Genomic DNA, 218,773 nt, shown 5'->3' on the forward strand with positions numbered 1-218,773 from the left:
GACGCTCGGCGACAGCACGGCGGACGACATGGTGGCCCGGCTGTTCCGGGCGGGCGCCGGGTCGGCCGATGAGGAGACCCGCCGGGGTGCGGCGTCGGGAGATACGCCCTAGTCTCGACAGATGTCCAGCACCCGTACCGCCCCCGAGCGCGCGGCCGCTCGCTCCGGTTGGGCCGTCGGCATCGCGACGGCGCTCTACGGGATCTCCTTCGGAGCGCTCGCGACCGCCTCCGGACTCGATGTCTGGCAGGCCTGTGTCCTCAGCCTGGTGATGTTCAGCGGTGGGTCCCAGTTCGCGCTCATCGGCGTCCTCGCCTCCGGCGGCGTCGCGGCGGGCGGGACGGCGATCGCCGGCGCTGCCCTCCTCGGAATCCGCAACTCGTTCTATGCGCTGCGACTGTCGCGCATCATCGGTCCCGGCTTCTGGAGGCGCGCAGCCGCGACCCAGCTCACGATCGACGAATCGACGGCCGTCGCCACCGCCCAGACCGAACCGCGCGCGCAGCGCATCGGCTTCTGGGTCACGGGTCTCGTCATCTACATCGGGTGGAACATCATGACGCTCGCCGGCGCTCTGCTCGGCAACCTGATCGGCGACGTCAAGGCATACGGCCTCGACGCGGCCGCCGCCGCGGCGTTCCTCGGACTCCTCTGGCCGAGGCTCCGAGCCCGCCAGACCCAGGCGGTCGCCGTCGCGGCCGGGTTCGTCGCCACACTGCTGACCCCGTTCCTGATGCCCGGGCTCCCGGTCCTTGCCGCCGCAGTGGTCGCGATCGTCTTCGGCGCACTCAACCTCTTCGGCACGCGCGACGACGGACGGCATCCCGATCCCATCCCGATGGAACGGGAGGTCGAGCCGTGACGACCTGGAACATCATCCTGCTCGCGTCCATCGCCGTACTCGCACTCAAGGCGGTGGGCTGGCTGGTCCCGCCCAAGGCGCTGGATCATCCGACGGTCGCGCGCACGAGCGACCTGCTCACGGCAGCCCTGCTCGCAGCGCTGATCTGCGTGCAGACCTTCGGGGCCGGTCAGTCGCTTCAGCTGGATGCCCGGCTTCCCGCCATCGCCATCGCTGCGGGACTCTACGCCCTGCGCGTTCCGTTCATCATCGTGGTCCCGGCGGCGGCCGCCGTCGCCGCGCTCATCCGCCTGCTGACCTGAGCCGCTCCCTCCGGCGGCGGTGTCGGCGGCTCTCCGTAACGTGCTGACGTGAGCGCACCCTGGCACCCCGTGGCGAACGCGCAGCCCACGGAGTGGCTGCTCAGCCAGGGTGCCCTCGGCACGCCGTATGCCGTCGTCCGGCGCTTCGCCTTCGGCGATGCCAACCGCCCCGACATCTGGTTCCGCGTGGTCACCTGGGCCCCGCGATCGGAGGGCAGAGAGCTGATCGGCTGGTGCCGCACGTTGGAGGCCGCAGCGGCCGTCGCCTGGGATCACCGCTGCGCGGCGGAGTCCTGGCGCCACCACATGGCCAAGCGGCGTTCCGACACGGCCACGATGGCCGCCCAGCGCCCCAGCGCGGCCGAGCTGGTGCGCTTCTACCGTGCGGCGCTCGCGGCACAGGGTGCCCGCGCATTGCGTTCCCCGCCACCGAGGACGACCATGGGGCGGTGAGCGATACGTCCGGTCACGACGACATCGATCCCGCCGACGGTCGTCCGGAGTCCGAAGAGCAGCGGGCGGACCGCAACTGGAGCGAGATCCTCCAAGAGTTGCGCGTGACGCAGACCGGCACCCAGCTCATCAGCGGCTTTCTGCTCGCCATCGCCTTCCAGCAGCGCTTCGGCTCGCTCGCTCCGCCCCAAGTGGCCTTCTATCTCGTCCTCGTCGTGCTCGCGGCGGGCTGCACCGCCCTCGGCCTCGCACCGGTCGCCCTGCACCGCCAGCTGTTCCGGCACCACGAGAAGGTGCGGACGGTGGCCATCGCCAACCGGCTCCTGCGCGTCACGATCGCCCTGGTCGCCGTGCTCACTTCGGGAGTCGTCGCCTTCATCTTCGACGTGACGCTCGGCCTGGTGCCCGCTCTCGTCGCCGGGGCCGCACTCCTCGTCCTGCTCGCGCTGCTGCTTCTCGCCTTTCCGGCGCGCGTGCTCAGCCGGCTCCGCCGACCGCCGGCGTGAGCGTCGCGGCGAGGTCGCTCAGAATCTGCTCCATCACCTCGATCGCCGACTCGTCGGAGGCCGCGAGAGCCCGGGTGAGCGCCAGCACGCGGTCGCGCGAGGCGGCAGCTGCGCCGACCTCGGAGAGCGCGACGTAGCGGACGAACCGCGGAAGCAGGGTCTCGATCGTCTCGGCGAGGACACGGTCGCGGATGCCGTCGAGGAAGGCGCTGGTGGTGCGCTGGAGAGCGTCGATCGGCGAGAAGACCGACTCCCGCTCGAGCCGTTCCGCGATCACGGTCAGCTCGAGCTCCGTGTCCACGTCGAGGTCGTCGAGCGATCGGCGGATCGCCGCGGGAAGCAGCAATCCCAGCACACCGATCACGCTGCCGGTCTCGGCGTCGTCCATCGGCGCGACCAGCGTGTATCGATTCGGCGCGGTGTGGATGAGGCCCACCTGGGAGAGCCGACTCATCGCCTCGCGCACCGGGGTCCGTGAGACGCGGAGCGCTTCGGTGAGCTCAGCGTCCTTGAGTCGTTCGCCGGGAGCCAGGTCGCCGGCGACGATGCCGGCCAGAAGGATCGCGTAGACGTCGTTTCGGAGGAGGCGCCTGTCTGCCGCGAGCGAGGGGAACCGCGCGCGGAGTTCTTCGAGGGTCATAGAGGCTCGTTTCGTGAACTCAGTGTTTGCTCTGGTATATTTATAGTTTAGCAAGAGGAATCTGATCGCGGCAAACCGATCGTTCCACCCCCGATCCTTCCCCGAGGAGCCCGAAACCATGCCGATGCCCACCGACCACGTCGCGCGAATCTCGCTGTCCGACGAGGCGTACGTCCGAATCGAGGCCGCCATCATGGATGGCACGCTCGAACCCGGCGAGCGACTCCGCGACTCCGACCTCGTCGAATGGCTCGGGATCTCGCGCACCCCCATCCGCCACGCGCTCGACCGACTGGCCGAGCAGGGCCTCGTCGAGATGGAGCGCAATCGCTTCACGCGCGTCGCCGCCTTCGACATCGTCGGCGTCCTCGAGTCCGTGCAGGTCGCCGGCGATCTCTGGGCCGGCGCCGCGCTGCGCGGTGTCTCGTCGTGGGAGGACGACGACGACGATCTCATCGCCGACATTCAGACCGAGCTCGTCGAGGCGGCGACCAACGACGACACGGTCCGCTTCATCACGATCTTCGAGCACCTGGTCGTCGCCTTCGCGCGCATCGAGGGCAACAACGTCCGCATCCGGACCCTCGGCAACGTCCTCCCCCAGGTGCGGCGCCTCGGTCGCAAACTGCACGGGCGACTCGACCCGCTGGTGGTCGCCCGTTTCACCCGCGAACTGCGCGAGGCAACGACGAAGCGTGACGGTCGTGCCGCTGTCACGCTCATCAACGACTACGTGACGCGGATCGGAGACGTCCTCTCCGGCCTCTGACACTCCGTGACACCACGGGCGCCGATATCCGTGACAGCCCGGATGCCAGCCCCTCGCCTCACGTCCTACCGTGGAGACACGCTCGGCCAGGGGGATGCCCAGCACGGGGAAATGTCCAGGGGGGACAGAAAGAAGGCCGGTCCCGATGGGACCGGCCTTCTTCGCGTGCTCAGCTGCGGACTACTTGGTCAGCGGCTCCAGGGTCGGGTCGTTGGCGTACGCCTCCGCCGCGTTCTCCTTGGTGACGATGACCGGCTTCAGCAGGAAGGCCGGAACGATCTTCACGCCGTTGTTGTAGGACTTGTCGTCGTTCGTGGCCGGCTTCTTGCCCTGCTGCAGGTCCTTGACCATGTCGATGGCCTGCTTGACCAGGTTGCGGGTGTCCTTGTTGATGGTCGAGTACTGCTCGCCCGCCATGATGGACTTGACCGACTCGGCCTCCGAGTCCTGACCGGTGACGACCGGGATCGGCTTGCCGGCGCCCTTCACCGAGGTGATGATGGCGCGCGCGAGGGTGTCGTTCGGCGACAGGACGCCGTCCAGCTCGGTCGAGCCGTAGCTGCCCGCGAGGAGGGTGTCCATGCGGTTCTGCGCGTTCAACGGCAGCCAGCCCTGGGTCGCGGTGGCCTTGAGCTCGGTCTGCTTGGAGACGACCGTCAGCGTGCCGTCGTCGATCTTCGGCTGCAGGACCTTCATGGCGCCGTCGAAGAAGACCTTCGAGTTGGCGTCGTCGGGCGAGCCGGAGAACAGCTCGATGTTGTACTTGGTCTTGCCCGGGTACTTGGCCTTCATGCCGTCGAGGAGGGCCTGGCCCTGAAGCTCGCCGACCTTCTCGTTGTCGTACGCGACGTAGTAGTCGACGTTCTTCGAGTTGAGGATGAGGCGGTCGTACGCGATGACCGTCGCACCGGCGTCGTGCGCGGCCTGGGCCTGAGCGGTCAGCTGGCCGCCGTCGACGGCGCCGATGATGATGACCTTGGCGCCGTTGGTGATCATCGACTGGATCTGCGACTGCTGGTCCGAGACACCGGAGCCACCGGCGTACTGCACGTCGCCCTTGAAGCCGGCCGCCTTCAGGCCGTCGGTGAACAGGCCACCGGCGAGCACCCAGTTCTCCGACGTCTTGGTCGGGAGGGCGACGCCGATCGTCGCGTCCTTGGCGAAGCCGGACGCCGTCGAGCTTCCGCTGGAGCCGTCACGGCTCGAGCAGCCCGACAGGGCCAGCGCGGCGGCAGCTGCGACAGCCACTGTCGCGAGTGCGAATTTGCGCATTGCATTCTCTTTCTGTGGTTGGGATGGTGCAGGTTTGCAGGACGAAGTGCTGGTCAGGAGGTGAGGGAGCGCGAGGAGTCCTCGGCCGGGTCCGCGGTGGGGACGACGGCCGGCTGCTCGGCTCCTGCGGCATCCGCGGTGCGCTCCGTGCGGTCACGGCCGCCGAAGAGACGCCCGATCAACGACGGGCCGCCGCGGCGGTGCGAGTAGACGTCGATCCCCACCGCGATCAGCAGAACGAGGCCCTTGATGATCTGGACCTTGTCGCTGGTCACACCGAGCAACTGCAGACCGTTGTTGAGCACCGCGATGACCAGACCTCCGACGATGGAACCGGCGACCGTGCCGATTCCGCCCGAAACCGCTGCGCCACCGATGAAGACGGCGGCGATCGCGTCGAGCTCCCAGCCCAGACCGTCCTGCGGGCCGGACGAGACCGAGCGGGCCACGGCGATCATGCCGGCCAGTGCGGCGAGCACCGACATGTTCATCATCACGTAGAAGTTGACGCGCTTGATCTTCACGCCGGAGAGCTCGGCCGCGTGCGAGTTGCCGCCGACCGCGTAGATGTGGCGACCGAAGATCGTGTTCCGGGTGACGAACGAGTAGAGGATCACCAGGACGCCCAGGATGATGCCCGACACCGGGAAGGAGGTCCCCACCCGGCCGCCCGCGAAGAGGAACGTCGCGTAGATGACCACGGCGTCGAGCACGACGACCTTGAAGACGCTCACCCACAGCGGCGCCTTGTCCGAGCCCATCTTCGTCTGGTTGCGGCGGGTCCGCGCCTCGAGCAGCGCGATGACGACGGCGATGATCAGACCCAGCAGCAGAGTGGAGTTGTTGAATCCGGTGTCCGGCCCCCACTCGGGAAGGAACCCCCCACCGATGAACGTGAAGTCGTCGGGGACCGGGATGGTGTTGGCGTTTCCGATCAGCTGGTTGAGGCCGCGGAAGATCAGCATGCCGGCGAGGGTGACGATGAACGCGGGGACGCCGACGTATGCGACCCACCATCCCTGCCAGGCGCCGATGACCACACCGACGAGCAGGCCGAGCACGATGGCGACGGGCCACGGGAAGTGCCATTCGGTCATCGACTTGGCGACGATGATGCCGACCAGGGCCGCCACCGATCCGACCGAGAGGTCGATGTGGCCGGCGATGATCACCATCACCATGCCGATCGCCAGCACCAGAACGTAGACGTTCTGGTTGACCAGGTTGATCAGGTTCACCGACTCGAGCGTCTTGCCGCCGGTCAGGATCTCGAACAGCACGATGATGACGACGAGGGCGCCGAGGATGCCGAACTGTCGCCCGGTGGACTGGCCGCCGCCGAACATCTTGCCGAGGTCGCGGATCCCTCCGGACTTCTTCTTCTCTGCGATCTGAGTGGTCATTATCGGGAACTACCCTTCGTGGCGGGGCTCTTCGTGGCGGAGGTCATGCTCTTGAGGAGCGTTTCGGGGGTGGCTTCGCTGATGGGAAGCTCGTTGGTGATCTGGCCCTCGAAGATCGTGTAGATGCGGTCCGAGATGCCGAGGAGCTCCGGCAGCTCCGAGGAGATGACGATGACGCCCTTCCCCTGGGCCGCGAGAGCCTGGATGATGCCGTAGATCTCGTACTTGGCGCCGACGTCGATGCCGCGCGTGGGCTCGTCGAGGATGAGGATGTCGGGGTCGGTGAACATCCACTTGGCCAGCACGACCTTCTGCTGATTGCCGCCGGACAGCGTGGCGACGCCGCGGTCGACATCGGGAGTCTTGATCCGGAGGCTCTTGCGGTACTCCTCCGCGACCGCGTACTCCTGCTGGTCGTTCACGACCCCGCGCTTGGCGATCTTCTTCAGCTTCGCCGCGACGATCGACTGCTTGATGTCGTCGAGGAGGTTCAGCCCGAGCACCTTCCGGTCCTCGCTCACGTAGGCCAGGCCGTTGTCGATCGCCTCGGAGACGTTGCGGACCTGGATCTGCTTGCCGTCTTTGTAGATCTCGCCCGAGACGAAGGTGCCGTAGGATCGGCCGAACACGCTCATGGCGAGCTCGGTGCGCCCGGCGCCCATCAGCCCGGCGAACCCGACGATCTCGCCGCGGCGGACCGTGAAGCTCGAGTTCTTCACGACGAGCCGTTCGGCGATCTGCGGGTGCTGGACGACCCAGTCGCGCACCTCGAAGAAGACCTCGCCGATCTCGGGCGTGCGCTCGGGGAACCGGCTCTCGAGCGTGCGGCCGACCATCCCGCGGATGATTCGGTCCTCGTCGACGCCGTCGCCCTTGACGTTGAGCGTCTCGATCGCACGACCATCGCGGATGATGGTGATCTCGTCGGAGACCTTCTCGATCTCGTTGAGCTTGTGGCTGATGATGATCGAGCTGACGCCCTTGTGCTTCAGCCCGACGATCAGGTCGAGGAGGTGAGCCGACTCCGCCTCGTTGAGGGCGGCGGTGGGCTCGTCGAGGATCAAGAGCTTGACGTCCTTGTTCAGAGCCTTGGCGATCTCCACCAACTGCTGCTTGCCCACGCCGATGTTCTTGATCTGGGTGTCCGGGTCATCGCTCAGGCCGACGCGCGCGAGCAACTCGACGGCACGGCGCTTGGCCTCGCCCCAGTTGATGACGCCGCCGCGCCCGGGCTCGTTGCCGAGGAAGATGTTCTCGGTGATCGAGAGCTCGGGGATCAACGCGAGCTCTTGGTGGATGATCACGATGCCGCGCTGCTCGGAGGACTTGATGTCCTTGAAGCGCATGACCTCGCCCTGGTAGACGATGTCTCCGCTGTAGGTACCGTAGGGATACACGCCCGACAGGACCTTCATCAGCGTGGACTTGCCCGCGCCGTTCTCCCCGCAGATAGCGTGGATCTCGTTCGCGTGAACGGTGAGGGAGACGTCCTCGAGCGCCTTCACGCCCGGGAACTCTTTCGTGATGGCGCGCATCTGCAGGATGACTGCGTTCGACGGCATCGTCGCTCCTTGGTGTGATGTACAGGGTGGTCTGGTGCGTGCGCGAGGTTCGGCTTGCGCCTAAGTAGTAAACGCTAAATTCAGTCTTGGCGTCAAATAGTGAAGACAACAGATCGATAACGGTCAGGCAGACCGCACGGTACACCGAGGGCGGGCAGTGGCCCACTGGACACGAAGAAGGCCGGTCCCCAACGGGACCGGCCTTCGCGGCTGAGCGGTTCGACTACTTGGTGAGGGGTGCCAGGAGGGGGTCGTTCGCGTACGCTTCCGCTGCGTTCTCCCTGGTCACGATGAGCGGCGTCAACAGATAGGCGGGGACGATCCGGGCTCCGTTGTCGTACGACGTGTCGTCGTTGATCTCGGGCTTCTTGCCCTGCTGGAGGTCCTTCACCATCGCGATCGCCTGGTCTACCAGCTTTCGGGTGTCCTTGTTGATGGTCGAGAACTGCTCGCCCGCCATGATCGACTTGACCGATTGGGCTTCGGAATCCTGGCCGGTGACGACGGGGATCGGCTTGCCCGTGCTGCGCACCGAGGTGATGATTCCCCGGGCGAGGGTGTCGTTCGGAGACAGCACGCCGTGGAGCTCGGTGGAGCTGTAGTTGGCCGCGAGCAGCGTGTCCATTCGGTTCTGCGCGTTCTGGCCCGACCAGCCCTGCGTCGCGGTGGCCTTGATGTCGGTCTGACCGGAGACGACGCGAAGAGTGCCGTCGTCGATCTTCGGCTGCAGGATCTTCATGGCGCCCCGCCAGAAGACCTTGGAGTTCGCGTCGTCGGGGGACCCGGAGAACAGCTCGATGTTCCACGGCTTCACGCCGGGAAACCGCTTGGCCAGCCCATCGAGCAGGGACTGGCCCTGCAGCTCCCCGACCTTCTCGTTGTCGTACGCGACGTAGTAGTCGACGTACTTCGAGTTGATGATGAGGCGGTCGTAGGCGATCACGACCGCGCCCGCGTCGTGCGCGGCTTTGGTCTGCGCGGTCAGCTGTCCTCCGTCGACCGAGCCGATGATGATGACCTTCGCCCCCTTGGTGATCATCGACTGGATCTGCGACTGCTGATCCGCGACCAGGCTGGTGCCGCCGGCGTATTGCACGTCTCCCGTGAATCCGGCCTTCTTGAGTCCGTCCGTGAAGAGGCCGCCCGCGAGGACGAAGTTCTCGGACGTCTTGCTCGGGAGGGCGACGCCGATCGTCGCGTCCTTGGCGAAGCCTGCCTCCGCCGTCGTCGAAGCGCCGGTTCGGGTGGAGCAGCCCGACAGGGCGAGGGTCGCGGCAGCGGCGATGGCGACCGTCATGAGTGCGAGTTTGCGCATTCTGTAGTTCCTTCTGGTGTGCGGTGCGTCGTCGTGGACGGCGCAGGAATCAGGTGGTCAACGACCGGGAGGAGTCCTCTGCGGGCTCCGAGCTGGGGACGACCGCCGGCTGCTCGGCCGCAGCGGAGTCGGCCGCGGCGGTCCGGCCGCCTCCGCCGAACAGGCGCCCGATCAACGAGGGGCCGCCACGACGGTGCGAGTAGACATCGATCCCCACCGCGATCAGCAGAACGAGGCCCTTGATGATCTGGACCTTGTCGCTGGTCACACCGAGCAACTGCAGACCGTTGTTGAGCACCGCGATGACCAGACCTCCGACGATGGAACCGGCGACCGTGCCGATTCCGCCCGAAACCGCTGCGCCACCGATGAACACCGCGGCGATCGCGTCCAGCTCCCAGCCGATGCCGTCCTGCGGGCCCGAGGAGACCGAGCGGGCGACAGCGATCATGCCGGCCAGGGCGGCGAGCACCGACATGTTCATCATCACGAAGAAGTTGACGCGCTTGATCTTCACGCCGGAGAGCTCGGCGGCGTGCGCATTGCCGCCGACCGCGTAGACATGCCGGCCGAAGATGGTGCTGCGGGTCACGAACGAATACAGGATGATCAGGACGCCGAGGATGATGCCGGAGACCGGGAACGACGTGCCGACGCGACCGCCGCCGAACAGCAGCGTGGCGTAGATGACCACGGCGCCGAACATGATGACCTTGAAGACGCTCACCCACAGCGGCGCCTTCTCTGCACCCGTCGCGGTCTGGTTGCGACGCGCGCGGACCTCGAGCAGAGCGATCGCGACCGCGACCACCAACCCGAGCAGCAGGGTCGAGTTGTTGTAGCCCGTGTCCGGTCCCCATTCCGGCAGGAAGCCGCCGCCGATGAAGGTGAACTCCTCGGGGACCGGGATGGTGTTGGCGTTTCCGATCAGCTGGTTGAGGCCACGGAAGATCAGCATGCCGGCGAGGGTGACGATGAACGCGGGGACGCCGACATACGCGACCCACCATCCCTGCCAGGCACCGATCACGATACCGACGAGCAGACCCAACAGGATGGCCATGGGCCAGGGCAGCTGCCATTCGGTCATCGAGGTGGCGACGATGATGCCCACGACGGCGGCGACCGATCCGACCGAGAGGTCGATGTGGCCGGCGATGATCACCATCACCATGCCGATGGCCAGGATCAGCACGTAGGCGTTCTGGTTGACCAGGTTGATCAGGTTGACCGGGTCGAGCGTCTTGCCTCCGGTGAGGACCTGGAAAAGCAGGACGATGACGACGAGGGCGCCGAGGATGCCGAACTGCCGTCCCTTCGACTGGCCTCCGCCGAACATCATTCCGAGATCGCGGATCCCGCCGGAACGCTTGGTGGCGGGCTTTTGTGTCGTCCGGGGGGTCTGTGTCGTCCCGGGGGTCTGTGTCGTCATCGGATCGCTGCCTTCTTCTCGGCGGATGTCATGCTTTTCAGGAGCAGCTCGGGGCTGGCCTCCGCGATGGGGAACTCGTTGGTGATCTGGCCCTCGAAGATCGTGTAGATGCGATCGGAGATCCCCAACAGCTCCGGCAGTTCGGAGGAGATGACGATGACACCCTTCCCCTGGGCCGCCAGCTGCTGGATGATGCCGTAGATCTCGTACTTGGCGCCGACGTCGATGCCGCGCGTGGGCTCGTCGAGGATGAGGATGTCGGGGTCGGTGAACATCCACTTGGCCAGCACGACCTTCTGCTGGTTGCCGCCCGAGAGCGTGCTGACGCCGCGGTCCACGTCAGGGCTCTTGATCCGCAGGCTCGTGCGATACTCCTCGGCGACCGCGTACTCTGCGCGGTCATCGACGACGCCGCGAGCGGCGATCTTCTTCAGCTTCGCCGCGACGATCGACTGCTTGATGTCGTCGAGGAGGTTGAGCCCCAGCACCTTCCGGTCCTCCGAGACGTACGCGAGACCGTTGTCGATCGCCTCGGAGACGGTGCGCACCCGGATCCGGCGTCCGTCTTTGTACAGTTCTCCGGAGATGAAGGTGCCGTAGGACCGGCCGAACACGCTCATCGCGAGCTCGGTGCGCCCGGCGCCCATCAGCCCGGCGAACCCGACGATCTCACCCCGTCGCACGGTGAAGCTCGAGTTCTTGACCACGAGCCGGTCAGGGACCTGCGGATGCTGGACGACCCAGTCGCGCACCTCGAAGAAGACCTCGCCGATGTTCGGGGTGTATTCCGGGAACCGGCTCTCGAGCGTGCGGCCGACCATTCCGCGGATGATGCGATCCTCGTCGACGCCGTCGCCCTCGACGTTGAGCGTCTCGATGGAGCGGCCGTCTCGGATGATCGTGATCTCGTCGGCCACGCGTTCGATCTCGTTGAGCTTGTGGCTGATGATGATCGAGCTGACGCCCTTGTGCTTCAGCCCGACGATCAAGTCGAGCAGATGCTCGGACTCCGCCTCGTTCAGCGCAGCGGTCGGCTCGTCGAGGATCAGCAGCTTGACGTCCTTGTTCAGAGCCTTCGCGATCTCCACCAACTGCTGCTTGCTCACCCCGATGTTCTTGATCTGCGTGGCCGGGTCGTCGGCGAGCCCCACACGGGCGAGGAGTTCCGTCGCGCGCCTCTTCGCCGCGTTCCAGTCGATCACGCCGCCGCGGCCCGGCTCGTTGCCGAGGAAGATGTTCTCGGTGATCGAGAGCTCGGGGATCAACGCCAGTTCTTGGTGGATGATGACGATGCCGCGCTGCTCGGACGACTTGATGTCTTTGAAGCGCATGACCTCCCCCTGGTAGACGATGTCGCCCGAGTACGAGCCGAAGGGGTAGACCCCGGACAGGACCTTCATCAGAGTCGACTTGCCCGCACCGTTCTCTCCGCAGATCGCGTGGATCTCGTTCGTGCGGACGGTGAGGGCGACGTCCTCGAGCGCCTTCACCCCGGGGAACTCCTTGGTGATGGCGCGCATCTGCAGGATGACTGCGTTCGACGGCATCGTCGCTCCTTGATCGTGGTCGGGCCGGATGCGGGTGTGCGTGATCGCGCCGTGCGGGCGACGCGATGTCAATGTTACCGCCAAATATCGATGCTTACATATCGATCGAACGAGCATCGACGACCGTCTGCCAACTGGGCGGCGGGTGGTGTCGGCTGATGTTTCGGGCGAGACCGCCCGGAGTAGGGCTCTACTCGTTGCCGGCGAGCGCGCCCTGGATGACCAGGGCCGCCGCACCGAGCGATTCCGCGCGGTCGCCGAGCGACGAGATGCGCACAGCCGTCGTGTCGGCGATGACGGGGATGGCGTTGTGCTGGATCCCGCGCCTGATCGGATCCAGGAGCGCGTCGCCGAGCCCGACCAGCGGTCCGCCGATCAGCACCAGTTCGGGGTTGATGACGTTGGCGATGTTGCCGATCGCCTGGCCGATCGCGATGCCGGCATCGCTCACCACGCGAAGGACAGCGGGGTCGCGGTCCCGGCCGCGCTGCAGGATGTCCGCTGTGCTCACCGGCGCGTTCACCCGGTGCCCGAGCGTCTCGATCATCACGGTGGTCGACGCGATCGTCTCCAGGCAGCCCCGGTTGCCGCAGCGGCAGATCACTCCCTGGTCGGTGACGGGGGTGTGCCCGAGTTCTCCGGTGATTCCGAGGAAGCCGTAATACGGCTGACCGTTGAGGATCAGCCCGGCGCCGATGCCCGTGCCGATCTTGACGAAGATCAGGTTGCGGACCCCGCGATTCGCACCCCAAGTCACCTCTGCGAGCGCGCCGAGGTTCGCATCGTTGTCGACGACGACCGGGAACCGGAACACGTCCTCGAGGTCACGGAGCCGCACACCGACCCACTCCGGGAGGATGGCGCCCTGCAGCACCGTGCCGGTGCGCCGGTCGATGGGACCGGGTATGCCGACCCCGACCGAGAGGACCGACTGCCGATCGTGGCCTCCCGCGAGGAGCATGCGATCGAGAAGTTCGGCGGCCTCCCTGACCGCCGCCGAGACGTCGTAGCCCAGCGGCAACGGCACCTCCTCCTCGGCGATCACTTCGTAGCCGAGGGTGCAGAGCACGATCCGCACGTGCCGCCGCCCGAAGTCCACACCGACGGCGATGTCCCCGGTGTCCGTCAACTGGACCAGGAGTGCGCGCCTGCCGCTGGAGGTCACCGGCGAGGTCGCGACGACGCCCTTCACCGCCATGTCTCGCACGATGTTGGACACGGTGGCGGTGGACAGCCCCGTCCCGCGCGCCAGCTCTGCCTGGGTCGACGGGCCGTTGGCGAGCAGGAACTCGACGAGCCGCTCCTGATTCAAGTGCCTGAGCGCGCCCTGAGACCCGGGATTGCGTGCGCCACGTAGGGGAAGACCCGAGGTGGCGGTCATAGCGATAAGCGTGAATGATCGCTGAGTTGTAGTCAAGTTGTGAACGTAACGGTTCGGCCCGCGTTCCTTCGAGTGCGTTCAGGGCCACGCCGCTCAGCGTCTTCGCCCGCTGTCACAATGGACGCATGCCCATCCTGAACAAGGACATGCAGGTCTGCATCTCCCTCTCCGGCCGACCCAGCAACCTCGGGACGCGATTCCACAACTTCCTCTACGACGAACTCGGGCTGAACTTCATCTACAAGGCGTTCACGACGGATGACCTGGAGGGCGCGGTGCGCGGCATCCGGGCGCTCGGCCTTCGTGGGTGCTCGGTGTCGATGCCGTTCAAGGAAGCGATCATCCCGCTGGTCGACAACCTCGAGCCGTCGGCGCTGGCGATCGAGTCGGTCAACACCGTGGTGAACGAGGATGGTCTGCTCACGGCCTCCAACACCGATTACGAAGCCGTGGCCCAGCTCCTCGACGAACACGCGGTCGACCCGGCATCGCGCGTGATCGTCCGCGGATCCGGCGGCATGGCGAAGGCCGTCGTCGCCGCCTTCCGCGGGGCGGGTTTCGACGACCTGACGGTGCTCGCCCGCAACGAACGGGCCGGCACGGCCCTGGCGGACAAGTACGGCTACTCGTGGGCCGCACACGATCCCGAGCCCGATTTCGACGTGATCGTGAACGTGACGCCGCTCGGCATGCGCGGCGCCGAGGAGGACGCCCTCGCATTCGACGAGACTTTCGTGCAGCGCGCGTCCGTGGTCTTCGATGTGGTGGCCTTCCCGGCGGAGACGCCGCTGATCGCGGCCGGGCGGGCGGCGGGCAAGCGGCTCATCACGGGCGCCGAGGTCGTCGCGCTCCAGGCTGCGCGCCAGTTCGAGCGCTACACCGGCGTCGCACTCACTCCGGAGCAGGTCGCCAGGGCGTCCGCGTTCTCTCGAGCGGAGTAGGCAGGTCGAGCCGATTCCTTGACCCTGCCCTCCGGGTCAGGGTCTACGCTGGCGGCGGAGCAGCATGATCGTGCCGCTGTGGAGGTTCATCCGATGCAGATCACGAGCTGGCCGATCGGGCCGGCGTGACGGTGAAGGCCGTGCGCTACTACGAGCGCCTCGGACTGCTCGCACCACATCGCCTGGCCAACGGATACCGGGACTACGACGACGGCCAGCTGCGTGCCGCGCGGGAGATCCGCGAACTCGCCGCCGTCGGCATCCCGCCGAGCAAAGCAGCACCCTTCATCGCGTGTCTCGGATCCGGCCATGCCCGCAGTGACGAATGCCCCGCCTCCGTGCTCGCGTACTCCGACGGCATCGCCGAGCTGGATGCCGCGATCGCCGCACTCGAAGCGCGCCGCGAGCAGCTCTCCCGCCGACTCGCGTCGGCGACCGACGCGGTGCCGCCGTCGCCCGACCAGGGCACGGGGTGCACGGTGATCGACTCGCTCCTCGCACACTGAGTCCCCCCGAGGTCCCCCCTCGCCCGGCGACGGTGTCATCCCAGGGGATGACCACGTCCCGCCCACCGGCCGATGTCCCGGCTCCGCATCCCGGCTTGACTGGATGTCGTGGCCGAGGGGAAGGCCACAGAGGGGAACGAGATGACCACGCTGGAGCACCGCCACCACGGGGAACTGGCACGAGCGCGGGGGGCGCTCGCGTCGGTGGCGGAGAACGCCTACCTCAGGCTGTTCGCGACACTGGTTGTCCTCGCGGCCGGCGCCGCAGTCCTCGCCATCATGATCGGCTTCATGTTCGACATCGTCGTGCCGCTGATCTTCGGCGACGAGCTGCGTGCGCTGGCTGCGCTCCTTCCTCACTAGTCGGAGCCGCTCCACCCCTGTTCCCGCGACGCGCCGAGGCTTAGAGTCGCGACATGTCTCTCGTGTTCTCCGCGATCGCCTCGCTCGACGGTTACACCGCCGACACCACCGGCTCCTTCGACTGGGCAGCGCCTGACGAGGAAGTCCACTCCACTGTCAACGCCCGCGAACGCGGTGTCTCCACCTATCTCTACGGCCGCCGGATGTTCGAGACGATGCGCGTCTGGCAGGACATCGGCGCCGGCGACGAGCCCGCGGTGATGCGCGAGTACGCGGACATCTGGCGTGCCGCCGAAAAAGTCGTGTATTCGTCGACGCTCACCGGTGTGACCACGCCGCGCACGCGTGTCGAGTCCGCCTTCGACCCCGCGGCCGTGCGTGTTCTGGTCGACTCCGCGCCGGGGGATGTCTCGATCGGCGGCCCGACTCTGGCAGCGGAGGCGTTCCGCGCCGGGCTGGTCGACGAGGTCACGCTGCTTCTCGTCCCGGTCTCGGTCGGAGGTGGTACGCCCGCCCTGCCGACCGACTTGATGCTGCGGCTGGAACTGCGCGAGGAGTACACGTTCGCGTCCGGCGTGGTGATGGTGCACTACCGCGTCATCGCACCCGAAGCGTGACGCTCGGCCGGTCGAGCGCAACCTCCAAGTCGCGCAGCGTGACGCCGTGTTCGGCGAGGAGCGCGACCGGGTAGAAGAACGGGTCGAGACCGGTTCCGGTGTCGGGGAGGTCGATGCCGTCGGATTCGAACGGCAGCGGATGACCGGACGTTCGCGCGATCAGGTCGCCGTCGTCGCCCAGCTCGACGGAGACGGACCGGGTCGGAGCACCGCGTTCGAGGAAGGCCCAGCTCATCGCCGGAAGCCGCACGTCGATCGTCGCACGGTAGACGTCGCGCTGCTCGCTGAGCAGTCCGGATGCCCAGCCCACCGTCTCGCTCGCGCCGTGCAGCAACATCCAGCCGTTCATCGAGGCGGTGAGGACCAACAGCCCGGCACCTTCGCCGAGGTGCGGGTTCTCGCACCACGAGAACTGCTCGTCGAGGATCTCGGCCTCGAGCTCGGTCGCGAGTCCCCGTGCGGGAGCGGCGGGCAGGAAGATCCAGCTCCCGCTCGCGAACACGTCGACGAGCGATTCGCTCAGCACCGGGACGTCCTCGGACACGCGAAGATTCTACGGCGCAGGGCTGTCCAGGCGCTCGCGGAGGCGGCGCGCGAGCAGGACGGCGGCCTCCAGCTCGCGCGCGTCCGCGACGGCCGCGGTCTGCTCGGCCCAGGCTCTGCGGCGCGGGCGGATCCCGTCGAGGACCTCCCTGCCCCGCTCGGTGAGCGCGACCAGCGGAGCGCGCGCGTCGGCGGGATCCGGCCGGCGGACCACCAGGCCGGAGGCCTCCAGCTGTGCCACGGCCTCTGCCGCCGACTGTCTGCGCATCCCCCGGCGACGAGCGATCGCCGCAACGCTCAGGGGACCGTGCGCCACCGCGCCGAGCGTGAGCCAGCGGGAGGACGTCAAGCCGTCTTCCTTCACGATGGCGTCGCCCGCGCGCGTGAAGGCGTCGGCGAGGCGGAAGACCTCGTCCACCAGCTCGGTGAGCCGGTCGCCGGCACTCACGCGCGCTCGCTGAGGCAGACGATGTGACCGTCGCCGTCGCGGACGACGGCCATCCGCTCGCCCCACGGCTGTGCCTGCGGTGCGTCGACCACGGAACCTCCCGCGCGGGCCCAGGCGTCGACGACGGCGTCCAGCCGGTCGACGGCGAAGCCGATCGCCACCGCGGTGTCGGAGGGCTGGGCCTCCCGTTCGTGGAGCATCAGCTCGACGCCGTCGGCGCTCGTGAGCCACGCGAGCCCCTCCGCCTCACGGTCGAGACGCAGGCCGAGGGCGTCGCGATAGAGGGCGAGAGCGTCCGGGATGCGGGAGGAGGAGACGATGAGGCGCTGGATGGTCGCGGTCATGACCCCATGGTCAGGTATTGACAGGTTCCTGTCAATCCTCGTGTCCGGTCGCAAGCCGATCCACGCGCCGGAGCGAGCGGTCGAGGAGCGTGATCACGAGGAAGACCACGGCCGCGCCCAGCATGAACCAGGCCAGCTCGTGGAGCCCGGCCGTGTTCGCGGTCGTGTGGAAGAAGGCGCCGGTCGCCGCGGAGGCGAGCATCGCCCCCAGATACATGAACGTGCGCAGGAGCCCCGAGGTGGCGCCCATCCTCGTCGGGTCGGCCTGGTGGTAGAGCGTGTTCTGGATCGCCAGGTTGACGATGCCCTGCGGAACACCGACCACGACCGCGATCAGGAGGAGTGCCCAGAGCGCGGCCTCGGGGCCGACGAAGAGCAGCAGCACCGCCATCACGACCTGCCCGAGCGCACCGACGATGAGCTTCCAGCGGATCTCGGGGCGACGCCCGAAGACCCAGGCCACGACGATGCCGACACCGAACGTCGGGAGCAGGACGAGGCCGGCGAGGGCCGGCGAGAGCCCCCGTCCGCCCTCCAGCCACTGTGTGAAGCCGTAGAGGTAGCAGTAGCTGACGGTCGCGGCGAGGACTGCTCGGGCATACGTCACGAGGAGGGGAACGTTGCCGGCGAACACCCGCACGTCGATGAAGGGGTCGTCGCGGCGCAGTTCCCACAGCGCGAAGCCCGCACCGAAGACCACCGCCAACCCGAGCAGCCACAGCTGCGCGAGCTGGACGTTCATGAGGAAGAGTAGCAGGCACACCAACGTCGCGGCGAACAGTGCGATGCCGACGAGGTCGAGACGCCGCCGCGCCGGACGGGTGGCGTCGAGAGCGGTGTGGCGGGGCAGGAAGAGCAGGGTGAGTACGAGCGATGCGAGCGCGAGCGGGATGTTGACGGCGAAGGTCGCCCTCCACCCGCCGACCTGGATCAGGAGGCCGCCGAGGGTCGGCCCGATCACCGCGATCGTCTGCGTCGTCACGGAGAGCGCCGTCAGCACGCCGGCCGGGCTGCGCATCCCGGTGCGGGTCGCCTCGCTCCGGATCAGATACATCGCCGCGGGGTAGCCGGCGCAGGTGCCGAAGCCGAGGATCACACGCGCGATCACGAGCACAGCGATGTTCGGGGCGAAGACGCCGATCACGCCCGCCAGCCCGGTGAGGATGGCGCCGGCGATGGACAGCCGGCGCGGCCCGAACATGTCGACCAGCCGACCGACGAGCGGCTGGCCGATGGAGGTCGCGAGGTAGAGGGAGGACACGAGCCAGGCCGTCTCGGACGCCGGCGCTCCGAGCGCCGTCGCGATCGGCACGAGGGCGACGGCGATGATCGACGAGTTGACCGGGTTGAGCACCGCGCCGATCATCATGGGCGCCAGCAGCCGACGGTCGAACCGGTCGGCCGGCCCCGGCTTGGCGGTGACCAGATCGATCACGGCCGCACCAGCTTCTCGATCAACGCGGTCGCGGCGAGGATCGTCTGTCGTTCGTCCTCGGTCAGGCGCTCCTCCATCGCGTGCGCGAGCCACTCCCTGCGGGCATCGAGGTTGCCGCTCTCCGCGCTGCGGCCCGCCTCGGTGAGGGCCACGAGCTGTCGCCTGCCGTCGGTCGGGTCGGGTGTCCGTGTGACGAGGCCGAGTTCCTCGAGGGAGGCGATGGTCGTGGCCATCGACTGCGGGCGCACCCCTTCCAGCTCGGCGAGGCGCGACGCCGTGTTGCCCTCCCCCTTGCCGATGCGCGCCAGGGCGGACGACTGCTGCGCACTGAGCCCGGCCGAGTCGCTCGCGACCTCCCTCAGGCGACGGCGGAGACGCGCGTACGCGACCCGGAGGTCGAGAGCGGCACGAACGGAGGACGACGACGGATCGGTCATATCGACAGTCTAACTGTTAAGTCTGGACTGCGCAGTTAAAACTGTTTAAAATCGCGTCACCCTCCGTCGCTATGCTTGCGCGCGTGACCGGCTCCCCCGCACCGTCTCGAGGTGCGCTCGCGCGACGACTGAACCTCGGCGACGCCGTCGTCATCGGCCTCGGCTCCATGATCGGCGCCGGGATCTTCGCGTCGTTCGCGCCCGCCGCGGCGGCCGCAGGGGTCGGCCTCCTGATCGGTCTCGTCATCGCCGGGTTCATCGCCTTCTGCAACGCGACCTCCTCCGCGCAGCTCGCCGCGCAGTACCCGACCTCCGGCGGCACCTACGTCTACGGGAGGGAGCGCCTCGGCGAATGGCCGGGCTTCCTCGCCGGCTGGTCCTTCGTCGTCGGCAAGACCGCCAGCTCGGCGGCCATGGCCATCACCTTCGCAACCTACGCGGTGCCCGCCGCCTGGCTGAAGCCGGTGGCCATCCTCGCCGTCGTCGTCCTCACCATCGTGAACACGCTCGGCATCACCCGCACAGCACTCCTCACGCGCATCCTCGTCGCTATCTCGCTGATCGCCCTGACGGTCGCCATCGTCATCGGCTTCACGCACACCTCGGCGAGCGCCACGGAGCCGGGCACGGCGGTGACCGTCTACGGCGTCCTCCAGGCGGCGGCCTTCCTCTTCTTCGCCTTCGCCGGCTATGCGCGCGTCGCGACCATGGGCGAGGAGGTCATCGACCCGGCCCGCACGATCCCCCGCGCCATCACCATCGCACTCACTGTCACACTGGTGGTCTACGCCCTGGTCGCCGTCTCGGCCCTCCACGCGCTCGGAGCCGCCGGCCTGGCGTCGGCGACGGCTCCGCTCACCGACGTCGCCGCCACCACAGGAGCCGAGTGGCCGGGGGTGGTCGTCAGGGTCGGCGCCGCCGCCGCCGCACTCGGCGCCCTGCTGGCGATGATCGCGGGAATCGGCAGGACAAGCCTCGCGATGGCGCGCAACCGCGACCTCCCCTCGTGGTTCGCCGCCGTGCACCCGCGCTTCCACGTGCCGTACCGCGCGGAACTCACGCTCGGGCTGCTCGTCTGCGTGCTCATCGCGGTGACCGACTTGCGCGGAGCGATCGGCTTCTCCTCCTTCGGCGTCCTCCTCTACTACTTCGTCGCGAACCTCTCGGCCTGGACCCAGGACCGCGCGAACCGACGGTATCCACGCGCGCTGGCTGTCGCCGGCGCGATCGGGTGCCTGGTACTCGTAGTCGCGTTGCCGGTGGGGGCGATCGTTGCGGGGATCGTGGTACTGGCGGTGGGGGTCGGGTACCGGGTGATCCGGTTGCGGGTGGGGCGGTGAGACAGGCGTGGCCGGGACCGCAAAGAAGAAGGGCCGGATCGAAACTCGATCCGGCCCTACTCGTCCGTGCGCGAGGGGGGACTTGAACCCCCACGCCCTTGCGGGCACTGGCACCTGAAGCCAGCGCGTCTGCCAATTCCGCCACTCGCGCGAACCAAGGAAGAGTAACACGAGCGCGTGGCCGCCGACGAATCGGCCGGCGGCGCCCATCCCTGATCTTCACCACCTGGCCAGCCGCCCGGGGGTGTCTTCCAGGACGTTCCGACTAACATGCATGTAGCTGGCAAGCCGGGAGCGGGAGACTAGTGGGCATTCTGGACAACTTCGAGCGGGGGCTCGAGCGCGCGGTCAATGGCGCGTTCGCGAAGACCTTCCGGTCTGGGCTTCAGCCTGTCGAGCTCACCAGCGCCATCCGCAAAGAGATGGACACGCGGGCGGCTGTGGTCGCTCGCGACCGGGTTCTCGCCCCCAATCGCTTCGTCCTGCGCATGTCGACCGCCGACTACAAGCGCATGCGTTCCATGGGGGCCGCGCTCACCGACGAGCTCGTCTCGTTCGCGCAGAAGCACGCGACCAGCCAGCATTACCAGTTCGCCGGCGGCCTCTCCATCGAGCTGGTGGAGGACGAAGACGTCAGCGTCGGGATGCTGCAGATCGACTCCGAGAACGTGAAGGGCGATGTCGCCTGGACTCCCGTGCTCGACATCGACGGACGCCACTACCCGCTCACCGGCGGACGTACGGTCGTCGGTCGGGGCAGCGACGCCGACATCACCGTCGACGACACCGGTATCTCCCGCCGGCACGTCATGATCACTTGGGACGGCCACCGCGCACAGGTCGAGGACCTGGGCTCCACGAACGGCTCCAAGCTGGACGGGCAGCCGGTGAAGAAGGCGATCCTCGAACCCGACTCCGTCGTGACCATCGGCCGCACCCGTATCGTGTTCCGGGTGCTCCCCCAGGCTGCGCCGTCCCCGCGCTCTACGCAGGGCGACAATTTCTGGAGCACCTCGTGAACCCGAGCGAGCTCACGCTCCTTGTGCTGCGGTTTGGGTTCCTCCTGCTCCTCTGGCTCTTCGTCTTCGGCATCGTGTACGCGCTCCGCACCGACCTGTTCGGCCAGCGCGTCCGCAAGCTCCCCGAGTCGCAGGCAGCGCAGGCGCCGCCGTCGCCGTTCCCCGCGGCGGCACCCGCTCCTGTCCCCGCCGGGGCGCCCGCCGGCGTCGCAGGGCCGACCGAACCGGTCATGAAGCACGCCCCGGTGTCCAGCCTCCCCGCCGGCGCGAACACGGCGAGCGGCGGCACGAACGCCAGCCTCCAGACGGCGCATCGGCTCGTCATCACGTCGGGGCCGCGCTCGGGCACCGAGCTCGCACTCGGGCGTGACCCCATCACCATCGGACGCTCGAGCGAATCCGGCCTCGTCATCCGCGACGACTACACGTCCACCCACCACGCGCGCCTCCTGCTCTGGAACGACGAGTGGATGATCCAAGACCTCGATTCCACCAACGGGACGTTCCTCGACGGTCGGCGCGTCACCGTCCCCACCCAGGTACCGCTCGACACCCCGATCAAGATCGGGACGACCACATTCGAGCTGCGACGGTAACCGGTGGCAGCGAACCGGGCAGCCGCGGTCTCCCACACCGGGAAGATCCGCTCGAACAACCAGGACTCCGGCTATGCCGGGCGTGAGCTGTTCGTGGTTGCCGACGGCATGGGCGGCCACGCCGGCGGAGACGTCGCCAGCGCCATCGCCGTCAACCGCATCCGCGAGGCGGACGGCGACTACGAGACGGCCTCCGAGGCCGAGTTCGCTCTGCAGTCCGCCCTGATCGCGGCGAATTCGCTGCTCGCCGAGACGGTCTTCGAGCATCCGGAGCTCACGGGCATGGGCACCACGGTCAGCGCCCTGCTGCGCGTGGGCGACGAGGTCGCGATCGCGCACATCGGCGACTCCCGCATCTACCTCTTCCGCGAGGGCGAGCTCAGCCAGGTCTCCGTCGACCACACGTTCGTCCAGCGGCTGGTGGACAGCGGCAGGATCACGGAGGAGGAGGCGATGGTCCACCCCCGCCGTTCCGTGCTCATGCGCGTGCTCGGCGATGTCGACGCCTCCCCCGAGATCGACACCCTCATCCTCGCCACCCGGCCGGGCGACCGCTGGCTGATCTGCTCCGACGGCCTCAGCGGCGTCGTCAAGCACGACGATCTCCTCGCCGCCCTCGCGTCCAAGGACGCGCCCAAGCAGGTCGCCGACCGGCTGGTCAAGCAGAGCCTCGACGCCGGCGCACCCGACAACGTCACCGTGGTGATCCTCGACATCGGCGACGTGAGCCGCGGCGACGTCGTCAAAGACCCGGTGACGGTGGGGTCGGCCTCCGCGCCGCTCCAGTTCGGAGAGCCGAAGCCCACCACCCGCGCAGCCCGCCTCCCCACCCTGCGCCTCCACCCCGTGCGACCGGCGACCGGGCCGACCCACTTCGAGCCGGAGTCGGACGACTACCTCGACGAGCTGATCGAAGAGGACGAACGCCGGGCGCGGCGTCGGCGCCTCACCTGGATGGTCGGGCTGGCGGTGCTGGTCATCGCGATCGTCCTCGCCGTGCTCTTCGGCTACCAGTGGACCCAGTCGCGCTTCTTCGTCGGCGCCTCCCCCGCGGGCAAAGTCGCGATCTACCAGGGCGTGCAGCAGAACCTCGGACCGATCGTGCTCTCCCATGTCTACGAAGAGAGCGACGTGCCGGTCAAGAGCCTCCCGCAGTACGACAAACAGCTCGTGCAGCAGACCATCAACGCAGACGACCTGGCGGCCGCCAGAGCGATCGTGGACCAGTTGACCGATGCCGCCAAGTGAGGTGAGGGAACGCAAGCAGGCCAGGCCGGCCACCGGCCCGGTCAAGCGGTTGCGCCTGCCCGCGAAGCTGCGCAACCTCGAACTGCTGCTGCTGCTCATCGCGTGCGGGATCAACGCGGCAGCGGTCGTCCTTGTGCAGCTCGGGGCGCTCGGGCACGTCGACCTGACGCTGGTCTACCTCGGCGCCGGCCTGTCCGTCCTCGTCATCGGCATGCATATCGCTCTCCGGTTCGTCGCGCCCCAGGCCGACCCGTTCCTGCTGCCGATCGCCACCGTGCTCACCGGCATCGGCATCGCGGAGATCTACCGGATCGACATCCACTTCAAGGACTCGGGCTGGGACAGCGCCGGCGTCAAGCAGATCGTCTGGGCCGCTGTGGCGATCGCGTGCGCCATCGCCGTCGTGATGATCCTCCGGAATCACCGCGTGCTCCAGCGCTACACCTATCTCTTCGGACTGGCCGCGCTCGTGCTGCTGCTGCTTCCGATGCTCCCCGGCATCGGCCGCGAGATCTACGGTGCGCGCGTGTGGATCGGCATCGGGCCGTTCAGCTTCCAACCCGGCGAGATCGCCAAGCTCTGCCTCGCGGTCTTCTTCGCCGGCTACCTCGTGCAGGCGCGGGACTCGCTCTCGATGGTGGGCAAGAAGTTCCTCGGCATCCGCTTCCCGCGGGCCCGCGACCTCGGGCCGCTGCTGATCGTCTGGCTGATGTCGATGGCCGTCATCGTCTTCCAGCACGACCTGGGCACCGGCCTCCTCATCTTCGGGCTGTTCCTGGTCATGGTCTACGTCGCGACGGCGCGGATCAGCTGGGTCATCCTCGGTCTCCTGCTGATCGTCGGAGGGGCCATCGTCGCCAGCCAGCTTCTCACCTACGTCAACGACCGCTTCGTGAACTGGCTCGACCCGTTCGCACAGAAGGTCTACGACGAACAGGGCGGGAGCTTCCAACTGGTGCAGGGTCTCTTCGGGTTGGCGCACGGAGGGCTGATCGGAACCGGGCTCGGGCAGGGCCAGCCGTGGGTCACCCCGGTCTCGCAGAGCGACTACATCATCGCCAGCCTCGGTGAAGAGCTCGGGCTGGCCGGCCTGTTCGCGATCTTCGCGCTGTACCTCATCTTCGTGGCGCGCGGTCTGCGGATCGGCTTCGCCGGACAGGACGACTTCGGAAAGCTGCTCGCGGTCGGCCTCTCCTTCACGCTCGCGCTCCAGTGTTTCATCGTCATCGGAGGCGTCACCCGCGTCATCCCGCTCACGGGGCTCACGACCCCGTTCCTCGCGGCCGGCGGTTCGTCGCTGGTGGCCAACTGGATCATCGTCGCGCTCCTCCTGCGCCTCTCCGACACCGTCCGCAATCAACCCCGTCTGGTGGTGAGCTGAGCGATGAACCGCGAGATCAAGAGGGTGAGCACGATCGTGCTCGCCATGTTCCTCGCCCTGCTGGTGTCGACGTCGATCCTGCAGGTCGTGCAGGCGGACAACCTGGCCGCGGACTCGCGCAACACCCGTGCCCGCAACGACGGGTACGCCGCCCAGCGGGGCGCGATCCTGGTGGGCGGACAGCCGATCGCCCAGTCCGTGCCATCGAGCGACGTCTACAAATGGCAGCGCGTGTACAGCAACGGTCCGCTGTACTCCGCCGTCACCGGCTTCTATCCGATCAACGGCGAGGCGACGGGCCTGGAGGGCGCGCTCGACGACAAGCTCGCCGGAACGTCCAACTCGCAGTTCTTCGACCGCATCAATTCGATCCTCACCGGCAAGAACCCTCAGGGCGCCAGCGTGGAGACGACGATCGATCAGAAAGCGCAGCAAGCGGCGTGGGATGCGCTCGGCAACTACCAGGGCGCGGTCGTGCTCCTCGAGCCCAAGACCGGCCGGATCCTCGCAATGGTATCCAAGCCCACGTACGACCCGAACGTTCTGGCGTCCCACGACACGGCGGCAGTCAACACGACATATCAGCAGCTGCTCGACACGGCGGGTGACCCCCTCATCAACCGCACCATCGGCGGCAATCTCAACCCGCCTGGATCGACCTTCAAGCCGGTGATGAGCGCTTCGGCCTTCGGAACCGGCGAGTACACGAAGGACAGCCAGCTCCCGAACCCGGCGTCGCTCCCGCTCCCCGGTTCGCCGACCATCGTGAAGAACGACTCGCTCACCACCTGCGGCCCCGGCGAGACGGTCTCGATCGCGACCGCTCAGATCCTCTCCTGCAACATCCCGTTCGCCGAGCTCGGGATGCAGCTCAAGCCGCAGGTGATCAAAGACCAGGCGGACAAGTTCGGCTTCAACCAGTCGTTCAAGATCCCGATCCCCGTCGAGAAGAGCGTCTACCCGCTCTACACCGACGCCGCGGAACGGGCGCTGGGATCGTTCGGACAGAAGGACGACCGTGCGACACCCCTGCAGATGGCCATGGTGTCGGCGGCCGTCGCCAACGGCGGCAAGCTCATGACGCCGAACCTGGTCGACGCGATCCGGTCGTCCGACCTGCAGACCATCGAGAGCTTCACACCCACGCAGTTCTCCCAGCCGATGAGCCAGGAGAACGCCGACACCATCAAGCAGATGATGGTCGACGGCGTCGATCACGGCGTGGCGAGCAATGCAAGAATAGACGGGGTTCAGGTCGGCGGTAAGACGGGGACGGCGCAGAACGGGGACAACGACCCGTACACGCTGTGGTTCACCGGGTTCGCGCCGGCCAACGATCCTCAGTTCGCTGTAGCGGTTGTCGTTGAAAATGGCGGTGGACGCGGTCAGAGCGGCACGGGTAACTCCATCGCCGCCCCGATTGCGAAAAAAGTACTAGAGGCGGTGCTGAATAAATGAGACCCACAGCAGGGCTCACCTTCGGAGGACGTTACGAGCTGCAGTCGCGCATCGCGATCGGCGGCATGGGCGAGGTCTGGCAGGCGACGGATCTCGTCATCGGCCGTACCGTCGCGATCAAGATCCTCAAGGACGAGTACCTCGGCGATCCCGGATTCCTCGAGCGCTTCCGCGCGGAGGCCCGCCACGCCGCACTCGTCAACCACGAAGGCATCGCGAACGTCTACGACTACGGCGAGGAGGAGGGCAGCGCCTACCTCGTGATGGAGCTCGTGCCGGGGGAGGCGCTCTCCACCATCCTCGAGCGCGAGCACGTCCTCAGCACCGACCGCACCCTCGACATCGTCGCCCAGACCGCCGCCGCGCTGCACGCCGCCCACGCCGCCGGCCTGGTCCACCGCGACATCAAGCCGGGCAACCTGCTGATCACGCCCGACGGCCGCGTCAAGATCACCGACTTCGGAATCGCCCGCATCGCCGACCAGGTCCCGCTCACCGCCACGGGCCAGGTCATGGGCACCGTTCAGTACCTGTCGCCCGAGCAGGCGTCGGGACACCCCGCGTCCCCGACCACCGACATCTACTCGCTCGGCATCGTCGCCTACGAGTGCCTGGCCGGCCGCCGACCCTTCACCGGCGAGTCGCAGGTCGCCATCGCGATGGCGCAGATCAACGAGGCTCCGCCGGAGCTGCCGGCGACCGTCGCGGAGCCCGTCCGCAACCTGGTCTTCGCGTGCATCGCGAAGAACCCGGCCGACCGACCGGCATCGGCAGCGCACCTGGCCCGTGCCGCGCAGGCACTGCGTCGCGGCGACATCCGCGCAGCGGCCGCCTCCGTCCCCGCCGTGCTCGGGGCCGCAGCGGCGACCGATGCGGCGACCGTGCTGATGACATCGCCGAATGCCGCGCCGACCCAGGCCACCACAGTGCTGCCGGCTGCGGCCGCGGGCCAGGCCGTCGAGGAGGAGACGACCGAGGAGCCCGTCGAGGAGAAGAAGCGCAGCCCGTGGACGTGGCCGTTGATCGCGCTCATCGCCCTCCTCGCGCTCGTGCTCATCGGCACGATCATCGCGCTGCTCGCTCAGCCCAAGTCGCCGGAGCCGACGACGACGGTCACGGCAGCGCACACACCGAATTCGCCGACGCCCACGCCGACGCCGACCGAGACCAGCACGACGGTCCAGATCTCGGAGGGCGACTACCTCGGCCTCACGGCGGATCAGGCCCGTCAGAAGCTGCAGGCCGCGGGGATGGTGGCCGACGTGCAGACCGGCTCGGCCGCATCGACCGCCGGCGAAGTCAACACCGTCTACTCGGTCAACCCGACCGGCCCGGTTCAGAAGGGCTCGACGGTCACCGTCAAGGTCTACGGACCGGTGACTCCGATCCCGACGCCCTCCGACACGGTGTCGGCCAACCCGGCTTCAGGCCATGGAGCAGCCAACTCCCAGATCACGGTGTCGTTCGGGTCCGCGACGTGCCCCGCTGGGCAGAACCTCACCGGTCGGGCCCTCCTGGTGAATGGTCAGCAGCAGACACCGATCAATGACACCAAGTTCACCTGGACACCGACGGCAGCCGGCTCGTACAGCCTGAGCTACCGGATCTTCTGCAACCAGGGCGACTCGGTCCCGTCTGACCCATCGCCGACGGTTCCGTACACGGTCGTGGCCGCCGGCGGGTCGACCTCCACGCCGAGCCCGTGAGCAACGCCGCACGACGCGGCCGGTGAGTCCCCGTCCCCTGCACGGGGGAGACATCCAGAGTCGGCCCGCTACACTATCCGGAGCCCGTCACCCGAGAAGGAGTCGTCTTGAGCCCAGATAGCCGCCTGCTCGCAGGTCGATATCAGGTGGGCGAACTCATTGGCCGCGGCGGCATGTCCGACGTGCATCGCGGTGTCGACACGAGGCTCGGGCGAACCGTCGCCATCAAGCTGCTCAAGCCGTCGCTCGCGACCGACCCCGCCTTCCGCACGCGCTTCCGCCAGGAGGCCCAGGCCGCCGCGCGGATGACGCACCCGACGATCGTGCGTGTCTTCGATGCCGGCGAGGAGACCGTCCGCGAGCCGAACGGTCACGAAGCGCAGCTGCCCTTCATCGTGATGGAGTATGTCGACGGCGTCCTCCTGAAGGACCTCATCAAGCGGGGACCGCTCGAGGTCCCCGAGGCCGTTCGCATCACCGAGGGCATCCTCACTGCACTCGAGTACTCTCACCGTGCCGGTGTCGTGCACCGCGACATCAAGCCGGGCAACGTCATGATCACGACGACCGGCCAGGTCAAGGTGATGGATTTCGGCATCGCCCGCGCCATCAGCGACTCGTCGGCGACGGTCGCGCAGACCACGGCCGTGCTCGGCACCGCCAGCTACTTCTCGCCCGAGCAGGCCAAGGGTGAGACGGTCGACGCTCGCACCGACCTGTACTCGACGGGCGTCGTGCTGTTCGAGATGCTCACCGGCCGGCCGCCGTTCCGTGGCGACACCCCGGTCGCGGTCGCGTACCAGCATGTGAGCGAGACCCCCGTCGCTCCGAGCACGATCAACCCCAAGGTCTCCCCGGCCCTGGACGTGGTCGTCGCTCACGCTCTCGCGAAGGACCGCTTCGAGCGTTACCAGACGGTCGCCGACTTCCGCCACGATCTCGATGAGGCTGCCGCGGGACGCGTCCCCGTCCACAAGAAGCAGGACGAGTTCGCCGAGACGCTCTTCGGTGCACCGCCGAGCTCCGTCTCCGGTCCCGAGGCCGCGTTCCGTCAGTTGGCGGAGGACCAGACCCTGGTCCGCACGCAGCGGCGCCCACCCGTCATCTGGATCTGGGCCGGAATCGCCGTGATGGCGGTGGTCATCGTCGCCGTGCTCGCGTGGGTCCTGCGGCTGTCGCCGAACACGACCATGCCCGAAACGTCGCGGGAGGTCCCCAACCTGTCCGGCCAGACGCTCGACAAGGCCACGAAGCAGTTGGAAGACCTCCACCTCAAGTGGACGCAGACGAGCGAGGAGAGCTCGACCTACCCCGCCGGCCAGGTGACACGCACCGACCCCGCCGCAGGAATCGTCGTCGCGACCGGCGACACGATCAACATCTACGTCTCGACGGGCAAGAAGGCGGTCTCCGTCCCCGACGTCACCAATATGACGCAGGACGCCGCCAAACAGGCACTCCAGGCGGCCGGGCTGACACTCGGGCCGGTGACCACGGAGAACTCTGCGACCGTTCCGGCCAATGTGGTCATCCAGACGAACCCGGCAGCGGGCGGTACCGCGCACGAGGGCGACGCGATCGCGATCACCATCTCGAGCGGCAAGGTCACGCTGACCGACCTGACCGGCCAGTCGCTCACCGCCGCCACGGCGCTGCTCTCGCAACTCGGCCTCACGGCTGATCCCAAAGCGGACTCCACGTGCCCGCAGAATTCGGGCACACCGCTGGTGCACACCCAGTCGGTCGCGCCCGGGGACGTGCCCCAAGGCAGCACCGTCGGCCTCACCTACTGCTCCGGTTAGTACGGAGCGTCGCCCTGGTCAGCCCAGCTTGACGAGCGGATTCAGCGAACGGGAGGCCTCGGCCGCGCCCGCGAGCCCGGCGTCTTCGAGCCAGTTGCCCAGCATCCGGTAACCGCCCTCCGTCAGGACCGACTCGGGGTGGAACTGCACCCCGTAGATCGGTGCCTCGCGGTGCTGCAGCGCCATGATGACGCCGCCGGCCGTACGCGCGGTGACGATGAGTTCATCGGGCAGTGTTCCGTCCACCACGGCGAGCGAGTGGTACCGGGTGGCCGTGAACGGCTGAGGAACGCCGTCGAAGAGGATGCTGTCGTCGTGTTCGACCTGCGAGGTCTTGCCGTGCATCAGCTCCTCGGCGTTCGTGACGACGCCTCCGAACGCCTCGGCGATGGCCTGGTGACCGAGGCAGACGCCGAGGAGCGGGGTGCGCGTGGCGAGCGCCAGCTCCACCACCGGGACGGACACTCCCGCGTCCGCGGGCTTGCCCGGGCCAGGCGAGACCAGCACCGCGTCGAAGTCGGCGATCCGGTCGGCGAGGTCGTCGACCGCGATGTCGTCGTTGCGCACGACCTCCGTCTCGGCACCGAGCTCGCGGAGGTAGCCGTTGAGCGTGTAGACGAAGCTGTCGTAGTTGTCGATGACGAGTACGCGGGTCACGGGCCCACGGTACCTTCCTGTGGACCCAAGAGCGAATCCACCCAGGGGAAGACCCACGTCACCAGAGCCCACAGCACGACGACGGCGAGCACGAGCAGGATCAGGATCCGCACCCACACCGGCCCGGGGAGAATGCGCCACAGCGCTCCGTACATGTCGTCAGCCTCCCGTCACCGCGGCGCGGATCTCGTCGGGGACGTCTTGCGTCGGCGAGAACCCTTGGAACACGTTGTATGCGATCAGCCGCTCACCGGCATGGAAGGGCGGATTGCACGTGGTGATGGTCATCAGCCGGTCGATCGGCTGCACATCGGGATGTCGTGGCACCGCTGCGATCACCTGAACCTGCGTGGGCTGCACGTACTCGAAGTTGCGGAACACATAGGTGTACCAGCCGTCCTTCGTCTGCACGTAGATGCGGTCGCCCACCCGCAGCTTGGACAGATCGATGAAGGTGTTGCCCCAACCGGAGTCATGGCCGGCGACGGCGAAGTTGCCCACCTCGCCCGGCATCTGGGTGTCGGGATAGTGACCGACGCCCGCGGTGTAGCTGTTGAGAACCTTCGCGACGTCAACAGTCTGGCGGATCGTGCGCTTCCAGTCCGGGCCGAGGCGCGGGATGTAGAGAACCGCGAACGGTTCGTAGTCGGCCGGCTGCGCCATCACCGGCGGGTCGACTTCGACGGGTTTCGTGGAGTCGGTCGGCGTGGGCCTCGGCGTCGTCGTGGCCTCGTCGATCCACTTCTTGCTCTGCTCCTGAGCTGCCGACGTCTGTTGACCGGACAGCACGAGGTTGTTCCACCAGACCTGCCAACCGAGGAACAGTCCGACGAGGATGCCGGCCGTGATCAGAAGCTCCCCGATGACGCCGATCGTCGTCTCGACGGGCCCCCGCTTGCGTTGCGGTCTGCGGGCCGCCCCCCGACCGGAGCGGCGATGGCGCTCGGGTTCGGCGGGTGCGGTCATATGACAGATTCTAACGGTCCCGGCACCCGCAGAACCCGGGTGTTTCCCGGGAACCGCATGCCTCCGTCGCCACGAACGTTCAGATCCCTCCCGCTACACTTGTGTGCTATGGCACGCACCAAGTCCAAGACCAAGCTCGAGCGCTCCGCCCGCACCGAGCGCAGCTCGGCCGCAACAGGCGAGGACACCCCGAACCCCGTCTGGTTCAAGCCCGTGATGTTCGGCTTCATGCTGCTCGGGCTCATCTGGATCATCGTCTTCTACGTCAGCCAGAACCAGTACCCGATTCCCGCGCTCGGCGCGTGGAACATCCTGGTCGGGTTCGGGATCGCCTTCATCGGCTTCCTGATGACCACGCGCTGGCGCTGACCCCCGCACCCTCCCCGACAATCCACTTATCCACAGTGGTTGTCCCCACTGCCTGGACCTCGACAGTCGGCTTCTCCCCAGTGTTAATAAGCCTGTGGAGAGTTACACCGGTGTAATTATCCCCACTGTTAATAAGGCTGTGGATAACTTATCCACGCACTGTGGGAAGTGGCCAGCGTCAGACGAAGTGCAGCAGGCTGGCGCCGACGAGCACAATGCACAGCAACACGATGAGCGGTGTCTGCCAGCGACGGCGCGACGGCCTGCGCGTCTCGACGTAGATGAGACCGGCCAGGGCGCCGCCGACGAGACCGCCGACGTGCGCCTGCCAGGCGATGTTCATGCCGGGCAAGAAGCCGATCGCGAGGTTCAGGGCCACCAGCACGAGAATCTGCATGCCGTTGCCGCCGAGCCGGCGCTGGATGATGAAGAACGCTCCCAGCATGCCGAAGATGGCACCGGAAGCACCGATCACCGGCTGGCCTGCGGGAGAGAGCAGCAGCACGCCGAGCGAGCCGGCGAATCCGCTGATCAGGAACAGCGTCAGGAAGCGCGCGCGCCCGAGCACAGGCTCGAGAGCCATGCCGAAGATCCACAGCGTGTACATGTTGAGCGCGATGTGGATGAGATTCGCGTGGAGGAAGACCGACGTGAGCATGCGCCACGGCTCGAACGCGAACTGCGGCGACAGTGAGTGGCTCGGGTAGGAGTAGATCCCCGCGTACAACAGCGAGTTCGTCACCTGCGAACCGATGATCGGCAGGTTCTGCAGGATGAACACGACGACGCAGATCCCGATGATCGCGTACGTGACGACCGGCGCGCCAGGGCCGGTCAGCCGGGAGACCCAGGGAGATCGGGTACGTGGCGCTGTCGCCCGCTGCTGGGCCATGCACTCCGGGCAGATCACTCCCACGGCTGCGGGAGTCTGGCAGTCACCGCAGATCGCCCTTCCGCAGCGCTGACAGCGCACAAAGGTCGTGCGATCGGGATGCCGGTAGCAGACGCTCGCCGGCGCGTCGACGGGCTGAGACATCCGTACTCGCTCTCCGCCCGTTCCCCCGGTGTCCGGCCGCCGGCCGGCTCAGGCCTGTTCGATGTCGACCGACTCGATGACCACGTCGTCGAGAGGACGGTCACGGGCGTCGGTCGGAAGGTCGGCCAGCTTGTCGACGATCTTGCGCGAAGCGTCGTCGGCCACCTCGCCGAAGATGGTGTGCTTGCCCTGCAGCCACGTGGTCGGGGCGACGGTGATGAAGAACTGCGAGCCGTTCGTGCCGCGGCCTCCCTGGATGCCCGCATTGGCCATCGCGAGGATGTACGGCTGGGTGAAGTCGAGCTCGGGGTTGATCTCGTCGTCGAACTGGTAGCCGGGGCCGCCGATGCCCTGCCCGAGCGGGTCGCCTCCCTGGATCATGAAACCGGGGATGATGCGGTGGAACACGACACCGTCGTACAGCGGGGTGTTGGTCTTCTCACCGGTGGCCGGGTGCGTCCACTCGATCTCACCGGTCGCGAGGCCCACGAAGTTACGGACCGTCTTGGGCGCGTGGTTGCCGAAGAGGTTGACCTTGATGTCTCCGTAGTTAGTGTGGAGCGTGGCGACAGCGGTGTGCTTAGACATGGCACCAATTCTTGCACAGCGCCATACCGGGTTTCGGGAAGGCCCCGATGCTCTCGGGCCATCCTCAGGCCTTTCGGTGGCAAGATGGAGTCAGTTCGCCCAGCCGACGCAATGGAGGTCCAGAATGAGCCTGACGAAGAAGCGCAAGAAGGAACTCGACCGTCTGCGGAGTGACGCGCAGGACCTGTGGGGGCAGCAGCAGGAGGTGCTCGCGAACGCGAACGCTCTGGCCGCAGCGGCCCGTAAGCAGGCCGCGTACTACTCCCGCGAAGAGATCGCGCCGCGGGTACGCGACGGATTTGAGTCCTATGTCCGCCCTGCAGCGCAGTCGGCGAAGGAGTCGGCCGGGCACTACGCGGGCGTCGCGCGCGATCGTCTCGTCGGCGACGTCATCCCCGCAGTCGGCACCGCGGTGGGTACCGCGCTCTCGGTGGTCGACCACGCGCGTGCCGCGCGGAGCGCGGCGTTCAACGGCGAGTTCACCAAGGCGCGCAAGGAGATCACCAAGCGCGCGTCGGCCGCGACCGAGAAGTCGGGTCCGGGCGCCGGCACGGTCATCGCTGTGGGCCTCGGGATCGTCGCGGCAGCCGGCCTGCTGTATGCGGTCTGGCAGACCTTCCGCGCTGACGACGAGCTCTGGGTCGCCGACGAAGAGCCGACCACGCCGCCTGCGGAGTAGTCCGCTGCGCTCCCGGAGGCCTGCCTCCGGGACGAATCGGGGGTTTCCCCGATAGCGCGGCGACGACGGGCCCGCGAGGCTGGAAGCATGAACAACCTCGAACGACCGATCGACGGCCGAATCATCGCCGGTGTGTGCGCCGGTCTCGCCCACCGCTTCGGCATCAAGCCCTGGACCGTCCGTGTGCTCTTCCTGCTCTCGTGCCTGCTCCCTGGCCCGCAGTTCATCGCCTACATCGCGATGTGGATCATCATCCCCGCCCAGAAGCCGGGAGTCGTGCGCGTAGCCTGACGCTTCGCCCGTCCGGTGGGCATCAGGTCCGCTCCGGGCGGGCCAGCTCTCCGAGCCCCGCCATCCTCAGGGCGACATCGACCAGATCGACGCGCCGGTTCGGGATAGCCGCAAGCGAGAACCAGGATGCCTCGTCGGTGGAGCCGTCGAGTTCGTTGCGCAGGCTTCCCCCGGTCACGGTCGCGCGGTAGACGATGCGGAGCGCGTGGAGCGGTCCGGCGTCGGCGATGAAACGGGCCTCCGCGGGAACGATCTTCGAGTCGATACCGAGCAACTCGCCTACGCGTGCTTGGTAACCGGTCTCCTCCGCGATTTCACGCACCACGGCGTCGAGGGGGTCCTCGCCGGCCTCGATTCCTCCGCCCGGTAGTGTCCAGCCGGAGCGGCCGCTCTCGTTCCAGTGGGCGAGCAGGATCCGCGGCCCGTCCACGATGACGCCGTACGCGGCGACCCTGATGTCCATTCCGACACCCTACTGCCGCTTGTCGGCGGAGAGCGGCAGTATGGGGTGGTGCCCGAACTGCCGGAAGTCACAGCCCTCGCCGCCGATCTCGGCGAGCGATTGCGCGGCCGCGTCATCGACCGACTCAGCATCGTCGCATTCTCCGCCTTGAAGACGTTCGATCCTCCGCCCGAGGCACTCAGGGGCGCGACGATCTCCGGCGTGACGCGCCACGGCAAGTTCCTTGACATCGCCGCCGGCGACCTCCACATCGTCATCCATCTGGCCAGGGCCGGCTGGATCCGCTGGCGCGACACCGCGCCGCCACCGCCGTCCGGAAGGCCGACCAAAGGTCCGCTCGCCGCCCGACTCGTCCTCGACGACGGCAGCGGCCTGGACATCACGGAGGCGGGCACGAAGAAGAGCCTCGCGATCTCCATCGTGCGCGAGCCGGCGGAGGTCCCCGGAATCGCCCGACTCGGACCCGACCCGCTCGACCCGGGTTTCACTCGCGATGCCTTCGCGGCGATCCTGGCGGGCCAGGGCCGTGCTCAGATCAAAGGCGTGCTGCGCAATCAGGCCCTCATCGCCGGCATCGGCAACGCCTACTCGGACGAGATCCTGCACGTCGCGAAGATGTCGCCCTTCAAACCGGCCGCGATGAGCGATGAGGAGATCGACCGGCTCTACGAAGCACTCGAGTGGACGCTTCACGAGGCACTGGCCCGTTCGGAAGGCCTCGCGGCATCCGAACTGAAGAGCGAGAAGAAGTCCGGGATGCGCGTCCACGGACGTACAGGTCAGCCGTGCCCGGTGTGCGGCGACACGATCAGGCAGGTCATCTTCGCCGACTCCACCCTGCAGTATTGCCCGACCTGCCAGACGGGCGGCAAGCCGCTCGCGGACCGTGTGTTGTCGCGGTTGTTGAAGTAGTCAACACGCGCAACTCGCCCCGTCAGCCGGCGCCGTGAGCGGATCCGCCGCGCGCGCCACCTCCCCGTGGTCGTCCTCGACGGGCAAGCCCTCTCGCGCCCAGTACTCGAAGCCGCCGATCATCTCGCGCACCTCGTACCCGAGCAGGCTGAAGGCGAGTGCTGCCCGGGTGGACCCGTTGCAGCCGGGCCCCCAGCAGTAGGTGACCACCGGAACGTCCAGCGGGATCGTCGCGAGAGCGCGCTCGGCGATCTCGGCCGTGGGGAGGTGCACGGCGCCCGCGATGCGTCCCTGGCGCCAGGCCGCTTCCCCTCGACTGTCGATGAGGACGAAGCGCTCGCCGGCTTCCTGGGCCGCCCTCACGTCGGACGGGTCGGTCTCGAACCGGAGCTTGGCGGCGAAGTGGCGGGCGGCCTCGGAAGTCGTCGTGGTCATGTGACCAACAGTAGGGAGGTGGATTCTCGATCTGAACAGCTGATTCGCGGTACTTTCACCGGTTGTCCGCGATTATCGTGCCAGAATCACGCCATGCCCGCGAATGTTCCATTCACCGCCGATTCCGTCGATCGTGCCCTCCTCGGTGAGCTCCAGCGCGACGGCAGACAGTCGATCGCGGAGCTCGCTCGAACCGTGCACATGTCGAACAGCGCAGTCGCCGAACGTATTCGACGACTGGAAGAAGCGGGGGTGATCTCCGGCTACCGCGCGGTGATCGATCCGGAGCGCCTCGGCTACGGCATCCTCGCGTTCCTGCGGCTGCGGTATCCCAGCAGTCGGTACGAGCCGCTGCACGAACTGCTGGCACAGACGCCCGAGGTCATCGAAGCTCATCACGTGACCGGCGACGACTGCTTCATCCTGAAGGTCGTCGCGACCTCGATGCGCCACCTGGAGCAGGTGAGCGGGACGATCGGAGCTCTCGGCAGCGTGACGACCAGCATCGCGTACTCGAGCACCGTACCGACGAGGGCGGTCGAGCCGCCGGCCTAGACGGGTCGGCTGCGCCGGCCGCTCAGATTACTGTGGAGCCTAGGAGATTCGAACTCCTGACATCCTGCTTGCAAAGCAGGCGCTCTACCAACTGAGCTAAGGCCCCCTGTGGAGGAAGCCTCCAGTCAAAGGAATGGTGGGGATACGAGGACTTGAACCTCGGACCTCTTCGTTATCAGCGAAGCGCTCTAACCGCCTGAGCTATATCCCCGAACGGGCAACAGATACGAGGGTACCTGATCTGGCCCGGAGTGTGAAATCGAGTGCGCGCCGCCGATCAGTTGTTCGTGAAGCCGACGAGCAGGCCGCCGGTGATCTTCACCGAGAGGTTGTAGAGCAGCGCGAAGACCGCGCCGAGGGCGGTCACCACGACGATGTCGAGGATGCCGACGACGAGCGAGAAGCCCATCACCTGGCCGAGCCCGAGAACCGAACGGAGGTCACCGCCGCCGGCTCCGGAGATGTCTTTCACGAGCCCGTTCAGCTGGTCGAAGATGCCCGTCCGGTCGAGGACCGTCCAGATCAGGAACGAACCCACGATCGCGATGATCGCCAGGCAGATACCCGCGAGGAACGAGAGCTTCACAGTCGACCAGAAGTCGATGTACACGAGCTTCAGGCGCACCTGCTTGGCGGACGCGGGTCGTCGGGTCGACTTCTTCGCGAGTTTCTCGGCGACGCTACTGCTCATCTACGGCTTCATCCTTCCCGGCACCACCGGTCTCATCGTCGGCATCCGATTCTGCATCGGAAACCTGGGAGTCCAGGTTGCGCTCGGTGTTCTTCGCCAGAGCGATGATCTTGTCCGACTCGGCGAAACGTGCGAAAACGACACCCATGGTGTCTCGGCCCTTGGCAGGTACCTCGGCCACGGCAGAGCGTACCACCTTGCCGCTGGCAAGAACCACCAGGACCTCGTCGTCCTCGTCGACGATGAGAGAACCCACCAGATCCCCGCGGTCGTCGCTCAGTTTCGCGACCTTGATGCCCAGACCACCACGGTTCTGTAGGCGGTACTGGTCGGCCGAGGTGCGCTTGGCGTACCCACCCTCGGTCACGACGAAGACGAAGCCTTCGTCGGAGACCACCGCGGCGTCGAGCAGACTGTCGTCTCCGCGGAAGTGCATCCCGATCACACCGGACGTCGAGCGCCCCATCGGTCGCAGCGCGTCATCGCTCGCTGTGAATCGGATGGACATGCCCTTGCGGGAGACGAGCAGCAGGTCGGAGTCCTCTTCGACCAGCAGCGCAGAGACGAGCTCGTCGTCCTCGCGCAGCTTGATCGCGATGATTCCGCCCGAGCGGTTGGTGTCGTACTCATCGAGCGCGGTCTTCTTGATCAGGCCGTCACGCGTGGCGAGCACGAGATACTTGGCGGCCTCGTAGTCGCGGATGTCGAGGATCTCCGCGATCTCCTCGTCGGGCTGCATGGCGAGGAGGTTGGCGACGTGCTGGCCCTTCGCGTCGCGACCGGCCTCCTGCACCTCGTAGGCCTTGACGCGGTAGACGCGGCCCTTGTTCGTGAAGAAGAGCAGCCAGTGGTGCGTCGTCGTGACGAAGAAGTGGTCGACGACATCCTCACCGCGCAGCTGGGCGCCCTTGACGCCCTTTCCTCCGCGGTGCTGGCTGCGATAGTTGTCGCTGCGGGTGCGCTTGATGTAGCCGCCGCGGGTGACGGTGACCACCATCTCCTCTTCGGGGATGAGGTCTTCGACGCTCATGTCGCCGTCGAAACCGAACATGATCTCGGTGCGGCGGTCGTCGCCGAAGCGGTCGACGATCTCGGTGAGCTCCTCGCTGACGATCGTCCGCTGACGCGTCGGGTCTTCGAGGATCGCCTTGAGGTCGAGGATCTCGAGCTCGATCTGGTCGTGCTCGTCCATGATCTTCTGGCGCTCGAGAGCGGCGAGGCGGCGCAGCTGCATCGCGAGGATGGCCTCGGCCTGCGTGTCGTCGACGTCGAGCAACTGCTTCAAGCCTTCGCGCGCGTCATCCGCCGTCGCCGATCGGCGGATCAAGGCGATGACCTCGTCGAGGGCGTCGAGCGCCTTGAGGTAGCCGCGCAGGATGTGGGCCCGCTCCTCCTTCTTGCGCAGCCGGAAGCGCGTGCGGCGCACGATGACGTCGATCTGGTGGTCGACCCACGCCGTGATGAAGCCGTCGAGGGCGAGCGTGCGCGGGACGTTGTCCACGATCGCGAGCATGTTCGCGCCGAAGTTCTCCTGCAGCTGCGTGTGCTTGTACAGGTTGTTGAGCACGACCTTGGCGACGGCATCGCGCTTCAGCACGATCACAAGACGCTGACCGGTGCGGCCGGAAGTCTCGTCGCGGATGTCGGCGATTCCGCCGACGCGACCGTCCTTCACGAGCTCGGCGATCTTGATCGCGAGGTTGTCCGGGTTGACCTGGTACGGCAGCTCCGTGACGACCAGGCAGACGCGGCCCTGGATCTCCTCGATGCTGACGACGGCGCGCATGGTGATCGAGCCGCGGCCGGTGCGGTAGGTGTCCTGGATGCCCTTGATGCCCAGGATCTGCGCACCCGTCGGGAAGTCCGGTCCCTTGATCCGCTTGATCAGCTCCTCCAGGAGCTCCTCGCGGGGGGCCTCGGGGTGGGCGAGGTGCCAGAGGGCGCCGTCGGCGACCTCACGCAGGTTGTGCGGCGGGATGTTCGTCGCCATGCCGACCGCGATGCCGACCGAACCGTTGACCAGCAGGTTCGGGAAGCGGCTCGGGAGGACGGCCGGCTCCTGGGTGCGGCCGTCGTAGTTGTCCTGGAAGTCGACGGTCTCCTCGTCGATGTCCCTGACCATCTCCAGCGCGAGCGGGGCCATCTTGGTCTCGGTGTACCGCGGGGCGGCAGCGCCGTCGTTGCCGGGCGAACCGAAGTTGCCCTGACCGAGTGCGAGCGGATAGCGCAGGCTCCAGGGCTGCACGAGACGGACGAGCGCGTCGTAGATGGCGGAGTCACCGTGCGGGTGGAACTGCCCCATGACGTCGCCGACCACACGGGCGCACTTGGAGAATGCCTTGTCGGGGCGGTAGCCGCCGTCGAACATCGCGTAGATCACGCGACGGTGGACGGGCTTCAGTCCGTCGCGCACCTCGGGCAGCGCGCGCCCGATGATCACGCTCATCGCGTAATCGAGGTACGAACGCTCCATCTCCTTCTGCAGGTCGACCTGGTCGATCCTGCCGTGGATGCCGAAGCTCTCGCCGGTGGGGGTCTCGTCCGTCACAGTGCTCTCTTCTCGTAACCGAGGTGTGTTCTCGTCGCGGTCCTCAGATGTCGAGGAACCGCACGTCCTTGGCGTTCTTCTGGATGAAGGAACGACGCGACTCGACGTCTTCGCCCATCAGCGTTGCGAAGATCTCGTCGGCCGCCGCCGCGTCATCGAGGGTGACCTGGAGGAGCGTGCGCGTCTCCGGGTTCATCGTGGTCTCCCACAGCTCCTTGTAGTCCATCTCGCCGAGACCCTTGTAGCGCTGCACCCCGTTGTCCTTGGGGATACGCTTGCCCGCGGCGATGCCCTCCGCCAGGAAGGCGTCGCGCTCCCGGTCGGAGTACACGTACTCGTGCTCGGCGTTCGACCACTTGAGGCGATAGAGCGGCGGCTGCGCCAGATAGACGTAGCCGAGCTCGACGAGCGGCCTCATGTACCGGAACAGCAGCGTCAGTAGCAGCGTCGTGATGTGCTGGCCGTCGACGTCGGCGTCGGCCATCAGCACGATCTTGTGATAGCGCGCCTTCTCCGGGTTGAAGTCCTCGCCGATGCCGGCACCGAACGCCGTGATCATGGCCTGGACCTCGTTGTTCGCGAGAGCGCGGTCGAGCCGCGCCTTCTCGACGTTGAGGATCTTGCCGCGCAGCGGGAGGATCGCCTGGGTCTCCGGGTTGCGTCCCTGAACGGCCGACCCGCCTGCCGAGTCTCCCTCCACGATGAAGATCTCGGATACCGTCGGGTCCTTCGACTGGCAGTCCTTGAGCTTGCCCGGCATCCCGCCGCTCTCGAGAAGTCCCTTGCGGCGGGCGGTCTCGCGCGCCTTGCGGGCGGCGATGCGAGCGGTCGCGGCCTGAAGCGCCTTGCGGATGATCTCCTTGGCCTGGTTCGGGTTGCGGTCGAACCAGTCTCCGAGCTGGTCGCCGACGACCTTCTGCACGAACGCCTTGGCCTCCGTGTTGCCGAGCTTCGTCTTGGTCTGGCCCTCGAACTGCGGCTCCGACAGCTTGACGGACACGACGGCGGTCAGGCCCTCGCGCACATCCTCGCCCGAGAGGTTGTCGTCCTTCTCTTTGAGGATGTTCTTCTCGCGCGCGTACCGGTTGACGAGCGTGGTCAGCGCGGCGCGGAAGCCCTCTTCGTGCGTTCCGCCCTCGTGGGTATTGATCGTGTTGGCGTAGGTGAAGACCGACTCGTTGTAGCTCGTGGTCCACTGCATCGCCACTTCGAGCGCGATCTTGCGCTCGGTGTCCTCCGACTCGAACGAGATGATCTCGTCGTGCACGACGTCCGCCTTCTTGGCGGAGTTGAGGTAGTGGACGTAGTCGGTCAGACCGCGCTCGTAGAGGAAGACCTCGGAGCGTGAGGCGAAGACCTGCTCGTCCTCCTCCACCTCGCCCTCGACCGGCTCCACCTCGGGAGCACGCTCGTCGGTGATCGCGATGCGGAGGCCCTTGTTGAGAAACGCCATCTGCTGGAAACGCGTGCGGAGGGTGTCGTAGTCGAAGACGACCGTCTCGAACGTCGCCGGGCTCGGCCAGAACGTGATGATGGTGCCGGTGCGGTCGGACGCCTCGCCCTGCTCGAGCGGCGCCTGCGGGACGCCGTCGCGGTAGCTCTGCCGCCACGCGAAGCCCTGCCGGTGCACCTCGACGTCGAGGCGGGACGACAGCGCGTTGACCACCGAGCTGCCCACGCCGTGCAGACCGCCGGAGACCGCGTAGCCGCCGCCGCCGAACTTGCCGCCCGCGTGCAGGATCGTGAGCACGACCTCCACCGTCGACTTCTTCTCCACCGGGTGCTCGTCGACCGGGATGCCTCGGCCGTTGTCATCGACGCGCACAGCGCCGTCGGGGAGGATGGTCACCTCGATGTTGTCGGCGTGACCGGCGAGCGCCTCGTCGACGGAGTTGTCGACGATCTCGTACACCAGGTGGTGGAGTCCGCGGGGGCCGGTGGAGCCGATGTACATTCCGGGTCGCTTGCGGACGGCTTCGAGACCTTCGAGGATCTGGATCTCATTCGCGCCGTAGTCGTGTTCCGCCTCGGCCCTGTTCGGTTCCATCGTCATATGAAATTAGGCTCCTGACCGCACTCAATAGTGACTCTCCATTCTACCAAGTGCAGGGAGTCGAATTGCCCGGAATCGCCCCTCTGACGCGTTTTCTTTGCTCAGGCGACCTCTTTTGTGCAGTCAGCCGTAAGTATCGCGCGGACCGCGCCCTGGAATCGACCTGGGACCGCGTTTCCAGGAGGGGGCGTCCGGCCCTTGAAAACGGATCGACTCGATGTCCGCTCCCGGGAACCGCTCCCCGATGCGCACGAGGAGTTCCGAACGCATCATCCGCAGCTGCGTCGCCCACGCCGTCGACTCGCAGCGGACCACCAGCACACCATCGACGATCTGGTCGGGGATCGCGTGCCTGGCGGTCTCCGCTCCGGCCAGCTCCTCCCAGCCTTCGAGGAGGTCGGACTTGGCGAGCGCGCCGGTCCAGCCGAGTTGCATGGCGAGGGCGTCGACCACATCGCCGAGCCCGCGCGGGTCGCGGCCGGCGCCGAACGGCTTCGATGCGGTCGGATCGTCGGCGGCTCTTCTGTCTCTGCGTCGACGGGACGGAGTTCCGGTGAAGAGCTCCTTCATCCGCAGGTACACCGTCGCTGCCTCGCTCACGATCCCACGATAGTCCCGGCCTCGATTCGCACGGTGTGGGCCGTGAGCGTCTCGGGGACGTCGTCCAACACGGCGGCGGTGATCAGGACCTGCTCGTAACCGGCTACAGCGGTTGCAAGCATGCGCCTCCGCGCCTGGTCCAGTTCGGCGAAGACATCGTCGAGCACCAGCACGGGGTCTCCGGTCGACGACTCGCGTCGCAGCAACTCGGCCGACGCCAGCTTGAGCGCCAGAGCGAACGACCAGGACTCGCCGTGGCTCGCGTACCCCTTCGCCGGGAGTCCGTTGAGCTCGAACAGCACATCGTCGCGATGGGGACCGACAAGAGTCAGTCCGCGTTCCAGCTCCTTCGGACGCACCGCGGCCAGCGCACCGCGGAACACCTCAGCGGTGTCACCGGATGAGATGGTTACGTCCGAGTCCGCGTCGTCCTCATCATCGTCGACGTGAGCCCCACGGATGGTGAGCTGTGGAAGCAGTCGCGGATGATGGTCGTCGCCGGCCACCGATCGATAGGCCGCGACCAGTGGATCGCTCAGCCGGGCGACGAGGTCGAGCCTGGCATCCAGCAACTCGGTTCCGAGCGCCACCAGACGTTCGTCCCAGATGTCGAGCGTTCCCAGCTGGTCCGGCTTGACCCGGGATGCACGAGCGGATTTCAGCAGGGTGTTGCGCTGCTTGAGCACCCGCTCGTAGTCGGCGATGACGGCCGAGAACCGCGGGTTGCGCTGGATGAGCAACTGATCGAGGAAGCGTCGGCGGATCCCGGGCTCACCCCGGACCAGAGCAAGATCCTCGGGAGCGAAGAGGACGCTCGAGAAGTACCTCGGCAGTTCGCGGGGCTTGATCGCGCCACGGTTGACCTGAGCGCGGTTCGGCGACGACCGGTTGAGCTGCACCTCCACGAGCAGCTCGCGGCCGTCGTGCTCGATGCGCGCCCGGACGATCGCGGAGTCGGCATCCTTGCGGATCATCGCCTGGTCGCTCGACACCCGATGCGATCCCAAGGAACTCAGGTAGCCGAGCGACTCGACGAGGTTGGTCTTGCCCTGACCGTTGCGGCCGACGAAGAGATTGGCGCCGGCCGCGAACGGGACCTCCGCGGTGCGATAGTTGCGGAAATCAGTCAGGGAAAGATGTGTAACTCTCAATGAGGGTTAGTCCACGGCCTTCACGGCGTGGCCACCGAACTGGTTGCGGAGGGCCGCGACGGCCTTCATCGCCGGCGAGTCCTCCTGGCGCGACACGAAGCGGGCGAAGATCGACGCGCTGATCGTCGGAACGGGAACGGCGTTGTTCAACGCCTCCTCCACCGTCCACCGGCCCTCGCCCGAGTCCTGCACGAAGCCCTCGATGTGCTCGAACTCCGGATCCTGCTCGAGGGCGCGGACGAGGAGGTCGAGAAGCCACGACCGCACGACCGTGCCGCGCTGCCATGCCTTGAACGTGCCGGTGACGTCTTTGATGATGTCTTTGCGGGTGTCGAGCAGCTCGTAGCCCTCGGCGTATGCCTGCATCAGCGCGTACTCGATGCCGTTGTGCACCATCTTGGCGTAATGCCCGGCGCCGACCTCGCCGACGTGCACGAAGCCTTCATCGCGCGGGCCCTCGGGACGCAGAGCGTCGAAGACCGGCATGACCCGCTCGACCTGCTCCTTGGAGCCGCCGACCATCAGGCCGTAACCGTTCTCGAGTCCCCAGATGCCGCCAGAGACGCCGGCATCCATGAAGTCGATGCCCTTGGGCGCGAGCAGCTCGGCGTGCTTGAAGTCCTCGGTGAACTTGGAGTTGCCGCCGTCGATGACCAGGTCGCCCTTCTCGAGCAGCGGCTCGAGGTCGGCGATCACGCCGTCGGTGATCTCGCCGGCCGGCACCATCACCCAGACGGTGCGCGGGGCGGGGAGCGCCGCGACGAGATCGGCCAGGGTCGCGACGTCGGACACCTCTGCGTTGGTGTCGTAGCCGGTGACCTCGATGCCCTTCTTCTCCAGGCGGGCACGCATGTTGTTGCCCATGCGTCCGAGACCGATGAGGCCGATGTGCATGATTGTCCTTCTTCTCTCGTGGAGCGGGACCGGGTCTCAGCGCAGCAGCAGGTTGGGCTGCAGCAGGTACTTGTACGAGTCCGAACCGGACTGGTCCTTCGACGTCTGGCTCGTGATGAGCACCGGACCCGGCTTGTTGGGGTTCTCGGTCTTGGTGAAGGAGATGCGCACGAATTCCGAGTGCACGGCACCGAGACCATCGAGCAGGAACTGCGGCTTCAACGAAACCACCGTCTCCTGGCCAGTGAGGAGAGCGTCGATGCTCTCGGATGCTTGAGCCTGCTCCGAGCCGATCGCTTCCAGCGTCAGCCCGTCTGCAGTGAAGGTGTAGCGGAGCGCGGCCTCCCGCTCGAGCACGAGGGCGACTCGGCGCGTCGCTTCGATCAGCTCGGCGGTGTTGACGACCGCGTAGTTGTCGACCTGCTCGGGGAAGAGCCGGCGCACGGGCGGGAAGTTGCCCTTGATCAGCAGGGAGGTCACGGTCTTCTTGTCGGCCGTGAACGCGATGAGCTCACGGTCGTCGCGGTTCGTGATCGCGATGGACACGGTGCCGGAGTGACCGAAGGTCTTGCCGATCTCGGTGAGAGTGCGTGCAGGAACGAGGGCGGTCTGCGCTTCGCCGGACGTCGTCCCGTTGTCCCAGTCGATCTCCCGGACGGCGACGCGGTAGCGATCGGTCGCGACGAGTCCGAGTGTGTTGTCGCCGACCTCCAGCTGCACACCGGTGATCACCGGTGTCACGTCGTCACGGGATGCGGCGACGCCGACCTGGGCGACGGCTTCGGCGAACTCCTCCGCGGGAACGAGCCCCGCCTCGCCGGAGACCTGCGGAATGCTGGGGTATTCCTCGACGGGCATGGAGAGCAGTGTGAAGTTCGCCGATCCCGCGCGCACGACGATCTTGGATTCCTCCGTCGAGAACTGCACGGGTGCGTTCGGAAGCTTGGCGGCGATCTCGGCCAGGAGGCGACCCGAGACGAGGACACGGCCGGGCTCCTCGACCTCTGCCGCGATCTCCGTCTGCGCGGAGACCTCGTAATCGAAGGATGAGAGCTGGAGTCCGCTGTCGGTGGTCTCGATCAGCACACCGCTCAGGATGGGGAGGGTCGTGCGCTGTGGAAGAAGCTTCACGGCGAAGGACACGGCCTCACTGAAGACATCCCGATTGGCTTGGAACTTCACGAAGTCTCCCCTGGCTCTGCGCTCGGATACGGAACGACACAAATCCTAGCGCTTGGCCTTTGGCGGCGAAGTTGTCATTCGGTCGAGCGCTTGAGGTTGTCGGCCGGCCTTAACTCAGAAGAGTTAATCATTAATGGTGTTAACCGCTGTGGAAAATGTGGATAACTCGGTGGATACCAGGAAATCAGCGGGAACTACAGCCTCGTGAGTTGTTGATGACCCGTGGAATCCGGGTGTTGACAGCTCGGGCGGCGGCAACCGCCTCGGGCGGCTTTTCACAGCGACGGGCCGTCCGTCCCCATTAATCGATCGACTTTCCGGAACTTCTCCACAAGTTATCCCCAGGTGTTAATAACGAACTCTCCCCACTCTGGGGATCAATCTGTGGATAACTCTCCGAGGCGCGACGGCGTGGCGCGCTGCGGGCTACTTTCCGTAGCGGTGGTTCTGCTTGATCCGGCTGGTGAGCTCCGTCACCTGGTTGTAGATCGAGCGACGCTCCTTCATGAGCTCGCTGATCTTCTTGTTCGCGTACATGACCGTCGTGTGGTCGCGACCGCCGAACAACTGTCCGATCTTCGGAAGCGAGAGGTTGGTCAGCTCTCGGCAGAGGTACATCGCGATCTGCCGCGCGGTGGCGACGGCCTGTGAGCGACTGGAGCCGTAGAGGTCGTCGACGCTGAGTTTGAAGTACTCGGCTGTGTTGGTGATGATGTCGGTCGGCGCGATCACATTGTCGTCGTCGAGCGTGATGAGGTCTTTCAGCACCGTCTGCACGAGCGGCATGTCGACCGGCGTGCGGTTGAGGCTGGCGAAGGCGGTGACGCGGATCAGGGTGCCCTCGAGCTCGCGGATGTTGCTGGAGACCTTGGAGGCCATGAACTCCAGGATGTCGTCCGGAACCAGGATCTTCTCGCTCTGCGCTTTCTTGCGCAGGATCGCGATGCGGGTCTCCAGGTCGGGGACCTGGACGTCGGTGATGAGGCCCCATTCGAACCGCGAGCGCATCCGGTCCTCGAAGCCCGTGAGGTGCTTCGGGGGCAGATCGCTCGTGATCACGACCTGCTTGTTGTGGTCGTGGAGGGTGTTGAACGTGTGGAAGAAGGCCTCCTGCGTCTCGACCGCCCGCTGGAGGAACTGGATGTCGTCGATCAGGAGGATGTCGATGTTGCGGTAGCGGGCCTGGAAGGAGGAACCGCGGTTGTTGGCGATCGAGTTGATGAAGTCGTTCGTGAACTCCTCGCTCGACACGTACCTGACGCGGATTCCGGGGTAGAGGCTCATCGCATAGTGGCCGATGGCGTGCAGGAGGTGAGTCTTGCCCAGACCGGAGTCGCCGTAGATGAAGAGCGGGTTGTATGCCTTCGCCGGCGCCTCCGCGACGGCGACGGCGGCCGCGTGTGCGAATCGGTTGGACTGGCCGATGACGAAATTGTCGAAGCTGTACTTGGAGTTGAGCCGGGTGTCCCCGTTGCGGGGAGGGGCGGTGATCTCGGTGGGGGGCGCAACCATCGGCGCGACGGCGTCGAGATATGGGGCCGGCTCCGGCTCGGCCGGGCCGGCCATCGACTCCTGCTGGATCTCCGGGTTGACGACGATGGCGAACGTGTTCACCTCGAGCGTCTGGTCGAGGGCGCCGATCGCGTTGAGGAGCGGGACCCGGCTGCGCTGCTCGATCATGCCCCGGGTGAACTCGTTGGGCACCTCGAGGTAGAACGTGCCGGCCATGATGCCCTTGGGCTCGACCAGGCTGAGGAAACCGTGAAGCTGAGGGGTGATGCGGTCGTCCGTCTCGAGCTTGTCGAGCACGTTCTGCCATGCCGCAGAAATGGACTCTTCGCCGCCTGCCATCGTTCCCCGTCTTCAAATCGTGGATGCCGTCGGCCCGGCGTGAGACGAGTCGTCCCCCGTGTGACTCACGTCGGGCTGGCGGCAAGGGATGCCGCCGTGGGGTATTCACAGAGTTATCCACCGCTGTGTGTGCAATACCGTAGCGATCTCCGGCCGCTTTTGGGACGGGCTGGGGATAACTTTCGACCTCACGGTAACTTGTCCACAGGTGGGGATCAAATTCGATTGGCGGAATACTCCGGCGCGTCGCCGGCGTGCTTCCTGCTAATCCCGTGCATAATCAAGGGTTTCGGGACGTTCGGTTTGACCTCGGTCGGCCCAGGACGTAGTTTTAATCAGTTGACTTCAGCCGTTTCGGCTGCCCAGAAACTTTCCTGGCCTCCCCGTGCTGGCCTTATTCATCAGCACCGGCCTGTGAAGAGACCACCACGGAGATTGATATGAGCAAGAGAACGTTCCAGCCGAACAACCGCAAGCGCGCCAAGACCCACGGCTTCCGCCTCCGCATGCGCACGCGTGCCGGTCGCGCCATCCTGTCGGCTCGTCGCGCCAAGGGCCGCGAGAAGCTCTCGGCCTGATCCTTCCCGGATAGGCGCGGCGCGTGCTCGCGAAACCTCATCGCATCACGCGGGGCGCGGACTATCGGGCGACCGTGCGACGGGGTGCGCGCTTCACTGGAGCGAACACCGTCGCCTACGTTCGTCTGAACCGCGACTCCGACGTGGTGCGATTCGGCTTCATCGTGAGCAAGTCCGTGGGGAACGCGGTGGTTCGCAACCGAGTGCGGCGGCGGCTCAAGGCAGCTGCCTACGAGGTGCTGCCACGCTTCCAGTCCACTGCGTCGGCGGGGCCCGGTATCGACATCGTCATCCGGGCATTGCCAGCATCCGCCCAAGTCAGGTGGGCTACCCTGCACGAAGAGGTATCGGGTGCCGCAGACCGGTTCCTCCGCCGTCACACCACCAGTTCACGCGAAACCCGTCGAAGCGTCACCACCGAAGGCAACGTCCGTCCATGAACACCGCGATCGCAGCTGTGCTCCTCCTTCCGAGGAACGCCGCCGTGCTCGTGCTCCGGGCGTATCGAGCGGTGATCTCCCCGCTTTACGGTGACGTGTGCCGGTACTACCCGTCGTGCTCCGCTTATGCGCTCCAGGCCATCCAGGAGCACGGTGTGATAGTCGGAAGTGTTCTCGGCATTCGCAGGATCATCCGCTGCCACCCGTGGGCGGCGGGCGGGGTCGATGACGTCCCCCTCAAGAAGAAGCGCCGTTACCGGGTCACCCCGTTCGGATTCGTCGTCGCGACAAGCCAGGGAAAGGCCTAGCAACCAGACATGGACATCATCGGTACGATCCTCTGGCCCATCAAGTGGGTCGTGGAGCTCATCCTCGTGGCGTGGCACTGGCTGCTCACGGCGATCGGCATGGACCCCGCGGCCGGTATCACCTGGGTGCTGGCGATCGTCGGTCTGACCGTCGTCGTGCGTGCTGCGCTCATCCCGATCTTCGTGCGGCAGATCAAGAACCAGCGACGGATGCTGGAGATCGCACCACAGCTCAAGAAGATCCAGGACAAGTACAAGGGCAAGAAGGATCAGTTCTCTCGCGAGGCGATGTCGCGCGAGACGATGGAGCTCTACAAGAAGACGGGCACGAACCCGCTGAGCTCGTGCCTCCCGCTGCTGCTGCAGATGCCGGTGTTCTTCTCGCTGTTCCAGGTGCTGAACGGTGCCCAGAGCGGTAAGGCCGGCGTCGGCCCGCTCAACGCCACGCTCGCTCAGCAGTTCGGCAATGCGACGCTCTTCGGCGTCGCCCCGCTGCACCAGAGCTTCCAGGGCGCGATGAACCACAACCCGCCGCAGGTGGCGGTCATGGTGATCGCCGCGGTGATGGTCGTCCTGATGACCGGATCGCAGTTCCTCACGCAGCTGCAGATCGTCTCGAAGAACATGTCGCCGGAGACCAAGGCGAGCCCGCAGTTCAAGCAGCAGCGGATCCTCCTGTACCTCCTCCCCTTCGTGTTCCTGTTCTCCGGCTTCGCCTTCCCGCTCGGTGTCATGTTCTACTGGCTCACCTCGAACATCTGGACGATGGGCCAGCAGTTCCTGGTCATCCGCAACATGCCGACGCCGGGCTCTGACGCCGCGAAGGCTCGCGAGGCTCGCCTCGCCCGCAAGGGCAAGCTGGTGCAGGATGGCGCCGTTGTTCTGACGGTGGAAGAGGCGCCCCAACAGAAGACCACGACGCAGCGCGTTCAGCCGGTGAACAAGAACCGTGCGAAGAAGCAGGCCGGAAAGAAGTAGGGACCATGACCGACGTGCAGACCGATCTCACCCCCTCGGACGAGGAAGCCGTCCACTCCCCCGCTGAAGACGCGGACGCCGCGGAGGCCCACACGCCCGCATCGGGCGGCGATCTCGACCGCGAAGGCGACATCGCCGCAGACTATATCGAGGAGCTCCTCGACATCGCCGACATCGACGGTGACATCGACATCGACACCCGCAACGGTCGCGCCTACATCTCGGTGAACGCAGATGAGGGTACTAACCTGCGTCTGCTCTCCAAGCCGGACACGGTCACGGCCCTCCAGGAGCTGACGCGTCTTGCTGTTCAGAACCAGACGGGTGAGTTCTCACGGTTGATCCTGGACATTGCCGGCTCGCGTGATGCGCGACAGGCCGAGCTGGCGACGCTCGTCGACCGCGCGATCGCACGCATCGAGGAGGGCGCTGCTGAGGCGGCGCTTCCGCCGATGTCGTCGTATGAGCGCAAGCTGGTCCACGACATCGTGTCCGAGCGCGGCTACGTTTCCAACTCGCGCGGCGAGGGACGTGACCGTCACACGGTCATCACCGCCGCGTAGTTTCACGTGAAACGGTGACTGAATCCGTCGAGGCCGAGCCGTCGGTCGCATCCGTTCTGTTCGGCGAGCGACTCGATGTCGCCCGCGCGTTCACAGCAAATCTCGTCGACCAGGGCGAAGAGCGTGGATTGATCGGCCCTCTCGAGCTTCCACGTATCTGGACGCGACACATTCTGTGCGCCATCGTCGCTCCACTGCTGCGGCCGGGAGTCGTCGGAGATGTCGGCAGCGGCGCCGGACTCCCTGGGCTGGTCCTCGCGATCGCTCGCCCGGACGTTGAATTCGTTCTGATCGAGCCGATGGAGCGACGCGTAGCGTGGCTCAACGAGCAGGTCGCGGAGCTAGGACTCTCGAACACCACCGTTCTGCGTGACCGTGCGGAAGACGTGCGTCTGAGCGACCGTCTGGATCAGGTCACCGCTCGAGCGGTCAGCGCATTCCGGAAGCTGATTCCCTTAACCGCTCCCCTGCTGCGTGACGGCGGCGAGCTGGTTTTGATGAAGGGTGCCGGCGCCGCGGCGGAGGTCGACGCAGCGACGAAGGAGCTGCGCAAGTTCTCCGTGCACGATGTCGAGGTCCTGACGCTCGGCGAGGGAGTGTTGGACGACGTCACTCGAGTGATTCGTGCGACGGTCCGCTGAGTAATCGAGGGGTTTTCCACAGCTCCGCGATGCTGGACGGGTCGGTCAGACATGCAAGCTAGAGTTGATGAATGGTGCTTGAAGCGCCCTTGTTCTAGTACCGCGGCCAGGCCGTGCACCGAATCAAGCGACGAGGTTTCACGTGAAACAACCTGATCAGGACGCTCCCTCCGAGGTGGGTGAAGCATCCTTCGATGGGTCGACTCCCCTGGCCCGGGAGATCCAGGATCTGGCAAGGAGGAGACAAGCCATCGCTTCGACCACTCTTCCGCTCCCGTCTAGAACGCGGATCTTCACTATCTCCAATCAGAAGGGTGGGGTCGGCAAGACGACGACCGTCGTCAACCTCGCCGCCGCCCTGGCGAAGTCCGGTGCACGCGTGCTCGCGATCGACCTCGATCCGCAAGGGAACGCGTCGACGGCGTTGAGTGTCGAGCATCGTGAGGGCACTCCGAGCGTCTATGACGTGATCGTCAACGACAAGGAGCTCGAGGAGGTCATCCAGAAGAGCCCCGAGTTCGATGGGCTGTTCGTCATCCCCGCGACCATCGACCTTGCCGGCGCGGAAATCGAGCTGGTCTCGATGGTGGCACGAGAGCAGCGGCTTTCTCGGGCGCTCGGACGATTCCTGGACGAGTTCGACATCGACTACGTGCTCATCGACTGTCCGCCATCGCTCGGATTGCTCACCATCAACGCCTTTGTCGCGGCAACCGAGGTCCTCATTCCGATCCAGTGCGAGTACTACGCACTTGAGGGCCTGAGCCAGCTTCTCAAGAACATCCAGCTCATTGAGCGCCACCTCAATCCCAAGCTAACGGTGTCGACCATCCTGCTCACCATGTACGACTCGCGGACGAATCTCGCCCACCAGGTGGCGGAGGACGTTCGGGCACACTTCCCGGATGAGGTGCTGGACACCATCATTCCGCGCTCCGTTCGGATCTCCGAAGCGCCGAGCTACGGTCAGAGCGTCATCAGCTATGACGCCAACTCGTCAGGGTCGCTCTCATACCTCGAAGCGGCCGCAGAAATCGCACGAAGAGGAGTACCCCGCTAATGGCAGCGAAGCGTACGGGTTTGGGACGGGGAATCGGAGCGCTCATCCCGACGAGTGATCAGTCGGCGCGCCCGGTGGATGTGTTCTTTCCGGAGGCGTCTGCCACTGTGACCGACACGCTGGTCGCGGTGCCGGGTGCTCGGCTGGCGAACCTCTCCCCCGCAGACATCGTGCCGAACGCCGTGCAGCCGCGCGTTGAGTTCGACCGTGAGGCGCTCGATGAGCTCGTTGCGAGCATTCGCGAGGTCGGTGTGCTGCAGCCGGTGGTTGTCCGCCCGCTCAGTGGACAGGCGGACAAGTACGAGTTGATCATGGGCGAGCGCCGGCTCCGGGCGACGAAGGAGCTCGGCCTCGACAGCATCCCGGCTGTCATCAAGGAGACAGCGGACGAGGACATGCTCCGCGACGCGCTCCTCGAGAACCTGCACCGCTCTCAGCTGAACCCCCTCGAAGAGGCCTCGGCCTACCAGCAGCTGCTGGCCGACTTCGGAATCACGCAGGAGCAGCTGGCTACTCGCATTGGCCGGTCGCGCCCGCAGATCACCAACACGATTCGTTTGCTCAAGCTGCCAGCGCCGGTACAGTCCCGGGTCGCCGCTGGCGTGCTCAGCGCGGGCCATGCCCGCGCAATTCTCTCGGTCGGTGACGACGAGGAGTCGATGCTTCGCCTCGCCGACAAGATCGTGAATGAAGATCTGTCGGTGCGCGCGGCAGAAGCTGCGGCGAGCAAGACGCCGAAACCGACACGTCCGAAGGCCTCCCCCGGTAAGCATCGCGGTCACCTCGATGAGGTGGCCGAGCGACTGGGTGACCGACTCAACACGCGGGTGAAGATCACTCTCGGAGCCCGAAAGGGACAGATCGTTGTCGACTTCGCGACGATTCAGGACCTGAATCGCATTCTGGACGAGATCGGCCAGCCGACCTATAGTTCTCCCGTCCGTTTCACGTGAAACCCTGACCCGCTAGGCTGGTGCGATCGCGCTGGCCCAGCGGGCGCGCTGCAAGGGGGATTCTTGTGAGACGTGTATTGGTGTGGCTCTGCGTCGTGAGTCTTGGTGTCGGAGTTGCCGGTTGTTCGGCTCAGGGCTCCCCCGCACCGAAGGCTGCCGTGTCGCGGTCAGCGAGCCCAACCCCGACCTCAGCAACGCAGCCCCTCGCCTTCGGAACGTTCACGCCCGCCACCGGAATCTCCGGGGATGTGTTCGTCGAAGCGGCAGGGCCGGACATCGTGGTGCGACTCTCGTCGTTCAACTCCGGCGGGCAAGCGCTGCGGTTCGTCCTGACCGATAATGCTCAGCTCGAGCTGGCGTCGTGTGTTCCTCGGGAGGCTGCGACGGCAAGCGTCGGCGGGACGACTGCGGGCCCGACGTCGTCTTTCAAGGTGGCGACGCGAGCGGACTACGACCGCGGAGCCGTTCCGCGCTTCACGTCGGGAGTGGTGCTGCGGCAACGCACGGACGCGGACACCGGCGACTGCGACGAGCCGATCGCGGCGATCGCACCACTCAGCTGGTCAGAGTAACCCGTTTCACGTGAAACCCTCGACTCACGCGTCGGCGATAGCCGCCGCCGCGAGCGTCGCATACACATCGCCGAGGTCACGGCCGGACGCGGCGATCGCTTGAGGCATGATCGACGTCTCCGTCAGCCCCGGGAGGACATTCGCCTCGAGGAACCACGGAACACCGTCCGCGTCGACGATCAGATCGACGCGCGACAGGTGCCGCAGGCCGAGCGCACTGTGGGCTGCCGTCGCGGCCGCGCACACCGCATCGAGGACATCCGGCTCAAGCCTGGCCGGCACATAGAAGCGGGTCTCTCCCGCGTTGTAGCGCGCGTCGAAGGTGTACGCGCCCTCGAGCGGCTCGATCTCGACCGGGGGCAGCGCGAGCGGCCCGTCTCCCGTGTCGAGAACAGCGACCGAGACCTCCACACCCTCGATCTTGCGCTCGATCAACGCGACATCCGCGTACGTGTAGGCGTCGACCATTGCCCGCGGCAACTCCCCCGCGACCGTCACGACCGTGACGCCCTGCGCAGAACCGCCGTGCGCCGGCTTGACCACCAACGGCACCTCGAAGGCGGACAGCACAGTCTCGAGCACGCTGTTCGCGCCGAGCTCGCGGAACGTCTCCTTGGGCAAGGTCACCGACTCCGGCGTCGCCACGCCTGCTCGAGCGACGACAGTCTTCGCCGCGGGCTTCGACCAGGCGAGGCGAGCTGCGTCCGTGGTCGACCCGACGAACGGGACGCCGGCCAGCTCGAGCAGTGCGCGGAGCGCCCCGTCCTCTCCGCTTGAACCGTGCAGGGCCGGCCAGACGACGTCGGGACGACTCTCGCGCAGGTAGCCGAGAAGGGCGGCGTCGGGTTCGAGCACCGTCACGCGGTGACCGAGAGACTGCAATCCGTCGGCGACACGGCGTCCCGTGCGGAGCGAGACGTCGCGCTCGTGCGAGATCCCGCCAGCGAGGACGACGATGTCGAGTGCTTCGTTTTCTGCCATGATCAGCTCTTTCTCTGGCGAGGATCCGATTGTGAGCGGCGCGCTCCTGCGCTGCGGCGCGTCAGCGGAGGTCGGTGGGCGGATTGGGGCTGGTCCGGCTGCTGCGCGGTGCGCTGAGCGGTCCCGTGCCCGCGAAGGTGTCGAGGAGGTCTTGCTCGCCGTTGATGACATTGGCCAGTCGACGCACGCCCACCTTGATGTTCTCCGGTGTCGGGTAGCAGAACGACAGCCGGATGTTCTGCGCCCCGGATCCGTCGCCGTAGAAGGCAGTCCCAGGCGTGTAGGCGACCAGTTCGGTGACAGCGCGCGGAAGCATGGCCTTGGAATCCAGGTGCGGCGGAAGCGTCAGCCAGACATAGAACCCGCCGTTCGGGTTGGTCCACGAGAGCTCCGGCAGGTGCTCCTGAAGCGCGGAGATCATGGCCTCCTTGCGCTCACGGTACACGCCGCGGAACGTGTCGATCTGACCGCGCCAGTCGGCGTCGCGGAGATACTCCGAGATGACGAGCTGACTGAACGAGCTGGGACTCAACACCGCGGCCTCGTTGGCGAGGATCAGCTTCTCTCGGATGGCATGCGGGGCGAGCGCCCAGCCGACGCGGAATCCGGGCGCGAGGGTCTTCGAGAAGGTGCCGAGGTAGACGACTCCGTCGCGCTCGACCGACCGCATCGCAGCCGGCGGCTTCTCCCCGAAGTAGAGGAGGCCGTACGGGTTGTCCTCGAGCACCAGGATGTCGTTCTGCCGGGCGATCTCCAGGACCTCCAGCCGGCGCTCCCACGACAGCGTCACGCCGGCCGGGTTGTGGAACGTGGGCACGGTGTAAAGGAACTTGACCCGACGCCCCGCAGCCTTGAGACGGGCGATGTGCTCGCGCAGCGCCTCGGGAATCAGCCCGTGCTCGTCCATCGGGATGTGGTCGACCTCCGCCTGATAGGAGCGGAAGATCACCATGGCCGTCACGTAGCTCGGCCCCTCGGCGAGCACGACATCACCCGGATCGATGAAGAGCTTGCTGAAGAGCTCGAGTGCGTGCTGCGAACCGGTCGTCACGATCACGTCGTCCGCGCTGCCGCTGATTCCCTCGAGCGCCATGACGTCGAGGATCTGCTCACGCAGCGCGGGAACGCCCTGACCCGATCCGTACTGCAGGGCGACAGGTCCCTGCTCGCGCATCACCCGGTCCATCGCCCCGACGACGAGATCTTCGGGAAGTGCCGCAACGTACGGCATGCCGCCGGCCAGCGAAACCACCTCGGGGCGGCTGGCGACGGCGAACAGGGCTCGGACCTCACTGGCGGCGAGGCCGCTCGTGCGCTGTGCGTAGTGGTGATACCACGGGTCCAGATTGTTGCCCTGCTGACGCGGGCTGCCCTGTTCTGTCACGAATCGGTCCGTTTCTCGTGTCGTTCATTCATGCTAGGGGCGCCATGCATCCCTCTGGAAATCGAGGGGCTGCGAAACGCAGAAGACCCGCCCGGCGCGGTGTGCGCCGGACGGGTCTGACAGTGAGTGAAGCTGCCTGGCGTTCGCGCTACGCGAGGTAGGCGGCCAGGTCCTGCTCGAGGGCGGGCTTCGGCTTGGCGCCGATGACGGTCTTGACGACCTCGCCACCCTGGTACACCTTCATCGCCGGGATGGAGGTGATCTGGTACTTCGCAGCGGTCTGCGGGTTCTCGTCGACGTTGAGCTTGACGATCTCGATCTTGTCCGCGTGCTCAGCGGCGATCTGGTCGAGGATCGGGCCGACGGCGCGACACGGACCGCACCACTCCGCCCAGAAGTCGACGAGGACGGTCTTTCCGCTGTTGAGGACGTCCTGCTCGAAAGTGGCGTCCGTCACGGAACGTGCTGCTGACATTGCTTGATTCTCCTTATGCGGTTGTCGTGAGTTCGAGATCGCCGGACGCGCCCTCGGCGCGCTCCAGCAGGTCTGCGGGAAGAGTCGTCAGGTAGTGCTCCGCGTCGAGCGCCGCGACCGTACCCGACGCCGCGGCGGTGACCGCCTGACGGTAGCTGGGGTCGATCACGTCGCCGGCGGCGAACACACCCGCGACCTTCGTCTTGGAGGTCCGGCCGGCGACCGCGATGGTGCCCTCCGGAGTCAGGTCGAGCTGCCCGTGCACCAGGTGCACGCGCGGGTCGTTGCCGATCGCGATGAAGAGGCCCTGGAGCTCCAGTTCGCTCTGCTCGCCCGTCTGCAGGTCGCGCAGGGTGACGCTCCGAACCTGCTCGTCGCCGTTGATGCCGACGACCTCGGAGTTCCAGATGAACTCGATCTTCTCGTTGGCGAACGCGCGGTCCTGCATGATCTTGGACGCGCGCAGCGAGTCGCGACGGTGGATGACGTAGACCTTGTCGGCGAAACGGGTGAGGAAGTTCGCCTCCTCCATGGCCGAGTCGCCGCCGCCGACCACGGCGATCGTGCGCTCGCGGAAGAAGAAGCCATCGCAGGTGGCGCACCAGGACACCCCGTGCCCGGACAGCCGGTCCTCGTCCTCGAGGCCGAGCTTGCGGTACGCCGAACCGGTCGCGAAGATGACAGCCAACGCCTCGTGCACGGCGCCCGAACCGAGCGTCACCGTCTTGACATCACCGGAGAGGTCGACCGACACGACGTCGTCCAGGACCACCTCGGTGCCGAACTTCTCGGCCTGAGCCTGCATCTTGAACATGAGGTCGGGACCCATGATGCCGTCGGGAAAGCCGGGGAAGTTCTCGACCTCCGTGGTGTTCATCAGTTCACCGCCGGCCTCGACGGAGGAGGCGATCAGCAGCGGCTTGAGGTTGGCGCGAGCCGCATACACGGCCGCGGTGTAACCGGCAGGGCCGGAACCGATGATGATGATCTGCCGCACGGCGGAACTCCTTGATGGTCTGCGGTGCTCCCGACCGGAGGCACCGACCTGTAGAACACATCCTAGGCGGATGCTATTCCGTGTCACCTGCGAGTGGAGGAACGGGAGGCGGCGCGGTCCAGAACCGGTGCCAGACCGGCATCCAGATCGCGCGAACGCAGGATTCCGAGGGCTCCGACGTACACGATCAGCATGACGACGCCGATGACCGCGGAGGAGACGATCGCCGTGATCGGGTTCCGGACGGGGAAGGCGCCGGCCGAGACGCCGCCGAGGATGACGAGGAACCCGGAGCCGGCGATCATCGCGGCCACACCGGCGAGGAGGAAGCGCCAGAGCGAACCGAAGATCCGGGTGCCGTCCACTCCCCCGGTGCGTCGGCGCAGCAGCCAGAACGCGAGGACGGCTTGCAGGAGGCTCGCCAGCGAGACGACGAGCGCGACGGACGCTGCTCGCACCGACGGAGGGACGGCGAAGCACGTGAGCACTCCCGCAATGATCACGACCACCTGGGCGAGGGTGAAGAAGAAGGGAGTGCGGGTGTCGCCGAGGGAGTAGAACGCCCGCTGGGCCATGAACACCAGCGAGAACGGGACCAGTCCGATCAGGTAGGCGATGAGGACCAGGCCCATCGCCTGGTAGTCGGACGTGAACACACGGGCGATCGGAAACGCCGCCACGATGAGTACGGCGGACGCCAACACGATGAAGAGCATGATGGAGCGCGCGGCCGAGGAGAAGTCCTGGCGGAACGAGTCCACCGCGCCGCTGTGCGCGTGCTCGGCCATCCGCGTGTAGAACGCCGTCACGATCGAGACCGCGATGATCCCGTGGGGGAGCATGAAGATGAGCCACGCGTTCTGCATGACGAACGATCCGGCATAGGCGGGGCCGCCGGAGTTCGAGACGTTGAGCTCGATCACTCCGGCGATCTGCGTCGCGATCAGCATCGCGAACGTCCATCCTGCGGCCCGGCCCGCAGTCCCCAGGTTGACACCGCGCCAGCCGAAGTCGAAGCGGAAACGCAGCCCGACGCGACGCCAGAAAACGAACAGGATGAGCGCCTGGACGGCGATTCCGAGGGTCGCTCCTCCCGCCAGCAGTGCGATCATCCAGAACGACCAGTCGCTGCCGTGACCCGCGCGCGACGACGTGCCGAAGGCGACGATGAACGCGACAAGGAGGACGATCGCGACGATGTTGTTGACGACGGGTGCCCACGTGAACGGACCGAACGACTTGCGCGCGTTCAGCACCTCGCCGAGGAGGGTGTACAGCCCCAGGAAGAAGATCTGCGGCAGCGACCAGTATGCGAACGCCGTGGCGAGAGCGCGCTGCTCCGGAGGTACACCGAACAGGACGACGAGGGCGGGAGCGAGCACCGTCGCCACCACCGCGATCGCCGCGAACACGACCATGCCGAGCGTGACGAGCTTGTTGATGTAGGCACGCCCGCCGTCCGGGTTGACGGAAGCACGGACGATCTGCGGCACCAGCACGGCGTTCAGGATGCCTTGGGCGATGATCGCGTACAGGCTGTTCGGGATGGCGGTGGCTGTACCGTACGCATTGGCGGCGAACGACAAGGCGCCGATCGCCTGGACGAGCAGCCAGGCCTTGGCGAACCCGAGGAGCCTCGACACGAGCGTGCCGGAGGCGAGCATGGCGCTGGCGCGGCCGACGCTAGCCATGTGCTCCTCCCGGGCCGGACGGCGAACGTGGTTCGTCGTCGGGTTCGCGGCCGTCCGCGTCGACGGAGGCGTCGCCGTCGGTCGACTCGTCGTCCGCGTCGTTCTCGTCGTCACCTTTCCGTCGGTGAGCGCGTCGACGGAGGATGTTGCGCACGATCCCGAAGCCGAAGAGCAGCACGACGAGGATTCCGAAGATCAGCGCTCCGATGCCCTCCCAGTCCGCGTGGACCTCCACCGTCACCGAGCTGGGGTCGCCGATGGGGACGCCCGTGGGGCTGTACAGCTGCAGGGAGAGGACGACCTGGCCGTTCCCGACCTTGGCCTTCACCGGGACGAGCATCGTCGCCCGCGAGTCCTGCGGGATGGTCTTCGTCGTCGGCTGGTCGATCTCGAGACGGCTGTTGGACGGCGAGGCGCTGAGCACGACGGTGACCGCCTCGTCCGGCAGCTCGTTGCTCACCGTGAACGGGATGGATCCCTGCGCACTCACGAGGTTGACGTTCTCGGTGGGCAGGATGTGGACGGCGTGCAGGGTCTTCACCGTCGCTCCCCTGCTCTGTGCGACCGCGGCCGTCCAGTCGGATCGCGGGTTCTGCCACGAGACCGCGAGCAGCGTGAGGAGCTGAGCGCGAGTGCGTCCCGCGAGGGTCGTGGGGTCGGCGAGGATGGTCGCGAACTCGTCGAGGGCCTTCTCATCCTGCAGGAGGGCGTGGATCGCGCCGATGCGCGCCTGCGACTCGGGAGAATCCGTGAGAGCTACCTCCGCCGACTGTGTGGATGCGACGACGGCGGAGAACGTCGCGGGCGTCGACCACGGGTTCGAGAACAGCGAGTCGAGCGTGCGCTGAAGCTGGGTGCCACTCGACGGCCATGACCGATCGAGCGCGATGAGGAGATGAAGCGGTGTGGAGCTCTCGGCTCCGATCAGCTGCAGCTGGGCGTTCAGCTTGGACATCGCGGCGTTCCACGCGAGGTCGCTGGGCGCGGACACCGCCTGACGCAGCGCGTCGGACAGGCGTTGGTCCGAGACCGCGAGGGTGGAGGATCCCGATCGTGTCGGGGCGTTCGGCGTCGCGTCGAGCTTGGCGGCGTTCGTGTTGCTGCCGGAGACGATGACCGTGCTGAGGCCGGCGGCCGTCAGGGGCGGCAGATCGGCGGCGCGGACAGTCCCGTCGCCGGGCCACGCGATGCCGGCGAGACTGTAGTCCCACGCCAGCAGGCGGTCGAGCGACGGCAGGGTCGGGCCTGTGCCGGAGGTCGGCGAGGGACTGGGTGTCGCCGCGGGGGTCGAAGTCGGTGTCTGCGGCTCGCCGATGGCGGTGGGCGTCGGGGTGAAGTTCTTCGGGTCGAGCGCGTAACCGAGCGCGGTCGGCTGCAGGGGCGCGGGCAGGCCGGCCTGGATCTGTCCGGTGACATCGGCGTCACCGTAACCGAGTGAGAAGGTGTCGTTGGGGAGGGCGCTCAGACGATCGAGCCAGGCCGTCGCGCTGGCCGGCGCGGCGTTTCCGAGCGCCCGGATCGAGGCGATGATCATCGGGTCGATACCGACGGCCACCGTGCTGTGGTTCTGCAGGCCGTCGAGGTCGCGCGTGAGGACTCCGGTCGCGCCGGTGTACGTGGCGAGGTCCTGCGCGGAGATCAGGCCGGCGCCCGTGGACGGGCTGACGATGGGCATGACGACGGCGATATCCGAGCGGGTCGTCTCGCCCCCGGGGTACCAGGCCACGGAACCGCGCGCCTCGGCAGCGTGGTCGCTCACGGCGACGGTGGCACCGATCCCGAAGACGGCCGGCGTCGGACGCGACCCGAATGGCACGGCCGCCGCGGGAACCGTCACCGGGACGACCACGCTCGAGCCCGGCTCGAGCGTGGGGACGGCGGCCTGTCCGAAATCCACCCGGTCGGTTTCCGCTGTGGTGGAGGTCAGCCACGAGGACAGGTCGTTGCGGGACGAGCGGGGCTCGGTGTCGTACCAGAGCGTCACCGAGCCGGAGGCATAGGCCTTCGCCGTGGGATTGCTCACCGTCACGGAGACCACCAGATCTTGCCCCGGAGACAGGATCCCCGCGTTAGAGGCCGAGATCGAGGCGGTGATCGACGGATTCGTCGCCGTCTGGACGCTCGTCACGGACCCGGCCGCTGCCGGGGTGGCGGCGGGTGCGGCAGCCGGGGCTCCCGCGGCGCCCGCGGCCGAGAGAAGAGTCGCCGCCGTCACCGCGGCGCCGACCAGCGCAGCGCGGATTCGCGTGCCCCGAAGGGAGAGGCCGGGTACTCTCATGCGCCCGCGCACGATCCCGGTTCCGCCTCCATGTCGACGATTCTAGGGGCCGACCCCTGTGAGCCCGGCGAGGACCGCGGGCCGACCGAGCGGGCGAGCAAACCAGCGTCCCCTTAAAATGAGGCACTATGCAGTCCGTCGCCGAATCCCTCGAACGTCTCGGAGCCCTGGCGACGACACCGACCGTCGAGCGCCTCGCGCAGGCGTTCGCGGCGGCCGGCCACGAACTCTCCCTCGTCGGCGGCCCGGTGCGCGACGCCCTCCTCGGCAGGGAGGTGCACGATCTCGACTTCACCACCGACGCCCGCCCCGATGCCATCGTCGCGGTGGTCGCTCCGCTCGCCGACGCGATCTGGGACATCGGCCGCGCTTTCGGCACCATCGGCGCGCGCTTCGGGGACGACACCGTCGAGATCACGACCTACCGCAGCGACAGCTACGACGGCGTGACCCGCAAGCCCGAGGTGCAGTTCGGCGAGACTCTCGACGGCGACCTCCTGCGCCGCGATTTCACCGTCAATGCGCTCGCGCTCCGCGTGCCGGAGGTCCGGCTGGTGGATCCCTCGGGCGGGGTCGAAGATCTGATCGCCCGACGCATCACCACTCCATCGACGCCGCAGATCTCCTTCGGCGACGACCCGCTGCGGATGATGCGCGCCGCCCGCTTCGCCGCGCAGCTCGGCTTCGCGGTGGACGATGAGACGCGCGAGGCGATGGCGGGAATGGCGGAGCGCATCGGCATCGTGAGCGCGGAGCGCGTGCGCGATGAGCTCAGCAAGCTGCTGCAGGCCGACGAACCGAGGCCGGGCATCGAACTGCTCGTCGAGAGCGGCCTGGCCGACCATGTGCTCCCCGAGGTGCCCGCGCTGCGGCTGGAGGTCGACGAGCACCACCACCACAAGGACGTCTATCAGCACAGCCTCACCGTGCTCGACCAGGCGATCGGCTATGAGAAGGAGCGCCACCCGGGAGCAGAGCCCGACCTCGTGCTGCGCTTGGCGGCCCTCCTGCACGACATCGGCAAGCCGGCGACGCGGCGCTTCGAGCCGGGAGGAGCGGTCAGCTTCTACCACCATGACCTGGTCGGCGCGAAGCTGGCGAAGAAGCGCCTGACCGCGCTGCGGTTCGACAAGTCGACGGTTGACGCGGTCGCGCGGCTGATCGAGCTGCACCTCCGCTTCTTCGGCTACTCGGACGCGCACTGGACCGACTCCGCCGTCCGCCGTTACGTGCGCGATGCGGGACCGGAGCTGGAGCGGCTGCACATGCTCACCCGAGCCGACGTGACGACGCGCAACCGGCGGAAGGCCGATCGACTCGGCTTCGCCTACGACGATCTGGAACGACGGATCGCCGAACTGCAGGCGCAAGAGGAGCTCGACGCGGTGCGGCCGGACCTGGACGGCGAGCAGGTCATGCGGCTTCTCGACCTCCGCCCGGGGAGGGAGGTCGGCCAAGCGCTCCGGTTCCTCCTCGAACTGCGCCTCGACGAGGGGCCGCTCGGCGAGGAGGAGGCCACGCGCCGCCTTGTGGAGTGGTGGGCTGCGCGCCAAACTCCTCAACAATGAGGCAGCTTCTGGAGTTGTCCACGAGTTCGTGAGCGGACCGATTCTCGCGGTGAGCGCACCGCGATGCTGGATGCATGAGCATGACAGACACCCTCACGCAGCGCCCCGGCTGGCGCGGAACACCGGCATCCGTTACCCTTGATAAGTTGCCCGGGCGGAGTTCTGCCCACGCAACCGATGTCAAACCCTCCTGCTGCAGAACGTCTGCAGCCGCTGAGACCAGAGGAGGTGGGTTAGTCATGCATCAGTACGAGTTGATGGTCATCCTCGATCCCGAGATCGATGAGCGCACCGTAGCTCCCAGCCTTGACAAGTTCCTCAACGTCGTTCGCAACGACGGTGGAACGATCGACAATGTCGACATCTGGGGCCGTCGCCGCCTGGCGTACGAGATCAACAAGAAGTCCGAGGGCATCTACGCCGTCGTGCAGCTCACCGCGACCGGTGACACCACGAAGGAGCTCGACCGCCAGCTGAAGCTCAGCGAGGCCGTCATGCGCACCAAGGTGCTCCGTGCCGAGGAGGCCATCGCCCAGGTCGCTGCCGCTCAGCAGCGTGCCGACGAGAAGGCCGCCCGCAAGGCCGCGTCCTCCTCCGAGAAGGCAGGCGCCTAGTCCGATGGCCGGCGAGACCGTCATCACCGTGGTGGGCAACCTCACGGCCGATCCCGAGCTGCGCTACACGCAGAACGGGCTGGCCGTCGCCAACTTCACCATCGCATCCACGCCCCGCACGTTCGACCGTCAGGCGAACGAGTGGAAGGACGGTGAGGCACTGTTCCTGCGCGCGAGCGTCTGGCGTGAATTCGCCGAGCACGTCGCAGGCTCGCTGACCAAGGGGTCCCGTGTCATCGCTCAGGGTCGCCTCAAGCAGCGCTCCTACGAGACGAAAGAGGGCGAGAAGCGCACCTCGATCGAGCTCGAGATCGATGAGATCGGTCCGTCGCTGCGTTACGCCACCGCCCAGGTGACGCGCACGCAGTCGTCCCGTGGCCCTGGTGGCTTCGGCGGCGGTGCTCCCGCCGTCGAGGAGCCGTGGGCCGCTTCGGCGCCGGCCGACCCGTCCGCGGGTGCCGACGTCTGGAACACTCCGGGCTCCTACAACGACGAGACCCCGTTCTAACGGGTCCCCACAACTGAGTTTGCCTGACAGGCCGCGGCCACGTCAGGCGGAAAGCAAAGGAAATCATGGCTGGAAAGTCGAGCGGCGACCGCCGCAAGCCGATCCGCAAGGGCAAGGACGGGAAGAACGCCGCACCGGCGAAGTCCGTCCGCGTCGGCGTCATTGACTACAAGGACGTCGCGACCCTGCGGAAGTTCATCTCGGAGCGTGGAAAGATCCGCGCCCGCCGTATCACCGGTGTCTCCGTCCAGGAGCAGCGCCTGATCGCCCGCGCCGTCAAGAACGCGCGCGAGATGGCACTCCTCCCCTACGCCGGCTCTGGCCGTTAAGGAGAGACAGAATGTCGAAGGTTATTCTCACGCACGAGGTCACCGGCCTCGGTTCGGCCGGTGACGTCGTCGACGTCAAGAACGGCTACGCGCGCAACTACCTCGTCCCGCAGGGCTTCGCCATCGCGTGGAGCCGTGGCGGCGAGAAGCAGGTCGAGCAGATCAAGGCGGCTCGCGCCGCTCGCGAGCTGCACACCATCGAGGCCGCTCAGGACCTCAAGGCGAAGCTCGAGGCCACCCGCGTCAAGCTGGTCGTCAAGGCTGGCCGCGAGGGTCGTCTGTTCGGTTCGGTCAAGACGGGCGACGTCGCCGACGCGGTCAAGGCCGCCGGCATCGGCGAGCTCGACAAGCGCAAGATCGAGCTTCCCAACCCCATCAAGGTGACCGGTGACCACGAGGCCACCGTGCGCCTGCACGACGACCTCTCGGCCGTCATCTCGCTGCAGGTGGTCGCCGCCAAGTAGCGGTCGCGGAACAGCGCAGTGTAGCGGCGGGCTTCGGCCCGCCGCTACACCTCGTTAAGGAGTTTTCCCCGGCTCCATCCACAGTCGTCATGGGCTGTCGCGGAGGTTCGACCACAGGTCGAGAGGAGATTTTTACACACAGGCTGGGGAAAAGAAATAACCCGATCAGAGCGTATTTATCGAAAAGAATTCCTAAGTTCTCCACACCGATTCCCACATCTTCTGCACAGCGCCGACGGCGTTTCTCGCAGATTTTCCCCATAGTTATCCACAGGGCGAGTTGTGGTGGGAGGCGGCCGGTTCATAGGGTGGAGCGACGTCGACGGAAGACCGCCGAGGATCGGCCCGAACCACCTTCAGCTGTGGTGCGGGACGTTGTCGGTGGCCGTCCGTAGTCTGCGATCGGACGCCCTTGTGTGCGGTCTCTCCGGCCTCCCGGAGTGGCCGTCGTCGGCGCGCCCACACACCGCCGAGCCCGTGGCGGCGCAGGCTGGAGACGGCGGCACCAGACGGTGCACTGAGCAGCAGCAGTGAGGAGAGAACGTGTCGATCGCCCATATCGGTCTCGCCGACAGTCGCGAACCGGGCGAGGCCCGCTCCCCCGAGCGCACCCCTCCGCACGACCTCCTGGCGGAGCAGAGCGCCCTCGGCGGCATGCTGCTGAGCAAGGACGCCGTCGCAGACGTCGTCGAAGTCGTTCGCGGAACCGACTTCTACATCCCCAAGCACGAGATCATCTACGACGCGATCCTCTCGCTGTATTCGCACGGCGAGCCGACCGACGTCATCACCGTCACCGACGAGCTCACCAAGCTCGGCGAGCTCTCGCGGGCGGGTGGCGCCGAGTACCTGCACACGCTCACCAGCCTCGTGCCCACGGCCGCCAACGCCGGGTACTACGCCAACATCGTCACCGAGAAGGCTCTGCTGCGCCGCCTGGTCGAGGCCGGGACGCGGATCACGCAGATGGGCTACAAGGCCGAAGGAGAGGTCCTCGACCTCGTCAACAACGCGCAGGCCGAGATCTACTCCGTCACGGGCCACCAAGAGGTCGAAGACTACGTCCCGCTGACCGAGGCGGTGACCGTCGCCATCGACGAGATCGAGGCGGCCAAGCACAAAGACGGTTCGATGACCGGCGTCCCCACCGGGTTCGCGGAGCTCGACGAGCTGACCAATGGACTCCACCCGGGTCAGATGATCATCGTGGCCGCGCGCCCGGCGCTGGGAAAGTCCACGCTCGCGCTCGATTTCGCTCGCGCGGCCGCCATCAAGCACGACATGCCGACCATCTTCTTCTCGCTCGAGATGGGGCGCAGCGAGATCGCGATGCGCCTGCTCTCCGCTGAGGCGACAGTCCCCCTGCAGCACATGCGCAAGGGAACCGTGGACAACCGCGACTGGACGACCATCGCGTCCACCCGCGGACGCATCAACGACGCTCCGCTGTACATCGACGACAGCCCCAACATGACGCTCGTGGAGATCCGAGCCAAGTGCCGACGCCTCAAGCAGCGCGTCGGCCTCAAGATGGTCGTCATCGACTACCTCCAGCTGATGACCAGCGGTAAGCGCGTCGAAAGCCGTCAGCAGGAGGTCAGCGAGTTCTCGCGTGCACTCAAGCTGCTCGCCAAGGAGCTCCAGGTGCCCGTCATCGCCCTGTCCCAGCTGAACCGTGGACCGGAGCAGCGCGCCGACAAGCTTCCGGCACTGAGCGACCTGCGCGAGTCCGGCTCGATCGAGCAGGACGCCGACATGGTCATCCTGCTGCACCGCGAGTCGGCCTACGAGAAGGACAACCCGCGAGCAGGCGAGGCCGACCTGATCGTCGCCAAGCACCGCAACGGCCCCACGCGCACCGTGACCGTCGCCTTCCAGGGCATGTACTCGCGCTTCACGGATATGGCGCCGATCTGATCGGGTGTGAACTTGCCACGCAACGTGTCGTTTGACCGAGCAAAGTGTCGTCGCGTGATCGGAGCGAGTTGATCGACGAGGATGCTGCGGCCGCGGGCCGTGACCGGTTACTGCTTGCCCAGTCTCCAGGCCGAGCCGCTTGGCGACCTGTCCGGCATGAATCGTCATGCTCTGTCCGCGATCGCGGCAGCGCCCGCAGGCGGATAAATGTAACCTCACACGTCGAGGCTTTCAGCCCCTCGAGACATCAGAGACCGTGGCGCGGTCGCTAATAGCGAAGACTTCGTCTTCGACTACCGGTTAGGAACGCTGAGGAGCGCGGGTGAAGCCGATGCAGGGCTGTGAATGGTGATCGGATACAAGTCGGAGTTGGCGGCCGCGTACAGCCAGCACCGCGAGGTCTTGTACCGCGTAGCATTCGCGCGGCTCAGAGGTGCTGGCCTAGAAGACGAGGTTGAGGACGTAATCTCAACGGTCATCGTCGAACTGCTTGAAAGGCCGCCCAAAGAGGAGATCCGTAATTGGGAGGCCTACCTCATTACACTCGTGACTCGGCGGGCGATCGATCGGATCCGCGCGAATTCCAAGCATCGTTCCGACGCGGAATTGGAGTTGCAGGAGGTACGGGACGAGCGCGATGGCTTCATCGAACTTGAAGAGGGATTGGACACGCTGTCTGCGCTGGAGTCGGTGGAAGCGATTCTCAAAAATCTTGATGAAGTACAGCGGCGTGTGGCCCACGAGTATTTCTGGCTCAATCGAAAACAGGCCGATATCGCGAACGATCTGAACCTGACGCAGGGCCGCGTCAGCCAGATCATTCAAGAGGTTAGGCGCATTATTCAGCAGCGAATGAAGGAGGAGGTGAACCGATGACCGACAAAGAGGACGACGCATTCTCCCTGGGAAAGCTGCCGCTGGACGCCCTCATCGCCGCAGCGTTGTACCAACCGCCCGCGCTGGAGGCAGACCCGGGCGCTCACCTTCTCGGATTGGTGAGAGATCCAGCACGGCGGCTCAACACCGCGGAGCTATCGCGGCTACGAAAGAACTCGAATCTGACGGTGAGCCAACTGGCGACACGGCTGCAGAGACAAGGGTGGGACGTCTCATCGGGGCAAATCCTGCGCTGGGAAATGAAAGGATCATCCGACGCGGTCCCGGCCCTAGTTGAGGCTATTGCCTCTGTGTTGGATGTCGACAAGGAGCGCCTGCTCACGCATGGCGACGATAACCAACTCGCCGAATTGAGATCGTCGGCGAAATTTGGCGAGCTGGTGCAGCGGCTTGCAGCACTCCGCGATGTGTCAATGTCCGCGGCAGCTGCCATGCTGGAGTCACGGTTAGGCGCTGCGGTATACCGGGGCAACGCCCCCGATCTCGATCAGACATTGCAGTCATTGGAGCAACTCGTGAACGCATTGGAGCAGCGAGACCGATGATGCTTGAGCGCTGGGTTCAGAGGGCACTTAGGAAGCTCACTGCTGCCCAGCGTGAACATTTTGCCCTGGACCCACTTCGCTCACTTGGCGATGACCACCGGTTCACCGTCCGAGCTGTCGAGCACCTGGCTAGCCGGCGAGATCACGGCGGAGGTTGCGACGGAACCTCGTTTCTCGAAGACAACGTCATTCTTTATGCGCCGTCACCCAACAGCAAACGGCAGAACTTTACCCTCGCTCACGAGCTAGGCCATTGGCTGGTGGAGCAAGATTCTGCCACGCTCGACTGGCTGGCCGACCAGGACGAGCCGCAGGCTGCGATCGAGTCGCTTTGCGATGCGATCGCGCAACGACTCCTCCTTCCGGAGGACCTAATCGACTACGTCGTCGGCCGACCGATTCGCGCCCAGGACGTGGTAGCCCTCTTCGAGCAATCGGCCGCGAGCCTGCCTGTGTGCGCTATTGCCGCTGCCGCTCGCCTCCCCCAGCTGGGTGCGGTAATCATCATCGACCGCCGCACCATGAAGGTGACCTCTTCGAGCGTTCACCCGCACCCAGAGCGCGGTTGGCCGTCGATCTATCCTTGGCCGGGAGAGGAACTGCCGGAAGGCCACAGCCTCCGGACCATCGGCTCCGGCGAGACGATCACGCGCCGTTCGTTCTGGCGAAACCGCTGGGGCAAGCGAGCGGATTACTACGTCGACGCAATCGCGTCCGACCGAGCTATTTGTGCGGTAATTTCTGACACGGATCTGTGGGGCGTGGACACCATGCCGGTACTCATGGATCACGATTACGTTCAACGGCCCGAGAACGCCTTTCAATGTTGTGGCGAGTGGCGCACGGTCCGCGGTTTTCCCTGTCCTAAGTGCGGCCGCGGTTATTGCCCCGTTTGCGGGAACTGCCGTTGCACCACCGTGTCCAGGAGCGAAGGGCAGTGCCGTAACTGCAACACCATCACTCCGGTCCACCTTCTGGCCGATGGACTGTGTGAAATCTGCGCATGAGAGCTAATACTTCCTTCGCCCGCTTCGACTACCAGTTGGAAGCGCCGTAGCAGCGCGGAACACCGCTTCCAGGCAGGAGGTGAAGGACACATGGCAAAGAACACTGGACGCGGATACCGCGTTGGCGCCGTCAAGGGCCGAAGCGAGTTCAAGTCGGGCAACACCTGGTTCAAGCGCAACACTGCCAACGGCCAGATCATGAACGGTAGCTCCCAGCAGCACAAGGGCGTTCGCAACGAGAAGTAGCCCGAGGGGGCCGGCACTCGGCCGCCGGCCCCCACTTCGCGAAGCCCAAAGACACCTAGCGAAAGAAGCATGCATAACATGGACACCGAACACCACACCCCTTCACTCACACACCTCAGGGCATTCACCAATTCCCGCACCAAGGGCCGACCCACGCACGTCGCCCAGGACCGACGCCAGGTAACCGCACCTTCAAACGACCGGATCTTCGCCTTCGCTTACGAACGGTTCTTGACTGGCGTTGTTGAAGACATCAACAACGACTTCACTAGCCGCGCAATGGAGCGCGCAGTCGCTGCCGCACCCGATCGAATGCGGCAGAGCTACCGCGCCGCCGCTGAGGGGATGGCAAGGCTGCTCAGCGAACTGGAAACGCAGGCAGCGCGGCGCAGACAGCGAAACGTCGTCGTCGTCGACGCCGACGGGCTGGAGCTCGTTAGCTTGCGAATCCATCTGATCGTCAGCATGCGCGATGGAAGTCGTATCGGAGCGCTTCTCTACTTTTCAGAGAAGGCTCTCACCCCTACCGAGCTCATGCTCATGGATACCGCAGTCGCCTTGGCTGTCAGGCAGATCGACGCGGAGACAATCCCGGCCATCATCATGGTTCGCACCGGCACTATCCACCTTATCGAAGTGGGCGCCGCCACCGAGCCCGACCGCGTTCGATTCCTTCGCGCGGAATCCCTGGCTTACCGATCAGAATGGGCTGCAAGCGCCTGAGGGTCCATTCGACCGGCTCGCGGCAGACTGAGAGCAACCACAACGATCGTTTGGTCCGGGCAGAGCGGTCGTGCCATAAGGGGCAGATTGCGGAGGTGTCCGTTGCCGTTGCGGCAGATACCGTCGTGGTGTCCGGCAATGACCCCACGAGCTGACCCATTTGCGGAGGTTTCGCCGTTTGTCGCGTGACGACTCATCTAACGAAAGAGCGTGGACATCTTCGTTTCGACTTTCGCCGTCAGCTCTTGCCGAAGTTAACTGGATCCGGATGGTGCGTCGGTCGAGCCAGACTGCTCGGCATCCACGTGCATGAGTGATCGCAGCTTCATGTAGCTGGCGCGTATCTCGCTGAACAGACCGAGATAATTTCCATAGCTCTTCTGCAGTGCCTCCTGCTCCGCAGCGGCCTTTGCCTTCGCTGCTATGTCAGCGCTCTTCTCCTCCGTGAGGAAGCCCAGCGCCTGCATCATCGTGTTGGCGAACCCCTCGGACTCCACACCATCTCGTAGGCGCCTCAGGACCTCGTCCTGATAATCGGCTCGGTCCGGAGACATCAAGCGACCCCAATCGTCGCGCATGAGGGCTACATTCACGTCGGAGAGCAGCTTTCTGCCCGCTGCATGCAGCAGAGGAAGCTTGGTAGCGATCTCGCTGGCGAGCCTGAGTTCTTCAAGATCTGGCGCGGCAGCCTGCCACTGGGCAACAGGGAGGCCATCGAGAGCAGCCCATAACTCCGCAAATGGGTCGTCCATCGTATGGCTCAGCCAGGGCGGAGTCATAACCTCCTTGGCAACGGCGACGACTACTCTGCTTCGCGCGACTGACCACGATGCCTTGGCGAAGCTCCTAGCCTGACGTTGCTCAGCAGTCCTCTGCCACAAGTACAGAAAGATGCCGATGGCGAGACCAATAATGGCGGACGAGAGAAGGTCCGGAACGAACTGGCTCCAGTCCGCGGGCCATGCGGGGCTACCAGTTGGGGCGGCGATCAGCGTCACGCGGAGACACTATCGTGTCGCGTTTCGTCGCGTCGGAGCGACAAAGTACTTGGACAACGGCAACGACACATTGCTTGGCAACCTAAGCGATACACCGCTCACAACGACAAGATGCGTGGCCGTTCACATCGGTTGTGCTGTCGGTCCTCGCGGGGCGCGCAGGGCAACGGGATTACCCCAATTCGCGGGCAATCGCGCATATCTGTGAACGCTCTCGCTTCGTGCACACCTCGGTCAGGGAGCCCCGGCGTCCGGCGCCTCCGACCACCGAACAGTTGCCCCCGATGCGCCGGCCCTGGTCTGTCGGCGCCGTGGCGAGACTCGCGCTTCCACTCCCATTCGACCAGGCAGCGCCACCTCCGCTGGGCCAGCGGGATGCGGGAAGCACTTGTCCCCCGATAGAGTGTCACCGTCGCGCCCTTCTGGCGACCAACACCCGCCCCGATAACCCGAGGAACCCGCCATGGCGTCCGCCCACGACTTCTTCCTGCTCGGCGACCACGAGGCCGCCAAGCAACTCGTCACCTCCGCGCTCCAGGCCGAGGGCTTCACCGTCACTATGACCCCGTCCGGTGGTCTGCTCGCCAAGCGCGGGAGCGCTGCCAGAACCTTCTGGCTGGGTGCCATGGCGGGCAAGAACTTCCAGGTGTCCTTCCTCGTCGACTTCATGGTCGATCAGCAGGGCCGCCTGGTCGCGCGCCTGAACCGCAACATGGTGTCAGGGGCGTTGAAGGGCGGAGCGATCGGCGCCGCCAAAACCGACACGGCGTTCCAGGAGACTGCCAACGCCATCGCTGCCGCCGCCCACCCCGCCGGCATCCTCGGCGACAGCATCTCTCAGAACTAGCCACCTCACCCACCCCGCATCGCAGATCGGAGTCACCTCGCCATGACCGACCAGAACCCGAATGCTTACCCGCCGGCCGCGCCCGCCTATGCCCCGTACCCGGCACAGAAGAGCGGCACCAACGTGTTGGCGATCATCGCCCTCGTCGGCGCGTTCGTCTTCCCGCTCGCCGGTGTGATCTGTGGGCACATCGCCCTCGGTCAGATCAAGCGCACCGGCGAAAGCGGCCGAGGCCTCGCGATCGCTGGCCTCGTCATCGGCTATGTCTACATCGCCTTCATCGTGCTCTTCACCGTCCTGGCGATCGTGTTCGCCGCTTCAGCCGGGTACTCCAGCTCCTCCTACTGACCGGCGTCCTCGAAGCCTCCGGCGCCCGCGCCGCCGCTATTACCCTCGCGCGGACGCCGGGGCTTTCCAACGAGAGCCGACGACCTGGGCCTCGTCTGCACCAACCCGCCGCACTCACCTTCCCCGCCTCCGACGCCCGAAATGTTGCTCACGGTGCGCCGTTCCCAGCAGTGTGGGCGCAGAAGGCGGGGGAGATGCCCACTACGATTACGTCGCGAATGATCCGACAACAGCGAGTGATCCGGCAGTGATGAGGCAGGGCGACAGCGTGGCAGGCGAGGAGGCCAGATGACGCAGACTCCGACCGAACTGCTATCCGATCTGCACCATGTCGGGGTCGATGTCGACGATCTCTGGCAACTTGTGAATACGCGGGAGCGTTACGACGACGCTGTTCCAGTCCTGGTCGATTGGTTGGCTCACCTGGACGAGCGGGTGCCGTATGAATATCGCGCGCGCATAGAAGAGCCTCTGGTCCGCGCGTTGATCGTGCCGGCGGCGCGGAAGACCGCGCCTCCTGTGCTGATCGAGCGATTCAAGCTTCCGGAGACCGAACCGCGCAGGAGCGTGCGTTGGGTAATCGGTCATGCTCTGGGGACCCTCGCCGGGGATGAATACTTCTCCGAGCTTGAGGCGCTGGCCCGCAACTGGACGTATGGTCGAGACCGAGAAGCGATGCTGCGTGCGTTTGGTCGTTCGAAAAACCCTCGTGCCGTTCCGCTTCTCCTCGACCTGCTTGATGATGAGGATGTCGTCGCACATGCAGTTGAGGCGTTAGGTCCCCACAAAGACCCGCGATCGCGCATCCCGTTGGAACGACTCCTGACACATGAGCGTCCACTCGTCAGACGGGAAGCCACGAAGGCCCTGAAGAAGCTCCCTGCTGAGTGATGTGTTTGTCTGTGCCCAGGCGCGGCGGGATGAACTGCAGGCCGCTCCCGGTCGCGTACGGATTCGGCCGGCGCGATTCGCTCGACGCGACCTGGGTCCATCCCGGTGCCGCCATGACGCGCGTGAGGATGGACTGTGCGGCAGCTGCGGCACGGTGAACCACGCAAGGAGTGTCGATGTCCAACGATCGGAATGAGTCAGCGCCGGAGTCGGGAGGGGACGACGAGGAGCAGACGACGGACGGCTCGGAAGCAGGGCATCCTGCGGAGAGCATCAGCGACAAGGTGAAGTCGCTTCTTCCCGACGGTTGGTTGGACAGGTAGGGCGCTCACCGACAAGAAGGCCCGGGCTCGGAGAGCTCGGGCCTTCTCGCGTGCGGTGCGACTACGCCTACTTGCCCGCCGGGGTCGGCGTCGGCGTCGGCGTCGCGCTCGGCGAGGGCGCCGTCTTCGTCGTGTTGTCGGGATTCAGCACCTCGGTGTCGGGCGACAGATGGGGGAAGTTCGCGAGCTTGTCGCTCTTGATCGCCCACTGCACATTCTTGCGGTCGTCGGGGAGTTCGACGTGCACGTTGGGCAGTCTGTAGGTGACGTTCTTGGCGCGGTCGAAGATCAGGACGTCCCCGTCCGCGACGATCAACGGCATCGACACCTGGACCCAACTCACTTCGCCCGGCTCCACATCCACCGGCATCTTCGCCTCGAAGGTCTTCTCCTCTTTCCACTGGAACTCGTACTTGTTCTTCACCGCGACTCCGAACTTCTGGCCGAGGATCTTGGCGTCCGTCCGCACGGTGATCTCCAGACCGTACTTGTGCGACATCACGATCTTCTCCTCGATGATGACGTCCGGTTTCCACACGTGCTTGGTGTAGTTCGCGAAGGAGTACTTCAGCTTGTCGTCCAGCGGTTTGGTCGTCTGCTTCGCATTGGTGAGGTTCACGGTGCAGTCCTGGCTGTCGATGGAGGTGCAGAAGCGGCTCACGAGGTCGGCCGCGCTCGCTGCGTTCGTCACCACGGTCATGTTCCGGTCGCCGACGACGAGTTCGGCGTCGTACGTGCCTCGATCGCCGTTGACGGTGTCTTCTCGTGCGACCTTGCAGTCATAGGGAGTGACCTCGTCGCGGCGCAGTTCATCCAGCGGGACGCTGCCCTTGCCCGGCTGCTGGCTCGTGACGAAGCACGCGGCGTGGTGGTGGAAGATCGCGCCCCGCTCCGTCTGCGACCAGCCGACGACCCAGTAGTTCGTCGGCTTTCCGCCATCGAAGATGCGATAGCTGAAGCGCGCTCGCGCGAGCGCGCCGTGGCTGATGGTGGTGTCGCCTTCGCGCATCACGACGGCGAACTTCGTGTTCGCGTTCTCGCCGAGCTTCGGGGATCCGGGTTGGGCGTAGGGAAGGTTGTTGAAGTCGTACTCGCCGTCTGTGAGCGACACGGCGCCGGTGGTGCGCAGGGTTCCGGATGCCTCGGCGAAGCGGTTCTGCGAGATGGTGAAGACGGCCCGGTTCTTGGCGTCGTGACTGCTGCGGGGCGCCTGGCAGTTCCACTGAGTCGCGGCCTCCGCCCCGGCGGTACCGGGGCGTCCCTTGTAGATCGAGCAGGAGCTGTCCCACACGCCTCGGGTGTAGTACTGGATCGATGCCTTGACCCAGTAGCCCGTCGTGTGTCCCACCATGCCGAGCTGGTAGATCAGGGTGCGGGACATGGACTCCGATTTGGGGGCGCTGAGGGTGAAGGCGGTCGCGCCCGACGCCGGCGCGGCGACGAGAGTGGAGGACGTGCCTCCCGCCGACCCGACGAGCTGTCCATCCGACAGTGTCGTGCGGGAGAGGTTGAAGACCACCTGCGCTGAGACGCTGTCGTCGGCGACGGCGGGGCTGGCGGTTCCGGCGAAGCCGGTGAGGATCACGGCCGCGAGGGCCGCGGCGGCTGCGGCGATTTTGGCTGGCGTGGACATTATCGTGCTTTCTCTTCGATGAACCCGCGGGTGTGTGCGGGTGGCTCAGGAGCAGTGGGGGTCCACTGCGGTAAAGGTGACGGTCCAGTCGCGGGGGTGGTACCCGCCGAGCTTCTGGCCGTCATCCGTTGACGGCGTGACGACCGCGGTCACCGAATTCGTCTCGACGATCACGGTGTAGGGCGTTCCTGGGTCGACCACGACCGGGGTCCCGCCGCCGGCGCTGACGGCGTACCGCACGTCGGGGCTGCCGCCGGTGATGAGGAGGGTGCCGTCGTGGCCCGGATCGCTGGAGGTGCACGACGGCTGGGTCGCGGTCAGCGTGCCGACGGCCACCGACGGGCGGCAGTCGACGCCTGTCGCCGTCGCGCGCGTCGTCTGCTGGGCGTCGCTGCCACTCCAGGAGGTCGTGATCGCGATCGCCGCCGATGCCGTGCCGGTCACGGACTGCGTGAAGGTGGTCGTACCCGGCTTCCCTGCTTTCGCTGCGGGGATCTCCTGGCCGATCGGCGAGGTCAGCAGGTCGAGGGAGCCCGGGCCGGCGAGGCCGTCGATGGCGGCCGGCGTCTCGCGGGAGTTCTCCAGCGTCCACGTCACCGTGGACGTCGTCCGGTCGGTGGCTGAGCAGTCGACCTTCGACGTGAGGGAGATCCCGTCGTCGGCGGCAGCGCTGGTGGCCACGACGGCCACGACGGCCACGCCGGCGCCGAGGGCGGCGACCGCGACACCGACACCGATGCCGATCCAGAGCTTCTTGGCGACCATGTGAGCTACCTCGCTGAAATGGAGAACGGGAAGGGACGCGGAATCTCGCGTCATCTCCACTCTGGGGTGGCGCCACAGTCGGCGACCATGGACTCAGGTCGCCACCGCGCTGACCTGGGTCGCGTCGCTACTTCTTCTGCGGCGCGAACGGGATGTCGAGGGCGGCAGCGATCGAGGTGAAGACCCGCGTCGCGGGCGAGCTGCACTCCACATCGGTGGGGTTGTCGGTGAGCGTGCGGGCCTCGCAGGCTCCGGACGGGATGTCGCTGTTGGTCATGGTGATGACGCTGACGTCGCCCGAGGTGCTGTAGAACATCGAGGTGTTGTAGCCGGGGAGTTCGCCCGCGTGCCCGACCCACCCGTTCTCGCAGCCCCAGCCGAGGCCGTAGCCGCCGTTGCCCGGTCCGTTGAACTCGCGGAACGACCTGAGGCGCTCGATCTGCTGCGCCGCAGGGAGCAGACCGGCGCCTGTCGCCTCGGCGCGGGCGAAGCGGAGCAGGTCGGGCGCGGATGAGATCAGCTCGCCCGCCGTCCCGCCCCACGACGGGTTCCAGTCGGTGGTGTTCGCCGGGTGTTCGGGGGTGCCGTGGCCGCCCTGCAGGGTGAAGCCCTGCGGATGGGGCTCAGGATAGGCCGCGGAGTCCGCCGGGTAGCTGGTCTGCGACATCGCCAGCGGGGTGAGGATGCGCTCGCCGAGGACGCGTTGATAGCTTTCGCCCGTGACGTCCTCGATGATCTTGCCGAGCATGATCGTGTTGGTGTTGGAATAGTCGAACGCTGTGCCGGGGGCGAAGTCCTGCGGCTTCAGCGCGAGCCCGATCTTCATCAGCTCATCCAGGCTCCACACACGGTACGACTCGGTGAAGTAGACGTTCTGCCAGGCGTCGTCGCGGGTGTAGCTCGAGATCCCGCTGGTCATATCCGCCAGCATCCGGATCGTGACCTCATCGCCGTTCGTGACCCCGGGGATGTACTTCGACACCGGATCGTCGAGGCTGAGCTCGCCGTCGGCGGCGAGCTGAAGGATCAGCGTGGCGGTGAAGGTCTTCGTGACCGACCCCACGCGCTGGTACATGTCCGGGGTCATCGGGGCGCCGGTCGCGGGATCCGCGACACCGTACGCCTTGAGGAAGAGGCCGGCGGGCGATTGCACCGCGACGATCGCTCCCGGCGCCGCGGCCTGGGCGAATCCGGCCTGGGCGGCTGTGTCGATCGTGGCGGTCAGGTCCGCGGACATCGCCGTGGTCGGCAGGTCCGAGGTCCGCGCGACCACGGCGGCCGGATCGCTGACGCAGGTGGACGCGATCACGGTCGCGTGGGTCTTCGGGGTGCTCGTCGCCGATTGCGGTTGCGCGGTGCAGCCGGCGAGGCCCGCGAGGGCGGCGAGGGCGACGGAGAGCGCGAGCGCCTTCGCGAAACGGGGCGGAACCACGACGGTCTCCTTCGGACGGGTACACGGGATGCACCACACTCTCGCGTCGGTGGATCCCGCTCCGGAATGGACCTAGGCCTATGTCGGCGCAGCGACGCGGCCGGAACACTGGGGGGACCCGTGGAGTTTCGAACCGCCGCGGCACGCCGCAAAGGGGAAATCGAAGTGTTGGCAACGACCCGTAGTCGTCGAGCCCGCCGGTCGGTGTCGGCGGCAGGCGTCCTCGTCGCGCTCGCCGTGGTGTTGGCCGGCTGTGCGGCGAGCGGACCTGTTCGCGGCACGTCTGCGAGCCCGGTAACGGTCGATGCGACCACTCTGAACGCGGAGTTCGCCCGGCTGGCCAAGAGCCTGCAGGTGCCGGGAGCCGCGATGCTCGTACGCGGCCCGGGCGGCGAGGTCACCGCGACATACGGCGTGACCGAGCTCGGAGGGTCGACTCCGGTGTCGCTCGCCGACCACTTCCGCGTCGGCTCGAACACCAAGACCATGACGGGCACCGTCATCCTGCAGCTCGTGCAGGAGGGGAGGATCGCCCTCCACGATCCCGTCTCGACCTACCTGACGAACGTGCCGAACGGCGACCGCATCACGATCGAGCAGCTTCTCGACATGCGCAGCGGCCTCGCCAACTACACGGCGACTCTCGCGCTGAACACCGCGCTCGACGAGGAGCCGCAGCGTGTGTGGACGCCGGAGGAACTGGCAGCGATGGGCCTCGCCGAGAAGCCGAACTTCGCGCCGGGCGACGACTGGTCGTACTCCAACACGAACACCGTCCTCCTCGGCCTGATCGCGCAGAAGCTGGAGGGCGAACCGCTGAGCGCCATCTTCGAGAAGCGGCTGTTCGAACCGCTGGGTCTGCACCAGACCTCCCTCCCCGCGGCGGCGGACGCCGCGCTGCCGGAGCCGTACACGCACGGCTACATGTATTCGAACAACGTCGACACGATGGAGTCGGCGAAGCTGCCGGCTGACGAACTGGCCCGTGCGAAGGCGGCCACGCTACTGCCGAGCGACCAGACGAACCTCAATCCGTCCTGGGCGTGGGCGGCCGGAGGGGTGATCTCGACCATCGACGATCTGGCGAAATGGGTCGAGGCGCTCGGTGGAGGTCGGCTGCTCGACGCGAAGCTCCAGAAGGAGCGACTGGCCAGTGTCCGCACGGTACCGGTCGACCTCCCCGACCCCCGGTACGGCTGGGGCATCGCCAAGATCGGGCAGCTCTACGGTCACACGGGCGAGCTGCCCGGGTTCAACTCGTTCATGGGCTACGACCCGGCGCACCGCGTCACGATCGTCGTCTGGACCAACCTCGCCCCGGCCGCCGACGGCAGACCGCCCGCGGCCACGATCGCCACCCGCCTCATGACGAGCATCTACGGAGGATGACATGACCTCGACGCCCCTGTTCCGCGTGGCGGCCGCCACCGCGATCGTCGGCGTTCTCGCGCTCGCCGGATGCACTGCACAGTCCGACCCCGTCCCCTCGGCGTCCACGACCCCTGCCGCGGCCGGGTGCGTGGCGAACCCGTCGGCGGCCGCCTCCGCCAAACCCGGTGATCACGCGAAGTCCGCGCTGCCCGCCAAGACGGTCGCCGCCCTCGACGCAGCCGCGACGAAGGCGTTCGAGCTCGGCGCGTCCCCCGGTGCGATCGTGGGGGTGCGCACGCCGCACGGCACCTGGACCAAGGCCTACGGCTCGGCGAACCCCGCCACCGGCACGCCCATGGTCGTAGGAATGCACACCCGCATCGCGTCACTGACGAAGATGTACACCGCGACGATCGTCCTCCAGCTCGCCGAGGAGAGGAAGCTCTCCCTCGACGACACGATCGGCAAATACATCCCCGGCATCCCGAACGGCGATCGGATCACCCTCACGCAGCTCGCCGACATGACGAGCGGCATCGCCAGCTACACGATGAACGAGGCGCTCCTCGACAAGTACTTCGCCGACCCCTCTGCCGTGTTCACACCGGAGGAGGTCGTGAAAGCGGGCGTCGAGCTCTCGCCGCTGTACGAACCGGGAACGAGCTTCAACTACTCGAACACGAACACCGCGTTGCTCGGTCTCGTGATCGAGAAGGTCACAGGCCACTCGATCGCCGAGGAGCTGCAACAGCGCATCTTCGACCCGCTGCACCTGGGCAACACCTCGTGGCCCGGCACGTCGGCCGCGATCCCCGAGCCATACGCCCACGGGTTCACGCTCAACGGCAACCATGCGACGCCCGACGCCCCGACGGACTCCACGGACTGGAACCCGTCGTGGACGTTCACCTCCGGTGAGATCATCTCCGACATCGACGACCTGCTGACGATGGGTCGCGCGCTGGGCACCGGACAGGGCCTGGTCGACGCGAAGACCCAGAAGGCGCGACTCACCTCGTTCTCCGAGATCGGCTACGGATTCGGGATGAGCTGCTCGAACGGGTGGGTGGGGCACACCGGCGACGTGTCGGGCTACAACACCTCCCTGTTCTACGACACCAGCACCGACACGACGGTGGCGGTGCAGACCAACAGCGATATCGCCTCGGGCGGCTGCACGCAGTCGCCGACGCTGACGGACGACCCCGGCGACGCCGTCTGCCAGACGCCCGCCGTGCGGCTCCTGGTCGCTCTCAGCGGTCAGCTGGGCACGGCCTACGCGCCGCCGCCGCGGTCGTAGCCGGCGTCGGTCCCGGCGACGGTCCCGTCAGCGGTCTTCGTCCGCCACCGACGCGAGGAACCGGATGACGGCGAGCACGCGTCGGTGGTCGTCGGCATCCGGGGGCAGACCGAGCGCCGTGTAGATGTTCGACGTGTGCTGAACGACCGCCTTCTCGGTCAGGAACAGCTGACTCGCGATCCGCGCGTTGCTGCGTCCCTGCGCCATGAGCGAGAGGACTTCGAGCTGGCGGGGCGTGAGCGACCCCACTGCTCCACTGGCACGGCTCGCTCGCGCCACGAGCACCGACACCACCTCGGGGTCGAGCGCCGTCCCACCCGCGGCGACCCGGCGCAGGTCGGCGGTGAAGGTGGTCACGTCGGCGATGCGCTGCTTGAGGAGGTAGCCGAAGCCGCCGATGTTCTGATCGAAGAGCTCGGTCGCATACCGCCGCTGCACGTACTGCGAGAGCACGACGACCGGGATGGCGGGAGCCGACTCGCGGATGCGGAGGGCAGCGAGCAGCCCCTCGTCGGTGTGGGTCGGAGGCATCCGGATGTCGGTGATGACGAGGTCGGGATGGAGCAGGGCGACCTCGCGCAGGAGGGATTCGGCATCGCCGGCGACGGCCGCGACCTCGAAGCCTTCGTCGGTGAGCAGGTGTCGCAGGCCTTCGCGCAGCAGCACTTCGTCTTCGCCGATGATCACGCGCATGGCAGCTCGACCTTCACTCGGGTGCCGTGGCCGGGTGGCGACTGGACGTCGAGCCTGCCTCCCAGCACGTCGGCGCGGTCCTGGAGGCTGCGCAGTCCCGCGCCCCGGTTGATGCTCGCTCCGCCGACCCCGTTGTCGCGGACCTCGATGCGCAGCCGCGGTCCCTCCGCACGCAGAGAAACCCGGACCGCTGACGCGTGCGAGTGCTTGACCGCATTGGTCAGCGTCTCGGCGATGATCAGATACGCGGTGTGGACCGTCGTGGCGGGGATCTTCTCGTCGTCGACGTCGGCCACGAGGGTCGCCGGGATGGACAGGCGGTCGACCAGGTCCTCCACCGCGGCGGTCAGACCCTGCTCCGTGAGCGTCACGGGGAGCACGTTGTGCACGACGCGCCGGAGGTCGGCGGCGGCTTCGTCCAGTCCGCGCCGGAGCCGAGCCGAGGCCTCGCTCAACGCGGGGGTCGCGTCAGGAGAGTTGGCGATGGTCTGGGCGGCGAGCGCGAGCAGCACGAGCTGCACCTGGATGCCGTCGTGGAGATCCTGCGCGATGCGTGCACGTTCGCGGTCGGCGGTCTGGACGAGCCGGATGCGAGACTGCACGAGGGCGTCGTTGGTCGCGAGCAGCTGCGCGGTGAGGCGCTCCCGATCGACGGCGATGGCGAGCACGTCGCCCGCCCGGCGCACGGGCTCCGGGTCGGCCGTCATCCGCGTGTCGTAGACGATCGCGCCGACGAGCCGGGACTCGACCCGGATCTCGCACCATCCTCTGTCCGGTCCGCGTTGCTCCTCCCCCACCGGCGTGCCGAACTCGTCGAGGAACGCCTCCTGGTCGTCCGACCAGTAGACGACGCGCAGCGAGTCGTCGCCGAGCGTGCTCGCCAGCGCCTGCGCGACGGCCGGCCTGCCTGCCCCCGTGATCCCCAGCCACGCACTGAGCGGCTCGAGCTCGCCGGTGCGCTGGAATCCGCCGAGCAGCACGCCGATCAGAAAGGCGATCGGGATCGCAGCGAAGAGGATGAGCTGGATGACTCCGCCCAGTTTCGGGTCGAGCCCCAGCGACAGCACGACCGGATTCGCGAACGACAGCAGCAGCACGGCGACGATGCCGTAGCTGAACAGTGGAAGGAGCACACGTCGATGCCGGGCGTCCGCGGCGATGAGCCGCCGGGTCAGCACGATCGCCGTCAGGACCATCACCACGATGCCCAACCACATCTGAATGGTGGAGACCGTGGCGTACACGGACGGGTTCGTCGGCGCCAGGAACGGCACCAGCTGCAGCACGGGCGAGGCCACCCAGCCCAGCACGACGGTCGTGATCGACAACCGCCCGTGCAGCCGGCCGGACGGGAACGCGTGCAACAGCTGAACCGTCAGGGCGAGCGGGCTCGTCGCGAAGATGACGCTCACGACGGTGAGGGCCGGGATGCCGAGATTGGCGAGCCCGGACAGGAAGAAGCCGATGCCACCGATCACCAGGAGGAGCCCGGTGGCGTTGTGCGGGCGTCGCCACCAGGCCACGAGCCCCGCAGCGACCCAGATCCAGAACTCCGCCGTGAAGAGGTCGACCGCCCAGGCCAGCTCGGGATTCTCGAGCCCCAGCGCGATCTGCACGCCCCCGAGCAGGAACGCGAAGACCGCGACAATGATCAGCGCGGCCGACCGTGAACGACCGCGGGCGGACCGCAGTCCCGCGTCGATCGACCGGGTGGACGTGCCCGACGCGAGCCAGGCCGCCGTGGACGCCGCCGACGGCGTTTCGATCGCAACCGCATCCGCTGTGTCCGTCATGGGTCGGGGCCGCGTCCTCCTGGAGGGGAATGAGGGTTCTACCCACATGATCGTGGTCCGGTGGTGGGCGCGGCAATGGATCTGGGTCGGGTGTGCCGACGGTCGTCGCCGAGAGTGCCGAGCTACCGCGTCGCGCGTTCACGGCGTAGCTTCGCACCGTGAGCACTCTTCGCGAACGGATCGCGCGCTGGTTCAAGCGCGAGCGCAGCTACCAGCCGCCGGACGGCCGACTGACCGAGGACACGATCCAGCGCCTCCCGAGCGGCGGCGTCATCCAGCGCATGCCGGGGGACCCCGACGATCGAACGGGCTTCCCCACCGGGCAGGGCCCTGGCGCCTAACTCGTCGCCAACCAGCCGGCGGCGCGGAGCACCTCGCCGGCGACGACCTGCACGGAGCGGTCGTCCGTCGGGATCCGGTACGCGCCAACGGCGGAGTCGAGCAGGGCCGCAGCGGCGCTGCTGCGCGCGATGTGCTCCTCGAGGCCCGTGCCGATCTCGCGGCGCGCGAGCCGGTGGGCCGCCGTCTCGTCCGACGCCGTCAACAGCACGCCGAAGGAACGGACGTTCGGACCGAGGGCGCCCGTCAGCGCTGGCAGCTGCAACACGCTGACGGTGTTGGTGAAGATCAGGCGCGTGTAGCCGACCGCCTGATAGTTGCGCCACATGGCAGCCAGGTTGCGCTCCGCGAGGTCGATGCCGTCGCGCCACGGTTCCGGGAACGCCTGGTCGAGGTTGTCGCCCTCGATGACCGCGTGACGGATGCCGGCCTCCGCCAGAATGCGGGATGCTTCGGCGGCCACGCTCGTCTTGCCGCTCCCCGAGCGGCCACCGATGACGATGGCGTCGGTCGTGATCGGGCCGATCTGCGCTTCGATCGCCCGCAGCACGTTCTCCCCCGTCACGCCGGCGCCGGATTCGACGGCGATCGCAGCCTCCTCCGCCTCCGGCTCCTCGAACTGGGCGAGATGCTCGGCCATGACCTCGTCTGCGACGTCGTGCCTGCCGGCGGATCGGCGGTTGTCCTCCAGGCGCTGCCGGATGAGCTCGTCAGGAGCGTGTACGTACACCAGGGCGAACGCTGCGCTCGCATCGTCGGCGAGGCGCCGCCACCCGTCCCGCAGGAATCGCAGTGAGTTGGTGTCGTCAACGACCACCGAGCGGCCGGTACGCAGGATCGCGGCGGCCCGCTCGGCGGCGAGCTCGTTGGCGCGCACCCACTCGGCAACCGGGATGCCGTCGCCACCATGGAGGCCTCGCTCTTCGTTGATCGCGTCCAGGCCGACCAACTCCGCGGACAGCGTGCCCACGATCTCTCGAGCGAGCGTCGACTTGCCGGAGAAGGAGCGCCCGCACAGCGCGATGAGGATCCGGGGCAGAGTGCGAGGCTCGACGTCGTCCATCCGGTCAGACTAGGGCGCGCCGAGCCGAGCTCTCACCTCCGCCGCACGGCGTACACGATCGTGCCGCCCGCGTCGGTCAGCCGCACGTCGTACCCGGGGCCGGAGAAGTTCGCCGGGGCGGGCCGAAGCGACCGGGTCAGGTAGCCCGCCGCGGCGAGGCGGCTCGTCGCCTCCGCCAGTCCCTGATCGCGCGCCGGGGCGATGGCCACGATCCAGCCGTGTGCGGCGTCGCCGATCGCGGCGACCACCCTGCCGGCGACCAGCGGCACCTGGACGCGAGGGAAGTCGGCGGGGAGTGAGGTCGAATTCGTGGCCTGCACCGGGAATCCGTCGACGGATCCCGTCGTGCCCGTCGTACAGCCGGCGAGCAGCGCTGCCAGCAGGAGGGCGACGCCGGCCGCTGCCGCGCGTCGTGATGTCGTGTTCATGGATGCTCTCCGTTCGTCGGTCCTCGTCAGAACGTCGAACGAGAGCGGGCGTCAACGACACATCGGACGAAACGACGCCGGGATAGGATCGCGGCATGTCCGAGCATCGCGTCCTCGCCCCGACCATCGCACCGGGCGACAAGGTCACGGGGCCTGCGTCCTACTTCCCGAGCATCGAGAGGAACTACGGGCGTCCCGTGCAGGACTGGCTGGACCTGGTCGTCGGGCGGCTCGACGGCGGTGCCTCCCACATGGAGGTCGTCGACTGGCTCAAGTCGGAGTACGGGATGGGCCACGGCCACGCCAACGCCGTCGTCGGCTACGCGCGGGCCGAGCTCGCGAAGGGCGCCTGACCGAGGGGCGACGGCGAGAGTCGCCGGGCCGGCGGCGGAATCATCCTGCGGACTGACGCGGACGGCTCGCTCTTCGCGTGGAATGGGAGGGTGAACACCATCCTCATCCCGTTGCTGCAGGGCGCAGGCCCTGTCGCGCTCGCGGTGGTGTCGTTCGCGCTCGCGTTCACCTGGCCCAGCCTGATCGAACCCGTCGGTCGGCTCAGCGGCGAACGCGCGCGCCTGACGGCCTTCGCCGCGGTCGGTGCTGCGCTCCTGCTCGCCTGTTCCGTCGTGTACGTCGTTCCCGGCCTGCTCCTCACGGACGACTTCGGCGCCATCGTCGCCCTTCCGATCGTCGCCACCTGGGCGATCGTGGCCGCCGCGCTCGGCCTGCGGGCCGCACTCCTGACCGGCGTCGCGCGCGTGGTCTCCGCCGCTTTCGCGATCGTCGCCGCCTTCGGAGCGGTCGCGGGTGTCCTCGTCACCCTGAGCGCGCACCACGCGATCGCCGCGACCATCCTCCCCACCGGAGCCTTCGTGCTCGTGGTCAGCGCGATCGCCGCCCTCATCGGCTGGGCGCGCGTCGAGCCGGCCGCCGAAAGCGCCCCCGCATAGGGAGAGGATCGCCAGGAGGATTCGGGAAGGGACGCGGCGAACGCCTCCGTGCGCGGCAAACGCGCAGGTAGCCCCCGGCTAGACTGGGGAGCGAATCCTGATTGAGAGAGGTCGCCGAGTGGCACCCGCCGTTCCCCAGAATCAGGGCGATCCGAACCCGAGCCGTTATTGGGTCGTCCCCGCTGTGCGCGCGCTCATCGCGCTTGCGATCGCCGCTGTCGTCACCTTCACCCGTGATGCGCACACCGCCCAGTTCGGCCTCATCGTCTTCGGGTTCTTCGCCGTCGCGGACGGCCTGGCGACCAGCGTCCTCACCTTCCTGTTCAGCTCCCGCGGCCTCACCAGGACCCTCTTCGCCGTTCAGGGCGGGATCGGCGTCGTCGCCGGCGTCGTCGCCCTCGCGCTCAACGGCGGCGGACTCGGCCTGTACCTCTACCTCGTGACGGTCTGGGCCGCGCTCACGGGAGTCCTCGAGCTCTACAGCTGGGTGCGCGAGCGCCGACGTGACGCCGCCGCCCGCGACTGGCTCATCACCGGGGCGCTGACGGCGATCCTGGCCCTCGTGCTCCTCCTCGTTCCGGCCGACGCCGTGCTCGCCATCGGACTCTTCGGAGCGTGGGCCGTCATCGTCGGCGTCTTCCAGGGCATCGGCGCGGCATCGCTGCGCACGGCCGCGCGCACCGCAGCTGCCGCCCGCCGGATAGAGAGCGGATCGTGACCAAGCGCGACAAGAAAGACCCCAGCGTGACCAACAGCCTCCAGCCGACCCGACGCGACCGCTTCCTTCCCGCCGAGCTCCTCGGCATCTCCGCGGGCCTCGGCGTGTTCGTGGGGCTCATCGTCCTGATCGCGACGCGCGAGTTCATCCTCGCCGGGGTCGCGCTCGGTGTCGCCTTCATCCTGTCGCTGGTGCTGATGGCGCTCTTCGCGCTCGCGTTCAAGCCGAATGCGGCCGAGGTGGAGGACATCCACGAGCAGGACGTCGAGGCGCAGGAGAAGGCCGCGGAGAGGTCCGGGGACGCCGCTCGGCCGACGTCCGGGCCCGGCGTGACCGACGCCGCACAGGGCGAAGCGCCCGACGAGGGCCGGCCGACCGGCCACTGAATCGCGGCTGAGCGGCGCTGGCCGACGACAGCCGCGGCCCGACCGCCGTCAGAGGCGGTCGACCAGCTCCGAGGCCAGGCCGGTGTACGCGCCCGGAGTGAGCGCCAGCAGGCGGTTCTTGGCCGCCTGGCCGATGTCGAGGCCGTCGACGAACGCGGTGAGCGCTGCGTGGTCCACGCGCTTGCCGCGGGTGAGTTCCTTCAGCAGCGCATAGGGGTCGGAGATCGTGGAACGGCCGGCGGTGACCTCCGCCCGGATCACGGTCTGGATGGCCTCCGCCAGCACCTCCCAGTTGAGGTCGAGGTCGACGGCGAGAGCGTCGCGGTCGAGCGAGATCTGGGCGAGGCCGCGCTGGATGTTGTCCAGGGCGAGCAGCGAGTGCCCGAGGCCCACGCCGATGTTGCGCTGGGTCGTCGAGTCGGTGAGGTCGCGCTGCAGCCGGCTCGTCACCAGCGTCGACGCGAGCGAGTCGAGCACGGCGCTCGACAGCTCGAGGTTGGCTTCCGCGTTCTCGAAGCGGATCGGGTTGACCTTGTGCGGCATCGTCGACGAGCCGGTCGCCCCGGGCTCCGGGGTCTGCCGGAAGTAGCCGAGGGAGATGTACGTCCAGATGTCGGTGCACAGGTTGTGGAGCACCCGGTTGGCGTGCGAGATGCGGGAGTAGAGCTCGGCTTGCCAGTCGTGTGACTCGATCTGGGTCGTCAGCGGGTTCCAGTCGAGGCCGAGGCTTTCGACGAACTCGCGCGACACCCGCGGCCAGTCGGCCTCGGGGTCGGCGACCAGGTGTGCGGCGAAGGTGCCGGTCGCGCCGCTGAACTTGCCGAGGTACTCGGTCTTCTCGATCTGGCCGCGCAGGCGCTCGAGCCGGTGCACGAAGACCGCGAGCTCCTTGCCCATGGTCGTCGGGGTCGCCGGCTGCCCGTGCGTGCGCGCGAGCATGGCGTCGTCGCGGTACTGGAGGGCCTGCGCGCGCAGCTCCGCGATCACCGAGCGAAACGCGGGCAGCCAGACCTGGGCGACGGCGGCGTTGACCGTGAGGGCGTAGGAGAGGTTGTTGATGTCCTCGCTGGTGGCGGCGAAATGCGTCAGCTCGGCGATGTGGTCGAGGCCGAGCGCGTGCAGGCGCTCGCGCACCAGGTACTCGACGGCCTTCACGTCGTGCTTGGTCGTGGCCTCCAGCTCGGCGAGCCGGTCGATCTCGGCCTGGCCGAAGTCGTCGGCGAGGGCGCGCAGCTGTCGGGCCTGCTGGTCGGTCAGCGGGCTGGAGCCGAACATCCGGTGGGAGGTCAGGTAGAGCAGCCACTCGACCTCCACCTGCACGCGCGCCCGGTTCAGACCGGCCTCGGAGAGGTGGTCGCCGAGACCGAGGACCGCGGAGCGGTAGCGGCCGTCCAGGGGGCTGAGCGGCTGGGGAGGCAGGGCGGTCATGGGGCTCCTCGCGGGGATCGGCGTGGGGGGATCGCTCCTATTCTCCCGCACTCGGCCAAGCGCGGGCGATCGCGGCTCAGCGGTCGCGCGTGAGCGGCCGGAAGATCAGGCCGATGAGCCAGCCGATGATGCCGAGCACGAGCGCACCCCAGAGACCGGCCCAGAAGCCGTCGACGTGGAGGCCGAAGCCCATCAGGCTGCTGATCCACGACGCCAGGAGCAGCAGCAGCGCGTTCACGACGAACGAGATGAGGCCGAGCGTGAGGATGTACAGCGGGAACGCGATGACGCGGACCACGGTTCCGACGACCGCGTTGACCACGCCGAAGATCAGCGCGACGAGCAGGTAGGTCAGGACGGTCGCGGTGCCGTCCTCGGCGTACGGGGTGACGGTGACGCCGGAGACGATGAAGGTCGTCAGCCAGAGCGCCAGCGCGTTGATGATCACCTTGAGCAGGAATCGCATGCCGACATCCTCCCAAACGGGAGGCGCGCGCGGCAGGGGCTCGCCGCTAGAGTCGCGGGCGTGACCTTCAACGGGATGCCGGACAAGAACGGGCTCACTCCGTCGCAGTACAGCAGTGTCGACCGCGAGAAGAAGGTGTACCCGCCGATCCAGTGGTGGCCGCTGCGCCTGACGAGCCCGACTCAGAAGCTCGCGGTCTTGGTCGTGTGGATCGTTGCCGGCGTTCTCTTTCGATGGGCGCTCGACCTGGTCGCTTCCACGGCGGCCGTGAGCGACCTCTGGGTCATCCTCGACACCGTCGCCATCGTCGCGTTCGCGCGTTCGTGCCGCGGCTGGAGCGAGCCGGTCGCGCCCCCGCGTGCATGGTGGCGGTTGACCGCCCGGCCGCTCGCGGGCTGGTGGCTCGCCGGGCTGCACCTGTTCGCCGTCGCGGCGCCGTTCGTTCAGAGACGGCCGCTGGAGGTGGACCTTGCCGGGATCACGAGCCTGTTCCTCGGCCTCGCCTTCCTCAACTCCTCCATCCGGCTCACCATCCAGCGTCATCGCACCCCGTAGGAGAGGAATTCTCCCCGCGGCATGCGCCCGCGACTAAGTTGGGTCTGTGACTGACGAAGACGCGCTGGGCGTGCGGCTGCGGCCCGAGATCGTGGCGGTTCCCGCCTACAAGCAGGGCAGGCCGGCTCCGGCGGACGGCTTCAAGCTGTCCAGCAACGAGAACCCCTATCCCCCGCTCCCCTCCGTGGTGGAGGCCGTCGCGGCGACGCTCACCGAGCTGAACCGGTACCCGAACGCGAGCGGCGCCGACCTCCGTCAGCGTCTCGCGGAGCGCCACGGCGTTGACGTCGAGCAGGTGCACCTCGGCAGCGGCTCGGTCGCATTGCTCGCGCAGTTCATTTCGGCGGCCGCGGGCGTCGGCGACGAGGTCGTCTACTCGTGGCGCTCGTTCGAGGCGTATCCGGGCCTGGTCACCGTCGCCGGAGCGACGAGCGTGCAGGTGCCGAACCGCCCGGACGGCGGCCACGATCTGCCGGCCATGGCGGCGGCGATCACCGGCCGCACGCGCGTGGTGATCGTCTGCACGCCCAATAACCCGACCGGGCCGGTGGTGACCGCGGACGAGTTCGAGGCCTTCATGGCCCGGGTGCCGCGCGACCTCCTGGTGCTGCTCGACGAGGCCTATTACGAGTTCGTCACCGATGATGCGTCGGTCGACGGCATCCCGCTGCTCTCGCGCTACCCGAACCTCGTCGTGCTGCGCACGTTCTCGAAGGCGTACGGCCTGGCGGCGCTGCGGATCGGCTACGCCGTCGGCCCGGTGGCCGTGCTGAACGCCGCCCGGTCGGCCGCCATCCCCCTGTCGGTCACCGACGCCTCCCGCGTGGCCGCGCTGGCCTCCATCGATGCGGAGGACGAGCTGATGGAGCGCGTCGCCCGCATCGCCATGCGGCGGGACAAGCTCCGGGAGGCCCTCCTCGAACAGGGCTGGAACGTGCCCGTGTCGAACGCCAACTTCGTCTGGCTGCCGACGGGAGAGCAGACGCTGGCCGCCAACGACGCCTTCTTCGACGCGGGTCTCACCGTGCGGGCGTTCCCGCCGGAGGGCATCCGAATCAGCATCGGAGAGCAGGAATCTGTGGAGAAACTCCTGGAGGTCGCGGCAGATATTGTCCGGAACCTACCAAATGGGCACCCGGGCAAGCGGTTAGGTTAGAACGGTGGTTGCGACGAACGATACCCCGCGCCCGGCGAACACCGTCCAGCTGCTGACCGCTGACGGCCGTTTCCAGCCGAGCGACCTGGCCGGAGAGTACCTCCCCTACCTCGAGCGACTCGACGAGAACGACTACCGGACGTTCTACCGCGACATGGTGCGGGTCCGCGCGATCGACAACGAGGGCGCCAACCTGCAGCGCCAGGGCCAGCTCGGCCTCTGGGTGCCGAGCCGTGGACAGGAGGGCGCCCAGGTCGGCTCCGCGCGCGCCGCCAAGCCGCAGGACAACCTCTTCCCCTCGTACCGCGAGCACGTGGTCGGGATGATCCGTGGCATCGACCCGGTCGGCATCATGGGTCTCCTGCGGGGCACGACCCACGGCGGGTGGGACCCGACGGACCCGGCCGTGCGCAACTTCCACCTCTACACACTCGTCATCGGCTCGCACGCGCTGCACGCGACCGGGTACGCGCTCGGCGTGAAGCTCGACGGCAAAGTCGGCACCGGGGACGAGAACAGCGACGAGGCCGTCATCGCCTATTTCGGCGACGGCGCGACCAGCCAGGGCGACGTCAGCGAGGCGTTCGTCTTCGCGGCCAGCTACCAGACCCCGCAGGTGTTCTTCCTGCAGAACAACCACTGGGCCATCTCGGTTCCGGTGACCACCCAGTCGCGCACGCCGCTCTACCTGCGCTCCAGTGGGTTCGGCATCCCCGGCGTGCAGCTCGACGGCAACGACGTGCTCGCCGCCTACGCGGTGACGGCGAAGCACCTGGACGACGCGCGCAACGGCGAGGGACCGAGCCTGATCGAGGCGCTCACCTACCGCATGGGCGCGCACACCTCGAGCGACGACCCCACCAAGTACCGCACGGAGGACGAGGAGGCGCACTGGGCCGAGCGCGATCCGATCCTGCGCTTCCGGATCTTCCTGGAGCAGCAGGGCGTCGGGCAGGCGTTCTTCGATGCGGCGCAGGAGGAGGCGGCCGATCTCGCCGCCGACGTGCGGCGGCGCACGATGGAGCTTCCGCCGCCGCCGCCCGCCAGCATGTTCGAGCACGTCTACAGTGAGCCGCATCCCGTGATGGACGAGCAGCGGCGCTGGCTCGAAGACTACGAGGCGTCCTTCGGAGGTGACGCATGAGCGACTCGAGAGGCGAGACCGGCTACGTGGAGGCCGAGCTCATCGATGACGAAACGCAGCAGCACGAAACCCCCGCTGCCGACACCCAGGCGATCGACGTGGTCGAGATCGTGGAGAGTGAGCCGGGTTCGCTGGTGCTCGAGGAGCACGTGGCCGAGCAGGAATGGACACGCGAGTTCGCGATCGAGGACAGCGCCCCCGCGGCGCCGGAGGCCGAACCGACCGAGGCGGAGTCCGTGAGCGATGAGCAGGACGACGACGACGCCTCAGCCCCTGAGTCTGACGTCTCAGCCCCCGAGCCTGAGGTCGCCGCACCGCGCCTCCAGTCGCTGCCGATGGTCAAGGCTTTGAATGCCGGTCTGCGCCGCGCGCTCGCCGAGGACCCCAAGGTTCTGCTGATGGGCGAGGACATCGGTCCGCTCGGCGGCGTCTTCCGCGTCACGGAAGGGCTGCAGGCGGAGTTCGGCACCAAGCGCGTGCTCGACACTCCCCTCGCCGAGTCGGGCATCATCGGTTCGGCCATCGGTCTCGCGATGCGCGGCTACCGTCCCGTGGTCGAGATCCAGTTCAACGGCTTCGTCTTCCCCGGCTTCGACCAGATCACCACGCAGCTCGCCAAGCTCACGAACCGGCACTCCGGTGCTGTGTCGATGCCGGTCGTCATCCGGATCCCGCACGGCGGCCACATCGGCGCGGTCGAGCACCACCAGGAGGCGCCCGAGGCGTACTTCGCCCACACCGCGGGCCTGCGGATCGTCGCGCCGTCGACCCCGCACGACGCCTATTGGATGATCCAGGAGGCCATCGCCTCCGACGACCCGGTGATCTTCTTCGAGCCGATGAGCCGCTACTGGCCCAAGGGCGAGGTGGACACGGTCGAGAACGGTGTGCCCCTGCACGCGAGCCGCGTGGTCCGATCCGGCACCGACGCCACCGTGGTGGCCTGGGCCGGCATGGTTCCCGTCGCCCTGCGCGCTGCGGAGATCGCCGCGGAGGAGGGGCGGAGCCTGGAGGTCGTCGACCTCCGCTCGTTGTCGCCGATCGACTACGGGCCGCTGGTGCAGTCCGTGCAGAAGACCGGCCGTCTGATCGTCGCGCAGGAGGCTCCCGGCACGGTGTCCGTCGCGTCCGAGGTGGCCGCGGCCGTCTCCGAGAAGGCGTTCTACTCGCTGGAGTCGCCGGTTCTCCGCGTCGCCGGATTCGACACCCCCTTCCCGCCGGCCAAGCTCGAGGGCGTGTACCTTCCCGACGCCGATCGGATCCTCGAGGCCGTCGACCGCGCGCTCGCGTACTGAGCCCGCCGAACGAAAGAAGTCGCACATGAGCGAGTCCCAGTTCCTGCTGCCCGATGTCGGCGAGGGTCTGACCGAGGCGGAGATCGTCTCGTGGAAGGTCGCCCCGGGCGAGCCGGTGGCGGTAAACCAGGTCATCGTCGAGATCGAGACGGCCAAGTCGCTCGTCGAGCTGCCGTCGCCGTTCGAGGGAACGGTCGGCGCGCTGCTGGTCTCGGAGGGCCAGACCGTGGAGGTCGGCACGCCGATCATCACCGTCACGGGTGGCGAGGCGGCGGCGCCCGCCGCGCCGGTGAGCGAGGTCGCGCAGGCGGAGGCCGATGCGGCCCAAAGCGTCTCGCACGAGGAGGACGAGCCGAAGGCGGGCGCGGTGCTCGTCGGGTACGGGGCCGCAGGGCACGGCACCAGCCGGCGACGCCGGGTGACGCACCCGGGCACGGCCGCCATCCCGGTCACGTTCACGCCGCCCGCTCCCGCGCCTGCCGCCGCTCCGGCACCCGCTGTGCCGGACTCCGCCGCGCCCGCGCCGGTCGCGAGCCCCGCTCCCGCGCCTGCGACAGCGCCGTCCGCACCGGCGGGCGCCTCGCCCGTCGGCGCCGCGCCCGTGATTGCGAAGCCGCCGATCCGCAAGCTCGCCAAAGACCTCGGCGTCGACCTCACCATGGTGACGCCGACCGGCCCGATCGGCGACATCACCCGCGACGACGTGCTGCGGGAGGCGACGCAGGCGAGCGTGTTCCGCAACATCCAGACGCCGGCCTGGCCGGACGACCGCGAGGACCGCATCCCCGTCAAGGGCGTGCGCAAGGCGATCGCGACCGCGATGACGACCAGCGCGTTCAGCGCGCCGCACGTCAGCCTGTTCGTCGATGTGGATGCGACGCGCACCATGGAGTTCGTCAAGCGCCTCAAGAACTCGGCCGACTTCGTCGGGGTGAAGATCTCCCCGCTGCTGATCGTCGCCAAGGCGATCATCTGGGCGGTGCGGCGCAACCCGACGGTGAACTCGACGTGGACCGACGAGGAGATCATCGTCCGGCACTACGTGAACCTGGGCATCGCGGCGGCCACCCCGCGCGGGCTGATCGTGCCGAACGTCAAGGAAGCGCAGGGGATGTCCCTGCTCGAACTGGCGAAGGCGCTCGAAGAGCTCACCCTGGTCGCGCGGGAGGGCAAGACTCCCCCGGCCGACATGGCAGGCGGCACCATCACGATCACGAACATCGGAGTGTTCGGGATGGACACCGGCACGCCGATCCTCAACCCGGGTGAGGTGGGCATCGTCGCGCTGGGCACGATCAAGCAGAAGCCGTGGGTGGTGGACGGCGAGGTGCGTCCGCGCTACGTGACGACCGTGGGCGCCTCGTTCGACCACCGCGTGGTTGACGGCGACGTGGCGTCGCGCTTCCTCGCCGACGTCGCCTCCATCATCGAGGAGCCCGCGCTGCTGCTGGACTGAGGCGAGATTCGCGGCAGATGTGCCGTTGGAATTGATTTTGACAATCATTCTCAATAAGCGTTACTGTTGTGGGGTACCCATCGTCGAACTAGACAGGCCCCCATGCAGAAGCGTTCCGTCTTCGCCATCGCCCTCACCGCACTGACCGCACTCGCGCTCACCGGATGTTCCGCCGGCTCCTCGGCCGGCGACGGCAAGATCCGCGTCGTCGCCAGCACGAACGTGTACGGCGACATCGCCTCCACCATCGCCGGCAATGCCGTCGAGGTCACCTCGCTGATGTCCGACCCCGCGCAAGACCCGCACTCGTTCGAGGCGAGCGCGCAGAGCCAGCTCGCGGTGTCGAAGGCCGACATCCTGATCGAGAACGGCGGCGGCTACGACGACTTCATGGGCACCCTCCGCTCCGGCTCCAAGAACACGAAGGCGACCGTGCTGAACGTCGTCGACATCTCGGGCAAGAAGGCCGACAACGGCGAGCTCAACGAGCACGTCTGGTACGACTTCCCGACCATCGAGAAGTTCACCACCGCCCTGACCGACGCGCTCGTGAAGGCCGACCCGTCGCAGAAGGCCACGTTCACCAAGAACGCGGACGCCTTCTCCGGCAAGCTCGCCGCCCTGCAGAACCGGGAGGCCGAGCTCAAGACGAAGTACGCCGGCGAAGGCGCCGCGATCACCGAGCCGGTTCCGCTGTACCTGCTCGACGCCATCGGGCTCGTCAACAAGACGCCGGAGAAGTTCAGCGCAGCGATCGAAGGGGGCACCGACGTCTCGCCGCTCGTGCTGCAAGAGACCCTCGCGCTGCTCAGCGGTCACCAGGTGAAGCTGCTCGCCTACAACGAGCAGACCTCCGGACCGGAGACCGAGCGTGTGCTCGCGGCGGCCAAGCAGGCGGGCATCCCTGTGGTGCCCGTCACCGAGACCCTGCCGAAGGGCAAGGACTACATTGGCTGGATGAACGCGAACCTCGACGCCGTGGAGTCGGCGCTCGCCCAGTGAGCGAACCGCTCGAGCGGGTGGCGGCGCCGGAGAACCGTGAGACCGTCCTCAGCCTGCGCTCCGCCGCGCTCGGCTTCGGCGACCGCACCCTGTGGAGCGGCCTCGACCTCGACGTGCACGCGGGCGAGTTCGTCGCGGTGCTCGGCCCGAACGGCTCGGGCAAGACCAGTCTCCTCAAGGCGATCCTCGGGCAGCAGCAGCTCGACTCCGGCTCCATCGAGCTGGACGGCCATCCCGTCCGCCGCGGCGACCGCCGCATCGGCTACATCCCGCAGCAGAAGCTCATCCCCGCGGGAACGCCGATGCGCGCCCGCGATCTCGTCGCCCTGGGCGTCAACGGTCACCGCTGGGGGCTGCCGATCCCGAACCGCGCCGACCGGGCGCAGGTCGATCGGCTGATCGACTCCGTCGGGGCGCAGCGCTACGCCGACACCCCGGTGGGATCGCTGTCCGGCGGTGAGCAGCAGCGGCTCCGGGTGGCGCAGGCGCTCGCCGGAGACCCGACGCTCCTGCTCTGCGACGAGCCGTTGCTGTCGCTCGACCTTCAGCACCAGCGCGGCGTCAGCGAGCTGATCGACCGCCGCAGGCGCGAGCACGGGAGCGCCGTCGTCTTCGTGACCCACGACGTCAACCCGGTGCTCGGGATGGTGGACCGCGTGCTCTATCTCGCGGGCGGCCGATTCCGCACCGGCACACCGGACGAGGTGCTGCGCAGCGAGGTCCTCACCGATCTGTACGGCACCCCGGTCGACGTCATCCGCAGCAGAGGGCGGATCGTCGTGGTCGGCATCCCCGACTCCGAGACCCACCAGCATCACGAGCACGCGCGCGCGCCCCACCCGGAGCCGACGGCATGAACGATCTCTGGTCCCAGCTCTTCAACTTCACCGACTACGGCGAGCTGCTGTCGCTCGTGCGCAACTCGATCTTCGCCGGCGCCGTGCTCGGCGTCGTCGGTGGTCTCATCGGCGTCTTCGTCATGCAGCGCGACATGGCGTTCGCGGTGCACGGCATCAGCGAGCTGTCGTTCGCGGGAGCCGCGATCGCACTGCTGTTCGGGGCGAACGTGGTGGCCGGTTCGCTCGTCGGCTCGCTCATCGCGGCCGTCCTGATCGGGTTGCTCGGCGCGAAGGCCCGCGACCGCAACTCGATCATCGCCGTGCTGATGCCGTTCGGGTTGGGCCTCGGCATCCTCGCGCTCGCGCTCTATCCGGGTCGCAGCGCCAACAAGTTCGGGCTGCTCACCGGTCAGATCGTCTCGGTGGACGACCCGCAGCTGGGCTCGCTGCTGGTCATCGGGGCGATCGTCCTGATCGCGTTGCTGCTGATGTGGCGCCCACTCATGTTCGACAGTCTCGACGCCGATGTCGCCGCTTCGCGCGGCGTGCCGACGCGGTTCGTGTCCCTGGCGTTCATGGTGCTGCTCGGGCTGGCGGTCGCCGTCTCGGTGCAGATCGTCGGGGCGCTGCTCGTGCTCTCGCTGCTCGTGACCCCCGCCGCCGCCGCGATGCGGATCTCGTCGTCGCCGCTCGCCGTGCCGCTGTTGAGCGTCGGCTTCGCCCTGGTCTCGGTGGTCGGCGGCATCCTGCTGGCCCTGGGCAGCTCGCTGCCGATCAGCCCCTACGTGACCACGATCTCGTTCCTCATCTACGTGGTGTGCCGACTGATCGGCGCCCGCGGCTCTCGGCGGGCGGTGAGCCAGGCAGGCTAGCCTGAGACCGTGAAGCGCAACACCTGGCAGCGGGAGGCCGTCCGCGAGGCCCTGACCTCGACGGAGGGCTTCATCAGCGCGCAGGCGCTCCACCTGAACCTGCACGAGACGGGCTCGCCGATCGGCCTCGCGACCGTGTACCGGGCGCTGGCCGACCTGGCAGCGGAGGGGGATGCCGATTCGCTGCAGTCGCCGGAGGGCGAGAGCCTCTACCGTGCCTGCACGACGGGGCATCACCACCACCTGATCTGCCGCAACTGCGGCCTGACCGTCGAGATCGAGGCGGACGAGGTGGAGCAGTGGGCGCGCGCCGCCGCCGCATCGCACGGATTCACGCAGGCGCAGCACGTCGTCGACGTGTTCGGGCTGTGCGCGACGTGTTCTGCTAAGCACTGAAATGTGAACATTAGACTCGATGGATGCGTATCGGGGTCTACATCGACGGATTCAACGTCTACTACGGCGCGCGGAAGCATTGCGGCAGAGGAACACCGGGATGGCGCTGGCTCGACCTGAGGGCGCTCGTGTCGCCTCTAGCTGGATGGCAGGGCTCATCGATCTCGCGCCTGGTCTACTGCACGGCACGCGTTGACCCGGCGGAGAACGCCAGCGGTCGCGTGGATCAGGCAGCATATCTGGAGGCGCTGCGAACATCGGGCTCGGTGGATGTCATTGCCGAAGGGCGCTACGTCTCGTGGGCGAAGGAGGAGCCGCTGGTCAACGAGACACGAGGAGCGTTCCGACCGACGCCGTATCGTCACACCGATGAGGAGTGGGACGTCCGGCTTCCCCTTCGGAGGGTGCCTCCTCGAGAAGCGGGCGGATCGAGCGGTGTGATGGCGACCGTTCAGAAACGGGAAGAGAAGGGCTCTGATGTCAATGTCGCCTCTCACCTGCTGTTCGATGTTCTGACGGGCGCCGTGGACGCGGCAATAGTGGTCACCAACGACTCCGACCTGGAGCTTCCCCTGCAGATGGTGCGACGGCACGTGCACGTCGGCACGGTGAATCCCTCCACAAACCCGACTGCGGGAGCCCTCAAGGGCCGCCCCGACGATGGTGTCGGCCGGCACTGGTGGCGGCGGCTCACAGCGGCCGACTATCGCGCGAGCCAACTGCCTGAGCGCGTAGGGACGCTGCGACGCCCGGTCGGCTGGTGACGCGGCCAAAAAAAGACCCGCCCTCACGTGGAGGAGCGGGTTGGCATATCTAGTATATGCCACATTGACTTGGCCTACCAAGGCCGCGCAGGCTGCCGCCACGATTTGGCCGCATGCCCTCCCGTGCCGTATCATGGATGTTTGGCTGAGTGGGCTCCTCCCACTCCGTTAGCCGTGTACGAAACCCCGACTCGAAAACCCGGGAAGTCGTGCGCCGACAAGTGACCTTGGGTGATGCCGTCCGGCATCACGGTATTGGAGAAGAAAGCAATGGCAGCAGTGTGCCAGGTGACTGGAGCCGTTCCCGGCTTCGGTCACTCGATCTCGCACTCGCACCGTCGCAACAAGCGTCGGTTCGACCCGAACATCCAGAAGAAGACGTACTACGTTCCGTCTCTTCGTCGTAACGTCACCCTGACCCTGAGCGCCAAGGGCATCAAGGTCATCGATGCCCGTGGCATCGAGTCCGTGGTCAAGGACCTCCTGGCCCGTGGGGAGAAGATCTAATGGCGAAGCAGCAGGACATCCGTCCGATCATCAAGCTCCGTTCGACGGCGGGCACCGGTTACACCTACGTGACCAAGAAGAACCGTCGCAACGACCCCGACCGTCTCGTGCTCAAGAAGTACGACCCCATCGTGCGCAAGCACGTCGACTTCCGAGAGGAGCGCTAAACCATGGCCAAGACGTCCAAGATCGCCAAGAACGAGCAGCGCAAGGTCATCGTCGAGCGCTACGCCGCCAAGCGCGCCGAGCTCAAGAAGGCTCTCGTCGACCCGAACGGCACCGACGAGTCCCGCGAGGCCGCCCGCGTCGGCCTGCAGAAGCTCCCCCGCGACGCTTCGCCGATCCGCGTCCGCAACCGCGACGCCGTCGACGGCCGTCCGCGCGGAAACCTCAGCAAGTTCGGCATCTCGCGCGTTCGCTTCCGCGACATGGCGCACCGTGGCGAGCTGCCCGGTATCACCAAGTCGAGCTGGTAAGTCTTCGCACGACGAAGCACGAGCGACACCCTGTGGAGGGGCGTCCGGCATCCGCCGGGCGCCCCTTCGTCGTGTCCAGCCGCACCTTCAGGCTGGACACGCCGTGCGAACCCGTCGAAAATCCGCGAGAATCCGCGTGTTTCCGGGCGATTCTGATACATTCGAGGCGGTCGACCGACCAAACGTAACGGCCCCCGTGGCCTCAACCGTTCCACAAGATAGCTGAATTAACAGCACAAGGTCCGAGGAGGACACTCAATGGCTGACAACCTGAACAAGACCGAGCTCGTCGCTGCCGTCGCCGCTGCGTCGGGTCAGAGCCAGGCCACCGTCTCGAGCGTCGTCGACGCGTTCTTCGCCACGATCAGCGACACCGTCAAGGGTGGCGGCAAGGTCACCATCCCCGGCTGGCTCGCCGCCGAGCGCACCGAGACCGCCGCTCGCACCGGCCGCAACCCGCAGACCGGCGAGGAGATCTCGATCCCGGCCGGCCACCGCGTCAAGCTGACCGCGGGCTCGAAGCTCAAGGCTGCCGTCAAGTAACCAGCCTGCACAGGCTCTACGGGGGCGGCGTCGCGACTGCGGCGCCGCCCCCGTTCTGTGTCCGCGGGAGGCGCCCATCCCTGTGGGCAGGCGTTCAGCGCCGGAGACGTAGGCTTGACGGGTGCCCCGACTTCTCCGCGTGATCGGTCCTGCCGCCCTGCTGGCCGCCGCTCTCGTCTCCGTCGTGGCGGCCCTCGCGTTCGGCGGAGGCGCCGCCGCGCCTCTGCTCCTCGACCCGGGCGCGCTGGTGCGCTGGGGTCTTCCGATCTCGACGCTGATCGTCAACCTCAGCCTCTCCGGGTCGGTCGGCGCGCTCGTCCTCGCCTGCTTCGCCTTCAGCTCCGACAAGCGCGAGTACGGGTTGGCGCTCGACTTCGCCGCAGCGTGCGCGGCCGTCATGACGGTGGCCGCCGCCGTCACCGGTCTCTTCACGTTCGTGAGCGTGTCGAACGTGCCGTGGTCGCTCGACGAGACGTTCACCAATGGGCTGAGCTCGTTCGTGACGAGCGTGTCGCTGGGCCAGGCGTGGCTGGGCATCACCCTCATCGCCGCCGCGGTCACCGTCCTCTGTTTCGCCGTGCGCAACCAGACCGCCATCGCGTTCGTGGCCGTGCTCGCCATGGCCTCCGTCATCCCGATGGCGCAGCAGGGGCACAGCTCGGAGGCCGCCGGCCACGACGCGGCCGTCACGTCGTTCGGTCTGCACGTTCTCTTCGCGGCGATCTGGCTGGGCGGGCTGGTGACGCTCATCGTCGTCAAGAACACCCTCGGCGGCGGCCGGCTGGTGACCGTGCTCGAGCGATACTCCAGCATCGCCCTGATCAGTTTCATCGTGGTCGCGACCTCCGGCTACGTCAACGCGGAGCTGCGCGTCGGGACGCTGGCCGAACTGGCGACCCCCTACGGCATCCTCGTGCTCGTCAAGGTCGCCGTCCTCGTTGTGCTCGGGCTGTTCGGGCTGATGCAGCGCCGGGTCCTCATCGACCGCCTCAAGCGGCTCGGCGAGCGACGCACGTTCTGGTGGATCGTCACGGCCGAGCTCGCGTTCATGGGCATCGCCTCGGGGGTGGCGGCAGCGCTCGCCCGCACGGTCACGCCGGTGCCGCAGACGCGGGCGCCCGTACCGACGCCCGCGGAGATCCTCACCGGTGACAAGCTGCCCCCCGAACTGACCTGGGGCCGGCTCTTCACGAGCTGGAACTTCGATCTGCTCTGGGTGCTGGGCTGCGCCTTCGCGCTCTTCTTCTACCTGGCGGGCGTGTGGAGGCTGCGGCGGCGCGGCGACGCGTGGCCGATCTACCGCACCATCCTGTGGACGCTCGGCATCGTCCTGCTCTTCTACATCACCAACGGCGGCGTCAACGTCTACGAGAAGTACCTCTTCTCGGCGCACATGTCGGCGCACATGGTGCTGACGATGGCTGTGCCGCTGCTGCTCGTGCCCGGCGCCCCGGTGACGCTCGCCGCGCGCGCGATCCGCAAGCGGCAGGACGGCTCGCGCGGCGGCCGTGAGTGGATCCTCCTCGCCGTGCACTCGCGATTCGCCGCGGTCATCTCGCACCCGCTCGTGGCGGCGGTCCTGTTCGCCGGGTCGCTGTGGGCGTTCTACTACACGCCGCTGATCCGCTGGGCGACGACCGACCACATCGGGCACGAGTGGATGGTCGTCCACTTCCTGATCACGGGGTACCTCTTCGTGCAGTCGCTGATCGGCATCGATCCCGTGAAGTACCGCCTGCCGTATCCGTTCCGCCTGTTGCTGTTGCTGGGGACGATGGCGTTCCACGCGTTCTTCGGACTGTCGATCATGCAGATGCACGGCCTGTTGCTCGCCGACTGGTTCGGGGCGATGGGACGCACCTGGGGCGCGACGCCGCTCGTCGACCAGGAGACCGGCGGCGGCATCGCGTGGAGCATCGGGGAGATCCCGACAGTGATCCTGGCGATCGTGGTGGCGATCCAGTGGAGCCGCAGCGACGAGCGCGAGACGAAGCGGCGCGATCGCAATGCCGATCGCACCGGCGAGGCCGAGTTGAACGCCTACAACGAGCAGCTCGCGCGCCTCGCGGCGCGCGACGGTACGGCGCAGCGCTAACGAGCCGGGGAGCATTCTCAGACCACACTGGTCTGACTGGACTGGACTAGCTGGTATTGTTGTGACATTCTGATAACGAGGGACTCAGGCGTCCCTCGTACCGAAAGGAACGTCATGGCCGCCGCCACCCCCGGGCAGCTCCGCATCGCCGTCATCGGCGCAGGCACGATCTCCCAGTCCGTCCACCTGCCGAGCATCCGCCGCGCAGGCCTCGAACTCGTGTGCGTGTGCGACCTGTCGCCGACGAGGGCGGCTGAGGTCGCGGCGGCGCACGGCGTGCGCTCCAGCAGCGACCCCGCCGAGGTCTTCGCCGCGACCGACGTCGACGCGGTGCTCATCGCCACCCCCGGATCCCACGCCCGGCTCGCCCTCGCGGCGATCCGCGCTGGCAAGCACGTGCTCGTCGAGAAGCCGGTCGCGCTGACCGTCCGCGAGATCGACGAGCTGGAGCGGGCCGCCGCCGAGCACGGGATGACCGTGCAGGTCGGCTACATGAAGATGTACGACCCGCTGACCGCGGCGGCGGCGGCGGAGATCGCGGCACTGAACGACACCCGGCTGGTGCGGATCACGGTCTCGCACCCGGCGGACGAGCCGCAGGTCGCGCACCTGCGGATGACGCCGCCGCCGCGCGACGCCGACCCGGCAGAGATCGCGGCGGCCGAGGCGTACGAAGCCGATCGTGCGGTCGAGGCGCTCGGCGCGGAGGCCGGCCCGGAGCTGCTGCGCTACTACGCCGGCGTGCTGAACGGCTCCGTCATCCACGAGTTCAGCCTGCTGCGCGGGCTCGGCCTCGCGCTGCCGGAGTCGTGGACCGCCACGGTGTTCCCGCGCCTGGACGGGCCGGAGCCCGCGTGCCTGCTCGCGGAGGCGGCGGTCGGCGACGCGCGCTACGTGCTCAGCTGGAACTGGCTGCCCGAGTACCCGGAGTACGAGGAGGAGCTCGCCGTGCTCGCCTCGAACGGACGCATTGCATTCCACCTCGCCCGGCCGTACCTGCTCGAGGCCCGCAGCTCGCTGCGCGTCCAGAGCCACGCCGGCTCGCAGCGCAAGGACACGCTCGTCTCCGACACCGACGAGACCGGCTTCCTGCGGCAGCTCGACGCCTTCCGCCGGTCGGTGCAGGACGGCGAGCCCGTGCTCTCCACTCTCGCCGGCGCCAAGGAGGACGTGCGCCAGGTGCAGTCGCTCGCCGCCGCGATCGCCGCATCGCTCGGGGTGTCGCTGACCGTGGAGACGGCGCGATGACGACCGCGCCGCACGACGCCCGCATCGCCAACGCGCCCGTCTCGTACGGGGTGTTCGGCACTCTGACGGTCGACGGCGCGGCGACACCGGCCGAGCTGCTGCGCACGATGGCCGCCGACGGCTTCCGGGGAAGCGAGCTGGGGCCTCCCGGCTTCTTCGGGGACGTGCGGCAGACGGTCGAGGCGTTCACCGTGCCGGGGCTCGCCGCGGTCGGGGCCTATGTGCCGCTGCACACCCAGGACACCGGAGCTGTGCTCGAGCGCGACCTCGACCGTATGCGGCAGACCTTCGCCGAGCTGGAGGCGCTGGGCGGCGGGCGCGTCATCCTCGCCGACGAGGGGGACGAGACGCTCCTCGCCAACCCGCGTCACCGTGCGGAGCTCGGACTCGACGACGACGGCTGGAGGCGCCTGGTCGAGGTCGTGGAGGCCGCACGAGCCGAGGCGGAGGACCGCGGGCTGCGTGCGTCGTTCCACCCGCACATCGCGACCTACGTCGAGCAGCCGGACGAGATCCAGCGACTTCTCGACACGACCGACGTCTCCCTCACCTTCGACGTCGCGCACGTCGTGCTCGGGGGCGGCGACGCGGTGGGCGACTTCCGCCGCTGGTACGAGCGCATCGACCACATCCACGTGAAGGACGTCCGCCTCGCGGTGTTCGAACAGGCCGTGCGCAGCGGCCGCGCCGACTTCGACGAGTGGTGGGCGCAGCTCTGCACACCGCTCGGCGATGGCGACATCGAGTTGGAGGCGTTCCTCGCCGAGTGCCGGCGGTCGGGCTACGACGGCTGGTACGTGGTCGAGCAGGACCGGGCTCCGTTGCAGCCCGGCGACTTCCCGTCCGTCCGCGCCGCGCAGAAGCGCAACGCCGATTGGCTCGCCTCCCGCGTCGTCGGCTGACGTCGCGGACACCCGGGCTTCCCGGCTCGGCCCCGACCAGTACCCAAACCCCCTACCCGCATCACCGCACCATCCCGATCACCCGCACCATCCCGAACCACCCTGATCCCGAACCACCTGAGAGGACTGACGATGTTGTCTTTCACCCGCGAACGACGCCGCCCGCGGCGTACCCGAACCCTCCTCGCCGCCGGCGCTGCGATCGCCGCGACCGCTGTCACCCTCGCCGGCTGCTCCGCCCCCGGCGGCAGCACCAGCCAGAGCACGACGGTGTCCGACACCATCACCGCCCCGGTCACGCCTGCGCAGGTGAAGGCGCTCGGCAAGGTCACGCTCAACGTGTGGGCCGACCAGGGCGAGCAGGACCTGATGAAGTCCATCGTCCCGGCGTACGAGAAGCAGTTCCCGAACGTCACCGTCAAGATCCAGTTCAAGAGCTTCAACGACCTCACCGCGACGGTGTTGAACGCCATGAACTCCGACAGCGCGCCCGATGTGACCCAGGGCAACCAGGGCTGGGCGACCGACGGCGCACTCGTGAAGGCGCACCTCATCCGCCCGCTCGACGACGTCGTGAAGGCCTATGACTACGAGAAGGCGGCGGGCGCCGCGATCAGCCAGCTCGAGTGGTCGAACGACGGAAAGACCTTCGGCTCCGGCAGTGTCTACGGCATGTCGCCCGACAACCAGATGGTCGGACTGTTCTACAACAAGGCCAAGCTGCAGAAACTCGGGCTCGGAGCCCCGACGACCCTCGACGAGCTGACCAGCGCCCTGGCCGCGGCGAAGGCGGCGGGCGAGACCCCGATCGTGCTCGGCAACTCCGACAAAGGTTCGGCCATGCAGGCGTTCTCCGTCGTTCAGGGTGCCCTTGCGCCCGCGAAGGACACGGTCGGCTGGATCACCGGCAAATCCGGCGCCGACTTCGACACCCCCGAGAATGCGAAGGCGCTGCAGCTGTGGTCGTCGTGGGCGCAGGACGGCACGATCTCGGCCGGCTACGACGGAACCAGCCCGGACGACGCGGCCGCGGCGTTCGCGAAGGGCTCCGGCGTCTTCTACCTCGGCGGCAACTGGATGGCCGGCACGATCACCGACGGTTCGACGTTCGGCTTCATCCCTGCCCCCTCGGGAGCCGGCAACACGGCCGCGTCGAACGGTTCGTTCGGCATGCCGTGGCACATCAGCAGCAAGTCGACCAAGACCCTGGCCGCGATCGCCTTCGTCGGCCTGATCAACGGCGCAGACAGCGGGCACTACCTCGCCGCGGTCAACCGCGTGCCCATCCAGCTCTCCGGAGTGACCGCCGACGACCCGATGTTCACGCAGCTCATCGACGCCTCGAAGAAGCAGCTCGCGAACAACGGCGCCCTCTACTACTACGACTGGGCGACGCCCACCATGTTCGACCTGTTCACGGCCGACCTGCAGCAGGTGATGGCGGGCAAGCAGACGCCGGCCGACATGCTGGCCGCGGTGCAGAAGAACTGGAAGGAGTTCCAGGCGAAGTGACCGCTCTCGACTCAGCCGTCTCCCCCGGCCGGACCGCGCTGCGGCCCGGCCGGAGGGGGCGGCTGCGCACCCGCTACGACTGGGCGGCCTACCTCTATCTGCTGCCCGCGCTCGTCTTCTACGTCGTCTTCCTCGTCCGCCCGGTCCTCGAGTCCATCTGGATCGCGCTGTTCGACTGGGACGGCATCACGCCTTCCACGTGGGTGGGCGGCGCGAACTTCGTCAGCGTCCTCCAGGACCCGAAGATCTGGGAGGCCGTCGGCCACTCGCTGATCTTCATCGTCTTCTACGCGCTGATCCCGACCGCGCTGGCCCTGCTGTTCGTCGCGATCATCTCGCGCATCCGCGTGCGGGGTCTCGCCTTCTTCCGTGCCGTGCTGTTCGTGCCGTACATCCTCTCCACGGTCGTCGTGGCGATCGCCTGGCGCTGGATCTACGCGCTGGACGGGCCGCTCAACGGCTTCCTGCACCTCATCGGTCTCGGCGACCTCGCCCGGGCATGGCTGGGCGACTTCAGCACCGCCCTGCCCGCCGTCGGCTTCATCGGAACCTGGGTGATGTTCGGGCTCGCGTTCGTGCTGTTCGTGAGCGGACTGCAGAACATCCAGCAGGAGCTCTACGAGGCCGTGCGCCTGGACGGCGCCGGGTTCGTCCGCGAGTTCTTCACCGTCACGCTGCCCGCGCTGCGCGGGGAGATCCGCGTCGCCCTCGTGCTCATGGTGACGGCGGCGCTCCGCAACTTCGACATCGTCTGGAACACCACCTCCGGCGGCCCCGGCACGTCGACGAGCGTGCCGTCGTACTACATCTACCAGGAGGCCTTCACCGTGCATCAGGTCGGCCGTGCCTCCGCCATCGCCGTGCTGATGACGGTGTTCATCCTCGTGGTCATCGGGCTGCTCATGTGGCTCATCCGCGACCGGGATGCCGTCGCGACGCGGGTGCGGAAGGGGAAGGCCGCATGAGGCAGCCTCGCTCCGAGCGCGCGCTCGGCCACGCCGTCCTGGTGGTCGGCGCCATCGTCGCGCTCTACCCGTTCCTGTCCATCCTGCTGCTGGCGGTCACGCCGAAGTCGGAGCGGGTCACCGGGTTCACGCTGCCGACGGCGGTCACCTTCGACAACTTCGTCACCGCGTGGACCGACGGCGGCTTCGGCCAGGCGCTCATCTCGTCCGCGATCGTCGCGGCGGGCGTCGTGGTCGGCGCCGTCATCCTCTCGGTGCTCGCCGGCTACGCGTTCGCGACCATGCGCTTCTGGGGCAAGACCCTGCTCGCGGGCTTCCTGCTGATCGGGCTGGTCATGCCGTACGAGGGCCTGATCGTGCCGCTGTACTACCTGCTCGACGGGATGCACCTGCTCAACACCTACTGGGCGCTCATCCTGCCGCAGATCGCGACGTCGGTGTCGCTCGGCATCTTCTGGATGCGCACCGCGTACGCGAACGTGCCCGTCGCGCTGCTCGACGCCGCCAAGATGGACGGCGCGAGCCGCTGGGCGACGCTGTGGCGCGTGCACCTGCCGATCTCCTGGCCCGCCGTCGGAACACTGGCGACACTGCTCTTCCTGTTCACCTGGAACGAGTTCCTGATGCCGCTCGTGCTCGTCGCCCAGAACCCGGCCGTGCAGACCGCCCCGCTCGCGCTGTCGTTCTTCGCCGGGAACACCCGCAACTTCGACCCCTCCGTCACCGCGGCCGCCGCCGTGATCGTGGCGCTGCCGATCATCGTCGTGTACGCGATCCTGCAGCGCCGGTTCATCGCGGGAATCGCCGCAGGAGCAGTAAAGGAATAGCCATGACCGTCCGACCCATCATCTTCGCCGACCGGGAGTCGTTGGGCCGCGTCCTCGCGGCCGAGCTCGCCGACAGCATCGAGGCCGCCATCGCCGAGCGGGGCACGTTCGTGCTCGGCTGCCCCGGTGGCCGCACCCCCGTGAGCACGTACGAGGCGCTCGCCGACGAGTTCGCGCGTCGCGGCACCGATATCTCCGGCCTCGTGATCGCCATGATGGATGATTACGTCATGGCGACACCGGAAGGTTGGGCGCACGTGCCGGAGGACGCCCACAACTCGTGCGTGCGCTTCGCCAAGGCGGAGATCCAGCAGGTGCTGAACCGCGGCCTGCCCGCAGAGCACCGCATCCCCGACTCCGCCGTGCTGCTGCCGGACCCGGCCGACCCAGCCGCCTACGAGACGCAGCTCGACGAACTCGGTGGCATCGACTTCTTCCTGCTCGCGAGCGGGGCGGGCGACGGCCACGTCGCGTTCAACCCGCCCGGATCGGAGATCGATTCCGACACCCGCGTCGTCGAGCTGGCGGAGCAGACCCGACGTGACAACCTCGCGACGTTCCCGGACTTCGCGGGCCTCGATGAGGTCCCGACCCACGGCGTGACCGTCGGCATCGGCACCATCCGCCGCGTGACCAAGCGCGGCGCCATGATCGCGGTCGGCGCCGACAAGCGCGAGGCCGTGCGCCGGCTCACCGAGGGCGAGGGGTACGACCCGTCGTGGCCGGCGACGGTGTACCGGACGATCCCCGGCGTGGGCCTGTACATCGACGAGGCAGCGGCGGGCGAACCGGCGGGTGTCGAGAGCCGATGACCGATACGCAGGGGGGAACGCGGCTCGGTCCCGCCGTGACGAAGGCGCGCGACGCGATCGCCGCCCTCATCTCGGACGGCGTGTTCACACCGCACCAGAAGCTGCCGGGCGAGCGCGACCTCGCCGCGCAGGTCGGCGTGAGCCGGGTCTCCCTCCGCGATGCGCTCGCCGTGCTCGAGCGTGATGGGATTCTCGAGAGCTCGCCGTGGCGCGGCTGGTTCGTGCGTGGGGAGCGCATGGCCGAGCGAGTGGAGCTGACCAGCTTCACCGAGATGGCGCGGGCTCGCGGCATCACCCCCACGACGCAGATCCAGCAGGAGGAGCGCCGCCCTGCGACCGATGACGAAGCCGCCGTGCTCGCCGTCGCCGCGGACGCGCCCGTGCTCGAACTGCACCGGCTGCGGCTGCTCGACGGCGTTCCCGCCTGCATCGACGTCTCTGTCATCGCGCTCGGCCGCGCCGGCGGACTGGAGGACGCGCCGCTGGAGAACGCCTCGCTGTACGAGACGCTCGAGCGGGTCAGCGGTGTCCGCATCGTGCGCAGCGACTACTCGGTGCAGGCCGCCGCCGCGGACACCGGGACGGCGCGACTGCTCCGGATCGATCCGGGAGACCCGGTGCTGATCGGCGAGGAGGTCGCTTACGACGCGGCGGGGTCTCCCGTGCTGCTCGGGCGCACCATCTACCGTGCGGAGACCTATCGTTTTCAGGCGACTCTGTTCCGGCCCGCGACGCCGGAGACCGGGGCGTGAGCGCCCTCGCGATCGACGTCGGCGGTACCAAGACCCTCGTCGGTCTGGTGGGCGACGACGGAGAGGTGCTGGCCGAACGCGAGTTCGCGACCCGCGTCGACGGCGACGACATCGACGACATCGACACGGTGGTGGAGGGCGTCCGCGCCGCTCTGTCGGACTGGGACGCGGCTCCGGAGATCGCGGGTGCCGGATTCCCCGAGTACGTCGACGCCCGCGGCCGACTGACCTCCCACGAGGTGCTGACTTGGTCGCATCAGCCGGAGCAGGTGCTGACCGAGGCGCTTCGTGCCGCCGGCGCCGCCCATCCGGTCGTCCGCATCGAGTCCGACGTGCGTCTCGGGGCGTGGGGAGAGCTGCGCTTCGGGGCCGGTGCGTCGTTCGACTCCTTCGTGTACATCTCGCTCGGCACAGGACTGTCGTCGACGGTGGTGGTGCAGGGCAGGCCGTGGCCGGGCGCCCGAGGCGAGGCGATCGCCCTCGGCGAGTGGCCGTCGCCGGACGAGGGCACGAACCTGGAGGCCTACGCGTCGGGCACGGGAATCGAGCGCCGCTACCGAGAACTGACCGGGCGTGAGCTGGACGGCCGCGCACTCGCGGCCGCCGCGCGAGCGGGCGACGACGTGGCTGCCGGAGTGCTGGCCAGCGCGGGCACCGCGCTCGGTCGCGCGTGCGCCCAGCTCGTCGCCGTGCTGGATCCCGCCGCGATCGTACTGGGCGGCGGACTCGGTACGGCAGGAACGCCGTTGACCGCCGCGCTGGAGCGCGCCTACGCCGGGGCCGGCCGCCGTCCGTCGCATCCGCCACTGCTGCCCGCCGCACTCGGCCACCGCGCCGGCCTGCTCGGCGCTGCGGCGCTCGCGTTCAGCGCGGCGGGCTGACCTCCCGGCGCCGGTGCACCGAGTGTCCGCTACTCCCCCACCACGATGTCGAGCGACCCGTCGGGCCGGATGACCACGCTGGTCAGCGAGACCCCGAACTTCTCGTCCGACTCGCGATGCTCGACGGTGCCGTCGAAGATCGACTGCACCGTCACCGACAGGTGGACGATGCCGACGGCCTGCGACATGGTCCAGGAGGTCGCGCCTGGCACCAGGTGGACCTCCGGATACTGCACCATCTTCCAGGTCGGCACGCCCTGCACGCGGTCGTCGATGACGACTCCGAAGGGACAGCCGGCGGGCTGGAGCACCTGCTGCTTCGCGCACTCGTCGAGGAAGCCGTTCAGCTCCTTCTGCACCGCGGCGGTGAAGGCGGCGTCGGGTTGCGCATCGACGGTGACGTCGACGACGCGGCCGCCGGTGGCCTGCACCCGCACGGAGTCGGCGCGGAGGTACTTCGACGTGTGGTCGAGCGTGTACACCGCGGGCGCAGGCACCAGGTAGTCGGCGGAGACGCTGAACGACGATGCGGGCTGGCTCGGGTCCGCCGCGCGCGGACTCACCGTGTGACCGCCGACGGTGAAGGTCTGAGCGTGCGCGACGGTGATGTGCGCGACGCCGACCGGCGTCGTCGCGAATTCCCACGTCGGGAGGAAGCCGAGGATCGCGCCGGTCTGACGTACCTCGAACGTCGTGGTGACGGGCCGGCCGTCGGCCAGCAGGCGGGCGGTCACCGTGCGCCGATCGCCGGAGCCCGAGGCCGGGTCGATGCGGACGCCGGAGACGGCGGGCAGCAGGTCGGACCGCAGCAGTTCGACGGAGGCGCCGGCGGGAAGCCCCGCGTGGGACAGCGCCGCCTTCGTGGGCGCCGCACCCGGCATCGAAAGAGCCGCAGGGAGGTCGTGGGAGGCCAGAGACGACAGGTACGCCGAGACGAAGCCCTCCGGGCTGTAGTACGCGCGCTGCACCGCACCGAGGGCCGCCAGGAAGGCGGCGACGAGAAGCACGCCGAGGCCGGACCACAGCAGCACCGGCAGCACGACACGACGCCTGTCGACCCCTCCCATAGACGCCATCCTAGGGGCGTGTGAATAACCGTCCCCGCCGCGGCGGCCCGCGTTAGAGTAGTTCGGCAGGTCGCGTGGAGGGAAGGGAACGCCGATGGCCGGACTCTCGCTCTCGCCCGAGCAGCGCGCGGTGTTCGAGCTGATCGAGCACACCCGCGACCACGTCTTCGTCACCGGCAGGGCCGGCACCGGCAAGTCGACGCTCCTCAACCACCTCTCGTGGAACACCGAGAAGTCGATCGTGATCGCGGCCCCGACGGGAGTGGCCGCGCTCAATGTCGGCGGGCAGACCATCCACTCGTTGTTCAAGCTGCCGATCGGCGTCATCGCCGACCACGACATCGAACAGACCAGTGAACTCCGCAAGCTCCTGAACAGCATCGACACGCTCGTCATCGACGAGGTCTCGATGGTGAACGCCGACTTGATGGACGCCGTCGACCGCAGCCTCCGGCAGGCCAGGCAGCGGCCGAAGGAGCCGTTCGGCGGTGTGCAGGTGGTGCTGTTCGGCGACCCGTACCAGCTGGCCCCGGTGCCCGGCGACCACGAGGAGCGGGCGTACTTCAGCGACACCTACCGCTCGATGTGGTTCTTCGACGCCAAGGTGTGGCGTGAGGCCGACCTCCACATCGTCGAGCTGCTGCAGGTCCACCGGCAGCACGAGTCCGACTTCCGTTACATGCTCAACGCCGTGCGCCACGGTCAGGTGACCAAGGAGATCGCCGACCGGCTCAACACGGTGGGTGCGCGGCCGGCGCCCGATGACGGCACGATCACACTGGCGACGCGCAATGACACCGTGAACCGCATCAACGCGCAGGCCCTCGAACGGTTGCCCGGCCGGCCGCTGACGGCGAAGGCCGAGGTGAGCGGAGACTTCGGCGGGAGGAACTACCCGGCAGACGAGGTGCTCGAGCTGAAAGTCGGCGCGCAGGTGATGTTCCTGCGCAACGACGTCGGGCAGGGCGACGGCCCGCGCTGGGTCAACGGCACCATCGGCACGGTCACGCGCATCGATTCCAACGTGTACGTGGAGGTCGACGGCGAGGTCCACGAGGTCGAGCCGGCCAGCTGGGAGAAGTACCGCTACAGCTACTCCGCCGAGACCAAGAAGCTGACCAAGGACGTCGTGGCCGAGTTCACGCAGTTCCCGCTGCGGCTCGCCTGGGCGGTCACCATCCACAAGTCGCAGGGCAAGACCTACGACGCGGCGATCGTCGACCTCGGCTCGCGCGCGTTCACCTCCGGCCAGACCTATGTGGCCCTCAGCCGCATCACCAGCCTCGACGGGCTGTACCTGACGCGTCCGCTGCGTCCGAGCGACATCACGGTCGACCCGGACGTCGAGCGGTTCATGCGCGACGCCCGGCCGGTGCGCGTGGCGGTGGGGTCGGACTGAGGCCGCAGACTTCGCCGCCTCGACGCTCTAGGGTTCACAGGCGGGTCGTGGCATGCTGGGCGGGGCGCTTCGGGGCGCCGGCTGGAGGGAGAAGCGGATGGCGGTCATGTTCGCGCTGGATCTGAGCGACGGTCAGCACGTCGAGACGTCGGGCAACGGCGTCATCGGGCGCAATCCGGCGACGCACACTCCAGGCACCGAATTCGACGACCCCGCCCACATCGAGCTGGTGACGGTGCCGGACGACGCCAAGTCGGTCTCGCGCGCCCACCTCGCCTTCGGCCAATACGACGGCGTGTTCTGGGTGATGGATCTCGGGTCGGCCAACGGCACCACGATCAGCTACCCCGGCGAGGGCACCTTCGCCTGCGACCCCAACACCCGGCACGAGGTCGATCCCGGATCGATCGTGCGTTTCGGGAACGCGTCCTTCGCCCTGAGCCGGCGCTGACCCGATGCCGGAGCGCGCCGCGGATCAGGCGGCCGCGGCCTTCGATGCCGCGAGGTCGTCGAACAGCTCCGTGTTGAAGCGGAACGCCAACGCCACCTCGGCGATCACGCGGTCGCGCTCCTCCTCCGTCCAGTCGACGGCGTCGAGCTGCGCCCGGTAGACGTCCTTGAAGACCTTGGGCTTGGCGATGTCGTTGAACAGGTAGAAGCCGACGCCGTTGGTCTCGAAGCCGTACTGCCGCTGGAGCAGAGTGCGGATGATCTGACCGCCGGACAGGTCGCCCAGGTACCGCGTGTAGTGGTGCGCGACGAAGCCTCCCGGCCAGGTGCTGCCGACCTCGCGGATGCGAGCGGTGTAGCGCAGGGTGCTCGGAAGCGCCGTCACCCGGTCGCGCCAGTCGGCGCCGATGAGGAACTCGAGGTCGGCCTCGATCGCGGGGAGGCGGGTCAGCTTCGGGCTGATGAAGAGCGTGGCCACGGGGTCGTCGGCCAGCCACCCGGCGGCCTCCTCGAGAGCGTCGTAGATGTACCAGTGCTGGGTGAGGAGGTGGATGTAGTCCTCGCGGCTGCCCTTGCCGCTCATCAGGTCTTGCATGAACGTCGCGCCTTCGCTCTGCTCGTGCACGGTGCGGGTGCGCTCGCGGAGCGCCTGTGAGAAGGGGATCAGTTCGGCCACGATGGTCTCCAGGTCAGGTAAGGCTTACCTAAGTCTGGCGTGCGCCGGGCTGTGACGTCAACCCGGCGCGTCAGTGGTGATGGTGCACGGTGATGGCTGCGACGCCCGCGTCGGTCGCGCCGAGTGCGGGGATGGTCAGGGCGCAGACCGCGCACGCGCTCACGGCGAGCACGCCGACGAACCGGAGGGCGCCGCCCGTTCGGCGCACCGGCGCGCCGCGCCGCAGCACGACGGCCGTTGTCGCCGCGACCGCGAGATCCAGGATCGAGGCGGCGCCCATCGGCACGAGCGGGAGCGCCAGCACCCTGCCAGACGACGCCGTCGCGCCCACGACCGCGAGAGCGGCCCACACCCCGAGCGGCACGAGCGCCAGCGCGGGGACGACCGCGAACAGTGGAGGCCGATCCCTGGCCAACGCGGCGACGGCCCAGCCCAGCTCTGCCGCCCCGATCCCGACCAGGATCAGGAGCAGCGGAAGAGGTGCGCCGGGGGCCAGGGCCGCGTGCAGCAGCCCGGCCCCCAGCGCGGCCACGGCGAGGAAGGCCCTGGTCGCCGGAGCGACAGGGACGGACCCCGACATCCTGCTCATGGGAAGTGCCGTGGCCTGTCGGTCAGACGGTCGCCGACGTGGCGCGCACGGTCCGCTCGGCGCCGAGACCGACACCGAGGAGCACGATCGCGCTCACCAGGTGGAGGAAGTGGTCGGGAGTGTTCAAGGCGAGGATGTTCGCCCCCGTTCCGACCAGGAAGAAGCCGACGATACCGAGCAGCAGATAGACGGCGCCGACGGTGATGTTGACGGCCTTCGCCGCTGCTGCTCTGGTGAGGCCGGCGATGAGCAACGCGGCCCCGATCAGCAGGTGGGCGACGTTGTGCAGCGGGTTGACCTCGAAGATGCCGAGGATCAAGCCGCCCTGGGTCGCCACGAAGCCGACGCCGCCGGTGAAGGCGAAGCCGAGCAGGCCGACCAGCAGATAGACCGCGCCGAAGACGGTCGCGACCAGGCGATTCGGTGATGTGCGCATGTGTCGTTCCTCCTTGGAAGACGGCGCGCGGCCTGCGCGCCTCGGGGGGAATTCGGTGCGGTCGGCGGATCGGATTGGACACGGGCGGGCCTCGTCGACCTGGCCCCCGCGCGGGCTACAATCGCTGCACGAGGCCCGCGGGGGGCCCGGTCACGAACATCGGGGGATGCGATGCAGCGACGTTCCCGCCTCCTCCGGGTGGTTCTCGGAGCGTCGGCCGCGGTGCTGGCTGTGGCGCTCGCCGGATGCGCCTCCTCCACGGCCGATGCCGGCTTCCCCCCTCAGCAGTCGGGCGGGTTCCCCTCCGACGTGACCGCACGTCTCAGGGCGGCGGTGACGGACGCCATCGGCCAGTCCGGGGGATCGGCGAGCATGGTCGGGGTCTGGGCGCCGTGGGCCGGCAGCTGGTCGGCGGCGATCGGCACGACCACCCGCGGCGGTTCGACACCGGTCACATCGTCGATGACGTTCCGGATCGGCCAGCTCACCACGCCGATGACCTGCACCGTGCTCCTCCAACTCGTCGACGAAGGAACCGTGCAGCTCGACGACCCCGTGTCGAAGTGGCTGCCCGGGCTGGTCGGAGTCGGCGGCGTGACGCTGCGCGAGCTCTGTCAGAACACGTCGGGAATCGGCGACTACGCCACGCAGCTGCACGGCGAGTTCCTCGCGAACCCGACCCGGTACTGGCCGCCGCTCGAGCTGGCGAGCGACGGGATCGCCACCGCCCGCACCGGAACCCCGGGAGCGCACTACGCCCCGTCGCAGACCAACGCCGTCCTGGTGGGGATGGCGCTGCAGAACGCCACGGAGAGCAACTGGCAGCAGCTCTACTCCAGCCGCGTGTTCTCGCGGCTGGGCATGTCGTCGACAGCCCTCCCGGACAACGGCGTCCTCGACGTGCCGGGAGAGCATCCGGCCGGGTACGCCGCAGCGCTCGACGCCGCTGGTGCGCCGCAGTGCGATCAGGTGCGCGACGTCACTGCACTGTCGCCGTCCATGGGCTGGACTGCGGCGGGCGTCGTGTCGAACGTGCCCGACCTCAAAGCCTTCGCGCAGGCGCTGGCGGGCGGCTCGCTGATCAGCAGCCGGTCGGCGGACGCCCAGCACACGACGGTCGGGGCCGGCTCCTCCTGGCTCGGGTACGGCCTGGGTGTACAGGTCGTCGGGCCGTTGCGCGGCGGGGCTGCTGCCGTCCCCGGCTACCTGACGGCGATGTACGCCGACCCGTCGTCCGGACTCACCATCGTCGCGGCGGTCAACAACTCGACGCCGGGAGCGGGCTTCGCACAGGCCCTGGCGCAGCGGCTCGCCTCGATCGTGTCGAAGGTTCCCGCCGTCACGAAGGGTGCGAAAGCGGTGGCCGCACTCCCCTGGTCGGAGGATCAGGCCGTGGCGGCGATGAAGGCGGCCGCACCCTGCCCCACTCCCCCGGCCAAGTAGCAGCCGAGGCGGCGCGAACTACGCGGACGAGCGCCGAGTGGGCGGAGAATCCGTCGTCTCGCTCGGAGCTCAGGCGCCGGCGAGGGCCGCGAGCTCTGCGCGCACGGGCAGGGCGTCGTCGTCGAGCACGAGCTGGACAGCCGCGCCGTCCGCCCGGTTGACCACGATCGGGGCGAGCAGGTTCACGGTGCTGCCCTCGCGCGACGGCGTCACCACGACCAGCAGCATGGCCTCCTCCGGCGCGCCGATCCCGAGTTCCGCAGCGCGGTCGTCCGGGAGCTCTGGCGAGTAACCGGGAAGGTGCACCTCCGCGTCGATCGTGAAGAGGCGCACCTCAGGGCGCTCGACGGACGACAGCGAGTAGAGGCCGTCCGCGCCGGCGACGGCGGTGAGCTCGAAAGCGGCGAGCGGCTCCAGGCCGGGCGGAGGGACGACGAACCGGACGGCGCTCATCGCAGGAAGTCCATCAGCGTCGGCTGGAGCACGCGTGCGGTCACGGCGATGGCCGTCTGATAGTTGACGTCCTGCGTCTTGAGATCGAGGAGGACCTTGCTCAGATCGACGTCCTCGAGGCTCGCACGCTGCGACTCCAGCGAGATCGCGCCGGACGCGAGGGCGTCCTTCGCCTTGTCCAGGCGGGTCTGGCGTCCGCCGATCTCCGCGTGCTCTCCCACGATCGCCTTCATCCTGTCGTCGATCTCCGCAAGCCTCGGCCCCACGTTCACCCCCGAGCGCAGGTCGCTGACGGTGTTGTCGATCAGGGCGAACACCGACGAAGCGCCGGTGCCGAATGCGGCGGCGCCGTCGGCGTCGACCCGCACGGTGGCGTCGGGTCCGATCCTGCGCTCCACTGTACTGGCCGCCGACCCGGTGAACGAGTAGTCGGGCTGGAAGGCGACGCCGGCGTCCGAGTTGCCCGCGAAGACCGTTCGACCCTGGTACGGGGTGTTCGCCAGCGAGAGGAGGCTCTTCTTGATGCCTTCGAGCTCGGTGGCGATCGACTCCTTGGCCTCGGGCGACAGGGCGCCGTCGTTCGCGCCCTGAACCGTGAGATCGCGGAAGCGGCGCATGAGCGCCTCCGCGCCGGTGAGCGCCGAGTCCGCGGTGTTCAGCCAGCCGTCGCCGTTGTCGGCATTGCGCTGGTACTGCGTCGTGGCGGCCTGGCCGGAGCGCACGGTGAGGGCGCTCGCGGTCGCCGTAGGGTCGTCGGAGGGCCGGGTCAGCTGCTTCTGACTCGTCGCCTGGTCGTACAGCTTGGCCTGACGCTGCAGGCTGAGCTGCAGGTTGTGCTGGGCGTTCGCCGTCTGCGTTGCGTTCGTGACACGGGTGAACACGATTACCTCCCGACCAGTCCGGTGTGGTTGATGAGCACGTCGAGCGTCTCGTCCACGGCCGTCATCACCCGGGCGGCGCCCTGGTACGCGTGCTGGAACGTGAGCATGCTCATGTTCTCCTCGTCGAGGTCGACGGAGGAGTTGGCGAGCTGCGCGCTGGTCGCGGAGCTCGTCGCGAGATCGGCGAGATCCGACTGCTGCTGCTCGGTCTTGCTGGCGATCCCGATGCGGACCACGAACGCCGACCACTGCTTGTCGACCGCGTTGGCGCCCGTGCCGAGTTTGGAGATCGCGTCGGCGATGCTGCCGTCCGCGCCCCCGGCCCCCGGCGTCCCCGTGGCGATCTGCGAGACGGAGGTGGGGACGACCGAGAGGCCGAGTGCCGCCGGCTTGGACGCGTCGATGGCGAAGAAGTCGAGACCGGTCGCACCGGTCGGGGTCGATCCGGTGCTGTGCACGGCGTTGACCCGCTGGGCCAAGGTCGCCGCGAAGGCGTTGTAGCCGGCTGCGGCTTCGGCGAGCACGCCGCCGGTACCGGTCGCATCGGCGGGAGCGAGAGTGGAGATCGCACCGGCGATCTGGCCGCCCCCGAGCGCGATCGCGGAGCCGGGGCGGTGCGCCCACTCCAGCTGCACCGGGCTGCCGCCGGCGTCGGCCATGCGCTGGGCGCCGGCGAGCTGCACCGCGTTCGCCGTCGTGCCGCTCACCAGAGCGTTGCCGCCGACGAGGACGTCCACGGTGCCGTCGGTGTTCGGCCGCACCACTCCCCCCGCGAGGTTCGCGAGCTGGGTCGTCAGCACGTCGCGCCGATCCATGAGCTCGTTCGCCGAGGCGCCGGAGGCCACCGCCTGCCGGATGCGGCCGTTGAGGTCGGCGACCTCGGAGGCCGCCCGATTGACGTCGTCGACCATCCCCGCGGCGTTCTGGCGCAGAGCGGTCCACTGGTCGTCGACGGCCCGGTAGCCCGTGGCGATCTGGGTGACGAGGCTGCCGGCCCGGCCGAGCAGCACGCCGGCGGGGGCCTGGTCGCCCGCCTGGTTGGAGACATCGCTCCAGGCCGACCAGAACTTCTGCAGCTGATCGGAGATCCCATTGGTGCCCGGCTCGTTCAGCGAATCCTCCAGAGAGGTCAACGCCTTCGCGCGCACTGAGGAGTAGCCCGAGAGCGCCGTCGTGCTGCGCACCCGGGCGTCGAGAGCGGCGTCGTCGAGCCGCTGCACGCCGTCGACATTGACGCCCTGACCGGGCCGGACGCCCCCGGTGAAGAGACCGGCGGAGGTGAGGGCGGGCACCCCGGAGGTGGACACCCGCTGCCGGGTGTAGCCGGCGGTGTTGGCGTTCACCAGGTTCTGGCCGACGACGTCCAGGCCGGCCTTGGCCGCGACCAGGCCGGTGTAGGCCGTGTTGAGTCCGCTGAAGGTGCTCATCGCCTCACGCCTCCGTGTCGAAGAGACGTCCGCCGGCGTCGCCCGTGCGGCTCTCCCCCGCGGCGCCGTAGACGCCGGCGTCGGGGCCGGAGCCCGACAGGCCGTTCAGCGTCTCCTGGGTCGATCGAGCGGCCTCCCGCAGCAGGCGCTCGTTGGTGTCGCGCACGTCGGCGATCTGGCCGGTGAGCTCGGTCATCGCGGTCAGGTGCGACGCGAAGATGTCGGACCAGATGCCGTCAGGAGCGCCGGCGGCGAGCTCGCGGAGGGTCGCCTCCGGGCTGAGACCCCACTGCTCGGCGACGACGGACACCTCGATCGTCCGGGCGAGCGCTGCATCGCGCATGCGCTCCATGACCTGCTCGACTTCGCGGGTGGCGTGCGAGATCCAGCGCGACTTGCCGGCGATGAGCAGCAGCTGCTCCTCCTCCAGCTTGAACAGCAGCAGCTCCAGCAGCTCGCGCTCCTTCCAGAGCTGAGCGGAGAGTTCGCTCGCGGCCATGTCGCTCCTGACGTCCTCGTGAGTCGTTGTGCGCACTGAATCCCTCGGTCCGTGGCGGAACGGGTGTCCGCCTCATGGGGGACCATCGGCACCGGTCGCCCCGATGTTAGGCGGCCGGCCCTATGAAATCGCTCAGGCCGTACCGGCTCGGGGCGTCCACTCAGTATTCCCCGTACTGGGGGTAGTTCCTGCCCCGTAGTGGGGGCATCGACGTCGCGACCTGAAAGGACTCGCATTGTTAGCGTGAACACGAGAAACCCCTAGCACCAGCGTTCGGCACCCGAGTAAGTCCGAACATCCGAGCACCGCCCGAGTACCCGCACCATCCCACCCCGACCGGGATGTTCCGTGGTACCCGTCCGATGAAGAGGGGTCGCCCAGCGTGAACCGCACAGAACGTAACACGCTCGTCGTCGAGAACCTGCCGCTGGTGGGGTACCTGGTCTCCGACCTGTGCTCCAGGGCCACGCACCTGTCGCGCGACGATCTGGCCTCCGCCGGCGCTGTCGCGCTGGTGACGGCGGCCGAGGCGTACGACGCGACCACCGGAGTGCCCTTCGGCGCCTACGCGCGGACCCGCATCGTCGGCGCACTGGCCGACGAGCTGCGTGCCAGCGACTGGGCGACGCGATCGGCCCGCAAGCGCATCAAGGAGACGCTGGCGGTGCAGGAGAGCCTCACGGCTGCGCTCGGTCGCACGCCGGGGGTGGAGGAGATCGCCGCGGCGCTCGGAGTCGACCGTGAGACGGCCGCGGCAGGGCTCGCCGACGCCGCGCGCTCGGTCACCGCGCTCGACGAGACGGTCGAGTCGGTACTCGTGTCGGAGGCAGCCGGCCCGGAGGAGACGCTGCTCGTCGGAGAGCGGACCGCGTACGTGCGCGCAGCGGTCGCCGCGCTGCCCGACCGGATGCGGTCCATCGTGGAGGCGATCTACTTCGACGACCGCACGGTCACCGAGATCGCCGAGGAGCTCGGCATCACCCACTCGGCGGTGTCGCAGCAGCGTTCGGAGGCCATCCGGCTCATGCGCGAGGGCATGGCCACGCACTACGCCGACGAGGGCGACCCGGAGGTCATCGAGGCGAAGACCTCCCAGGCGCGCCGAAGCGCCTACCTCGCCAGGCTCGCCCAGCACGCCGTGGCCCACCTGCACCCGCACGCCCCTTCGCCCAGCACGGCGCGCGCATCCTGAAGATCGTCCCTAACGGCCGCTGACGTCCGGCCGATAGGTGTCAGTGCGGGACATGGACGGACCGCGAACCGAAGCCCAGTCATGGAGGAAACATCATGGGTATGCAGATCAACACCAACATCTCGGCGCTCAACGCCTACCGCAACCTGAACAACACGCAGAGCGACCTCTCGAAGTCGCTCGAGAAGCTGTCCAGCGGCCTCCGCATCAACCGTGCGGCGGACGACGCGGCAGGCCTCGCGATCTCCGAGGGCCTGAAGTCGCAGGTCGGCGGTCTGACCGTCGCCGCCCGCAACGCTCAGGACGGCATCAGCGTCGTGCAGACCGCTGAAGGTCAGCTGACCGAGGTCCACTCGATCCTGCAGCGCGTCCGCGACCTGGCTGTCCAGGCCGGCAACGACTCCAACAACACGGACTCGCGCGCAGCGATCAAGACCGAGGTCGACCAGCTGACGAAGGAGCTCACCCGCATCTCGGGCAGCGCCAACTTCAACGGCATCAACCTGCTCGACGGCTCGAACGCCACGCTGACCTTCCAGGTCGGCGCGGGCTCCGTCGCCGCCAACGACCAGATCGCCGTCGACCTCTCCGGTGCCAACGTCTCGACCGTCGCCACCGCGGTCGGCGCGCTGACGTTCGACACCGCCGGGAACGCCCTCACCTCGATCGCCGCCCTCGACACCCAGATCAAGAACGTGTCGACGGCTCGCGCCAACCTCGGTGCGGTCCAGAACCGCTTCGAGAGCACCATCCGCAGCCTCAACGTCTCCCAGGAGAACCTGTCCGCTGCGAACTCGCGCATCACCGACACCGACATGGCGTCCGAGATGGTGAAGTACACCCGCTCGAACATCCTGTCGCAGGCGGGCACCGCGATGCTGGCCCAGGCCAACCAGTCCGGTCAGGGCGTCCTGCAGCTCCTCCGCTAAGCGCGAGAGGCTCGCTACAGACCCGGCGGCCGGGATGTCATCCCCAAAGGGCATCCCGGCCGCCGTTCCACACGCACCACCGGCATCACCGTCGTAGGAGGGAGAGCAGCTCATGGGAATGGCCGTCGACGGTCTGATCAGCGGGCTCAACACCACGCAGCTGATCGACCAGCTCATGCAGGCGGAAGCGGTTCCGCAGACCCTGCTGAAGAACAAGGTCACCGACTCCACGACCTTCATCACCGCGATGCAGACGCTGAACACCAAGATCGCGTCGCTCGCCACCGCCGCCACCGCGCTCGCCAAGCCGGCCGGCACCGACCTCCACACCGCATCGGTCAGCTCGGGCGGCGTCGCCTCGACGACGGTGACCGCGACCGCGGGCCCTGGAGCGGTGGACGGCACCATCGACTTCACCGTCGACCGACTCGCGCAGTCGCAGGTCACGGTCACCGGGCCGCTCACACAGTGGCCGGACCAGCCGCCGACGCTGACGTTCGTCGCCGCGGACGGCACCACGAAGCAGGTCACCGCGGCGAGCTCGTCGCTCGCCGACGTGGCGGCAGCCATCAACAAGGCCGGCGTCGGCGTCAGCGCCACGCAGGTCGCCGCGGGACTGGACCCCGCCACGGGTCAGAAGCTCTACCGGCTCCAGCTCAGCTCGACGCAGACCGGCGCGGCCGGTGCGTTCACCGTCTACCGCGGAACCCCGGCTGACGTGACCGCGGCGACGGCCACGAACCTCCTGAACGACCCGGGAGCCGCGCAGGTGCGTCAGGCGCAGGACGCGCAGGTCACCCTCTGGGCGGGCTCGCCCGCTGCGCAGACCGTGACGAGCGCGACGAACACCTTCGACACCGTCCTGCCGGGCGTGTCGGTCACAGTGTCCGCGGCCTCCACCACTCCCGTCACGCTCACCGTCGCCCGCGACGACACCAGCATCTCGAACGCCGCGAACTCGCTGGCGACGAGCCTGAACGACATCTTCACCTTCATCTCGCAGAAGCAGGCGGTCACGACCGGAACGGACGCCGCGGGCGGTACGACCGTCACCGCCGGGACGTTCACGGGCGAGTCGACCGTACGCGACGCCAACCAGAAACTGATCGACGCCGTCATCGCTCCGATCAACGGTGTCTCCCCCAGCACGTACGGCATCAGCATCACGAGCGACGGGCAGGTGACGTTCGACAAGACCGTCTTCGCCTCGGCCATCGCGAAGAACCCGGATGCCGTCAAGGCCGCGGTGGCGACCGTGGCGCAGCGGGTCGCGGACGCCGCGAACGCCGTGAGCGACAAGTACGACGGCACGATCACCAAGAAGATCCAGGGTGAGCAGTCGACGGTCAAGAGCCTCAACGCACAGATCGCCGACTGGGACACCCGCCTGGCCGACCGCAAATCGACCCTCCAGAAGACCTATGCGAATCTCGAAGTCCAGCTGCAGCAACTGCAGTCCCAGTCGTCGTGGCTGACCGGCCAGCTCGCCTCCCTCTCCTCGTCGGGCAAGTGATGAGTCTCCTGAACTCCGCCGCCGCCAAGCTGTCCGCGTACAACCGCGACAGCGTGCTCTCGGCCAGCCCCGCACGGCTGCTGACGATGCTGTACGACCGGCTCGTGCTCGACCTGACCCGCGCAGAGGAGGCCCTGCTCGCGCAGAACTGGCCCACCGCGTGGGAGAACCTGCGGCACGCGGACCAGATCGTCGCAGAACTCGCCTCGAGCTTGAAGGTCGACCTGTGGGACGGCGCGGAAGGTCTGCTGCAGCTGTACAGCTACCTCGCGGAGCTGATCGTCGCCGGCACCGTCGATCACGACGCGGCGAAGGTGCACGAGGCCATCGAGCTCGTCGAGCCGCTGCGGCTCGCCTGGCACGAGGCGGCGGAGAGCCTTCCCGCCTCCTCGCCCGGGTTCCGCTCCCCCGCGAGCCCATCCCCGTACGGCGCCTCCGCCGACGGCGAATCGGAGACCGGACGTGACCTCGGCGTCGCCTGAGCACGCGTGGGCGGAAGCCCTGGAGCGCATGGAGAGCGAGCTGCATGGCGCTCTCGCCAAAGTCGACCCCATCCCCTGGCGCCCGCCGGCGGGCCTCGGCCCGATCCCGGAAGAGTTGCAGGAGCGTGCGGCGCGGCTCCTGGAGGCCCAGCTGCACACCATCCGCTACCTCGAGGATGTGCGTCAGACGACCGCACGGCACCTCGCCGCGGTGAGCTCCGTGCCGCGCGCGGAGATCGGTCCGCACCCGGTGTACTTCGATCTGATCGGCTGACTCCGCGACGCGTCCCGGGCGTGTCGTCGCGTTCAACGGGTGGGGGTCGACCGCTGTGTCCACGGTCGGCCGTCCTCCCCAACTTGTCCACCTGTGGATAACTCTGGGGAAAAGCCGTGGATGAGTGCGGATAATGTGTGGAGGACACGCGCGGCTTGTGTGGAATCTCAGAATTCTCAGGGAGTTGTAACACCGTCTGACCGGGCATTTTGTTGCAAATCGTCTCGAATCGAAGCTTTGTTCTAAACCACAACGGTGTAATTCACACCCGAAAAACGACTGTGGATAGATCTGTGATTTCAGCGTCTGATGGTCCGGTCATCCACAGGCGCCGCTGAGCATCCTTCACCCGCGCGAACACTGCCGTTCACCCGCACTCGTGTCCCACGAATTGGGCACGCCCCGCCTGGCTAACGCATCCTCCGTCGGTGTCGATAGAGGCCTACGAGCACGGATCGCTCGACGACTGGCCACGGACAGGCCGCCCCCTTCGACCACCGATGGAGTGCAGCGTGCTCGAATCCGTGACCAGTGCCGCCCTGTCGAGCGCCCTCGACGGCCTCTCGGCGCGCCAGCGCGCGATCGCCAACAACATCGCCAACGTCAACACCCCCGGCTACACGGCCGAGCGGGTCTCGTTCGAAGACGCCCTCGCCGCCTCCGTCGCACGCGGAGACGGCCACGCCGCCTCGACCACCGGACGCTCGCTCGAGCCGACCCGCCTCGACGGCAACAATGTCAACCTCGACACCGAGACGCTCTCCAACGTCGACACGGTGCTCCGCTTCCAGTTCGCGTCCCAGGCGGCGGGCAACGAGTTCTCGCTCGTCCGCGCCGCCCTGAAGACCAGCTGACCCGCGCCCCGATCCTCGACGACCGAAAGGACTCACGATGACATTCGACGCCATCGGCATCGCGGGCACGGGACTCACCCTGCACCGCAAATGGCTCGACGCGATCTCGGACAACCTCGCCAACATCAACACGGCGAAGCCGACGAACGGAGCGGCGTTCCAGGCGCGCTACGTCGTCGCCCAGGAAGGACAGGGGGTGTCCGGCGCGTACGTCGCCGGCGCCGCCTACGGCAGCGCGGAAGGCCGGATGGTCTACGAGCCGGACAACCCCGTCGCCGACGCGAAGGGTTACGTCCGCTACCCCGACATCGACCTTTCGTCGCAGATGGGGTCGCTCATCATGGCCCAGCGCGGCTACCAGGCGAACGCCGCGGTCGTCGACCGCGCCAAGGAGACCTACCAGGCCGCTCTCCAGATCGGGAGGAACTGATGCCCGTCGACGCCATCAACGCGATCAGCTCGATCGGCGCGGTCACCGGCACCACCGGCGCGACCTCGGCGAACTCCACCACGGGCACGGGCGGGAGCTCGTTCAGCACGGTGCTCAGCGGCGCCGTCGACAACCTTCAGCAGTTGCAGGGCACGAGCGACACGCTCGCCGTGCAGGCGGTGACGGGAAATCTGGATGACATCCACAAGGCGACGCTCGCCTCCACGCGCGCCCAGGTCACCCTCGAGCTGGTCGCCGGCGTGCGGAACAAGGCCGTCGACGCCTTCAACGAGATCATGAGGATGCAGGCCTGATGCCTCAACAGGTGACGAGCTTCTTCCGTCGGCTCGGCGACACGATCCGCGGGTTCAGCGTGGCCCAGCGGGTCATCGCCGTCATCGGCGTGGCCGTGATCGGCCTGGGAGCCGCCGGCCTCGCGATGTGGGCGTCGCAGCCGTCGTACACGCCGCTGTTCTCGGGCCTCCAGGCGGCAGACGCCTCGGCGATCGTCGACCAGCTGCGCACCGACGGCGTCCCGTACCAGCTCACCGACGGCGGAGGCACCATCATGGTGCCCCAGCAGAAGGTCTACGACGAGCGGCTCAAGGCGGCCTCGGCCGGCCTGCCGACCTCCACCTCCAACGGGTACTCACTGCTCGACAAGATGGGCGTCACGTCGTCGGAGTTCCAGCAGTCGGTGACCTACAAGCGGGCGATGGAGGGCGAGCTCGCCAACACGATCTCCGCCATGAAGGGCGTGAAGACGGCGTCGGTGCGGCTCGCGATCCCCCAGGACACGGTGTTCGTCTCCGAGAAGAAGGACCCGACCGCCTCCGTCTTCGTCGAGACGCAGGCCGGCGTGACGCTCACCGCAGACCAGGTTCAGGCGATCGTGCACCTGACCAGCGCGGCCGTGACCGGCATGCAGCCGACCGATGTCGCGGTCGTCGATGCGAACGGCAACGTCCTCAGCACCGTCGGAGCCGGCGCGACCGGGGGAGCGGACAAGCAGGCCAACGACTACGAGACCCGCGTGAAGTCGGCCGTGCAGGACATGCTCGACAAGGTCGTCGGCCCCGGCAACGCGACCGTCGCCGTCGCGGCCGACGTCAGCAACGAGTCGGCGCAGCGCACCGAGGAGTCGTACACCGCGCCGACCAACGCGCCGTCGCTGAGCGAGACGACCCAGAAGGAGACCTACTCGGGCACAGGCGGCAACTCCGCCGCCGGTGTGCTCGGACCGGACAACATCGCGGTGCCGAACGGCACCAACGGCAACGGGACGTTCAACTCGGAGTCCAGCACCAAGGACAACGCGGTCGACAAGGTCACCGAGCAGCGCACCATCCCCGCAGGCGCGATCAACCGGCAGACCGTCTCGGTCGCGGTGAACTCCGACGCCGTCTCCAACGTGAGCGCGACGGAGCTGCGGAACATGGTCAACGCGGCGGCCGGGATCGACACCAAGCGCGGGGACTCGGTCAGCGTGCAGCTGGTCCCGTTCAGCAAGGCGGGAGCGACCGAGGCGGCCAAGGCCATCCAGGAGGCCAAGGACGCTGCGGCGGCCGACCAGCTCTCGGGGATCATCCGCACCTCCATCATCGGAGCGGCGGTCGTCGCCGCGGCGATCATCGCGTTCGCCCTGTTCCGCCGGGGCCGCAAGCGCGCGGCCGAGAACGCCGAGCTGGAGGCCGAGAGTGCCGACGCGGCGGCGCTGGAGGCCGCGGCGTTCCCGATCGCGCTCGAGCCGGCGCCGCCGACGGTCCCGATGCAGCTCGACCCCGTGCCCGACCCCTCGGGGCCGGAGCTCGAGGCAGAGCGCCGCCGTCAGGAGATCGAATCGCTCGCCGAGCGCGACCCGCAGAAGACGGCGGAGTTCCTGCGCAGTCTGATGGAGGACAAGGCCGGCGTATGAACGACACCAAGACCCCCCTGACCGGCCCCCAGAAGGTGGCCGTCGTGCTGATGAACATGGATCAGCAGCGCGCCGCCCAGGTGATGAAGCAGTTCTCCGACGAGGAGGCCGACGAGATCACCGCGGAGATCCTCCGCCTGCGCCGGGTCGATCCCGCCGTCGCCGAGAAGGCACTGAGCGAGTTCCACGACCTCACCGCACGCGGTGGGGTCAGCACGCGCGGCGGCCGCGACATCGCGGTCGGTCTCCTGGAGGCGTCGTTCGGCGCCGAACGTGCCACGGGCGTGCTCAACCGGGTCGCGTCGTCGATGGCGGGCAAGCAGTTCGAATTCCTCGACGCGGTCGAGCCCGGCCAGGTGCAGATGCTGCTGGCGGGGGAGCTGCCGCAGACGAGCGCGCTGGTCCTCGCGCACCTGCGCGCCGACCACGCCTCCCGCGTGCTGGCCGGCCTGGACGACGATGCGCGCACCGAGGTCGCCCACGCGATCGCGACCATGGGGTCGCCCAGCCCCGACGCGGTGCGCGTCGTGGCCGACACGCTCAAGCAGCGCGCGAGCGCCGTGGTCTCCGCGCGCACGTCGTCCGACTCGGTCGGGGGAGTGCAGCCGCTCGTCGACATCATCAACCGGGCGGACGCCGCGACGGAGAAGGCTCTCCTCGAGTCGCTCGAGCAGCGCGATCCGGCGCTCGCCGAAGAGGTCCGCTCGCGGATGCTGACGTTCGACGACATCGTGCGCCTCGACCCGCGCGACGTGCAGCAGGTGCTGCGCGGCGTCGACGCGGCCGTGCTCGCCGTCGCCACCAAGGGCGCGACGGAAGCCGTCACCGAGGTCATCACGCAGAACCTGTCGGAGCGCAACCGCGAGATCCTCGAGGACGAGATCCGGATCCTCGGCCCTGTGCGCCTGTCGCAGGTGGAGGACGCGCGCGCGTCGATCGTCCGTGCCATCCGCGACCTGGAGGCCACGGGCGCGATCACCGTACAACGCGGCGACGAGGACGCGTATGTCGAATGACGTCGCCTTCGCGCCGCTGACCGTCCCCGTTCTCGCGGAGACGGACGACCAGCACGCTGCGTCGGACGCGGCCAGGGCGCGCGGCTTCGCCTCCGGCTACGCGGACGGCCGGCGCGAGGCGGCGGCCGAGCAGGCGGCCTGGCGCGCGGAGGCCGAGCTGGCCCGTGCGGCGGAGGCGGCTGAGGCGGCCGAACGCGCCGCCGTGCTGGCGCATGCCCTGCGCGCGGCTGCCGTCGAGCTGCGGGAGGCGACGGTGCCGGTGCTCGCCGAGGTCGAGGACGCGCTCATCGCGGCCGCCTTCGAGCTGGCGGAGGCGGTGGTCGGGACCGCACTGTCCGATCGGCTCTCCGCCGCGCGGGCCGCGGTGGCGCGGGTGTTCGCGGAGGCGCCGGCCGGCGAGTTGACGGTGGTGCGGCTCAACCCGGAGGACATTTCACTGCTCGGCGCGACCGGCACGGACGACGAGCGGGGCGTCTCGACGCTCCATGGCGTCTCCGTGATCGCGGACCCCTCGCTCGCTCCGGGCGACGCGATCGGCGGCCTGCCGACGGGATGGCTCGACGCGCGGATCGGCTCCGCGCTCGACCGGGCGAAGGGGGCGTTGTCGTGACGGCCGCGCTCGCCGGTTGGCGCACCGCGGTGGAGGCCGCCGCCGTCGAACGGGTGGGTCGCGTGGTCGCCGTCGTGGGCCTCGGCGCGGAGATCGAGGGCGTGCACGCGGCGATCGGCGACCTCGTGGTGATCGGCGACGGGGCCGGAGTGCACGCCGAGGTCGTCGCGACGACCTCCACGGGGGCGAAGGTGATGCCCTACGGGCGGCTCACCGGAATCGCCGCAGGCGCGCCCGTGCGTGCCGTGCGCAGCCCGCTGCTGGTGCCGACCGGCGACGGGATGCTCGGCCGCGTGATCGACGCGCTCGGCCGCCCGGTGGACGGGCGCGGCCCGATAGCCCCCGACGGATTCGTCGCGCTCGACAACCGCGCACCCGACGCGATGCGCCGAGCGCGCATCCAGGCACCCCTCGGACTCGGCGTGCGCGTGCTCGACACGCTCGTGACCGCGGGGCGCGGCCAGCGCCTCGGGCTGTTCGCCGGCTCGGGCGTCGGCAAGTCGTCACTGCTCTCGATGATCGCGCGGGGCACCGATGCGGCCGTGTCGGTGATCGCCCTGGTGGGGGAGCGCGGGCGCGAAGTCCGCGAGTTCTTGGAGGACGACCTCGGGCCGGCCGGTCTGGCGCGCTCCGTCGTGGTCGTCGCGACCTCCGACGAGCCTGCCGTGATGCGGCTCCGCGCCGCGTTCGCCGCCACTCGCATCGCCGAGTCGTTCCGCGACCAGGGTCGTGACGTCGTGCTCATGATGGACTCGCTGACCCGCGTGGCGATGGCCCAGCGCGAGATCGGCCTCTCGGCGGGCGAGCCTCCCGCCACCCGCGGCTACCCGCCGTCGACCTTCTCGCTGCTCGCGCAACTCCTCGAGCGCGCGGGGACAGGCGAGACGGGCTCGATCACCGGCCTGTACACCGTGCTCGTCGACGGCGACGACCACAACGAGCCGATCGCCGACGCGGCACGCAGCATCCTGGACGGCCATGTGGTGCTCGACCGTAGGCTGTCCGTCGTCGGGCACTTCCCGTCCGTCGACGTGCTCGGTTCGATCTCGCGCCTCGCGTCGAGGGTGACCACCCCGGAGCAGCGGGCGGCGGCGACCGCCCTGCGCAGCATCCTGGCGGCCAAGGTCGCGGCGCAGGATCTCCTCGACGTCGGCGCGTACAAGCCGGGAACGAACCCGCGGGTGGACGCGGCGGTCGCCCACGAGGACGCCATCAACCGGTACCTGCGACAGGGCATCGGCGAACCCTCCGCGTTCGCGGACGGCTGGGCACGACTGAACGAGCTGGTGGCGGCCATGCCCGCCGCCGGGACAGGGGTGGTGTGATGGCACGGACGTTCCCGCTCGCCGGACTGCTGCGGCTGCGGCAGATCGAGAAGGACCACGCCGCGAGCGACCTCGCCGCGGCGAATGCGCTGCGCAGGGACGTGCAGGACAGGCAGGTGCGCGCGATCGCTGCGCTGCACGCGGTGCCGGCGGAAGCGTCGGACGCGAGCACGATGTTCGCGCTGGCCGCGGCCCGCGCCTCCAGCCGCAGCATGCTCGCCGACCTGGCGGCGTACGCCGAGCGTGCGGAGGCGGAGGCCGCTGACGCGCAGCAGGCGTTCACCGAGGCCAAGAAGCGCGCGGTCGGGCTGGAGAAGCTCGAGGCCCGGCATCACGCGGAGGTCGTCGCCGGCGACCTCGGAGCGGAACAGGCGGCGATCGACGAGATCGCGACCGGCGCGTGGCTGCGAGGGCGGTCCGGCCAGGACGAAGGAAGGCACGAGGCATGACGGTCACCGATGCGATCGGTCGGATCTCCCAGATCCAGGCGACGATCGCGCAACTCGACACGATCACCACGGGATCGACCACCTCGTCGGCATCCTCGACGACGAACGCGTCGTCGACGAGCTTCGCCGACGCTCTCGCAAGCGCCCTCGGAACCTCCGGGGTCGGCGGCGCGACCGGATCGGCGGGAGGCGTGACCGGGGCGGACGTCGTCGCCGACGCCAAGAAGTACCTGGGTGTGCCGTACGTCTTCGGCGGCACGAGCTCGTCGGGCATCGACTGCTCCGGGCTGGTGCAGCGCGTCTACAAGGACCTCGGGATCGACCTCCCGCGTCTGGTCTCCGGTCAGGCGAAGATGGGGACGGAGGTGCCGTCGCTCGCCCAGGCGCAGCCCGGCGACCTCATCGTCACCAACGGCGGGGAGCACATCGTGATCTACGCCGGCAACGGCAAAGTCATCCACGCCCCGAGCGAGGGCCGCAACGTCAGCCTCGTGAACAACTGGATGGACGACTCGGACATCGTGACCATCCGGCGCATCGTGCCGCAGGCGGCGACGGCTTCGGCCTCGGCGGGAGGCGCCTCGGCGTTCGCGTCGGCGCTGGCGAGCCTGTCGGGGTCGGCGGGCGCCTCGGGGATCTCGGGTCTCTCCGAGATCTCGGGTCTCTCCGGCCTGGCCGGGCTGTCGGGTGCAGGCTCGTCGGGCTCGACGACGCAGGCCGACCTGCTGCGCTCGCTCCTCTCCTCCGTGATGAAGGGAGGCTCGCTGTGACGCCAGGGACGGTGGCGGCGCCCACCTCGCCGCCGAACACCGCGCCAGGGGGAGGCACGCGGGCGAACCGCACCGCCGGAGCGGACGCGTTCGGAGCGTTCCTCGCAGGGGCGGCGGATGCCCACGCCGCGGCACCCGGTCGACGCGAGACGTCGACGCCCTCACCCACGGCGCCGGCGCATCCCGATCAGCACGGACACACTGCCGGTCGCAAGGCGGCACCCGCGGTGGCGGAGACCTCGGAGAAGCCGACCGACTCCACCGGCGGCACGCCGACCGGGGCGCCGACCCAGCCTGCGCCGCCCGCCGACGGCACCACGCCGACGCCGGTGGATGCTCTCGCGGCGCTCCTCGCGACCCCCGGTGTCGTGGCGGCGGCGCCGGTGGATCCCTCGGCCATGCCGGTGACACCGGGCGCTGCGGCAACCGCCGATGCCACGGCTACGGGCGCTGCTGTGCCGGTCGCTCAGACCGCAAGCGTGTCGGCGACGCCCTCGAGCACCGCCGCTGCCGGTGAGCTGCTGTCGACGGCGGTTCCCGCTCCGACGACGTCCGCGGTGCCGACACCGCCGACGGCTCCCGCCGTCGCCGCGGAGGCGCACGCCGGCGGTCTTCCCGCGGCTGCGGCCCTCCCTGCGGCCGCGGTGTCGGCGCCAGCGCAGACACCGCCCGCTGCTGCGCCATCCTCTCCGGTTCCCAGCGCGCCGGCCGCGACCGATCCGTCGGCAGCGCCCTCGAGCTCGTCGACGACTGCCGCGGCCTCCGCGACGGTGCCCGAAGCCCTCCCGCTCGCCCCGGCCCCGCGCACTGCTCGCGCCGCCCAGCAGGAGGCTCCCGTCACGGCGGCGTCCCCCACGCAGACCGGGGCGGTCGAGCAGACAGCGACCTCCCGGCCGGTCGTAGCCGTCGGCCCGGCCCTCGAGCTGCAGAACAGGCCGGGAGCGGCGACGGACGCGCTTCCCTCGGTGGTTGCTGCCGCACCGGTGGCGGGCGCCCCCGCCACCTCCGCCACGTCTGCGATCGCCGCAACGGCCGCGCCGTCGTCTCCGCAACCGCAGACGCTCGGTGCCCAGCTCGCCCGCCCGGTGTTCACCCTCGCAGCGGCGGGCCGCGGGGAGCACGTGATGACCGTGCACGTGACGCCGGACAACCTCGGCCCCGTCACCGTCCGCGCCCACGTCGGCGTCGACGGAGTGCGGGTCGAGCTGTTCGCCCCGACCGACGCCGGGCGCGACGCGCTGCGCGCGATCCTGCCCGACCTCCGCCGCGACCTCGGCAGCACCGGTCTCACCGGCACCCTGGACCTGTCGTCTCAGAACCAGCCGTCGCCGCAGCAGCAGGCCGCCGCCGACGGTCGGGCGTTCGGCCAGCAGGGCGAAGGCCGGGCGGCCGCGGACGGCCGGAACACTGGGGACGGCCGCTCGCCGTCCTCCCGTGCGGAGGCCGACCGCACCGCCGACCGCCTCCCGCTCCCCGCTCCCGACGGGGCCATCCACTCGATCGACCTCATCGTCTAAGACACCGAAAGGAGCCCCCGTGGCCGTCGACCCCGTCACCGGAACCGACACCGCCTACACCGGCGGCATCTACACCACCGCGCCGACGCGCACGCCCAAGCAGTCGCTCGACAGCGAGGCGTTCATGCAACTGCTCGTGACGCAGCTGCGCAACCAGGACCCGAGCTCGCCCATGGACACCAACCAGATGATCTCGCAGACGACGCAGCTGGCGATGATGGAGAAGCTCACCAGCATGGACTCGATCAACCAGGAGAGCTTCGCGCTGCAGATGCGCACCTCCGCCACGGCGCTGATCGGCCACACCGTCAGCTACCTCGACAAGAACGGCGACACGAAGACCGGCACGGCGTCGTCCGTCTCGTTCGCCGGCTCCGTGCCGGTCGTCACCGTCGGCGACAAGCAGATCAACCTCGACTCCATCCTCGGCGTGGTCACTCCGACCGCCTGACTCGCCGGCCGTTACTTCGACAGAAAGGCAGCATCATGCTCCGCTCCCTCTACTCCGGAATCTCCGGACTCCGCTCGCACCAGACCATGCTCGACGTCACCGGCAACAACATCGCCAACGTCAACACCACCGCCTTCAAGGGCTCCGCGGTGCAGTTCCAGGACACGCTCTCGCAGCTGGTCCAGGGTGCCACCGGGCCGGGCGCCCAGGCCGGAGGCACCAACCCGGCGCAGATCGGCCTCGGCGTGCTGGTGGCCGGCATCTCCACCAACTTCACCCAGGGCGCCGCTCAGGCGACCGGCCGCCCCACCGACATGATGATCAACGGCGACGGCTTCTTCGTCACCAAGGTCGGCGGCGAGACGGTCTACACCCGCGCCGGCTCGTTCGACCCCGACGCCCTCGGCCGCCTGGTCGGCCCGGGCGGAGCGATCCTGCAGGGCTGGAACGCGGTCAACGGCGTGATCCAGCAGGGCGGCGCGCTCGGCAACGTGACCATCCCGCTCAACGCGGTCACCCCGGCGACGGCGACGACGGCCGGCACGATCAACGGCAACCTGCCCTCCGACGCGGTGCTCGGCGACCAGCTGGTGCGCGACGTCGACGTCTACAACGGCACCGGAGCCTCCCGCAAGCTCACGCTGACCTTCACCAAGACGGCGGCGGGCTGGGACGTCGCAGGTGCAGACGCGAACGGCGCGACCGCCACCGGCGCACTCACGTTCGACGCGACAGGCAAGCTCACCGGCGGCGGCACCCTCGCGGTCGGCGGCATCACCGTCGACCTCTCGACCGTGACCGGCTACGCCGGGATCACGACGGTCGCGTTCAAGAACCAGAACGGCAGCGCCTCCGGCACCCTGCAGTCGTTCTCGCTCTCGAAGGACGGCACGATCATCGGCCTGTTCTCGAACGGCGACAAGCAGGCGGTCGGCCGCATCGCCCTCGCCACGTTCGTCAACCCGGGCGGCCTCGAGAAGGCCGGCGGTTCGACCTACCGCGCAACGGTGAACTCCGGCGCAGCCGAGCTGGGCGGACCGGGCGAGGCCGGCCTCGGCACCCTGCAGAGCGGCTCGCTCGAGATGTCGAACGTCGACCTCTCGCAGGAGTTCACCAACCTGATCGTCGCCCAGCGCGGCTTCCAGGCCAACGCGCGCATCATCACCACCTCCGACGAGGTCCTCCAGGAGCTCACGAACCTCAAGCGCTGACGCGCGCAACCGTCGAGAGGGCGGATTGTCCGCCCTCTCGGTGGTTCTCGCCGCAGTTTGCGCCGCCCCGGCGCGGCCGGCCCACGTAGGCTCTGTGCGTGCCGATCGTTCAAGAGCTCGCGCCCACCCTGCTCGGGGTCGCTCTCCTCGCGCTGCTCGCGACGGCCGTGCTCGGCGTCTACCGTGTGCCGCACCGATGGGCGCCGCTGCTCGCCATCCTGCGCGGAGCCGCCCAGCTCGCGGTGATCAGCGTCGTGCTGTCCGGGGTCATCACGAGCCCGGTGTGGGTGGCGCTCGCGCTCCTGGTCATGTTCGGTGTCGCAGCGGCCACGGCGACCCACCGCATCGGCTGGTCGCTGGACCACGGGACCATGATGGCCGTCGGGATGGCGACCGGCGTGATCGTGACGTTCGCCATCGTCTTCACGACGGGGGCGATCGACTTCACCGCCCGCTACGCGCTCGCCATCGGCGGCATCGTGATCGGCAACTCGATGAGCATCGCGACGCTCGCCGGCCGCCGGTTCGTGGAGGCGGTTGACGACCACTGGGACGAGGTGGAGGGCTGGCTGGCGCTGGGCGCCACCCCGCGGCAGTCCACGCTGGAGCGCACCCGCGGAGCGGTCTACTCCGCGCTCATCCCGTCGGTCGACCAGACGAAGACCACCGGACTGGTCACTCTGCCCGGCGCGTTCGTCGGCGCCATCTTCGGCGGGGTCTCGCCGCTGGAGGCCGGCCGTTTCCAGGTCGTCGTGCTCGCGGCGATCATGTGCGCCGGCTCGATCACCGCCGTCATCGTCGCGACCTGGCTGGCCCCGGTGCGCGTGCGGCCGGCGCGGTTGAAGTGAGGGCGGGGGTCACCCTTCGTAGTGGTAGCGGCATTGAGCGATGAGGACGGCTTCGTCGTCGAGTCGATAGATGAGCCGGTGCTCATCGGTGATCCGACGCGACCAGAACCCTTGGAACCCGTGCTTGAGGGCCTCAGGCTTGCCGATCCCCTCGTTCCCGTTCCGCTCGATGTCCTTCAGCAGCAGGTTGATCCTCTTCAGGATTCGCCGGTCCTGACCCTGCCAGTACACGTAGTCCTCCCACGCGTTGTTATCCCAGATCAGCCTCATTCGGCGAGATCGTGCTCGGATCCGCCGCCGGAGTGGAGGCGCTCGATCGATTCGATCAGGCGACGGGCATTGGCGGGACTCCGCAGCAGATATGCGGTCTCACGGAGAGACTCATAGTCTTCAAGCGCCACAATGACGACCGGTTCACGACCCGCGCGAGTGATGACGACCTCCTCGCGGTCATCGAGCACAGCGTCGAGGGTCGCGGCGTAGTGCGCTCGCGACTCCGAGTAGCTCATCGTTTTCATCTCGCCCTCCAATGACGTACAAGAAATTGTACGCGACTGGCGAGGTCGATGTCACCCCGCAGCCGACCCCGCCGCAGCCGGCGCCGTCGTGCCCTGCAGGGCCTGGGGAATGAGGGCGCGGATGCGTTCCGGCTGGTTCGACAGCACCACCACGTCGACGCGGCGGTTGAGGGCGAGGTCCTGGTCGGTGCTGCCGGTCGCGTTCGCCAGTGGGCGCGCCGACCCGTACGAGACGGCGGCGATGCGCTCGGCCGGGAAGCCGTCGGACTCGACCAGGCGACGCAGCACGCTCGTCGCGCGGCCCGCCGACAGCTCCCAGTTCGTCGGGTAGGGCGCGCCCGGCTGGCGGAAGTCCGCGTGGCCCTCGATCGACACCTGGTACTGCTCGGGAGCCAGCACGGGGCCGATGTCGTCGAGCACCTTCATGGCCGTCGCGCTGAGGTCGGCCTTGTTCGACTCGAAGAAGGTCGAGCTGCCGACGAGGCCGATCGTGAGGCCGCGCGCGTCGATCTTCATCTGCACCGCGTTCTGCAGCCCGTCGCGGGTCAGGCTCGCCTGGATGCGGTCCTTCAGCTTCTCCAGGTTCTGCGCCTCCTGCTGGGCCAGCGCGAAGTCGGTCGTGGTGCCGTTGTCCTTGACGTGCGAGGGCGGCACCACCACGCCGGTCGCGGCGTCGACCTTCTCGGTCTTCACCTGGCCGAAGCCGGTCGCGAGCGAGTTCTTGAGCTGCTCGAACTTCTTGGCGTCGACCGTCGACATCGCGAAGAGCACGATGAACATGCACATGAGCACGGTGACCATGTCCATGTAGGAGGCCATCCAGCGCTCTTCGTTCTCGTGCTCCTCCTCCGGCTCGTGCTTGCGTCGACGGGCGGCCACGTCAGGCTGCTTCCTTCTCCGGGGTGGGCACGGCCTTCGGTCCCTTGGCCGGCTTGGCCGAGTCGCCGCCGGGAACCATCGCACGCAGGCGCTCGCCGAGGAGGCGCGGCTGGCTGCCCGCCTGGACCGCCAGCACGCCCTCCATCAGCAGGGTCATCCGGTCGACGTCCAGGTCGGAGAGCCGGCGCAGGCGGTTGCCGAGGGGCAGCCACAGGAAGTTGGCGGAGAGCAGACCCCACAGGGTCGCGACGAACGCGCTCGCGATCATCGGGCCGAGCTCGGCGGGCTTGGAGAGGTTCTCGAGCACGTGGGTGAGCGACACGACCGTGCCGATGATGCCGATGGTGGGGGCGTAGCCGCCGAGCGTGGAGAAGAACTTGGCGGCGACCCGGTCGGACTTCGAGCGCGTCGCGATCTCGTCCTCCAGCAGGATCCGCAGCTCGTCGCCGTCGGTTCCGTCGGCGATGTTCTGCAGCGCGCGCTTGAGGAATGGGTCGTCGATGGAGTCGGCCTCCTGCTCCATGGCGAGGAGTCCGTTGGCGCGCGCCTTCTCGGCGAGCCCGACGACCTGGTCGATGACCTTCTGCGGCGGCTCGACCTTGCCGCGGAAGGCGCGGGGGAGCGCCTTCATCGCGGTGAAGAAGTCCTTCAACGTGCCGGAGGCGATGCCGACGGAGATGGTCGCGCCGAACACCAGGATCATCGGCGCGGGAAGCACCAGCGACGTGAGGTGGGCGCCCTCGATCGTGACCATCGCCACGACGGAGGCGAAGGCAATCACGATCCCGATGATCGTTGCCGGATCCATGGTCTGACTCCTCGTTACTTCTTCCTGGCCCGCAACGGAACGGGGGCGGCCGCCTGGTCGGGAACAGGCGCGGGGACGGGTCGGGGGCCGGAGGCCGGGAGGTCGTGCGCGAGCGCGATCACCCTGGCCCGGTAGGCCGCGATCTTCTCGATGACCTCGGCCATCGACTCGGTGACGATGAACTTGGCGCCGTCCACCATCACGAGGGTCGTGTCAGGACTCGCGTGGATGCGCTCGATGAGGTCGGGGTTGACCGCAAACTGGCTGTCGTTCAATCGGGTGACGACGATCATGGCTGCGAATCCTGGTCTCGGCTCCGGGTGAGCCGTCACAGGGGCACTATCGGCGCGTGCCGGTCGGTCGTTAGGGGGACCGGGCAGCTTGCGGTCGTGCCTAACGGCGGGCGCGCCCCTGCCGATAGTGCCTCTCGTGACCACCCTGTACGCTCCCGCACCCGAGCTGCCGGTGTACGACTTCCGACGGCCGACCACGCTCGCCCGCGAGCATTCGCGTGTGCTGGAGCTGGCGTTCGAGACCTTCGCGCGGCAGTGGGCGACCCAGCTCACCGCCAAGGTTCGGGTGCTCAGCCAGGTCACCTGCGACTCCGTCGCGATGCAGACCTACGACGAGTACGCGGCGTCCCTCCCGGCGACGACGGCGATGGTGCTGTGCGAGCTGGAGGGTCTCGCCCCGAAGGGCGTCATCCAGTTCCCGACCGTCGCAGCGCTGTCGTGGGTGAACGCGATGCTCGGCGGCTCGGGAGTGCCGGTCTCCGAGGAGCGCACCTTCACCCAGATCGAGCACGCGCTGGTGCGCAAGCTGATGGACGACGCGCTCGAAGACCTGCGCTACTCGCTGGGCAGCATCCTGGCGACGACGATCACCGTCGACGCCATCCAGTACAACTCGCAGTTCGCGCAGGCCGCGGCGACGTCCGAGCTCATGATCGTCGCCGGCTTCCAGCTGCGGGTGGGCGAGTCCACCGCGCCGGCGACGCTGGCCCTTCCTGCCTCCGTACTGCTGCCGCAGCTGGGGGAGACCAACCCGACGTCGAGCACCGAGAATGCGCGCGAGCTCGTCGACGCACAGCTCGCGCGCGTGCCCGTCGACGTCTCGCTGCGGCTCACACCGGCCGTCGTGAAGCCGAGCGTGGTTCTCGGTCTGGCCGTCGGCGACCTCCTGCCCCTCCCGCATCCGCAACACCGACCGTTCGATCTCGCCGTGGGGGGACACCCCGTGGCCGGCGCAGCACTGGGCTCCAGCGGATCCCGCCTCGCCTGCGTCGTCGTCAAGACAGAGGACTGACTCGCATGAGCATGACTTACGCCTCCGGAACCACTCTCTCGCTCGCCCAGGCTCAGGCCGCGGCGGAGGCGCTGGCTGGCGTGCTGCCGACCGGCGCGCCGCTGACCGCGCTGCTGCACACCGCCGGCGGCTTCGCGGGGCAGACCGCGAACGCGGTGGTCGCGACCTTCGTCGGTGCGACCTCCGTCGACCTCGGGGTCGTGCTGCTGGAGGCTCCGTCGCTCGTCGACGAGGGTGCGGACGGCTCGCCCGTCGTCGCACTGCAGGACGTGCTCCAGCCGGCCCTGGAGGCCGCCAGCGACACCTTCGGCGCCGGCGTCCTCGACGACGCGCGCGTGGAGGACGCCGCAGAGCTGTTCGGCGACGAGGCGACGACGGTGTTCGAGCTCAGCGGTCCCTCCGGTGTGGCGGGCTGGTTCGCGGTGCGCGGGCGCGCCGGTATCGCCGAGCGTGCGGCCTCCGGGGCGATCGCGGGCAAGCTCGCGCGCATCAGCAACGTGGAGATGGCGCTCACGGTCGAGATCGGCCGCACCCGCATGGCGGTGCGCGACGTGCTCGCGATGGAGCCGGGCGCGGTGATCGAGCTCGACCGCTCCGCCGGTTCGCCCGCGGACGTGCTCCTCAACGGCCGGCTGATCGCGCACGGCGAGATCGTGGTCGTCGACCAGGACTACGCCGTCCGCATCACCAAGATCCTCGACGCGGCCGAAGACCTGGACTGACGCCGACCACACCCGGCACTACGGCCGCACGATGCGCCCCAGGGTGCGCGTGTAGTCCTCTTTGATGATGTCGAGGTGCGCCCAGGTCTTGAGCGAGCCGACCTCCGGGAGCGAACGCAGTTGCTCGATGACCGCGAGCACGCCTCCCGTCGTGCTGCCGACGATCGTCGCGATGGCGTCGTAGGCGCCGTGCGCGTCGGCGGCGAGGTCGACCGCCGACGTGGCGACGAGGTAGCGGTGCACGGGCTCCGCCGGGCCGCGCAGGGCGATGCCGACGCGGTAGCTGGCGCGACCGTCTTCCTGCAGCACCGCGATCAGATCGTGGTCCAAGCGGTCGAGCCGGGCTTCGTGTACGGAGGCGGCGGTGATGAACTCCTTCAGCAGCGCATCGTACGTGCTTACGCGTAGCTGCCGCACGCCGGGCGCCTCCCGTAACGCCGAAGGGCACGTCGTTGTCCCTTTCGAGCGCCGAAAGGGACAACAACGTGCCCCTCGGCGGTCGGGAGGTGCGTCAGCGCCGCGGCGTCCAGCCCGGCGGGAGCGGATAGACCAGATCCGCGCGCTCGCGGTCGGCCTCCGCCGACCAGCCCTGCGCCTCGCCCTCGGCGTCGAACCCGCCCCGCGCAACGCGGAAGCCGAGGTCCTCGTGCTGCGTGCGCGGTGAGCCGCCCCGGCGCACGGAGGCCCGCACGCTCCAGGCGTCGTCGGCGTAGCCTCCGCCGCGGAACACCCGGTAGTCGTCGTAGCGAGCGGGGTCCAGATAGTCCCAGCACCACTCCCAGACGTTGCCGAGGGTGTCGAACAGTCCGTGCAGGTTTGGCAGCCTCCCGCCCACGTCGTGCGGGGCCGAGAGCCCGTCGGCGCTCGTCCAGGCGACCTCGCCGAGCGGCCCGTAGTGCGGGCCGGTGGAGCCGGCACGGCAGGCGTACTCCCACTCCGCCTCGGTCGGGAGGCGGTAGCCGTCGGCGTCCACGTGCCAGGTCACGTCCTCGCCGTCGAACGAGTAGGCCGGGTCGAGGCCCTCCCACTCCGACGCCGCGTTGCAGAACCGGATGGCGCGCAGCCAGCTGATCCCGGTCGCCGGTCGCCGTGGATGGGAGGCCGGCTCGCCGATCAGCTCGGCCACCTGCTCCTCGGTGACGGCGAAGACGCCGATCTCGAACGACTCCAGCTCAACGGTCCAGCGGCGCTTCAGCCGGGCGTCGTGGAGCTGCACCGCGCCGGGCGGGATGTACGCCATCTCGATCTCCGCGCCCTCCACGGGTCCACCCTGCCACACCGGCGCCTAACGGGGTGCGGCCGATGGCCGATAGTGCGATCCGTGGAGACCCTGTTCGTCGCCCTCCGGGTGCTCGTCGTCCTCGGCGTGATCGTCGGGCTGCTGTGGTTCGTGCAGCGCCGGATCACGCGCGGGCGCGGTGCGCGCGGCGGTCGCACCCGTCGCGGCAACGCCGTGTCGGTGGTCGGACGCCAGGGGGTCGGGCCGAAGGCGTCGGTCGTCGTCGTGGATGTGGACGGCAACCGGTTCGTGCTCGGCGTGACCGAACGACAGGTGAGCGTGCTGCACACCGGAGCCCGTCCGCAGGAGGCGGACGCCGAGGTGACCCCTCTGGTTCCGGTGCGCAAGACATTCGCGAAAGACGTCGACGCGGCCGGTTCGGCAGTCGCGGCGTCCGGACCGGTCGGGGCTCAGGGATCCACGGACACCAGGCAGGATGCCGACTTCCTCACGGCGCAGGGACGCGCCTCGCTCTTCGACGAGGCACTCAAAGGCTCGATCCTGTCACCCGCGACCTGGCGGCAGGCGAGTTCGGCGGTGCGGCAGAAGAGGTGACGGCGACGCGCGCCGAGTTGCGCGCACCCCTCCGTGCCGCGCTCGGCCGTGCTCACGCCCGCGCGTCCCACCTGCTGCCGCGGCTCGCGATCGCCGGCGTGCTGGTCGCGCTCATGGCAGCGGCGTTCGTCCTGCTCTCGGCGACGGGCGCGCACGCGGTGCCGACACCCGTCCCGACCCCGTCCGGTCCGGCCGGTCCCGGAGGCACCGGCGGCATCACGGTGGACATCAACGGCCCCAACGGCACCCCCAGCGCCGCCATCCTCACGCTCGTCGGCATCACCGTGCTCTCGGTCGCGCCTGCGCTGCTGCTGATGATGTCGTCGTTCACCAAGATCTTCGTCGTGCTGGCGATCACCCGCAACGCGCTCGCGCTGCCGTCCATCCCGCCCAACCAGGTGCTCGCGGGCCTGTCGCTGTTCCTCAGCCTGTTCATCATGAGCCCGGTGCTGGTCGACATCAACAGCACCGCCGTGCAGCCCTACCTCGCGGGACACATCGACTTCACCGCGGCCGTGCACGCGGCCGAGGTGCCGCTGCGGCACTTCATGTCCGCGCACACCCGCGAGGAGGACATCGCGCTCATGACGCGCGCGGCCGGTCGTCCCAACCCGGACTCCGCCGCGTCCGTGCCGATCCTCACGCTCATCCCGGCGTTCATGATCTCGGAGCTGCGCGCGGCGTTCATCATCGGGTTCGTCATCTTCGTGCCGTTCCTGGTGATCGACATGGTCGTCTCCGCGGCCCTGATGTCGATGGGCATGATGATGCTCCCGCCGGTGATGATCTCGCTGCCGTTCAAGATCCTGCTGTTCGTGCTCGTCGATGGCTGGGGCCTCATCATCACGAGCCTGATCACGAGCTATCGAGGTGGCGGATGAACCCGAACGCGGTCCTCGACATCGCCATGCAGGGCCTCCTGATCACGGCCAAGCTCGCCGCGCCGATCGTGGTCACCGCCCTCGTGGTCGGCTTCGCGATCTCGCTCATCCAGTCGATCACGCAGATCCAGGAGGTCACGCTCTCGTTCGTGCCGAAGGCGGCGGCCGTCGCCATCGCACTGATCATCTGCGGCCAGTGGATGATCGCGGAGCTGATCACGTTCACGCACGTGCTGTTCGAGAAGATCCCGACCCTCCTCGGGGGCGGCTGATGTTCATCCCGATCGATCTCTCCGCCATCGAGGCCGTTGCGCTGGCGTCGCTGCGGATGGTCGCGTTCCTGGTGATAGCCCCGCCCTTCTCGTACAACGGTTTCCCCGCCCAGGTGAAGGGGATGCTCGCGATCGGGCTCGCGGTCGCCGTGGCCCCGCGGGTCGGCGCCGGGTACCACTCCGGCGACCTCGGGGCGTTCCTGCTCGACATGGTGCGCGAGCTCGCCGTCGGCGCGACGCTCGGCTTCCTCGTGTTCGTGGTGTTCGCCGCCATCCAGTCGGCGGGCAGTTTCATCGACCTGTTCGGCGGCTTCCAGCTCGCGCAGGCGTTCGATCCGCAGGCGATGATCAACGGAGCCCAGTTCACCCGGATGTTCCAGCTGACCGCGCTCGCGCTGCTGTTCGCCTCCGGCGGCTACCAGCTGATCATCGGCGGCCTGGTGCGCACCTTCGACGCTGTTCCGCTCGCGGCGGGGATGGACCTCGCCGACCCGACGAAGGCCATGGTCACCGGCGTCACCCAGATGTTCCTGTCCGCCCTGCAGATCGCCGGACCGCTCATCATCGTGCTGTTCATGGCCGACATGGCGCTCGGCCTCCTCACCCGCGTCGCACCGGCGCTCAACGCGTTCGCGCTGGGCTTCCCGCTGAAGATCATGCTCACGGTCGTGTTGTCGGCCGTCGTGTTCGTGGCGCTGCCCGGCGTCGTCAGCTCGCTGACCGACACCGCCGTGAAGACCATGCTGGGGGTGACGCGATGAGCGACGCGCAGGAACGCACCGAACAGGCGACCGACAAACGGATGAAGGAGGCCCGCTCGAAGGGGCGGCTCGCCAAGTCCACCGACCTCACCGCCTGGGTCGGCGTGGGCGCCGCGGCGATCATGCTGCCGCTCACGCTGCAGAAGGGCAGCGACGCCGCCGTCGATCAGCTCTTCACCGTGCGGTCGGTCATCGAGAGCCCCGACCCGGCGAAGGCGCTGGTCGCGCTCGGCGACGGGTTCGGCAGCATCATGGCCACGATCGGGCCGTTGCTCGCGGTCGGTGCGATCGCGGTCGTCGGTGCGGCGGCCGCGCAGGGCGGCATCCACTTCAAGCGGCTGTCGCCCAAGTTCGAGCAGTTCAACATCGTCACCGGTGTCGCGAGGGTGTTCGGGATGCGCGCGCTCTGGGAAGGCGCGAAGACGCTGCTCAAGTCGGCGGTGGTGGGCATCGGGCTGTTCCTGGTCGTCCAGGGGCTGATGCCGGTGCTGCTGACGTCCGGGATGATGCCGATCGCCGCGCTGCTGTCCGCGGCGGGCGGCGGCGCGGCCGGCCTCCTCCAGGCGGCGATCGGCGCGGGGCTCGTGCTCGCGGGCCTCGACGTGCTCGTCGTGATGCGCCGCAACCGCAAGCACACCCGGATGACCAAGCGCGAGGTGCGCGACGAGCACAAGAACTCCGACGGCGACCCGCTGATCCGGTCGCAGCGGCGGTCGCGCCAGCTGGCGATGAGCCGCAACCGGATGATCGCGGCGATCGGCCAGTCGGATGTCGTGCTCGTCAACCCGACCCACTTCGCGGTCGCCATCTCGTACGAGCCGGGCAAGTCGGCTCCGCGCGTCGTCGCGAAGGGCGCGGGCGCGATCGCGCTGCGCATCCGCGAGAAGGCGGAGGACGAGCGGGTGCCGGTGGTCAAGGACATCCCGCTCGCCCGGGCGCTGCACGCGAGCTGCCGGCTCGGCGACGAGATCCCGGTCGAGCTCTACAACGCCGTGGCGCGCGTGCTGGCGTTCGTGATGTCGCTCAGGGCACGCGGCGCCGCCGCGGGCACCCACACAATGGCGACCCCGTCCGCCATCCCCGCGCAATTCCTCACGCCGAAGGGCACGTCGTTGTCCCCCTCGCGCCCCGAGGGGGACAACAACGTGCCCCTCGGCGCACCATCCGCACGCGCAACCGCAGGAGGTCTGCAGTGAAGTCCACAGCGAGCAAGGTCGCGGTGCCGATCGGCGTCGTCGGCATCATCATGCTGCTCGTCGTGCCGGTGCCGGCCTGGCTGCTCGACACGCTCATCATCGTCAACATCATGCTGGCGCTCGTGATCCTGCTCACGACGATGTTCGTCAAGAAGCCGCTGGACTTCTCGGTGTTCCCGTCTCTGCTGCTGGTCGCGACGCTCTTCCGGCTGGGTCTGAACGTGGCCTCCACTCGCCTCGTGCTCGGCGACGGCTACGCCGGCCAGGTCATCCAGGCGTTCGGCCACGTGGCGGTCGGCGGGTCCATCATCATCGGCGCCGTCGTCTTCCTCATCCTGATCGTGATCCAGTTCATCGTCGTCACGAAGGGTGCAGAGCGCGTCGCGGAGGTCGGCGCGCGGTTCACCCTCGACGCGATGCCCGGCAAGCAGATGGCCATCGACGCCGACCTGAACGCCGGCCTCATCACCGAGGAGCAGGCAAGGGCGCGACGGGCGGAGGTCTCGGCCGAGGCCGACTTCTACGGTGCGATGGACGGTGCGAGCAAGTTCGTCAAGGGCGACGCGATCGCAGGCATCCTGATCATCGTCATCAACGTGGTCGGCGGCATCGCGATCGGCATGATCCAGCGCGGCATGCAGCTCGGCGACGCGGTCAACTCCTACACCCTGCTGACGATCGGCGACGGCCTGGTCACCCAGATCCCCGCGCTGCTGATGGCCGTCTCCACCGGCATGATCGTGACGCGCTCCAACGCGGAGACCGACATCGGCACAACTGCAAGCGGCCAGCTCGGGCAGTCCCGCAACGCGCTGACCATCGCGGGCTGCGCGGCCATCGTGATGGCGCTCATCCCGGGGATGCCGCCGATCCCGTTCGTGCTCGTCGGCGGCGTGCTCGTGCTCGCGGCCCAGCGCATCAAGACGTCGCAGGCCGCCGAGAAGAAGGCGAAGGCGGCGCAGGCGGCGGTGCAGAACGCCGGCAAGTCGGAGACGACGGAAGACCTCATCGACCAGATGCGGGTGCACGCCCTGGAGATCACCCTGGCGCCCGACCTGGTCGACATCGTGAGCGGCGCCTCCGACGACCTGCTCGCCCGCGTGCGGGCGCTGCGCCGCAAGATCGCGCTCGAGCTCGGTCTGATCGTCCCGCCCGTCCGTACCCGCGACAGCGCCGAGCTGCCGCCCTCCACCTACGTGATCAAGATCGCCGGGGTGGAGGCCGGCCGCGGGCAGGCGCCAGGCGGCCGTGTGCTCGCCCTCGGCGACGCGCTCGACGGCCTGCCGGGCACGCCGACGGTCGAGCCGGTGTTCGGCCTGCCCGCCAAGTGGATCCCGTCCGAGATGCGGCACAGCGCCGAGCTGGGCGGGGCGACGGTGATCGACCGGGTGTCCGTGTTGATCACGCACTTGTCGTCGATCATCACCTCCAACGCCGCCCGCCTGCTGACCCGGGAGGACGTGCGCCAGCTGACCGAGGCCGTCAAGCAGGTCAACGCGCCGGCGGTCGAGGAGCTGGTGCCGAACCTCCTGTCGCTCGCCGAAGTGCAGCGGGTGCTGCAGGGCCTGCTCGCCGAGCAGGTGCCGATCAACGACCTTCCGCGCATCCTGGAGGCGCTCGCGCTGCGGGCCAAGCTCTCGAACGACCCGGAGGGCCTCGTCGAGGCGGCGCGCGCGGCGCTCGGGCCGGCGGTGGTCGCGCCGCACATCGACGGGGGGACGCTCCGCGTGATCATGATCGATCCCGGCCTCGAGCAGTCGATGCTGGAGGGCCTCCGGCCGGGGGAGGGCGGCATGCAGATCGTGATGGATCCGCTGCGGCTGGAGGCCGTGCTCGCGTCGATCCGGCAGACCGCGGCCCAGCTCGACGAGGCCAACGTGTCGGCCGTCCTCGTCTGCGCCCCCGCGCTGCGGCCGGCGATCCGGCGGCTGGTCGCCGGGCAGCTCTCCGGGCTGGCGGTGCTGAGCTACCAGGAGGTCGGGGCGGCGCAGGCGGCCATCGAGACGGTCGGGGTGGTGAGGGGTGCGGAATCGATCGCGGCCTGAGTGGCTCGGCGGCGACCTCGAGCAGGAGGTGCTGCCCGCGGTCTCGACTTCGTCGCAGACCTTCGCCGCCATCCTCGACGACCTCGTGCGCGCCACCGACCTCGACCCGGCAGCCGCCGCGGCGCCCACCATGCCACCCCCTCCCGCTTCGTCGCCGAAGGGCACGTCGTTGTCCCCCTCGGAGCCCGAAGGGGACAACGAGGTGCCCCTCGACCAGCCACGCGCCCGCACGAATGGTGGGGCAGGCGGTGTGCTCGTACAGCGCGCGGCCCCGCCACGACTGCGCGGGAAGGGCGACCTGACGCTCGTGATCGGCCTGGGCGGCGATGCCGGGGAGGCCGCGGCGATCCTCGCGGCATCGGCGGACGCCGACGTGCTCGCGGTCGCCGACCGACGGGAGGCGCTGGCCGCCCGCGCCGAAGGCGTGCGCCGCGAGTGCCCGATCGTCGGGGTCGTCGAGCTGGCGCGCGTGGACGCCGTGCCGGAACTCGCCGCATCCCTCGCTGCGATCGAACCCGATCAGGTGTGGGTGGCGGTCGACGTCAGCCGCAAGCTGGACGACACAGCCGTCTGGGTGCGGGCCGTCGACGCTGTGCTCGCCGTCGACGGGATGGCCGCGCACGGCGCCGCGCACACGGCGACACCGTGGGCGGTCGGCGCGCTCGGTCTCCCGCTGCTCTGGCTCGACGCCCCGCCCGGGCCGCCGACGACCGTGGCGACCAACTGGCTGGACGCTCCGCCCGGAGACGCGCCGCCGCGCAGTGCGTACTGACGCCAGATCCTGTCTGGCGGCTGCGGGGCCGGATAGGCTGGTCCAATGCTGGTATTGACGCGGAAAGTCGGGGAGCGTGTGCTCATCGGCGACGACATCGTCGTCACGATCCTCGATGTCCGCGGCGACGGCGTGCGCGTGGGCATCGACGCCCCGCGGGGAATCCGCATCCAGCGCGACGAGGTCGTGCAGGCCGTCAGCGAGGCCAATCAGGAGGCTCGCGAGGCCGCGGCGACCGCCGACCCCGAGTCCCTCATCAAGAAGTCGCTCGGTCTCTGACCGAGCACGGCTGTCCGTCGTCCCGCCGGCCCCCACTCCGTCGGTCCTTGCACGGCCCCTGGCGGCACGCGAAGATGCGAGCATGCCCGACTTCCGCCGCGTCACCGATCTGGTGGACGCGCGCGGGGGAGCGAGCTGGCTCACCGTCCTGCGCGGCGGGGACGTCCTCCTCGACCGCAGGACCGGCTGCGATCCCGATGCGCTGTTCTACACGTTCTCGGTGAGCAAGCCGTTCGTGGCCCTCGCCGTGCACCTGCTCGCCGAGCGGGGCATGCTGCGTCTCGACGACCCGGTCGCCGCGCATTGGCCGGCCTACGCGCGCGGCGGAAAGTCCGACATCACCATCCGGCACGTGCTCTCGCACCGCGCGGGCGTCCCGTACTCCACGGGCACCCTCCTGGGCGATACCGTGCGCCTGACCGACCCGCGTCGATCCGTGGCGGCCGCGGAGGACGCCCGCCCGCGCTGGCCGGCGGGCGAGGTGGTCGGGTATCACGTGCTCAGCTTCGGCTTCATCCTGGGCGAGCTGGTGCGGCGCGTCAGCGGGATGCCGGTGGAGCGCTTCATCGCGGAGAACCTGCTGCGACCGGCCGGTCTGACCGAGACGACGCTGGGGCTTCCGGAGGCCGAGGGCTCCCGCGGGGTTCCGCTGCGTGCTCTGAGCGCACCGGAGCGCGCCCGGACGCTGCTGTTCAACCGTCCGCGCACGCGGGCCGTCCCGGTGCCGGCCGCCGCTGTGAGCACCAACGGGCGCGAGCTCGCGGAGTTCTACCGCCTGCTGCTCGCCGGAGGGGAGGGCGTGCTGCGACCCGAGACGATCGCGGCGTCGAGGGAGGTCTCGAGCGACGGCGAGCCCGACCGGATCATGGGGCACCCGGTGCGCTGGTCCTACGGCTTCCAGCTCGGCGGCCCGATCGGGCTGGCGCGGCCGACGGGCTCCCGCGCGGACCCGCGGACGTTCGGCCACAACGGCAGCAGCATCTGCAACGTCTGGGCCGATCCGGTGCGCGACCTCGTCGTCGCGTACCTGACCAACACCGCCGATGAGCGGCGCCGCGCCCTCCGCCATCTCAGCGACGTGAGCGATGCGATACTGGTGGCCTGCGGCTGAACGGTCCACACTTTCTCGCAGAGGCTGCGGGAGACGCGCCGCGCCGGAGCGGAGGATGCCATGAGCGCCGGAACGAAGGACGACCCGTGGCAGCTGACCACGGCTCCCGGCACGTCCGAATACACCATGTACCGCGATGATGCGGCCGACCCTCCCGTGCTGGTCTGCCAGGTGGGCTCCACCCGCCTGAGCTACCGCGCGAGCGCCGTCGACGACCTGGCGGCGTGGCTGCGCGAGCAGGGCGACTGGGTGCCGCTGGGCGCGGCGGACGAGAACAAGCCGGCGGCCGAGGGGACGATCGAGGCGTGGGGTCGCGACCCGGGCAATCCGGTGGGCGGCTGGTACGGGTTGCGCAAGGGCTACCGCGGCCGGTTCGGGATGTACCTGCCTCCTCTGCTGGAGGCGCTCGGGCTGATCGAGCTGACGCACGACGCCCGCAACAACAGGGCCAGGACGAAGCCGTAGCGCGGCATCCCCGCACGGCCCGCCGCGTCCGCGCTCACGAGACGGCGGGACGGCTGGTCGCTGCGAAGGCGTCCGCGCGCGGGGGCGTCATCGTGACCAGCAGCGACGCCGCCAGCGACGCGCTCGCGTAGCGCGCGACCTCGGCCAGTCCGGGGGCGAGATCGGACGGCCCCTCCGGTGTGTCGAGCGCGTCCACGGCCAGCCAGTGCAGCTCCTGCGACTCGTCGTCTCCCGGCCGGCCGACCGGATCCGTCGTCGCCACGAAACCGTAGAGCAGGTCGGTGTGGAAGTGGTCGTCGCCGATCGGGTGCACGTCGACGCAGAGCGGCTGCGGCAGCACCTCGACTCCGGGGGCGTGCTCGATCCGGTGCACCGGCTGCAGGAGCAGCAGCTGACCGAGCTCGTACCCGGACTCCTCGCGCAGCTCGTGAGCGACCGCCGCCCACGGATCCTCGGCGCGCTCGACGTGGCCGCCCGGCTGCATCAGGAGCCCCAGCTTGCGATGACGGTGCACCAGGAGGTGCGGGCGGCCGTCGAGCTCGCGGAGGATCAGTGCGCTCGCGGTGAGGTCGTATTCGCCCGGACCGGTGTTGAGGTGCGGCATGCCAGCAGTCTGGCACGTCCACCGTCTGTCACCTCCGTCGTCTGGCACTATGGGCGCATGGCGGTGATGCGCACGCAGCGGGGGTTCGACCGGTTGGTCAACTTCTCCGACGCCGTCGTCGCCATTGCGATCACGCTCCTGATCCTCCCGCTGGTGGACGCCAGCAAGGACGTCGTCCACGACGGCATCGCCGCCTACTTCAGTGGGAACTTCTGGGAGTTCCTCGCCTTCGTGATCACCTTCGCGGTCATCGCGCGACTCTGGATGGTGCACCACCAGGTGTTCGGCTGGATCGACGCCTACACCCCGGCCCTGATGTGGCTCAACATGCTATGGCTGGCTGCGATCGTCTTCATGCCGTTCACGGCGAACGTGCTGTCGGACAGCCCGAACGGACAGCCGGACGTCTACGCGCTCTATGTCGGCGATCTGCTGCTCGCCACGGTGACGATGCAGGTCATCGAGGTCATCATCGTGCGCACTCCAGGACTGCTTCTGCCGGAGGCGGCCGGCCAGTCGGACACCCTGCGCGGCTGGACGTTCGTCATCCTGATGTCCGTTGCGCTCGTGCTCACGGTCCTCTTCCCGCACGTCGGGATGTTCTGGCTGCTGATCCTCTTCCTCTCGAAGCCGCTGCACCTCGTCCTGAGCAGACTGCTGCGCCGGAAGCCCGGCACAGCAGTCTGAGACTGCGACCCCCGCGCCGCCGGGCCTTCCCTCAGACCGGAGCGAGGGTTATCGTCGCGACATGCGACCCAAGACATTCTTCGTGTTCCTGATCATCGTCGCCGCCTACATCCTGGGCGCACGGGCGGGGCGCGAGCGCTACGACCAGATCGTCGACTCGCTGACCGCGTTCTGGAACAGCCCGGACGTGAAGAAGGCGCGCAAGAACGCCAAGAAGCAGACCGCGAAGGCGCGCAAGAAGTACTCGTGACCCGCGGACCGGGTCAGGGTTCGCGGTAGTCGCCCTCGGTGTATTCGCCCTCGGGGGCGTCGGCGGGCTCGTCGGCGTCGGTGTACGTGCCTTCGACGGCGGGGTCCGGGCCGGGGTCGCCCTCGGTCTCGGTGTACTGGCCGTGCACGGTGCGCTCGTGCGGGCCCTCGTCGTCGGACTCGGTGTAGCTGCCCTCGAGGTTCTCGCGGGCGTCGCCTGCCGGCTCATCTGGGGTGCTCATAGCGGTGAGCGTACGCTGTCCGGACCCGCGCGACCAGAGGTCTGCGCGGGTCTTGGAGAGAATGCGGAACCGCTTATCCCAGCAGTGGGATGAACTGAAAACCGAGTGGTGTAAGGTATTGTCCGACCCGCGACCGTCATCGAAGGAGAATCATGGTCGACCGCCTCACCCGCGCATCCGAACTGACCGTCGAAGAGAAGGCGTCGCTCACCAGCGGTCGCAGCTTCTGGGAGACCGAACCCGTCGACCGCGTCGGCATCCCGTCCCTCTACCTCACCGACGGTCCGCACGGCGTCCGCAAGCAGGCGCAGGGCGGAGACCACCTCGGGATCGGCGACAGCGTGCCGGCGACCTGCTTCCCGCCCGCCGTCGCCCTCGGCTCCTCGTGGGACGCCGAGCTGCTGGAGCGCGTGGGCGCGGCGCTGGGCGAGGAGGCCAAGGCCGAGGGGGTCGGCGTGCTGCTCGGCCCGGGTATCAACATCAAGCGCTCGCCGCTGTGCGGTCGCAACTTCGAGTACCTCTCCGAGGACCCGATCGTCTCCGGTCGGCTCGGGGCGGCGCTCGTGCGCGGCCTCCAGTCGCAGGGTGTGGGCGCCTCCCTCAAGCACTTCGCCGCCAACAACCAGGAGACCGACCGCCTGCGCGTGAGCGCCGATGTCGACGAGCGGCCGTTGCGCGAGATCTACCTGCGCGGCTTCCAGCACGTGGTCGAGCAGGCGCAGCCCTGGACGGTCATGTGCTCGTACAACCGCATCAACGGCGTGTACGCCAGCGAGGACCCCTGGCTGCTCACCTCGGTGCTGCGTGACGAGTGGGGCTTCGACGGCCTCGTCGTCTCGGACTGGGGCGCCGTCAACGACCGGGTGAGCGCGCTCGTCGCCGGTCTCGACCTCGAAATGCCGTCGACCGGCGGGGTGACCGACGCGCAGCTGGTCGCGGCCGTGCGCGACGGCTCGCTGGCGGAGTCCGTGCTCGACACGGCCGCGAACCGCGTCATCGAGCTGGTCGAGAAGGCGCTCGCCGGAGCCGACGCCGACGCGACGTACGACGTCGATGCACACCACGCCCTCGCCAGGGAGGTCGCCGGCCGCAGCATCGTGCTGCTCAAGAACGACGGCGTCCTGCCCCTCTCCACGGCGGCCGGCCGCTCGATCGCCGTCGTGGGTGAATTCGCCCGCACGCCGCGCTACCAGGGCGCCGGTTCCTCCCAGATCGTCCCGACCCGTCTCGACAACGCGCTCGACGAAGTGATCGCGCTCGCCGGCGACGCCACGGTGGCCTTCGCGCCCGGCTACGTCCTCGGCGAATCCGCGGACGCCGACGCGGTCGCACTCACGGCGGAGGCCGTCGGCATCGCCGCGGCGGCGGACGACGTCCTGGTGTTCCTCGGACTCCCGGGCGAAGACGAGTCGGAGGGCTTCGACCGCGAGCACCTCGAGCTGCCCGCCGCGCAGACCGCGCTGCTGGAGGCCGTCATCGCCGCCAACCCGCGCGTCACGGTCGTGCTGTCCAACGGCGGTGTCGTGCGCGTCTCCGGCTGGTCCGACCGGGTGCCCGCCATCGTCGAGGGCTGGCTGCTCGGGCAGGCCGGCGGAGGAGCCATCGCCGACGTGCTGTTCGGTGTCGTCAACCCGTCCGGTCGCCTGGCCGAGAGCATCCCCGTGCGGATCGAGGACACCGCATCGTTCCTCAACTTCCCCGGAGAGAAGGGCCACGTGCGCTACGGCGAGGGCCTGTTCGTGGGCTACCGCGACTTCGACGCCCGGGGCGCCGCCGTCAGCTTCCCGTTCGGCCACGGTCTCTCGTACACCACCTTCGCGTTCGGCGCTCCGACCGCGGCCCCGACGGCCGACGGCGGCATCCGTGTGACGGTGGACGTGACCAACACGGGCGCGCGCGACGGCAGGGAGGTCGTTCAGGTCTACGTGTCGGTTCCGTCCTCCCGGGTGCAGCGCCCGGTGCGCGAGCTCAAGGGCTTCGCCGCCGTCGCGATCGCGGCGGGCGCCACCGAGACGGTCGTCGTCGAGCTCCCCGCGTCCGACCTGGCCTACTACGACACCGAGCTCGGCGGCTGGTCGGTCGAGGCAGGCGACTACGTCGTCGAGGTCGGAGCCTCGTCCCGCGACCTGCGCGGCTCCGTCACCGTCTCCCTCGCGGGCGACGGCCGCACCGCGCCGCTCAGCGTCGACTCGACGCTCGGCGAATGGCTCGAGCACCCGGTCGGCGGCCCGATCCTGATGGCGGCGCTGGCGCAGAGCGCGGAGGCGGAGGGCATGGGCGCCATGCTGGCAGACCCGAGCCTGCGCCGGATGGCCGAGTCCATCCCGCTGATCCGCGCGGCGGCCTTCCCCGGGAGCCCGGTCACCCACGACCAGCTCGACCAGCTGGTGGCCGCCGCGAACGCGTAGGGTACGCCTCTGAGCGGCACCGTGAACCCCCTTGCGAGAGTGAGGGGGTTCGGCGTTCCGTGTGCCCCATGAGCGACGAGCGAGACGACCAGGATGCGGTCACCGGCCACGACCCGACCAACGGGCTGGCGGGCGACCTCGAAGGAGACGACGGCGGCGCACAGGTGCCGACCGCGGGGCAGAACGTGATCCAGGATGTGATCGCGGATCTCGACCCCGACCGACCGGTCGACGAGGGCGACGACTCGGCGACGTCGTATAGCGAGGAGGGCAAGCCATGAGCGACACGAGCGGACTCCACGACGCCGACGCACAGGGCGTCCCCGACGAGGACGAGCCGGGTCAGGCGGGGCGAACGACACCGGAGGGCGCCGAGGACGTGACGAACGCCCAGACCCAGAACCAGCCGGCCGCCGGATCAGGTGGCGCCGAGCCGCCCCCGGCCGACTTCGATCCGGCCCAGCAGCCGTCGAATCCCGACCTCGTGAAGAACGTCGAACCGCCGGACGAGTGAGTCCGAGCGTTCGCAGAGAGACCGCGGCCCCGCCCACGTCATCCCGGGCGGGGCCGCTCTGCGTCCCGGCCCGGTTCCGAACAGCGCTCAGCGCACGCCAGAGCCCCGGTTGGCGTACATCCACACCGCGCCGATGGCGAGCCCGATCACGAGCATGCCGATCCCGACGCTGAGGACCGACCCGTCCCCGGTGCGCGGCACGATGAGGCCGACCACGAACAGCACGGCACCGAGGTTGAGCAGCACGGCGGCCACCCAGCCGAGCGTCCTGCGCCGCGCTGCGTTCATCCCGGGTATCGTAGCCCGCCGGCCTGCGCGCACCGTGTGCGCGAGGATGCCGGCGCCGAAGCGGTTCAGGACCCGCCCAGGTTCCCGGTCGCTTCCGGCTCTTCGTCGAGCGCCTCGTTGATCAGGGCGGCGACGAGGAACTTCCAGTCCGAGCCCTCGTGGAGCGTCTCCGTGTAGCCCAGCGGGATGGCGCCGAAGACCGGTTCGTGCTCTTCGCCTTCGACCGATACCCGCACGAGCCTCCCGAGCTCCGCATGCGACTCGTCGAGGACCACCCACTGGCCCGGCGCCTTCTTCTCGACGTGGAAGATGCGCTCGCGGTACGGGTAGCGGACGCTCGACATCTCGAGTTCGCTGGCGGACATGGTCATCCCTTCCGTCGGTTGACGCTCTCAGGCTGCATCCAACGCCCGAAGGGCTGCTCTTGGCAAGATGCACACCCTAGGCTGACGCCATGAGCGGCACCGTCCACAACCTCGATGAAGCGTTCGCCCTCGTGCCGGAGCCGTGGCAGCCGCACCGGCTGACCGGGGTCAACGACTACGACGTCAAGATCGCCCGGCTGCACGGCGAGTTCATCTGGCACACGCATCCCGACACCGACGAGCTGTTCCTGGTGGTGTCGGGCCGGCTGACCATCGGCCTGCGCGACGGGGACGTCGAACTCGGCCCGCACGATGTGTTCGTCGTCCCGAAGGGCGTCGAGCACTGCCCGCGGACCGACGAGGAGGCGCTGGTCGTCCTGTTCGAGCCGAAAGGCACCGTGAACACCGGCGACCGGCCGGGGGAGCGGACGAGCGAGCTGCGGGAGCTGCCCGGCGACTAGAGCCCGCTGTCGAGCACGGTGTCGAGCACCGTGTCCAGCGCGGCGAGCACCGCTGCCGGGTCGTCGTGGACGGCCCGCGCCCCGGAGTCGAGCAGCTCAGCGGCGCCCACCCCGCCGCACAGCACGCCCACCGACCGGACGTGCGCCCGAGCGGCGGCGGCCATGTCCCACACCGAATCGCCGATCATGAGGGCCTCCGAGGGCGTCGCGCCCGCCCGGTGCAGGGCGACCTCCAGGATGCCGGGATCGGGCTTGGCGGATTCGACGTCGTCGGCCGAGGTGACGGCGTGGATGGCGTCGTCCGCGTCGAGCGCAGCCCGCAGCAGCGCCAGCTCGTCCTCGGGCGCGGACGTGGCCAGCACCACCAGGATGTCGCGGGCGGCGATCGCGCGCAGCAGGCCGGCCGCGCCGTCGAAGGCCCGCAGCCGCGGAGCCAGGGCGCGGTAGTGCTCGCCGTGCAGCGACGTCGCGCGCTCGTTCCAGGCGTCGTCGCGCTCGCCCGCGACCGCGCGCAGCAGCCGAGCGGAGTCCTGGCCGATGGCGCGGTGGATGCGCCAGGCGTCGACGGCGACGTCGAGGTCGCCGAGAGCGCGCTGCCAGGCATCGACGTGGAGGTAGTTCGAGTCGACGAGTGTTCCGTCGACGTCGAAGAGTACGGTTCTGACGGTCATGCCGCACTGTGTACACCCGGTACCGGAGGAGTCCCTCCACGTGGAGTCCGGCCTCAGTTGAAGATGGCCCAGTCGGAGCGGCTCAGCTTCGCCCGTTGCCCGTTGATGACCAGGTACCAGCTCTCCTCGTCGCGGTGGAGGTACTGGGCGAGCATGGTGGTGTAGCGCCAGTCGCCGGACACCTGGGTCCAACGGATCAGCGAGATGAGCTGGCCTTGGCGCAGATACGGCACCGCGACGAAATCGTCATGTCGCGGGTGCTGGGGACCGCTGATCTGGCCCCCCGCCTTCGGAGTGCTCATGCGTCACTTTAACCCCAAGACGCACCCTTTGGGAACAGTTTCTGCCCTGAAGATATGCAATAGATCTCGTGTCAACGTGGCACCGGATGCACGAAACCGCCGAGTACGCAGACCGTCTGCGTACTCGGCGGTTCGAGCTGAATTCGGGCGTACTCGGTGGTCAGTTCGCCGTGGTCAGGGCCGGGATCGCCGCGACGGTTCGGGTGCGGGCCGACTCGTACGCGCCGAGGATGATGCCGAGGACCTCGATGCCCTCCTTCTGCGTGTGCAGCGGGCGGGTGCCGTCGAGGATGCTGCGCGCGAAGTGGTTCAGCTCCTCGCCGAACTGATGCACGGCCTCCAGCTCGACGACCGTCGCCTCCGCGTCGCCGCGCTTCTTGACGGTCAGCGTGGTGCCGTCGCTGGTGAGGCTGCCGAGCTCACCGACCGCCGAGAACTTCTCGGTGCCCGGCGCCGCCTCGTACGCCCAGCTGGTGACCACGGTGCCGATCACGCCGTTGTCGAAGCGCACGAGCACGGTGGCCGAGTCCTCGCCCTCCATGAACGTCAGACGGTGGGTGGCGAGCAGCGCGGTGACCTCCACGGGCGCCCCGCCCGCCAGGTGCAGCAGCAGGTAGGTCGGGTGGTAGCCGGTGTCGATGAGCTCACCACCGCCGGAGGTGGACGCGTGCGCGCGCCACCCCATGTTCGACGGGTCGAAGTCGTTGAAGAACGAGTCGGTGGTGCGCACCTCGTAGACGCGCCCGATCGCTCCGGACTCGATCAGCTCCTTCGCGCGGGCCACGGCAGGGAGGAAGAGCTGGTTGTGCGCGCACATCAGCGTGACCCCGGCCTCCTCGACGGCGGCGGACACCTCTGCGGCCTCCTCCGCGGTCAGACAGAGCGGCTTCTCGCAGAGGATGTGCTTGCCGGCCCGGGCTGCTGCGACGATGGCGTCCTTGTGGAGGTGGTGCGGGAGGCAGATGTCGACGGCGTCGATGTCGGCCTCCGCGAGCATGGTGCGGTAGTCGGCGTAGATGGCCGCGCCCGTGGCCTCAGCGCGCTTCTCCGCGCTCTCGCGCACCGGGTCGGCGACCGCGGCGAACGTGATGGTGTCGGGGTTGCGGAGGTAGCCCTCGACGTGTGCGCCGGCGATGCCGCCTGCGCCGATCAGGCCGATGCGAACGGTGTTTTCGGACATAACGGAAGTTCTCCAAAGGTTCGAATGATCGAGGGGCACGTCGATGTCCCCCTCGAGGCCCGAAGGGGACAACGACGTGCCCCTCGCGGGATCAGAAGGTGGGTGGTGAGGTCAGCGGGTGGCGACCGGGAGGGCAGGGGTCACCGCGGCGTGGGCGGCGGCGGACGCGTTGGCGGCGACCACCGTGCGGGTGAGCGCCAGCGCGTGATCGAGGTTGGCGTCGGCCCTGCTGCCGTCGTGGATGCGCCGCACCCACTCGTCGAACGCGCCGGGCTCGTCCTCGGGCAGCGGCAGCTCGCGCCAGCCGTCGCCGTCGTCGATCAGGAGGCCGCCCCCGGCCGCGCCGTAGGTCACGGCTCCCTGCGTCCCGCGCAGCTCGATGGTGAAGTCGCCCTGCCCTTGCACGAGACTGGCCTCGAAGACGCCGATCCGGCCGCCCTCGAACTCGGCGGTGACCACGGCGTTGTCCTCGACCTCCCGGCCGGTGACACCGCCGTAGGTCGCGGTGATGCGGGTCGGCTCGCTGCGGTGGAACAGGCGGGTGAGGTAGGCCGGATGGCAGCCGAGGTCGGTGAGCGCGCCGCCGATGGCCTCAGCCGGATATCCGAACCGGTCGGGCAGCCAGCCGGTCACCCACCCGTCGTGGGCCAGCCGGACCCGGCTGTACGCGAGCTCGCCGAGAGTGCCCTCGTCGAGGATCTTCTCGATCGCGAGCGTGTACCCGTGGTACAGCCGCGGCAGGGAGACGACGAGCGACACCCCGGCGGCGTCGGCCGCGGCGACGAGCTCCTCGGCCTCCTCGACGGTCGGTGCGAGCACCTTCTCGGTGAAGACGTGCTTGCCCGCCGCGATGGCGCGGCCGATGACGTCGCGGTGCTGATCGGTGGAGGTGGTGATGGTGACGGCGTCGAGCCCGTCGCGGGCGAGCAGCTCGTCGAGGTCGGCGACGAACTCGACACCGAACTGCTCGGCGGCGGCACGGCCGCGCTCGGGATCGTCGTCCCAGATGGCGACGAGGGAGGTTTCGGGATGGTTCTGGGCCGCGCGCGCGTAATCGCCCGCGTGCACGTGCCAGAAACCGATCGCAGCGACAGCGAGTGGATGGGACATGACCTGTGAAGGCCTCCTTGCCTGGTATTCGATGCGCGCGAACGCCTTTAGCCTAACCACTTCGCTGCGCGCATCGAAGACCTTTTGCAGGATTGCCAGCAGAAGTTCACGAGCGGACGTGGACCTCCGTCGCCGGGGTGTAGCGTCGGGCACTGTGACGTCCATCCGACTGCATCGCGAATGGCACGGCGACGAGGACTCGCCCTATCCGCCGCTGCTGCTGATCCATGGCGGCGGCTCTACCATCCCGTCGAACTGGGGCATGCTGATCCCGCTGCTCGAGCGCAGCCGCTCGCTGCTCGCCGTCGAGCTGCAGGGACACGGACGCACGCCGGCGGGCGACCGCGAACCGTCGTTCGAGGGGTCGGCCGACGACGTCGCTGCGGTCCTCGACGAACTGCACCTCGCGCCCGTCGACGTGCTCGGCTTCAGCAACGGCGGTCAGGTCGCGCTGCAGCTGGCGGCACGCCACCCCGAGCGGGTGCGCCGGCTCGTCCTCGCCTCGACACCGGTGCGTCGGGAGGCCATGGTCGACGGATTCTGGGACGGCCTGGAGGCCGGGCGGTTCGAAGACCTCCCCGCGGTCTACGCCGAGGCCGACCTCGCCGTGAGCCACGACCCGGAGCACGCGCGCCGGATGTTCGAGCTCGACCGGCGGCTGATGCTGGGCTTCGCCGACTTCCCGGACGAGCTGATCGCGTCGGTCGCCGCTCCGACCCTCGTCGTCGGCGCGGACCGCGACGTCATCCGCCCAGGGCATTTCGTGGAGCTCGCCGCGTTGCTTCCCGACGCGCGACTGCTGATCGTCCCCGGTGTCCACGGCGACTACCTCGGCGAGGTGCTGGCGGCGTCCGGCGACGACCGCGCGCTGCGTTCGTTCCTCCCGTATTTGCTGGCTTTCCTCGAAGACTGAACCTTTATAGGTCATTCAGAACCGTGTCAATCCCCTTTCTTCGCATGCGCGGATGCGGCACTCGTAAGGCACTATTGGGGACATGGGAAAACTCCTCTACGGCGCGGGTCAGGAATATGACCTCGACGACCGCGTGCTGAGTCACGTCAAGCTCGCGATCGTCGCCAAACTGCGCCGCCACGAGAGCTTCCTGCTCAATTGGGACGTGCCGGTGGACCAGGGTTCCGGACGCGTTTCGCTCTGGATCAGCCGCGAGATCCCCCTCGCGTTCCAGTTCTCCGGAAGCCGGCCGCCGGCGATCAACCCGCAGTGGCTGGAAGCGCTCATGCACACGTCGCAGCGCACGGGCGGCATGGTCGTCATGGCGGAGGACGAGGTCGGGCACCACCTGCCGTAGGCAACCGTTTTGCCTCGAGCGTTGCTCTCGATGCGGAACGCCGACCAGCGACCGGCCTTTGTTGGCCGCGACGTCGAACACGGTCACGCACGCTGTTGGACCGAGCCAAGCGCCCGAACGGGATCTGAGGTTCGCTCCGGTCGGAATCACCTGATCACGGCGCGTCCCCGCGGGCCTCAGCCAGCTCCCGTTCCGCTTCGCGCACGGCGCGCTGGAGTTCGGGGATGCGCTTCCGCAGAGCCCGCTCCGCCGCCTTCGACTCCGCCAGTTCGGCCTCGGTGCGTTGCAGGCGGCGGTCGAGGGAGGCCCGCTCCGCCTCCAGGTCGGCGCGCCGGTCGACTTCCGCGTCGAGCTCGTCGTCGAGGGCGTCCGCGTCCGACCGTGCCCGTTCGAGTGCCCGTTCGGCCGCGCGCACCACGCGCTGGCGTTCGCGGCGCTCGCTCGCGGACTCGTGCGGCGCCGCCTCCGACGGCGATGCGGTCTCGGCCTCCGCGTCGGGGGCAGCGGGACGCGGTCTCGCGGCCAGCTCCGACTCGTCGAGCGGCACGGCGACCGCCTCGGAGACATCCACGGACTCCACGCCCGTGGATTCGAGCGCTCGCACGAGCATCCCGCTGCGCACGGCTGCGGCCGCCGCCGGGTCGATCACGGCGGCCTGCAGCGTCTCCTCGACCTCCCTGCCCACCGCCGGGCTCGCGTCGAGGTCGCGCAGCGCGGTCTGGAGGAGCCGCTGACGCTGGCGGGTCAGCTCACGGATCGCGTCGCGGTCGCGGGCGGCGAACGCATCGCGCATCCGGTCGCCGAGCGCGAGGATGCGGTCGATCAACGCGGGGTCTCTGCGCGTCAGCGCGTTCACCGCCGCCGCCGACGCTGTCGGCTTGCGCAGCGCCTTGATGTCGGCGCGGAGTCCGCCGTCGGCACCCGCGGCCGCGGCCGCCCGCGCGGCGACGAAGTCCGCGGGAGGGACCCCGTACAGGTCCGCGGCCACGTCGCGCAGGTCCATGGCGCGAGTGTACGCGCTGCGCGCCGCCCGGTCGCGGTCAGTGGTTGCGGAGCTCCGTGACGAGCTCCGCCTTGTTCTTCTTCGAATACCCGCTCAGCCCGAGCTCCTTCGCGCGCTTCTTGAGCTCTGGCACGGTCCAATCGTCGTACGATCCGGACTCGCCGCCCTTGCGGCCGACCGCCTTGCGTCCACGGGCGGCCGCCGCATTCGAGATGCGTGCCGCCTTCTCCTTCGAGTTGCCTTCGTCGCGGAGCTTCTCGTACAGCTCCTGGTCCTTCAGCGACGACTCCCGTCCGGGCATGATGCGCTCCTTCCGTCGTACAGCGCGGACGGTACCCCTCGATCCGCGTGCGGTCACCGGGTGCGGCGCCTTCGACGCACCTTCCGTGGACGCCCGGCGCACCTCGAGTGCGGCTCTACGCAAAACGTCGCCCAGCAGCGTTGCTTACCTATGCTCCATCGAGGCTTCGGTATCGCCCGACCCTGTACTTCTTGTCGTGACTGGCGATGGCGATGAGGATCACACCACACAGGTAGGCCATCCCAGCAAAAACGTACGAAGCGCTGTTGTGAGCGGTGATGCCGAAGACGGTGACGCACGCTGCGAGACCAAGCCAAGCGAATCCGGTCCAAAGCCGCGACGAGCCGAACATCCACCTCATCCAACGGGGCAGGTCGTGCGACTCAGTCACCTGATGCCTTTCATCCTCGACAAGCAGCGATTTTCGGTAGTCCCTGACGAGCCACGTACCCGATTGCCCCGGAAAGGGACCTCACCAGCGAGCCGAACTCGGTGGGTCCACGTCTGGTTACTGACATGGATATATTACAGCGTCACGGATGTGCGCCCGCGGCATCACAGCGGGCCTCCGCCTCGAGCGTGTGGGTCACCGGGTGCGCACAAGCAGAAGGACCCGCGGCCGGGCGGCCACGGGTCCTCCTGAGACAGTGAGTGCTACGCGCGCGGCGCCTTCGACGCCTTGATCGCGGCGAACCACGCGCTCGACGGGCGCAGCCAGATGAGGATGACCGCGACGATCGAGAGGACGACCTGCAGACCAGCTGTACCGAAGCCGTTCGGGATGTTGATCAGCGACAGCGCGGTCAGGACCGTGAGGACGATCCGCGCCCAGTTCGCGCCGCGACGCATGAGGAACGCGAACAGCACGAAGGTGACCGCCCAGAAGATCAGCGTGACCACGGAGACGCCGATGGCGACGCCGACTGCCGCATTGGCCAGAGTGTCGATGTTCTGGCCGTGCAGATCGGCGTTCGAGTTCTGGAGCTGCCGAACGATGGCCGCGTGGTCTCCCCCGACCAGGCTGATGGTGATGATGCCGCTGATCACGCTCAGCAGGGCGCTCGCGATGTACAGCCAGAACGCTGTGTTCACGGTCGTCGGGATGCTGGTCGGTCGCTCGACGGGCGCCGCTGGGGCAGCGGCGTACGCCGGGAATGCCCCGGGAGGCGGCGGAGGAGCGGCCGGGTAGCCGCCGGCAGCGGCGGCAGGTGCAGCGGGCTCTGGCGTGACGGGCGGCGCGGGCGGTGCGTCGCTGACCGGTGATGCGGGAGGTGCGGCCGCGGCGGTCGGCTCTGCGGGCTCAGCGGGCGCCGCGGGCGGCTCTGCGGGCGCCGCGGGCTCGGAAGCCGGCGGGACGGCGCCGTTCTGGTCGGCGCCCTCTGCGGGCCGCGGCGTGTTCTCGTCCTCAGGAATGCTCATGCCGCGACGATACTGGAATCGCTCTGGTCAGGCTATACTCTGGCGCGCGCGGCGTGAGGATCGCTCGGCTGGAGCGGGTCACGCGTGGCCCAGCGGTTCGACCGCCGGCCCTTCCGCACGGCGCAGGTCGCCGCCGGTCAACCCGCGCGATCAACTCAGGGAGTCGAAGTCGAACCAGAACGAGTCGTCCTCCTCGTGCTCGCTCGCCGCGACCGGTTCGCGGGGGATGCTGGCCGTCTCGATGCGCACGCGGGTCTGGCTGGTCACGAAGACCTCGGTCGGCGGCCGGCTCGACTGCGTGATCGACACGAAGTCGCCCGCGCTTCTGCTCGCTTCGATGATGCGCCGTTTGAGCTCGTCGACAGGCTCGCGATCGACGAACGTGAAGCGCAACTCGTCGATGTAGACGTGGAACACCTGCATGCTCAACTCCCCGGAATCGTGCCCTCCCGCCGAATAGTACGCGGCCCACCGGGTTGCGCCAGTGCACAGGTGTATCGGAAGGGATTCTCACATCAAGTCGAAATCGAGCCCGTCGAGGTCGTCCGTGCCCTGGTGCACGAAGGTGGCTCGCTGCGGGCCGAAAGCCCCCATGCGCTTGTCGAGATCGGCGACGAAGTCGTCGGAGCGCAGCTCCGCGCCCTCGAACGTCTCGGTCTCCGCCAGGATCTGACTGGCCGGGCCGAGCAGCAGAAGGGTCTCGCCGACCTCGCCGTTGTCCAGGATCGCCGGCGCGCGGACCTCCGCGGCCGCGGCGTTCCTTGCGAGCGTGGCCGCGAATCGCACCACGGCGTCCGCGATCGCGTCGCCGGTCAGCAACGAGCCGCTTGCGTAGTGGATCCTTTTCATGACCCATTCGTACGAGCCGAACACCGGGTGGTCAAGGGGCCGGGGAGGGGATTGCGCATCCACGGTTTCGGGGATTGCGTGACCGTCGTCGTCCGCCTCGCGACTGGCGTGCCTTTAACATGAGGCAGTGAGTGCAGACGTCGAGAACGAGGCGATCGTGGCACGGCTGCGCGCGGCAGGCTGTGTCTTCGCGGAGGAGGAGGCCGCCTTGCTCGTGGAGGCTGCGGCCTCGTCGGAGGAACTCGAGTCGCTCGTCGAACGCCGCGTCGGCGGGGAGCCGCTCGAGCCGCTGCTCGGGTTCGCCGAGTTCGGCGGCCTGCGCGTCCACGTCGACGCCGGGGTGTTCGTCCCGCGGCGCCGCACCGAGCTGCTCGCGGCGACGGCTGCAGCGCTCGCGCGGTCGGGAGAGGTGGTCCTCGATCTCTGCTGCGGTGCCGGCGCGATCGGCGCCGTCGTCGCCGCACGCGTCCCAGGGGCTGTCGTCTACGCCGCCGATGTCGATCCGGCCGCCGTGCGCGCCGCTCGGGTGAACCTCCCGCCGGAGCGGGTCTTCGAAGGCGACCTGTTCGCCGCGCTGCCCGGGTCGCTGCGCGGGGCGATCTCGGTCATCGCCGTCAACGCTCCGTATGTCCCGACGGAGGCGATCGCGCTGATGCCCCCTGAGGCCCGCCTCTATGAGCCGGCCGTGGCGCTGGACGGCGGCGCGGACGGCCTCGACCTCCACCGTCGCATCGCCGCGGAGTCGCCGGATTGGCTCGCGCCGGACGGTTCCGTCGTCATCGAGACGAGCCGCGAGCAGTCGGCGCGCAGCGTCGCGCTCTTCGAGGGCGCGGGCTTCTCCGCTCGGGTGGTCGAGGACGAGGACCTCGACGCCACGATCGTGCTCGCGACGCTCACCCGCTGAGACCGCCGCGGCGCGGATGGCTGCGCGGGCGTGACAGGGGTACCGTGTCCGGCATGACCAGCCTGGCCCGAAGGCTGCCGCTCGGATCGACACGTCCGACCGCCGCCGACCGCGTGCGGCAAAGCGGAGTGATCGTCGCGACCGTCCTCGCGCTCGCCGGCGCCCTGTACGGATCGGGAGCAGCAGGCGGGCGACCGATCTCGCAGGTGGCGGGCGGGGCGTTCGCGCCGGATGCGACCCTCGTGGCGCCGGCCGGCCCGGCGTTCGCCATCTGGTCGGTGATCTACGCGGGTCTCGCCGGCTACGCCGTCTGGCAGGCCCTCCCGTCGCAGGCCGCACGGCGCAGGCAGCGCGCGGCCGGGTACTGGCTGGTCGGCTCGCTGCTGCTCAACGCCGTGTGGATCCTCTGCGCGCAGGCCGGACTGCTGGCGTTGAGCGTCGCCGTCATCGTGCTGCTCCTGGCCGCGCTCGTCGTGACCTTCTCACGACTCCGCCACGACCCGGGGGAGTCGACGGCGGACGCCGTCCTGCTCGACGGAACCGTCGGTCTCTTCCTCGGCTGGGTCATCGTGGCGACCGTCGCGAACATCGCCGCGTGGCTGCGGGCGGCCGGTTTCGCGGGATTCGGGGTGAGCCCCTCGCTCTGGGCGGTCGCGCTGCTCATCGTGGTGGCCGTGATCGGATGCGCCCTGGCGTTCTGGGACCGCGGCAGGCTCACGCCCGCCTTCGCGGCGGCCTGGGGTCTCGTCTGGATCGCGGTCGCCCGCGCGCAGGACGGCCTCCAGGAGGACGTCGTGGCGGCGTCCGCGCTGGCGGCCGGAATCCTGATCGTGCTGGTCACGGTCGCCGTGCGCGTGGCTCGCGGGGGTCGGCTGCAGCGCGGCTGACCGAGGCGGGCGCTGTCACGGTCACTCGCGCGTCGGCGAGCCGGAGATCCGACGAGAGCTGGGCGAGGCTGCGTCGCGACGGCGTGAAAAGCAACGCCGACGCGCCATGCGTCGCCGGGCCCGGGGAGGGGCAGGATCGTGTAGGTCCAGATCGCGAACGCGTAGACGATGGTCGCGATCCAGCCCGTCGTGCGCCAGAAGGTGAGCCCGCCGCGCCGGCGATAGCTGACGACGACGAACGGCACGGCGAGGAGAACGATCGCGACCGCGCCCGCGGAGAGGGCGAGCGCGGCGGCGTTCAGGGCGGCTTCGAGCGACACCGGATCATCATGGGTCCACTCGCGGCATGAGGGACCTGAGATCTGGCACACAGGATTCCCGCATGGTCGCGACGTAGGCTGTGCCAATGCCTCTCGACCGACGGACCCGGACCGCTGCGATCATCGCACTCGGCGCATATGCGGTCTTCGTCGCCGTCATCGCCTTCTGGCCGACTCCGGTCGACCGGCCCATCGGTCCGGCGCTCTTCCGCATCCTCGGGACGATGCGCGGGGTGGGGGTCGCCCCGAACGACGCGTACAACGTGGTCGAGTTCACCGCGAACGTGGCGTTCTTCGTCCTGCCGGCGATCCTGGTGGTGCTCATCGTCGGGCTGAGGCGCTGGTGGATCGCGCCGGTCAGCGGCCTCCTCTGCAGCCTCACCATCGAACTCGCCCAGCATTTCCTCCTCCCGCATCGGTTCGGGACGGTGAACGACGTGATCGCCAACACGCTCGGAGCGCTCATCGGCTGCGGGATCGGCGTGCTCGTGCTGGTTCGGCGCGCGCGGCGCGCACGTTCTTGACACGTCCGCCGTTCGTGACACGATCGACTGGGCCCCGACACGACGGCGGGGAACGGCGAGAGGAGACCGTGCAGCGATGGCTGGCGTGCTGACCGGGTTCGCGATCATCGCCTTCGTCATCCTGGTCGGCTACATCGCGGGGCGGTTCGGTGTCGGCGGTCCGTCTGCGCCCTTCGTCCTCAATCGCATCGCGTTCTTCATCACCAACCCCGCGCTGCTGTTCGTGACGCTCGCGCACGCGGACCTCAGGGTGGTCTTCTCGACGCAACTGCTGGTCGCGGCGATCGCCGCGGTCGTCACGGCCGGCCTGTTCCTGGTGCTCTCCCGGCTGTTCTTCCGGCGGCCGGCGCCGGAGACGACGATCGGCGCGCTGGGCGCCGGCTACGTCAACGCGAACAACATCGGTATCCCGGTCGCCGTCTACGTGCTCGGCAGCGCGTCGTTCGTGGCGCCCGTCCTGCTGCTGCAGCTGATCGTGTTCGCCCCGATCGCGCTCACCGTGCTCGATGTGACCAGTCGCGGCGCGGTCTCCGTGTGGTCGATCGTCACCCAGCCGGTACGCAACCCGATGATCATCGCTTCGGTGCTCGGCATCCTCGTCGACGTCTCGGGCCTCCACCTGCCGGACGCCCTCTACCAGCCGTTCGAGCTGATCGGCGGCGCTGCGGTGCCGCTCGTGCTGATGGCCTTCGGGATGTCGTTGCACGGATCGCGCCCGCTGCAGGCCGGCAACGGGAGGATCGAGATCGTCTCGGCTGTCGCGTTGAAGGCGGTGGGTATGCCGCTGATTGCCTACCTGGCGGCCCGATTCGCCTTCGGGCTGGAGGGTCACGCGCTGTTCGCAGCGGTCGCGCTCGCCGCGCTGCCGACCGCTCAGAACGTCTACAACTTCGCGGCGCGCTACGAGCGCGGTGTACCGGTCGCGCGCGACATCGTGCTGCTGACCACCCTCTTCGCCGTGCCGGCGCTCCTCGTCATAGCCGCCCTCCTCGCCTAGCGGGCCCGGGGGAGCTCGGCGCGGTCGAGTGAGCGGAGGTACTCGGCGTTGCCGCGAACCGCCGCCTCGTAGCGCAGCAGGTCGGGAGTGCGGATGCGGTCGGCGGCCAAGTCCATCAACTCGGCGACGGCCGCGTCGCTGCGTCCGGCCGCGTGCAGCGAGAGCGCGTGCCAGACCTGCACCGACTCCGAGTCGGGGAACTCCGTCCGGGCGCGGTCGAGTACGGTCAACGACTCGTCGAACCGGGCGAGGTTGCGCAGCGTGCTGCCGTACTGCAGCAGGCATCGGCGCAGGGTGTCGCCGTCGAGGCCGGCCGCGAGCGCGCGTTCGTAGAATCCGGCGGCGGTCTGCTCCTCGCCCGCGGTGTCGTACGAGCCGCCGACCTCATACAGCACGTGCGGGTCGTCGGGATGCTCGGCGAGCACCTCGAGGAAGGCCGCGACGGTCGGCGCCATGTTCTCTCGGTCTCGCGCCGCGAAGATCAGAGCGAGGCGGTCGAGCAGTTCGCGGGGAGTGGAGGCCATCCCCTCACCCTAGGCGCGCTCGCGCCGAGGGATCGCCGAGGAGAGCGGTGAGCGCCTCGCGGACCGGAACAGGGAGCTCGTGCGCCGCGAGCTCGGCGGTGAGCAGGCGCCCGTACAGCTCCTTGCGACCCGAGGTCGTGCCGAAGAAGCGGTGCAGCTGGGCCGTCACCTCCCGCGCACGCTGCGCCGGCTGGCGCTGGAAGGTGCGGAACAGGCCGAGGTCACCTCGCCGTGCGAGCACGGCTTCCGCGCGCGCGTCCCCGAGGGCGATCAGCAGTTCGCCCTCGAGGTCGGGACGACACACGGAGATCGCGTCGACTGACAACCCTGCGCGCCGGAAGAAGTCGGCCTCGCCCTCGTCGCACAGGCCGTGAAGGCGCACCCCGGACGGCGCCAGCGCATCGACGAAACGCCGCACACTCATCGCGCCGCCCATCGGGAGGATCGCGACACCCTCCGCCGCCGGATCGACGCCGAGGAGGTCGGCGGCGGCGTGGAGCGCGGCGCGGTCGCTCGCGCCCTCCACGAGCACGACGCCGGTCACCGCGTCCGGGAGGTCGCCGATAACGGTGCTCTCCCGCCGTTCGCGCCGGGCCGTCATCGCGGCGACAGCGCGCTCGAAGGCGGTCACGGCGTCGCCCTCGCGCGTCATCGGTCGTGTCACGGGCCCATTCTGCCCCCGTAGCCCGTTCTGCCCCCTGTCGCCATCGGGACCGCGCGCGTACGGTGCTGCGCATGAAGCTCATCATCTTCGTCGCGGGAGTCGCCGTCGGGTTCGTGATCGGATCGCGCGCGGGCCGTGGCGCCTACGAGAACATCCGGAACAAGTGGCAGGGGTTCTCCGACTCCGACCCTGTGCAGAAAGTGAAAGGCGATGTCCGCGACCTCGCGGGCCGCGCCGCATCCGACCTGGGAGACAAGGTGTCGGAGGCTGTCGGCAAGGCGTCCGACAAGCTCGACGAGGTCACCGGGAAGAACGCGGGGACCGCGCCGACCGAAGCCTGACGCTCCGCGCGGTTCCTCAGGCGCCCGCCGGCGGGTGCGCAAGCAGTTCGACCCGTTCGGCCAGATAGGCGTGGAAGTCGACCGTCTGATCGGAGGATGCGCTCCAGCGGACGAGCGGCCGCCCCTCCCGCAGGAGCAGCGGCCCGGGTGCGGCACGCAACGCCTCCGCCGTCAGGGAGATGGGAGGAGCGTCGAAGTCGACCGTCTCGCCGTCACGGAAGTGGCCGCGTTCGGCGGCTGCGCGATAGGCGCGACGGGTCTCCGCCGAGACCGACACGAACTGCGCGCGACCCGGAGGCGTCGCCCGCACGAGGTGCCCCGTCGCGTAGAGCGTGCCGTCCGCTCCGAGCAGCAGCACGCCGAGCCTCCAGACCCGGCCCACCGGCTTCAGCACCGGTTCGCGCGGGATGCCGAGCGTGCGCCGCCGCGGCACGAGCACCGCGAGCGCCTCGTCGCGCGCGCCCGCCTCCGTGAGACGTCGCACCGCATCGTCGAGAGCGCTCCGGATGCCGGCTACGGCATCCGCGTCGGCGCGCTCATCATCCACGCATCCGAGGATACGGCTCCGGCGCGGCACGCCGATCGGCCGGGGTGGCCGCCCGGATCGAGAACGACGTGTCGTCGGTCACCATGATCAGCTCGACGCCGTGCGCGTGCCGCAGCACCACCAGGGCCGACGAGTCCGACTCGGCCACGACCTCCACCTGGTGCAGGAAGATGCGCGCCATCTCGTCGCTCACGTGGAAATCGCGGCCGAGCGCGTGCACCACGAACCCCGGGCTCCGCGGAGGCCGAGCCGTGAGCTGCGTCTCCTGCCGGAAGCCGTCGACCGCCGTCCTCGCCGCTGCTGTCATCGTCATCGGTCCCCTCCTACCGTCGGCCGGGCCCGCTCCCGGAACCTGAACGCTAGTCTCATCGTCGAACCTTTCCAGGGGGTTGACGAGGGGTTAGATAGTCACATGAAAACGCTCAGGCTTCCGAACGTCCCGATCCCCGCCTCCAACGTCATCCTCGGTCTCATGCGCATCACCCCGCTGAGCGACGAGGAGATCCGGACGCTCGTCGGCACGGCGCGCGACGCGGGCATCACGATGTTCGACCACGCCGACATCTACGGCGACGAGCGGCACGGCTGCGAGACCCGGTTCGGCGACGCGGGCGCCGTGCCCGCGTCGCAGCGCGACCAGGTGATCATCCAGTCCAAGGTCGGCATCCGCGACGGCTACTTCGACTTCTCGCGCGAGCACATCCTCACCACGGTCGACGAGTCGCTCGCCGCGCTGCGCACCGACTACCTCGACATCCTGCTGCTGCACCGCCCCGACACCCTCGTCGAGCCAGAGGAGGTCGCCGCCGCGTTCGACGAGCTGGAGGCCTCTGGCAAGGTGCGCGCCTTCGGCGTCTCGAACCAGACGCCGGGCCAGATCGAGCTGCTGCGCCGCTGGGTGAAGCAACCGCTCGGCATCAACCAGGTGCAGCTGAGCATCACCCACTCGCCGATCATCGCGCAGGGCATCGCCGCCAACATGGTCGCCCTCGACCAGTCGATCGACCGCGACAACGGCATCCTCGACTACGCGCGCCTGCACGACATCACGCTGCAGGCCTGGTCGCCCTACCAGAAGGGGTTCTTCGACGGCGTGTTCCTCGGCGACCGCGAGAACTACGCCGAGCTCAACGACGCGATCGACGAGCTCGCCTCGCGCTACGGGATCACCCCGACGGGCATCGCGACCGCGTGGATCACCCGCCATCCCGCGAACATGCAGGTCGTCCTCGGCACCACGAACCCGGGACGTGTGCAGGAGGCCGCTGCCGGTTCGGACGTTCCGCTCACCCGCGAGGAGTGGTACCGGCTGTTCCGGCTCGCCGGGCACATCCTCCCCTGACGGCCGCGCCGCCGGCGGCGTGAACGTACCTGTCGGTATGTCCGTGCTCTCCCGGCGGGGTGCTCCCTGCGTGCCGCCGACCGGGATACGTTCGAACGCGTGGACGACGACGGGCTGAGCGCACCGCGACGATGGGTCGCGCGCGTGAGACTGCTGCGCGTCGGCGGCGTGCGCCAAGGACTGGTGCGCCCGGCCGACTCGCCGCAGGCGTTCGTGGCCGGCCGGGCGAGCCTGCGCGTACTGCTGGCGGGCTCCGGCCCGGTGGTGGGCTGGGGTGTCGGCAGCCACGACCTGGCCCTGCCCGGCGCGGTCGCCCGTGCGCTCGCGGCGACGACCGGCCGCGGCGTCGTCGTCGACGTGGTCGCCGACCCGTCGGCGGGCGTGCGCAGGCTCGCCCGACTGGCGCGCTCGGCCGAGGTGGGCCGCTACGACGTCGTCATCCTCAGCGCGGGGGTCGCCGATGCGGTGCGGATGGTGGAGCCGACACGCTGGGGTGGGCGGGTCGAGGCGCTGATCGAGGAGGTCAGGGCGAGCGGCGTGCCCGTCGTCGCGTGGCTGGGTGTGCAGCCGATCCGCTCGCTGCCGCCCTACGACGACGAGTTCCGCGACCTCCTGCAGGCGCATGCCGAGCGCCTCAACGTCGCTGCCGCCCGTGCCTGCGGCGATGCGGGAGCGACTTTCGTCCCGCTTCCGGCGTCTCCGCAGGAGGAAGGCGGTCGCCACCGCGGCCCGGCCGGCTATCTCTTCTGGGCACGGCGGATCGCCGACTCGCTGGCTCCTGCGCTCATCGGTCACGGGATCGAGGACGGGCACCACGCCTCCCAGCCCGAGGATCGCGTGGCCGCGATAGCGCGACTGCGTCTCGCCGAGCACAAACGCGACGGGAGGTTGACCGGGCTGGTCGGAACCGCCCAACGCACGCTCGGCGCCGAGATCGCGATGTTCACCGTGCTCGACGAAAGCACAGAGTGGCCGCTGGCCGCGGTCGGAGCATCGCTCACCGAGATCCCGATCGAGCAGTCGGCGTGCCTCTACACGATCGAGGCGCCGGACGGGATGGTGGTGCCCGACGCCGAGCACGATGAGCGCTTCGCGTCGAGCGAGCTCGTGACGGGACCCGCACACCTGCGCTTCTACGCCGGCTACCCGGTGGAGGCGCCGGACGGAACGCGGATCGGCGCGATGTGCGTCTTCGGCCGCACGCCCAGGCGCCCCTCCGAGTCGGAGGGCGATCTCGACGTGCTCCGCGAGCTGGCCCTGCTCGCCCAGCGCGAGCTCTGGCGCTGGGACCCGGACGCCTCCTAGCGCGCCGCGAGGCGGCGCGAATGCGCCTCGGTCAGGCGTCGGCCGCGCCGGCGGCGGCGCCGAGCGCCGCGAGCGCGCGGTCGAGGGAGCCGCCGAGCGCCCAGCGCTCGGCGAGGGCGTCGAGCGTCGCGCGCTGCTCGGCGGTCGGAACGCGCAGCCGGGCATCCACCGGTGCGATCGGGAGGTCGCGCACCACCTCCACGACCTTCGGCGCCACGGCGAGGTAGTCCACAGCCGCGGCGAACCGTGCGCGCAGCGCCGGCTTCATCGCTGAGGCCGGGTCGACGGCGGCCGCCTCGATCCCGGTGAGGTCGCCGTACTCGGTGAGCAGCGTCATCGCGGTCTTCTCGCCGACGCCGGCCACTCCGGGCAGCCCGTCGGATGTGTCGCCGCGCAGCACAGCGAAGTCCGCATACTGGCGCGCGTGGATGCCGTACTTCGCCACGACGACCGCGTCGGTCAGCACCTCCAGGTTGCTCATCCCGCGTGCCGTGTAGACCACACGCACGTCGGCCTCGTCGTCCACCAGCTGGAACAGGTCCCGGTCGCCGGTCACCACGTCCACCGGCCCGGACGCACCGGTCGCGAGCGTGCCGATCACGTCGTCGGCCTCGGCCTCCGCCGCGCCCACGATCGGGATTCCGAGCGCGTCGAGCACCTCGCGGATGATCGGCACCTGCACCACCAGCTCGGCCGGAACCTCCTCGACGTCCACACCGCCCGGCACCTCCTGGGCGACGCGGTGTGCCTTGTAGCTCGGGATGAGGTCGACGCGCCAGCGCGGGCGCCAGTCGTCGTCCCAGCACGCGACGAGCGACTCCGGGCCGTACTCGCTCACCAGCTTCGCGATGATGTCGAGCAGCCCGCGCACCGCGTTGACGGGCGTGCCGTCCGGTGCGCGCACCGTGTCCGGCACGCCATAGAAGCCGCGGAAGTAGAGGGAGGCACTGTCGAGGAGCATCGTTCGCCCGGTCACAGCCCGATCATGCCATGCCGCTAAGGTGTGCGCATGGCCGCAACCGTCGTCGTCGAGCGCACCGACACCATCCACGCACCCCGCGAGACCCTGCTGCCGCTCATCGCGGAGCTGCCGAACTGGATCGAGTGGTCGCCGTGGGAGGGCACCGACCCGGCGATGAGCCGGGAGTACACCGGCGACCCCGGCGCGGTCGGCTCCACCTAAAGCTGGAACGGCAACCGCAAGGCCGGCGCCGGGAGCATGCGCATCGAGGAGGTCCAGAGCGACGGGGTGAGCATCGACCTGGTCTTCACGCGGCCGTTCCGCTCGCACAGCCTCATCCGCTTCTCGCTCGCGGAGGAGGGCGGAGGCACCCGCGTCAACTGGAGGATGGAGAGCCCCAAGACGTTCTTCAGCCGCTTCTTCAACCTCGACCGGCTGGTCGGCGGCGACTTCGAGAAGGGGCTGCGACAGCTGAGGCAGGTCGCGGAGGACCGGTAGCGCCCGGCGCTCAGTTCGCCAGGTACGTCCCGTGCCCCCGGCTCACCAGCTCGCCGTCGAACTCGAGCACTTCGCAGACGACTCCTCCGGCCTGGTTGCGGTAGCGGATGACGATCGTGCTCGCTCCCACGTAGTGCTCGAGCACCTCGAACCGGAGGTCGGGGAGGGCGGCCAGCCCCGCCGTCCAGTACACGCGCAGCGCGTCCTTGCCGTGCGCGACGCCCTCGCTGCCGGGCAGGAAGCGTTCCGCGAGCGGTGACGAGAACACGACGTCGTCGGTGTAGTGGGCGAGCAGGGCCTCCAGGTCGTGCGCGTTCCAGTCCGCGACCCACCGGTCGACGAAGCGGCGTGCGAAGTCTGCGCTGATCATCCCCACAGCATGGCATCGTGCGTTGCCGTCGCGCGCGGTCGGTAGCGTGGAGGCATGATCCTGCCTCCCCTGCTGGTGTCGGCCGTCGCGCTGGTGCGCGACCGACGGGTGCTGATGGTGACCGCGCGGGGACGGGACGTGCACTACATGCCGGGCGGCAAGATCGACGCGGGCGAGACGGCCGCGCAGGCCGCGGCGAGGGAGGCCCGCGAGGAGGTCTCGCTGGCCCTCGACCCCGCCGAGCTGGTCGAGTTGTTCGAGGTGCGGACGCAGGCGCACGGGGAGCCCGACGGCAGGATGGTGCACATGACCGTCTTCCGGGCGCAGACCGCCGCGGAGCCGGAGCCCTCCGCCGAGGTGGGCGCCATCCACTGGGTCACGACGGCGGATGCCGACCGTTGCCCGCCCGCCGGCCGCGCGGTCCTGGAACGCCTGGCGGCGCTCGACCTCATCGACTGACGGCCTCGACGATGCTCGCGCAGGCGTCGGACGGCCGACGCGTCGGATCGATCGCGCCGACGAGGGCGGCCGAGATGTCGGCGAGCTGCTCGACCTGCTCCGGGCGCAGTGCTCCGAGGATGCGCTCGCGGACGGTCTCGAGGTGTCCGGGTGCCGCCTCCGCGACGACGGCGGCGCCCGCCTCGGTGAGCACGGCGTTGGTGGCGCGGCCGTCCTCCTCGCAGGGCATCCGGCGCACGAGGTCGCGGGCTTCCAGCCGTGTGATCACGTGGCTCAACCGCGAGACGGAGGCGTTCGTCGCTGTCGCCAGCGCACTGAGCCGCATGCGGTGATTCGGCTCCTCGGCGAGCCGTGAGAGCACGAAGTACTCGTAGTGGGTCGACGCGGCGTCGCGTGCGAGCTGTCCGTCGAGCACGGGCGGCAGAAGCTGGGTGAGCGCGACGAGACCGAGCCAGGCGTCGCGTTCGCGGCCGGCGAGGTCGTCGTTCGTGCTCATGGAGATCATTCTAGCCGATTACTTGACGCTTCAACCAATCGGGGGTATCGTTTAGTTGAAGCGTCAACAAAAGCTGGCGCGGACCCCAGCATCCCGAGAAGGAGAACACGCTCATGACCACGGTCAGCATCATCGGAAACGGCAACATGGCGAAGGCGATCGGCGGAGTCGTCGCCGCGGGCGGCAGCACTGTCCAGTACCTCGGTCGCGAGGGCGGCACGGTGGACGGCTCCGTCGTCGTGGTCGCGGTGCCGTACCCCGAGGTGGACGCCGTGCTCGCGACTTACGGCGCCCAGCTCGCGGGCAAGACCGTCGTCGACATCACCAACCCGGTGGACTTCGCGACCTTCGACGGCCTGGCCGTTCCCTCCGACTCGTCGGCCGCCGCCGTGATCGCGGCCGCACTGCCGGAGTCGACCGTGCTCAAGGCCTTCAACACGACCTTCGCGGCGACGCTCGCCTCCGGAAAGGTCGGAGCGGAGACCACCACGGTGCTCATCGCCGGTGACGACGACGCGGCAAAGGCCGAGCTCGCCGGCCTGGTGCGGGCGGGCGGCCTGAACGCCGTGGATGCTGGCTCCCTCCGCCGCGCCCGCGAGCTCGAGGCCCTCGGCTTCCTGCAGATCTCGCTCGCCGCGGCGGAGCGCATCTCCTGGACCGCGGGCTTCGCGGTCGTCGCGTAACCTCCCTCCACAACCCGAGGTGCACGTCGTTGTCGCTTTTCGCACCGCGAAGCGACAACGACGTGCCCCTCGATACGCCTCCGGCGGCCGTTAGGGTGTGGATGTGAGTGACAGCGGGCGCGCGCCGGGCGTGCGGGAGGTCGCGGCGGCGGCCGGTGTGTCGCGTCAGACGGTCTCGCGTGTGCTCAACGACCATCCCAGCATCCGCCCGGAGACCCGCGAGCGCGTGCTGCGGGCGATGTCCGACCTCAGCTTCCGGCCGAACCGCGCCGCCCGCATGCTCACCACCGCCCGCTCGCGCACCATCGGCGTGCTCGCGGCCTCGGCGTCGTCGCTCTTCGGTCCGGCCTCCAGCATCGATGCGGTCGAACAGGCGGGGCGGGAGGCCGGCTATTTCGTGACCGTCGCCCACGCGGCGTCCCTCGACCGCGCAGAGCTGGTCGCCGCCATCGATCACCTCAGTGCGCAGTCCGTGGAGGGCGTAGTCGTCATCGCCCCGCAGCGCGCCGTTCAGGAGGCCATGGCCGCGCTCTCGCTGTCCGTTCCCTCTGTGACCCTGCACGGCGCGGGTGTCGCCGGCGACGAGGGCGTCTTCGTGGACCAGTTCGAGGGCGCCCGCTTGGCCACCCGGCACCTGATCGAGCGCGGGCACACGCGCATCGCCCACCTGAGCGGCCCTGCGGACTGGTCGGAGGCGCGCGCTCGCCGCGACGGTTTCGTCGCCGAGCTCTCCGCCGCCGGGCTGGAGCCGGTCGTCTCGCGCGAGGGCGACTGGACGGCTGCGTCCGGCGCCGCCATCGGTGCCGAGCTGCTCTCGGGCGAGGAGGCGCCCAGCGCGATCTTCTCGTCGAACGATCAGATGGCGCTCGGCGTGCTGCACGCGACCCGGCTGCTCGGGCTGCGCGTGCCGGACGACCTGGCGCTCGTCGGCTTCGACGACATCCCGGAGGCCGCCTTCTTCTCGCCGCCGCTGACGACCGTGCGGCAGGACTTCCCGGAACTCGGCCGCCGTTGCATCGCTCGGCTCGTCGCGCTGATCGAAGGTCGCGAGCTCGTGTTCCGCGCGCCCGTCGCGCCGGTGCTCGTCGTCCGCGACTCCGCCTAGCGACCGCGCGGGGTGCCCGATGGGCGGGCTTGCATGTATGCTCTACGCAAGAATGTGACCGGTCACAACGAAGTGGAAGAACCATGGCAGCAGACCCCGCGGCCACCGCGACCAGCGCCGCAGACGCCGGCGCCGCCCTCCGCTCCGGCCGCACGGCGCTCGGCATCGAGCTGGGCTCCACCCGCATCAAGGCCTGCCTGGTCGACGTCGACGATCCTGCGACGCTGCTCGCCGTCGGCTCCCACCACTGGGAGAACGAGTTCGTCGACCGGAGCTGGACCTACTCCCTCGACGCGGTCTGGTCCGGTGTGCAAGCCGCCTACGCCGACCTCCTCGCCGACGCCGAGGGCCGGCACGGCACCCGTCCGCAGAGCTTCGCTGCGATCGGCGTCTCCGCGATGATGCACGGCTACCTCGCGCTCGACGCCGACGGCGAACCGCTCGTGCCGTTCCGCACCTGGCGCAACACGACGACCGGCGCAGCGAGCGCCGAGCTGACGGAGCTGTTCGGCGTCAACATCCCGCTGCGCTGGTCGATCGCTCACCTCCACCAGGCGGTCCTCGACGGCGAGGCGCACCTCTCCCGGCTCGACTCGATCACCACGCTCGCCGGATACGTTCACCGGAGGCTCACCGGCCGCCACGTGCTCGGGGTGGGCGATGCGTCGGGGATGTTCCCGATCGACCAGGCGACCGCCACCTACGACGCCGACCTCGTCGCCCGCTACGACGCCCTCGCGGCCTCCCGCACCGCGATCCCTCCGCTCGCCCACCTCCTCCCGGAGGTGCTCGTCGCCGGTCGCCCGGCGGGCGAGCTCACCGCAGAGGGAGCCGCGCTGCTCGACCCGACGGGGGCGCTCCGACCCGGCGTGCCGCTCTGCCCTCCGGAGGGCGACGCGGGCACGGGCATGGTCGCGACGAACTCGGTCGCGCCGCGCACCGGCAACGTCAGCGCGGGCACTAGCATCTTCGCCATGGTCGTGCTGGAGCGACCGCTGGAACACGTGCATCACGAGCTCGACCTGGTCACCACGCCGGCCGGCGACCCGGTCGCGATGGTGCACTGCAACAACGGCGCGAGCGAGCTCTCGGCCTGGGTGTCGCTGTTCGGGAGGTTCGCCGAGGCCGCGGGATCGCCGATCGCTCCCGATGCGATCTTCGACACGCTGCTCCGTGAGGCGCTCGCCGGGGAGGCCGACGCGGGAGGGCTTCTCGCCTACAACTACCTCGCCGGGGAGCCGATCACGGGTCTCGACGAGGGGCGCCCGCTGGTCGTCCGCACCCCGGACAGTCGCCTGACCCTCGGCAACTTCGTCCGTGCCCAGCTCTACGGCGTGTTCGGCACGCTGGCGCTCGGGATGCGCGTGCTCGCCGGGGAGGGCGTGGCGCTCGACCGGATGTTCGCGCACGGCGGCCTGTTCCGCACCGCGGGGGTCGCCCAGCGCTTCCTGGCCGGAGCGCTGGATGCCCCGGTCTCGGTCGCGCAGACCGCGTCGGAGGGCGGAGCCTGGGGCATCGCGGTGCTCGCGGCGTACCTGGACCACGTGGCCGACGACCGCGGTGACGGCGCAGGCGACGGCCTGGGCGCCTACCTCCACCGCGACGTCTTCGGCGGCTTCGTCTTCGAGACCTCCGAGCCGCATCCCGACGACGTCGCCGGCTTCGCCGCCCACCTCGACCGCTACCGCGACGGTCTGGACGCCGAGCGCGCCGCCGTCGCCTCGATCGCCCTGAACGGAGCCGCCCGATGACCACCGACCTCGAGACCCCCGCGGTCCGCCGCGTCCGCGAGCAGGTGGCCGCGCTGCACGCCGAGCTCGTGCGCTACGGCCTCGTCGTCTGGACCGGCGGCAATGTGTCCGGACGTGTTCCCGGCGAGGACCTGTTCGTCATCAAGCCGAGCGGCGTCGACTACGACGACCTCGCACCGGAGAACATGATCCTCTGCACACTCGACGGCGACGTCGTCCCCGGCTCGCTCGGTTCCGAGCGCTCGCCCTCCAGCGACACCGCCGCGCACGCCTACGTCTACCGCAGCCTCCCGGAGGTCGGCGGCGTCGTGCACACCCACTCCACCTATGCGACGGCGTGGGCGGCCCGTGCCGAGCCCATCCCGTGCGTCATCACCGCGATGGCCGACGAGTTCGGCGGCGAGATCCCGGTCGGCCCGTTCGCGATCATCGGTGACGACTCCATCGGCCGCGGCATCGTCCAGACGCTGAACGGCCACCGCAGCCGCGCGGTGCTGATGCAGAACCACGGGGTCTTCACCATCGGTCGCGACGCCCGCGACGCGGTCAAGGCCGCGGTGATGGCGGAGGACGTGGCTCGCACCGTGCACGTCGCCCGGCAGGGCGGCCCGCTGGTCCCGATTCCGCCGGAGGCCGTCGACCGCCTCTTCGACCGCTACCAGAACGTCTACGGACAGAACCCGGAAGGATCCCTCGCCTGATGCCGAAGCTCACCGCCTCCCCGAACTCGAACGGGCTCGACGGCTACGAGGTCTGGTTCCTCACCGGAAGCCAGCACCTCTACGGCCCGGAGACGCTCGCCCAGGTCGCCGAGCAGTCGCGCGCGATCGCCGACCGGCTCGCCGCATCGGCCGACGTGCCGGTGCGTGTGGTCTGGAAGCCCGTCCTCACCGACTCCGACGCGATCCGACGCACGGCGCTGGAGGCCAACGCCGACGACGCCGTCATCGGTCTGGTCGCGTGGATGCACACGTTCAGCCCCGCCAAGATGTGGATCGCCGGCCTCGACGCCCTGCAGAAGCCGCTGCTGCACTTCCACACGCAGGCGAACGTCGAGCTGCCGTGGGGCGAGATCGACTTCGACTTCATGAACCTCAACCAGGCCGCGCACGGCGACCGCGAGTTCGGCTACATCCAGACGCGCCTCGGGGTGCCGCGCACGACCGTCGTCGGGCACGTCAGCAGCCCGGCCGTCACCGAGCGCATCGGCACCTGGACGCGCGCCGCCGCGGGCTGGGCGGCGACGCGCTCGCTCAAGCTTGCGCGCTTCGGCGACAACATGCGGTTCGTCGCCGTCACGGAGGGCGACAAGACCGAGGCGGAGCTGCGGTTCGGCGTGCAGGTGAACACCTGGGGCGTCACCGAGCTGGCCGACGCCGTCGCCGCCGCCGCGGCGTCGGACGTGGACGCGCTCGTCGCCGAATACGAAGAGCTCTACGACGTCGTTCCCGAGCTGCGACGCGGGGGCGACCGTCACCAGTCGCTGCGCGACGGCGCCGCCATCGAGCTGGGGCTGCGCTCGTTCCTGGAGGAGGGCGGCTTCGGCGCCTTCACGACCAGCTTCGAAGACCTCGGCGCCCTGAAGCAGCTGCCCGGCCTCGCCGTGCAGCGCCTGATGGCCGAGGGCTACGGCTTCGGTGCGGAGGGCGACTGGAAGACCGCGATCCTGGTGCGCGCGGCGAACGTCATGGGAGCAGGCCTCCCGGGCGGCGCCTCGCTGATGGAGGACTACACCTACGACCTCACGCCGGGCGACGAGCGCATCCTCGGAGCGCACATGCTCGAGGTCGCGCCCTCGCTCACGTCGGCGAAGCCGAGCCTCGAGGTGCACCCGCTCGGCATCGGCGGCAAGGACGACCCGGTGCGCCTGGTCTTCACGGCGGACCCCGGCCCCGCGGTCGTGGTGGCGCTCTCGGACCTGCGCGACCGGTTCCGACTGGTCGCCAACGTCGTGGAGGTGGTCGAGCCGACCGCACCGCTGCCGAAGCTCCCCGTCGGTCGTGCCGTGTGGAAGCCGGCCCCCGACTTCACAACGTCGGCGACCGCGTGGCTGGAGGCCGGCGCCGCCCACCACACAGTGATGAGCACCGCCGTCGGCATCCAGGCGTTCGAGGACTACGCCAGGATGGGCCGCACCGAGCTGCTCGTCATCGACGAGCGCACGACGCTGCGTGCGTTCTCGCGCGAGCTCGACTGGAACGCCGCGTACCAGCGACTCGCCCGCGGCATCTAGCCGCCACGACTCCCGGCCGCCGGCATGTCATCGGCGTCGGCGGCCGGGTCCCAAGCGTCGTGTCTCCGGGCGGTACGGTCAGGAGACGCGCTCGACCGGAGCCTGCAGCTCGGTGATCCAGTCGGGCGCCGGGATGTGGCCGGTGGCCTGAACGTAGACCTCTCTGGTCGGGCCGACGATGCGGTAGCCGTCGGCGACCAGGCGTTCGGTGAGCGCCATCCAGGAGTCGCCGATGCCGGTCATGTCGCCGTGGTGCAGCAGGGTCGCGGCGAGCGGGACCTCCGGCAGCTCGACGATGTCGTAGCCGTCGCCGGGCTGTGCAGGCGAGTCCGCGGGGTACGAGATGTGCACCTCCAGCCGCTCGTCGTCGCGCGCCTCGTACCAGAAGACGGACGGCTCGAGGATCGGTCGCCCAGCGGTCGCCAGGGCCTGGTCGAGCGAGCCGATCAGGGGGCCGACCATCGGCCCGATGAACTCGTTGCCCATGCCGGGCGCCGTGCCGCTGACGGCGTAGACGGTGAGCGCCTCCAGTGGGCGGTATTCGACGGGTGTGGACATGATCTCTGTTCCTTCCAGGATGCGGAGACGCCGCTCGAGGCGGTCGAGCCGGTCGCGGTCGTCGGCGATCCCCGCCTCCAGCTCGACCCGGCGCTGCCGCAGTGCCGCCGTCAGGGCGGGCCGCAGGTCGGCCGAGGCGAGCACGGCGGCGATGGCGTCGAGCCCGATCCCGAGCTGGCGCAGCTCGACGATCAGCAGCAGGTGGGTCAGCTGCGCGTCTGCGTAGTAGCGGTACCCGCTGTAGTCGTCGACGCGCGCCGGCGGCAGCAGGCCGATCGCGTCGTAGTGCCGCAGCATCCTGACGCTGATCCGCCCGATCGCGGCGAACTCTCCGATGGTGTACATGACAGTGGCCACGCTCCAGCCTGACACGGTGTGAGGGTCAAGTCCCACCGCAGGCTGCGTCGATTCTCAGTGGACTCGGCTGCGGTTTCTGACCGATCATGGGCGTAATCGACGACGGATGATGGAGGGCGTGATGGGGATTGTCGCGGTGACGGGGGTCACGGGGGTGGTCGGGCGGCGCGTGGCGGACGCGCTGTCGTACGCGGGCGTTCCGTTCCGGATGCTGGCGCGCTCGCCGGAGCGGGCGCCACGGTATCCGAACACGGAGGTCGTCGCCTGCAGCTACGGCGACGCGGAGTCGGCGCGCGCGGCGCTGGAGGGCGTCGACACCCTGCTCATGGTGTCGGCGGCCGAGAACGCCGAGCGCCTGCGCGAGCACATCACGTTCGTGGATGCCGCCGCAGCCGCCGGTGTGAAGCACATCGTCTACACATCCTTCTTCGGCGCGGCTCCCGACGCGACGTTCACGCTGGCACGGGATCACTTCGCGACCGAGGAGCGGATCGCGGGCAGCGGGATGTCGTACACGTTCCTGCGCGACAACCTCTACCTCGACTTCGTCGAGTACATGGTCGGCGAAGACGGCGTGATCCGCGGGCCGGCCGACGCCGGTCGCGCCGCGATGGTCGCCAGAGCCGACGTCGCGCGGGTGGCAGCGATCGCCGTGCAGCATCCCGAGCAGCATCGCAACGTCGCGTACGACCTCACCGGGCCGGAGGAGCTGACGATGTCGGAGGTCGCCGAGAAGCTGACCGCCCACCTGGGCCGTGCGGTGTCGTTCCACGACGAGACGGTGGAGGAGGCGTACCGGTCGCGCGCGAAGTGGGACGCTCCGCAGTGGCAGTACGACGCCTGGGTGTCCACCTACACGGCGATCGCCGCCGGCGAGTTCGCGGGGGTCAGCGGCGACGTCGAACGCGTCACCGGTCGGCGCCCGCTCTCCCTCGACGAGTACCTCGCCGGCGAACGCTGATACCTGAGACCAGCGACGAAGGGCACGTCGTTGTCACTTTCCGCGGGGAGAAGCGACAACAACGTGCCCTTCGTGGGGTTGGGTTACTGCTGGTTGTCGTTGCCCTGGTCGTCGTAGCCCCAGTGACCGTGGGTCGGGATGATCTGCGTCACGGCTCCGGTGGTCGGGCTCAGCAGCACCTCGCGCTGCTGCGGGTGGCGCCAGTCGAACAGGCCGTTCAGCGAGCCGGCGCGCGCGTCGAACGACGAGTCGCCGATGCGGCCTGTGCGCCAGTTGTCCTCGATGAACTTCAGCGGGCTGGTCTGCTCGATCGCGGTGTGGTCCACCGTGTTCTGGGCGGCCCACGGCGAGACCACGAGGAACGGGAGGCGCTGGCTCGGGCCGCAGCGGTCGGCGTAGCCGCCGGCGATCGTCGTCTGCGCGGTGCAGACCGTCGAGTCGACGGCCGCGTCGTGCGAGCCGTTGGTCACGGTCGGCGCGACGTGGTCGTACCAGCCGTCCGAGTCGTCATACGTGATGACGACGGCGGTGCTCTTCCAGTCCTTCGACTTCTGGAGGGCGTTGATCTCGTTGACGATGAACTTCTGCTCGTCCAGCGGGTCGGAGTAGCCAGCGTGGCCGTCCTGGGCCTCCGGGGCCTTGAGGAACGAGACGGCGGGCAGGTTGTTCGCCGCCAGCGCCTTGTCGAACGAGGTCAGGTCGTACTGGTGGTTGGCCTGGTCGGTGTGGCCGATGGCCTTCGTCGACGTCGGCGGCAGGTGGTGCGGGTTCGACGTGGACTTGTAGTACGAGAACGGGTTGTGGTGCGGCGAGTAGTCCTTCGGCGTCGCGCCTCCCACGTTCGCGGTGGTCGCGTCGCACTTGGCGTAGGTTCCGGCCGTGCCGTTCCAGGCGGTGGTCGGCGTGAAGCCGCCCTGGAACCAACCCCAGGTGACGCCGCGCGCGTTGAGCAGATCGCCGACGTTCTTACCGGCCATGCCGACCAGCGCGGAGGTCGACGTGTGGTCGGCGTCCGAGCAGTCGTCGTACACCGGGTCGGGGTCGCCGATCACGGTGCCGACGCCCGCGGCGTTCGGCGACTGCACGGCGGTCGAGGTCGGGAGCACGGCACCCGTCGTCGGGTTGTAGGCGGTGCCGCCGTGGGTCTGGCCCGAGATGAGGTTGAGCGCGCCGGGGGTGGACGGGCCGAACCCGGTGTCCCACATGTTGTCGCTCATCGAGTAGTTCTGCGCGTAGTTCCAGAGCCCGGTGACGGTGTTGCCGTCGTAGTAGTCCATGACGAGACCCGGCTGGCCGAAGTTGCCGGTGCAGGTGTCGGTCTCGGTCTTCTGGACGAACAGGTCCATCTTGCCGCCGTCGACGGCCGCCTGCTCAGCCGCGTAGCTGTGGTTCTGGTCGCAGGTGAGCGCCTGCGCCGGAGTCAGTCTGGTCGGCTTGTAGAGGTTGGGGTTGTTGGTGAGCGTCCCGCTGGTGACGAGGGTGTTCGTCTTCGGGGTGTTCGGGGCGGCATGGAACGCTGTGCCGTCTGTGTTCGTCGCGTTCGGGTAGGTGCCGAAGTAGTGGTCGAAGGAGATGTTCTCGTCGAAGATCACGACGAGGTGCTTGATCGGGGTCTGGGTCTGGTGCGAGTGGTCGGGCTCTCCGTGACCGGGGAACGCCGACGCGGGAGCGACGGCGAGCACACCGGCCGCCGTGAGGGTTGCGGCGCCGAGCAGCGCAAGGCCGGCCGAGGCGACCGGGTGGCGGCGCAGACCAGTGAGTCTGGACATCCTGCTTCCTTCTGTTCGAGTGGGTGTTACGGGACCTCCGGCTCACGCGAGCATGCTGCGCCCGAGCCAGTCGGAGGAGTCGCGCGCTCCGGGGAGCGCGAAGTAGTAGCCGCCGCCGAACGGCTGGATGTAGTCGGTCAGCGGCTCGCCGGCCAGACGTTTCTGCACGGCGACGAACTGACGGTCGAGGTCCTGGTTGAAGGCGACGAAGACGAGGCCCATGTCGAGGGTCCCGTTGGCGTCGACGCCGCCGTCGTAGTTGTAGGCGCGGCGCAGCATCCGCTGGTCGGCCGAGGCCTTCGTACGCGGGTTGGCGAGCCGGATGTGCGCGTCGAGCTGGATGACGTCGCCGGTGGGGTCGTTCTCGAAATGCGGGTCGTCGTGCTCGGCCGAGGCCGTGAGCGGCGCTCCGGTGTCGCGGCGGCGTCCGATCATGTTCTCCTGCTCGTGCAGGTTGACCCGGTCCCAGAACTCCACGAGCATCCGGATGACGCGGACGACGTGGTAGCTGCCGCCGGTCACCCAGGCGGGCTCGCCCGATCCGCCGGCCGCCCACACGAGCTGCTTCATGAGGGCGGTGTCGCCCGTGTCGGGATTGCTGGTGCCGTCTTTGAATCCCATCAGGTTGCGCGGGGTGCCGCTGGGTCGCGGTGGAGAGACGAAGCCGTCCTGCCGCCAGCGCACGCCCATCCCGCCGCGGGTGGCCCGGGCGATCTCGCGGACGGCGTGGGTGACGGCGTCGCGGTCGTCGGCGCAGACTTGCAGCAGGAGATCGCCGTCGCAGACGTCTCGGCGCAGTGTGTCGTCGGGGAACTCGTCCATCGTCCGCAGCTTCGCCGGCTTGGCGGAGGCCAGGCCGTACCGGTCGTCGAAGAGGGAGGCGCCGACGGAGAGCGTGACGGTGAGACCGTCGGGGACCACCGTGGGGCCGAGGACGCCGGAGTCGCGCGGGGGAGCGGTCAGTCCGGGGTCGGGGGGTGTGCCTCCCGTGGTCAGGAAGCGCGCACGCTCGGTGATCGTGCGCAGCAGGTCGGCGAGCTCGGCGCGGGAGGTCGCGGTGACGTCGAGGGCGACGAACGCGGCCGACCGCTGCGCGGGGGTGAGGATTCCCTGCTGGTGTTCGCCGTGGAACGGGAGCGTGGTGGCGTGGGGAGCGACCGCTGCTGCAGCGCCGTGTGCGCTCGCCAGACCTGCGCCCAGGCCGCCCGCAGCGGCAACGCCGGCCGCCACTCCCGCGCCGGCGTGCAGGAAGTCCCGTCGTCCGATGCCCGTCACGGCTCCCTCCTCGGGTCGCAGATGGCCGCTACGGGAGCGAGCAGCTCGGCGGTCTCGCTCAGCGCGGCGTCCACCCGCTCGCGCTGGGTGGTCGTCAGGGCGGAGAGGCGCGTCCACGTGCCGTCCGCTCCGCGGAAGCTCTCGACGAGCGTCTGGGTGGTCGTGATCGACTGCTGGGTGGCTGAGAGGTCGGGGTAGCGGGAGGCGAGGATGGCGTGCAGCGGGGCCAGCGCCTGGCCGGCACCGGAGAGGTTCGCGTCGATCGTGGCGAGCTCGGTGCCCGATCCCGCGTCGGCCGCACCGGCGAGCACGTCGCGGAGGGCGTCCTCCACGATCTCGTGCGCGCGGAGCCCCATGTCGCCGGGGTTGATCTGGGCGGAGGGGAAGGCCGCGATCAGCGCGTCGATGTCGGCGACGAGCGTCTGCGCCGGGCCGACGACGGCGGAGGCCGGCGCGCCGGTGTAGAGCGGGGCCTCCACGGCGTGGAAGCCCGTCAGGCCGTGGCCGGGGAGACCGTCGATCGCGTCGCCGATGTCGCCGAACGCGCCGTAGGCGGCGCCGAGCGTCTCATAGCTGGTGTGGGCGGTGAGCCAGTCGCGGCGTGCGGCCGCTAAGTCGCCCTCCTCGGCGTCGGCCGCGACGGCGGCGGCCTGCTGGCGCAGGGCGGGCAGGCGCGACGCGACCCAGGCGCCATAGGCCTGGGCTGCGGGAATGAGATCGGCCCGCGTCACCGGCACGATGCCGGGAGTGAGTGCAGAGCCCTTCGGCGCAGGGCCCACCGCGACGGTCGGCCCGCGCACCGGATCGGCGTCGGCGGGCAGGCAGATGAATCGGTAGCGTCCGGAGCCGAGCGTGACACGCGCGTGGGCGTGCGCGCCGGCGCCGATGCTCTCCAGGTCGAGGTAGACCTTCTGCGTGTCGACGGCCTGCAGGTACACCTCGATGCCGCCGACGGTGGTGTTGCCGACGTCGAAGGCGGCCGTGCCTCCTGCCGCCTTCCCTCCAGCGCCCCACCCGTCGCCGCAGTCGTCGAGGCCGGCCGTGACCGCGATCTCGGACGATGGCGCCGCGCTGACCGCGGCCGGCCGGGTGGCCACGGCGAGCACGATCACGACGGCGACCACCGCGGCCAGTACGCCGAAGAGCGCCGTGAGTCGGGCGCGCGTTGACATCGGCGGTGCCTCCTGGTCGTGGACAGGAGCGAGCCTAGGAGCGGCCTGTGCGTTCCTGAACGGGGCTTCACCCGCTGTTCATCAGACGGTCACGGCAACAGCCCCGAACGGGGGTGGACCGCTTGGAGAGCCCTGCGAAACGCGCGGCGGACGACTGAGAATGCCCACAGATTGGGGGTCCCGTGTACACCTCTCCTTCATCTTCCGGACGCTCCTGCGTCATCCGTGCCTTCCACCTTGTTCTCGACGGTCGCCCCGAGACGCACACCAGAGCGCCACGACCGTCCCCTCCCGAAGGCTGCCCATGTCCGCGACGCCGCGCATCGTGTTCTCGATGTTCCGTTCCAGTTCCGACCCCATGTTCTTGGCGTGGGCGCGGTTCCTCCAGGCCGTGGAGGCCGGCGCCCGTCGCACGGCCTCCGTCGCCGCCGTGACGGTCGCGCCCGGCGCGCCGTCGCGCCCGCTCGAGCAGGTGCGTCGCGCGCAGCCGGTGGTGCGTGCCGTTCCCGCCACCGCGCCGTGCGGAGTGTGGCGGGTGCTCGCCCCCAACAATCGCGAGCTCGGCCGCAGCGCTCGCGCCTATACGTCGTTCGCGAGCGCGCGGGCGCATGTCACGGCGCTCCGCGCGTCCGTCGATGAGCTGGGCATCGTCGCTGTCAACGGCGAGCGGGCCGGGATGAGCGGCTGGTACGTGACCCGCAAGGGCCTTCCGGTGATCACCTGCGGACGCTGGTACGGTGCCGCCGCCTCCGGCGCGACCGCGGCGCTCGCCGCGCTCGACGCCTTGGCCGTCGCCGTCGTCGAGGACAGCCCGCGCCGTCTCGAACCGCCGCGTCGCGCCGGAGTGGCGTCGGACGACGTCGTGTGGTGATGCGGTCGGTCTCGTGATGCGGTCGGTCGGGGTCGCCGTCGGCGCCGCCGCGCTGATCGCCGTCGCCGCGGTGACGGCCTTGAGCGCCGCGCCGCCGCCCGAGGGGTGGAGCGTCGCGCCGACGGCGTTCGACCCGGGTTCGAGTGCGGAAGCAGCTGCAGCGGACCCGGCCGCAAACCAGGGGACAGCGCCGCCCGCTCCACCGGCCATCGCCGATCGTGTCGACCAGCACTGGGCGGCGGAGGTGTCCCGCCGAACCGGGGTGGCGACCAGGGCGATCCTGGCCTACTCCGGGGCGGCCATCGCCCTCGCGTCGGAACAGCCCGGCTGCCGGCTCGGGTGGAGCACCCTCGCCGGACTCGCGGCCGTGGAGTCCCACCACGGCACATCCGGCGGTTCGACTGTCGGCCCGGACGGCCGGGTCTCGCCCCCGATCTACGGCCCCGATCTCGACGGGACCGCCTACGACGCCGTGGCGGACACGGACGGCGGTGCGCTCGACGGCGACCCCTCGGGCGACCGCGCCGTCGGGCCGTTCCAGTTCCTCCCCTCCACCTGGCGCACCTGGGGCGCCGACGGCAACGGGGACGGAGTGGCCGACCCCCAGCAGCTCGACGACGCGGCCCTCGCTGCCGGTCGGATGCTGTGCTCGTACGGCGACCTGTCGCGCGCCGACCGCTGGCGTGCCGCGATCTACGGCTACAACCACGTGGACTCGTACGTGGACGCCGTCGCGTCCGCTGCCAATGCGATCGCGGCTGGGGCGCGGTGAGCGCGCCAGACGACGCGCGCGCACTGGCCGGCCGGTTCGAGCTGGAGGCCCTGCTCGGCTCCGGTGCGACGGCGACGGTGTTCCGTGCCCGCGACCGGGAGGCCGATCCCGGGCGACCGGACGGCGGCCGGGTCGCCGTCAAGGTGCTGCATCCGCAGCTCGCCCAGACTGCGGCGCAGCGCGCATCGTTCTACGCGGAAGCGCACGCGATGCGGAGGGTGGCGCATCCCGGGGTCCCCGCGATCGTCGCGACCGGCGAGGACACGGCGACGATGCCGGAGGAGCGCGCCTGGATCGCCGCGTCCCTGGCGCCGGGCGAGACGCTCGCCGACCGGGTCGAGCGCACCGGCGCGCTCCCCGAGAGCGAGGCCCTGGAATTCGCGGCGGCCCTCCTCGACGTGCTCGTCGCCGTGCACGCGGCGGGTATCGTCCACCGGGACATCGCGCCGGGCAACGTGATGATCGGCACCGACGGGGAGGTCGCGCTCCTCGACTTCGGTCTCGCCGACGAGCCGGACCGGCCGGCGATCGGTGACGACGTGCTGCGCTCCTCCCGCACCGGAGGTGGAGTCATCGGCAGCGTCAACTACCTGTCGCCCGAGCAGGCGCTCGGCGAGCCGGTGGACGAGCGCGGCGACCTCTACCAAGTGGCCGGAGTGCTGCACTTCGCGCTCACCGCTCGGCCCCCGTTCGCGCGCGCGAGCGTCGAGCAGACGATGGCCGCCCACGTGAGCGCCCCGCCCAGCGTCCCGTCGGTGCACGACTCGCGTCTCTCGCGCGCGACCGACGTCGTCGTCGTGCGCGGGCTGCTGAAGGATCCGTCCGCTCGTTTCCCGTCCGCCGCAGCCATGGCGCGGGCCGTGCGTGCCGCCCTCGCGGATCCGGGGATCGCGTCGGCCCGCACGCGGGTCCTCCCGGTCGGCGGGCGGACGGAGGTGCTGCCGCGGCGGCGCTCCGGCGCGGAGGCGCGTGCCGACGTCGCCCCGCGTTCCGCAGGCGCTGCTCGCCCGACGGCGCCGGCCCTCCCGACGGCGCCGGCAGCGCTCACGCGGAGCGCCCTCGCCACGGCGCCCGTGCCTGCTCCTGCGGCCGTCTCCCGGCCCGCCCGTCCCGGCCGTCTCGTGGCCGGCGTGCTCGCCGTCGCGACGGCGGTCGTCGCGACGATCTGGCTCATCGCCTCCAGCGCGACGCCGCCGCCGCCACCGCTGGCGGCCCCGACCTCGACGGATGCGACGAAGCCGACCGCGACGCCCGTCGCCTCCACCCACCCGACCGTGCCCGCGCACACCGTGGCGCCTCCCGTGTCGGTCACCGTCCCCACCCTCGCCGGCGCGACTCGCGCGGACGCCCAGGCGCGCCTCGCGGCCGCCGGCCTGAGCGCAGGGGCGGTCCGCGAACAGGACTCGTCAGTGGCCGCGGGAACCGTCCTCTCCTCGAGCCCGGAGGCCGGCACGGCGGCACCGCGCGGCACGGCCGTCGTCATCGTCGTCGCTTCCGGTTTCACGACCGTCCCTGACGTTGCCGGCCGTGCCGGCGTCGCCGCGGGGGCGACCCTCTCGGCCGCCGGGTTCGCCGTCGCCGAGCGCACGGTGGCCGACGCCACCGTGCCCGACCGCACCGTGCTCGGCACCGAGCCGGGGGCCGGCGCCCGGCTCGCGCTCGGCTCGACCGTCACGGTGGTGCTCAGCCAGACGCCCTCCACCCCCGCGCCGACGCCCACCGGGCCGACGGCACCGCCGACCCCGGCACGGTCGCCATGAGAGTGGGCGCCGTGACTACCGCCCCCGGCCTCGCCACCCGCGACGGCCGCCGTCCCCCGCACGGGGCCGAGCAGGATGCAGCCCCTTCATACGCAGGTCGCCGGGAGTTCACCCGGTGTGTCCACGCTTTTCGCCAGGCGTGTGCGGCTCTGCCGCCGCGCCACGTGACCCGAGGTGAACCCGAATGACCAGAACACTCCCCGACGTGCCCGCCGCGCGCACGACGTTGCCCGGAGCCGGCGGCGACTCCGAGGGCGGTCGTCCGCGCAAGCGGTCGCTGCTCGCCCGGCCCTCCCGATCGGACTCCGTGTTCCGCTGGGTGAGCTATTCGGCCGGTTCGGTGACGGTGGGGATCATGCTCGCCGTCGGCCTGTTCCTCGCGATCCGCGCCGGTGACGCGCTGAAGGTGACCGGCTTCTCGTTCCTCACCGAGACGGAGTGGTCGCCCGAGACGCACAAGTTCGGGATCGCCGCCGTTCTCGCCGGCACGGTCACCATCGCCCTCATCGCGATGGCCGTCGCCATCCCGCTCGCGCTCGGCACCTCCCTGCTCATCTCCGAGATCGTGCCGCCGAAGCTGAAGACCCTGCTGATCAGCCTCGTGGATCTGATGGCGGCCGTCCCGAGCGTCGTCTACGGCCTCTTCGGCCTGTTCTTCCTGCAGGAGAACATCGTCCCGGTGTCACGGTGGATCTCGTCGCACTTCGGCTGGATCCCGATCTTCGCCGTCACCGACGACAAAGGGCGGCAGCTCACCGAGGCCAGCGCGTTCACGTCGTCCGCCTTCATCGCGGGGCTGGTCGTTGCGCTGATGGTGGTGCCGACGCAGACCTCTGTCATGCGGGAAGCCTTCTCGCAGGCCCCGGCCGGCGAGCGGGAGGGCGCGTACGCGTTGGGCTCGACGCGCTGGGGGATGATCCGCTCCGTCGTGCTCCCCTTCGGCCGAGGCGGCATCATCGGCGGCACCATGCTCGGGCTCGGGCGCGCCCTCGGCGAGACCATCGCGGTCTACCTGATCATCTCGCCGACCTTCGACATCAACCTCCAGGTCCTCAAGACCGGCTCCAACTCCGTGTCTGCCCTCATCGCGACGCGCTATGGAGAGGCGAGCACGTTCGGCCTGTCGGCGCTCATGGCCGCGGGACTCGTGCTGTTCCTCATGACCCTCGTCGTCAACTTCACCGCGTCGTCCATCGTGGCGCGCTCGCGCTCCGGGGCGCAGACCAGCTAGGCCCGCCATGACACTCACCGAACTCGAAGACATCACGATCGTCGCGGCACCCGCCGAGCCGGCGGCGACCACCGCCGAGGCCCCCGCGGCCTCCGGCGGCACGGACCTGCCGCCGGAGGACCGCGGCGAGACCGGCCCCCGGCGCGACCTGCGCCGCACCTCAGCAGAGGACCGCTTCAACCTGTGGGGCGCGCTGCTCTCGGCCGCCGCGCTCGCGCTCCTGCTCTTCGGCTGGTTCACGCCGCTGACCGGCCAGGTGGGCTGGGCCATCGTCGCCTACCTGATCTTCATCGGTCTGTACGCACTGCTCGTCGCGCTGCGCTCGACGCGGCAGGATGTGGCCGACCGGGTGATGACCGTGCTGTTCGTGAGCGCGGGCGTGCTGCTGCTCGCGGCGCTCGTGTTCGTCGTGCTCTTCGCGCTCGTGCGCGGGTGGGCGGCGGTGCAGCACCTCAACTTCTTCACACAGACGATGAAGTTCGCCGGTCCGCTCGACCCGCTCAGCGACGGCGGCATCCTGCACGCGATCGTCGGAACGCTCATCCAGATCGGCATCGCGCTGGCCATCACGATCCCGCTCGGCATCGCGACCGCCGTGTTCCTCAACGAGGTGGGCGGCCGGTTCGCGCGGTTCGTCCGGACGATCGCCGACGCGATGACCGCCCTCCCGTCGATCGTTGCGGGCCTGTTCGTGTACTCCGCGATCATCGTCTTCGTCACCCACCAACGCTCCGGGTTCGCTGCGTCGCTCGCGATCAGCGTGATGATGCTGCCCATCATCATCCGGGCGTCGGACGTGGTGCTCCGGCTGGTGGCGCAGAACCTGCGCGAGGCCTCCTACGCGCTCGGGACGACGCGCTGGCGGACGGTCTGGCACGTCGTCCTCCCGACGGCCCGGTCGGGTCTCGTGACGGCGGTCATCCTGGGCACCGCCCGCGGCATCGGCGAGACCTCCCCTGTGCTGCTGACCTCCGGAATCACCGCCGAGATGAACATCGACCCGTTCAACGGCCCGATGATCTCGCTGCCGCTGCAGGTCTTCGACTTCGTGAAGAGCCCGGAGCCGAACATGATCGCGCGCGGGTTCGGCGCGGCCGCGGTGCTCATCCTGCTCGTACTCGCCCTGTTCTTCGTCGCTCGACTCATCGGAGGCAAGGCGCCGGGGCAGCTCTCCGATCGCGGCCGTCGCCGGGCCGCTGCGGCGAGCAGGCGGGATGCCGAACGGATCGCTTCCCAGACCTCCGTCGATACTCCGACCCCCGTCGATACTCCGACCCCCACCGTCTCCCCGACCCCCGAGGACCACTCGTGAGCACCAGCACCAGCACCTCCCGTACCCGCCCCCGCGTCCTCCGCGCGGCGCTCGCCGCTGCCGCCGCCGTGCTGGCGCTCGCCGCACCGCTCGCGCCCCAGGCCGCCGAGACCGCCCAGGCCGTCAGCTACGCGCCGATCAGCGGCACCGGCTCCACCTGGTCGCAGAACGCGCTCGACCAGTGGCGGCGCAACGTGGCCACGAACTACAGCATGACCGTGAACTACTCCGGAACCGGCTCCTCCGCCGGCCGCCGCGACTTCATCGCGCGCACCGTCGACTTCGCGGTCAGCGAGATCCCCTTCCAGTCGAAGCCGGAGGACGGCTCGGCTCCGGAGGTCCCTTCCACGGGCTTCGCCTACATGCCGATCGTGGCGGGTGGCACCTCGTTCATGTACAACCTCAAGATCGGCGGCAAGCGCGTCACCAACCTGCGGCTGAGCGGCGAGACGATCAGCAAGATCTTCACCGGCGTGATCACCAACTGGAACGACCCGCAGATCCAGAAGGACAACCCCGGTCTCGCCATGCCGGACAAGCCGATCGTCCCGGTCGTGCGCTCCGACGGCTCCGGGTCGACGGCGCAGTTCACGCTGTGGATGTCGAAGCAGTACTCGAGCCTGTGGAACGCCTTCTGCGGCAAGGTCGGCCGGCCGGTGCCGTGCGGCCTGACCTCGCAGTTCCCGTCGTACGGCAACTTCAAGCTCCAGAGCGGCTCGCTCGGCGTCGCCGGGTACGTCAGCCAGTCCTACGGAGAGGGGGCGATCACCTACGTCGAGTACTCCTACGCGCTCAAGTCGGGCTTCCCGGTCGCGAAGGTGCTGAACTCGGCGGGCTACTACATCGAGCCAACGGCCTCTTCCGTCGCAGTCGCCCTGATGAAGGCGGCGATCAACAACAACTCCGCCTCGCCCGACTACCTCACGCAGATCCTCGACGGCGTCTACAACAGCGCGGATCCGCGCACCTACCCGCTGTCGAGCTACTCGTACATGATCGTGCCGACCCAGGCAGGCGGCATCTTCACGGAGGCCAAGGGCAAGACCCTCGGCACCTTCGCGCACTACATGCTGTGCGAGGGCCAGCAACAGGCCGCGACGCTCGGCTACTCGCCGCTGCCGATGAACCTCGTGCTCGCCGGCTTCGAGCAGATCAAACGCATCCCGGGAGCAGACGCCTCCAACGTGGATGTCAACAGCTGCCGCAACCCCACCTTCAAGCCGGGCGATTCCCCGTCGAACAACCAGCTCGCCGCCAGCGCGCCGCAGCCGGCCGCGTGCGACAAGCAGGGACCGAACCAGTGCACCACCGGCACCGCCGGCGCCAAGGGCACCGACACGGCGGTGACGGGCTCCGGCTCGGGCGGCACGTCGGCTGAGGCCGGCGGCGGCAGCGGTGGCGGCAGCGGCGGCGCCGGCACCGGCACGGATGCGGGTGCGACCGACACCGGCACCGGGACGGGATCGGGGACCGACGTCTCCCTGGGCGGTGTCCAGGTGAACATCGCGAACGCCGCGCGCGCGACGCCCTTCGCGCTCGCCGACGACGGCTGGGGAGGCCAGCAGACGGTCATGCTGATCGCCGGCGCCCTGCTGGTGCTCGCGATCGTGCTCCCGCCGCTCCTCTTCGGCCGCCTCCGCCGCTCCCACGGCTCCGGAGACTGACGCCCCGCCCCTCCCTCCCGCGTCCCCCCACCCCCCGGGGCCCGAGGGGCACGTCGTTGTCCCCTTCGGCGCCCGAGGGGGACAACAACGTGCCCCTCGGCGTGGGCGAATCCGGTGGAGAAGGTGCTGGCGGGGGCCCGTTCCCGAGTCGTTCATCCCGGCGTCACACTCCGCCCATAGCTTGACGCCCGGCCGCCAATGAGACGGCGGAAAAACCCCTGGAGAAACATGGAATCGAGCGGTCAGCAGGTGCGGCGTGGAACCATCGCGCGAGCCCTCGCGTTCGGTGCCCTGGTGGGCATCGCGGCCACCGCGGCGTTCTCGGCGGCCGGGTCGCAGGGCGGCAGCGCGAGCGCCGCAGAGAGCACCGCCGTGACCGTCACCGCAGCGCAGCAGGACCCGGACGCCGCGAATGCCCCCTTCCCGAACCTCGCGGTGACCGTCTCGCAGACCACCGACCTCATCTCCCAGGGCATCACCGTCAGCTGGACCGGCGGCAAGAAGTCCACCCCGCCCAGCGGCAGCACTGGAGGCGAGAACTTCCTCCAGCTCGCGCAGTGCTGGGGCGAGGACCCGCAGCACCCCGGCCACCCCGACCGCACGACCTGCACGTACGGCGCGTTCAACACCCCGGGCGCCACACGGGACGGCTACGTGACCGACGGCACCGTCGCCGACCAGGACCAGGACTACACGGCGCCGCGCACCGGAATCTTCTCGCCCGCCTACACCTCCGTGCCGTTCAAGGGCGTCGACGGCACCCTCGTGGCATCCGTCGTCGATCACAAGCAGACGACCGACAACGTCAACGTCAACCAGTTCTTCAACCCCAGCTCGTCCAACGAGGTCCCCTGGGCGGGGTCGGGCTCCAACGGAGCCGGTTCGGTGAAGTTCGAGGTGCAGACCGCCCTCCAGGCCGACGGCCTCGGCTGCGGGACCCCGGTGGCCACCGGCTCCGCGACCGCCCCGCGGTCCTGCTGGCTCGTCATCATCCCGCGCGGGACCGGAGACTCCGGCGAGCAGCACATCACCCAGTCGGGCCTGCGCTGGGACGCGTGGAAGCACAACATCGCGGTCAAGCTCACCTTCAAGCCGCTCGGCGTCAGCTGCGCGATCGGTGCGGCCGAGCGCCAGCTGCGCGGCAGCGAGCTGGTCGCCGGCGCGGTGGCGTCGTGGCAGCCGGTGCTCTGCGCGTCGCAGGGCGGTGCGACCTACACGATGAGCAACAGTGCGGAGTCCGACGCGCTGCAGGCGGCGAACGGGACGGACGCCGCGCCGCTCGCGCTGACCTCCCGGGCACTGTCGACCGGCGACGCCGACGAGCTCAAGTACGCTCCGGTCGCCGTCGGCGGGCTCGCCGTGGCGTTCGCGGTCGATCGATCACCGGCAGCCGACGGCTCCACTCCGGCCGACCAGCTGGACCGCGCGGGGCTGTCGTTCGACGCGATGAAGCTGACACCGCGTCTCATCGCCAAGCTGCTCACGGCCTCCTACCAGGACGCCATCCCGACGTACGCGGACCACAAAGAGCTCGGCGCGAACCCGCGCAACCTCCTGTACGACCCCGACTTCCTCGCGGTCAACGCGGACAACCCCGACTGGAAGTACCAGGCGATCGTCGCGCCATCCATCTCCGACCTCCTCGTACCGCAGGGCCGCTCGGATGCGGCCTGGCAGCTGTGGCGGTACGTGCTCGCCGACGCCGACGCGCGCGCGTTCCTCGCGGGCTCCGCCGACCCGTGGGGCATGAAGGTCAACCCGAACAGCTCGACGACGGCGAAGGTGAACCCGTCCGGTTCGGCGCTCGAGCTGCCGCGGGACGACTTCCCGAAGGCCGACCCGATCACGCAGCCGGCCGGCAACGCCGGCGGCGAGGTCAACCTCGTCACCTGGAGGCCGTACACGAACGACCTCGACCAGGCGGCCTACTTCACACTCCGCGGCGACGGGCAGACGCTCGGGCTCTGGGACCCGACCTCGGCGCCGCCGAAGTACGGCAAGAGCGTGCGGAACCTGCCGGGATACCAGAAGGTGCTGGCGCTCACCGACACCAGTTCGGCGGCGCGGTACCAGGTGATCACGGCGAGCCTGCAGAACGCCGCGGGGAAGTTCGTCCTGCCGACGACGGACTCGCTGACCGCGGCCGCGGCCGCGATGACGCCGGTCGGCGGCCAGCCGCAGGTGCTCGAGTACGACCCCGCGGGAGCGGGGGCGAAATCGGCCGCCGCCGCGTACCCGCTCGCGCTTCCGGTCTACGCGGCGAGCAACCCCGCTCAGGGCGACGCCGCCACCCGCGCCGACTACGCGGCATTAATCCGCTACGCGGCCACCACCGGCCAGGCCCCCGGCGTCGAGGCCGGCCAGCTGCCTCCCGGCTACGCGCCGATCCCGGCGGCGTGGAAGGCGCAGGCGCTCTCGGCGGCCGCGGCCATCCAGTCCGGCGCGACGACGGATGTCCCCGCCGGCTCGACCGAGGGAGACGGCGGCTTCGGAAGCTCGGGAGGCGGCTCCGCGTACGGCTCGGACCCGTCGACAGGGACCGGCGGCGGCATCGTGCCGGCCAGCACCTCGACCAGCCCCACGGCGAGCGGGAGCCCGGCGGGAAGCCTCAGCGCGGGCAAGACGGTCAAGGACCCGGACACCGGCGGGATCCCCGCCGTGCTCCCCGGCGGACTCGTCGGCGGCGTCGCCGCCGCTGCCGCCATCCCCATCTTCGGTCGTCTGCGGAGGTTCCCGTGACGGCCGGACCAGCGCGGTCCGCCCGGCTCGCGCCCGACCCGAAAGGAATCACCAGAGTGAAGATCAAGAAGGCAGCGGCCGTCTGCGCCGTCGTGGGCACCGCCGTCGCCGGTCTGCTGCTCGCTACTCCCGCGAACGCCGACCCCGTGTCGAACAGCTACGTGCTGGCCGGCTCGGACACCCTCCAGGACGTCGCCAACGCCCTGTCCAACGGAACCCAGCTCACCGGCCCGCTCGTCCGCGTCTCGTCGTCCGCCGGCACCGTCGGCTCGTTCGACGCCTTCGGCTCTGCCGCGATCCAGACCAAGCAGAACGGCCCCTACTTCGCACGTCCGGCCGGCTCGGGCGACGGCGTGAAGGCGCTCAGCCGCTCGATCGACGGCGCACCGTTCTCCGTCGCGGGCAACACCACCCCGGCCACCTCCATCACCGGCCAGGTCGACATCGCCCGCTCCTCCTCCGGCCCCGGCGCCGCGACCAACCCGTCCGGCCCGCTCGCCTACATCCCGTTCGGCCGCGACGCCGTCTCGTACGCGATCGCGCCGGGCACCGCCACCGGTCTCGAGCAGCTGAGCACGGCGCAGCTGACCCAGATCTACAACTGCACGCTCACCTCGGTGAACGGCGTCGCCGTCTCGCCCGTCCTCCCGCAGTCGGCCTCCGGAACCCGCAAGTTCTTCCTGTCGGCCATCGGCGTCAGCACCCCGGGCGCGTGCGTCAACCAGAGCACGCTTGCCGAGAACGACGGCACGGTCCTCTCCACCCCCGGCCAGATCATCCCGTTCTCGGTCGCCAGCTGGGTCGCGCAGAAGAACGGCGCCGCCCAGAACCGCACCGGAACGGCCGTCCTCGGCAGCGCCCAGGGCGCCACCGCTCCGTACACCGGCAGCGGTTCGGCCCTCGTCCCCAACGCGGCGTACTACAACGACGCCACCTGGGGCCGTGACACCTACGTCGTCGTGCAGTACGCGCGCATCGACTCCACCAGCGCCAGCTACGACGCCGGACTCGCCGCTCTGGTCGACCCGACCAAGGCGAAGAGCCTGACGAACTTCGGCACCATCGCCTCCACCTCCGGCGCGGTGAAGAGCAAGTTCGGCTTCCTCGCCCCGTCCAGCACCACGCCCATCCGCGCCAACCTCTCCTGATCCACCCGAAATCAGACGAAAAGGACATCATGAACACCAGGAAGCTCTTCATCGCGTTCGCCGCGATGGGTGCGACGACCGCCCTCGTGGCGGGTGCGGCCTCCGCCGCCGTGGCGGCGACGCCCACGGACGGACCCGCCTACCTGTTCGACAACGACGCCGCCGCCTACGTGGCGGACGGCACCACCCTCGACTGGTCGCAGGACATCCTGATCAGCCCGAGCAAGACCGACCCGTTCCAGCCGTACCAGTGCCCGGCCGACGCCACGCACTCGATCTCGTTCTGGACCACCCCCGGCACCGAGCGCGACCCCAAGTCGTACAAGGCGTGGAACCTGGTCGGCCTGAACGCCCAGAAGACGATCATCGCCCCGGACATCTCGCCCGTCCAGACCCTCAGCGGCTCGATGTCGACCATCCGCTCCACCGGCGGCGACTACTCGATCGGCGTCGCCTGCGCCAAGGACAACGGCGTCAACTTCGCCTCGTCCGGCGCGTGGTGGTTCACCGCGCACGTCGGCGTCGGCACCGGCAAGTACACCTTCGACCCGGTGACCTCCACCCCGACCGACCCGGGCAACCCGCCGTCGGGCACGGGCAGCATCGGCATCGAGGCCACCACGGTCGGCGCTCAGGACGGCACGCTCAGCCTGGTCGTCCCGTCCGGTGCGAAGGCCACCCTCGGCACGGCGACACTGGTCAACCAGCTGTCGACCTCCACGGGCGCCCTCCCGCAGTTCCAGGTCTCGGACCAGCGCGTCGTCACCAAGCCGGGCTGGGACCTGACGGCCTCCACCGCCGACTTCGTGAACGCCGCGGACTCCACGAAGAAGATCGACTCCAAGCAGCTCGGCGTCAAGCCGAAGCTGGTCACCAACCCGGGAGGCGTGCTCGCCGGGACCGAGCACGTCGCCGGTGACGCGACCGCGTTCAGCGGCTTCGCGTCCGCCGCGGCGGGTTCTGGAACGGGTACGACGAACCTCAGCGCAGATCTGACGCTCGTCGCCCCGGCCAGCACCCCGGCCGGCACCTACGACTCGACGATGACGCTGACGCTCGTCTCGAAGTAGCCGTAGGCACCACCAGGGAGGGGTCGCGCACCTGCGCGGCCCCTCTCGTGCTGCCCAGCGGCGGTGCGCCGAAGCCCCACGCCCACCCGTTAGCAGCCCGTTCACGTCGGCGCAATCGACCGGCCACCGCGATTCGGATCAATAGAGCGTGCTCACTAGACACCCCCTCAGCGCCCGGAGCTCCCGACTCCTCGCCGCTCTCACCGCGGGCCTGCTGGCCGCCCTGCTCGGGGCGGCCCCCGCCGTCGCGGACGACACCGACGCCATCTCCGCCGGCCCCGGCGACGACCGCACGCGCCTCAGCTACCAGCTGCAGCCGGGCCAGCACCTCGCCGACGAGTACGTGGTCCGCAACACCGGCAGCACGGAGCAGACGATCACTCTGTTCGCCACCGACGCCTTCAACACCGACGACGGCCAGTACGCCCTCCTCGACACGGCGAAGAAGCCGACCGGGGTCGGCACCTGGGTGCTCTTCGACGGATCGCAGGCCTCGGAGAAGCTGACGCTGCCGCCCGGGCAGCAGAAGACGGTCCCGTTCACGCTCGTCGTGCCGGCCGACGCCCGGCCGGGCGACCACGCGGGCGGGATCGTCGTCTCCAGCCAGAAGGGCGACGGGCAGATCCTCGTCGACCGCCGGGTCGCGACGCGTCTCTATGTGCGCGTCCCCGGCGACCTCCAGCCCGCTCTGACGGTCGCCGACGTCTCGGCCGACTACCGCGCGACGCTGAACCCGTTCGACGGCAGCACGGCCGTGACCTTCACCGTGCGCAACAACGGCAACGTGGCGCTCGGCGCCCACCTGCTGGTCGGGGCGAAAGCCCTCTTCGGCATCCCGGCCGGCTCGGTGCGGCAGGACCTCCCCGAGCTGCTCCCCGGCAACACGCGCTCGCTCACGGTGGTCGTCCCGCACGTCGGCCAGGTCGGCTATCTCAACCCGTACGTCGAACTGCAGCCGACCGTGTCGCCCGACGCCCTCAACCCCGGACCGCTGCGGCCGATCTCGCGCGACACGCTCGCCTTCGCGATGCCGTGGTGGCTGCTCGCCGCGCTGGTCGTCGCCGGCGGCGTGCTGCTGTACCTGCGCCTCCGCCGCCGCAGCGACGGCAAGCGGGCCGCGGCCTGGATCGCGTACACGGAGGAGGAGGCGCGCCGCAAGGCGAACGACGAGCGCGAGGCCGTCTCCACCGGCACGGAGGGCGGAAGTGCGTAAGCGCGGTCCCGGTTTCGCGCTGGTCGTCGGCCTCGGCCTCCTGCTCGCGGCGGGAGGGCTCGGCGGTGTCGCAGCGCCGGCCTCCGCCGACCAGGGCGACGGCGGCGGGATCGGCATCTCCGTCGACATCCCCGGGGCGACCCCGACGCCGACGCCGACGGCGGGGGACAGCGGCAGCGGCAGCGGCGGCTCCGGTGATTCCGGCGGCGGCCAGAGCACGCCCTCCGACACCCCGTCCGACGTGGCGGGCACCGGTCCGACGCCGAAACCGACGTCCCCGGCGGCGACCGGAGGCTCGAACGGGCCCCTCAACGTCAGCGGGCTCAGCGCGCGCTTCGTGCCCGACCTGAACCCCGGGCACGGCACGATCATCGCGACGATCGCGGTGCACAACGGATCGTCGACGGCCTTCGCTCCGAAGGCCCGGTTCACGCTGACCAACTCCTTCGGCACAACCATCGCCGACTCCGGAACGGTCGCAGGACCGACGATCCAACCGGGCAAGACCGCCGAGCTGACCCAGCGCCTCGACGGCGTCGGCCAGTGGGCCTTCGTCACCGCCCACGCGACGATCACGCCACCCGCCGTTCTCGACGGACACACGATGAAGCCGGTGCTCCGCGACACCCTGGTCTTCGCATTCCCGTGGGTCGGCGCTGTCTCGATCGTGCTGATGGCGGGCGCTGCGGCCATCATCCTGGTCGTGCGCGGCTCGCTCGGGCTCGGGCTGGTGGCCGCGGGAGCCGGCGCATGAGCGAGGACGTGCAGACCCGCCCGCCCCGGCCGCCGAAAACCCCTCGCCCGCCCAAGCCTCCGCGCCGTCCTCCGGCGCCGCCGCGCGAGCCGATCGTCCTCAGCCCCGCTCAAAAGACCGCGCGCGCCATCGCGCTGCTCGCCGCCGTCGCGCTGATCGGATTCGCCGCGAACATCCTGCTGCTCAGCCACGTTCACCACCTGGTCGGCCAGCAGGTCGCCGGCAACACGTTCCGGGAGGAGCTCGCGGCGGCGACCGCTCCGGTCAGCGAAGGCGACGTGGACGGTGTGCTGCTGCCGGACGGCGTGCCGGTCGCCATGCTCGCGATCCCGTCGATCGGCCTGAACGAGGTGGTCCTCGAGGGTTCCTCCTCCGGGGTCACGGCGAACGGTCCAGGTCACCGCCGCGACACGGTGCTTCCCGGGCAGGCCGGCACCAGCGTCGTCCTCGGCCGCGCGGCGGCGTACGGCGGTCCGTTCTCGGGTATCCAGGGTCTCGCGCCCGGTGCCAGGATCGTCGTCATCACCGGTCAGGGCAAGAGCGTCTACAGCGTGATCGGAGTGCGCTACGCCGGTGATCCGGACCTCCCGACCCTCCGTTCGACCGAGGGGAGGCTGACGCTGGAGACCGCGCGCGGGCTGCCGTACGTGCCCTCGGGCGTGGTGCGCGTCGATGCCGAGCTGATCTCGAAGGCGAAGGACGCCGGCGTCCGCCAGACCACGGCCAAGACCCTGCCGCTCGCCGACCGCGAGCTCGCGAGCGACCCGAGCACGGCGTGGCTGCTCGTGTTCGCGCTGCAGGCCCTCGTGGCCGCCCTCCTCCTCGGCACCCGTGCCCTGCACCGGTTCGGCGCACAGCGCACCTGGATCGTGTTCACGCCGATCCTGCTGGCCGCCGGGATCATCGCCGCCGACCAGGTGTCGCGGCTGCTGCCCAACCTTCTCTGATCTCCCGTCCCGTCGAAAGAAGCCCTCGATGTCCCTCCCCGCCCCGCTCGCCCCGCCTGCGCCGACTCCCTCCCTCGCCGGGCTGGACGCCCGCAACATCTCGGCGTGGTTCGGCGACCACCTCGTGCTCGACCGGGTCTCGCTGACGATGAACGCCGGTGAGATCACCGCGCTGATCGGCCCGTCGGGCTGCGGCAAGTCGACGTTCCTGCGCATCCTCAACCGGATGCACGAGCTCATCCCGTCGGCCTCGCTCGCCGGCGAGGTCCTGCTCGACGGCGACGACATCTACGACCGCGGCCGACGCCTCGTGGACGCGCGCAAGAGCATCGGGATGGTCTTCCAGAAGCCCAACCCGTTCCCGGCGATGTCGATCTACAACAACGTCGTCGCCGGGCTCAAGCTGACCGGGATGCGCGCGACGCGCGACGAGAAGGACGAGCTGGTCGAGAGCTGCCTGGCCAAGGCCGGTCTCTGGAACGAGGTCAAGGATCGCCTGCGCTCGCCCGGCGGCGGCCTCTCCGGAGGTCAGCAGCAGCGGCTCTGCATCGCCCGCTCCCTCGCCGTTCGGCCGCGCGTGCTGCTCATGGACGAGCCCTGCTCCGCCCTCGACCCGACCTCCACCCGGGTCATCGAGGAGACCATGCTCGAGCTGGTGTCCGAGGTCACCATCGTCATCGTCACCCACAACATGCAGCAGGCCCAGCGGGTGTCCGACCGCTGTGCGTTCTTCCTCGCGGGTGCCGGTCGTCCCGGCGCGATCGTGGAGTACGGCGACACCGACGCGATGTTCGGCGACCCCCTGGACCCGCGCACGTTCGACTACGTCAACGGGCGCTTCGGGTGATCGATCTGCCCTGTCTACTGCGACGGGTGCGGATTTTGGAGTATCGTCCGCACTTTTGGGTTCTTCTAAACAGCGCTCGTCCGTGAGACCATGCCCACATGAAGGATTCTCACGGTATTGATGTCGCTGAGCCCGCGTCCGCTCACGGCCCCGGTCGTGCGCCTGCAGGAATCCCACTGACCATCCGCCTGGGCGAGCGCGAGTTCGCCGCGCTGGTCCGAATCGCCCGCCACCGCGAGACCACGGCTGCCGAGCTCGTCGAGCAGCTCGTGCTGCACGCGCTCAGCCGGGCCGACGTGCCGCCTCCCGCGGAGTCGCATCCCGCCCGCAAGCACACCACCTACGAGGAGGCCACCGCCGGGTTCCGCGCGGACAGCGGCGTGCACACCCCGCCCGATATGTGATCGCGCCGCTAGGCTGAGGGCTCCACCATCGTCCGAGGAGTTCCACCATGCCCGCCGTGAGCATCCGGCCGACGCTCGGCCCGGTCGAGTACCCGTCGCTCGTGGCGATCTGGCGCCGAGCGATCGATGCGACGCACGACTTCCTGGCAGACGCCGACCGTGACCAGATCGAGGCGCGTCTCGCGACGGACTACTTCCCGGCCGTGACCCTGTCGGTCGCGGAACGTGACGGCCGCCCGGTGGGATTCTCGGGAGTGCACGGCGACAGCCTCGAGATGCTGTTCGTCGATGCGGAGGAACGCGGTGGCGGGATCGGCAGCGCCCTCCTCGCGCACGCCGTCGAGCAGCAGGGTGTCACGCGGGTCGACGTCAACGAGCAGAACGGGCCGGGCGCCGCCTTCTACGCGCGCCGGGGTTTCGAGGTGGTCGGCAGGAGCGAGCGCGACGAGGCGGGGCGGCCCTACCCGCTGCTCCACCTGAGCCTCGGCCGGGCGAAGGCGCAGCCCTAGCTGTTGCCGTCGAAGCCGGCGCTCAGCCGGCGCATGAGGTCGCGCATGGAGGTGCCGCGCGGCACGCCGTACATCGTGCCGGGGAAGTCCAGCTCGCGCTGCACCGCCCACAGCTCGTCGTGGCGGTCGGGTGAGAACAGCTGAGCCGGGTTCCCGGCCGCGATCCAGCCGATCGGGACCACGCTGTCGGGCGGCAGCACCGAGTTGACCTGCAGAACGGCGTGGATGCGCAGTTCCGACCGTGCGCCGACGACCGCGCCGGCGAACACGCACGCGCCCGTGGCGACGAACACCTCGTCCTCGATGCGGGCACCCGTGACGTTGGTGTGCGGGCCGATCAGCACGGCGTCGCCGACCGTCACGGGATGCGCGGCCCTCCCTCTCAGGACCGCGTGCTCCATGACCAGCACGTCCTCCCCGAGCGTGATCGGGCCGCGCGAGCCGTCGAGCACGGCACCCGCCAGCACGCGCGCGCCGGGGCCGAGCGTCACGTCCCCGCTGACCACGGCGCTCGGCGCCACCATCGCTGTCTCGTGAACACGCACCATCCGGCAACCCTATGTCCGCGAAGGGCACGTCGTTGTCCCTTTCGAGCGCCGAAAGCGACAACGACGTGCCCCTCGGCGACCCCGAGAACCCGTTACTGGCGCTCGGAGTGGCCCAGCACGTGGACGGGGATGCCGAACGAGAGCGCGACGCACACGATCCCGGCGAAGAACACCAGCCCCTCCCACGAGGGCAGAGTGTCGGCCAGACCGAGGAGGAAGAGCCCCACCAGGAAGAGGAGGAAGCACAGGATGAATGCGATCACATCGCCCATGCCCGCAACTATCCACCTCGCCCCTCGGCTTGGCAAGACCGTCCGCACGCGCGAAGCTGGGCACGTGCAGCAGCGAAGGGTGGAGGCGCGACAGGGCCGCGTGCGTCGGCTCCAGCTCCTCCGCAGGATCGGTGTGCTGCTGGCCGACTGGGAGTACGTCCTCCGTCACCAGGTGCGCGCGGCGTTCGACCGCGGCGAGCCCGGAGCGCTCGTGGACGACAGCGGCACCGGCGAACCCGTGGTGCTGCTGCCGGGGATCTACGAGACCTGGCGGTTCCTGCATCCGCTGGCCCGCCGCCTCCACGCCGCGGGGCACCCCGTGCACGTCGTCGCCGCCCTCGGCGACAATCGGATGTCGCTCCAGGAGGCCGCCGACCGCGTGCAGCGCCACCTGCTCGAGAACCATCTGGGCGACGTGACGATCGTCGCCCACAGTAAGGGCGGCCTGGTGGCGCGCACCCTCCTCGCCCGGCCGGAGACGGCGGCGCGCATCCGTCGCGTCGTCGCGATCTCGACGCCGTTCTCCGGGTCGGTGCTGGCCGGCTGGATCCCGATTCCCGCCGTTCGCGCGCTGCGGCCCGATGGCCCCGACTTCGCCCGGTCGGCGACGGCCGACGTCGACGTCACCCGCGTCGTCTCGATCTGGGGATGGTACGACCCGCACATCCCGGGAGGCTGCGCGCTGGCGGGTGCGCGCAACATCGAGGTGCCCGTCGGCGGTCACTTCCGCATCCTGGGCAGCCCGCGCGTGCTCGCGCTGGTGGACGAGCTCATCGACGATGCCGTCGGCGGCGGGGGAGCCGGCGAGAGCTGATCGGCCCTCAGCGGACCCTGTTGCGCATTCGCCGCGCACCGCTATCCTCGGCCTCGTGAAGGACGGTCCGCCCGGGCGGCGGACCGCTGACGGGGAGGGCGGCCATGGTGCGAACGATCCGGAGGGCGCCGGCCGGCCTGGTCGGCACCTGTGTCGCCGCCGTCGCCGTCATCGGCCTTCTCACGGGCTGCGCCGGCACCCCGAGCGGCAACGCGGTCGTCGGCACCTGGGGATCGACCGCCGCGAAACAGCCCAACCTCACGATCGAGAACGACGGTGCCTTCTCGGGCACCGACGGCTGCAACCGGCTCACCGGCCGCGGATCGATCGACGGCGACAGCATCACGTTCGGGCCCATCGCCAGCACCATGATGGCGTGCACCGGGGTCGACGAGTGGCTGGGCAAGGCCGTCACCGGAACGGCCAAGGGCAGCACCCTGGTCGTCTACGACCTCAGCGGAAACCAGATCGGAACACTCGACAAGAAGTGATCCGCGGGACCGGAAGGAGGCGCGCATGGCGCGGCTCGAGTCAGACATCCCATCGGCGAGCGGGGACACCCGGCTCGCCCCCGCATACACCGGGCGGCTCTCGCGCAAGAGTCCGCCGAGCACCCTCCCCGACGACGCGACCGACCCGGCCTCCACGTACCGGCTGATCCACGACGAGCTGCTGCTCGACGGCAGCTCGCGGCTCAACCTCGCGACCTTCGTGACGACCTGGATGGACCCGGAGGCCGAGATCCTCATGGCCGAGGCGTTCGACAAGAACATGATCGACAAGGACGAGTACCCGGCGACCGCCGCGATGGAGCGCCGCTGCGTCTCGATCGTCTCCGACCTCTTCCACGCCGAGCCGGGGGAGCCGACCGGCGCCGCGACCATCGGATCGAGCGAGGCGGTCATGCTGGGGGGCCTCGCGCTCAAGTGGCGGTGGCGTGCGCGCCGCTCCGGGGTGACAGGCGGTACCGACCCGGGTGGCGTGCCCAACCTGGTGCTCGGCGCGAACGTGCAGGTGGTGTGGGAGAAGTTCTGCCGCTACTTCGAGGTCGAGCCGCGCTATCTCCCCGTCGCGAAGGGAAGGTACGTCATCACCCCGGAGCAGGTCGTCGACGCGGTGGACGAGAACACGATCGGTGTCGTCGGCATCCTCGGCACGACCTACACGGGCGAACTGGAGCCCATCGCCGAGATCTGCGCGGCGCTCGACGCCCTTGCGGCCTCGGGCGGCCCGGATGTCCCCGTGCACGTGGACGCTGCGAGCGGCGGCTTCGTCGTGCCGTTCCTCCACCCCGATCTGGAGTGGGACTTCCGTCTCCCGCGCGTCGTCTCGATCAACGTGAGCGGGCACAAATACGGGCTCACCTATCCGGGCATCGGCTTCGTGGTGTGGAGGTCGCCCGAGCACCTGCCGGAGGATCTCGTCTTCCGCGTCAACTATCTCGGCGGCGACATGCCGACGTTCACGCTGAACTTCTCCCGCCCTGGCAACCAGATCGTCGGTCAGTACTACAACTTCGTCCGGCTCGGGAGGTCGGGGTTCACCGCGATCATGGAGGCGCTGCGCTACATCGCCCGGCGGATCTCGGCGGGCCTGGCCGAGGACCCGGTGATCGACATCATCACCGACGGCTCCGCCATCCCCGTGCTGGCGTTCGCGTTGAAGGAGGGTACCCCGTACACCGTCTTCCAGGTCTCGCACGAGTTGCGCGCCCGCGGCTGGCAGGTGCCGGCGTACACGATGCCCGCCGATGCGACGGACGTCGCCGTGCTGCGGATCGTCGTGCGCGACGGCTTCAACGCCGACCTGGCCGACGACCTGGTGCGTGATGTGCGCGCGGTCTGCGCGGAGCTCGGCGAGCAGGCGCAGAAGGCGGGCGCGACGTCGGACGCGGGCGCGAAGGCGACGGAGTCGGCGCGCACCAAGGCGCACTTCGCGCACTGAGCGGAGCCGGAGTGAGCGGCGAGGGAGGCGCCTGGGAGCGGAACCGCGTTCTGCTCTCGGACGCCTCGTTCGCCGTCGGCTCGGTGTGCTTCGCGCTCGCCGCGCTTCCATCGATCGCCGAGGCACTAGGCGCCGTGGTCACGAACGTCGTCTTCGTGATCGGTTCGATCTTCTTCACGGTGGGAGCCGGGCTGGCGCTCGGCCTCCCGAACCGCAGCTCGTCGGTCATCCAGTTCGTCGGCACACTCTTCTTCAACGTCAGCACGTCGCTCGCGCTCGCCGCGGCCGTGCCGGCCGGAGCCGCGGGAGGGACCGGCTGGCGCCCTGACGCCTACGGCTCGACGTGCTTCCTGGTGTCGAGCGTGCTCGCCGTGGTCGCGCTGGCTCGGCAGCACGCCGGCGCCCGGGATACCACGGGAGGCTGGCTCAACCTGGTCGGCTCCGTGCTGTTCGGGTTCGCCGCCGTCGGTGCGTTCGAGCCGCCGGGCACCGACGCGCTCCTCAGCCCGTTCTGGACCGGGGTGGGTACCGTCGGCGGGGCGCTCTGCTTCCTGGCGGCGGCGCTCCTCGGCCTCGTTCCGCGTCCGCGGGCTCGGGCTCAGCGTGCGGCGACCGTCTCGAAGTAATACCCCGCAGCGAAGTCCTCCAGCAGGGTCGGGTGCGTCGGCTGCCACCCGTAGCGTTCGCGGGTGATCGCGCTGGAGGCCGGGATGTCCATGCCGAAGAAGCGACCGATCCAGCCGAAGTGCGCGTCGACGTCCTCGGGGGCGATCGACTCGACGGGGAGGCCGAGGCCGGCTCCGATCGCCTCCGCGATCTGGCGGGTCGGGATGCCCTCCTCGCTCACGCCGTGGACGCGTGCTGCCGGTGTCGCCTGCTCGAGCGCGAGTCGCACGAGGTGCGCCGCATCGAGCCGGTGGACCGCCGGCCAGCGGTTGCCGCCGTCTCCGACGTAGCCGGCGACGCCCTTCTCGCGGGCGACGCGCACGAGCTCTGCGCTGAAGCCGTGGTCGCCCGGGCCGTGCACGGTCGGCGCGAACCGCAGGGCGACCGGACGCACGCCGCGATCGGCGTACTCGAACGCGAAGGCCTCTCCGCCGCCGCGGGGAGCGTCGGCGCCGACGTACGGGGAGGGCACGTCTTCGGTCAGCACCTCGCCCGGACGCGCGACGATTCCGGACGCGAACAGGAACGGCCGGTCGGAGCCCGCGAGCTCGTCGCCGATGGTGGCGACGACGGCGCGTTCGGTGCGGCCCGCTCCCGCGTAGTCGGAGAAGTCGTGCTTGAAGCCGAGGTGGATGACAGCATCTGCGGCTGCGGCGCCCGACCGGATGCTCTCCAGGTCGTCGAGCGAGCCGAGCACCGGCGTGGCGCCGGCCGTGCGGATGCGCTCGGCGGAGGCGTCGGAGCGGGCGAGGCCGGTCACCTCGTGACCGGCGGAGACGAGTTCGGGGACGACGGCGGATCCGATCCAGCCGGATGCTCCGGTGACGAAGACGCGCATGGGAATGACCTCCAGAGTCGGTGGTGCTCACATTGATGTCAGTGACTGTCGTCAGTGACTGACATCACGATACCACTGATGTCAGAACGTGTCATCACTGTTCGGGAAGCCGCTACACTTGCCGGGTGGGACGCTGGACACCGGACGCGCGCGGCCGCCTTGCACAGGCGGCCATCGAGCTGTACGCCGAGCGCGGCTTCGAAGGCACCACGGTCGCCGACATCGCCGAACGCGCCGGCGTCACCGAACGCACGTTCTTCCGGCACTACGCCGACAAGCGCGAGGTGCTCTTCGCCGGGTCGTCGGCGCTGCAGGAGGCCGTGCTCGCGGCGATCGCCGCAGCCCCGGACGACGCGCCGCCGTTCGCTGTCGCGGCCGCCGGGATGCGTGCCGCCGCCGCGCTCATCGACAGCGGCGGAGGCGACTTCCCGCGCAGGCGTTCGGCGGTGATCGCGGCGAACCCGAGTCTCCAGGAGCGCGAACTGCTCAAGCTGGCGTCACTCGCGTCGGCCAGTGGAGAGGCGCTACGCGCCCGCGGCGTCGCCGAGCCGGCGGCCAGCCTGGCGGGCCAAGCGGCGGTGGGCGCCTTCCATGTCGGCTTCGCACAGTGGATCGCCGGGCCGGCCGAGGCGACGCTCACCTCCCACGTCGACGCCGCCCTGCGCACGCTGCCGACCCTCGCCTGACACCGGCGCCGAGCGCGCCCGCAGAGCACGCCGTCGCGCCGGCAGAGCACGCCGTCACGGCGCGTCCTGCCGGCTCGTCGTCCTCAGACGAGCGCGGCGTCGATCGCGGCGAGCTCGTCCGCGGTCAGGGCGGGGCCGTGGAGGGCGCCCAGGTTCTGCTCGAGCTGCGCGACACTGCTCGCACCGATGATCGCCGACACCACGACCGGCTCGCGCAGCACCCACTGCAGCGCCAGCTGCGCGAGGGTCTGGCCCCGGCCGGACGCGATGCCGTTCAGCGCCCGCACCTTCGCCAGCACGTCGTCGGTCAGGTCGGACTCGTGCAGGAACACACTCGTGACCGCTCGCGAGCCCTCCGGCACGCCGTTCAGATAACGGTCCGTGAGCATCCCCTGGGCGAGCGGAGAGAAGACGATCGCCGCGGCGCCCGCGCGGTCCACGGCCTCCAGCGTGCCGTCCTCCACGTGTCGGTCGAACATCGAGTAGCGCGGCTGGTGCAGCAGCAACGGTGTGCCGGCGGCGGCCAGCAGCGCAGCCGCCGCCTCGGTCTGTGCCGGGTCGTAGTTCGAGATTCCGGTGTAGAGCGCCTTGCCCTGGCCGACGGCCGTCGTCAGCGCGCCCATCGACTCCTCGAGCGGGGTCTCCGTGTCGGGGCGGTGGTGGTAGAACACGTCGACGTAGTCGAGACCGAGCCGCGTCAGGCTCTGGTCGAGCGACGACAGCAGGTACTTGCGCGAGCCGAAGTCGCCGTACGGACCGGGCCACATCAGGTAACCGGCCTTGGTGGATACGACGATCTCATCGCGGTAGGCGCGCAGGTCGGTGGCGAGGATGCGACCGAAGAACTCCTCGGCGGCTCCCGGAGGCGGACCGTAGTTATTCGCGAGGTCGAAGTGCGTCACACCGAGGTCGAACGCGCGCAGCACGATCGCGCGCTGCGTGTCGAAAGATCGGGCGGTGCCGAAGTTCTGCCACAGACCGAGCGACAGCGGCGGCAGCTGGAGTCCGCTGCGCCCGGCGCGGCGGTAGGTCATCGAGTCGTAGCGGGCGGGGTCGGCGACGAAAGCTGGGGGCATGGGCACCAGCCTAGGGCGCGCGGTCGGCACTACCTTTGTCGTGTGAGCGGGGCGACGGGAGGCCGGATCGCGCGGGTCGCATCGCGCGTGTCCACGATGGAGCTGCTGTTCGACCTCGTCTTCGTCTTCACGATCGGCCAGCTGACCGCTGTCATCGTGACCGACCCCGGCGTGGAGTCCGTGCTCCGCTCGGCGGCGATCCTCGCCGTCGTCTGGTGGATGTACGACGCCTTCGCGTGGCTCACCAACCAGGCGGTGCCCGACACCGCGGCGGTCCGCCTGCTGTTGATCGCGGCAATGGCGGCCTTCCTCGTGCTGTCGCTCGCGATCCCCGACGTGTTCACCGGCTCGGGCATCCTCTTCGGAGTCGCGTATCTGGCGGTGGTCGTCATCCACGCCGGACTGTTCATCGCGCGCGGTGGTCGCGAATCGGTGCGCGTGATGCTGCACGTCGGCCCGCTCAACGTCATCGCCGCTCTGCTGATCATCGCCTCCGGGTTCGCGACCGGCTGGCTGGAGTGGGCGCTGTTCCTCGCGCCGCTCGTGCTCTTCCTGGTCTCGGGGCTCGTCGCCAGGGCCGACCCGTTCGCGATCTCCGCGTCGCACTTCGTCGAGCGCCACGGTCTCCTCATGATCATCGCGTTCGGCGAATCGATCGTCTCGGTCGGGGCCGGGCTGACGGCCTCCGGGATCTCGGCGCAGGTCGTGCTCGGCGCGATCGCCACCGTCGCGATGGTGGCCGCGCTCTGGTGGTGCTACTTTTCGGGCGATGATTCCCGGGCCGAGCATGCACTGGGGTCGCTCCCGCGCCGCGGCGGCACGACGCTCGCGCTCACCGCGTACTACCTCGCGCACTTCGTGATGCTATTCGGCCTGGTCGGGGTCGCTGCGGGCCTCCATCTCGCCCTGGAGGATGCCTTCGCCCCCGCGTCGCCCGCCGCATCGTTGCTGCTCGCCGGCGGCGTCGCCGTCTACCTCGTCGGGGACGCCGAGTACCGGCGCGAGCTCCGGCTCGGTCCGTGGGGGTTCCGGTTCGCCGGCGCGGCAGCGAGTCTGTGTGTCGGCCTCCTCGCCGCGTGGATGGTCCCCAGGAGTGCTGGCGGACTGCCAGGGCTCGCGCTGATCGGCGCGCTCCTCGCCGTCGTCGTGCTCGTGCTGGTGGCGGAACGGCCCCGGCGCACTGAGAGGCAGGGCCAACGTCGGCGCCCCTGAGTAGCATGCGTGCCATGGACACCATCGAGTGGCTCCTCGACTCCGATCCGAGCATCCGCTGGCAGGTGCTGCGCGATCTGGCCGGTGCGTCCGACGAGACCGTCATCGCCGAACGTGACCGCGTGGCCACCGAAGGCTGGGGCGCGCACCTGCTCGACCTGCAGGGTCCGGACGGCACCTGGGACGGCGGCGTCTACCGCCCGGGCTGGGCGCAGGAGGACCGGCCGTTCTTCGACGCGTGGACCGCGACCCACTTCGTCCTCCAGCAGCTCGTCGCGTTCGGCGTCGACCCCCGTCACCCGCGAGCCATCGAGGCCGTGTCGCACGTGCGCGACCACGTGCGCTGGGATCACGCGGGCGAACCGTACTTCGAGGGGGAGACCGAGCCCTGCATCAACGGCGTGGTCCTCTCGGCCGCGGCCTACTTCGGGCAGGACGGTTCTCGCGTCGCCGCCACGTTGGCCGCCGATCGGCTGGGCGACGGCGCCTGGAACTGCTGGGCCGAGTACGGCGCCCGGGTGTCGTCGTTCCACACGACGATCTGCGCGGTCGAGGGACTCGCGGCCTGGGTCGCGACCGGGCGCGCCGACGATGCGGCGGCCGACGCCCTGCTGACGGGCGAGGAGTACCTCCTCGAGCGCCGGCTCTTCCGCCGGCTGACCACGGGCGCCGTCGCCGACCCGCGGATGACCCTGCTGAGCAATCCGGTGCGCTGGTTCCATGACATCCTGCGCGGGCTCGAACACTTCCGCACCGTCGACCGCAGGGACCCCCGGCTCGAGGAGGCCGTGGAGCTGCTGCGGTCGAAAGCCGACGCCGACGGCCGCTGGAACCTGGAGAACCGGCACGAGGGTCCGGTCTGGCTCGACTTCGGCGACAACGAGGGCATGCCGAGCCGCTGGGTCACGCTGCGCGCCCTGCGCGTCATGCGGTGGTGGGATGCCGCCTCTGGGGGCTGAACGTCGCCGCGGGGCTCACGCCTCGACCAGCGGCTCCTTCGGTAGGCGGCGCACCTTCTGGCGGCGCTTGCGGCGGTCGGGGATCATCGACCGCATCTCCTCCAGCTTGCCGAAGCAGAGCAGACGGTCGCCTGCCTGAAGCTCGACGCCGCTGCGCGGGTTCGGGATGACCGTCGCGCCGCGGTGCAGGGTCAGCACTGTGATGTCGCGGTCCCAGAGGCCGGACTCCTTGATCGTCTTGCCCACGAGGTCCGCGTTGCCGTGCACGAGCAGCTCGGCGACACCGTAGCCGCGGGAGACGCTCAGCCGCTGGCGCACGTCGATCTCGGGGAAGGCGACCTGGTTGTCGATGAAGTCGATGATCGCGCCGGCGACGTCGAGTCCGGTGGCGCGCTCGATGCCTTCGAGGCCGGGGGAGGAGTTGACCTCCATGACCAGCGGGCCGTCGTGCCCTTCGAGCATGTCGACGCCGGCGACGCGGAGGCCCATGATCTGCGCGGAGCGCACGGCGGCCTCCTCGTACTCGGGGGTCAGCTCCACCTTCTCGACGGTGCCGCCGCGGTGCACGTTGGAGCGGAACTCGTCACCGCTCGCCACTCGGCGCATCGCCGCGACGACCCGGTCGCCGACGACGAGGGCGCGGATGTCGCGGCCGCGGCTCTCCGCGATGAAGCTCTGGATGAGCACGTTCTGCTTCGTCGAGTGCAGGGTCTCGACGATCGACTCCGCGATCTTCGCCTCCGGCGCGAGGATGACCCCGATGCCCTGGGTGCCCTCCAGCAGCTTGATGACGACAGGCGCGCCGCCCACCTGCTCGATCGCCATGCGCACGTCGGCGCGGCTGTTCACGAACGTGGTCGCCGGCATCCCGATGTTGTGGCGGGAGAGGATCTGGTTGGCGCGCAGCTTGTCGCGGGAGTTGGTGATCCCGTTGGCCGTGTTCGGGGTGTACACGTCCATCTGCTCGAACTGCCGCACGACGGCGGTGCCGTAGTACGTGATCGAGTTGCCGATGCGGGGCAGCACCGCATCGTAGTCCGACAGCAGCCGGCCGCGGTACTGCAGGTCCGGCTCGTCCCCGGAGAGGTCGATCGCGAACCGCAGGGTGTTGAGCACCTTGACCGTGTGGCCGCGATCCCGCGCGGCGGCACGCAGGCGCTGGGTCGAGTACGCGTGCGGAGCGCGGGAGAGGATGGCGAGCTTCATCGATGGATCCTGCAAAGATAGGGGGATGGCCGGTGACCTCCATTCAAACACCCTGGTGGTGGGGTGGCGTGAATGGGCGAGCCTGCCCAGCATCGGCATTCCGTGGATCAAAGTCAAGATCGACACCGGGGCGCGCAGCTCGGCGCTGCACGCGTTCGATCTGGAGGAGCTGTCGGGTGACCGCGTGCGCTTCACGGTGCACCCCTGGCAGGACGCCGACACCGACGCCACCATCGTCGAGCGCCCCATCCACGACCGCCGGGTCGTCCGCAGTTCGTCCGGCCACACCGAGGAGCGGATCGTGGTGCTCCTGGAGCTGTCGCTGGGCAAGGAGGCCGTGCTCGCCGAGACCACCCTGAGCAACCGCGACCAGATGGGGTTCCGCATGCTCGTCGGCCGGGAGGCCCTCCGCCAGGGCTTCGTCGTCGACCCCGGCCGGTCGTTCCTCGCGGGGCGGGCGCCGCGGGAGGTGCGCCGCCGCAACCGCGGGCGCTCGGTGTAGCGGGTGGTTCGCACCGCCGTCTCGTTCAGCCGCGGCCTCGCGCTGCTGGTGGCCGCGACGTTCTTCATGGAGAACCTCGACGGCACGATCATCCAGACCGCCGCGCCGACCATGGCGCGCGAGTTCGGGGTCGCCCCCGCCGACGTGAGCGTCGCGATGGTCGCGTACCTTCTGGCCGTCGCCGCCGGCATCCCGGCGACCGGCTGGCTGTCCAGGCGTCTGGGCATCCGTCCGGTGCTGATCACGGCGATCATCGTCTTCACCGTCGCGTCCCTGCTGTGCGCGTTCGCGCCCTCCCTCACGCTGCTGACCATCGCCCGGGTGCTGCAGGGCATCGGCGGCGCGCTCATGGTGCCGGTCGGCCGGCTCGCGGTGCTGCGCGACATCGACCCTGTCGACCTTCTCGACGCGATCGCCTATCTGACCTGGCCCGCCCTGATCGCGCCGGTGATCGCCCCCGCGCTCGGCGGCATCCTCTCGGACACGATCGGGTGGCGCTGGATCTTCCTGATCAACCTCCCGCTCGGGCTCGCGGCGTTCGTCGCGGGACTCGTGCTGGTGCCGCGCACGTCGCGGGAGCCGGCGCTGCGCTTCGACGGGCGGGGCTATGCCGCGATCGCGCTCGCGCTGGTGCTGCTGACCGCGGGGGCGGAGGGGCTGAGCGCCGAGGACGCCCGGTTCCAGCTCGCCGGCGGGGCCGCGATCCTGGTCGCGATCGCCGTCGGCTGGGTCGCCATCGCCTCCTCGCGCGGCAGGGAGCACGCGCTTTTCGACTGGAGCGTTCTGCGCCTGCACTCCTTCCGCGCCGGCAACATCAGCGGCGGCGTGTACCGCATGATCATCACGGGGGCGCCGTTCCTCTTCACGCTGCTCTTTCAGCTCGCCTACGGGTGGAGCGCGACGGTCGCGGGTCTCACGGTCATCGCGATCTTCGTCGGAAACCTCGCGATCAAGCCGTTCACGACACCGCTCATCCGGAGGTTCGGCTTCCGCACCGTGCTGATCTGGTCGAACCTGCTCGGCATGCTGGTGCTGGCCGCGTTCGTCGGCATCGGGCCCGCCGCACCGCTTCCTGTGCTGCTCGGATTGCTGGTGGCGAGCGGCGTCTTCCGGTCGATCGGCTTCAGCGCGTACAACACGCTGCAGTTCGCTGACGTCGAGGCGACGGACACGAACAACGCGAACACGCTCGCCTCCGCACTGCAGCAGGTCGCGACCGCGCTGGGCCTGGCGGTGGTGGCGGTGTTCGTGCGCGCCTCCACCGCGGTGTCGGAGGGCGTCACCGGTTCACCGCTGCCGGGCTACCACTGGGCGTTCGCGCTCGCGGCGGCTCTGCTGCTGATCCCGCTCGTCGGCGCCGTGCTGCTGCCGCACGACGCGGGCGCTCGCGCCACCGCCCGCCGCTGAGCGCCGCCACCCCGAATAGACCGCCGAGGGGCACGTCGTTGTCCCTTTCGGCGCTCGAGGGGGACAACAACGTGCCCTTCGGCGGAGAAGTTCAGCGGAGGCGCTCCTCCTCCTGGCGTTCGAGGCGGTCCTTCTCGGCGTCCTTCGCCTCCTGCTCCTTCTGGATCTCCTCTTCGCGAGGCGTCTTGTTCGTCACGTCGCTCCTCCATCCTCTGTCGTTGGCAGGAGCCTACGCCGCCGCTTCCACCCCGACCAGGCCGCCGAGGGGCACGTTGTTGTCCCCCTCGAACGCCGAAAGGGACAACAACGTGCCCTTCGGGGATGGGGTGTGTGCTCAGGCGGGGCGCGGGCCGAGCGTGAGGTCGACGAGGCGCTCCGGGAGGCCGGGGTCGCGTGGCGTGCGTGCCAGTGCGCGCAGCATGATCGCGCCGATGAGCGTCTCGCTGACCTCGTCGACGGGGAGGTCGGCCCGCACTTCTCCGGAGTCGCGGGCGGCCCGGAGCCGCGGCGCGAAGAGCCGCGGGTCGGCGAGCGACTCGCGCAGCCGCTGGGCCACCTCGGCGTTCTCGGAGGCGGCCGCGATCAGGGAGCGGAACAGTCCTTCCCCCGTCGGGCTGTCGAGCACACCCTCCACCCCCGCGAGCCACGCGATGAGATCGGCGCGGAGGTCACCGGTGTCGGGCACGGCGAAGCGGTCGGGCAGCAGCATCCCCTCGAGGAGGCAGTCTGCGATCAGGGCGCTCTTGCCGGGCCACCACCGGTAGACGGTCTGCTTGCCGACGCCGGCGCGCGCGGCGATGCCCTCGATGCTGAGGTGGTCGTAGCCGCGCTCGGCGAAGAGCGCCGCCGTCGCCTCGAGGATGGCGACACGTGCCGCTTCGCTGCGCACCGCTCCCCGTCGACCTTCAGGCATGCTCACAGCCTACATACATTCAACGAGACGGACCGTTGCGTATTCTTTTCGCCGGGATGTCGAAAGGACCGCACATGGCCGAACTGCTCTACCGCCTCGGGAAGTTCTCGGCGCGCCGCGCCTGGACCGTGATCGTGGCGTGGCTCGCGGTGCTCGGCATCGCCGTCGTCGGCTTCCTCATCGGGTTCAAGGGCCTGACCACCTCCTTCGACATCCCCGGCACTGCGGCGGGCGCGGTGGTCGACGAGCTCACCCACAAGCTGCCCGACTACGCAGGAGCGTCGGGCACCGTCGTGTTCCGCGCCGACGACGTGTCGGCCCTCACCGACACGCAGAAGAAGGGCATCAGCTCCCTCATCGCCGGTGCCGACGGCCTCCCGGACGTCTCCGCCGTGATCGACCCGTTCTCCACGGAGGCCGAGCGCGCGGCGCAGCAGACCAAGGTCACCGATGGCCAGGCGCAGCTCACAGCCGGCCAGGCGCAGCTCGACGCGGCGAAGGCCCAGCTGACCGCGGGCCAGCAGCAGTTGGACGCCGCGAAGGCGCAGCTGGACGCGGCCCCGGCGGGGAGCATGCCGGCCGCGCAGCAGGCCGCCGCGCAAGCGCAGCTCGCCGCGCAGCAGAAGACCATCGACGACGGGCTCGCGCAGCTCGCCACCCAGCAGACGAAGCTCACCGCCCAGCAGAAGCAGCTCGATCAGGGCGCGGAGCTGCTGACACTCTCCAAGAACATCCGGATGGTCTCGTCCGACGGCTCGACCGCGCTCGTCAACGTCGCGTTCACCAAGCCGCGGCTCGAGCTCTCCGAGACCTCCAAGCAGGCGGTCATCGACCACTTCGAGTCCACGCCGATCGACGGCGTCACCGTGTCGTTCTCCACCGACATCGCCCAGGGCGTCCCGCAGATCGTCGGGGTCGGCGAGGCCGTCGGCGTCGTCTTCGCCGCGATCGTCCTCATCGTCGTGCTCGGCTCGGTCGTGGCCGCAGCGCTGCCGATCGTCACCGCACTCTTCGGCGTGGCGGTGGCGGCGCTCGGCTCGCTGGCGTTCTCGGGCGTCGTCGACATGGCCTCCGTCACCCCGGTGCTCGCGATCATGCTCGGCCTCGCCGTCGGGATCGACTACTCCCTGTTCATCGTCAACCGCCACCGCAAGCAGCTGCTGGAGGGCGCGGAGCCGCGGGAGTCCATCGGCCTCGCCAACGGCACCTCCGGCAACGCGGTCGTCTTCGCGGGCACCACGGTTGTCGTCGCCCTGCTGGCACTCAACGTCACCGGCGTGCCCTTCCTCGGCCTGATGGGAACCGTCGGCGCCATCGCGGTCGTGCTCGCGGTGCTGATCGCCGTCACCCTGACCCCCGCGATCCTCGGGCTCCTGAAGCTGCGCGTGCTCAGTCGCCGCGCCCGCGCCAAGGTCGGCCAGGTGCACCACGACGACACCGCGGCCAAGCCGATGAAGACCTGGCGCGCGGTGGTCACCGCGGTCGGCGCCGCCATCGCGCTGCTGATCGTCGCCATCCCGGCACTGTCGATGCGCGTCGGCCTGCCCGACGGCTCCTCCGAACCGGTCGGCTCGACGACGTACGAGGCGTTCACGGTCACCGAGAAGGCCTTCGGCGCCGGGACTACCGGCCCGCTGCTCGTCACGGCGACCGCGAAGGACGCGGTGGCGAAAGACGATGTCACCTCCGTGCAGCTCGACGTCGCGCGCGCCCTCAGCGAGCAGAAGGACGTCGTCGCCGTCGCGCCGATCGCGGTCTCCGACGACCGCACACTGTTCGCATTCCAGGTCGTCCCGGAGGAAGGGCCGAACAGCGTCTCGACGGAGAACCTCGTCACCGCGCTGCGCGGTCTGGCGCCGATCGATGGCACCTACCGGCTCGGCGTCTCCGGTCAGACCGCGATCAACCTCGACATCTCCGCGAACCTGGCGTCCGTGCTGCCGCTCTACCTCACGGTGGTCGTCGGGCTCTCGCTGCTCATCATGATCCTCGTGTTCCGGTCGATCCTGGTCCCACTGATCGCGACTGGAGGCTTCATCCTGTCGCTGTTCGCGACGTACGGCGCGATCACCGCCCTGTTCCAGTGGGGCTGGGGTGCCGACGCGCTCGGAATCCACACCGGCCCGATCCTGAGCTTCCTGCCGGTGATCCTGGTGGGGATCCTGTTCGGCCTCGCGATGGACTACCAGCTGTTCCTGGCCTCCGGGATGCGCGAGGCGTACGTGCACGGTGCGTCCGCGCGTCTCGCGGTCGTGAAGGGCTTCCGGGCCGGCCGTTCGGTGGTGATCGCCGCCGGGCTCATCATGATCTCGGTCTTCGGCGGCTTCATCTTCAGCGAGTCGACCATGATCCGCTCGATCGGATTCGGCCTGGCCTTCGGTGTGCTCGTCGACGCGTTCGTCGTGCGCATGCTGCTCATGCCGGCGCTGATGCACCTGCTCGGCCGTTCGGCCTGGTGGCTGCCGAAGTGGCTCGACCGCATCATGCCCAACGTCGACGTCGAGGGCGCAGCCCTGGAGCGCCGCCACCACGCGCCAGCGGCCGCGCCCGACCCGGCGCGCGTCTAGCGCAGTAGCCAACGGAGGAGGCCCGCGGTCGACACGCCGCGCGCCTCCTCCGTTACCTGCCGTTCCCGGGCGTGTCGCAGCCGATCTCCTCCGTTGGCGACGGGGCTATTCCCGCAGCAGCGACCGCAGTGTCGCGATCGTGTCCGCCTCCCCAGCCTCCTTGTCGTCGCGGTACCGCTTCACCCGCGCGAACCGGAGGGCGATACCGCCCGGATACCGGGTGGAGCGCTGCACGCCGTCGATCGCGATCTCGACGACGGTGGTCGGCGCGACCCAGACCGTGCCGGGGGTGCGGCGCACCTCGATGCGCTGGAACTCCTCCGTCTGCCAGCGCAGCAGCTCGTCGGTGAGGCCCTTGAACGTCTTGCCGACCATCACGAAGCCGCCGGGCTCGCCGAAGTCGCCGTCCGGGTCGCGCGCGCCGAGGTGGAGGTTGGACAGGAGCCCCCGCCGGCGCCCCGACCCCCACTCGCACGCGAGCACCACGAGGTCGTAGGTGAGCACCGGCTTGACCTTGATCCAGCTGGACCCGCGCCGGCCCGCCGCATACGGGGAGTCGATCGCC

The 218,773-nt window shown here is 69.1% G+C and carries 249 protein-coding genes and 3 tRNA genes (2 of these 252 cut by a window edge); 159 read left to right on the forward strand and 93 right to left on the reverse strand.

Annotation, left to right across the window (positions count from 1 at the left end):
- The 5 genes in view from JNB50_RS03185 to JNB50_RS25410 are tightly spaced (at most 48 nt apart) and all read left to right on the forward strand, a layout consistent with a single transcriptional unit that may run on beyond the window.
- On the forward strand, positions 1–112 hold the 3' portion of the coding sequence (locus tag JNB50_RS03185) for a TetR/AcrR family transcriptional regulator (RefSeq protein WP_208038658.1). 491 nt of this gene lie to the left of the window's left edge; only the last 112 of its 603 coding nucleotides appear in the window; its start codon lies beyond the left edge, outside the window; its stop codon occupies positions 110–112.
- A gap of 9 nt (positions 113–121) precedes the next feature.
- On the forward strand, positions 122–862 hold the full coding sequence (locus JNB50_RS03190) for an AzlC family ABC transporter permease (RefSeq protein ID WP_208038659.1): 741 nt from the start codon (positions 122–124) through the stop codon (positions 860–862).
- A complete protein-coding gene (locus JNB50_RS03195) occupies positions 859–1,164 on the forward strand; it encodes an AzlD domain-containing protein (RefSeq protein ID WP_208038660.1) in 306 nt (101 codons plus the stop codon). The genes JNB50_RS03190 and JNB50_RS03195 overlap by 4 nt, the downstream gene beginning before the upstream one ends.
- Before the next feature lie 48 nt (positions 1,165–1,212).
- Positions 1,213–1,617 (forward strand): hypothetical protein, encoded by a 405-nt coding sequence (locus JNB50_RS25710; protein WP_208038661.1) that lies wholly within the window; start codon positions 1,213–1,215, stop codon positions 1,615–1,617.
- Positions 1,614–2,123, forward strand: a complete 510-nt coding sequence (locus JNB50_RS25410) for a DUF6328 family protein (RefSeq protein WP_208038662.1) — start codon at positions 1,614–1,616, stop codon at positions 2,121–2,123. The genes JNB50_RS25710 and JNB50_RS25410 overlap by 4 nt, the downstream gene beginning before the upstream one ends.
- Here the strand turns inward: JNB50_RS25410 and JNB50_RS03210 are convergent.
- Positions 2,095–2,763 carry a GntR family transcriptional regulator gene (locus tag JNB50_RS03210; protein ID WP_208038663.1) on the reverse strand — a complete coding sequence of 223 codons (669 nt, stop codon included), beginning with the start codon at positions 2,761–2,763 and terminating at the stop codon, positions 2,095–2,097. The two genes, JNB50_RS25410 and JNB50_RS03210, sit on opposite strands and share 29 nt — an antisense overlap.
- Before the next feature lie 118 nt (positions 2,764–2,881).
- On the opposite strand from JNB50_RS03210, the gene JNB50_RS03215 reads away from it, so the two are divergent.
- Positions 2,882–3,532, forward strand: a complete 651-nt coding sequence (locus tag JNB50_RS03215) for a GntR family transcriptional regulator (protein ID WP_208038664.1) — start codon at positions 2,882–2,884, stop codon at positions 3,530–3,532.
- A gap of 180 nt (positions 3,533–3,712) precedes the next feature.
- Here the strand turns inward: JNB50_RS03215 and JNB50_RS03220 are convergent, their stop codons facing one another.
- The 7 genes from JNB50_RS03220 to JNB50_RS03250 all read right to left on the reverse strand — a co-directional run bounded on the left by JNB50_RS03220 (position 3,713) and on the right by JNB50_RS03250 (position 13,444).
- Entirely contained in the window at positions 3,713–4,804 is a 1,092-nt protein-coding gene (locus JNB50_RS03220) for a sugar-binding protein (RefSeq protein WP_208038665.1), read from the reverse strand.
- 53 nt (positions 4,805–4,857) lie between these two features.
- Complete coding sequence (mmsB, locus tag JNB50_RS03225) at positions 4,858–6,207, reverse strand: multiple monosaccharide ABC transporter permease (RefSeq protein WP_208038666.1); 1,350 nt, start codon at positions 6,205–6,207, stop codon at positions 4,858–4,860.
- Positions 6,207–7,769, reverse strand: a complete 1,563-nt coding sequence (gene mmsA / locus JNB50_RS03230) for a multiple monosaccharide ABC transporter ATP-binding protein (protein WP_208038667.1) — start codon at positions 7,767–7,769, stop codon at positions 6,207–6,209. The genes mmsB (JNB50_RS03225) and mmsA (JNB50_RS03230) overlap by 1 nt, the downstream gene beginning before the upstream one ends.
- Positions 7,770–7,992: 223 nt before the next feature.
- On the reverse strand, positions 7,993–9,084 hold the full coding sequence (locus JNB50_RS03235) for a sugar-binding protein (protein WP_208038668.1): 1,092 nt from the start codon (positions 9,082–9,084) through the stop codon (positions 7,993–7,995).
- A 49-nt stretch (positions 9,085–9,133) separates the two neighbouring features.
- Complete coding sequence (gene mmsB / locus JNB50_RS03240) at positions 9,134–10,516, reverse strand: multiple monosaccharide ABC transporter permease (protein ID WP_208038669.1); 1,383 nt, start codon at positions 10,514–10,516, stop codon at positions 9,134–9,136.
- Entirely contained in the window at positions 10,513–12,063 is a 1,551-nt protein-coding gene (mmsA, locus tag JNB50_RS03245) for a multiple monosaccharide ABC transporter ATP-binding protein (RefSeq protein WP_208038670.1), read from the reverse strand. The genes mmsB (JNB50_RS03240) and mmsA (JNB50_RS03245) overlap by 4 nt, the downstream gene beginning before the upstream one ends.
- A gap of 190 nt (positions 12,064–12,253) precedes the next feature.
- On the reverse strand, positions 12,254–13,444 hold the full coding sequence (locus tag JNB50_RS03250) for an ROK family transcriptional regulator (protein ID WP_208038671.1): 1,191 nt from the start codon (positions 13,442–13,444) through the stop codon (positions 12,254–12,256).
- 125 nt (positions 13,445–13,569) lie between these two features.
- On the opposite strand from JNB50_RS03250, the gene JNB50_RS03255 reads away from it, so the two are divergent.
- The 4 genes from JNB50_RS03255 (at position 13,570) to JNB50_RS03270 (ending at position 15,871) form a co-directional block, all read left to right on the forward strand.
- Positions 13,570–14,385 (forward strand): shikimate 5-dehydrogenase, encoded by an 816-nt coding sequence (locus tag JNB50_RS03255; protein ID WP_208038672.1) that lies wholly within the window; start codon positions 13,570–13,572, stop codon positions 14,383–14,385.
- A 107-nt stretch (positions 14,386–14,492) separates the two neighbouring features.
- Positions 14,493–14,891 (forward strand): MerR family DNA-binding transcriptional regulator, encoded by a 399-nt coding sequence (locus JNB50_RS03260; protein ID WP_208039153.1) that lies wholly within the window; start codon positions 14,493–14,495, stop codon positions 14,889–14,891.
- Between the two features lie 141 nt (positions 14,892–15,032).
- Positions 15,033–15,254, forward strand: a complete 222-nt coding sequence (locus JNB50_RS03265; RefSeq protein ID WP_208038673.1) for a hypothetical protein — start codon at positions 15,033–15,035, stop codon at positions 15,252–15,254.
- Positions 15,255–15,307: 53 nt separating this feature from the next.
- The gene (locus JNB50_RS03270; RefSeq protein ID WP_208038674.1) at positions 15,308–15,871 is read left to right on the forward strand and encodes a dihydrofolate reductase family protein; all 564 of its coding nucleotides are present in this window, start codon (positions 15,308–15,310) and stop codon (positions 15,869–15,871) included.
- Here the strand turns inward: JNB50_RS03270 and JNB50_RS03275 are convergent.
- The 5 genes from JNB50_RS03275 to JNB50_RS03295 are packed head-to-tail and all read right to left on the reverse strand — an operon-like array spanning position 15,852 to position 19,078.
- Complete coding sequence (locus JNB50_RS03275; protein ID WP_208038675.1) at positions 15,852–16,415, reverse strand: hypothetical protein; 564 nt, start codon at positions 16,413–16,415, stop codon at positions 15,852–15,854. The two genes, JNB50_RS03270 and JNB50_RS03275, sit on opposite strands and share 20 nt — an antisense overlap.
- A gap of 9 nt (positions 16,416–16,424) precedes the next feature.
- Complete coding sequence (locus JNB50_RS03280) at positions 16,425–16,862, reverse strand: MarR family winged helix-turn-helix transcriptional regulator (RefSeq protein ID WP_208038676.1); 438 nt, start codon at positions 16,860–16,862, stop codon at positions 16,425–16,427.
- The gene (locus tag JNB50_RS03285) at positions 16,859–17,206 is read right to left on the reverse strand and encodes a VOC family protein (protein WP_208038677.1); all 348 of its coding nucleotides are present in this window, start codon (positions 17,204–17,206) and stop codon (positions 16,859–16,861) included. Before JNB50_RS03285 ends, JNB50_RS03280 begins: the two co-directional genes overlap by 4 nt.
- A 31-nt stretch (positions 17,207–17,237) precedes the next feature.
- Positions 17,238–18,641, reverse strand: a complete 1,404-nt coding sequence (locus JNB50_RS03290) for an MFS transporter (RefSeq protein WP_307794583.1) — start codon at positions 18,639–18,641, stop codon at positions 17,238–17,240.
- The gene (locus JNB50_RS03295) at positions 18,638–19,078 is read right to left on the reverse strand and encodes a MarR family winged helix-turn-helix transcriptional regulator (protein ID WP_208038678.1); all 441 of its coding nucleotides are present in this window, start codon (positions 19,076–19,078) and stop codon (positions 18,638–18,640) included. The genes JNB50_RS03290 and JNB50_RS03295 overlap by 4 nt, the downstream gene beginning before the upstream one ends.
- 71 nt (positions 19,079–19,149) lie before the next feature.
- Between JNB50_RS03295 and JNB50_RS03300 the strand changes: the two genes are divergently transcribed.
- A complete protein-coding gene (locus JNB50_RS03300) occupies positions 19,150–20,418 on the forward strand; it encodes an APC family permease (RefSeq protein ID WP_208038679.1) in 1,269 nt (422 codons plus the stop codon).
- A gap of 67 nt (positions 20,419–20,485) precedes the next feature.
- Here the strand turns inward: JNB50_RS03300 and JNB50_RS03305 are convergent.
- Positions 20,486–20,569, reverse strand: a tRNA-Leu gene (locus JNB50_RS03305).
- Positions 20,570–20,723: 154 nt separating this feature from the next.
- On the opposite strand from JNB50_RS03305, the gene JNB50_RS03310 reads away from it, so the two are divergent.
- The 7 genes from JNB50_RS03310 (at position 20,724) to pknB (ending at position 29,628) form a co-directional block, all read left to right on the forward strand.
- Positions 20,724–21,437, forward strand: coding sequence for a DUF3662 and FHA domain-containing protein (locus JNB50_RS03310; protein ID WP_208038680.1), 714 nt, complete (start codon positions 20,724–20,726; stop codon positions 21,435–21,437).
- A complete protein-coding gene (locus JNB50_RS03315) occupies positions 21,434–22,033 on the forward strand; it encodes an FHA domain-containing protein (protein ID WP_208038681.1) in 600 nt (199 codons plus the stop codon). The genes JNB50_RS03310 and JNB50_RS03315 overlap by 4 nt, the downstream gene beginning before the upstream one ends.
- A 3-nt stretch (positions 22,034–22,036) precedes the next feature.
- On the forward strand, positions 22,037–23,281 hold the full coding sequence (locus JNB50_RS03320) for a PP2C family serine/threonine-protein phosphatase (protein WP_208038682.1): 1,245 nt from the start codon (positions 22,037–22,039) through the stop codon (positions 23,279–23,281).
- The gene (locus JNB50_RS03325) at positions 23,268–24,662 is read left to right on the forward strand and encodes an FtsW/RodA/SpoVE family cell cycle protein (RefSeq protein ID WP_208038683.1); all 1,395 of its coding nucleotides are present in this window, start codon (positions 23,268–23,270) and stop codon (positions 24,660–24,662) included. The genes JNB50_RS03320 and JNB50_RS03325 overlap by 14 nt, the downstream gene beginning before the upstream one ends.
- A 3-nt stretch (positions 24,663–24,665) precedes the next feature.
- A complete protein-coding gene (locus JNB50_RS03330; protein WP_208038684.1) occupies positions 24,666–26,120 on the forward strand; it encodes a penicillin-binding protein 2 in 1,455 nt (484 codons plus the stop codon).
- A complete protein-coding gene (locus JNB50_RS03335; RefSeq protein WP_208038685.1) occupies positions 26,117–27,826 on the forward strand; it encodes a protein kinase in 1,710 nt (569 codons plus the stop codon). Before JNB50_RS03330 ends, JNB50_RS03335 begins: the two co-directional genes overlap by 4 nt.
- A 107-nt stretch (positions 27,827–27,933) precedes the next feature.
- Positions 27,934–29,628: a Stk1 family PASTA domain-containing Ser/Thr kinase gene (gene pknB, locus JNB50_RS03340; protein ID WP_208038686.1), complete on the forward strand. Its 1,695-nt coding sequence runs from the start codon at positions 27,934–27,936 to the stop codon at positions 29,626–29,628.
- An 18-nt stretch (positions 29,629–29,646) separates the two neighbouring features.
- Here pknB and JNB50_RS03345 read toward each other — a convergent pair whose 3' ends face one another.
- The 3 genes from JNB50_RS03345 to JNB50_RS03355 are packed head-to-tail and all read right to left on the reverse strand — an operon-like array spanning position 29,647 to position 31,251.
- Positions 29,647–30,285, reverse strand: a complete 639-nt coding sequence (locus JNB50_RS03345; RefSeq protein ID WP_208038687.1) for a gamma-glutamyl-gamma-aminobutyrate hydrolase family protein — start codon at positions 30,283–30,285, stop codon at positions 29,647–29,649.
- Positions 30,282–30,440: a hypothetical protein gene (locus JNB50_RS03350; protein ID WP_208038688.1), complete on the reverse strand. Its 159-nt coding sequence runs from the start codon at positions 30,438–30,440 to the stop codon at positions 30,282–30,284. Before JNB50_RS03350 ends, JNB50_RS03345 begins: the two co-directional genes overlap by 4 nt.
- A gap of 4 nt (positions 30,441–30,444) precedes the next feature.
- Positions 30,445–31,251 carry a class E sortase gene (locus JNB50_RS03355; protein ID WP_208038689.1) on the reverse strand — a complete coding sequence of 269 codons (807 nt, stop codon included), beginning with the start codon at positions 31,249–31,251 and terminating at the stop codon, positions 30,445–30,447.
- Between the two features lie 108 nt (positions 31,252–31,359).
- Between JNB50_RS03355 and JNB50_RS03360 the strand changes: the two genes are divergently transcribed.
- A complete protein-coding gene (locus JNB50_RS03360; RefSeq protein WP_208038690.1) occupies positions 31,360–31,620 on the forward strand; it encodes a cell division protein CrgA in 261 nt (86 codons plus the stop codon).
- Between the two features lie 178 nt (positions 31,621–31,798).
- On the opposite strand, the gene JNB50_RS03365 is transcribed toward JNB50_RS03360, so the two are convergent.
- Together JNB50_RS03365 and JNB50_RS03370 are read right to left on the reverse strand one after the other, a co-directional pair.
- A complete protein-coding gene (locus JNB50_RS03365; RefSeq protein WP_307794584.1) occupies positions 31,799–32,536 on the reverse strand; it encodes a rhomboid family intramembrane serine protease in 738 nt (245 codons plus the stop codon).
- Between the two features lie 168 nt (positions 32,537–32,704).
- A complete protein-coding gene (locus tag JNB50_RS03370) occupies positions 32,705–33,244 on the reverse strand; it encodes a peptidylprolyl isomerase (RefSeq protein WP_208038692.1) in 540 nt (179 codons plus the stop codon).
- A 124-nt stretch (positions 33,245–33,368) separates the two neighbouring features.
- Here JNB50_RS03370 and JNB50_RS03375 point away from each other — a divergent pair, with 124 nt between their 5' ends.
- Both JNB50_RS03375 and JNB50_RS03380 read left to right on the forward strand, forming a co-directional pair.
- A complete protein-coding gene (locus JNB50_RS03375) occupies positions 33,369–33,923 on the forward strand; it encodes a hypothetical protein (protein WP_208038693.1) in 555 nt (184 codons plus the stop codon).
- A gap of 87 nt (positions 33,924–34,010) precedes the next feature.
- Entirely contained in the window at positions 34,011–34,214 is a 204-nt protein-coding gene (locus tag JNB50_RS03380) for a PspC domain-containing protein (protein ID WP_208038694.1), read from the forward strand.
- Positions 34,215–34,236: 22 nt separating this feature from the next.
- On the opposite strand, the gene JNB50_RS03385 is transcribed toward JNB50_RS03380, so the two are convergent.
- On the reverse strand, positions 34,237–34,677 hold the full coding sequence (locus JNB50_RS03385) for an NUDIX hydrolase (protein WP_208038695.1): 441 nt from the start codon (positions 34,675–34,677) through the stop codon (positions 34,237–34,239).
- A 48-nt stretch (positions 34,678–34,725) separates the two neighbouring features.
- On the opposite strand from JNB50_RS03385, the gene JNB50_RS03390 reads away from it, so the two are divergent.
- A complete protein-coding gene (locus JNB50_RS03390; RefSeq protein ID WP_208039155.1) occupies positions 34,726–35,589 on the forward strand; it encodes an Fpg/Nei family DNA glycosylase in 864 nt (287 codons plus the stop codon).
- Here the strand turns inward: JNB50_RS03390 and JNB50_RS03395 are convergent, their stop codons facing one another.
- Positions 35,590–36,024, reverse strand: coding sequence for a rhodanese-like domain-containing protein (locus JNB50_RS03395; protein WP_208038696.1), 435 nt, complete (start codon positions 36,022–36,024; stop codon positions 35,590–35,592).
- Positions 36,025–36,117: 93 nt separating this feature from the next.
- On the opposite strand from JNB50_RS03395, the gene JNB50_RS03400 reads away from it, so the two are divergent.
- Positions 36,118–36,579 (forward strand): Lrp/AsnC family transcriptional regulator, encoded by a 462-nt coding sequence (locus JNB50_RS03400; RefSeq protein WP_208038697.1) that lies wholly within the window; start codon positions 36,118–36,120, stop codon positions 36,577–36,579.
- Between the two features lie 33 nt (positions 36,580–36,612).
- On the opposite strand, the gene JNB50_RS03405 is transcribed toward JNB50_RS03400, so the two are convergent.
- From JNB50_RS03405 to dnaA, 10 genes are all read right to left on the reverse strand, one after another.
- Positions 36,613–36,685 (reverse strand) — tRNA-Ala (locus JNB50_RS03405).
- A gap of 28 nt (positions 36,686–36,713) precedes the next feature.
- Positions 36,714–36,790, reverse strand: a tRNA-Ile gene (locus tag JNB50_RS03410).
- A 66-nt stretch (positions 36,791–36,856) separates the two neighbouring features.
- Positions 36,857–37,270 carry a DUF3566 domain-containing protein gene (locus JNB50_RS03415; protein WP_208038698.1) on the reverse strand — a complete coding sequence of 138 codons (414 nt, stop codon included), beginning with the start codon at positions 37,268–37,270 and terminating at the stop codon, positions 36,857–36,859.
- Positions 37,260–39,818 carry a DNA gyrase subunit A gene (gyrA, locus tag JNB50_RS03420; RefSeq protein ID WP_208038699.1) on the reverse strand — a complete coding sequence of 853 codons (2,559 nt, stop codon included), beginning with the start codon at positions 39,816–39,818 and terminating at the stop codon, positions 37,260–37,262. The genes JNB50_RS03415 and gyrA overlap by 11 nt, the downstream gene beginning before the upstream one ends.
- Positions 39,819–39,861: 43 nt before the next feature.
- Positions 39,862–41,871, reverse strand: coding sequence for a DNA topoisomerase (ATP-hydrolyzing) subunit B (gyrB, locus tag JNB50_RS03425; protein WP_208038700.1), 2,010 nt, complete (start codon positions 41,869–41,871; stop codon positions 39,862–39,864).
- Positions 41,872–41,994: 123 nt separating this feature from the next.
- Positions 41,995–42,441: a DUF721 domain-containing protein gene (locus JNB50_RS03430; RefSeq protein WP_208039156.1), complete on the reverse strand. Its 447-nt coding sequence runs from the start codon at positions 42,439–42,441 to the stop codon at positions 41,995–41,997.
- A gap of 26 nt (positions 42,442–42,467) precedes the next feature.
- Positions 42,468–43,622, reverse strand: coding sequence for a DNA replication/repair protein RecF (gene recF, locus JNB50_RS03435; RefSeq protein WP_208038701.1), 1,155 nt, complete (start codon positions 43,620–43,622; stop codon positions 42,468–42,470).
- Between the two features lie 6 nt (positions 43,623–43,628).
- Entirely contained in the window at positions 43,629–44,516 is an 888-nt protein-coding gene (gene gnd, locus JNB50_RS03440; RefSeq protein ID WP_208038702.1) for a phosphogluconate dehydrogenase (NAD(+)-dependent, decarboxylating), read from the reverse strand.
- Positions 44,517–44,552: 36 nt separating this feature from the next.
- Positions 44,553–45,698, reverse strand: coding sequence for a DNA polymerase III subunit beta (dnaN, locus tag JNB50_RS03445; protein ID WP_208038703.1), 1,146 nt, complete (start codon positions 45,696–45,698; stop codon positions 44,553–44,555).
- A 426-nt stretch (positions 45,699–46,124) separates the two neighbouring features.
- Entirely contained in the window at positions 46,125–47,549 is a 1,425-nt protein-coding gene (dnaA, locus tag JNB50_RS03450; RefSeq protein WP_208038704.1) for a chromosomal replication initiator protein DnaA, read from the reverse strand.
- Between the two features lie 440 nt (positions 47,550–47,989).
- Here dnaA and rpmH point away from each other — a divergent pair, with 440 nt between their 5' ends.
- The 9 genes from rpmH (at position 47,990) to JNB50_RS03495 (ending at position 53,642) form a co-directional block, all read left to right on the forward strand.
- Complete coding sequence (gene rpmH / locus JNB50_RS03455) at positions 47,990–48,127, forward strand: 50S ribosomal protein L34 (RefSeq protein WP_055922080.1); 138 nt, start codon at positions 47,990–47,992, stop codon at positions 48,125–48,127.
- 23 nt (positions 48,128–48,150) lie between these two features.
- The gene (rnpA, locus tag JNB50_RS03460; protein ID WP_208038705.1) at positions 48,151–48,567 is read left to right on the forward strand and encodes a ribonuclease P protein component; all 417 of its coding nucleotides are present in this window, start codon (positions 48,151–48,153) and stop codon (positions 48,565–48,567) included.
- Positions 48,564–48,875, forward strand: coding sequence for a membrane protein insertion efficiency factor YidD (yidD, locus tag JNB50_RS03465; RefSeq protein ID WP_208038706.1), 312 nt, complete (start codon positions 48,564–48,566; stop codon positions 48,873–48,875). Before rnpA ends, yidD begins: the two co-directional genes overlap by 4 nt.
- Positions 48,876–48,884: 9 nt before the next feature.
- Positions 48,885–49,853, forward strand: coding sequence for a membrane protein insertase YidC (gene yidC / locus JNB50_RS03470; protein ID WP_208038707.1), 969 nt, complete (start codon positions 48,885–48,887; stop codon positions 49,851–49,853).
- A gap of 5 nt (positions 49,854–49,858) precedes the next feature.
- On the forward strand, positions 49,859–50,416 hold the full coding sequence (locus JNB50_RS03475) for a R3H domain-containing nucleic acid-binding protein (RefSeq protein WP_208038708.1): 558 nt from the start codon (positions 49,859–49,861) through the stop codon (positions 50,414–50,416).
- Positions 50,417–50,430: 14 nt separating this feature from the next.
- On the forward strand, positions 50,431–51,057 hold the full coding sequence (rsmG, locus tag JNB50_RS03480) for a 16S rRNA (guanine(527)-N(7))-methyltransferase RsmG (RefSeq protein WP_208038709.1): 627 nt from the start codon (positions 50,431–50,433) through the stop codon (positions 51,055–51,057).
- A gap of 142 nt (positions 51,058–51,199) precedes the next feature.
- On the forward strand, positions 51,200–52,117 hold the full coding sequence (locus JNB50_RS03485) for an AAA family ATPase (protein ID WP_307794585.1): 918 nt from the start codon (positions 51,200–51,202) through the stop codon (positions 52,115–52,117).
- Positions 52,117–53,070, forward strand: a complete 954-nt coding sequence (locus JNB50_RS03490) for a ParB/RepB/Spo0J family partition protein (RefSeq protein WP_208038710.1) — start codon at positions 52,117–52,119, stop codon at positions 53,068–53,070. Before JNB50_RS03485 ends, JNB50_RS03490 begins: the two co-directional genes overlap by 1 nt.
- A 248-nt stretch (positions 53,071–53,318) precedes the next feature.
- Positions 53,319–53,642, forward strand: coding sequence for a hypothetical protein (locus JNB50_RS03495; protein ID WP_208038711.1), 324 nt, complete (start codon positions 53,319–53,321; stop codon positions 53,640–53,642).
- A 24-nt stretch (positions 53,643–53,666) separates the two neighbouring features.
- Here JNB50_RS03495 and JNB50_RS03500 read toward each other — a convergent pair whose 3' ends face one another.
- The 6 genes from JNB50_RS03500 to JNB50_RS03525 form a co-directional block, all read right to left on the reverse strand.
- On the reverse strand, positions 53,667–54,623 hold the full coding sequence (locus tag JNB50_RS03500; protein ID WP_208038712.1) for a D-alanine--D-alanine ligase: 957 nt from the start codon (positions 54,621–54,623) through the stop codon (positions 53,667–53,669).
- A 61-nt stretch (positions 54,624–54,684) separates the two neighbouring features.
- Positions 54,685–56,007 (reverse strand): PLP-dependent aminotransferase family protein, encoded by a 1,323-nt coding sequence (locus JNB50_RS03505; protein WP_208038713.1) that lies wholly within the window; start codon positions 56,005–56,007, stop codon positions 54,685–54,687.
- 148 nt (positions 56,008–56,155) lie between these two features.
- Complete coding sequence (gene trxA, locus JNB50_RS03510) at positions 56,156–56,482, reverse strand: thioredoxin (protein ID WP_055922107.1); 327 nt, start codon at positions 56,480–56,482, stop codon at positions 56,156–56,158.
- A gap of 13 nt (positions 56,483–56,495) precedes the next feature.
- Positions 56,496–57,479: a thioredoxin-disulfide reductase gene (gene trxB / locus JNB50_RS03515; RefSeq protein WP_208038714.1), complete on the reverse strand. Its 984-nt coding sequence runs from the start codon at positions 57,477–57,479 to the stop codon at positions 56,496–56,498.
- Between the two features lie 83 nt (positions 57,480–57,562).
- Entirely contained in the window at positions 57,563–59,170 is a 1,608-nt protein-coding gene (gene murJ, locus JNB50_RS03520; RefSeq protein WP_208038715.1) for a murein biosynthesis integral membrane protein MurJ, read from the reverse strand.
- The gene (locus JNB50_RS03525; RefSeq protein WP_208038716.1) at positions 59,163–61,448 is read right to left on the reverse strand and encodes a DUF6049 family protein; all 2,286 of its coding nucleotides are present in this window, start codon (positions 61,446–61,448) and stop codon (positions 59,163–59,165) included. The genes murJ and JNB50_RS03525 overlap by 8 nt, the downstream gene beginning before the upstream one ends.
- 128 nt (positions 61,449–61,576) lie before the next feature.
- Here JNB50_RS03525 and JNB50_RS03530 point away from each other — a divergent pair, with 128 nt between their 5' ends.
- The 11 genes from JNB50_RS03530 (at position 61,577) to JNB50_RS03580 (ending at position 70,266) form a co-directional block, all read left to right on the forward strand.
- On the forward strand, positions 61,577–63,016 hold the full coding sequence (locus JNB50_RS03530) for a CCA tRNA nucleotidyltransferase (RefSeq protein WP_208038717.1): 1,440 nt from the start codon (positions 61,577–61,579) through the stop codon (positions 63,014–63,016).
- Between the two features lie 239 nt (positions 63,017–63,255).
- The gene (gene rpsF, locus JNB50_RS03535) at positions 63,256–63,630 is read left to right on the forward strand and encodes a 30S ribosomal protein S6 (RefSeq protein WP_055922121.1); all 375 of its coding nucleotides are present in this window, start codon (positions 63,256–63,258) and stop codon (positions 63,628–63,630) included.
- A 4-nt stretch (positions 63,631–63,634) separates the two neighbouring features.
- The gene (locus JNB50_RS03540; RefSeq protein WP_179604164.1) at positions 63,635–64,138 is read left to right on the forward strand and encodes a single-stranded DNA-binding protein; all 504 of its coding nucleotides are present in this window, start codon (positions 63,635–63,637) and stop codon (positions 64,136–64,138) included.
- 65 nt (positions 64,139–64,203) lie between these two features.
- Positions 64,204–64,467: a 30S ribosomal protein S18 gene (rpsR, locus tag JNB50_RS03545; RefSeq protein ID WP_018189012.1), complete on the forward strand. Its 264-nt coding sequence runs from the start codon at positions 64,204–64,206 to the stop codon at positions 64,465–64,467.
- Between the two features lie 11 nt (positions 64,468–64,478).
- Entirely contained in the window at positions 64,479–64,931 is a 453-nt protein-coding gene (gene rplI, locus JNB50_RS03550) for a 50S ribosomal protein L9 (RefSeq protein ID WP_208038718.1), read from the forward strand.
- 543 nt (positions 64,932–65,474) lie between these two features.
- Entirely contained in the window at positions 65,475–66,848 is a 1,374-nt protein-coding gene (dnaB, locus tag JNB50_RS03555) for a replicative DNA helicase (protein WP_208038719.1), read from the forward strand.
- 345 nt (positions 66,849–67,193) lie between these two features.
- Positions 67,194–67,724, forward strand: a complete 531-nt coding sequence (locus JNB50_RS03560) for an RNA polymerase sigma factor (protein WP_208038720.1) — start codon at positions 67,194–67,196, stop codon at positions 67,722–67,724.
- On the forward strand, positions 67,721–68,290 hold the full coding sequence (locus JNB50_RS03565) for a helix-turn-helix transcriptional regulator (RefSeq protein WP_208038721.1): 570 nt from the start codon (positions 67,721–67,723) through the stop codon (positions 68,288–68,290). The genes JNB50_RS03560 and JNB50_RS03565 overlap by 4 nt, the downstream gene beginning before the upstream one ends.
- Positions 68,287–69,297 (forward strand): ImmA/IrrE family metallo-endopeptidase, encoded by a 1,011-nt coding sequence (locus JNB50_RS03570; protein ID WP_208038722.1) that lies wholly within the window; start codon positions 68,287–68,289, stop codon positions 69,295–69,297. The genes JNB50_RS03565 and JNB50_RS03570 overlap by 4 nt, the downstream gene beginning before the upstream one ends.
- A 90-nt stretch (positions 69,298–69,387) precedes the next feature.
- Positions 69,388–69,543: a hypothetical protein gene (locus JNB50_RS03575; protein ID WP_208038723.1), complete on the forward strand. Its 156-nt coding sequence runs from the start codon at positions 69,388–69,390 to the stop codon at positions 69,541–69,543.
- A 78-nt stretch (positions 69,544–69,621) separates the two neighbouring features.
- Positions 69,622–70,266: a hypothetical protein gene (locus tag JNB50_RS03580; RefSeq protein WP_208038724.1), complete on the forward strand. Its 645-nt coding sequence runs from the start codon at positions 69,622–69,624 to the stop codon at positions 70,264–70,266.
- Between the two features lie 254 nt (positions 70,267–70,520).
- On the opposite strand, the gene JNB50_RS03585 is transcribed toward JNB50_RS03580, so the two are convergent.
- Entirely contained in the window at positions 70,521–71,264 is a 744-nt protein-coding gene (locus JNB50_RS03585; RefSeq protein ID WP_208038725.1) for a hypothetical protein, read from the reverse strand.
- 463 nt (positions 71,265–71,727) lie between these two features.
- On the opposite strand from JNB50_RS03585, the gene JNB50_RS03590 reads away from it, so the two are divergent.
- The 4 genes from JNB50_RS03590 to JNB50_RS03605 all read left to right on the forward strand — a co-directional run bounded on the left by JNB50_RS03590 (position 71,728) and on the right by JNB50_RS03605 (position 73,673).
- On the forward strand, positions 71,728–72,111 hold the full coding sequence (locus JNB50_RS03590) for a hypothetical protein (RefSeq protein WP_208038726.1): 384 nt from the start codon (positions 71,728–71,730) through the stop codon (positions 72,109–72,111).
- A 42-nt stretch (positions 72,112–72,153) separates the two neighbouring features.
- Complete coding sequence (locus JNB50_RS03595; protein ID WP_208038727.1) at positions 72,154–72,459, forward strand: DUF4190 domain-containing protein; 306 nt, start codon at positions 72,154–72,156, stop codon at positions 72,457–72,459.
- A 288-nt stretch (positions 72,460–72,747) separates the two neighbouring features.
- Positions 72,748–73,350: a HEAT repeat domain-containing protein gene (locus JNB50_RS03600; protein WP_208038728.1), complete on the forward strand. Its 603-nt coding sequence runs from the start codon at positions 72,748–72,750 to the stop codon at positions 73,348–73,350.
- Between the two features lie 176 nt (positions 73,351–73,526).
- Entirely contained in the window at positions 73,527–73,673 is a 147-nt protein-coding gene (locus tag JNB50_RS03605) for a hypothetical protein (protein ID WP_208038729.1), read from the forward strand.
- A 67-nt stretch (positions 73,674–73,740) separates the two neighbouring features.
- On the opposite strand, the gene JNB50_RS03610 is transcribed toward JNB50_RS03605, so the two are convergent.
- From JNB50_RS03610 to JNB50_RS03620, 3 genes are all read right to left on the reverse strand, one after another.
- Positions 73,741–75,306: a hypothetical protein gene (locus JNB50_RS03610; RefSeq protein ID WP_208038730.1), complete on the reverse strand. Its 1,566-nt coding sequence runs from the start codon at positions 75,304–75,306 to the stop codon at positions 73,741–73,743.
- A 45-nt stretch (positions 75,307–75,351) separates the two neighbouring features.
- A complete protein-coding gene (locus JNB50_RS03615; protein ID WP_208038731.1) occupies positions 75,352–76,071 on the reverse strand; it encodes a hypothetical protein in 720 nt (239 codons plus the stop codon).
- Positions 76,072–76,198: 127 nt separating this feature from the next.
- On the reverse strand, positions 76,199–77,503 hold the full coding sequence (locus JNB50_RS03620; protein WP_208038732.1) for a serine hydrolase: 1,305 nt from the start codon (positions 77,501–77,503) through the stop codon (positions 76,199–76,201).
- 165 nt (positions 77,504–77,668) lie between these two features.
- Between JNB50_RS03620 and JNB50_RS03625 the strand changes: the two genes are divergently transcribed.
- Complete coding sequence (locus JNB50_RS03625; protein WP_307794586.1) at positions 77,669–78,892, forward strand: serine hydrolase domain-containing protein; 1,224 nt, start codon at positions 77,669–77,671, stop codon at positions 78,890–78,892.
- Between the two features lies 1 nt (position 78,893).
- Positions 78,894–80,174, forward strand: coding sequence for a serine hydrolase (locus tag JNB50_RS03630; RefSeq protein ID WP_208038734.1), 1,281 nt, complete (start codon positions 78,894–78,896; stop codon positions 80,172–80,174).
- Positions 80,175–80,201: 27 nt separating this feature from the next.
- Here the strand turns inward: JNB50_RS03630 and JNB50_RS03635 are convergent, their stop codons facing one another.
- Positions 80,202–80,867 (reverse strand): response regulator transcription factor, encoded by a 666-nt coding sequence (locus tag JNB50_RS03635; protein ID WP_208038735.1) that lies wholly within the window; start codon positions 80,865–80,867, stop codon positions 80,202–80,204.
- A complete protein-coding gene (locus JNB50_RS03640) occupies positions 80,858–82,660 on the reverse strand; it encodes a sensor histidine kinase (RefSeq protein WP_208038736.1) in 1,803 nt (600 codons plus the stop codon). The genes JNB50_RS03635 and JNB50_RS03640 overlap by 10 nt, the downstream gene beginning before the upstream one ends.
- Positions 82,661–82,818: 158 nt before the next feature.
- Between JNB50_RS03640 and JNB50_RS03645 the strand changes: the two genes are divergently transcribed.
- The gene (locus JNB50_RS03645) at positions 82,819–83,001 is read left to right on the forward strand and encodes a hypothetical protein (protein ID WP_208038737.1); all 183 of its coding nucleotides are present in this window, start codon (positions 82,819–82,821) and stop codon (positions 82,999–83,001) included.
- Here JNB50_RS03645 and JNB50_RS24900 read toward each other — a convergent pair.
- Positions 82,998–84,062 carry an AAA family ATPase gene (locus tag JNB50_RS24900; RefSeq protein ID WP_243767946.1) on the reverse strand — a complete coding sequence of 355 codons (1,065 nt, stop codon included), beginning with the start codon at positions 84,060–84,062 and terminating at the stop codon, positions 82,998–83,000. The genes JNB50_RS03645 and JNB50_RS24900 overlap by 4 nt on opposite strands.
- 32 nt (positions 84,063–84,094) lie before the next feature.
- Positions 84,095–84,490: a hypothetical protein gene (locus JNB50_RS03655; protein WP_208038738.1), complete on the reverse strand. Its 396-nt coding sequence runs from the start codon at positions 84,488–84,490 to the stop codon at positions 84,095–84,097.
- Between the two features lie 95 nt (positions 84,491–84,585).
- On the opposite strand from JNB50_RS03655, the gene JNB50_RS03660 reads away from it, so the two are divergent.
- The 4 genes from JNB50_RS03660 to JNB50_RS03675 all read left to right on the forward strand — a co-directional run bounded on the left by JNB50_RS03660 (position 84,586) and on the right by JNB50_RS03675 (position 86,544).
- Positions 84,586–84,843: a DUF4287 domain-containing protein gene (locus JNB50_RS03660; RefSeq protein WP_208038739.1), complete on the forward strand. Its 258-nt coding sequence runs from the start codon at positions 84,586–84,588 to the stop codon at positions 84,841–84,843.
- Between the two features lie 90 nt (positions 84,844–84,933).
- The gene (locus JNB50_RS03665; RefSeq protein WP_208038740.1) at positions 84,934–85,440 is read left to right on the forward strand and encodes a hypothetical protein; all 507 of its coding nucleotides are present in this window, start codon (positions 84,934–84,936) and stop codon (positions 85,438–85,440) included.
- A gap of 118 nt (positions 85,441–85,558) precedes the next feature.
- Positions 85,559–86,158, forward strand: coding sequence for a DUF308 domain-containing protein (locus JNB50_RS03670; RefSeq protein WP_208038741.1), 600 nt, complete (start codon positions 85,559–85,561; stop codon positions 86,156–86,158).
- Positions 86,155–86,544, forward strand: a complete 390-nt coding sequence (locus tag JNB50_RS03675) for a hypothetical protein (protein WP_243767947.1) — start codon at positions 86,155–86,157, stop codon at positions 86,542–86,544. The genes JNB50_RS03670 and JNB50_RS03675 overlap by 4 nt, the downstream gene beginning before the upstream one ends.
- 48 nt (positions 86,545–86,592) lie before the next feature.
- On the opposite strand, the gene purB is transcribed toward JNB50_RS03675, so the two are convergent.
- Positions 86,593–87,972, reverse strand: coding sequence for an adenylosuccinate lyase (purB, locus tag JNB50_RS03680; RefSeq protein WP_208038742.1), 1,380 nt, complete (start codon positions 87,970–87,972; stop codon positions 86,593–86,595).
- 76 nt (positions 87,973–88,048) lie between these two features.
- On the reverse strand, positions 88,049–88,438 hold the full coding sequence (locus JNB50_RS03685) for a phage holin family protein (RefSeq protein WP_208038743.1): 390 nt from the start codon (positions 88,436–88,438) through the stop codon (positions 88,049–88,051).
- A 60-nt stretch (positions 88,439–88,498) separates the two neighbouring features.
- Between JNB50_RS03685 and JNB50_RS03690 the strand changes: the two genes are divergently transcribed.
- The 23 genes from JNB50_RS03690 to JNB50_RS03800 all read left to right on the forward strand — a co-directional run bounded on the left by JNB50_RS03690 (position 88,499) and on the right by JNB50_RS03800 (position 109,437).
- Positions 88,499–88,993: a hypothetical protein gene (locus JNB50_RS03690; protein WP_307794587.1), complete on the forward strand. Its 495-nt coding sequence runs from the start codon at positions 88,499–88,501 to the stop codon at positions 88,991–88,993.
- A 46-nt stretch (positions 88,994–89,039) separates the two neighbouring features.
- Positions 89,040–90,149, forward strand: a complete 1,110-nt coding sequence (locus tag JNB50_RS03695) for a pyridoxal phosphate-dependent aminotransferase (protein WP_307794588.1) — start codon at positions 89,040–89,042, stop codon at positions 90,147–90,149.
- Positions 90,150–90,153: 4 nt separating this feature from the next.
- Positions 90,154–91,293 carry a pyruvate dehydrogenase (acetyl-transferring) E1 component subunit alpha gene (gene pdhA, locus JNB50_RS03700; protein ID WP_208038744.1) on the forward strand — a complete coding sequence of 380 codons (1,140 nt, stop codon included), beginning with the start codon at positions 90,154–90,156 and terminating at the stop codon, positions 91,291–91,293.
- Between the two features lie 335 nt (positions 91,294–91,628).
- Positions 91,629–92,588, forward strand: a complete 960-nt coding sequence (locus JNB50_RS03705; RefSeq protein WP_208039161.1) for an alpha-ketoacid dehydrogenase subunit beta — start codon at positions 91,629–91,631, stop codon at positions 92,586–92,588.
- 25 nt (positions 92,589–92,613) lie between these two features.
- The gene (locus tag JNB50_RS03710; RefSeq protein ID WP_208038745.1) at positions 92,614–94,044 is read left to right on the forward strand and encodes a dihydrolipoamide acetyltransferase family protein; all 1,431 of its coding nucleotides are present in this window, start codon (positions 92,614–92,616) and stop codon (positions 94,042–94,044) included.
- 102 nt (positions 94,045–94,146) lie between these two features.
- The gene (locus JNB50_RS03715; RefSeq protein ID WP_208038746.1) at positions 94,147–95,046 is read left to right on the forward strand and encodes a metal ABC transporter solute-binding protein, Zn/Mn family; all 900 of its coding nucleotides are present in this window, start codon (positions 94,147–94,149) and stop codon (positions 95,044–95,046) included.
- A complete protein-coding gene (locus JNB50_RS03720) occupies positions 95,043–95,903 on the forward strand; it encodes a metal ABC transporter ATP-binding protein (RefSeq protein ID WP_208038747.1) in 861 nt (286 codons plus the stop codon). Before JNB50_RS03715 ends, JNB50_RS03720 begins: the two co-directional genes overlap by 4 nt.
- Complete coding sequence (locus tag JNB50_RS03725; protein WP_208038748.1) at positions 95,900–96,757, forward strand: metal ABC transporter permease; 858 nt, start codon at positions 95,900–95,902, stop codon at positions 96,755–96,757. Before JNB50_RS03720 ends, JNB50_RS03725 begins: the two co-directional genes overlap by 4 nt.
- Positions 96,758–96,766: 9 nt before the next feature.
- The gene (locus tag JNB50_RS03730) at positions 96,767–97,153 is read left to right on the forward strand and encodes a Fur family transcriptional regulator (protein ID WP_208038749.1); all 387 of its coding nucleotides are present in this window, start codon (positions 96,767–96,769) and stop codon (positions 97,151–97,153) included.
- A 23-nt stretch (positions 97,154–97,176) separates the two neighbouring features.
- Positions 97,177–97,917, forward strand: a complete 741-nt coding sequence (locus JNB50_RS03735) for an NYN domain-containing protein (protein WP_208038750.1) — start codon at positions 97,177–97,179, stop codon at positions 97,915–97,917.
- Positions 97,918–98,187: 270 nt separating this feature from the next.
- Positions 98,188–98,424, forward strand: coding sequence for a 50S ribosomal protein L28 (gene rpmB, locus JNB50_RS03740; RefSeq protein ID WP_208038751.1), 237 nt, complete (start codon positions 98,188–98,190; stop codon positions 98,422–98,424).
- Positions 98,424–98,591: a 50S ribosomal protein L33 gene (gene rpmG / locus JNB50_RS03745; RefSeq protein WP_055922173.1), complete on the forward strand. Its 168-nt coding sequence runs from the start codon at positions 98,424–98,426 to the stop codon at positions 98,589–98,591. Before rpmB ends, rpmG begins: the two co-directional genes overlap by 1 nt.
- A gap of 3 nt (positions 98,592–98,594) precedes the next feature.
- A complete protein-coding gene (gene rpsN, locus JNB50_RS03750) occupies positions 98,595–98,900 on the forward strand; it encodes a 30S ribosomal protein S14 (protein ID WP_179604180.1) in 306 nt (101 codons plus the stop codon).
- Between the two features lie 258 nt (positions 98,901–99,158).
- Positions 99,159–99,443, forward strand: a complete 285-nt coding sequence (locus JNB50_RS03755; RefSeq protein ID WP_055922178.1) for an HU family DNA-binding protein — start codon at positions 99,159–99,161, stop codon at positions 99,441–99,443.
- A gap of 121 nt (positions 99,444–99,564) precedes the next feature.
- Complete coding sequence (locus JNB50_RS03760) at positions 99,565–101,538, forward strand: cytochrome c oxidase assembly protein (RefSeq protein WP_208038752.1); 1,974 nt, start codon at positions 99,565–99,567, stop codon at positions 101,536–101,538.
- Between the two features lie 114 nt (positions 101,539–101,652).
- Positions 101,653–102,786, forward strand: a complete 1,134-nt coding sequence (locus JNB50_RS03765; protein ID WP_208038753.1) for a Gfo/Idh/MocA family protein — start codon at positions 101,653–101,655, stop codon at positions 102,784–102,786.
- The gene (locus JNB50_RS03770; RefSeq protein WP_208038754.1) at positions 102,783–103,688 is read left to right on the forward strand and encodes a sugar phosphate isomerase/epimerase; all 906 of its coding nucleotides are present in this window, start codon (positions 102,783–102,785) and stop codon (positions 103,686–103,688) included. The genes JNB50_RS03765 and JNB50_RS03770 overlap by 4 nt, the downstream gene beginning before the upstream one ends.
- Positions 103,689–103,820: 132 nt before the next feature.
- A complete protein-coding gene (locus JNB50_RS03775; RefSeq protein WP_208038755.1) occupies positions 103,821–105,200 on the forward strand; it encodes an ABC transporter substrate-binding protein in 1,380 nt (459 codons plus the stop codon).
- A complete protein-coding gene (locus JNB50_RS03780; RefSeq protein WP_307794589.1) occupies positions 105,197–106,165 on the forward strand; it encodes a sugar ABC transporter permease in 969 nt (322 codons plus the stop codon). The genes JNB50_RS03775 and JNB50_RS03780 overlap by 4 nt, the downstream gene beginning before the upstream one ends.
- Positions 106,162–106,992 carry a carbohydrate ABC transporter permease gene (locus tag JNB50_RS03785; RefSeq protein ID WP_208038756.1) on the forward strand — a complete coding sequence of 277 codons (831 nt, stop codon included), beginning with the start codon at positions 106,162–106,164 and terminating at the stop codon, positions 106,990–106,992. Before JNB50_RS03780 ends, JNB50_RS03785 begins: the two co-directional genes overlap by 4 nt.
- 2 nt (positions 106,993–106,994) lie before the next feature.
- Complete coding sequence (locus JNB50_RS03790; RefSeq protein ID WP_208038757.1) at positions 106,995–107,804, forward strand: 6-phosphogluconolactonase; 810 nt, start codon at positions 106,995–106,997, stop codon at positions 107,802–107,804.
- Positions 107,801–108,556, forward strand: a complete 756-nt coding sequence (locus JNB50_RS03795; protein ID WP_208038758.1) for a GntR family transcriptional regulator — start codon at positions 107,801–107,803, stop codon at positions 108,554–108,556. Before JNB50_RS03790 ends, JNB50_RS03795 begins: the two co-directional genes overlap by 4 nt.
- Positions 108,553–109,437, forward strand: coding sequence for an ROK family protein (locus tag JNB50_RS03800; protein WP_208038759.1), 885 nt, complete (start codon positions 108,553–108,555; stop codon positions 109,435–109,437). Before JNB50_RS03795 ends, JNB50_RS03800 begins: the two co-directional genes overlap by 4 nt.
- Positions 109,438–109,466: 29 nt before the next feature.
- On the opposite strand, the gene JNB50_RS03805 is transcribed toward JNB50_RS03800, so the two are convergent.
- A complete protein-coding gene (locus JNB50_RS03805; RefSeq protein ID WP_208038760.1) occupies positions 109,467–110,504 on the reverse strand; it encodes a hypothetical protein in 1,038 nt (345 codons plus the stop codon).
- 94 nt (positions 110,505–110,598) lie between these two features.
- Between JNB50_RS03805 and JNB50_RS03810 the strand changes: the two genes are divergently transcribed.
- Both JNB50_RS03810 and JNB50_RS03815 read left to right on the forward strand, forming a co-directional pair.
- Entirely contained in the window at positions 110,599–111,903 is a 1,305-nt protein-coding gene (locus JNB50_RS03810; protein WP_208038761.1) for an ATP-dependent RecD-like DNA helicase, read from the forward strand.
- 97 nt (positions 111,904–112,000) lie between these two features.
- Positions 112,001–112,354, forward strand: coding sequence for an FHA domain-containing protein (locus tag JNB50_RS03815; RefSeq protein ID WP_208038762.1), 354 nt, complete (start codon positions 112,001–112,003; stop codon positions 112,352–112,354).
- Between the two features lie 24 nt (positions 112,355–112,378).
- On the opposite strand, the gene JNB50_RS03820 is transcribed toward JNB50_RS03815, so the two are convergent.
- The 3 genes from JNB50_RS03820 to JNB50_RS03830 all read right to left on the reverse strand — a co-directional run bounded on the left by JNB50_RS03820 (position 112,379) and on the right by JNB50_RS03830 (position 114,054).
- Complete coding sequence (locus JNB50_RS03820; protein ID WP_208038763.1) at positions 112,379–113,029, reverse strand: heme oxygenase (biliverdin-producing); 651 nt, start codon at positions 113,027–113,029, stop codon at positions 112,379–112,381.
- 70 nt (positions 113,030–113,099) lie between these two features.
- The gene (locus JNB50_RS03825) at positions 113,100–113,618 is read right to left on the reverse strand and encodes a hypothetical protein (protein ID WP_243767948.1); all 519 of its coding nucleotides are present in this window, start codon (positions 113,616–113,618) and stop codon (positions 113,100–113,102) included.
- Positions 113,619–113,640: 22 nt separating this feature from the next.
- Positions 113,641–114,054, reverse strand: a complete 414-nt coding sequence (locus JNB50_RS03830; RefSeq protein WP_208038764.1) for a DUF4383 domain-containing protein — start codon at positions 114,052–114,054, stop codon at positions 113,641–113,643.
- A 171-nt stretch (positions 114,055–114,225) separates the two neighbouring features.
- Here JNB50_RS03830 and JNB50_RS03835 point away from each other — a divergent pair, with 171 nt between their 5' ends.
- Positions 114,226–115,497 (forward strand): serine hydrolase, encoded by a 1,272-nt coding sequence (locus JNB50_RS03835; protein ID WP_208038765.1) that lies wholly within the window; start codon positions 114,226–114,228, stop codon positions 115,495–115,497.
- 69 nt (positions 115,498–115,566) lie between these two features.
- Here JNB50_RS03835 and JNB50_RS03840 read toward each other — a convergent pair whose 3' ends face one another.
- Genes JNB50_RS03840 through flgN form a run of 4 tightly spaced genes read right to left on the reverse strand, consistent with a single transcriptional unit; the run spans position 115,567 to position 118,757 of the window.
- Positions 115,567–115,950, reverse strand: coding sequence for a flagellar assembly protein FliW (locus tag JNB50_RS03840; protein WP_208038766.1), 384 nt, complete (start codon positions 115,948–115,950; stop codon positions 115,567–115,569).
- Positions 115,947–116,831 carry a flagellar hook-associated protein FlgL gene (gene flgL, locus JNB50_RS03845; protein ID WP_208038767.1) on the reverse strand — a complete coding sequence of 295 codons (885 nt, stop codon included), beginning with the start codon at positions 116,829–116,831 and terminating at the stop codon, positions 115,947–115,949. Before flgL ends, JNB50_RS03840 begins: the two co-directional genes overlap by 4 nt.
- A 2-nt stretch (positions 116,832–116,833) precedes the next feature.
- Complete coding sequence (gene flgK, locus JNB50_RS03850) at positions 116,834–118,258, reverse strand: flagellar hook-associated protein FlgK (protein ID WP_208038768.1); 1,425 nt, start codon at positions 118,256–118,258, stop codon at positions 116,834–116,836.
- A gap of 4 nt (positions 118,259–118,262) precedes the next feature.
- Positions 118,263–118,757, reverse strand: coding sequence for a flagellar export chaperone FlgN (gene flgN / locus JNB50_RS03855; protein WP_208038769.1), 495 nt, complete (start codon positions 118,755–118,757; stop codon positions 118,263–118,265).
- 382 nt (positions 118,758–119,139) lie between these two features.
- Here flgN and JNB50_RS03860 point away from each other — a divergent pair, with 382 nt between their 5' ends.
- The 18 genes from JNB50_RS03860 (at position 119,140) to JNB50_RS03945 (ending at position 134,543) form a co-directional block, all read left to right on the forward strand.
- On the forward strand, positions 119,140–119,949 hold the full coding sequence (locus JNB50_RS03860; protein WP_208038770.1) for a sigma-70 family RNA polymerase sigma factor: 810 nt from the start codon (positions 119,140–119,142) through the stop codon (positions 119,947–119,949).
- Between the two features lie 95 nt (positions 119,950–120,044).
- Entirely contained in the window at positions 120,045–120,878 is an 834-nt protein-coding gene (locus JNB50_RS03865; protein ID WP_208038771.1) for a flagellin, read from the forward strand.
- A gap of 112 nt (positions 120,879–120,990) precedes the next feature.
- Positions 120,991–122,391 carry a flagellar filament capping protein FliD gene (gene fliD, locus JNB50_RS03870; protein ID WP_208038772.1) on the forward strand — a complete coding sequence of 467 codons (1,401 nt, stop codon included), beginning with the start codon at positions 120,991–120,993 and terminating at the stop codon, positions 122,389–122,391.
- Complete coding sequence (fliS, locus tag JNB50_RS03875) at positions 122,391–122,873, forward strand: flagellar export chaperone FliS (protein WP_208038773.1); 483 nt, start codon at positions 122,391–122,393, stop codon at positions 122,871–122,873. Before fliD ends, fliS begins: the two co-directional genes overlap by 1 nt.
- A complete protein-coding gene (locus JNB50_RS03880) occupies positions 122,854–123,147 on the forward strand; it encodes a hypothetical protein (protein WP_307794590.1) in 294 nt (97 codons plus the stop codon). Before fliS ends, JNB50_RS03880 begins: the two co-directional genes overlap by 20 nt.
- Before the next feature lie 512 nt (positions 123,148–123,659).
- Entirely contained in the window at positions 123,660–124,001 is a 342-nt protein-coding gene (locus JNB50_RS03885) for a flagellar basal body rod protein FlgB (RefSeq protein WP_208038774.1), read from the forward strand.
- A gap of 37 nt (positions 124,002–124,038) precedes the next feature.
- On the forward strand, positions 124,039–124,431 hold the full coding sequence (locus JNB50_RS03890) for a flagellar basal body rod protein FlgC (protein ID WP_208038775.1): 393 nt from the start codon (positions 124,039–124,041) through the stop codon (positions 124,429–124,431).
- Positions 124,431–124,745, forward strand: coding sequence for a flagellar hook-basal body complex protein FliE (gene fliE / locus JNB50_RS03895; RefSeq protein WP_208038776.1), 315 nt, complete (start codon positions 124,431–124,433; stop codon positions 124,743–124,745). Before JNB50_RS03890 ends, fliE begins: the two co-directional genes overlap by 1 nt.
- Positions 124,745–126,346 carry a flagellar basal-body MS-ring/collar protein FliF gene (gene fliF / locus JNB50_RS03900; RefSeq protein ID WP_208038777.1) on the forward strand — a complete coding sequence of 534 codons (1,602 nt, stop codon included), beginning with the start codon at positions 124,745–124,747 and terminating at the stop codon, positions 126,344–126,346. Before fliE ends, fliF begins: the two co-directional genes overlap by 1 nt.
- Entirely contained in the window at positions 126,343–127,362 is a 1,020-nt protein-coding gene (gene fliG / locus JNB50_RS03905; protein WP_208038778.1) for a flagellar motor switch protein FliG, read from the forward strand. Before fliF ends, fliG begins: the two co-directional genes overlap by 4 nt.
- On the forward strand, positions 127,352–127,972 hold the full coding sequence (locus tag JNB50_RS03910; protein WP_208038779.1) for a FliH/SctL family protein: 621 nt from the start codon (positions 127,352–127,354) through the stop codon (positions 127,970–127,972). The genes fliG and JNB50_RS03910 overlap by 11 nt, the downstream gene beginning before the upstream one ends.
- Positions 127,969–129,297: a FliI/YscN family ATPase gene (locus tag JNB50_RS03915; RefSeq protein ID WP_374222237.1), complete on the forward strand. Its 1,329-nt coding sequence runs from the start codon at positions 127,969–127,971 to the stop codon at positions 129,295–129,297. Before JNB50_RS03910 ends, JNB50_RS03915 begins: the two co-directional genes overlap by 4 nt.
- Positions 129,297–129,746 (forward strand): hypothetical protein, encoded by a 450-nt coding sequence (locus JNB50_RS03920; protein ID WP_208038781.1) that lies wholly within the window; start codon positions 129,297–129,299, stop codon positions 129,744–129,746. The genes JNB50_RS03915 and JNB50_RS03920 overlap by 1 nt, the downstream gene beginning before the upstream one ends.
- The gene (locus JNB50_RS03925) at positions 129,743–130,516 is read left to right on the forward strand and encodes a C40 family peptidase (RefSeq protein ID WP_208038782.1); all 774 of its coding nucleotides are present in this window, start codon (positions 129,743–129,745) and stop codon (positions 130,514–130,516) included. Before JNB50_RS03920 ends, JNB50_RS03925 begins: the two co-directional genes overlap by 4 nt.
- A complete protein-coding gene (locus JNB50_RS25415; RefSeq protein ID WP_208038783.1) occupies positions 130,513–132,033 on the forward strand; it encodes a flagellar hook-length control protein FliK in 1,521 nt (506 codons plus the stop codon). The genes JNB50_RS03925 and JNB50_RS25415 overlap by 4 nt, the downstream gene beginning before the upstream one ends.
- Before the next feature lie 19 nt (positions 132,034–132,052).
- Entirely contained in the window at positions 132,053–132,484 is a 432-nt protein-coding gene (locus tag JNB50_RS03935) for a flagellar hook capping FlgD N-terminal domain-containing protein (RefSeq protein ID WP_208038784.1), read from the forward strand.
- Positions 132,485–132,519: 35 nt separating this feature from the next.
- Positions 132,520–133,695: a flagellar hook protein FlgE gene (locus JNB50_RS03940; protein WP_208038785.1), complete on the forward strand. Its 1,176-nt coding sequence runs from the start codon at positions 132,520–132,522 to the stop codon at positions 133,693–133,695.
- A 98-nt stretch (positions 133,696–133,793) separates the two neighbouring features.
- Positions 133,794–134,543 carry an ABC transporter permease gene (locus tag JNB50_RS03945; RefSeq protein ID WP_208038786.1) on the forward strand — a complete coding sequence of 250 codons (750 nt, stop codon included), beginning with the start codon at positions 133,794–133,796 and terminating at the stop codon, positions 134,541–134,543.
- Between the two features lie 9 nt (positions 134,544–134,552).
- Here the strand turns inward: JNB50_RS03945 and JNB50_RS03950 are convergent, their stop codons facing one another.
- The 5 genes from JNB50_RS03950 to JNB50_RS03970 are packed head-to-tail and all read right to left on the reverse strand — an operon-like array spanning position 134,553 to position 137,041.
- Complete coding sequence (locus JNB50_RS03950) at positions 134,553–134,813, reverse strand: Txe/YoeB family addiction module toxin (RefSeq protein WP_208038787.1); 261 nt, start codon at positions 134,811–134,813, stop codon at positions 134,553–134,555.
- A complete protein-coding gene (locus tag JNB50_RS03955) occupies positions 134,810–135,061 on the reverse strand; it encodes a type II toxin-antitoxin system Phd/YefM family antitoxin (protein WP_208039163.1) in 252 nt (83 codons plus the stop codon). The genes JNB50_RS03950 and JNB50_RS03955 overlap by 4 nt, the downstream gene beginning before the upstream one ends.
- A 51-nt stretch (positions 135,062–135,112) precedes the next feature.
- A complete protein-coding gene (locus JNB50_RS03960) occupies positions 135,113–135,940 on the reverse strand; it encodes a flagellar motor protein MotB (RefSeq protein ID WP_208038788.1) in 828 nt (275 codons plus the stop codon).
- A 1-nt stretch (position 135,941) separates the two neighbouring features.
- Positions 135,942–136,748: a motility protein A gene (locus JNB50_RS03965; protein WP_208038789.1), complete on the reverse strand. Its 807-nt coding sequence runs from the start codon at positions 136,746–136,748 to the stop codon at positions 135,942–135,944.
- Positions 136,749–136,762: 14 nt separating this feature from the next.
- On the reverse strand, positions 136,763–137,041 hold the full coding sequence (locus JNB50_RS03970) for a flagellar FlbD family protein (RefSeq protein WP_208038790.1): 279 nt from the start codon (positions 137,039–137,041) through the stop codon (positions 136,763–136,765).
- Positions 137,042–137,177: 136 nt separating this feature from the next.
- On the opposite strand from JNB50_RS03970, the gene JNB50_RS03975 reads away from it, so the two are divergent.
- Positions 137,178–138,053: a flagellar motor switch protein FliM gene (locus tag JNB50_RS03975; protein ID WP_208038791.1), complete on the forward strand. Its 876-nt coding sequence runs from the start codon at positions 137,178–137,180 to the stop codon at positions 138,051–138,053.
- Between the two features lie 5 nt (positions 138,054–138,058).
- Complete coding sequence (gene fliN / locus JNB50_RS03980) at positions 138,059–138,775, forward strand: flagellar motor switch protein FliN (protein ID WP_208038792.1); 717 nt, start codon at positions 138,059–138,061, stop codon at positions 138,773–138,775.
- Between the two features lie 18 nt (positions 138,776–138,793).
- On the opposite strand, the gene JNB50_RS03985 is transcribed toward fliN, so the two are convergent.
- Complete coding sequence (locus JNB50_RS03985) at positions 138,794–139,192, reverse strand: hypothetical protein (RefSeq protein ID WP_208038793.1); 399 nt, start codon at positions 139,190–139,192, stop codon at positions 138,794–138,796.
- Between the two features lie 94 nt (positions 139,193–139,286).
- Positions 139,287–140,015: an SUMF1/EgtB/PvdO family nonheme iron enzyme gene (locus JNB50_RS03990; protein ID WP_208039164.1), complete on the reverse strand. Its 729-nt coding sequence runs from the start codon at positions 140,013–140,015 to the stop codon at positions 139,287–139,289.
- Between the two features lie 81 nt (positions 140,016–140,096).
- Between JNB50_RS03990 and fliO the strand changes: the two genes are divergently transcribed.
- The 10 genes from fliO to JNB50_RS04040 all read left to right on the forward strand — a co-directional run bounded on the left by fliO (position 140,097) and on the right by JNB50_RS04040 (position 148,391).
- Positions 140,097–140,609, forward strand: coding sequence for a flagellar biosynthetic protein FliO (gene fliO / locus JNB50_RS03995; protein ID WP_208038794.1), 513 nt, complete (start codon positions 140,097–140,099; stop codon positions 140,607–140,609).
- 113 nt (positions 140,610–140,722) lie between these two features.
- Entirely contained in the window at positions 140,723–141,490 is a 768-nt protein-coding gene (fliP, locus tag JNB50_RS04000) for a flagellar type III secretion system pore protein FliP (protein ID WP_241703897.1), read from the forward strand.
- Positions 141,487–141,762, forward strand: coding sequence for a flagellar biosynthetic protein FliQ (locus JNB50_RS04005; RefSeq protein WP_208038795.1), 276 nt, complete (start codon positions 141,487–141,489; stop codon positions 141,760–141,762). Before fliP ends, JNB50_RS04005 begins: the two co-directional genes overlap by 4 nt.
- Positions 141,762–142,523 (forward strand): flagellar biosynthetic protein FliR, encoded by a 762-nt coding sequence (locus JNB50_RS04010; RefSeq protein ID WP_208038796.1) that lies wholly within the window; start codon positions 141,762–141,764, stop codon positions 142,521–142,523. Before JNB50_RS04005 ends, JNB50_RS04010 begins: the two co-directional genes overlap by 1 nt.
- A complete protein-coding gene (locus JNB50_RS04015) occupies positions 142,520–143,719 on the forward strand; it encodes a flagellar biosynthesis protein FlhB (RefSeq protein ID WP_208038797.1) in 1,200 nt (399 codons plus the stop codon). The genes JNB50_RS04010 and JNB50_RS04015 overlap by 4 nt, the downstream gene beginning before the upstream one ends.
- Positions 143,720–143,769: 50 nt before the next feature.
- On the forward strand, positions 143,770–145,764 hold the full coding sequence (locus JNB50_RS04020) for a flagellar biosynthesis protein FlhA (RefSeq protein WP_279553750.1): 1,995 nt from the start codon (positions 143,770–143,772) through the stop codon (positions 145,762–145,764).
- Positions 145,742–146,536 (forward strand): hypothetical protein, encoded by a 795-nt coding sequence (locus JNB50_RS04025; RefSeq protein WP_208038799.1) that lies wholly within the window; start codon positions 145,742–145,744, stop codon positions 146,534–146,536. Before JNB50_RS04020 ends, JNB50_RS04025 begins: the two co-directional genes overlap by 23 nt.
- Before the next feature lie 45 nt (positions 146,537–146,581).
- Positions 146,582–146,815 carry a carbon storage regulator CsrA gene (gene csrA, locus JNB50_RS04030; RefSeq protein ID WP_208038800.1) on the forward strand — a complete coding sequence of 78 codons (234 nt, stop codon included), beginning with the start codon at positions 146,582–146,584 and terminating at the stop codon, positions 146,813–146,815.
- A gap of 82 nt (positions 146,816–146,897) precedes the next feature.
- Positions 146,898–147,926, forward strand: coding sequence for a serine hydrolase (locus tag JNB50_RS04035; protein WP_208038801.1), 1,029 nt, complete (start codon positions 146,898–146,900; stop codon positions 147,924–147,926).
- A 60-nt stretch (positions 147,927–147,986) separates the two neighbouring features.
- On the forward strand, positions 147,987–148,391 hold the full coding sequence (locus JNB50_RS04040; protein ID WP_208038802.1) for a DUF6855 family protein: 405 nt from the start codon (positions 147,987–147,989) through the stop codon (positions 148,389–148,391).
- A 34-nt stretch (positions 148,392–148,425) separates the two neighbouring features.
- Here JNB50_RS04040 and JNB50_RS04045 read toward each other — a convergent pair whose 3' ends face one another.
- Positions 148,426–148,995, reverse strand: coding sequence for an NUDIX hydrolase (locus JNB50_RS04045; RefSeq protein ID WP_208038803.1), 570 nt, complete (start codon positions 148,993–148,995; stop codon positions 148,426–148,428).
- 57 nt (positions 148,996–149,052) lie between these two features.
- Here JNB50_RS04045 and JNB50_RS04050 point away from each other — a divergent pair, with 57 nt between their 5' ends.
- Both JNB50_RS04050 and JNB50_RS04055 read left to right on the forward strand, forming a co-directional pair.
- The gene (locus JNB50_RS04050; protein ID WP_208038804.1) at positions 149,053–149,682 is read left to right on the forward strand and encodes a TMEM175 family protein; all 630 of its coding nucleotides are present in this window, start codon (positions 149,053–149,055) and stop codon (positions 149,680–149,682) included.
- A 61-nt stretch (positions 149,683–149,743) separates the two neighbouring features.
- Entirely contained in the window at positions 149,744–149,932 is a 189-nt protein-coding gene (locus JNB50_RS04055) for a hypothetical protein (RefSeq protein ID WP_208038805.1), read from the forward strand.
- 13 nt (positions 149,933–149,945) lie between these two features.
- On the opposite strand, the gene JNB50_RS04060 is transcribed toward JNB50_RS04055, so the two are convergent.
- Complete coding sequence (locus tag JNB50_RS04060; RefSeq protein ID WP_208038806.1) at positions 149,946–150,173, reverse strand: hypothetical protein; 228 nt, start codon at positions 150,171–150,173, stop codon at positions 149,946–149,948.
- Between the two features lie 152 nt (positions 150,174–150,325).
- Between JNB50_RS04060 and JNB50_RS04065 the strand changes: the two genes are divergently transcribed.
- The 3 genes from JNB50_RS04065 (at position 150,326) to JNB50_RS04075 (ending at position 153,095) form a co-directional block, all read left to right on the forward strand.
- Positions 150,326–152,581, forward strand: a complete 2,256-nt coding sequence (locus JNB50_RS04065) for a glycoside hydrolase family 3 C-terminal domain-containing protein (RefSeq protein ID WP_208038807.1) — start codon at positions 150,326–150,328, stop codon at positions 152,579–152,581.
- Positions 152,582–152,649: 68 nt separating this feature from the next.
- On the forward strand, positions 152,650–152,862 hold the full coding sequence (locus JNB50_RS04070; RefSeq protein ID WP_208038808.1) for a hypothetical protein: 213 nt from the start codon (positions 152,650–152,652) through the stop codon (positions 152,860–152,862).
- Complete coding sequence (locus JNB50_RS04075) at positions 152,859–153,095, forward strand: hypothetical protein (protein ID WP_208038809.1); 237 nt, start codon at positions 152,859–152,861, stop codon at positions 153,093–153,095. The genes JNB50_RS04070 and JNB50_RS04075 overlap by 4 nt, the downstream gene beginning before the upstream one ends.
- An 87-nt stretch (positions 153,096–153,182) precedes the next feature.
- On the opposite strand, the gene JNB50_RS04080 is transcribed toward JNB50_RS04075, so the two are convergent.
- Both JNB50_RS04080 and JNB50_RS04085 read right to left on the reverse strand, forming a co-directional pair.
- Positions 153,183–153,383 (reverse strand): hypothetical protein, encoded by a 201-nt coding sequence (locus tag JNB50_RS04080; RefSeq protein WP_208038810.1) that lies wholly within the window; start codon positions 153,381–153,383, stop codon positions 153,183–153,185.
- Between the two features lie 65 nt (positions 153,384–153,448).
- Positions 153,449–153,748 carry a hypothetical protein gene (locus tag JNB50_RS04085; protein WP_208038811.1) on the reverse strand — a complete coding sequence of 100 codons (300 nt, stop codon included), beginning with the start codon at positions 153,746–153,748 and terminating at the stop codon, positions 153,449–153,451.
- An 89-nt stretch (positions 153,749–153,837) separates the two neighbouring features.
- Here JNB50_RS04085 and JNB50_RS04090 point away from each other — a divergent pair, with 89 nt between their 5' ends.
- Entirely contained in the window at positions 153,838–154,209 is a 372-nt protein-coding gene (locus tag JNB50_RS04090) for a cupin domain-containing protein (RefSeq protein ID WP_208038812.1), read from the forward strand.
- Here JNB50_RS04090 and JNB50_RS04095 read toward each other — a convergent pair.
- The 4 genes from JNB50_RS04095 to JNB50_RS04110 form a co-directional block, all read right to left on the reverse strand.
- Entirely contained in the window at positions 154,206–154,880 is a 675-nt protein-coding gene (locus JNB50_RS04095; protein ID WP_208038813.1) for an HAD family hydrolase, read from the reverse strand. The two genes, JNB50_RS04090 and JNB50_RS04095, sit on opposite strands and share 4 nt — an antisense overlap.
- A gap of 53 nt (positions 154,881–154,933) precedes the next feature.
- Positions 154,934–155,182 (reverse strand): hypothetical protein, encoded by a 249-nt coding sequence (locus JNB50_RS04100; RefSeq protein WP_208038814.1) that lies wholly within the window; start codon positions 155,180–155,182, stop codon positions 154,934–154,936.
- Between the two features lie 160 nt (positions 155,183–155,342).
- A complete protein-coding gene (locus JNB50_RS04105; protein ID WP_208038815.1) occupies positions 155,343–156,362 on the reverse strand; it encodes a Gfo/Idh/MocA family protein in 1,020 nt (339 codons plus the stop codon).
- Between the two features lie 111 nt (positions 156,363–156,473).
- On the reverse strand, positions 156,474–157,472 hold the full coding sequence (locus JNB50_RS04110) for a Gfo/Idh/MocA family protein (protein ID WP_208038816.1): 999 nt from the start codon (positions 157,470–157,472) through the stop codon (positions 156,474–156,476).
- Positions 157,473–157,626: 154 nt separating this feature from the next.
- Here JNB50_RS04110 and JNB50_RS04115 point away from each other — a divergent pair, with 154 nt between their 5' ends.
- Together JNB50_RS04115 and JNB50_RS04120 are read left to right on the forward strand one after the other, a co-directional pair.
- A complete protein-coding gene (locus JNB50_RS04115; RefSeq protein WP_208038817.1) occupies positions 157,627–158,385 on the forward strand; it encodes an alpha/beta fold hydrolase in 759 nt (252 codons plus the stop codon).
- Between the two features lie 82 nt (positions 158,386–158,467).
- A complete protein-coding gene (locus tag JNB50_RS04120; protein WP_208038818.1) occupies positions 158,468–158,782 on the forward strand; it encodes a hypothetical protein in 315 nt (104 codons plus the stop codon).
- A gap of 154 nt (positions 158,783–158,936) precedes the next feature.
- Here the strand turns inward: JNB50_RS04120 and JNB50_RS04125 are convergent, their stop codons facing one another.
- The 5 genes from JNB50_RS04125 to JNB50_RS04145 all read right to left on the reverse strand — a co-directional run bounded on the left by JNB50_RS04125 (position 158,937) and on the right by JNB50_RS04145 (position 162,354).
- Positions 158,937–159,785 carry a hypothetical protein gene (locus tag JNB50_RS04125; protein WP_208038819.1) on the reverse strand — a complete coding sequence of 283 codons (849 nt, stop codon included), beginning with the start codon at positions 159,783–159,785 and terminating at the stop codon, positions 158,937–158,939.
- A 37-nt stretch (positions 159,786–159,822) separates the two neighbouring features.
- Complete coding sequence (locus JNB50_RS04130; RefSeq protein WP_208038820.1) at positions 159,823–160,086, reverse strand: Rho termination factor N-terminal domain-containing protein; 264 nt, start codon at positions 160,084–160,086, stop codon at positions 159,823–159,825.
- A 654-nt stretch (positions 160,087–160,740) separates the two neighbouring features.
- Complete coding sequence (locus JNB50_RS24910) at positions 160,741–161,505, reverse strand: hypothetical protein (protein ID WP_243767949.1); 765 nt, start codon at positions 161,503–161,505, stop codon at positions 160,741–160,743.
- Positions 161,506–161,655: 150 nt separating this feature from the next.
- Positions 161,656–161,928, reverse strand: coding sequence for a hypothetical protein (locus tag JNB50_RS04140; protein WP_208038821.1), 273 nt, complete (start codon positions 161,926–161,928; stop codon positions 161,656–161,658).
- 87 nt (positions 161,929–162,015) lie between these two features.
- Positions 162,016–162,354 carry a hypothetical protein gene (locus JNB50_RS04145; RefSeq protein WP_208038822.1) on the reverse strand — a complete coding sequence of 113 codons (339 nt, stop codon included), beginning with the start codon at positions 162,352–162,354 and terminating at the stop codon, positions 162,016–162,018.
- Positions 162,355–162,481: 127 nt separating this feature from the next.
- Between JNB50_RS04145 and JNB50_RS04150 the strand changes: the two genes are divergently transcribed.
- From JNB50_RS04150 to JNB50_RS04165, 4 genes are all read left to right on the forward strand, one after another.
- A complete protein-coding gene (locus JNB50_RS04150) occupies positions 162,482–163,258 on the forward strand; it encodes a putative protein N(5)-glutamine methyltransferase (RefSeq protein ID WP_208038823.1) in 777 nt (258 codons plus the stop codon).
- 53 nt (positions 163,259–163,311) lie between these two features.
- The gene (locus JNB50_RS04155; protein ID WP_208038824.1) at positions 163,312–164,145 is read left to right on the forward strand and encodes a TspO/MBR family protein; all 834 of its coding nucleotides are present in this window, start codon (positions 163,312–163,314) and stop codon (positions 164,143–164,145) included.
- 406 nt (positions 164,146–164,551) lie between these two features.
- Entirely contained in the window at positions 164,552–164,989 is a 438-nt protein-coding gene (locus JNB50_RS04160) for a VanZ family protein (protein WP_208038825.1), read from the forward strand.
- Positions 164,990–165,065: 76 nt separating this feature from the next.
- Complete coding sequence (locus JNB50_RS04165) at positions 165,066–165,986, forward strand: AEC family transporter (RefSeq protein ID WP_208038826.1); 921 nt, start codon at positions 165,066–165,068, stop codon at positions 165,984–165,986.
- Here the strand turns inward: JNB50_RS04165 and JNB50_RS04170 are convergent.
- A complete protein-coding gene (locus tag JNB50_RS04170; RefSeq protein WP_208038827.1) occupies positions 165,983–166,510 on the reverse strand; it encodes a tetratricopeptide repeat protein in 528 nt (175 codons plus the stop codon). The genes JNB50_RS04165 and JNB50_RS04170 overlap by 4 nt on opposite strands.
- A 4-nt stretch (positions 166,511–166,514) precedes the next feature.
- Positions 166,515–167,174, reverse strand: a complete 660-nt coding sequence (locus JNB50_RS04175; RefSeq protein ID WP_307794591.1) for a TOPRIM nucleotidyl transferase/hydrolase domain-containing protein — start codon at positions 167,172–167,174, stop codon at positions 166,515–166,517.
- 71 nt (positions 167,175–167,245) lie between these two features.
- Between JNB50_RS04175 and JNB50_RS04180 the strand changes: the two genes are divergently transcribed.
- Positions 167,246–167,515 (forward strand): hypothetical protein, encoded by a 270-nt coding sequence (locus tag JNB50_RS04180; RefSeq protein ID WP_208038828.1) that lies wholly within the window; start codon positions 167,246–167,248, stop codon positions 167,513–167,515.
- A 16-nt stretch (positions 167,516–167,531) separates the two neighbouring features.
- On the opposite strand, the gene JNB50_RS04185 is transcribed toward JNB50_RS04180, so the two are convergent.
- Both JNB50_RS04185 and JNB50_RS04190 read right to left on the reverse strand, forming a co-directional pair.
- Entirely contained in the window at positions 167,532–168,062 is a 531-nt protein-coding gene (locus tag JNB50_RS04185) for a hypothetical protein (RefSeq protein ID WP_243767950.1), read from the reverse strand.
- Entirely contained in the window at positions 168,055–168,375 is a 321-nt protein-coding gene (locus JNB50_RS04190) for a TetR family transcriptional regulator (RefSeq protein WP_208038829.1), read from the reverse strand. The genes JNB50_RS04185 and JNB50_RS04190 overlap by 8 nt, the downstream gene beginning before the upstream one ends.
- Positions 168,376–168,474: 99 nt before the next feature.
- Between JNB50_RS04190 and JNB50_RS04195 the strand changes: the two genes are divergently transcribed.
- Both JNB50_RS04195 and JNB50_RS04200 read left to right on the forward strand, forming a co-directional pair.
- Complete coding sequence (locus JNB50_RS04195; protein ID WP_208038830.1) at positions 168,475–169,404, forward strand: aldo/keto reductase family oxidoreductase; 930 nt, start codon at positions 168,475–168,477, stop codon at positions 169,402–169,404.
- 99 nt (positions 169,405–169,503) lie between these two features.
- Complete coding sequence (locus JNB50_RS04200; protein WP_208038831.1) at positions 169,504–170,709, forward strand: GDSL-type esterase/lipase family protein; 1,206 nt, start codon at positions 169,504–169,506, stop codon at positions 170,707–170,709.
- Positions 170,710–170,740: 31 nt separating this feature from the next.
- Here the strand turns inward: JNB50_RS04200 and JNB50_RS04205 are convergent, their stop codons facing one another.
- Positions 170,741–171,670, reverse strand: coding sequence for a 5'-3' exonuclease (locus JNB50_RS04205; protein WP_208039169.1), 930 nt, complete (start codon positions 171,668–171,670; stop codon positions 170,741–170,743).
- A gap of 48 nt (positions 171,671–171,718) precedes the next feature.
- Here JNB50_RS04205 and JNB50_RS24915 point away from each other — a divergent pair, with 48 nt between their 5' ends.
- Positions 171,719–171,892, forward strand: coding sequence for a hypothetical protein (locus JNB50_RS24915; protein WP_243767951.1), 174 nt, complete (start codon positions 171,719–171,721; stop codon positions 171,890–171,892).
- 36 nt (positions 171,893–171,928) lie between these two features.
- A complete protein-coding gene (locus tag JNB50_RS24920; protein WP_243767952.1) occupies positions 171,929–172,168 on the forward strand; it encodes an SRPBCC family protein in 240 nt (79 codons plus the stop codon).
- 10 nt (positions 172,169–172,178) lie between these two features.
- On the opposite strand, the gene JNB50_RS04215 is transcribed toward JNB50_RS24920, so the two are convergent.
- The gene (locus JNB50_RS04215; RefSeq protein WP_208038832.1) at positions 172,179–172,538 is read right to left on the reverse strand and encodes a nuclear transport factor 2 family protein; all 360 of its coding nucleotides are present in this window, start codon (positions 172,536–172,538) and stop codon (positions 172,179–172,181) included.
- Positions 172,539–172,592: 54 nt separating this feature from the next.
- Between JNB50_RS04215 and JNB50_RS04220 the strand changes: the two genes are divergently transcribed.
- A complete protein-coding gene (locus JNB50_RS04220; protein WP_208038833.1) occupies positions 172,593–172,997 on the forward strand; it encodes an NUDIX domain-containing protein in 405 nt (134 codons plus the stop codon).
- Here JNB50_RS04220 and JNB50_RS04225 read toward each other — a convergent pair.
- Positions 172,987–173,493, reverse strand: coding sequence for a MarR family winged helix-turn-helix transcriptional regulator (locus JNB50_RS04225; RefSeq protein WP_208038834.1), 507 nt, complete (start codon positions 173,491–173,493; stop codon positions 172,987–172,989). The genes JNB50_RS04220 and JNB50_RS04225 overlap by 11 nt on opposite strands.
- A 113-nt stretch (positions 173,494–173,606) precedes the next feature.
- Between JNB50_RS04225 and JNB50_RS04230 the strand changes: the two genes are divergently transcribed.
- The 5 genes from JNB50_RS04230 to araA all read left to right on the forward strand — a co-directional run bounded on the left by JNB50_RS04230 (position 173,607) and on the right by araA (position 179,265).
- Complete coding sequence (locus tag JNB50_RS04230) at positions 173,607–174,176, forward strand: NADPH-dependent F420 reductase (RefSeq protein ID WP_208038835.1); 570 nt, start codon at positions 173,607–173,609, stop codon at positions 174,174–174,176.
- 103 nt (positions 174,177–174,279) lie between these two features.
- The gene (locus tag JNB50_RS04235; RefSeq protein WP_208038836.1) at positions 174,280–175,281 is read left to right on the forward strand and encodes a LacI family DNA-binding transcriptional regulator; all 1,002 of its coding nucleotides are present in this window, start codon (positions 174,280–174,282) and stop codon (positions 175,279–175,281) included.
- Positions 175,282–175,364: 83 nt separating this feature from the next.
- The gene (locus JNB50_RS04240) at positions 175,365–177,032 is read left to right on the forward strand and encodes a xylulokinase (RefSeq protein ID WP_208038837.1); all 1,668 of its coding nucleotides are present in this window, start codon (positions 175,365–175,367) and stop codon (positions 177,030–177,032) included.
- Positions 177,029–177,733, forward strand: coding sequence for an L-ribulose-5-phosphate 4-epimerase (locus JNB50_RS04245; protein WP_208038838.1), 705 nt, complete (start codon positions 177,029–177,031; stop codon positions 177,731–177,733). The genes JNB50_RS04240 and JNB50_RS04245 overlap by 4 nt, the downstream gene beginning before the upstream one ends.
- On the forward strand, positions 177,733–179,265 hold the full coding sequence (araA, locus tag JNB50_RS04250; RefSeq protein ID WP_208038839.1) for an L-arabinose isomerase: 1,533 nt from the start codon (positions 177,733–177,735) through the stop codon (positions 179,263–179,265). The genes JNB50_RS04245 and araA overlap by 1 nt, the downstream gene beginning before the upstream one ends.
- A gap of 78 nt (positions 179,266–179,343) precedes the next feature.
- Here araA and JNB50_RS04255 read toward each other — a convergent pair whose 3' ends face one another.
- Positions 179,344–180,180 (reverse strand): MerR family transcriptional regulator, encoded by an 837-nt coding sequence (locus tag JNB50_RS04255; RefSeq protein WP_307794592.1) that lies wholly within the window; start codon positions 180,178–180,180, stop codon positions 179,344–179,346.
- A gap of 121 nt (positions 180,181–180,301) precedes the next feature.
- Between JNB50_RS04255 and JNB50_RS04260 the strand changes: the two genes are divergently transcribed.
- Entirely contained in the window at positions 180,302–181,141 is an 840-nt protein-coding gene (locus JNB50_RS04260) for an NAD(P)H-binding protein (RefSeq protein WP_374222244.1), read from the forward strand.
- A gap of 83 nt (positions 181,142–181,224) precedes the next feature.
- Here the strand turns inward: JNB50_RS04260 and JNB50_RS04265 are convergent, their stop codons facing one another.
- The 3 genes from JNB50_RS04265 to JNB50_RS04275 are packed head-to-tail and all read right to left on the reverse strand — an operon-like array spanning position 181,225 to position 185,357.
- A complete protein-coding gene (locus JNB50_RS04265; RefSeq protein ID WP_208038840.1) occupies positions 181,225–182,910 on the reverse strand; it encodes a phospholipase C in 1,686 nt (561 codons plus the stop codon).
- A gap of 42 nt (positions 182,911–182,952) precedes the next feature.
- A complete protein-coding gene (gene efeB, locus JNB50_RS04270; RefSeq protein WP_208038841.1) occupies positions 182,953–184,185 on the reverse strand; it encodes an iron uptake transporter deferrochelatase/peroxidase subunit in 1,233 nt (410 codons plus the stop codon).
- Positions 184,182–185,357 (reverse strand): EfeM/EfeO family lipoprotein, encoded by a 1,176-nt coding sequence (locus tag JNB50_RS04275; RefSeq protein WP_208038842.1) that lies wholly within the window; start codon positions 185,355–185,357, stop codon positions 184,182–184,184. Before JNB50_RS04275 ends, efeB begins: the two co-directional genes overlap by 4 nt.
- 304 nt (positions 185,358–185,661) lie before the next feature.
- Here JNB50_RS04275 and JNB50_RS04280 point away from each other — a divergent pair, with 304 nt between their 5' ends.
- From JNB50_RS04280 to JNB50_RS04350, 15 genes are all read left to right on the forward strand, one after another.
- The gene (locus tag JNB50_RS04280; RefSeq protein ID WP_208038843.1) at positions 185,662–186,228 is read left to right on the forward strand and encodes a hypothetical protein; all 567 of its coding nucleotides are present in this window, start codon (positions 185,662–185,664) and stop codon (positions 186,226–186,228) included.
- 16 nt (positions 186,229–186,244) lie between these two features.
- Positions 186,245–187,000: a lytic transglycosylase domain-containing protein gene (locus JNB50_RS04285; protein WP_208039172.1), complete on the forward strand. Its 756-nt coding sequence runs from the start codon at positions 186,245–186,247 to the stop codon at positions 186,998–187,000.
- Positions 186,997–188,760 carry a serine/threonine-protein kinase gene (locus tag JNB50_RS04290; protein ID WP_208038844.1) on the forward strand — a complete coding sequence of 588 codons (1,764 nt, stop codon included), beginning with the start codon at positions 186,997–186,999 and terminating at the stop codon, positions 188,758–188,760. The genes JNB50_RS04285 and JNB50_RS04290 overlap by 4 nt, the downstream gene beginning before the upstream one ends.
- Positions 188,761–188,944: 184 nt before the next feature.
- Positions 188,945–189,991: a phosphate ABC transporter permease subunit PstC gene (gene pstC / locus JNB50_RS04295; RefSeq protein ID WP_208038845.1), complete on the forward strand. Its 1,047-nt coding sequence runs from the start codon at positions 188,945–188,947 to the stop codon at positions 189,989–189,991.
- Between the two features lie 7 nt (positions 189,992–189,998).
- Entirely contained in the window at positions 189,999–191,303 is a 1,305-nt protein-coding gene (pstA, locus tag JNB50_RS04300) for a phosphate ABC transporter permease PstA (RefSeq protein WP_208038846.1), read from the forward strand.
- On the forward strand, positions 191,300–192,967 hold the full coding sequence (gene pstS / locus JNB50_RS04305) for a phosphate ABC transporter substrate-binding protein PstS (RefSeq protein ID WP_307794593.1): 1,668 nt from the start codon (positions 191,300–191,302) through the stop codon (positions 192,965–192,967). Before pstA ends, pstS begins: the two co-directional genes overlap by 4 nt.
- Before the next feature lie 228 nt (positions 192,968–193,195).
- Positions 193,196–195,706 carry a hypothetical protein gene (locus JNB50_RS04310; RefSeq protein ID WP_208038847.1) on the forward strand — a complete coding sequence of 837 codons (2,511 nt, stop codon included), beginning with the start codon at positions 193,196–193,198 and terminating at the stop codon, positions 195,704–195,706.
- Between the two features lie 56 nt (positions 195,707–195,762).
- On the forward strand, positions 195,763–196,854 hold the full coding sequence (locus tag JNB50_RS04315) for a hypothetical protein (protein WP_208038848.1): 1,092 nt from the start codon (positions 195,763–195,765) through the stop codon (positions 196,852–196,854).
- Positions 196,855–196,883: 29 nt separating this feature from the next.
- On the forward strand, positions 196,884–197,924 hold the full coding sequence (locus tag JNB50_RS04320) for a hypothetical protein (protein ID WP_208038849.1): 1,041 nt from the start codon (positions 196,884–196,886) through the stop codon (positions 197,922–197,924).
- Between the two features lie 148 nt (positions 197,925–198,072).
- Entirely contained in the window at positions 198,073–199,137 is a 1,065-nt protein-coding gene (locus JNB50_RS04325) for a WxL protein peptidoglycan domain-containing protein (protein WP_208038850.1), read from the forward strand.
- Positions 199,130–199,891: a hypothetical protein gene (locus JNB50_RS04330; RefSeq protein WP_208038851.1), complete on the forward strand. Its 762-nt coding sequence runs from the start codon at positions 199,130–199,132 to the stop codon at positions 199,889–199,891. The genes JNB50_RS04325 and JNB50_RS04330 overlap by 8 nt, the downstream gene beginning before the upstream one ends.
- Positions 199,888–200,838, forward strand: a complete 951-nt coding sequence (locus JNB50_RS04335) for a sortase (protein WP_208038852.1) — start codon at positions 199,888–199,890, stop codon at positions 200,836–200,838. The genes JNB50_RS04330 and JNB50_RS04335 overlap by 4 nt, the downstream gene beginning before the upstream one ends.
- Before the next feature lie 28 nt (positions 200,839–200,866).
- Positions 200,867–201,685 carry a phosphate ABC transporter ATP-binding protein gene (locus JNB50_RS04340; RefSeq protein WP_208038853.1) on the forward strand — a complete coding sequence of 273 codons (819 nt, stop codon included), beginning with the start codon at positions 200,867–200,869 and terminating at the stop codon, positions 201,683–201,685.
- Positions 201,686–201,783: 98 nt separating this feature from the next.
- On the forward strand, positions 201,784–202,089 hold the full coding sequence (locus tag JNB50_RS04345) for a hypothetical protein (RefSeq protein ID WP_208038854.1): 306 nt from the start codon (positions 201,784–201,786) through the stop codon (positions 202,087–202,089).
- Positions 202,090–202,136: 47 nt separating this feature from the next.
- Positions 202,137–202,598: an acetyltransferase gene (locus tag JNB50_RS04350; RefSeq protein ID WP_208038855.1), complete on the forward strand. Its 462-nt coding sequence runs from the start codon at positions 202,137–202,139 to the stop codon at positions 202,596–202,598.
- Here the strand turns inward: JNB50_RS04350 and JNB50_RS04355 are convergent.
- On the reverse strand, positions 202,595–203,146 hold the full coding sequence (locus JNB50_RS04355; RefSeq protein ID WP_208038856.1) for a gamma carbonic anhydrase family protein: 552 nt from the start codon (positions 203,144–203,146) through the stop codon (positions 202,595–202,597). The two genes, JNB50_RS04350 and JNB50_RS04355, sit on opposite strands and share 4 nt — an antisense overlap.
- 92 nt (positions 203,147–203,238) lie before the next feature.
- Complete coding sequence (locus tag JNB50_RS04360) at positions 203,239–203,418, reverse strand: hypothetical protein (protein ID WP_208038857.1); 180 nt, start codon at positions 203,416–203,418, stop codon at positions 203,239–203,241.
- A 64-nt stretch (positions 203,419–203,482) separates the two neighbouring features.
- Between JNB50_RS04360 and JNB50_RS04365 the strand changes: the two genes are divergently transcribed.
- The 4 genes from JNB50_RS04365 (at position 203,483) to JNB50_RS04380 (ending at position 206,802) form a co-directional block, all read left to right on the forward strand.
- Positions 203,483–204,232, forward strand: coding sequence for an alpha/beta hydrolase (locus JNB50_RS04365; protein WP_307794595.1), 750 nt, complete (start codon positions 203,483–203,485; stop codon positions 204,230–204,232).
- A gap of 104 nt (positions 204,233–204,336) precedes the next feature.
- Positions 204,337–204,723: an META domain-containing protein gene (locus tag JNB50_RS04370; RefSeq protein WP_208038858.1), complete on the forward strand. Its 387-nt coding sequence runs from the start codon at positions 204,337–204,339 to the stop codon at positions 204,721–204,723.
- Positions 204,724–204,748: 25 nt separating this feature from the next.
- Complete coding sequence (locus JNB50_RS04375) at positions 204,749–206,176, forward strand: glutamate decarboxylase (RefSeq protein ID WP_243767953.1); 1,428 nt, start codon at positions 204,749–204,751, stop codon at positions 206,174–206,176.
- Positions 206,177–206,187: 11 nt separating this feature from the next.
- A complete protein-coding gene (locus tag JNB50_RS04380; RefSeq protein WP_307794596.1) occupies positions 206,188–206,802 on the forward strand; it encodes a hypothetical protein in 615 nt (204 codons plus the stop codon).
- Here the strand turns inward: JNB50_RS04380 and JNB50_RS04385 are convergent.
- Positions 206,775–207,680: an SDR family oxidoreductase gene (locus JNB50_RS04385; RefSeq protein ID WP_208038859.1), complete on the reverse strand. Its 906-nt coding sequence runs from the start codon at positions 207,678–207,680 to the stop codon at positions 206,775–206,777. The genes JNB50_RS04380 and JNB50_RS04385 overlap by 28 nt on opposite strands.
- A gap of 125 nt (positions 207,681–207,805) precedes the next feature.
- On the opposite strand from JNB50_RS04385, the gene JNB50_RS04390 reads away from it, so the two are divergent.
- The gene (locus tag JNB50_RS04390) at positions 207,806–208,366 is read left to right on the forward strand and encodes a TetR family transcriptional regulator (protein WP_208038860.1); all 561 of its coding nucleotides are present in this window, start codon (positions 207,806–207,808) and stop codon (positions 208,364–208,366) included.
- A gap of 83 nt (positions 208,367–208,449) precedes the next feature.
- Here the strand turns inward: JNB50_RS04390 and JNB50_RS04395 are convergent, their stop codons facing one another.
- Entirely contained in the window at positions 208,450–209,442 is a 993-nt protein-coding gene (locus tag JNB50_RS04395) for an aldo/keto reductase (RefSeq protein WP_208038861.1), read from the reverse strand.
- Between the two features lie 42 nt (positions 209,443–209,484).
- Between JNB50_RS04395 and JNB50_RS04400 the strand changes: the two genes are divergently transcribed.
- Both JNB50_RS04400 and JNB50_RS04405 read left to right on the forward strand, forming a co-directional pair.
- Entirely contained in the window at positions 209,485–210,654 is a 1,170-nt protein-coding gene (locus tag JNB50_RS04400; protein ID WP_208038862.1) for a low temperature requirement protein A, read from the forward strand.
- Positions 210,655–210,668: 14 nt separating this feature from the next.
- Entirely contained in the window at positions 210,669–211,613 is a 945-nt protein-coding gene (locus tag JNB50_RS04405) for a hypothetical protein (protein ID WP_208038863.1), read from the forward strand.
- 15 nt (positions 211,614–211,628) lie between these two features.
- Here JNB50_RS04405 and rimK read toward each other — a convergent pair whose 3' ends face one another.
- Complete coding sequence (gene rimK / locus JNB50_RS04410; protein WP_208038864.1) at positions 211,629–212,819, reverse strand: 30S ribosomal protein S6--L-glutamate ligase; 1,191 nt, start codon at positions 212,817–212,819, stop codon at positions 211,629–211,631.
- Positions 212,820–212,844: 25 nt separating this feature from the next.
- Between rimK and JNB50_RS04415 the strand changes: the two genes are divergently transcribed.
- Together JNB50_RS04415 and JNB50_RS04420 are read left to right on the forward strand one after the other, a co-directional pair.
- On the forward strand, positions 212,845–213,321 hold the full coding sequence (locus JNB50_RS04415) for a RimK/LysX family protein (RefSeq protein WP_208038865.1): 477 nt from the start codon (positions 212,845–212,847) through the stop codon (positions 213,319–213,321).
- A gap of 3 nt (positions 213,322–213,324) precedes the next feature.
- Positions 213,325–214,728 carry an MFS transporter gene (locus JNB50_RS04420; protein WP_208038866.1) on the forward strand — a complete coding sequence of 468 codons (1,404 nt, stop codon included), beginning with the start codon at positions 213,325–213,327 and terminating at the stop codon, positions 214,726–214,728.
- A gap of 334 nt (positions 214,729–215,062) precedes the next feature.
- Here JNB50_RS04420 and JNB50_RS04425 read toward each other — a convergent pair whose 3' ends face one another.
- On the reverse strand, positions 215,063–215,641 hold the full coding sequence (locus JNB50_RS04425) for a TetR/AcrR family transcriptional regulator (protein WP_208038867.1): 579 nt from the start codon (positions 215,639–215,641) through the stop codon (positions 215,063–215,065).
- 74 nt (positions 215,642–215,715) lie between these two features.
- Here JNB50_RS04425 and JNB50_RS04430 point away from each other — a divergent pair, with 74 nt between their 5' ends.
- Positions 215,716–218,208 (forward strand): MMPL family transporter, encoded by a 2,493-nt coding sequence (locus tag JNB50_RS04430; RefSeq protein ID WP_208038868.1) that lies wholly within the window; start codon positions 215,716–215,718, stop codon positions 218,206–218,208.
- Positions 218,209–218,313: 105 nt separating this feature from the next.
- Here the strand turns inward: JNB50_RS04430 and JNB50_RS04435 are convergent, their stop codons facing one another.
- A protein-coding gene (locus tag JNB50_RS04435) for an ATP-dependent DNA ligase (protein WP_208038869.1) crosses the window boundary here: on the reverse strand, positions 218,314–218,773 show its 3' end. 1,064 nt of this gene lie beyond the right edge of the window; the window shows 460 of its 1,524 coding nt (coding positions 1,065–1,524); its start codon lies beyond the right edge, outside the window; it ends in the stop codon at positions 218,314–218,316.

The sequence above is a fragment of the Leifsonia sp. TF02-11 genome, assembly GCF_017565305.1.
Lineage (GTDB): Bacteria > Actinomycetota > Actinomycetes > Actinomycetales > Microbacteriaceae > Leifsonia.

Excerpts from the sequence above, each read along its gene's own strand:
- JNB50_RS03190 (WP_208038659.1), top strand. The coding sequence starts at position 122 with ATGTCCAGCACCCGTACCGCCCCCGAGCGCGCGGCCGCTCGCTCCGGT.
- JNB50_RS03210 (WP_208038663.1), bottom strand. The coding sequence starts at position 2,763 with ATGACCCTCGAAGAACTCCGCGCGCGGTTCCCCTCGCTCGCGGCAGAC.
- JNB50_RS03215 (WP_208038664.1), top strand. The coding sequence starts at position 2,882 with ATGCCGATGCCCACCGACCACGTCGCGCGAATCTCGCTGTCCGACGAG.
- JNB50_RS03220 (WP_208038665.1), bottom strand. The coding sequence starts at position 4,804 with ATGCGCAAATTCGCACTCGCGACAGTGGCTGTCGCAGCTGCCGCCGCG.
- mmsB (WP_208038666.1), bottom strand. The coding sequence starts at position 6,207 with ATGACCACTCAGATCGCAGAGAAGAAGAAGTCCGGAGGGATCCGCGAC.
- mmsA (WP_208038667.1), bottom strand. The coding sequence starts at position 7,769 with ATGCCGTCGAACGCAGTCATCCTGCAGATGCGCGCCATCACGAAAGAG.
- JNB50_RS03235 (WP_208038668.1), bottom strand. The coding sequence starts at position 9,084 with ATGCGCAAACTCGCACTCATGACGGTCGCCATCGCCGCTGCCGCGACC.
- mmsB (WP_208038669.1), bottom strand. The coding sequence starts at position 10,516 with ATGACGACACAGACCCCCGGGACGACACAGACCCCCCGGACGACACAA.
- mmsA (WP_208038670.1), bottom strand. The coding sequence starts at position 12,063 with ATGCCGTCGAACGCAGTCATCCTGCAGATGCGCGCCATCACCAAGGAG.
- JNB50_RS03250 (WP_208038671.1), bottom strand. The coding sequence starts at position 13,444 with ATGACCGCCACCTCGGGTCTTCCCCTACGTGGCGCACGCAATCCCGGG.
- JNB50_RS03255 (WP_208038672.1), top strand. The coding sequence starts at position 13,570 with ATGCCCATCCTGAACAAGGACATGCAGGTCTGCATCTCCCTCTCCGGC.
- JNB50_RS03265 (WP_208038673.1), top strand. The coding sequence starts at position 15,033 with ATGACCACGCTGGAGCACCGCCACCACGGGGAACTGGCACGAGCGCGG.
- JNB50_RS03270 (WP_208038674.1), top strand. The coding sequence starts at position 15,308 with ATGTCTCTCGTGTTCTCCGCGATCGCCTCGCTCGACGGTTACACCGCC.
- JNB50_RS03285 (WP_208038677.1), bottom strand. The coding sequence starts at position 17,206 with ATGACCGCGACCATCCAGCGCCTCATCGTCTCCTCCTCCCGCATCCCG.
- JNB50_RS03295 (WP_208038678.1), bottom strand. The coding sequence starts at position 19,078 with ATGACCGATCCGTCGTCGTCCTCCGTTCGTGCCGCTCTCGACCTCCGG.
- JNB50_RS03300 (WP_208038679.1), top strand. The coding sequence starts at position 19,150 with ATGCTTGCGCGCGTGACCGGCTCCCCCGCACCGTCTCGAGGTGCGCTC.
- JNB50_RS03325 (WP_208038683.1), top strand. The coding sequence starts at position 23,268 with ATGCCGCCAAGTGAGGTGAGGGAACGCAAGCAGGCCAGGCCGGCCACC.
- JNB50_RS03330 (WP_208038684.1), top strand. The coding sequence starts at position 24,666 with ATGAACCGCGAGATCAAGAGGGTGAGCACGATCGTGCTCGCCATGTTC.
- JNB50_RS03335 (WP_208038685.1), top strand. The coding sequence starts at position 26,117 with ATGAGACCCACAGCAGGGCTCACCTTCGGAGGACGTTACGAGCTGCAG.
- JNB50_RS03350 (WP_208038688.1), bottom strand. The coding sequence starts at position 30,440 with ATGTACGGAGCGCTGTGGCGCATTCTCCCCGGGCCGGTGTGGGTGCGG.
- JNB50_RS03355 (WP_208038689.1), bottom strand. The coding sequence starts at position 31,251 with ATGACCGCACCCGCCGAACCCGAGCGCCATCGCCGCTCCGGTCGGGGG.
- JNB50_RS03360 (WP_208038690.1), top strand. The coding sequence starts at position 31,360 with ATGGCACGCACCAAGTCCAAGACCAAGCTCGAGCGCTCCGCCCGCACC.
- JNB50_RS03370 (WP_208038692.1), bottom strand. The coding sequence starts at position 33,244 with ATGTCTAAGCACACCGCTGTCGCCACGCTCCACACTAACTACGGAGAC.
- JNB50_RS03375 (WP_208038693.1), top strand. The coding sequence starts at position 33,369 with ATGAGCCTGACGAAGAAGCGCAAGAAGGAACTCGACCGTCTGCGGAGT.
- JNB50_RS03380 (WP_208038694.1), top strand. The coding sequence starts at position 34,011 with ATGAACAACCTCGAACGACCGATCGACGGCCGAATCATCGCCGGTGTG.
- JNB50_RS03385 (WP_208038695.1), bottom strand. The coding sequence starts at position 34,677 with ATGGACATCAGGGTCGCCGCGTACGGCGTCATCGTGGACGGGCCGCGG.
- JNB50_RS03395 (WP_208038696.1), bottom strand. The coding sequence starts at position 36,024 with ATGACCACGACGACTTCCGAGGCCGCCCGCCACTTCGCCGCCAAGCTC.
- JNB50_RS03400 (WP_208038697.1), top strand. The coding sequence starts at position 36,118 with ATGCCCGCGAATGTTCCATTCACCGCCGATTCCGTCGATCGTGCCCTC.
- JNB50_RS03415 (WP_208038698.1), bottom strand. The coding sequence starts at position 37,270 with ATGAGCAGTAGCGTCGCCGAGAAACTCGCGAAGAAGTCGACCCGACGA.
- gyrB (WP_208038700.1), bottom strand. The coding sequence starts at position 41,871 with ATGACGATGGAACCGAACAGGGCCGAGGCGGAACACGACTACGGCGCG.
- JNB50_RS03430 (WP_208039156.1), bottom strand. The coding sequence starts at position 42,441 with ATGAAGGAGCTCTTCACCGGAACTCCGTCCCGTCGACGCAGAGACAGA.
- gnd (WP_208038702.1), bottom strand. The coding sequence starts at position 44,516 with ATGCACATCGGCCTCATCGGTCTCGGACGCATGGGCAACAACATGCGT.
- dnaA (WP_208038704.1), bottom strand. The coding sequence starts at position 47,549 with ATGGCAGGCGGCGAAGAGTCCATTTCTGCGGCATGGCAGAACGTGCTC.
- rpmH (WP_055922080.1), top strand. The coding sequence starts at position 47,990 with ATGAGCAAGAGAACGTTCCAGCCGAACAACCGCAAGCGCGCCAAGACC.
- yidD (WP_208038706.1), top strand. The coding sequence starts at position 48,564 with ATGAACACCGCGATCGCAGCTGTGCTCCTCCTTCCGAGGAACGCCGCC.
- yidC (WP_208038707.1), top strand. The coding sequence starts at position 48,885 with ATGGACATCATCGGTACGATCCTCTGGCCCATCAAGTGGGTCGTGGAG.
- JNB50_RS03475 (WP_208038708.1), top strand. The coding sequence starts at position 49,859 with ATGACCGACGTGCAGACCGATCTCACCCCCTCGGACGAGGAAGCCGTC.
- JNB50_RS03490 (WP_208038710.1), top strand. The coding sequence starts at position 52,117 with ATGGCAGCGAAGCGTACGGGTTTGGGACGGGGAATCGGAGCGCTCATC.
- JNB50_RS03500 (WP_208038712.1), bottom strand. The coding sequence starts at position 54,623 with ATGGCAGAAAACGAAGCACTCGACATCGTCGTCCTCGCTGGCGGGATC.
- trxA (WP_055922107.1), bottom strand. The coding sequence starts at position 56,482 with ATGTCAGCAGCACGTTCCGTGACGGACGCCACTTTCGAGCAGGACGTC.
- murJ (WP_208038715.1), bottom strand. The coding sequence starts at position 59,170 with ATGGCTAGCGTCGGCCGCGCCAGCGCCATGCTCGCCTCCGGCACGCTC.
- JNB50_RS03525 (WP_208038716.1), bottom strand. The coding sequence starts at position 61,448 with ATGAGAGTACCCGGCCTCTCCCTTCGGGGCACGCGAATCCGCGCTGCG.
- JNB50_RS03530 (WP_208038717.1), top strand. The coding sequence starts at position 61,577 with ATGCAGTCCGTCGCCGAATCCCTCGAACGTCTCGGAGCCCTGGCGACG.
- rpsF (WP_055922121.1), top strand. The coding sequence starts at position 63,256 with ATGCATCAGTACGAGTTGATGGTCATCCTCGATCCCGAGATCGATGAG.
- JNB50_RS03540 (WP_179604164.1), top strand. The coding sequence starts at position 63,635 with ATGGCCGGCGAGACCGTCATCACCGTGGTGGGCAACCTCACGGCCGAT.
- rpsR (WP_018189012.1), top strand. The coding sequence starts at position 64,204 with ATGGCTGGAAAGTCGAGCGGCGACCGCCGCAAGCCGATCCGCAAGGGC.
- rplI (WP_208038718.1), top strand. The coding sequence starts at position 64,479 with ATGTCGAAGGTTATTCTCACGCACGAGGTCACCGGCCTCGGTTCGGCC.
- JNB50_RS03560 (WP_208038720.1), top strand. The coding sequence starts at position 67,194 with ATGGTGATCGGATACAAGTCGGAGTTGGCGGCCGCGTACAGCCAGCAC.
- JNB50_RS03565 (WP_208038721.1), top strand. The coding sequence starts at position 67,721 with ATGACCGACAAAGAGGACGACGCATTCTCCCTGGGAAAGCTGCCGCTG.
- JNB50_RS03570 (WP_208038722.1), top strand. The coding sequence starts at position 68,287 with ATGATGCTTGAGCGCTGGGTTCAGAGGGCACTTAGGAAGCTCACTGCT.
- JNB50_RS03575 (WP_208038723.1), top strand. The coding sequence starts at position 69,388 with ATGGCAAAGAACACTGGACGCGGATACCGCGTTGGCGCCGTCAAGGGC.
- JNB50_RS03580 (WP_208038724.1), top strand. The coding sequence starts at position 69,622 with ATGGACACCGAACACCACACCCCTTCACTCACACACCTCAGGGCATTC.
- JNB50_RS03590 (WP_208038726.1), top strand. The coding sequence starts at position 71,728 with ATGGCGTCCGCCCACGACTTCTTCCTGCTCGGCGACCACGAGGCCGCC.
- JNB50_RS03595 (WP_208038727.1), top strand. The coding sequence starts at position 72,154 with ATGACCGACCAGAACCCGAATGCTTACCCGCCGGCCGCGCCCGCCTAT.
- JNB50_RS03600 (WP_208038728.1), top strand. The coding sequence starts at position 72,748 with ATGACGCAGACTCCGACCGAACTGCTATCCGATCTGCACCATGTCGGG.
- JNB50_RS03605 (WP_208038729.1), top strand. The coding sequence starts at position 73,527 with ATGTCCAACGATCGGAATGAGTCAGCGCCGGAGTCGGGAGGGGACGAC.
- JNB50_RS03610 (WP_208038730.1), bottom strand. The coding sequence starts at position 75,306 with ATGTCCACGCCAGCCAAAATCGCCGCAGCCGCCGCGGCCCTCGCGGCC.
- JNB50_RS03615 (WP_208038731.1), bottom strand. The coding sequence starts at position 76,071 with ATGGTCGCCAAGAAGCTCTGGATCGGCATCGGTGTCGGTGTCGCGGTC.
- JNB50_RS03630 (WP_208038734.1), top strand. The coding sequence starts at position 78,894 with ATGACCTCGACGCCCCTGTTCCGCGTGGCGGCCGCCACCGCGATCGTC.
- JNB50_RS03635 (WP_208038735.1), bottom strand. The coding sequence starts at position 80,867 with ATGCGCGTGATCATCGGCGAAGACGAAGTGCTGCTGCGCGAAGGCCTG.
- JNB50_RS03640 (WP_208038736.1), bottom strand. The coding sequence starts at position 82,660 with ATGACGGACACAGCGGATGCGGTTGCGATCGAAACGCCGTCGGCGGCG.
- JNB50_RS24900 (WP_243767946.1), bottom strand. The coding sequence starts at position 84,062 with ATGGACGACGTCGAGCCTCGCACTCTGCCCCGGATCCTCATCGCGCTG.
- JNB50_RS03655 (WP_208038738.1), bottom strand. The coding sequence starts at position 84,490 with ATGAACACGACATCACGACGCGCGGCAGCGGCCGGCGTCGCCCTCCTG.
- JNB50_RS03660 (WP_208038739.1), top strand. The coding sequence starts at position 84,586 with ATGTCCGAGCATCGCGTCCTCGCCCCGACCATCGCACCGGGCGACAAG.
- purB (WP_208038742.1), bottom strand. The coding sequence starts at position 87,972 with ATGACCGCCCTGCCTCCCCAGCCGCTCAGCCCCCTGGACGGCCGCTAC.
- JNB50_RS03685 (WP_208038743.1), bottom strand. The coding sequence starts at position 88,438 with ATGCGATTCCTGCTCAAGGTGATCATCAACGCGCTGGCGCTCTGGCTG.
- JNB50_RS03705 (WP_208039161.1), top strand. The coding sequence starts at position 91,629 with ATGGTCAAGGCTTTGAATGCCGGTCTGCGCCGCGCGCTCGCCGAGGAC.
- JNB50_RS03710 (WP_208038745.1), top strand. The coding sequence starts at position 92,614 with ATGAGCGAGTCCCAGTTCCTGCTGCCCGATGTCGGCGAGGGTCTGACC.
- JNB50_RS03715 (WP_208038746.1), top strand. The coding sequence starts at position 94,147 with ATGCAGAAGCGTTCCGTCTTCGCCATCGCCCTCACCGCACTGACCGCA.
- JNB50_RS03725 (WP_208038748.1), top strand. The coding sequence starts at position 95,900 with ATGAACGATCTCTGGTCCCAGCTCTTCAACTTCACCGACTACGGCGAG.
- JNB50_RS03735 (WP_208038750.1), top strand. The coding sequence starts at position 97,177 with ATGCGTATCGGGGTCTACATCGACGGATTCAACGTCTACTACGGCGCG.
- rpmB (WP_208038751.1), top strand. The coding sequence starts at position 98,188 with ATGGCAGCAGTGTGCCAGGTGACTGGAGCCGTTCCCGGCTTCGGTCAC.
- rpmG (WP_055922173.1), top strand. The coding sequence starts at position 98,424 with ATGGCGAAGCAGCAGGACATCCGTCCGATCATCAAGCTCCGTTCGACG.
- rpsN (WP_179604180.1), top strand. The coding sequence starts at position 98,595 with ATGGCCAAGACGTCCAAGATCGCCAAGAACGAGCAGCGCAAGGTCATC.
- JNB50_RS03755 (WP_055922178.1), top strand. The coding sequence starts at position 99,159 with ATGGCTGACAACCTGAACAAGACCGAGCTCGTCGCTGCCGTCGCCGCT.
- JNB50_RS03765 (WP_208038753.1), top strand. The coding sequence starts at position 101,653 with ATGGCCGCCGCCACCCCCGGGCAGCTCCGCATCGCCGTCATCGGCGCA.
- JNB50_RS03770 (WP_208038754.1), top strand. The coding sequence starts at position 102,783 with ATGACGACCGCGCCGCACGACGCCCGCATCGCCAACGCGCCCGTCTCG.
- JNB50_RS03775 (WP_208038755.1), top strand. The coding sequence starts at position 103,821 with ATGTTGTCTTTCACCCGCGAACGACGCCGCCCGCGGCGTACCCGAACC.
- JNB50_RS03785 (WP_208038756.1), top strand. The coding sequence starts at position 106,162 with ATGAGGCAGCCTCGCTCCGAGCGCGCGCTCGGCCACGCCGTCCTGGTG.
- JNB50_RS03790 (WP_208038757.1), top strand. The coding sequence starts at position 106,995 with ATGACCGTCCGACCCATCATCTTCGCCGACCGGGAGTCGTTGGGCCGC.
- JNB50_RS03795 (WP_208038758.1), top strand. The coding sequence starts at position 107,801 with ATGACCGATACGCAGGGGGGAACGCGGCTCGGTCCCGCCGTGACGAAG.
- JNB50_RS03805 (WP_208038760.1), bottom strand. The coding sequence starts at position 110,504 with ATGGGAGGGGTCGACAGGCGTCGTGTCGTGCTGCCGGTGCTGCTGTGG.
- JNB50_RS03810 (WP_208038761.1), top strand. The coding sequence starts at position 110,599 with ATGGCCGGACTCTCGCTCTCGCCCGAGCAGCGCGCGGTGTTCGAGCTG.
- JNB50_RS03815 (WP_208038762.1), top strand. The coding sequence starts at position 112,001 with ATGGCGGTCATGTTCGCGCTGGATCTGAGCGACGGTCAGCACGTCGAG.
- JNB50_RS03825 (WP_243767948.1), bottom strand. The coding sequence starts at position 113,618 with ATGAGCAGGATGTCGGGGTCCGTCCCTGTCGCTCCGGCGACCAGGGCC.
- JNB50_RS03830 (WP_208038764.1), bottom strand. The coding sequence starts at position 114,054 with ATGCGCACATCACCGAATCGCCTGGTCGCGACCGTCTTCGGCGCGGTC.
- JNB50_RS03835 (WP_208038765.1), top strand. The coding sequence starts at position 114,226 with ATGCAGCGACGTTCCCGCCTCCTCCGGGTGGTTCTCGGAGCGTCGGCC.
- JNB50_RS03840 (WP_208038766.1), bottom strand. The coding sequence starts at position 115,950 with ATGAGCGCCGTCCGGTTCGTCGTCCCTCCGCCCGGCCTGGAGCCGCTC.
- flgK (WP_208038768.1), bottom strand. The coding sequence starts at position 118,258 with ATGAGCACCTTCAGCGGACTCAACACGGCCTACACCGGCCTGGTCGCG.
- flgN (WP_208038769.1), bottom strand. The coding sequence starts at position 118,757 with ATGGCCGCGAGCGAACTCTCCGCTCAGCTCTGGAAGGAGCGCGAGCTG.
- JNB50_RS03865 (WP_208038771.1), top strand. The coding sequence starts at position 120,045 with ATGGGTATGCAGATCAACACCAACATCTCGGCGCTCAACGCCTACCGC.
- fliD (WP_208038772.1), top strand. The coding sequence starts at position 120,991 with ATGGGAATGGCCGTCGACGGTCTGATCAGCGGGCTCAACACCACGCAG.
- fliS (WP_208038773.1), top strand. The coding sequence starts at position 122,391 with ATGAGTCTCCTGAACTCCGCCGCCGCCAAGCTGTCCGCGTACAACCGC.
- JNB50_RS03890 (WP_208038775.1), top strand. The coding sequence starts at position 124,039 with ATGACATTCGACGCCATCGGCATCGCGGGCACGGGACTCACCCTGCAC.
- fliE (WP_208038776.1), top strand. The coding sequence starts at position 124,431 with ATGCCCGTCGACGCCATCAACGCGATCAGCTCGATCGGCGCGGTCACC.
- fliF (WP_208038777.1), top strand. The coding sequence starts at position 124,745 with ATGCCTCAACAGGTGACGAGCTTCTTCCGTCGGCTCGGCGACACGATC.
- fliG (WP_208038778.1), top strand. The coding sequence starts at position 126,343 with ATGAACGACACCAAGACCCCCCTGACCGGCCCCCAGAAGGTGGCCGTC.
- JNB50_RS03910 (WP_208038779.1), top strand. The coding sequence starts at position 127,352 with ATGTCGAATGACGTCGCCTTCGCGCCGCTGACCGTCCCCGTTCTCGCG.
- JNB50_RS03920 (WP_208038781.1), top strand. The coding sequence starts at position 129,297 with ATGGCACGGACGTTCCCGCTCGCCGGACTGCTGCGGCTGCGGCAGATC.
- JNB50_RS03925 (WP_208038782.1), top strand. The coding sequence starts at position 129,743 with ATGACGGTCACCGATGCGATCGGTCGGATCTCCCAGATCCAGGCGACG.
- JNB50_RS03940 (WP_208038785.1), top strand. The coding sequence starts at position 132,520 with ATGCTCCGCTCCCTCTACTCCGGAATCTCCGGACTCCGCTCGCACCAG.
- JNB50_RS03950 (WP_208038787.1), bottom strand. The coding sequence starts at position 134,813 with ATGAGGCTGATCTGGGATAACAACGCGTGGGAGGACTACGTGTACTGG.
- JNB50_RS03955 (WP_208039163.1), bottom strand. The coding sequence starts at position 135,061 with ATGAAAACGATGAGCTACTCGGAGTCGCGAGCGCACTACGCCGCGACC.
- JNB50_RS03965 (WP_208038789.1), bottom strand. The coding sequence starts at position 136,748 with ATGGATCCGGCAACGATCATCGGGATCGTGATTGCCTTCGCCTCCGTC.
- JNB50_RS03970 (WP_208038790.1), bottom strand. The coding sequence starts at position 137,041 with ATGATCGTCGTCACCCGATTGAACGACAGCCAGTTTGCGGTCAACCCC.
- fliN (WP_208038792.1), top strand. The coding sequence starts at position 138,059 with ATGAGCATGACTTACGCCTCCGGAACCACTCTCTCGCTCGCCCAGGCT.
- JNB50_RS03990 (WP_208039164.1), bottom strand. The coding sequence starts at position 140,015 with ATGGCGTACATCCCGCCCGGCGCGGTGCAGCTCCACGACGCCCGGCTG.
- fliP (WP_241703897.1), top strand. The coding sequence starts at position 140,723 with ATGGCAGCGGCGTTCGTCCTGCTCTCGGCGACGGGCGCGCACGCGGTG.
- JNB50_RS04005 (WP_208038795.1), top strand. The coding sequence starts at position 141,487 with ATGAACCCGAACGCGGTCCTCGACATCGCCATGCAGGGCCTCCTGATC.
- JNB50_RS04010 (WP_208038796.1), top strand. The coding sequence starts at position 141,762 with ATGTTCATCCCGATCGATCTCTCCGCCATCGAGGCCGTTGCGCTGGCG.
- JNB50_RS04015 (WP_208038797.1), top strand. The coding sequence starts at position 142,520 with ATGAGCGACGCGCAGGAACGCACCGAACAGGCGACCGACAAACGGATG.
- JNB50_RS04020 (WP_279553750.1), top strand. The coding sequence starts at position 143,770 with ATGCTGCTCGTCGTGCCGGTGCCGGCCTGGCTGCTCGACACGCTCATC.
- csrA (WP_208038800.1), top strand. The coding sequence starts at position 146,582 with ATGCTGGTATTGACGCGGAAAGTCGGGGAGCGTGTGCTCATCGGCGAC.
- JNB50_RS04035 (WP_208038801.1), top strand. The coding sequence starts at position 146,898 with ATGCCCGACTTCCGCCGCGTCACCGATCTGGTGGACGCGCGCGGGGGA.
- JNB50_RS04040 (WP_208038802.1), top strand. The coding sequence starts at position 147,987 with ATGAGCGCCGGAACGAAGGACGACCCGTGGCAGCTGACCACGGCTCCC.
- JNB50_RS04045 (WP_208038803.1), bottom strand. The coding sequence starts at position 148,995 with ATGCCGCACCTCAACACCGGTCCGGGCGAATACGACCTCACCGCGAGC.
- JNB50_RS04050 (WP_208038804.1), top strand. The coding sequence starts at position 149,053 with ATGGCGGTGATGCGCACGCAGCGGGGGTTCGACCGGTTGGTCAACTTC.
- JNB50_RS04055 (WP_208038805.1), top strand. The coding sequence starts at position 149,744 with ATGCGACCCAAGACATTCTTCGTGTTCCTGATCATCGTCGCCGCCTAC.
- JNB50_RS04060 (WP_208038806.1), bottom strand. The coding sequence starts at position 150,173 with ATGAGCACCCCAGATGAGCCGGCAGGCGACGCCCGCGAGAACCTCGAG.
- JNB50_RS04065 (WP_208038807.1), top strand. The coding sequence starts at position 150,326 with ATGGTCGACCGCCTCACCCGCGCATCCGAACTGACCGTCGAAGAGAAG.
- JNB50_RS04070 (WP_208038808.1), top strand. The coding sequence starts at position 152,650 with ATGAGCGACGAGCGAGACGACCAGGATGCGGTCACCGGCCACGACCCG.
- JNB50_RS04075 (WP_208038809.1), top strand. The coding sequence starts at position 152,859 with ATGAGCGACACGAGCGGACTCCACGACGCCGACGCACAGGGCGTCCCC.
- JNB50_RS04080 (WP_208038810.1), bottom strand. The coding sequence starts at position 153,383 with ATGAACGCAGCGCGGCGCAGGACGCTCGGCTGGGTGGCCGCCGTGCTG.
- JNB50_RS04085 (WP_208038811.1), bottom strand. The coding sequence starts at position 153,748 with ATGTCCGCCAGCGAACTCGAGATGTCGAGCGTCCGCTACCCGTACCGC.
- JNB50_RS04090 (WP_208038812.1), top strand. The coding sequence starts at position 153,838 with ATGAGCGGCACCGTCCACAACCTCGATGAAGCGTTCGCCCTCGTGCCG.
- JNB50_RS04095 (WP_208038813.1), bottom strand. The coding sequence starts at position 154,880 with ATGACCGTCAGAACCGTACTCTTCGACGTCGACGGAACACTCGTCGAC.
- JNB50_RS04100 (WP_208038814.1), bottom strand. The coding sequence starts at position 155,182 with ATGAGCACTCCGAAGGCGGGGGGCCAGATCAGCGGTCCCCAGCACCCG.
- JNB50_RS04105 (WP_208038815.1), bottom strand. The coding sequence starts at position 156,362 with ATGTCCGAAAACACCGTTCGCATCGGCCTGATCGGCGCAGGCGGCATC.
- JNB50_RS04110 (WP_208038816.1), bottom strand. The coding sequence starts at position 157,472 with ATGTCCCATCCACTCGCTGTCGCTGCGATCGGTTTCTGGCACGTGCAC.
- JNB50_RS04120 (WP_208038818.1), top strand. The coding sequence starts at position 158,468 with ATGGGAAAACTCCTCTACGGCGCGGGTCAGGAATATGACCTCGACGAC.
- JNB50_RS04125 (WP_208038819.1), bottom strand. The coding sequence starts at position 159,785 with ATGGACCTGCGCGACGTGGCCGCGGACCTGTACGGGGTCCCTCCCGCG.
- JNB50_RS04130 (WP_208038820.1), bottom strand. The coding sequence starts at position 160,086 with ATGCCCGGACGGGAGTCGTCGCTGAAGGACCAGGAGCTGTACGAGAAG.
- JNB50_RS24910 (WP_243767949.1), bottom strand. The coding sequence starts at position 161,505 with ATGAGCATTCCTGAGGACGAGAACACGCCGCGGCCCGCAGAGGGCGCC.
- JNB50_RS04140 (WP_208038821.1), bottom strand. The coding sequence starts at position 161,928 with ATGCAGGTGTTCCACGTCTACATCGACGAGTTGCGCTTCACGTTCGTC.
- JNB50_RS04145 (WP_208038822.1), bottom strand. The coding sequence starts at position 162,354 with ATGAAAAGGATCCACTACGCAAGCGGCTCGTTGCTGACCGGCGACGCG.
- JNB50_RS04155 (WP_208038824.1), top strand. The coding sequence starts at position 163,312 with ATGACCAGCCTGGCCCGAAGGCTGCCGCTCGGATCGACACGTCCGACC.
- JNB50_RS04160 (WP_208038825.1), top strand. The coding sequence starts at position 164,552 with ATGCCTCTCGACCGACGGACCCGGACCGCTGCGATCATCGCACTCGGC.
- JNB50_RS04165 (WP_208038826.1), top strand. The coding sequence starts at position 165,066 with ATGGCTGGCGTGCTGACCGGGTTCGCGATCATCGCCTTCGTCATCCTG.
- JNB50_RS04170 (WP_208038827.1), bottom strand. The coding sequence starts at position 166,510 with ATGGCCTCCACTCCCCGCGAACTGCTCGACCGCCTCGCTCTGATCTTC.
- JNB50_RS04180 (WP_208038828.1), top strand. The coding sequence starts at position 167,246 with ATGAAGCTCATCATCTTCGTCGCGGGAGTCGCCGTCGGGTTCGTGATC.
- JNB50_RS04190 (WP_208038829.1), bottom strand. The coding sequence starts at position 168,375 with ATGACGATGACAGCAGCGGCGAGGACGGCGGTCGACGGCTTCCGGCAG.
- JNB50_RS04195 (WP_208038830.1), top strand. The coding sequence starts at position 168,475 with ATGAAAACGCTCAGGCTTCCGAACGTCCCGATCCCCGCCTCCAACGTC.
- JNB50_RS04205 (WP_208039169.1), bottom strand. The coding sequence starts at position 171,670 with ATGCTCCTCGACAGTGCCTCCCTCTACTTCCGCGGCTTCTATGGCGTG.
- JNB50_RS24915 (WP_243767951.1), top strand. The coding sequence starts at position 171,719 with ATGGCCGCAACCGTCGTCGTCGAGCGCACCGACACCATCCACGCACCC.
- JNB50_RS24920 (WP_243767952.1), top strand. The coding sequence starts at position 171,929 with ATGCGCATCGAGGAGGTCCAGAGCGACGGGGTGAGCATCGACCTGGTC.
- JNB50_RS04215 (WP_208038832.1), bottom strand. The coding sequence starts at position 172,538 with ATGATCAGCGCAGACTTCGCACGCCGCTTCGTCGACCGGTGGGTCGCG.
- JNB50_RS04220 (WP_208038833.1), top strand. The coding sequence starts at position 172,593 with ATGATCCTGCCTCCCCTGCTGGTGTCGGCCGTCGCGCTGGTGCGCGAC.
- JNB50_RS04225 (WP_208038834.1), bottom strand. The coding sequence starts at position 173,493 with ATGAGCACGAACGACGACCTCGCCGGCCGCGAACGCGACGCCTGGCTC.
- JNB50_RS04230 (WP_208038835.1), top strand. The coding sequence starts at position 173,607 with ATGACCACGGTCAGCATCATCGGAAACGGCAACATGGCGAAGGCGATC.
- JNB50_RS04240 (WP_208038837.1), top strand. The coding sequence starts at position 175,365 with ATGGCAGCAGACCCCGCGGCCACCGCGACCAGCGCCGCAGACGCCGGC.
- JNB50_RS04245 (WP_208038838.1), top strand. The coding sequence starts at position 177,029 with ATGACCACCGACCTCGAGACCCCCGCGGTCCGCCGCGTCCGCGAGCAG.
- araA (WP_208038839.1), top strand. The coding sequence starts at position 177,733 with ATGCCGAAGCTCACCGCCTCCCCGAACTCGAACGGGCTCGACGGCTAC.
- JNB50_RS04260 (WP_374222244.1), top strand. The coding sequence starts at position 180,302 with ATGGGGATTGTCGCGGTGACGGGGGTCACGGGGGTGGTCGGGCGGCGC.
- JNB50_RS04265 (WP_208038840.1), bottom strand. The coding sequence starts at position 182,910 with ATGTCCAGACTCACTGGTCTGCGCCGCCACCCGGTCGCCTCGGCCGGC.
- JNB50_RS04275 (WP_208038842.1), bottom strand. The coding sequence starts at position 185,357 with ATGTCAACGCGCGCCCGACTCACGGCGCTCTTCGGCGTACTGGCCGCG.
- JNB50_RS04280 (WP_208038843.1), top strand. The coding sequence starts at position 185,662 with ATGTCCGCGACGCCGCGCATCGTGTTCTCGATGTTCCGTTCCAGTTCC.
- JNB50_RS04285 (WP_208039172.1), top strand. The coding sequence starts at position 186,245 with ATGCGGTCGGTCGGGGTCGCCGTCGGCGCCGCCGCGCTGATCGCCGTC.
- pstC (WP_208038845.1), top strand. The coding sequence starts at position 188,945 with ATGACCAGAACACTCCCCGACGTGCCCGCCGCGCGCACGACGTTGCCC.
- pstA (WP_208038846.1), top strand. The coding sequence starts at position 189,999 with ATGACACTCACCGAACTCGAAGACATCACGATCGTCGCGGCACCCGCC.
- JNB50_RS04310 (WP_208038847.1), top strand. The coding sequence starts at position 193,196 with ATGGAATCGAGCGGTCAGCAGGTGCGGCGTGGAACCATCGCGCGAGCC.
- JNB50_RS04320 (WP_208038849.1), top strand. The coding sequence starts at position 196,884 with ATGAACACCAGGAAGCTCTTCATCGCGTTCGCCGCGATGGGTGCGACG.
- JNB50_RS04335 (WP_208038852.1), top strand. The coding sequence starts at position 199,888 with ATGAGCGAGGACGTGCAGACCCGCCCGCCCCGGCCGCCGAAAACCCCT.
- JNB50_RS04340 (WP_208038853.1), top strand. The coding sequence starts at position 200,867 with ATGTCCCTCCCCGCCCCGCTCGCCCCGCCTGCGCCGACTCCCTCCCTC.
- JNB50_RS04345 (WP_208038854.1), top strand. The coding sequence starts at position 201,784 with ATGAAGGATTCTCACGGTATTGATGTCGCTGAGCCCGCGTCCGCTCAC.
- JNB50_RS04350 (WP_208038855.1), top strand. The coding sequence starts at position 202,137 with ATGCCCGCCGTGAGCATCCGGCCGACGCTCGGCCCGGTCGAGTACCCG.
- JNB50_RS04355 (WP_208038856.1), bottom strand. The coding sequence starts at position 203,146 with ATGGTGCGTGTTCACGAGACAGCGATGGTGGCGCCGAGCGCCGTGGTC.
- JNB50_RS04360 (WP_208038857.1), bottom strand. The coding sequence starts at position 203,418 with ATGGGCGATGTGATCGCATTCATCCTGTGCTTCCTCCTCTTCCTGGTG.
- JNB50_RS04370 (WP_208038858.1), top strand. The coding sequence starts at position 204,337 with ATGGTGCGAACGATCCGGAGGGCGCCGGCCGGCCTGGTCGGCACCTGT.
- JNB50_RS04375 (WP_243767953.1), top strand. The coding sequence starts at position 204,749 with ATGGCGCGGCTCGAGTCAGACATCCCATCGGCGAGCGGGGACACCCGG.
- JNB50_RS04385 (WP_208038859.1), bottom strand. The coding sequence starts at position 207,680 with ATGCGCGTCTTCGTCACCGGAGCATCCGGCTGGATCGGATCCGCCGTC.
- JNB50_RS04395 (WP_208038861.1), bottom strand. The coding sequence starts at position 209,442 with ATGCCCCCAGCTTTCGTCGCCGACCCCGCCCGCTACGACTCGATGACC.
- JNB50_RS04405 (WP_208038863.1), top strand. The coding sequence starts at position 210,669 with ATGGACACCATCGAGTGGCTCCTCGACTCCGATCCGAGCATCCGCTGG.
- rimK (WP_208038864.1), bottom strand. The coding sequence starts at position 212,819 with ATGAAGCTCGCCATCCTCTCCCGCGCTCCGCACGCGTACTCGACCCAG.
- JNB50_RS04415 (WP_208038865.1), top strand. The coding sequence starts at position 212,845 with ATGGCCGGTGACCTCCATTCAAACACCCTGGTGGTGGGGTGGCGTGAA.
- JNB50_RS04425 (WP_208038867.1), bottom strand. The coding sequence starts at position 215,641 with ATGCCTGAAGGTCGACGGGGAGCGGTGCGCAGCGAAGCGGCACGTGTC.
- JNB50_RS04430 (WP_208038868.1), top strand. The coding sequence starts at position 215,716 with ATGGCCGAACTGCTCTACCGCCTCGGGAAGTTCTCGGCGCGCCGCGCC.